This window comes from Rhizobium acaciae (assembly GCF_025941625.1).
Taxonomy (GTDB): Bacteria; Pseudomonadota; Alphaproteobacteria; order Rhizobiales; family Rhizobiaceae; genus Rhizobium; species Rhizobium acaciae.
In genome coordinates this window covers 1-230,686 of record NZ_JAPCZO010000009.1, presented here as the reverse complement: position 1 = coordinate 230,686, position 230,686 = coordinate 1, and the positions used below count along the sequence as shown (strand labels likewise).

Below are 230,686 nucleotides of genomic sequence, written 5' to 3'. Positions count from 1 at the left end.
ACAGCAACCCCAGCGCCAGCGACGAGTAGCTCAGCGTCGCAATGCCGTTGGCCCTGGTCAGCGGCAGAAGCTCCGCCTCGATCTCCCTGTCGATCATGCTGAACCGCTCCTGGATCGCGTCGAGACCACCGGCAGCGATATAGGCATTGAGGTCGTCGGGGCTGACATTGCTTGCGCCGATCGCCCGGATCTTGCCCGATGTGCGCAGGTCTTCCAGCGCCCGCATCGTTTCCTCGATCGGGGTCGTCGGATCCTGCCAATGGGTGATGTAGAGATCGATATAGTCGGTTCCGAGCCGCCTCAGGCTTTCCTCGACCTCATGCAGGATCGCATCGCGGCCGAGATAACGGTGCACCGGCTTGCCGTCCTGGTCGAAGAAATGACGGCCCTTCTGCGTATGCCAGACAAGGCCGCATTTGGTGGCGATGACAGCCTTGTCGCGGCGCCCGGTCAGCGCCTTGCCGACGATCTCCTCGGAACGTCCAAGCCCATAGGCCGGCGCCGTGTCGATCAGCGTCACGCCGGCATCGAGCGATGCCTGGATCGCGGCGATGGATTCGGCCTCATCGGTCCCGCCCCACATCCAGCCGCCGATCGCCCAGGTGCCCAGTCCGACCGCCGAGGCGGAAACGCCCGATTTGCCGATCTCACGTGTCAGTTGTTGTCCGCTCATGCCCATTTTCCTTCGCCATTCGCCAGTGCCAGCACCCGCGCACCCGTCGCCTCATCGGTCACCAGCGTATCCAAATGATTGCCGCGCAGAACGCTGAGGATCGGGCCTGCCTTGTTCGGCCCGCTCGCCACACCGATCTTGGTGGGGATCGAGGCGAATTCCGGCAGCGTCAGCGACACCAGCGAACGGTTGAGGCTGTAGTCACAGACCTGGCCATGATCATCGAGCAGATGCGCCAGCAATTCGCAGGAGGCGCCGGAGCGCTCGATCGCGGCGCGGTCGGTGCTTGAGGACGGATGCAGGTCGTAATAGCTCGAATCGTCCGAGAGGATCGAGCCGATGCCGACCACCGCCACTTTCGCCTCACGCGCCCGTTTGAAGACGTCTGCGACGGAACGCATGTTGATCAGCATCGCCCGCTGCTCGGCATCATCGGCAAAGAGGGGCGCATGGATCTGGTAGGAACGTCCCCCAAGCCGATCGGCCATCAAGGTCGAGACATGATTGACGTCGGTATAGTGTTTACCCTGCACGCAGCCGGTTGCTGGAATGACCTCGACATTGAACCGACGCGGCGGCTGCAGACCGGCAACGACGGCGCTCACGCCTTTGCCACCGGTGATGCAAATCGTATCGCCGTCGATGATCTCTTCCAAAAGCAACCGCGCTGCCGCTTCACCGACGGCTTGGAGTGCCGTCTGCGGATTGTCGGACACGGTCGGCACCACCACGGCGCGGCCGATGCCGCCAAGCGCTCGGAGCCGTTCTTCCATATCGACCAGCGGTTCGACCGGCGACTTGATCTTGATCTCGACCAAACCGAGCTGGCGGCCGCGCTTGATCAGCCGGTTGACGGTGGCGTGCGAGATGCCGAGCTGATCGGCAATCTGCGCCTGTGTCAGTCCCTCGAGGAAATGCAGCACCAGAGCCTGGTGCATCTGCCGGGCGATGACGATTTCCTCGCGCGGCGCATTTGCGGGTTTGAGCTTGGCTATCGGCATATCAGGCAGCCTTCCGCTTGTGCAGGAAATGGTCGATCGAGACGGCGGCAAGCAGAATGCAGCCTTTGATCATGTCTTGCCAATAGACAGACACGTCGAGCAAGATCAACGAGCTTGTTACGACCGACAGCAGGGCAATACCGAGAATGGCCCCGAGGATCGTGCCGGAGCCGCCATTCAGCGACGCACCACCGATCACCGCGGCCGCAATGATGTTGAGTTCCATGCCGACGCCAAAGGTCGGGGTCGCGGCGCCGAAGCGGGACATGTAGATCACCCCGGCGACACCGGACAGCGTGGCGCTGAGCACCGTCACCCAGAACTTCACCTGGTTGGTCTTGATGCCGGAATAGAGCGCCGCCTTCTCGTTGCTGCCGGTGTAGAAGACCTTGCGGAAGGCGGTTGCCCGGCGCAGCAGGAAATCAAACAGCACGACGACCGCGACAAAAATCAGGATTACATAGGGGACGCCGTAGAATGTGCCCTGCCCGACCGCCTTGAACGAGGGTGGAAGCGTGAACAGCGACAGCGGCGTGCCCCTGGTGATGATAAGGCAGATACCACGCACGATCACCATGGCCGCAAGCGAGGTGATGAAGTGATTGAGCCCAACGATCGTGACGAAGAAGCCCATGACGCAGCCGATCAGGCCGCTGGCAAGAATGCCGATCAGAGATGCGCTCCACGGATCGAGCCCCATCAGGAACAGTGAGCCCGACAGCACCATCGAGAAGCAGACGACCGAGCCGACCGACAGGTCGATGCCGCCGACGATCAACAGGATGGTCATGCCGACGACGACGATCCCTTCCACCGAAAACGACATCAGCATCGCCCGGAAATTGCCGAGCGTCAGAAAATGCGGCGAGGCAAAGCTCATGACGATGCAGAGCGCCAGGATGATCGCGATCAGTCCCGCCTCGCGCATCGTCCACAGCCGTTTCCAGCCGGGCGCGCGTGCCTGATGTGCCGTTGCCAATGTAGCGTCCGCCATGACCCTGTCTCCTGCCCCTGCTTTTTCCCTAAGCGGCATGCTCTGATGCCTTTGAATTGTTGTGGCCGCCGATCCCCGAGGCGAGCCGCATGATCGCTTCTTCCGTCATCGCCTCGCCCTCGACCGCGCCTGCAACCGTGCCTTCGTGGATGACCAGCACCCGATCGCACAGACCGAGAAGCTCCGGCAGTTCCGACGAGATGACGAGGATGCCGATGCCGGAGCGCGCGAGATCGCGCAACAGCCGGTGGATTTCCGATTTGGCGCCGACATCGATGCCGCGGGTCGGCTCGTCCATCAGGATGACCTTGGGATCGACCGCCAGTTGCTTGGCAATCGCCACCTTCTGCTGGTTTCCGCCCGACAGCGACGAGACTGGCATGTCGATGCCACCCATCCGCACGCCGAGCCGCCGGACCAGGTTGTGGGCACGATCCGCCTCGGCCTTGGAATTCAACAGTCCCAGCGGTCCGGTCAGCGATTTCAAATCGAGAACGGCAATGTTCTGGGCAATGGAAAGATCGAGGAAAATGCCGGAGCCTTTCCGGTCTTCCGACAGGTAGACGACCCCCGCTTGCGCTGCCTGCGCATAAGAGCGCGCCCGCAGCCGCTGTCCATGCAGTTGCACCTCGCCGCCAGTTACCGGCCGCAACCCGCAAATACCTTCGGCTATCTCGGTGCGGCCCGAGCCGATCAGCCCGCCGACGCCGAGAATTTCCCCTTTGCGCAGTGCGAAGCTCACATTCGTGAAGCGGCTGCCGTCGCCGAGATCGCGGACGCTCAGGATGATCTCATCGGTCCGCTCCGCCAGCGCCTGCTTTTCCGGATAGAGCTGGGTGATCTCGCGCCCGACCATGCGGCGCACCACATCATCCGGTGTCAAATCCGCCACCTTCTCCGTCGATACATAACGGCCATCGCGAAACACGGTGACCCGGTCGCACAGGCTGAAGATTTCGGCCATGCGGTGGCTGATATAGATGATTGAAATACCCTGCGCCCTGAGGTCGCGGATAATTCCGAACAGGACCTGCGTCTCCGATTCCGTCAAAGCCGCCGTCGGTTCGTCGAAGATCAGCACCCGGCAATCGAGCGTCAGTGCCTTGGCGATCTCGACAAGCTGCTGGCTGGAAATCGACAGGTCACCGACTTTGCGGCGCACGTCGATCGGCGCCAGACGGTTCATCACGACCTGCGCATCCCGCTCCAGCCTGCCATAATTCATGAAAGGCGAGCGGCGGCGGTTGGTCGCGGCCATGAACATGTTCTCGGCCACCGTCGCATCGTTGCAGAGCGCGAATTCCTGATGCACGAGGCCAAGCCCGAGTGATTGCGCCACGGCCGGCGACGTCACCTTTACCGGCGCGCCATCGACGAGAACGTCCCCTTCGGTCGGCTGCAGCACGCCGGCAATGATGTTCATCAGCGTCGACTTGCCCGCGCCGTTTTCGCCGCAAAGCGCATGAACCTCGCCCTTCTCCAGGCTGAAGCTCACCTCCGTCAACGCCTTCACCGCACCGAAGTGCTTGCTGACATTGCGGATTTCCAGAACCGGCACCGACGCCATCATCGTCTCCTCCTCACGCTCGCGGTGGCTGTCCGGAGTTTCCTGCCCCCGGACAGCCGGCACAAAGGCTTACTCCTCGATGCCTTTGGTGCCCCGCCGCTTCAGATACTTGTCCCAGTAGAAGTCGTCGGCATTGGCAGCCGTGACGATCGACAAGCCGTTGTCGACGAACGGAATGCTCATCGGATTGAAGCCGACGCGCTTGGCGTCGTTCATCGGGTCGATGAGTTCCGGATGCTTGGCAAGCCACAGGAGCATGAAGCCCATGTAACCCTGCATGCCCTGGTTCGGGTTGATCGAGCCGAACACTTCGCCCGCCTTGATCATGTCAAGGATATTGGCGTTGACGTCGGCGCACATCACGAGGATCTTGCCGCCGCTTTCCTTATTGGCCTGCGAAGCGCCGATGGCTGAATTCGCTTCCGGCATGAAGACGGCGCCAATGTTCGGATGTGCCTGCACCAAGCTCATCAGGCCTTGATAGGCCTTGTTCGGGTCCTGGTTGGACGCAGCGCGACCAACCAGCTTCATATCAGGATATTTTTCCTCCATACGGGCGATGAAGGCGGCGATACGCTTGTCGTGGTTGTCCTGGCCCGGATTTTCGAGAACGGCATATTCACCCTTGCCACCCATCTTTTCGGCAATCGCGTCGGCCGCATAGGTGCCTTCGCGGGTATTGTCCGACGTGACGAACGAGATGCGCTTCGAAAGCGGCGCATCGGCTGCGAATGTCACGACCGCCGTGCCCTGGTCGATCGCCCGGTTGATCGGCTCGATGAACGGGTCGGAGTTCATCGGGTGAACGAGAATACCGGCCGGGTTCTGGGCCAGCGCCTGGTCGAAAGTGGCGATCTGCTTGTTGACGTCATATTCCGGCGTGCCGGTATAGGCGGTCTCGCAACCGAGCTGCTGACCGGCCTGCTTGAACATTTCATAGACCGGGAACCAATATTCGACGCCCGATACCATGACGTTCATGACGTATTTTTCACCGGGCTTGCAGCGGAACGGATTTTCCGCGTCCGCGCTGGCCGCGCCGGCGAAAAGCGTCGATGTAAGGACCGCCAATGCGGTCGTGCTTAGAAATTTGCGCAAGTTTCCTCCTCGAGGCCGAAGCCCCTCCCAAATATCCGGCGGCGCCTCAGCGGCTGCCGATGATCCATTGAAGACCGGAGTTCCTCCTCGAAGTCCGGTATGGGCAGATAATCGCAACGGCAGAGTGCTGTCAATATAATTCATGCTGTGAAATATATTTCAACTCTATCCGCTCGTGTAGCGGTCGATGCCCGCCTGCGAGCGGTCGAAGGGTTCATGCCGGTCGTCGTGGCGCCTGGCGATGTCGCCCTGTTCGGCAAACGACCCAGCCGGAGCACTTCCGATTTCCCCGCGCCATGGAAACGCTTTATCTTTTTTGGTTTGGTGCAATTCCGGGCGCAAGACCGCTGCGTACTATGCTGGATGCTCTACAGCCGATTGGCGCGCAATAGAGTGTCACGAGACAAATATCCCGCAAGCGTCCCATCCGCGGCTCTGACGTGCAGGCCCGGCATCTCGCCGGAGAGGATGAGCGCCAAGGCGTCGTGAACCGTGGCATCAGCGGCGATCTCGGCATCGCCGTTGGACGGTTCCGGCGCGGTCATGATCATCGATACGGCAATCAAGCTCAGCCTCTTTATGGCTCGGTCGGGACCGAGGAAACTCTCGACGAATTCATTGACGGGACGCGCGAGGATTTCCTGCGGGGTATCATATTGAAGGAGGCGGCCATCCCGCATGATGGCGATGCGATCACCCATCTTGATCGCCTCATCGAGGTCATGGGTGACGATGACGACGGTCTTCTTCACCTTCCTGAGAATATCGCGGAATTCGTCCTGAAGCCGAACGCGGGTGATCGGATCGATGGCACCGAACGGTTCGTCCATCAGCATGATGGCAGGGTCGGCGGCGAGCGCACGCGCGAAACCGACGCGCTGACGCTGCCCGCCCGACAATTCGTGTGGCAGGCGCTGCCGCATGATGGCCGGATCAAGGCCGACGAGATCCAGCAGCTCATCGACCCGGCGATCGCTGCGCGCCTTTTCCCAACCGAGAAGTCGCGGTACGGTCGCGACATTGCGCGCGATCGACATATGCGGAAACAGACCAACTTGCTGGATGACATAGCCGATGCTGCGGCGCAGTTCTTTCTGATCGACCCGGGCGATATCTCTGCCATCGACCAGCACCCGTCCCGTCGTAGGCGTCTCCAACTGATTGATCATGCGCATGGTCGTGGTCTTGCCGCAGCCCGAAGGGCCGATCAGGGCAACCGTCGTACCGGTCTCGATCAGGAGATCGAGATTGTCGACCGCATGCTGGCCGCTTCCGTCGTAGTTCTTCGTAACATGGTCGAGATGAATCATCCTGATATCCGCTTTCGGCCGCCTAGCGCCGTTGAGTGAAGACGCGCTCCAGGGCGCCGAACGCCAATTCCGCAAAGATCGCGAGCACGGCTATCGGAACCGCTCCGACGAGAAGGCGCGGCATGTTCATGATCGCAATGCCGGCATTGATGAAATCGCCAAGCCCGCCGCCGCCGATGAAGGAGGCCAGCGCCGCCCCGCCGATGACCTGGATGGCACTCGTCCTGACGCCTGACAAAATCGACGGAACGGCCAGAGGAAGTTCGATCTCCCACAGCATCTGTCCGGCGCTCATGCCCATTCCATCGGCCGCATCGATCACCGAGGCGTCGATCTCGCGGATGCCGATGATCGTGCTCAACAGCAGCGGCGGCACGGCAAGGACGATGAGGGCGACCACCGACGGCAACAATCCGATGCCGAGAAACGGCATCGCCGCCGACAGAATCGCAAGGCTCGGTATGGAGCGCAAGGCGCCGGCAATATTGACCACTGCAAAGGCGGCGCGAGGTGCCCGTGCAACGGCAAATCCGAGTGGCACGGCAATGACGAAAGCGATACCAAGCGATAGGACGCACATCAGAAGATGGCGATTGAAAGCATTGAAGAAGCTACCGGAGTTGTTAAAGATCCAGCTGAATGCATCGATAACGATCATGCGGCTTTACCTCCACTGCGCCGGCGCAGCAGCTTTTCGAAGGATGCAAAACAGTAGTCGGCAAAGAGCGCCAGAAATGACGTCAGCAGCCCGCCGGCGATGATCTTTTCGGGGAACCGCTGGTCGATGCCTTCGAAAATGATGACGCCGAGCCCGCCGGCATTGATATAGGCGGCAACGGTCGCGATGCCGATGACCGTCACCATGGCAATGCGGATACCGCCGACGATATAGGGCATCGCCAGCGGCAGCTCGACCTCCCAAATCCGCCGCGCCGTGCCGTAGCCCATGCCATCGGCAGCTTCGAGTATGTCACGCGGAATTGCCTGAAACCCCATGCCGATATTGCGGATCAGGATCATCAGCGAGTAGGCGGCAAGACCGGCAATGGCGGGTGCCGCCCCAATCCCCATGATCGGAATGAGAAGCGCAAACAGCGCCAAGCTCGGCACGGCGAACAGGATACCGGTGAAGATGATGATTACCGCGAAGCTCCGCGGCCGCCTTGCCGCCCAGATCCCGACGATCAGTGAGATCACCAGGGCAATGCCGACCGAGGAAAAAACGAGATACAGGTGCTCCAACAGCGCTTCGAATAGCCGATCGAGGTGTTTAGGGACCCACTTCATCGTCGAGACCTCCGCGTACGGGCGCTCGTTCGCCTGTCTACCATGAGATCCCCAATCTGCGATCGGCGTCGTCGGCTCTCTGCGGCAGGACATCGTAGGCCGACGGAGCGACCACTGAAAATCGCCTGAGGCCCAGCCGTTCCAAAGCTGCCGCTCCCTCAGGCGTTTCATGCAACGTCACGAGGCTGCGCTGTAACGCTGTGGCAATGTCCGCCGGCAATGTTTGCGCGGCAACCAATAGCGGCGCGGGAAGCGGATCGGTCGTCGCCAGAATACGAAGACCATCGATGGCGTCGCGTTCGTGCAGCGACAACAATTGGAAGGCATAGGCGTCGATCGCGCCCGCTTCGATCCTGCCATCCTTGAGGGCTGCGACGATGCCTGAGGGATTGAGCAGTGGTCCGACCGTCGTGCTCTGCTTCATCGTGCCCGCAAATCGGCTGGCAAGGTAGGAGCGCGCCGCGTGGTAGCCCGATTGGGAATCGCGCACGGTCCAGCCCCAGCGTGCCGCAGCGAGATCCGCCACCGCGTTCACCGGCCCGGTGGAGGCGACGAGGATGTGGCTGGCATAGAACGGCTGGTCCAAAGACCATGCTTCGCTCGAGACGGGTGCAGCAAGGGCAGCCGGTCTTAAGCGCTCGGACATGCGCGAAAACGGATAGCCGCACATAAAGACCAGCCCCATGTCCGGCCTGCCCCATAGCTCCGACAGCGGCGCCGGTGCTGCATGAGCGATGATCTCGAGCTCGATGCCGGAATGCAGGCTGACCAGCGCAAACAGCGCGTCCCACAGGCCGCGAATACGCGGACTGAGATTGTACATTCTCGAACAGGCGATCGGCTTGGACATCACCATGGCAACTATGCGAACCGTAGCCGCTGGCCGATGTTCATCTCTCTAGCCTTGTCGACCATGGCGGCGCCGAGCGCCACGTCGGTCGTGCTGAGGCCGCGATGCCAGAACAGAATCGTCTCCTCGTCGCTCTCGCGGCCGGGTTTCATGCCGCAGACGATCTGGCCGATTTCGGCATGCAAGTTCTCGGCCGTCACCTTGCCCTCGTCGACGTGACGGCGAAGTGCTCCGAAAGGCTTGCCGGGGCCGCATTGTCCCCAATCGTCGACGACGACCTTGTCCATGATATCGGTGAGATCGAATTCAAGCGCGCTCATCGTGCCATAGGGCACGACGAAGGCTCCCTTCTTCACCCATTCCGTCTTGAACAGCGGCGCCGGTTCCGGCAGGCGGCTGGCCTCGACCATGATATCGGCGCCCCTGAGGCAATCCTGCCAATTGTCGGTGACGATGATCCTCTTGCCGAGATCCGCCTCAAGGCGCTTTGCGAAGGCATCGCGACTTTCCGGGCGGCGCGAATGCACGCGGATTTCATCGAAGTCGAAGAGATGATCGAGAAGGCGGACATTCCAGTAAGAGGTTCCGCGGGCGCCGATATGGCCGAGAATCTTGCTGTTCTTGCGGGCGAGATATTTTGCGCCGAGGGCGGTCACGGCGCCGGTGCGCATGTCGGTGATAGCAGTCGCGTCGATGATGGCCTTCGGCACGCCTGTGTTCGGGTCGAACAGGTTGAGGACCGCAAGCTCCGAGGGCAGATCGACCTTATAGTTGTCGACGAAATCGCCGACAACTTTGACGCCGGCGTAGTTCAGCGCTTTGACATAGCCGCGAAGCACGTTGAAATGGCCTTTGTCTGAGCTCTCCGGCACAAGATGAACACGCGGCTCGATGACGGTTTCGCCCCTGCCCTGCGCATCCAGCGCTTTCGACACCGCATCGAGAATCTCGTCATTCGTCAGCGCCAGCGCCTTGGCATCGAGGGCGTTGAGATAATCGATCCAGATTTCCTGCATTTCCCGCTTCTCCACATTCCTGTCCGGCTGCTGAACGGACGGATTTTCGAACAAAACCCTATGAAGGATGACCGCACCAGATCGCGGCCGGATGGATACCCGGCCGCGGGCGTGACGATCATTTCGGCAGCAGGCCGTTTTCCTTGAGGAATTCGACCGCCACGTCCTTGGCTTCCTCGTGATCGGTCTCGACTTTGGCATTGAGGACGCGCATTTTCTCGTTATCGAGATGGGTGCCGACCGCTTCCAGCAGTTCGGCAACCTTCGGATTGGCCTTCAGCACGTCCTGGCGGACAACCGGGGCCACATAGTAGGGCGGAAACAGACCCTTGTCGTCTGCCAGCGGCACGAGGTTCTTCGAGCCGATCTGCCAGTCGGTCGCCGCACCATTGGCGACGTCAATGTCCTTCTGTTCCAGCGCATCATAACGAAGACCGAGCTTGGCGAACTGCTTGAACTCCTTGAACTCGGCGTCATAGACACGCTTCAGGCCGGGCAGGCCGTCGGCGCGGTCCGGAAATTCAGCGCCGCCGCCGAAGACCAGGGTCTTGGAAACCTTGGCGAGATCCGACAGGCTTTTCAGATTGTTGGCCTGCGCCGTTTCCTGCCGGACCACGATGACGTAGCCATTGTTGATGCCGCTCGGCTTCAGCCAGGTGAGGTTGAACTGCTTGGCGTAGAAATCCTTGACCTGCGTGTAAACCTTCTCGGCGTCGGTCGACATCTCACCCTTGACGACAGAAGCGAGCGCCGTGCCGGTATATTCCGGATAGAGATCGATCTCGCCGGCCACCAATGCCTGGTGAGCAATCAGCGTGCCGCCGAGGTTGATCTTGCGCTCGACGGTGATGCCGGCATTTTCCAAAACGGCGGCGTACATTTCGGCGAGGATAAACTGCTCGGTGAAATTCTTGCTGCCGACCTTGATGGTCTCTGCGGATGCAGACTGGAACATGGCGGCTGCCATGATGCCGGCTGCAAAGATGCCTTTTGTCCAATTTTTCATAGTCATTCCCTCTTGTTGACTTTTCAATGAACGAACCGACGGCATTCCCCGGAATAACCGTCGGCATGACCGGTCGGCGCCCTGCCCTTCTTGCCGGGGCAGTGGCGAACCGGGCTTATTGCGGGCCACGCCCGATCAATGCGGCAATCGTCGCGAAATCCGGCCCTTGCGCGCGATCCTCTTCAAGCGCCGGGACGTGGGTGCGGACAAAGGCATAGGCTTGCGCCGATCCCTTGCCCAATTCGCCTGATACCCCTCTGAGCTCGACGGCCTGTGCCGAAGCAATCAGTTCGATGGCGACCAGATAGCGCAGGCGCTCGACGATCGCCTGCGCCTTTGCCAAAACGCTCGGAGCCATCGATGCCTGGTCTTCGACGCCATCGGCGACAGGAATGGGCGAAAGCGAAACCGGCATGGCCAGGTGGCGGATTTCGGCTTCCATGGCCGAGACGGTCTTTTGCACGGTCGCAAAACCGGTACGGCTCTGGCCCATCGGGGTCAGGAAGCGTGGGAGGTCGGACATGCCGGGCGACATGATCTTCATGATCCGATAGGCGGTGCCTGCCGCACAATGCGCCATCGCCTGCCCGAGCCTTTCCCAGGCGAGCACAAAAGCGGTCATGTCAAAATTGCCGTGCGAAAGAATGACGCCCTCGGATGCGATCACGACAGGATTGTCGCTGGAACTGACGAGCTCTATGTCAGTCGCCTGCCTTGCCTCATCGATCGCATGCCTCAACGCGCCCCAGACCTGCGGTGTGCAGCGGTAACTCAAAGGATCCTGGAGACGCCTTGCTGCATCGGCGGCAAGCAAGGAGCTGCCCGAAAGAAGCGCCATCAGCTGAGCGGCGACGCGGCGCTGCCCAAAGGCCGGTCTCGCAGCCAGAGCGCGGTCGTCGAAGGCACTGACATTGGCCCGGAACGCTTCGAAATTAACGGCAATCGCCCTCAGGGACCAATCGAAGAGCCGCTCGATATCCACAAGCGCCAAGCAGGCGAGGCCGATGGAGAGGCTGTTGGCCACAACAAGCGCATGCCCGTCCTTCGGCGCGAATTCGAGAGGCTTCAGGCCGGCCCTTTCAAGGGCGATGGCGGCCGGCAGCACGTCGCCGCCAAGCTCGATCTCACCAAAGCCCAGAAGGCCCCGGCTCATATGGGCAAGCGGCGCCAAATCCGCCGCACCGATCGAGCCCAATGAGGGGACGACAGGATGGACACCGGCATTGATGGCGGCAATCAGACCCTGGAAGACTTTCAGCGAAACGCCGGAACCGCCCGCCGCCATGCCGGCGGCCCTGACGGCCATCATCGCCCGCACGGATTCCCGGGCAAGCGGTTCTCCGACGCCGACCGCGCGGGCTTGCGGCACACGCATCTGGAACGCCACCAGATCTTCCGTTGCAAGTCGGGTATCGACCCCCGCCCCAAGTCCCGTCGTCAGGCCATAGACTGGCAGATCGCTTTCCGTATAGCGGTCGACGACGGCGCGCGCGGCCGCAATCCGGGCCTCCACCTCCGCAGATATCTCGATCCTTGCGTGACGACGGGCAATTGCAGCGATGTCCTCGATCGTCGGCGGCGCCGCGCTGAAAATGATCGACGGAGAATTGGTAGCGCTCACTGTTTCTCTCCGAGAATGGCGACGGGTTTGGAGGGACCCTTGGTGGACCGTGCTTCCAGCCGATATTGCGCGCCGGGATAGTATAACAGCGCACAGGTCACGACGGCCTCGCCTGACCAGGTTCTTCGAAAGACGCGCAGGCAAGGGTGATCATTCCTGAGGCCAAGATATTTGCGTATCGTCGTATCCGGCTTGACGGCCTGGACGATATGCTCGAACGCCGTTATCGGAGCCACCTTCGTCAGATATTCGTGCGGCGTCATGCTGCGGAAGTCGGCCGACAGATAGTCGGGCGCGACCAGGGGATTGACGTAGCGCTCCTCGACCTGAATGGGCTGGTCGTTTTCCATGTGCACGATCAGCGAATGCATCACTTCAGCGGCGAGGATGAGTTCGAGCGCATCGGCGACGTTGGCATCCGCCTTCATCAAGCCGGCCTTGACGACAGCGGCCTGATGCGTATGGCCCCGCTCCAGTATTTCGTCGGCTATGTTGCGGATTTGAAGCAGATCGACATCGAGGTGCTTGGGCGAAACGAAGGTTCCGATCCCGGCGGATCGCTTGAGAACACCCTCGAACATCAACTCCCGCAACGCCCGGTTCGCCGTCATCCGGCTGACGCCGAATGCCGCCACCAATTCGCTCTCAGAGGATACCCGGTCTCCCGGCTGCAGCTTGCCCTCGGCGATCTCGGCCAGGATCTGCTCCTTGATCCTGATATAATGGCGCGCCTCGCCGGCGGCCGGCTTGACCGCTTTCGTCATGACAACCTCGCCATGCCATTGTCGAGGATGGTCGCGCCGCGCGCAGCAACGAGGCCTCGGAAGCGAATCTCTGCGTCGTTGCGCCATATCTGCACGGTGATCGTTTCGCCGGGAAAGATCGGCGCGCTGAAACGCGCCGCAATCGCGCTCAAGCCGCTGCCCATGCTTGGATCGATGGCAGCGACAATGGCGTAGCCCGCATAACCGAAGCTGCAGAGCCCATGCAGGATCGGTCGGTCAAAGCCGCTCCTGCCGGCTGCCTGCGGGTCGACATGCAGCGGATTGAGATCGCCGTTCAGGCGATATAGCAGTGCGGCGTTGGCAGGGATGTCGACATTGAATTCAAGGTCCGGCTCTCTGTCCGGGACTTTCGACAAGGGTTCAGGCGCAGATCCCGCCGAGCCGCATCCACCGTCGCCGCGGCACGCGTTGGTCTGGACGATGGTCGCGATTGGCTCATCGCCGTCCACGGTTGCGATCAGGCGCTCGAAGCTGACGAACATTCCCTTCTCGACGCCGCGGTCGACCACCGACAAGACGCGCGAGCGAGAGATCAGCGGCACATCGAGCGGGACCGGCCGGTGGATCGTCAGGCGATGTTCGGAATGCACCAGACGAGCCCAGTCGACGCCTGTCTGCTGTATCCATGGCCCTGGATGCGCCACGATATTGGCAAGGGTCGGCGCGGTCACCAGATCGCGTTCATAGACGTATTCCAATGTCTTTTCGCTGAGCGCGTCGGCGCCGTAGCCGACCGACAAGGCGTAAAGGATGGCATCCCTTGCGGTCACCGCATGTGTCGCTTGCGGCACCGGAAAATCGAGGATGGATTGAGCAGACAGCATCACGATGCGGCTCCCCCGGGTGTTGCGGGTTTGCGAACGCCGCCGGACAGGCGGATGCCGCCGTCAACGGAAAGCAATTCGCCGGTGACGAAGTCGGCCCCCTGAACAAGCCAGACGATGGCGCCGGCAACGTCTTCCGGTGTCGCGACTCGGCCAAGCGGCGCGGTTTCCGAAAATCGCTTGGCAATGGCTCCATAGGCATCCGGCCCGAGCGTGTCGCGCATCCAGCGCGTATCGATGATGCCGGGACACACCGCGTTGACGCGGATATCGGGACCGCAGGTGCGCGCCAAAGCCAAGGTCAGCGCATTGAGCGCGCCCTTGGAGGCTGTATAGGCAAGCGAGCTGCCGCCGCCGGTAAAGGCAACGTTGGACGAGACATTGACGATCGCACCGCCGCCACTGTCCCGCATCGCAGGTATCGCCGCCCGGCACATCTGATAGGCGCCGATGACGTTGACGCCGAAAACGCTCTGAAAATCTTCGGCCGACAGCGTCTCCAGATCGAAAGGATCTGATTTGACCGTCATTGCGGCATTGTTCACCAGGGCGTCGAGCCGCCCCCATCGATTGACGGCAACCGCGACCATTCGGCGGCAAGCCGCGTCATCGGCAACGTCGGCCTGGACGATCTCGACCTCCGCGCCCAGACTGCGGCAGATATCGCCGGTCTCATCGGCCTCCTTTTTGCTGCGGCTGTAGTTGACGACCACCCGGGCGCCGCCGTCGGCGAATTGCTTCGCGCATGCAGCCCCGACACCCGTTGCCGAGCCCGTGACGATGATGGCGGCTCCATAGACTTTCATGGGGCAAAGTCCTTCATGGCATGGGTCGAAAACAGGCGCGCATCCATCTGCTTCAACTGGTCCGACACCGCGATGCCCTTCGGCAGGCGGTCGAGAACTTGGGCGGCAAGATCGATGCCGGGGGCAAACTCCGTCAACGTCAAGCATCCGCCGATCACCCGAAAGACAGCCCGCTCGGTGACGACGAGCTGTGATTGTCCCTCCGGCGCAAAGGCTGGGCTCGAACTGATCTGGTCGACAGCCTCGACGATCTTGCAAAGGCGGCCTTCCCTGACGATCTCGAGCCTGCCGTCGGCAACCGCAATTTGCGCGCCGCCAGCCGAAAATGCGCCGAGATAGACAACATGCTTGGCCGTCTGCGAGATGTTGGTGAATCCGCCGACCCCGACGATGGAATTGTTGAAGCGGCTGACATTGACCGCCCCGTGCCGATCCACCTCGGCCATGCCGAGAAAGGCGATATCGAGGCCGCCGCCGTCGTAAAAATCGAACTGCGATGCCTGTGGGACGATGGCGGTCGGATTGACCGCGGCGCCGAAGGACAGCTCTTCGGCCGGTACGCCGCCGATGACGCCGGATTCGATTGTCACCGTATAATCGTCGAACCCCTCTTCGCTGGCGATACGGCCGATCCCGGCGGCAATGCCGATGCCGAGATTGATCGTCGGGCGGTTCAGCGGCGCCAGTTCCAAGAAGGCGCGTCGCTGAATGATCTTGTCGACCGACAGCGGCGCCGGCTGCAGGCGGCTCGCCGCCATCCGGACGCGCCCCGTATAGGCGATATTGTCGGTCTCGGCGAAACTGATGCCGTGCTGGGCGGGATCCTCGCAGACGACGACATAATCGACCAGCGCCGCCGGGATACGAACGTCGTTCGGCTGCAGCGAGCCGCGCTCGGCAATCCGCTTGACCTGCACGACGACGATACCACCGGAGTTTCGGCCCGCCTGTGCCATGGCGAGCACGTCGAGCGGGAAGGCCTCGTCCTCGAGGGTGATGTTCCCGTCTTCGTCGGCCGTCGTTCCGCGCAAGAGCACGCAGTCGAGCGGCATCGACGGATAAAGCAGCCACTCCTTGCCGCGCAACGACACACGCTCGACAAGCGGACGCGGCGTCGTCGCATTCATGCGGCCGCCGCCATGAAGCGGATCCATGAAAGAGCCGAGGCCGATATGGGTGACCACGCCAGGCTGACCGGCGGCAATCGCCCGATAGAGCTGCGCGATGACGCCCTGCGGCCAGCAATGCGCTTCGATCTTTTCCTCGATCGCAAGTTTTCCAAGGCGCGGCGTTCCGCGCCATCCCCCGGCAATCACGCAGCCGACCAGGCCCTCATAACCGAAGTGCCCCATGCCGCGCGTCTGACGATCGCCCGTGCTGGCAGCAAACAGAAGCGTCAGGTTGCGGGGTTTTCCAGAGGCGAGGAAACGCTCCTCGACAGCGGCCGTGATGGCCTCGGGATGGCAGCATCCTCCAAAACCCGAAGCAGCGACAGTCATCCCGTCTTCGAGAAGATTCGCAGCTTGTTGTGAAGAGATGACCCGCATGACGATCTATGTTTCCGCCTTACCTGTATATACAGGCTAGCCGCTGATCGTTTGGAAGGCAACCGGAATCTTTGCAAGTATTTTGGGCATATAACCTCGATCAGACGATATTCAGCAGCCCGATCAGGCAAAGCCCGAGAGCCCCCAGCGCCAACAGCGACAGGGCCGCCGCTGCGAGGACACGACCGCCGGTATGGGCGACGGATCTGACATCGACGGAGAGGCCCAAAGCGGCCATGGCGGTGACGGTGAAGGTGGCGGAGACAGCCGCCATCCCGGGCAGCAGCGGCGCCGGGATGGCGTCGAGGGAACGAAGCGTCGCCATCGCTGCAAAACCGAGGATGAACCATGGGAGAAGATGGCGGAGCTTGACTGGCGAACCGCCAGGGCGGCGGCCATGAACGGCACCGAGCACGAGGATAACGGGTCCGAGCATCATCACGCGGATCAGTTTGACGAGCGTGCCGACCTGGATGCTGACGGCTCCGGCAGAGGCCGTGGCCGCCAAGACCTGCGGGACGGCATAGGCTGTCAGTCCTGCGAAAACGCCATATTGTACGGCGCTGAGACCAAAGAGCAGGTGAAGAAGCGGCAGCGTCAGCACGGCACCGATGCCGAGCAGTGCAGTAAAGGCTATCGAGGCCGCGATATCGTCGGGTTTGGCACCGATCACGGGCGCTGCGGCGGCAATCGCAGAATTGCCGCAGATCGAATTGCCGCAAGCAACCAACGTCGCCAGGCTGGCCGATAGCCCGAAGAGCCGCCCGATAACAAAGCTGCCGACCAAAGACAGAGCAACCAGAACGGCAATTCCGCCGACAAGCGGCAGCCCAGCCTGCCTGATGGCAGCCGTGCTGAGCGAGGCGCCGAGCAACACGACCGCAATCTCGAGCAGTGTCTTGGCGGCGAATTGGATGCCGGGAATGAAGGTCTGCGGCAGGCAGACCGAGGAGCGCACGGCAATGCCGATCAGAATGGCGAGCACCAGGCTCTCGATCCAATGCGAGCCGAAAACCATCATCTGCAGCTGCTCAACGAGATAGGCAGAGAGCGTGACTGCTGCACACAGGAAGAGTCCTGGCAGGACGGCGGGAAGCGACAGGGAACGTGAGGCGGAAACGACCATCGGCAAGACCTTGAGGAAGACTGTAGTCTCCCACACTCAATTGTCGACTTCCATTGAATAGTTTGGTATGATTCATTCGGTAAAATCGAACGATTAAATCAATGACATTTGAACAGCTTTCCATTTTCGTCGCGGTTGCGGAACGCGAGCATCTGACCAAAGCCGCCTTTGCGATCGGGCTTACGCCATCGGCCGTCAGCTCGGCTATCCGCAATCTCGAGACCTCCTATGGCGTCGAGCTTTTCCATCGCGTCGGACGCCGCATAGAGCTGACATATGAAGGACGGGTCTTTCTGGGGGAGGCTAGGGCGACGCTGGCGCGCGCGAAGGCCGCAGCGCTCGTCCTGTCCGATCTCGGCGGCTTGCAAAAGGGTGAACTGGTCGTTTTTGCGAGCCAGACGATCGCCAGCTACTGGCTGCCGGCGATGCTGATGCGTTTCAAGATCCGCTACCCGGGCATCGACTTGAAGCTGATGATTGGCAACACGACCACGGCGGCGAAAGCGGTTCTCGATGGATTGGCCGAAGTCGGTTTTGTCGAAGGTAGCGTTGATGAGCCGGCGCTGCATGTTCAGCCGCTTGCCGAGGACGAACTCCTTGTCGTCGTCGGTCCGCGCCATCCCTGGGCGCGTGGCAAACCAATTGCACCGGCAGAGCTGGTTTCGGGCGCAAAATGGGTCATGCGGGAAAAGGGGTCCGGAACCCGATCGGCTTTCGAGGCGGCGATTTCCAATCTCGGCATAGACCCCGGAGATCTCGCTGTCGCGCTGCAACTGCCGTCGAACGAGGCGGTGATATCGGCAGCAAGAGAGGGCCTTTGCGCGACGGTCGTCTCAGGTGCCGTGGCCGCGCCGCTCTTGACGCAAGGTCTGCTGGTAAAGGCGCGCTTCCCTCTGCCGTCCCGCCAATTTGCGATCCTGCGGCATAAACAAAGGCACTCCAGTCGGGCCTCGCTGGCGCTGGAAACAATTTGTCGCGAGGACAAAGCGGCCGAAGTCCAAAATTGGGATGATTGGGCGCTCTAGATCAGGATGTTTTTAGGCCCGATCGGCCTAAAATCTGAATCCTGATCTAAATCAAAGAAATAGAGCATGATGTCGTCCAAAAACCGCTCACACTTTTCGGCATCATGCTCTAGGCGTCTGATCCGCCGCGCCGGCGGCTTGACATCGGCAGGGTTAAGGCAGAAGCCGCACTCGGCCACGCATGCGCGGCTGCTTTGCGAGGATGCGAGAGATGACGACCAAGACTGGCGCAGCCAATGCCGGAAACCTGATCATGACCGGCGTCGTGCTGATGCTGCTCGGCGATCTGCTCTTTGCGCTGAACGATGCAATGGGCAAATGGCTGGTCGCCAGCTTTGCCGTCGGCCAGGTGCTGGTGATCCGCTCGGTCGGCGCTTTCATCGTGCTCGGACCAATGATCCTGCGGCAAGGGCCGATGGCCTTGTTCCGCGTCGAGCAGAAGGGCCTGCAGTTCATCCGTGTTTTCATGGCGACCTGCGATGTCGCGCTGTTTTATGCTGCCGTCGCCTATCTGCCGCTCGCAGACGTCATGACCTTCTATATGGCCGGACCGATCTATATTGCGGCGCTCTCGCATTTCTTTCTCGGAGAAAAGATCGGCTGGCGCCGCTGGCTGGCGGTTCTGATCGGCTTTGCCGGCGTCGTCATCGCGCTGCGTCCGTCCACAGCAATGCTGTCGCTTCCATCGCTCTTCGGCCTTGCCGGCAGCCTTGCCTTTGCGCTGTCGCTGGTGATGAGCCGCTATCTGCGCTCGACCAGCGACACGACACTGGTGACATGGCAGACGATCGCCGCGCTCGCCACCGGCATCGTCTTGAGTATCGGCCACTGGCAGCCGGCAACGCTCATCGACTGGTCCGGCATGCTGCTCCTCGGCGTCGTCGCCTCCTGCGCGCATCTGCTCATCACCCGCTCGCTGAAACTCGCACCGGCATCGCTGCTCGCGCCGCTGCAATATACGCTGCTGCTCTGGGCGATCGTCCTCGGTTACCTGTTCTTCAATGATATTCCCGATACGCAGATCATCGTCGGCGCCGCAATCATCGTCGTTGCGGGGCTCTTCATCTTCCACCGGAAGAACCTGAAAGAGACGGTTCCGGTCGAAGCCGTCCCGCCCGACGGTCATTAAACGATCGAAAATAACGGGTATCTCATCTCGCCCTGCTTGCCGGTCGATCACCGTCCGACCGGAAACTGAAAGTTGACACCCGCGAAGATCTGCCAGCGAGGCGCACCCGGTCCGTCGTGCCAGACCGTATACTGAGGCTCGACGAAGGCGTTCATCGTCACGCCCTTGTCGAGCTGGAATACCTTACCGACGCCCGCGCCCACGGGGATGTAGGAGTTGCCGCTCTCGAGATTGAAGGTCCACGTCGCCGACGAACGCAGATACCAGCCGTCCGACAGGTTGATGTTGAGGATCGGCTGGAAAGTCAGAAGGTTCACATCTTCCCGGTCGTCCACACCGGCGAAGGACGTCTGATAGGTCGCAAGGGCTCCGAGGAGTCCCCACCGTTGAGGCGCGACGACGACGCCCGCCGCTCCGATCTGCCATTTGCCGCTTCCAAGGGACTCGTCCGTGGCTGTGGGAACGACGAGCAACGGGCCGGCGCCGAGGGTGACATCTCCATGCTTCGGCAGGATGAAGAGATCCATCAGCGTGAAGTCACCGAGCCCCGTGACATATCCGCTTGGAACATCGGGGGACGTCGCGATCGGGAGTGTAAAACGAAAAAGCTGCGGCAGCCCGAACATGTCCGATGGGATGAGACCGCGCAGCAGGAACTGGTTCGCCTCGGGCTCTCCTGGAGTGTCGATGAAGCTCGGAATGTAGTAGTTCTGAAGATTGATGGTGATCTTCGGTGTGAGAGGATTGTTGGCCTCGTTGACGGCGTCGTGCGTCTCCTGGGCACCGGCCGAGGAGGCCAATGCCAGCAGTAGCGGGAATGCTGGAGCACGGAAGCCTCCTGTACCGACCGCAGACATTCCAGCACAAAACTTTTTTCGGCCACAGGCTGTAACGGTTACCGTGATCCGCAAGGCGGGCGTATCGTGCGAATGTTACTGTAACATTCTCGATTTTTGCGGTTGACCGGCGCGAGAATGAACCGAGGCGCCTCGCGCTTCATTGCACGCCTCCTGCCCGAAAGGAACGCTGCTCGCCATGGACACCGCCAGAGATGCCGCCCACCGCGGGCTGTTGAAGCTGATGCTGCGGCTGCCATCGTTGCGTGCCGAGCTTCAGCTCCTCTGGCCGAACGATCCGTCCTTCGAGGCTCTCTGCGAGGCTTATCAAGATGCGACCGCCACGCTGGAACGCCTTGTCCAGCGCCCCGGCGACGGAGAGGACGGGCTTGTCGAAGAGTACCGGGGCGTGTGTCAGGCGCTTGAATCCGACGTCGTCCTCCGCTGCCGTGCACGCATGGCGCGACCGCAGCCGGACCGACGCTCCTGACTATTCGTCCAACATGCAAGCGAACAGGATTGCAACTTTCAGTGACATGACGCATATTCGCGACAGCTTATGGACGGGCGGGCGTGAGGTGCGTAATGGCAGCGAACGGCGTGAGCAACAGGGCACAGGCGGTCAGTGAGAGCGAGGCAAGGTCGGAAGCGGAGCGACTTCTGGCCGATCCGCGGCTTCATGTCTCCGATCGCCATAGAGCGTTTCTCAGGTACATCGTCGACGCCGTTTTCGAAGGGCGCAGCGATGCGGTGAAGGCCTATTCCATCGCGATCGACGTCTTCAACCGGCCACCGTCGTTCGATCCCTCATCCGATCCGATCGTGCGCATAGAGGCGACGCGCCTTCGTGAGACCTTGGCGAAATATTACGAGCAACTCGGCGACGAGCCTGGAGCGCGCCTGGACATTCCCCGCGGACGATATGTTCCTGTCTTCGTCGAGCGGGAGCAGCAGCCATGCCCAGGCGACGATGTTTCCGATGTCGAAGAGGACGTCGTCCCGGCAGTCGAAGACACGACGGCTCCGCTAAGGTCCACCATGAGGCGAAAACGCTACGCTTTTGCCGCACTGGCGAGCCTTGCCGCCCTTGCCGGAGGCTACGCTGTCTTCCGCGCGGCGACGCCGGCGCCCTTGGATACACAAAAGCCATTCGTCTCATTATCGCTGAATGCGGCGCAGAAGGATACAGCGGCCGGAGAAACGGTCATGGAAGATCTGGCCGTGTCGCTTGCGCGGTTTGGGACCGTTCGTCTCAAATCCGATGCCGGGACGGCGAGGCCGGATGTCGGCCCGGGCGAGCAGACGACGTACGACATCAGGATGCGGTACGGTGAAGATGCGACATCCGTCTTCTTGTGGTGGCAGGTTTCCGACGCGGCCACGGGAGAGGCCGTCTGGACCGACCAAGATCGACGTCCGACCGGAACAGGAGCGCGAGATGATGCGATGCGAGCCCTCGTCTACAGCGTATCCCGCAGGATCGCGGGGCCGGTCGGCGTCGTCAACACCATGGAGCTGCGGCGCAATCTGCCGGCATCCACGACCGGCAACATCTGCGTGCTAAGGGGCGAATTCGCCGTCGAGCAGCGCGCACTGGCCAGTCTCAAGGCGGCTCGCCCCTGCCTGGAAGCGACGATCGCTGCGGATCCGGCTGACGCCGACGCGATGGCGACACTTGCGCGCGTCTTCGTGTGGACCGGTCGCACGACCGGCGACGACAGCTACTTCGGCCGCGGTCTCAATCTCGCGAACCGGGCTGCCACGGTATCGCCCGCCTCGACAAGGGCGGCGCTCGCCCAGTTGGCGACGCAATACCAGGTCGGCCAGAACGACACCTCGATCGCGGCCGGCCGGCGCGGTGTCGCCCTGAACCCGGAAAATGCCGATCTCCTGGCAAAGCTCGCCATGGCCCTCTTCCTGAGCGGGCACTGGGAAGAGGGTGTCCGCCTTGCGCAAGAGGCGACCGACCTCGTCGGCCAGACGATACGTGACGCGAATTTCGTCATGATCCTCGACGCCTACCGCCAGGGGCACTATGCCGAAGCGGTCTTCCTTGCCCGGCAGGTCCCGGCAGCCGATACGCCGACGACCGTATTGAAGCTTGCCGCCATCGCTCGCCTCGGTGACCGGCCGGTGACGGAGCAGGAGATAGCCGCAGCCCGTTTGCAGCATCCCGATCTCGACCGGACAGTCGCAGCAATGTTCTCTGGAGCGCGTTTTGACAGCAGCCTCAAAGCTGCCCTTCGAACAGGCATTCTGGAAGCGGGCCTAAAATCGCCGGAACTCGCCAGCAACGGGCCGATGTAACAGTAACAACCTTGTCCGGCAGCCTTCGATGGCTTTCCTTCGACCTGTCCGCAGATTGCGGGCGATGATGTCGAGGGCCGCCACAATGCGCAAGCTGCTTGTCTTCTCAGTCGCCTTCACCTTTCTCGCAGGCGCGGCCGCGACGCTGCTGCCTTCGCTGGCCTTCGCCGCCGAGGGCGGCGCGGGGTTTTATCTTCTCGGATCGAAGGGGCCTGCCGCGGCCATCACGCCGCCGCCCGGCGTCTTCTTCTCTAACGATATCTATTTCTACACGGGCGATCTCGGTGGCGGAAAAGCCCTGCCGACCGGCGGACGTCTGGCCGTCGGCGTGGAGGGCAAGGCAGTCATCGCGGTGCCTACCGTGCTCTGGATTCTGCCGGAAGATGTGGCGGGCGGTCATCTCGGGCTGTCAATGACCGTCCCTGTCGGCTGGAAGAACACGGACGCCGATGTGACGTTGGCGGGACCCCGAGGTGGGACAGCGTCCGGATCGATCTCCGATTCGGTTTTCACCGTCGGCGATCCGGTCCTTGGCGCCCTGCTTGGCTGGGAGGCCGGAAACTTCCATTGGCAGACCAGCCTTCTGGTCAACGTTCCGATCGGTGACTATCAGGACGGCGAGATATCAAACATAGCCTTCCACCACTGGGGCGCCGACATCTCGGCCGGCGTGACCTGGCTCGATCCGACGATTGGCCTCGACCTGTCGGCGGTGGTTGGCATGACATTTAATGCCGAGAACCCTGCCACCGACTACCGCACGGGCAATGAGTTCCATCTTGAGTGGGCGGCCGTCCAGCACTTCAACGAACAATTCGACGCTGGTCTCGTCGGCTACTACTACGACCAGGTGAGTGGCGATAGCGGCGCCGGCGCGTCCAGCGATTTCAAGGGGCGCGTCGCGGCCATCGGCGCGACCATCGGCTGGACGTTCAAAGCGGGCGAAGTGCCGATATCGACCCGCATCAAGTACTTCCACGAATTCGAAGCCGAAAACCGCGCCGAGGGAGATGCCGTCTATCTGACGGTCTCGATGCCCTTGTCGATCACCAAGCCGATGAACATAGCCGCGCAATAGGGATCCACCATGCCCCGGGCGACATCGCTTCGACTGATCGCGCTGCTAATTCTCCTGCCGGGGCTTAGCGCCTGCGGACACCCGAGCGGCGTCATGCAGCCTGTGGCGCTAACCGCGGCGGCGCCCAGAACCGCGCAGGTCGACATGCTCGTTGCAACGACCCGACAGCCGTCGGGCGATCCGGCGACGCTGTTCAACGGCGAGCGAAGCCCCAAGCCCTATATGACCGACGTCGCGGTCTCCATTCCGCCGAAGCGCGAGGCAGGCACCGTCCAGTGGCCGCAGCGGTTGCCGCCCAATCCTGCCACGGACTTTGCCGTCACGCGGGTGAAGCAGATCGATACCATTCCGGAAGGCCGGGCATGGTTCCGCCAGCATATCCAGGGCGGGCATGCGCTCGTCTTCATCCACGGGTTCAACAACACATATGGGGACTCGGTCTTCCGCCTCGCCCAGATCGTCCACGACAGCGGCATGCAGGCGACGCCGATCCTTTTCACCTGGCCGTCACGCGCGCAACTCACCGGATACGAGTACGACAAGGAGAGCACGAACTATTCGCGCACGGCGCTGGAACAATCCCTGCGGGTCCTCGCCGCCGATCCTGATGTGAAGGACATCACCATTCTCGCGCATTCCATGGGAACATGGCTGGCGATGGAATCGCTGCGGCAGATGGGCATCCGCGACGGCCACGTCAACGCCAAGATACACAACGTCATCCTCGCTTCTCCCGACATCGACATCCAGGTGTTCGCCAAGCAGTTCGTCGAAATGGGTGATCCGAAGCCGAAGTTCACCATCTTCGTGTCCCAGGACGACCGGGCGCTCGCGGCGTCGAGCTTCATCACCGGCAAAGTGTCGCGGCTCGGCGCCATAGACCCGTCGAAGGAGCCTTACCGGTCCCGGTTGGAGAAGGCGGGCATCACCGCAATCGACCTCACCAAGGTGAAGACCGGCGACAGCCTCCATCATGGCAAGTTCGCCGAAAGTCCCGGCATCGTCCAACTCATCGGCCAGCGTCTGATGACCGGGCAAACGCTGACGGATTCCAACATCTCTCTCGGGCAGGGCGTCGCCGCCGTCGTCGGCGGGACAGCGCGCACCGTCGGCACGGTCGCAGGCGCTGCTGTCGCGGCACCACTTGCGATCGTCGAGCAGCCGGCAAGAAGGCAGCAGCCGACAGGAACGGAGCTGGAAGACAGCCTGCACAACGACCGCCAGTCGAAGCCCCTGACGCAATAGCCGGCTTGGGCGGGCGATTGTTACCTCCGACCGACCTCGAAGTAACAGTTACAAGCTTACCACCTGGCTGGGCCTGAAGCAGTATCCGCACCAAGTCATCCGATCAAAAAGCAGACAGAAATGTCGAACCGCAAGCAAAAAGGAAACCTGTGATGAGTACGCCCATCTACCGAAAACTCCTTGCCGCCACGGCCGTCGTCGCGATGACCATGACCTCGGCCGCGATTGCACCCCCGGCATTCGCGCAGCAGGCAGCAACAGCACCGGCCGCAACCGATGCCTCCAAGCCGAACATTCTTGTCATCTTCGGTGACGATGTCGGGCAGACGAATATAAGCGCCTATTCCTTCGGCGTCGTCGGATACAAGACGCCGAACATCGACAGCATCGCCAAATCAGGCATGATGTTCACCGACTACTATGCCGAGAACAGTTGCACGGCGGGCCGCTCGACCTTCATCACCGGCCAGACATGCCTGCGCACCGGCCTCTGCAAGGTTGGCGCGCCCGGTGCTCCGGTCGGCCTGCAAGCCGGCGACATCACGATTGCCCAGGCGCTGAAGCCGCTTGGATATGCGACCGGGCAGTTCGGCAAAAACCACCTGGGAGACAGGGACGAATATCTTCCGACCAAACACGGCTTCGACGAGTTCTTCGGCAACCTCTACCATCTGAACGCCGAAGAGGAGCCGGAAGCGCCCTACTGGCCTAAGGATGACGCCGAGTTTCTGAAGGCTTACTCACCGCGCGGCGTCATTAAGGCGTCGGCCGACGGTAAGATCGAGGATAGCGGCCCGCTGACCAAGAAGCGGATGGAAACCATCGACGACGAGACCAGCGCCGCGGCGATGGACTTCATGGACCGTCAGGTGAAGGCGAAGAAGCCGTTCTTTACCTGGATGAACGCGACCCGCATGCACGTCTTCACGCACGTGCGGGAGTCGATGCGGGGCCAGAGCGGCATGGTCGGAAACGAATATGCCGATGGCATGGTCGAGCACGATCAGATGGTCGGAAAGATTTTGAAAAAGCTTGACGAACTCGGGATCGCCGACAACACCATCGTCGTCTACACCACCGACAATGGGCCGAACCAATGGTCTTGGCCCGACGCGGCGACGACGCCGTTCCGCAGCGAGAAGGATACCAATTGGGAGGGTGCATTCCGCGTTCCCGCCATGGTGAAATGGCCGGGCCACATCCAGCCGGGCCAGGTTTCGAATGGAATGATGTCCGGCCTCGACTGGTTCCCGACGCTGCTTGCGGCCGCCGGTGATCCCGACGTCAAAAGCCGCCTCCTGAGTGGTTGGAAGCCGGATGGAAGCGCCAACAGCTTCCGCAACCATCTCGACGGCTACAACCAACTCGACTACCTCACAGGCAAAACGGACAAGAGCGCCCGTCATGACTTCTATTACTTCGACGACGACGGCGATCTCGTTGCGACCCGTTACGACGACTGGAAGGTGGTGTTCAAGGAGCAACAGCTCCCCGGCGGATTTGCAGTCTGGCAGAACCCGCTCGTCACCTGGCGAATTCCGAAGCTCTTCAATCTGCGCATGGATCCCTACGAACGGGCGGACGTCGTTTCGGATCAATATAACGACTTCGTCGTTCGCAACGACTACCTGCTTGTGAAGGGTCAGTTGCAGGGAGCGGCCTTCCTGGAAACATTCGTCAAGTATCCGCCGAGCCAGCGGGTCGCCAGCTTCAACATCGAAGGCGTCCGCGAGGAGGTGGACAAGGCGATTGACCAGTCCTTCAAGGACCGCGGTATCGAGAAGTAAGCAACGCACCAAGGCGCGCAGGCGGCCTGCGCGCCCCCTCTCCTTCTCACCGAGGCTCCCATGACGGCTCGCGACGACATCCTCGATCTCGGCACGCGTATCGGCCGCTCGATCATCGGTCAGGAGACCATGGTCGAACGGCTCCTCCTCGGGCTGCTCGCCAATGGCCATCTGCTGGTCGAGGGACTTCCCGGCCTCGCAAAAACCAGAGCAATCAAGAGCCTGGCGAAAAACCTTGATTCACAGCTTTCACGCGTTCAATTCACGCCCGACCTTCTCCCGGCCGACATTACCGGCTCCGAGATCTACTTCAGCGAGGGCAGCAAGGGCGAATTCAAGTTCCAGCAGGGGCCGATCTTCGCCAATCTCATTCTGGCGGACGAGATCAACCGCGCGCCGGCCAAGGTGCAATCCGCGCTGCTCGAGGCCATGGAGGAGCGCCAGGTCACCGTTGGCGGCAAGAGCTATCCGCTGCCGCCGCTGTTCATGGTGATGGCGACGCAAAATCCCATCGAGCAGGAGGGCACCTACCCCCTCCCCGAAGCCCAGCTCGACCGCTTCCTGATGCATGTCGAAGTCGGCTATCCCGACGAGACGTCGGAGGCGTCAATCATGCGGCTCAACCGCAAAGAAGAAAACGAGGCGCATGGCGGCGCGAAGCCGCTGTCGCCGGAAAGGCTGAGCCCACAGGCCGTATTCGACGCCCGGAAGGAGATCGGCGCTGTCACCGTTTCCGAACCCGTCGAGAAGTACATGGTGGCACTCGTCTTCGCGACGCGTTATCCCGGCCGTTACGACAAGGATCTCGCGAGGCTGCTGCAGGTGGGTGCCAGCCCCCGCGGTGTAATCGGCCTCGACAAGGTTTCGCGATCCTATGCCTGGCTGAAGGGGCGCGATTATGTCACCCCTGATGACGTCAAGGCGATCGTCAACGACGTCTTTCGCCATAGGCTGATCCTGTCCTACGAGGCGCATGCGTCGAACACCACGCCGGACAAGGTGATCGACCGCATCGTCGAACTGGTGGCGGTCTCATGAGCGATGCGGGCGTCTATGTTTCGACGGACGAACTGGTCGCGCTGGAAGCGAGGGCCCGAGATCTGAGCTTCGTCCAGAAGGCGCGCAGCCACCAGCAGCTTGCAGGCCGCATGCAGTCGGCGATGCGCGGCCGGGGACTGATCTTCGAAGAACTTCGCGACTATCTGCCCGGCGACGACATCCGCTCCATCGACTGGCGCGTCACCGCGCGAACCAGCAGACCGGTGGTCCGCGTCTACTCCGAGGAAAAGGAGCGGCTCGCGCTGATCATCGTCGACCAGCGGATCAATATGTTCTTCGGCAGCAGGCGATCGATGAAATCGGTAACGGCAGCGGAAGCCGCGATGCTCTGCGCCTGGCGCATACTGGGTTCCGGCGACCGGGTCGGCGGCTTCGTCTTCGGTGAAAGCGCGACGAGCGAGGTGAAGCCGCACCGCAGCCGTAATGCGGTGATTGCCTTTGCGGAGAAAATCGCGCGGCAGAACGCGAGCTTGCGCGCAGACAGCAAAAGCGAACCTGACCCGCAAGCGTTGGACACAGTTTTGTCGGTGGTCGCAAATATCGCCCATCACGACCATCTCGTGGTCATCGTCTCCGACTTCGACGGCCATACCGCGACGACACGAGACATCCTGCTGAGGCTCTCGAGCCGCAACGACGTGATCTGCCTGCTCGTCTACGACCCCTTTCTACTGGACCTGCCGACCTCGGGCGACATCGTCGTCAGCGGCGGCGGCCCGCAGGTGGAGCTGGCTCTGCGAACAGCAAGCGTCCGATCCTCGATCGACGCGTTCGCACGCAATCGCGGCCGGGAGCTGAGAGCATGGCAGTGTCAGCTCGGGCTTCCGATGCTGCCCATCTCAGCCGCCGAGGAAACCGCACCGCAGCTCAGGCGTCTGCTGGAGCAGTCTGCGTGGCGGCAACGGAGGCGTTGATGGAGCCGGCAGCAAAGCTTGATCCGATGACGGAGACGGCGCTGCGTTCGCTGCACGACATCGTGGCGCCGGCGCCGGTCTCATGGTGGCCGCAGACCTGGGGATGGGCTCTGGTCGCAGCCCTGCTGGCCTTCGCCGTTCTCCTGGTGATCCTTCGACGGATCAGGCGCTACCGCGCCAACGCCTACAGGCGCGAGGCCCTGACCTTGCTGGAAGGGATCTCGGACAAGCTCCGACACCCCGCCACGCGCCCCGACGCCATCCAGGACCTCGCAGAAGTTCTGAAGCGCACGGCGCTGGCAGCCTGGCCGCGCGATGAGGTCGCCTCCCTTTCCGGCGACGGCTGGGTTCGATTTCTCGACGCGCATGACGAGGATGGGACCGGAGACACGCTCGAACGCCTTCTGGACGACTTCGAATATCACGGCACAGAAATCGTCGCGGACCTGCCGTCGAATGTCTGCGGCGATCTCGTCATCGCCGCCCGCAAGTGGATCGAGCAACATCATGTATCAGCTTGATCTGCCCTGGATTCTGCTTGCCCTTCCGCTGCCGGTGCTGGTCTGGTGGCTGCTGCCGGCGCATCGGGAGACGTCCGCCTCTGTCAGACTGCCTTTCTTCTCGCAGGTCGCCGAGGCGGCGGGCGTTCGCCCGACCGAGGGATCGGTGGTGACGCGCAGGACATGGCCACAGCTCGTCTGCGAGACCCTGGCCTGGGGCCTGGTGGTGCTCGCCCTCGCACGCCCCCAGTTCGTGGAGCCGCCGATCGAGAAGGTCGAGCCGCAACGCGACATCCTTCTCGCCCTCGACCTGTCGCAGTCGATGGATGCACGGGACTTCCCTGGCGCCGACGGAGCGCCCCTCGCCCGCGTCGAAGCGGTCAGGCAGGTCGTCGCCGATTTCGTCGAGAAAAGACCTGGCGATCGGATTGGCCTCGTCGTCTTCGGAGACGCGCCCTATCCACTCTCACCCTTCACGATGGATCACGAGCTCGTCCGGACGATGATCGCCGGCACCGTTCCCGGGATGGCCGGACCGCGGACGTCGCTGGGAGACGCTCTTGGTCTTGCCATCAAGATGTTCGAGAAGACGACCACGCCGGAAAAGGTGCTCATCGTTCTGACGGATGGCAACGACACGGCCAGCAGAATGCCGCCCCTGAAGGCGGCCGAGATCGCGAATTCGAAGGGCGTGATCGTCCATACGGTGGGTATCGGAGACCCTGCGGCGACGGGTGAGGACAAGCTGGATACCGCAACGCTGCAGAAGATCGCGGCGAGCACGGGCGGCCGCTATTTCTTCGGCGGCGATCAGTCGCAGCTGGCGGCGATCTACGAAGTGCTCGACCAGATAACGCAGGAGGATCAGAAGACCCTGTCCTGGCGACCGCGGATCGAGCTGTTTCACTGGCCGCTGCTGGCCGCCGTCGCACTGCTGGCGGTCTATTATCTCGCCTCGGGAACAGCGGCCGCATTCAGGCGGAGGGCAGCGGCATGATCGCGGATTTTCATTTCCTGCGTCCCTGGCTCCTGCTCCTTCTCGTACTGCCGGTCGTGATCCTCTGGATGGTTTCACGCTCCGGCGACATCCGTGCACAATGGAAGGGCATGATCGCGCCGCATCTGCTCGACCGCCTCGTCGTCGACGCTTCGGGGCGCTCACGAATGTGGCCTTCCTGGTTGCTGGCTGCCGTCCTCGCTACCGGGATCGCTGGAGCGGCAGGGCCGACATGGCAGCGCGAGCCGCCGCCCTTCGTCGAGGACACGGCGCCTCTCGTCATCGCCGTCGACCTGTCGCAGACAATGGACGCCATCGACGTGACCCCGTCCAGGCTGGAGCGGGCTAAACTCAAGATCAAGGATGTGATCGAGGCCCGAGAGGGCGCGCGCACCGCGATCGTCGCCTATGCCGGCACCGCGCATCTGGTCCTGCCGCCGACCGAGGATGCGGCGCTGCTTGAAAGCTACTCCGAGGCATTGGCGACGCGCATCATGCCGACGCCGGGCAAGGACACGGCAGCCGGGCTGCGGCTCGGACAAAGCCTCCTGCATAAAGAAGGGGTTGCCGGAACGATCCTGCTGCTGACCGACGGAGTGGAAGCGGCTGCAGGGCAAACACTCAAGTCGAGCGACGACGGCGTCGTCATTCTCGGGATAGGCACGTCGGCGGGCGGACCGGTCAAGACGCCGGATGGCGGATTTCTCTCGGATGCATCCGGCGCACGCCTCTTTCCCAAGCTCGATGTCGCCGGGTTCGAGGCGATCGGCAACGAAACCAGGGCTGATGTCGCGACCGTCACGGACGACGACACGGATGTTCGCTGGATCATGCAGCGTATCCGCAGCAATTTCGCGCAGAAGCAGGAGACGGAGGGAGACCGCTGGCGCGATCTCGGCTGGTGGCTGGTCGTCCCGGTCGCGGTCGCGATGGCCCTGTCGTTCCGCAAGGGCTGGGTGGTGCGGATCGCGACGTTGCTGCTCGCCCTGCGGATGCTGTCGCCGGGCAGCGCCCATGCGGCGGGACTGATCGATATATGGCTGACTTCCGACCAACAGGGCCGCATTGCTTTCGAAAGGGGCAACTACGACGAGGCCGCAGACCGCTTTGCCGATCCGATGTGGAAGGGCGTCGCCCTCTATCGAGCCGGCAAATTCCGGGAGGCGATCGACGCCTTTGCTTCCATCGATACGGCGGAGAGCTGGTACGACCAGGGCAATGCTCTCCTCCAGCTATCGAAGTTCGAGCAGGCTGTCGCGGCTTATGAGAAGGCTCTCGATAAACGAAGTGAATGGCCGGACGCCAAGGCGAACCTCACCATCGCCCAGCAACTGCTGAAGCAACAGAAGGAAAAGCAGGAAGAACAGCCCGAGCAGCCGAGCGAGGATCCTGACAGCGTCCAGTTCGACGAGAAGGGAAAGGAGGGCAAGGAAGGTCGGATTGATATTGCCGAGCAGACGTCGGAGATGTGGATGAAGAACATCAATGTCAGCCCGGCGGACCTGATGGCCCGCAAGTTTTCCCTTGAAGCGAGGAGGCAGTCTCCATGAGGCTTCCAGCCACGCTTCTTTGCGCCTTCATATGCGGACAGGCCATCGCCGCCGAACCCTTCGGACGCGCCGCCATTGAAGGAGCGGAAGGGATCGTTCCCGGCCAGCAGGTCCACGTCGTCGTCGACATCTTCGCGCCGGAATTCTTCACGTCGCCGCCGCAATATCCGCTGTTCGAGGTCCCGGCCGCCCTTGTCACGCTTTCCGACGATCGTGCCCAGAACCTCGTCCAGACGATCGCGGACGTTCAATATTCCGGAATACGCAGGAGCTACGTGATCGTCCCGGAGAAGACCGGATCTTTCGTGCTGCCCGAAATCACGGTCGACCTTGGCTATTCGGCGAACGGAAGCGCGATCAAGGCGCAGTTGCATGTAGCCCTTCCCGCCTTCGATGTCGTGGCCGCTCCCGACAAGACGGCCAGGCCCTTCGCTGCACGCGACCTGACGGTAAGCCAGTCCTTCGACAGAAGCCCGGCAGGTTTGAAAGCCGGCGACGCTGTCGTTCGCACGATCGTCGTCTTTGCCGAGAACACGCAGGCCATGCTGATCCCGCCGGTCGATCTGGGCCGGGCGACCGGGGTCGCGCAATATGTGAAGCCGCCGTCTCTGACGGACGGCGTCGAACAGCGCGGGATCGGCCGGAGCGTCGAGACCGGTAGTACCCGGACCGAAACGGTTGTCTACACGGCTTCTGCCGAAGGCAGCTTCCAGGCGCCGGCCGTTTCCTACCAATGGTTCGACCTGGATGCCCATGCCGGAGCGACGGCGACCCTTCCCGCCGTTGATATCGTCGTGGCGAAGGCGCCCTCAACCGAACGCATCGATCCGAAATTCGATCCCCCTGGCGAAGACGAAGGAAGGAATGCCTGGCCGGTAGTGCTGTTATCATGCGCGGCCGTGCTCGCCTGCTTCGCAGCAATTGTCGCATGGCAAGGGGGCTCGGCAATCCGCGCATGGGCGGAACGACGTCGAATGAGCCACCGAAACTCTCCGCAGAGAAGACTTCGCCGCCTTCGAACCGTCATCAGGGTCGGGCCCGAGCCGGCAATCTATCGGGCGCTTCAGGATTGGAGCTTGAGCCTCGGATTCCGGTCGGTTTCCGACTGGGCTGAGGCGCAGGGCAATCCTCGGCTTTCGGCACAGGTCACCATTCTCGAGCGGCGCCTTTTCCGATCGCGCGACATGCAATTGGATCGCGGCAAGTTCGCGGACGCCATCACCTTGGCAGCGACGAACAAGGGGCGAGCGCGAAAATCCGCCCTGCCCGCCCTCAATCCGGTGGCGTGACGGACGCGTTGTTACGTCGAGTTAACAGTAACATTCTTTCCTGACGGCGCGCGGGAGCTAAGGTCAAGACATCGGTTCTGGAGGCCGCGATGGCATTGGCATTCAACAGCGCGACAGAAGCCCGGCGCGAATCCGAGGGCATGGTGTGGATTCCCGGCAGGACGTTCACGATGGGATCCGACCATCACTATCCGGAGGAGGCCCCGGCCCACCCGGTCAAGGTGGACGGCTTCTGGATGTCGCAGACACCGGTCACCAACAGGCAGTTCAAGGAATTCGTCGAGGCGACGGGATATGTCACCGTCGCGGAGAAAGCTCCCGATCCGAAGGACTATCCCGGTGCGAAGCCTGAGATGCTGAGGGCGGGGTCGCTGGTGTTCACGCAGCCGAAAGCCGTGAGCGGCGCCGACATCTCCCAGTGGTGGACATTCAAGTTCGGTGCGAACTGGCGCCGCCCCCTCGGCGGTCTCAGCGATCTGCGCGGCAAGCTCGATCATCCGGTCGTGCACGTCGCCTACGCGGACGCCGTTGCCTATGCGCACTGGGCGGGGCTCGATTTGCCGACCGAGGCCGAATGGGAGCTTGCCGGCCGCGGCGTGCTGGACGACGCGGAATATGCCTGGGGCGACGAGTTCGCGCCGGGCGGCGTCCCGATGGCCAACACCTGGAGCGGCACGTTCCCTACCCAGTCGACGAAGCCGAAAGGCCAAGAACGCACCTCGCCTGTGCGATCGTTCCCGCCGAATGGCTTCGGCCTCTACGACATGATCGGCAACGTCTGGGAATGGACCAGCGACTACTGGTCGACCCGGCATCCCGAACCGGCGAAACACTCTTGCTGCATCCCGAGCAACCCACGCGGACGCGACGCCGGGGCAAGCTACGATCTTCGCCAGCCGGAAATCCGGATAGCGCGGCGGGTGCTGAAGGGCGGCTCCCATCTCTGCGCCCCAAACTACTGCAGACGCTACCGGCCTGCCGCGCGCCACGCCGAACCCGAGGATACTTCGACCAGCCATGTCGGCTTCCGCTGCGTCAGGCGCACCGAAGGAGAAGCGAAATGAGAAGACATTTCCAGGCCTCCAACACCGTGCTTGCATCACTTCTCGTCGCCGCCCTGCTGCTCGTCAGTGGCGTCGTCGGAACGGCCGTGGCGCAAGAGGTCCTGTCGTCCTGGAACGACACCGCGGCAAAGACCAGGATCATGGACTTCGTCAAGGCAACGACAGCCGAGGGCGGCGAAGGATACGTAGCGCCCGAAGACCGGATCGCGGTCTTCGACAACGACGGCACCCTCTGGTCGGAGCAACCCATTTACTTCCAGTTCGCCTTTATGCTCGACCGTGTGAAGACGCTCGCACCTGAGCACCCTGAATGGAAGGACAAGGAGCCGTTCAAGTCGGTGCTGGCAGGCGATCCGATGGGCGTGATGAAAGGCGGCGAGAAAGGGATCGTGGATCTCGCGATGACGACGCATGCCGGGATGACGACGGACCAGTTCTCGAAGATCGTCACCGACTGGTTTGCGAGCGCCAAGCACCCGAAAACCGCAATGCGCTACGACGAGATGACCTTCGTGCCGATGCGCGAGCTCCTCGACTACCTCAGGGCCAGCGGCTTCAAGACCTATATCGTCTCCGGCGGCGGCGTCGAGTTCATGCGGCCGATGACCGAGAAGATGTATGGCATCCCGCCGGAACAGGTGGTCGGCAGCACCATTACGACGGAATATGCCACCATCGGCGACGAGCCCGTGCTCAACAGGCTGCCGAAGATCGACTTCGTCGACGATGGCGCCGGCAAGCCTTCCGGCATCAACAAGTTCATCGGGCGCAAGCCGATCTTCGTGGCCGGGAATTCTGACGGCGACTACGAGATGCTGCGATGGGTCACCGCCAAGGGTCCGAGCTTTGCGATGATCGTCCATCACACGGATGCGGAACGGGAGGTCGCCTACGATCGAAACAGCAAAATCGGCAAGCTCGACAAGGCGCTCGACGAGGCGGAGCGCCGCAACTGGCTGGTGGTCGATATGAAGGCGGACTGGAAGAAGGTCTTTTCATTCGAGAAATAGAAGGACAGGGTGTCGAGGAGTTCGCCGATTATGGCATCGTTCTCAGCTTTGCGATGACGACAGCGCCCGGAATGCAGACCTATATCCGGCGCAAGGCCTACGCGAAAATTCGCGAGGCTTTCCAGGCGAACGGCATCGAATTTGCGACGCCGTCGGTGCAGGTCGGCGGCGACGACAGGGACGGTGTTGCCGCTGCTGCGGCCGCGATCCGCACGCAGCAGGCCAAGGTGGTGGCGGCGGAGGGGTAGAATGGCCGGCGACGACGATCGCTTGCGGATCATGCATGGCGGGCCGTTCTACGAGCTGATGACCCGGCTTGGCATGCGCAAGCGCGGATGGCGGGCATTGGTCTTCGCAGGCCTGTGCTGGATGATCCCCGTGCTGATTCTGCTGGCAACCCGCGGCGGTCACGGGGCCGGCCTCTTCCTTCACGACTGGGGAGCGTGGGCAAAGTTCCTGATCGCGCCCGTTCTGCTGACGCTGGCGGAGAAGCCCATCGGCTTCGCCCTCGACGAGTGCGTTTCGATGCTCTTTCGGATTCCGCTCGTGTCGTCGCAGTCCATGCCAGACACCCGGAAGGCCCTGCGTGACGCAGGCGCTCGAACAACTGCCGGCTTTCCGGAACTCGTCTGCTTAGGTTTGGCGCTCGCAGCGACGATCTTCAATGCGTCCACGTTCCTTGGCGGATCCGCGCCCCCATGGGCGGTCGGCGACGGAAGCGTTTCTATGACGGGCTTCTGGTGCCTGGCGGTCGGCAACACCGTCTACTGGTTCCTGCTGACGCGTCTCGTATGGAAGCATGTGATCTGGTGCCTGTTCCTGTCGAGCGTCGCAAGGTGCCATCTCCGTCTCGCGGTCACGCATCCCGACGGCCATGGCGGCCTCGGCTTCCTCAGCTACTACCCTGCCGGCTATGGCCTCTTCACGCTTGCGGTGAGTTCCGTCTTCGCGGCCGGCGTCGGCCATATGATGCAGCGCGAGACCGTGACACCCGGTCTGTTCACCGTCGTCTGCGGGGCGTGGCTGGTGGTGGTCGCGATCTACTATGCTGTTCCGCTTGTCGGCGTCGTCATGCAAGTCTCCCGTCTGAAAAGGAAGACGATCCTGCTGTCGCTCTCGAAGGTGACGGATTTCGAGCGGTGGAGCGAGCGTGCGACGCTCGGGGACAATGTCGTCGGTGATGAAAGCGAGCCTGAGGTGGCGGAATTCCGCGATGTGAAGCCGGTCTACCTCGCATCGCTGAAGACGTCCGCAATGCTGATCAACAGGGACAACGTCCTGCCTGTTCTGGTGCCGACACTGCTGCCGATGCTGGTGGTCGGCGCGTCGTACTTGCCATATTCGCAGCTCGGGCCGATCGTGAAGCGGCTCCTGTTTCTATGAGATGCATGAGGGCGGCGCGCGTCTGCAGATCATCGTTGGCAATGACTTCGTGCGGCAAAATATCCGCAGGGAGCCTTCCACGGAACAATCTGGACGGTTGCACGCTACTCCCGAGCATTCAAACCCGGGAGATCGCAATGGCGTCCATGACCCTCGAAGACCTATCCTCGCAACTGAAGAAGATCGATTTCTGCATGCTGTCGACGAACGCAGGGTCGGGCCGCATCTCGGCCCGGCCGATGAGCAATAACGGCGACGTCGAATATGACGGGGATTCCTGGTTCTTTTCGTATGAAGACAGCAGGAAAATCACGGAGATCGAAGGCATCGACACAGTCTCGCTGACGTTCACGGCGCCTCCCAGCCTCCTCGGCAAGCCAGGGATTTTCATCGCTGTCGAGGGCTTCGCCTCGCTGGTGCGGGACAAGGCGGCATTCGAAGAACATTGGGTCCCCGATCTCGAGCGGTGGTTTCCTGAAGGTGTGGACACTCCCGGGATCGTTCTTATCAAGGTTTCGGCGTCCTCCATCCGGTACTGGGATGGTGAGGAAAACGGCGAGGTCACCCTGCCTGGCTCAGCGAGTTAAGATAGTGGCATAAAGGGGTGCCCTACTCTGCGGGCGGCTCCTCCCAGCCGAAGACGCTCCGACCACCGAAATCGGCGGATTGGCGGAATTCGCCGGCGATGATTTCCTTGAGGTCGGGACCGGTCACATAGCGTTCCATCTGCCTGGATTGGTCGTCCAGGCGCTTGAGCGCCTGCAACTCCTCCTCGCGTCCGAGCCTGCCCTTCTGCACCGCCGATTTCATCACGGCGATCGTCTCGTCATAGACCTTGAGCGGGACCGGAAAAGGATGGCGGTCCTTGCCGCCATGGGCGATCGAGAAGCGCGCCGGATCGGAAAAGCGGCAAGGCGCGCCGTGGACGACTTCCGCCACCATCGCCAACGCCTTCACCGTGCGGGCGCCGACGCCCGGAACGAGCAGCAGCTCCTCGAAATCCGCCGGCCCGCGGGCTGCCGCGGCAGCCAGATTTCCATGCAGGCGCCGCATGTTGACGTCGCTCTCGCGGACGTCGTGATGGGAAGGCATGATCAGGTGCGGCAGCATCGGCTGTTCGGCAGGTTCGGGCGCCGGTGCTTCGGCACGCAGCAATGCGGCGGCCTCCCGGATGATCCGGTCAGGACCGAGGGTCGCCAGCAGATCGAGCTGACCGCGCCGCGAGCGTTCGGCGCGCCGGTCGGCAAGATTGACGATCTCACCCTGGCTCCTTCCCTCGATTGCCGCATGCGGCGAGTCGACGAAGCTCTCCAGCCCTTCGGACAGCCAGTGATAGCGCCGGGCCTGCCGCCTGTCGCCGTTCATGCCTTGCTGCACGACCACCCAATGGCCGTCATCGGCGACGATGAACCCGTGCAGATAAAGATCGAACCCGTCCTGAAGGGCGGCGCTATCGACCTTGGCGATGAGACGGCTCGTGGTCGCGAGCCCCTCCCCGTCGAGGCCGACACGCTCGCCGATCGACACGAGCTCCTGCGGGGTCTTGCGCGAATGCGCGCCGCGGCCGCCGCAGACATGCAGGCCGAGCTCGCCGGCACGCGGCTTCAGCCCGCGCTTCAGCGCACCGAGAACGCTGGTCGTGATGCCGGAGGAATGCCAGTCCATGCCCATGACCGCGCCGAAGGACTGGAACCAGAAGGGATGCGCGAGCCTGCGCAGGAATTCGTCGCGGCCATAGTGATGGACGACCGCCTCGGTGATCAGTGTTCCCAACCGCGTCATCCGGTCGCCGAGCCAATGCGGTACGCGTCCCCCGTGAAGGGGAAGATCGGCGCTGCCTGCTCGTTGTGACATCTCGTTTCCTTGCATTCTGCATCGCAGGCTGCCCGTAGCGCCGACGCTATCGGGGAACCCAGGCAAATTCCGGGCGTTTGTGCTCCAGTTAGAGGCCGAGGCAATCATGACGACATTCGAAACCATCTTCAATAACCCGAGCTTGCTCCAGACAAAATCACAACGGCCGGGCGACCGCCAAAAACAGGAGGGCAGCGCCTTGTCCTTGGAAGGGAGCGCTGCCAAGGCCGCCTTCCTGATCAACGGCAACAGCTATTTCGCCGAGCTGGCGCGAGCGTTGCGGCAGGCGCGGCGCACCATCTGGATCGTCGGATGGGATTTCAATCCGGACATCCGGTTGGAACCCGATAAGTCCGACGAAACGCTGGCCGACCTGTTGCATGCCCTGGCAGCGGCAAATCCGAAGCTCGAAATACGCATCCTCGTCTGGGCGCTCGGTCCCGTTTATTCCGGCAAGTCCCTGCAGCCGCTGCGGAAGAAAAACTTTCCCAGAAATGAGCAGATCGATCTGCGCTTCGAACTTCAGCCGACATTGCGCGGCTGCCACCATCAAAAACTCGTCTCTATCGACGATACCGTCTCCTTCATCGGCGGCATAGACCTGACGTCGCGCCGGTGGGACACCTGGCTCCACCGCGCCAAGGATAAGCTACGGCGCGACCCCAAGGGCGTTTCCTATGATCCGCTGCATGACGTTCAGGCAATGGTCACCGGCGACGCCGCCAGGTTGATCGGCGATATCGTCAGGCAGCGCTGGGAAAACGCCACCGGCGAAAGCCACCTGCCGCTGGCCGAAAACGTCCCCTTCGCCTGGCCGGACGATCTCGCCGTTTCGATGAGGGAGATCGCGGTCAGCTTGGCGCCGACGGAGCCGTCGACCGCTTTTCGCCCCGGCGTCAGCGACGGCATCGCCATGACATTGGACGTCGTCGCCCGGGCGCGGCGGCAGCTTTACATCGAGGCGCAATATCTCGCCTCCTTCCGCGTCGCCGACGCCATTGCCGCGCGGCTGCAGGAGGAAGACGGCCCCGAAGTTGTCATCATCTGCACGCGCAGTTCTCATGGGCTGATCGAAAAGATTGTCATGGGCGGCAATCGCGACCGCGTCATCCGCCGCCTCAAACGCGCCGATCGCGCCGATCGCCTGCGCGTCTACTATGCCGTCGTGCCCGGGCCAATCGTGCCCGGGCCAGTCACGGCGAAAGAGAGCGGCGAGGTGGAGGTGCTCGTCCATTCCAAACTGATCATCACCGATGACGAACTGGTCCGCATCGGCTCCTCCAACCTCAACAATCGTTCGGAAGGGCTGGATGGCGAATGCGACATGCTGTTCGAGGCCGGCAACAACGAGCATCGCCGCGCGATCGCGGACCTGCGCAATCGCCTGCTTTCGGAATATCTCGGAACCACCCCGGAAAGCTTTGCCGCAGCCTTTATGCAAAACGGCTCGTTGATCGAGGCGGTCGACGCGCTCAATGACGGCCCCCGGGGCTTGCGGGAATTCACCGTCGAGCTGTCCGGCAGCATTTCACCGATTTCAGGCACGGCGATCTTCGACCCGGTTCGACCCTTCGCAGTTTTAAACCGACTGGGCCTCGGCACGCTCGTCCGCCGCCTCATTCGCCCCGCGTGACGTCCGTCGGAAAACGACCTCGCTGATGACGAGAAGGGTCGTGCCGAGCGCCAGCGGAATGAAGAAATAGGCGCAGCGGAACGCAATCAACGCGCCGATCGACGCCTCCTTCGGCACAACATAGGAGACCGTGGCCTCGAGCACGCCGAGACCACCCGGAACATGCGTTGCGAGGATCGCCGAATTGGCAAGCACGTAAGCCGTCACCGACCTGAAGAAGGCAACGTCGCCGAAGGCCGAAAGCATCTGTTGCAGGCAGGCGGAGACGAGCATGAAATTGATCGTCCCGACCCCGACCTGCGCAACCGCGAGCGAAAATCGGGGCAACTGAAACGTCCAGCGCCATAGCTGCAACGTGCCACGGATGAAAAACGAAAGGCCCGCATAGACCACCGGCACGACGAGCGCCAGCGAACCGAAGATGCGCACACTTGCAGGGTCGATGCGCAGCACGCGCCCGGCATCGCCGGGATTGACGATCATGGCGATGCCGCCAAGCGTGATCAACCCGAGCCCCACCGTGACACCGCAAAACAGGATGATCTTCGCCACGTCCTCCGCCGTCAGCCCCCAACGTGAGTAGAAACGATAGCGAAAGGCGCCGCTGCTGAGGCCCGCAAAGCCGATATTGTGGCCGAGCGAAAGACTGATGAAGGACGCCAGCGCAATCCTGGGATAGGGCAAGGATTTGCCGAGCGAACGGATCGCCAGGAGATCGAAGCAGCTCAGGCACAGATAGGACCCCGCCGCAAAGAGAAGTGCCGTGCAAAAGGTCGAAAAAGGGATGCTGCGAACCGATTGGACGATCTGATCGAGGCTGTATTGTTGGAAGATCCGATAGAGGAGAAAGACCGCAAGACAAAGGGCAGCAACGAGCAGTCCATTCCAGATCATGCTTTTCAAGCTCATCGATTGTCCTCAGGAGTGCTAGCGCGATGGTTCGATAATCGGGAACGATCAAACGAGTTTTGTGTTCCCCCGGGGAACGAGTTCAGCGGGGCCCATGCCGGATAAATCAATCAAACTCCTGACCTATAACGTGCACAGTTGTATCGGCGGCGACCGGAAGCTCGATCCCGGCCGCATCGCTTCTGTCATCGCCGAGGCTGAGGCTGATATCGTCGCTCTTCAGGAGGTCGACGTCCTCAGGCGCAGGACCGGCGGCGTCGACCAGGCCCATGCGATCGCCTCGCTTTTGAAGATGCAGGCTCATTTCCATCCGGCGCTGTCGATCGCCGAGGAGCAGTATGGTGATGCGATCATCACATCGCTGCCGACAGGCGCGGTCAAGGCCGGACCATTGCCATCCATCGGCGAACAGCGCGGCGCCATTTCCGTCGAAATACTGGTCGGCAACAGAAAACTGCTGGTCGTCAACACCCATCTCGGCCTTCGTGGCCGCGAGCGCATCCGGCAGATGACGACATTGCTGAACCCCGGCTGGCTGCGCGGCACAGCGGATGAACCTCTTCCAACCATCCTCTGCGGCGATTTCAACGCCATTCCGTCATCGGCGACTTACCGACTTGCCGCGCGGTCATTGAAGGACGCCCAGCTCGCAGGCAGCGCCGCGCCGAGAGCGACCTTTCCCTCGCGCTACCCGCTGATGCGCCTGGACCACATCTTTGTCACGGACGATCTCATCGTCAAACAGGCGGCGGTCCTGGAAAACCGCCTGACAAGGATTGCCTCGGACCACCTGCCTCTGCTTGCGGAAATCGGCTTCGCCTGATCAGTCATCGACACTGACGACTTTCACCGGGCGAGCTTCCGGTTCATCACCGCCGCCACCAACGGTAGAGCCGTCGTCGCCACGGCTCCCAGTGGCAAACGCATGATGCCCCTGGTGACGACGAAGGTCGCCGCCATTGCACCTGCCAGCTTGAGCCAAGGCTGATTGCCGAGCTGCGCATGGGCGCTGGCATCGGCCCATCGGACGTTCTCCGTAACGACGGTCGCAGCCTGATGTTGGATCACATGAAGGCGAGCGCGGAGGTTTTCGAGTTCTTCTCGCAGTTCTTGCAGACGGCCTTCCAGGACATGACCTTCGTAGATCGGGAAAGGCTCCTCAACGGTGTCTCCAACGGAAGCATGACCACCGAGCGTCGCAATATATGCCCGATATTCGGCCTCGCTGGCGAAACCCTCACGTCTGATAAGATCAGGATTGATGCTCGCCTCTTCGAAGGAGGCCGGCGCGGTTTCCACACCGTCGCGCATAACCTTGTTTGTGCCGGTGTCCCCGAGTTCGTCCTTGAACATGATGCGTCTCCAGTTGTTCCTGGCGATAGAACGCTCGAGGGCTCAGAAGGATGCATCGGCCTCCGCCCCTGCCTTCATCTTCGCGACGCGCTGAAACGCTCCGGCCGAAATTCCGCCAGCAGCGGATGCCGGCGTCCAGTGACGATCTCGTCCGCCAGCAGTTCGCCGGCAATCAGGCCGAGGGTGGCGCCGCTATGGCTGAAGGCAACGAAATAACCCGGGATCGACGGCAGTTCGCCGAAGACGGGCTCGCCGTCGCCCGGGATAGGCTTCGGGCCGACCCCATAATCTTCGACCTCCAGCACCGGATTGCCTTCGAGAACCCTGGAGGCCTCGCGCAGCAATCCTTCCAGCGTCGATTGCCTGACATCATAGCTGCCGTCGGGCTTCACGCTCACTTCTTCCTCGGACCAGGCGGCGTCGAGCGCGAAGCCACCGTTGGGCGTCGGCCGGATGGCGACGCGAGGGGTGTTGAGCACGGCCTTCAGCGGGTGCCGGATCGGCTTGGTCCGGACGAGAAGGGCGACAGGCGTTGCATCGCCGATATGTTGGCCGGCCTCGGCGACGATTGCGGGGACGTTGCCGCCGGCAGCAAGCAGCACGGCATCCGCATCGCGGCGCATGCCGTCTGCCGTGATCACGCCACGGGCACGCCCGCTTTCGACATCGACAGTCGCGCGACCCGCGTCCGTGACGATCTCGCCGCCCAGCGTGCGGAATTCTTCCACGAGCGTGCCGATCAAGGACGGAAGATCGACCCAGCCCTCCGCGGGATTGAAGATCGCGCCTTGCGGCGTCACCGCACTTGCATCGACACCCGGCGTCGCCGCAGCAATTCTTTCCGGCGCAAGCCATTGCGCGTGATAGCCGAGATCGCGCTCATAGTCGAAGATCTCGGCGATCTCGTTGGCGGCATCGTCCGCATCCCAGGTCAAGCCCCCGTCGAAGCGCAGCCACGGCGCGTCGGGATTCCGAACGGCCAGTGTGCGATAGCGATCTATGCCGGCCAAACGCAGACGGTGATAGGCATCGGAGCGTTTGCGTGACGAGTTGAGCCAGGCGAGCGAACGGCCGGAGGCGCCGTTGGCGAGCGGGCCGTCATTGATGAGCACGGTGCGGACCCCGAGCCGTGCCAGATGGACTGATGTCGAGACGCCAAAGATCCCGCCGCCGATGACGACGACCTTCGAAGGTTTGGTGGAAGCATTCATGTCGATAACCTTGTTTTCTGCTCTTGCTAGATCGAGTGAAATCCGGCACGCCCGGCATGAGGACGACCGGGAGCGCCATGCGTTGCCTCAGGCGCTTCAGAGAACTTCAGCAAGGAAGCGCTTCAGCCGCTCGCTTCTGGGATTGTCGAAGATCTGCTGCGGGCAGCCAGCCTCGACGATGCGGCCCTCATCCATGAAGACGACCTGATCGGCCACCCTGCGGGCAAATCCCATCTCGTGCGTCACCACGGCCATCGTCATGCCCTGGCGGCCGAGAGCGGCCATCAGGTCGAGCACGCCCTTCACCAGTTCGGGATCCAGCGCACTCGTCACTTCGTCGAACAGCATGACCTCGGGATCCATGGCCAGCGCGCGTGCGATGGCGACGCGCTGCTGCTGCCCACCTGACAGACCTGCGGGCCGATGATCCCGACGCTCTGCGAGACCGACCTCGGCCAGACGCGCCTCGGCAATGCGCCGCGCCTCCTGCCTCGGCATCTTCTTGATCTTGGTCAGTGAAAGCATGACGTTTTCGAGTGCGGTGTGATCGGGAAACAGGTTGAAGTGCTGGAACACCATGCCTACACGCCGGCGCAGCCTCTCCGGCTTCATCGCCAGGATGCTCCCGCCATCGAGCAGGATGTCGCCGCTTTTCGGTTCGACAAGCCTGTTCATGCAGCGCAGCAGCGTCGACTTGCCCGAGCCGGAAGGGCCGATGATGCAGGTGACGGTACCGGCGGCGATGTCGAGATCGACACCCTTCAACACGTCGAGATCGCCATAGGCCATGGTGAGGTCGCGGATGTTCAGGGCGCCGCCCTTGAAGCGCGGCGTACTCTCCTCGGCCGTGCCCGTGGGATGGGGGTCGGCAGCGGCCCGCAACTCGCTTACTTCGACCAATCCGCTCGCAGCACCCGAGCCGCGGCCTTGTTTTCCGAGCCGCAGTCTCGCATCGATATAATTGACGAAGTGGGTCAGCGGCACGGTGATGACGAGATAGAAGACGCCCGCCAGCAGCAGCGGTGACAGATTGCCGGTGACGACGGCCTGATCCTGGCCGACACGGAAGATCTCCCGCTCGGAAGCGAGCAATCCGAGGAAATAGACAAGGCTGGAATCCTTGACGTTTCCGATGAACTGATTGACCAGCGCCGGCAGAACCCGCCTGATGCCTTGTGGGATGACGATCAGGCGCATGCCCTGCCCGTGGCTCATGCTGAGCGCCCGGCAGGCTTCCATCTGGCCGCGCTCGACGCTTTGAATGCCGGACCGGAAGATTTCGCCGATATAGGCTCCGGCAATCAGGCTGAGCGCCAGGATGCCGAGCGGAAATGGCGACGGACCGAAGATCTCGCGCCCGATCCGGGCAAAACCCTGGCCGATGATCAGGATCGTGACGATCGCCGGAAGCCCGCGGAAAACATCGGTATAGATGCGCGCCGGCAGCCGCAGCCAGCGGGATTGCGAGATGCCCATCACGGCAAGCGCCATACCGATGATGACGCCGAGCACGGTCGAGGCGGCGGCCAGGATCAGCGTGTTCTTCAGGCCGACGCTGATCATGCTCGGCAGAACTTCCGCCATGGCGTCCCAGTCCAGGAAGCTGCGGCGCAGATTTTCAAGCCAGTTCATTCAGATCCCCATGAATTCTTGCCCGGCGCGGACGCCGCCGACTAAAGCGCGTCGCGATCTTTCGGATTCGCTTGTCGCGCTTTAGGTCCTTGTTTTTACGCATGTCGTTATCGCAAAACCGCTGCACACTTATGCGCGACATGCTTTAGCAGAGCCTTGGTAAGCCGCCCGCCATGAGCGGGCGGCTTGCGGCGTCACTTCTTGGGAAGATACTGTTCCGGCATCGGCGAGCCGGGGAACCACTTTTCGTAAAGGGTCTTCCAGGTGCCGTCCTGCATCGCATCGTGAAGCGCGCCGTTGAGCGCCGTGCGAAAGGCGTCATTTCCTTTTCGGATCACGAAGCCCGCCGGCGCATCGAAGGACGGGATATTCACGGCAACCTTCAGCGCGGGATAGCGCTCGCCATATTGCTTGGCGGCCTCGTAGTCGAGAAAATGCGCATCGACTGTTCCGTTGTTGAGGGCGGCCACCGCGGAATTGTTGTCGGGAAATTTCACCAGATCGGTTCCCCCGAAATTCTTGGCTGCATAGACCTCCTGCAATGTCCCCTGCACGACGCCGAGACGCTTACCCTTGAGGCCACCGGCATCCTTGATGCCGGCATCCGGGGTCAGGACGGAGAGATAACCGGCAAGATAGCCGTCGGAAAAGTCGATGGTCTTCTTGCGGGCTTCGGTGGTTCCGATCGCAGCAACGGCAACGTCGAACCTTTCGTTTGCGACCGACGGCAGGAGTGCTGAAAATTCCTGGCCCGTGAACGTCACCTTATCTTTTTGAAAGCCGAGGCGGGAGACGACGTTGAGAAACAGCTCGATATCGAAACCGGTGAACTGGCCGTCCGCCGTCGCAAACGTATAGGGCTTGGAATCGCCCATCGTGCCGACGCTGATAGTCCCGGGCTCGATCAGGTTATAGGGATTGTCGGCGGCGGCCGCAGGGCCTGCCCCCATCGCAAGAAGGCATGTCAAAAGGCCGGCCCGCAACGGGGCCATGATGGCCGGAAGTGATTCAAAAGGCTTCATCGTCGTTCTCCGCTCTGAAAGGAATGCTCTTGTCGGCATTGTAGATCGTCCCACCGCTACCGCGCATCGCGGCAAAGATTTATGGACAAGATACCGGTCTCCGATATAAAGAGACCGGTCTCACAATATATTTGATATCCGTCAATTGACCGGTCGTCAACAATTCTTGTAGTCCTCGGCCCATGGAAGATTCCGCTCATCCGAAACGTGCAGTCACCGTTGCCGACGTCGCGAAGGCCGCAAAGGTCTCGAAGGCGACGGCCGCCCGCGTTCTCGGCGGCTACGGCGTGGTCAGCGCCAAGATCACAGATCAGGTCATGGCGGCGGCCGCGGCCCTCGAATACCGCCCGAACGAACTCGCCCGCAGCATGAGCACCGGAAGGTCCGGCATCATCGGGGTCGTGGTCGGCGATATCGAGAACGCTTTCTTCAGCCTGGCGGTGCGCGGCATCAGCGATGCGGCCCGTCTTGCGGGCTTCAACGTCATCATCGCGAATTCGGGCGAAGAGCTCGATGCGGAAAAATCGGCCGTCGACCTGCTGATCGGCAAACGCGTCGATGGCCTGATCGTCACGCCGGCAAGTTGCGACAGTATCGATCATCTCCACCACGTTCGCCGCGCCGGCGTGCCGCTCGTCCTGTTCGACCGAGCCATCCCGGAACTCGATGTCGACGCCGTAACCGGCGACGACCGGGATGCGGCCATCGCGGCGACCCGGCATCTGATCGGGCAAGGACATCGCCGCCTCGCCTACGTCTCTGCCATGGATGCCGAGGGCGGCGAGCTCACCGATATCGGGCGGATCTCGAATTCCGCCGTGCGCGAACGCGTAGAAGGTTTTGTCAGCGTCCTGACCGAGGCGGGTTTGCCGAACCCTCTTCATTATGTCAGGCTCGGCGCCACGGACCAGCGCCAGACGGATGGCGTGATCAAACGCCTGCTCGCCGACAGTGCTGCGCCGACGGCGCTGCTGGCATCGGACAGCCTCGTCGGCTTGCGCATCTTCAAGTCACTGCAATCGCTCGGCCTGTCGATCCCCAAGGACGTGTCGATGATTTCGTTTCTCGACGCCGATTGGACCAGCGTCACCGTTCCGCCGATCACCATCGTCGACCAGCGCGTCTACGAGATGGGCAAGCTCGCCGGCGAGCGGCTCATCGCCCGTATCGAGCGCACCCCTCTTGCCGTCGAACGTCTACGCGTCAGCACGAGCCTCGTCCTGCGCGGCTCCGTCGCCACGATTGGCCGGTGAGGCCTATGGAGTTGGCTATACCCCCATCGCTTTGCGAAGCAGCGAGTAGTACCGCATTGCGATAGGTCACGAATGCCCATGGCCGCCGGCTTGATATTACATGGGGTTGCTGTTGTCTTTGCCTGACCAACGTTATTTAATACCGAAAATACTCGCTGTGGGATTTTCAGAAAGATCATGCTCCAGTCAAAAGACGCTTCATCTGAGCTGATAGATTTGATCTATGGAAGTCTATTCGGTGAGTGCAACTGGCAGGATTTTCTGGATCGCGTTGCGCAAACTTCGCCGAATGGAAAGGCTGCCCTCCATTACCACGATCTGGCCTCGCCTGTGGCCCATGTTCCCTACGTATCGGGGTTTTCGAGGAATGAGGTCGACCAGTTCAGCAGCCACTTTGCCGCAGTGAACCCCTGGATTCCGAGATTGAGCTTTGTGCCGGTTGGTCAAGGTGTCTGCGGAGACGAAATCTTTCCACGCGAAGACTTGCTCAAATCGGAATTCTACAACGATTGGCTGAAGGGACAGGCCCGATGCGAGACGAGCATCGGTGTCTCCATCATTCGGGAGGAAACCCGCACCTTCGTCCTATCGACCTGCACGTCGTCAGCCGACCCCGATTTCAACAAGGAAGCAGCCGGGCGTTACACGATACTCGCGCCTCATTTGAAAAGAGCTTTCGACTTCATCCGGAAGCGCGATCTACTCGCCCCGGAAAGACAGACGACGCAAACCCTGTTTGATAGCATCGGCGTCGGATTGATCTACGTTTCGGAGCAAGGGCGAGCACGTCAATGGAATAAGAGCGCGGAAGCCTTAATGGCGGCTGGCTTTCCTGTGCAAGTCGCCCCGAGTGGCAGGCTCGAACTTCAATGCGAGAGGTCGACTGCCGTTCTCGATTTCCTGACTTCCAGAAAGGGTGTGCAAACAAGGCCGCATACGGCGATTGCAAATGGGAAGGACAAGGCTAGTTATCGCATCACACTCCTCCGGCTCCAGTCCGATGCGTTCACTGAGTTCTTGGAGGGGCCGACCGTGGCCGTCATTGTCGAGCCGATGGTGGCCACGCCACTCAATGAGCGGCGAGACTTCCTAATGGAAGCCTACAAACTGACTGCGACGGAGATTCGGATCGCATCAAGCATTGCCTCGGGCCATTCTCCAAAAGAGGTGGCCATAGCCGATCACATCAGCTACGAAACGGTCAGAACCCACCTCAGAAACATCTATTCCAAGCTCGGGGTGAACTCCCGGGTTGGTTTGGTCGCGCTGCTCATGCGCTGACCAACGCCTTGAAATTCGTCCCTACCGCCCGCATGGCCAGCGAGCCTTTGCATATTGCGAACGGGTTCCGAGCGCAAAGACGTGCGACACTCGACACGAATTCCGGCAACCCTTGTCTCATTGCGTCGGAAAACCAGTGCTACGCTCACTAATCATAGAGTTCGCCGTGACCAATCTGCTCCCTTGCAGGCGCATCGCTGAGTGAGGGATCGTCGGCCGGATCGGGATCTCTCTTGTTGGCATCGCTCAGAAGCTGCGCGGCCTTAAGCAGTGCCGCGGTTACCTCCTCGGTGCCCCATCCGGCTTCATTGGCGGCTGCAATCAGCCTTTCCAAAGCGTCGCGCGCGGCTGCGGTCGCCTCTTCGAAGCGCTGCGCAGGGGATTCGGTCTTCGGTGGTGGAAAGGTCATCGGCGTTCCCTCCATAGGTCTGGCTGTTAGGAGTGAACGCAGCCCAGGGAAAATAGATGCACGACCATGCTGATTAAACAAACCGATGCCCAGCAGCGCCGTACCGGCAAGGGCCGGCCACGTCCTTTCCCCTCAGACGACCGTCTGCAACAGAAACGGAGAGCGCTCCAACGGACGCTGGGCGAGGATCCTCAGCATTGCGGGGCCTTGTATGCCGGAAGTCGTGCAGGAATGGCCGTCGTGATAGATCACCGTCATGATGCGGCTGAGACTATTGTACCTGATCTCTGCGATCGTCCGGGTGTGAACCGGAAAGATGAACTCATGGGGTTGAGATTTCTCCCCCGAGGTGTTCAAGGTCATTGCGATGCCCCACCGAAAAAAGCAATTTTAGCCTGACCGCGCCCTGGTCTAAGCCTAACGGTGTCTATCAAGCACATATTGCTGCGACGGTCGCGTGACATCGGCGTGACACGCAGAATCGGCACTGCCAACTCAGGGCGGGGCTCGTGACGCGTCAGTTGCCAAAGCGGCCATCAACGGTCAATGCAACGTCCGACGGATCCCGTGTGCGAGAGCGGTCTGCGGCCAGCATTCGACCGTGCGTGCCAGCGATCGAACGGCTTCGTCCACGTTGAAAACCATGTCCCCGAGCCGCTCGATCTCATAATCGAGCTCGTAGACCTGGACCTCGTCGAGGTCGTCATTCTGGAGCAGTCGCCTCATTGCATCGATAAGGCGCTCAGTTCGCCCAACGATATCAAGAGCGCTGCGTATGATGATGTCGAACATGCCTATCCCCTCGCTTCGATAATGAAGCGTCGGCCATAATCGCGCTGCTGACAATCCTGAAATCTTGTCAGAGGCGCTCGCGGATCGTGTCGTAGAGATCCCTCAACTCACGCAGTGCGGGTTGAGGCCGAAGGCGCGGCAGGGCGGCGCGACGTACGGCGAAGGCAAGCGCGCCGGCGGCCGCCGCGACGAGCAGGAGCGTTGAGGCCGGGTAGAGCTTCACCGCAGCTTCCGTCTGACGCATTGCTTTCCCGGCACTCCCCTTTGCCGATCGGCCGGCATCGAGCACTTGATGCTGGAGTGCACCGATCTGCTTCCGCAGCGCGCTCAACTCTTCGCGCAGATCATGATCAGGCTGACGGGGAACACCGACGGAGGCTGTTTTCGTATCGATGACCGCCTTCGGCACTGGCTCGCCGATCTTGGCTCCTCTGTTATCGAGGGTCGTCGTCTCAGTGATCTTGCGACGCGGCATGATCATTTCTCCTTCTAGAGCATCTCCGTTTTTTCTCGCAGTCACGGAAATGCTCTATCTTTTTGTCTTTACGCAATTCCCGACGCAAAACCGCCGCGTGCTTTTGCCGGAATTGCTCTAGTCGTCGTCGAGCGAGAAGACCGGCCGGTAGTGGCGCTCGGCGATCAGCAAGCTCCGGTCGGGCCGGATGATGTAGATCTCCTCGACCTGGCGCCCCCATTGATCTGTGAAGGTGTGGGGGAAGGAAGAGCCCACGGGCGATTTCGTCAACTTCGTGCGAGGCTGGCCATTATACGTGATACTGCCGGGAATGGGGGCCAGGCCCGCCGACGAGTAATTGCCTGCCCCGGTCGTGCAGCCTGTCAGCACAACGGCGAAAACCAACCCAAATACTATGCTCCGCTTCATCGAACCCTCCAACGGCTTCAGTGTCGGCCGCCGCTCCAAGTCCTTGACACGGTCATCACGACGGGCTCGGGAAACCTGTCAGTGCTCTCGCGCATCAAAAATCATCTCGGTTGCCGTCTGCCGCAAGCGTCTAAAACTCGTCGCTGCGGCGCTTCACGGCGTGCCTCAGAGCTACCAAATGCCTTCGACGCTCCAGCATATAGTCGGCATATCCGACGCAGATGAACAGCAATGTCGGGCCGGCATAGATCATGATCAGAGCCAATGCGATGAGGATGAATGCGGTCGTCATGGTCTTGTTTCCATCGATACTGATCGTCGCATCTGAAGCGGCGAATGCGGACAAGCGTTCATCTCGCGATCCCTGTCCTTATTCCTTCAAAATTCGCCGGCTTCCTATTCGTTCCCTGCGCGAAGCGATTTCCATATGCGCGGCAGGCCCTCTCGAACGGCAATGATGAAGCGGACGGCTCGCCCGGCCTTAATCACTCCCGTGGACGCTCCTCCCGCATTGCCGCCGTCACGCTCTTGAGCAGCGGGCTCGACATCAGATGCGCGAGCAAAACCGATAGCTTCGGCTTCCAGTTCGGATAGCTGTCGCTGGTGCCCGGAACATTGGTTGGACTTTTCTCGTCGCTGAGATCGGCGAGACGGACCGCGGCGAGAAGCGAGGGCGTCCTGGCGATGAAGCGATAGGCGCTGACAGTCAATTCTCTCAGCGTCTCCTCGCTTGCCCGCGCTTGGGAAAGCCTGGCCGGCAGGCCGAGGCCGGCAGCCTTCAGCGCCGCTTTCAGGTTTCTCCGCTCGCGCTTGCGGTCTTCGAGATGTTTCTCGGTGAGATCGGGCGGCACGATGCCGTGGTCGCACCGGGCCTGAATGTCGGCGCCGCGCCACCAGCCGGCAAGGGTCTGGTGGTCGTGCGTCGAAATGCAGGCCAAAGCCAGGACGGGATAGGCGTCCGCCGGCTTGAAGCCCTTCTCGTCCTGCTCATAGGAAAGGATGCGATAGGAGAGAATATGGGAGGCCGCCAGATCGCCCTGCAATCCCTTGGGGATCAGTCCAAGGTCTTCTCCGATGACGAGGCACCGATGCTCGGCGGACACCTCGGCGAGGATCTGCAGAAGCCGATGCTGGGGATAGCGGACAAAAGCGCCGCTTTCCGGCCTGCTGCCCAATGGCACCAGGAAGAGGCGGCGAAGCGCTGCGGCGTGGTCGATGCGGATGGCGCCCGCATATCGCATGGCGGCGCTGACCATGCGTCGGAAAGGCGACATTTCTCCTGCCGCGATCGCGGAGGGCAGATATCCGGCGAGATGCCAGTCCTGCCCGTCGACGGCGAAGGGATCGGGTGGGCTGCCGATGGTGGCCTTCGAGACATAGATATCCGGCTCGCTCCATGTCGCCGAGCCATCGACCGCCTCCCCGACGGCAAGATCGAGATAGAGCCCGATCCGCAGGCCGGCCTTCCGCGCCCGCTCCGCCGCCTGCATCAGCTGCCGGTGAGCAAGCCACTGCAGCCACATGTGGAAACGGACATCGTCCGCGTGTCCGCGCTCGAATTCGGCGACGACGGCGCTGTCGAAGCGTTGAAAATCGGCCGGCCACCATTGCCAGCTGGCGCCCACCCCGTGCTCGACCATGGAAAACGAGAGGCATTCGAAAAGCGCATGCAGCCGCAGGCTGTTACCACCTTGCGTAATGAAGGCGTCGAAATCGGCGGGATCATAGGCGTCGCCGATCACGCTGCGCCGTCGCCAGGCCGGCCAGAGATCGCGCAGGGCCCTCAGCTTGATCTGTGCGACGCCGGCGTAATCGACGAGATCGGTTTGGCGAAGGCCTGCCAATTGCCGTTCGAGTTCGGGACTGCAGGCAAAACCCGGCAGCCGGTCGACGGCGATATAGAGCGGGTTGAGATGCTGGCGGCTCGAGGGCTCATAGGGGCTGCAACGGTCGGGATCGGCGAGAAACGGCGCGTGAAGCGGGGTGAGGCCGATGAAATCGGCGCCCAGCGATCCCGCGAGATCCGCCATATCGGACAGATCCTCGAAGTCTCCTATGCCCCAGTTGCGCGCCGAACGGAGCTCGTAGAGCTGCAGGCTCACGCCCCAGACGCGCGTGCCGGAAAGGAAATCGGGCAGAAATGACCTGACGATCTTCTTAGTCGCCGGCTCGGGCTCCCGCCGCGGCGCGCCGTTCTCGGGATCGGCCGCTCCCGGCACTTCGATCTTCAGTGCCGAGAGGATCTTGCGCTTGGTCTCGCCTGAGATCGCCACCTCCCGATTGTCGGGACTGGGCCTGGTCGGGCTGATGCCGTGCCGGCGGGCGAGCTTGTCGAGCTCAGCAGATTTCATCGTTCAATCGCCTTCCTGTCAGCACGCCGTCACGCCTCGCTGATGCTCCAGATTACCGTCCAGGGGGCGAGACCGCCGCTATCGCTGCCACCGAGACGGAAGATCGTCTCGCCGTCGCTCCGCTGCGAGACGAGTGGCACCGCCTCGGCGCCGAGGTTGGCATGCAGATGAAGACGGCGGTTTTGAGCCAGGGTCCAATCCACTGCGAGCGCGCTTCCCGCGGAGCGATAGACCGCGTTTCCGGCGCCAGCGCCTTTCAGCAAAGGCACGATCCTTCGGTGCCGAAGGTCGAGAAGCGTCCTGTAAAAACCAAGGACCTTCGAGGAGGCAAGTTTCGACCAGTCCAGCTTGGCGGCGGTGAAGGTCGATGGCGCCGTCGGGTCGAGAAGGTCGTCGGCGTCGAAGCCCGGCAGACGGGAAAGCTCCTCGCGACGGCCTCTCCTGACCTTCTCGTTCAGGTCCTCGTCGAAATCGCAGAAGAAGGGGAAAGGCTCTTTGGCGCCCCATTCCTCGCCCATGAACAGCATCGGGATCTCGGGCGCCAGCAGGTAGATGGCGGCGACGGCCTTGACGACATCAGCCGGGCTCGAAGCCAGAACCCGGTCCCCCAGCGCCCTGTTGCCGATCTGGTCATGGTTCTGGATAAAGGAGATGAAAGCGGTGGGCGGCAGATGGCCGCTCGGGCTGCCGCGGCTTGCGCCGCGATAGGGCATGTGCTCCCCCTGAAACACGAAGCCTTCCGCCAGCGCCCGACCGAGCTTGCCGGCGTCACCGGCGTAATCGGCATAGTAGCCGAAGGTTTCGCCGGTGGCGGTGATATGCAGCACATGGTGTACGTCGTCGTTCCACTGGGCGGTGAACAGCTTCACTTCCCCGTTTTTATCACGCTGCAACAGGTCGCTGTCGTTCTCCTCGTTTTCGACGATCAGATGAACATGCCGGTCGCCGGCCGCGGCCCTGACGCGGCGGGCAAGCGCGTGAAGCAGATGCTCGGCGCTGTCGTCCTTGATGGCGTGGACGGCATCGAAGCGGAAACCGTCGAGCCTGAACTCGGTGATCCAGTAGATGGCGTTCTGGATGATGAACTCGCGGATCATCTCCGATCCGTCGCCGTCGTAATTGACGCCGTTACCCCAGGGCGTCTTGTGGTGGTCGGTAAAGAGCGGCGCATAGGAGGGGATATAGTTCCCGTCAGGCCCGAAGTGATTGTAGACCACGTCCAGGAAAACCGCGATGCCGCGCTGGTGCGCTGCGTCCACCAGCGCCATGAAATCTTCCGGCCGGCCGTAGCTGCTGTCCGGAGCATAGGGAAGCACGCCATCATAACCCCAGCTGTAACGGCCGGGAAATTCACTCAGCGGCATGATCTGCAGCGCCGTAACGCCCAGCGCCTGCAGATGGTCGAGCCGCTCGATCGCGGCCTTGAAAGTGCCCTCCGGCGTGAAGCAGCCAATATGCATCTCGTAAATGACCATCTCCTCCCAGGGCCGTCCGGTCCAGTCGCTTGCCTTCCAGCGATAGAGGGAAAGGTCGACCACCTCGCTCGGTCCGCGCACATCCTGCGGCTGAAACCGTGAGGCGGGATCGGGAATTTCGAGACCGTCCGGCAGGACGAAGCGGTATTGCGTACCGACACTGGCACCCGCGACCGTATAGTGGTGCCAGCCGTCTCCGACCGCCTGCATCGGCCGCGGATCAGCGCCTTCGATCTTCAACGACACGCTTTCATGCAGGGGAGCCCAAAGGCGGAATAGAATGCCCTCTTCGGTGAATGCCGGTCCGAACGTCATTTGGGTCAAAGGAAAGCCTTCGATGAAATTGGGATGGGATTTGGATAACTTTTGCGGGAGCAAAAAGTTTCGTCCGCCAGCGGACACGCGAAAGCGGCCGCCGTCACCAGGTGACGGTATTCACCGGAACATAGAAGGTTGGGTCAATCGAGCCAGGTCGTGGGCTCGCGCATCCCGTGGACAACGACGACAATTTCGGCGCCGTAATTGGTGGGTTCATAGATGGCGATATAACGCCCCTCGATAATCAGGCGGGCGACGGGGCTAATTTCCGGGCGCGCAGGCCCCATTTCGGGATGAGCCGCGACCAGTTCGAACTTGTCGAAAAGCTTTTGCAGGAGCCTGTCGGCAGCCAGTTCATTGTGAACGGCGATATTGCGCCAGATATCGCGCATCTGGCGCTGGGCACGCGGAGTCAACTTATATTTAGCCACGGGCTGCGCGTTCTGCTTTCAGTTCTTGCAGGAAGGCCGTAGGATCAATCTCTTCGGGTTCGCCGCTGGCTTTGCCCTCGGCATATTCCCGCTTGAGTTTTTCCAGTTCAAGCGCACGAATTTCCTCCCGCTGTTCCAGCAAGCGGAGGCTATCGCGCATGACTTCGCTGGCGCTGGCATAGCGCCCGCTTTCCACAAGCTCACGGACAAAGCCTTCATAGCGAGGCCCAATATTATAGCTGGAGGGCATGGCAATACCTTTCATCGAGGCAATATTATCAGTTTTTGATAACCCGGACAAATAAAACAGACGGCACCACCTTGACTGCGACCAGAAATTGCAGCCGCGGCACTTCAACCCTCAAGCCGCCGCGACTTTGCCCGAGAGCGCCTGATCCATCGCCGCCTGAAGCTGTTCCTGCGTGAACGGCTTCTTCATCCGCAGCATCCGGCCGAGACCATGGTCCTCGGAAAACTCGGCATAGCCCGATGCAAGGATGATGGGCAGGCCTGGAAAGGAGGAGCGAAGGTGACGCGCAAGCTCGGCGCCCGTCATGCCCGGCATGGCATGATCGGTGATGACGAGATCGCAACCCTGCCCCTCGGCAAAGAATTCCAAAGCCTGGGAGGCGGAAGACGCTTCTTGCGGCAGGTGCCCGAGATCCTCGAGCATCGCCACGGTCCCGGTCCTGACAAGGGCATCGTCATCGACGACCAGAATGGCAAGCGGCCGCGACGCCGGTTTCAAGGGCTCCGGGGCCGGAGGCTCGACGGGAGGCGGCACCTTGACGAAGGTTTCGGCAACGGGCAGCCACAGCGAAACCGTCGTGCCCTTGCCCTTGACGCTCGATATCTGGATCGAGCCGCCGGATTGCGCCGCCAGGCCATGCACCATCGACAGGCCGAGACCGGTGCCTTTGCCGACCCCCTTGGTGGTGAAAAACGGTTCGGCGGCACGCGAGACCGTTGCCTCGTCCATCCCCTCGCCATCGTCCGCCACCGATATCCTGATGTAATTTCCGCCCGCGAGGCCGGCCGGCCGGGCGTCTTCGGCTGCCGCCGCGGCAACCGTCACGGCTCCGCCGCTTTCGAGCGCATCCCGGGCATTGACGAAGAGGTTCAGCAGCGCCAGTTCCAGCTGGTTGCTGTCGACGAGGAGGGGCGCCAGATCCGCCGGGATGCTTTTGCGGATTTCGATGCGCGGCCCCACCGCCTTGGCGAGAAGGTCCTCGACGTTTTCAAACAGCCTGAAGAAGTCGACCGCCTGCGGCTTAAGCTCTTGGCGGCGTGCGAAGGCAAGCAGGCGCTGGGTGAGCGCGGTGCCGCGCTCGGCCGCCTGGATCGCATTCGTCACCAGGCGTTCGCTGCGTTCATCGGCCGGAAGCCGTTTCTTCAGAAGGTTCAGGCTGCCGAGAACTGCCATCAGGAGGTTATTGAAGTCGTGGGCCACGCCACCCGTCAGGTGGCCGATCGTGTCGAGCTTTTGCGCCTCGAACAACTGTGCGAGCGCCTCTTCGCGCTCGCGCGTCCGTTGATCGATCCGGTGCTCGAGTTCCTCGTTGAGTTCGCGCAACTGCGCTGCCGAGGCCTCGAGCTCGGCGGTCCGCTGGTGAACGCGGGCCTCCAGCTCCGCGTTCAGGCGTTCGAGTTCCCTCGTCTTCCTGTAGAGATCGGCAAAGACCCGCACCTTGGCTCTGAGCACCTCCGGGACGATCGGGACGGAGACGTAGTCGACCGCGCCCACTGCATAGCCGCGCAGCCGGTCCGGTTCCGCCAGCATCACGGCGGAAACGAAGATGATCGGCGTGTTCTGATAGCGCGGATGCTGCCGGATCATGCTGACGAGTTCGAACCCATCCTGTTCGGGCATGCAGACATCGACGAGGATCACCGCGATTTCGGTGCGCAACAGGTGCTCGAAGGCTTCGCGAGCCGATTGCGCCTTGATGAGGTTTTCTTGGAGCTCTTCGAGAATGACCTCGTAACTCAGGAGCTTTGCCGGTTGGTCGTCGACGAGGAGGATGTTGACGGGGTTCATGGCCAGATCCTCAGCGATGCAGCCACATGCGAAGAGCCGACAGAAGCTGTTCGGTATTGACCGGCTTCGCCAGATAGTCGGACGCGCCCGCTTCCAGGCATTTCTCGCGGTCGCCCTTCATCGCCTTGGCCGTCAGCGCCACGATCGGCAACCGCCGGAACCGGGGTTCCGAACGGATGACCTGCATCGTCTCGTAGCCGTCCATTCCAGGCATCATGATGTCCATCAGCACGATCGCGACAGTGGGTTCGTTGTTGATGACGTCGATGGCTTCGCTGCCGGTCGTCGCGGTCAGGACTTTCATCCCCCGGCGTTCGAGGACGCTGCTCAGCGCGAAGATGTTGCGGGCGTCGTCGTCGACGAGCAGCACCGTCTCGCCGACCAGATCCTCGTCCGAGCTGTGCAGTTCCTGCAGCGTCGCCTGTTTTGCGGCCGGCAGGTCGGCGACCACCCGGTGCAGGAACAGGGCCGTCTCATCCAGGAGACGTTCCGGCGACTCCACCCCCTTGACCACGACGCTGCGGGCCATGCTGTGCAGCGCCGCGTCTTCCTCGGCGGAAAGCTCCCGGCCGGTGAACACGACCACCGGCACCTCGCCGATCTCGGCGTCGTCGCGCATCTGCTCCAGCACGTCGAAGCCGGACATGTCGGGAAGGGAAAGGTCGAGCACCACGCAGTCGGCAGAATTCTGCCGAAGGGCAGCGAGAGCCTCCGATCCGGAGCCGACGCTGGTGATATCGATGTCGTCATGTCCGAGAAGGGCAGTAACGCTCAGACGCTCGGCCTCGTTGTCCTCCACGAGCAGCAGATGCTTGCGGCGCGGTTGTGCATAGGCCTTCAATCGCGACAGTGCCTTGCCGAGGCCTTCCGGCGTCGTCGGTTTGCTCATGAATGCGAAGGCGCCGCGGGTCAGCCCATGCTGACGATCCTCGTCGAGGCTGATGATCTGGACCGGAATATGCCGCGTCTGCGGATTCTGTTTGAGCTGGCTCAACACCGTCCAGCCGAGCATGTCGGGCAGAAAGATGTCGAGCGAGATCGCCGCCGGCCTGTAGTCCTGCGCGAGTGCGAGCGCATCGCTGCCGCGCATCGCCACCAGAACCTTGAATCCATTATCGCGGGCAAGATCCACCAGGACGCGGGCGTAGTGCGCATCGTCCTCGACGACGAGCAGCACCGAGTCGCCGGCCGCTATCTGATGGCGATCGTCTTCGACATGTTCGGTCGGTTTGTCGGCGCGGCGGTTTGCCGCCGCCTCGGCGAATTCCACGACATTTGCCGGCGGAACAGCCTTCGGCGCAACCGCGCCCGCGCCGACATAGGTGAGCGGCAGGTAGAGAACGAAGGTGCTGCCGACACCGGGGGTGCTGCGCAGCTGGATCTCGCCGCCGAGCAAATTTGCCAGTTCGCGGCTGATCGCCAGGCCGAGGCCCGTGCCGCCGTATTTGCGGCTTGTCGAGGCATCCGCCTGCTGGAACGCTTCGAAAATGATGCGCTGTTTTTCGGGCGGTATGCCGATGCCGGTATCGACGACTTCGAAGGCAATGACCGAGGGCGCGTGCTTGAGCGAGGGATGATCGGACGACCAGCCGCTCGTTGCCGATGCGACGCGAAGCGTCACACCGCCCTGCGCGGTGAATTTGAAGGCGTTCGACAGCAGGTTCTTGAGGATCTGCTGGAGGCGCTTCGAATCCGTGATGATGCTTTTCGTGATATCGGCGCCGACCTCGACTGCGAACGACAGGTTGCGGTTTTCGGCTTCGTGCCGGAACGGCCGGGCCATCACTTCGAGCAGGTTGCTGACGGAGATCTCCTCGGCATCAACCGAGACCGTTCCGGACTCGATCTTCGACAGGTCGAGGATGTCGCTGATGAGGTTCAGCAGATCGGTGCCCGCGCCATGGATGGTCTTTGCGAATTCGACCTGCTTGCCCGAGAGGTTGCCATCCGGGTTTTCTCCCAGCTGCTGGCCGAGAATGAGGATCGAATTCAAAGGCGTGCGCAGTTCGTGCGACATGTTGGCGAGGAATTCGGATTTGTATTTCGATGTCAGCGCCAGCTCTGTTGCCTTTTCCTCCAGCGCGCGCCGGGCCTGCTCGATCTCCTGGTTTTTCGCCTCGACTTCGACGTTGCGCTCCTCCAGCTGCTGCGCCTTCTGCCCGAGCTGCTCGTTGGTCTGCTGCAGCTCGCGCTGCTGCGTCTGAAGCTCGGCGGCGAGCTGCTGGGACTGCTTGAGCAGGCCTTCGGTCTGCATGGTCGCTTCGATCGAGTTGAGGACGATGCCGATCGATGTCGTCAGCTGATCGAGGAACGACAGCTGCAGCTCGGTGAATTCGCCTGCGGAGGCAAGCTCGATCACCGCCTTCACCTGGCCTTCGAAATGCACCGGCAGAACGATGGCGCTTCTCGGCAGAGTCGTGAACACGCCGGAGCTTATCGGAACGACGTTGTCGGGAAGGTCGGTGACCAGGATGCGGCGGGCGTCGCTGGCGCACTGGCCGACAAGTCCCTGGCCGAATTCGAGCCGGGCCGGGTGCGCCGCCTCGCCCCCTTTGGCGTAGACGGAAAGCAGTGACAGGACCGGCTGCCGCTCGTCGGCATCCACCTGGTAGATGACCCCCTGATGGGCGCCGACCAGCGGCGCCAGCTCCGACAGCAGCATCTTGCCGACCAGCGTCAGGTCGCGCTGTCCCTGCAGCATATTGGTGAAGCGCGCCAGGTTGGTCTTCAGCCAGTCCTGCTCGGTGTTGCGCTCGGTGGTGAGCCTGAGGTTGTCGATCATCGTGTTGATGTTGTCCTTGAGCTCGGCCACTTCGCCGCGCGCATCGACCTTGATCGAGCGCGTCAGGTCACCCTTGGTGACGGCGGTCGCCACCTCGGCGATGGCACGCACCTGCGTCGTCAGGTTGGCGGCAAGCAGGTTGACGTTGCCGGTCAAGTCCTTCCAGGTCCCCGCAGTACCCGGAACATTCGCCTGACCACCGAGGCGGCCTTCCACGCCCACCTCACGCGCAACCGTGGTCACCTGATCGGCAAAGGTTGCGAGCGTGTTGGTCATGTTGTTGATGGTCTCGGCAAGGGCGGCCACCTCACCCTTCGACGCGACGGTGAGATTTTGCTTGAGGTCGCCGTTCGCGACCGCCGTCACCACCTTGACGATGCCGCGGACCTGCTCGGTCAGGTTGGCGGCCATGACGTTGACGGTGTCGGTCAGATCCTTCCAGGTGCCGGCGACACCCGGCACCTGCGCCTGGCCGCCTAGCTTGCCTTCGGTGCCTACCTCGCGGGCGACGCGCGTCACTTCGCCGGCAAAGGCGTTGAGCTGGTCCACCATCGTATTGATGGTGTTCTTCAGTTCGAGGATTTCCCCCTTCACATCGACGGTGATCTTGCGCGACAGGTCGCCGCGCGCCACGGCCGTCGTCACTTCGGCAATGTTTCGAACCTGGGTCGTCAGATTGGCAGCAAGCAGGTTGACGTTATCGGTCAGGTCCTTCCAGGTGCCAGCGACACCGGGAACGACGGCCTGGCCGCCGAGCCTGCCATCGGTGCCGACTTCGCGGGCAACACGCGTCACTTCGCCGGCAAAGGAGCGAAGCTGATCGACCATGGTATTCAAAGTATCCTTCAAGAGCAGGATTTCGCCGCGCACGTCGACCGTGATCTTGCGCGACAGGTCGCCATTGGCGATGGCGGTGGCGACCTCGGCGATGTTGCGCACCTGCGCCGTCAGGTTGCCGGCCATGGAGTTGACGCTGTCGGTCAGGTCCTTCCAGGTGCCGGCAACACCGGAGACCTGCGCCTGGCCGCCGAGCTTGCCTTCGGTGCCGACTTCGCGGGCGACGCGCGTCACTTCGCCGGCGAAGGCATTGAGCTGGTCCACCATCGTGTTGATGGTGTTCTTCAGTTCCAGGATTTCTCCCTTCACGTCGACGGTGATCTTGCGCGACAGGTCGCCGCGCGCCACGGCGGTCGTCACTTCGGCGATGTTTCTGACCTGACCGGTGAGGTTGGAGGCCATGGAGTTGACGTTTTCGGTGAGGTCCTTCCATGTGCCTGCAACACCCGGCACCTGCGCCTGGCCGCCGAGCTTGCCCTCGGTGCCGACTTCGCGCGCCACGCGCGTCACTTCGGAAGCGAAGCGGTTCAGCTGATCGACCATGGTGTTCAGCGTTTCCTTGAGCTCGAGGATTTCGCCCGAGACCGACACGGTGATCTTCTTCGACAGGTCGCCATTGGCAATCGCAGTCGAGACTTCGGCGATGTTGCGCACCTGTGCCGTCAGATTGCCCGCCATGGAATTGACGCTGTCGGTCAGGTCCTTCCAGGTGCCGGCGACGCCGAGCACGTTCGCCTGGCCGCCGAGCCGCCCTTCCGTACCCACCTCGCGCGCCACACGCGTCACCTCGCCGGCAAAGCCGTTGAGCTGATCGACCATCGTGTTGATGGTCTCCTTCAGTTCGAGGATTTCGCCCGATACCGTCACCGTGATCTTTTTGGAAAGGTCTCCCTGGGCGACGGCAGTCGCGACTTCGGCGATGTTGCGCACCTGCCCGGTCAGGTTGGAGGCCATGGAATTGACGCTGTCGGTCAGATCCTTCCAGGTGCCGGCGACGCCGCGCACATTGGCCTGGCCGCCAAGCCGTCCTTCCGTGCCCACTTCGCGGGCGACGCGCGTCACTTCCGAGGCGAAGGCGTTCAGCTGGTCCACCATCGTATTGATGGTTTCCTTCAATTCGAGGATCTCGCCCTTCACGTCAACGGTAATCTTCTTCGACAGGTCGCCATTGGCGATGGCAGTCGAGACTTCGGCGATATTGCGGACCTGCGCCGTCAGGTTGCCGGCCATGGAGTTGACGTTTTCGGTTAGATCCTTCCAGGTGCCGGCAACACCGCGCACATTGGCCTGGCCGCCAAGCCGGCCCTCGGTACCGACTTCGCGGGCCACACGGGTCACTTCCGAAGCAAAGGCGTTGAGCTGATCGACCATCGTATTGATCGTCTCCTTCAGCTCGAGGATTTCCCCCGACACCGTCACGGTGATCTTCTTCGACAGGTCGCCGTTGGCGATCGCAGTCGAGACTTCGGCGATGTTGCGCACCTGTGCGGTGAGGTTCGAGGCCATGGAATTGACGTTGTCGGTGAGGTCCTTCCAGGTGCCGGCGACGCCTGGCACCTGCGCTTGGCCGCCGAGGCGGCCCTCCGTGCCGACTTCACGCGCCACGCGCGTCACCTCGCCGGCAAAGCCGTTCAGCTGGTCGACCATCGTGTTGATGGTCTCCTTCAGCTCAAGGATTTCACCGGAGACGTCGACGGTGATCTTGCGCGACAGGTCGCCGCGCGCCACGGCCGTGGTCACCTGGGCGATGTTACGGACCTGCGCCGTCAGGTTACCGCACATGGCGTTGACGGAATCGGTCAGATCCTTCCAGGTGCCGGCCACCCCGGGCACCAGCGCCTGTCCGCCGAGCTTGCCTTCGGTGCCGACCTCGCGGGCGACACGCGTCACTTCCGAGGCGAAGGACCTGAGCTGGTCGACCATAGTGTTGATCGCTTCCTTGAGCTGCAGGATCTCGCCGCGCACGTCGACGGTGATCTTCTTGGAAAGATCGCCATTCGCAACGGCGATCGTCACTTCGGCGATATTGCGCACCTGCGCCGTCAGGTTCGACGCCATCGAGTTCACGCTTTCGGTGAGATCCTTCCAGACGCCCGTCACCTCCGGCACCTGTGCCTGGCCGCCGAGTTTTCCGTCCGTGCCGACCTCGCGCGCGACGCGCGTCACTTCCGAGGTGAAGACGCTCAGCTGCTTGATCATCGTATTGACGATATCGGCCGATCGGAGGAATTCGCCTTTGAGCGGCCGCCCGTCGACATCCAGCGGCACGGTCTGCAAGAGATCTCCCTTGGCGACCGCGGTGATCGTGCGCGTGACGGCGGTCGTCGGCCATAGGAGATCGTCGATCAGACCGTTGATCGATCCTTCCATTTCGGACCAGGAGCCGTCCGACAGGCCGAAGCGTACGCGCGTGCTCGTTCGCCCGTCCCGGCCGACCACCTGTCCGACATGCTCGAGCTGCCGGGCCATGCGCTGATTGGCGGCGATGATGTCGTTGAGGGCATCGGCGACCTTGCCCGTGAGACCTGTCAGGTCGGACCGCATCCGTACGGAAAAGTCGCCGCGCCTAACCGCGACAAGGACTTCCAGAAGCGCGCTGGCGTCGTCGAACGCCATCGTTTTGTGGTCATGCCCATTGAGGCTGTCTACCGCAACGCTGTCGCGCGCGAATTCGCTGGATTGGTTGCTCACGAAAATCCCCCTCTTCGACGATCGGTAATTTAGTGCTCAACTCAGAAAATGGTATGGGCCGTCCCGCGTCCATCTTAACATGATTCACCGCTCAAAATGAGCCTGATAGTTGCAAACATCGGAAATGCTCGCCGGAAACCGTCTCGGTGGAATTTGTGGTTTTTCGTGCGCGGAACACTTTGCTGCCGGCTGTCGTTACCGTCCTGAAATGGAGAGCGACATGTCGAACGTCTCAAGGACAGGCAAGGAAGAGATCAACAACGCGACCAGCCCGACCACTTTCGGAAAGTCGGTCGAGAGCCAGGCGCAAATCGATGACGCCGCTGCGCAAGCGTCGCCCGATGCCGGCGGCGAGATGCTCAACATCTACCGGTTGGAGCCGATCGCAGCATCCGACGATCCGAGATGGGACAATTCCCCCGGACACGGCATCGTCGTCGTCGCCGCCAGAACGGCCGGTGACGCAAGGATCGTCGCCGCGGCTCGTGAGCTCGATTTCATGGAAGTGGATGCGGCTCCCGCCGAGGATGTGACGACGGTCAATGCCAGCGCCTTTCGGGACGACAAGCTTTACACCGTCATCGAGATCGACCGGAACAGGGGCGATGTCACGCGAGGGATCCTCGACGGCGCCGTCGCCGTCGATACGATCCGGGCGGTCGAATCGGACTGATGTAGCAATGCTGCGGCGCTATCGGCGATGCGCCTGAGCGCCATCGTCGCAGATCCCCTCGTTTCCCTGGAGTTCTCATGAATACGGCCAACCTCCAGCTCAAGGGCCTGATCATGGCGATGGCGTCGATATGTGATGCGATCGTCGAGAAGGAACTGCTTACCAGCGGGGAACTGAATGCCGCGCTCTCGAAAGCCAAGAAGGCAGTCGACGAAGATGACGACCATGAACTGTCGGACGCCAACCGCGCCGCGATCCTGTTCCCCATCCGTGTGCTGCAGCTCGCCGAAGAGGCAGGCAGGAGAGGCGAACGGTTGACATTTTCGGACTATGCCAAGCTCGTGGGAAAGCTGAACTGAGCATGTTCGAAGGCTTTACCCTGGATGCTATCGACATCGGAGCGGGTTCGCTTCGGGCACCTCCCCTTGGTTGACTTCATACCATCAACTGCTGTATAAATACCTTGTCAACCTAGGAGCCGCTCGATGGTCCGCCACGTATCCGGTCCCGTCACAGTGCAGGAAGAGCCGAATTCCATCAGGACCGCGTTTCTGCGACGCGCGACATCGGCGCTGGAGCGCATTTCGGCGAATGTGCAGGCAAAGGACCTGGCCGATGCGCTTTCAGCCCCGACCGATGCCGGATCGTTGGCGCAGCTTCTCAGCCGCTCGGATATGGTGGGCGCGGCGATAAACGATCTCGATCCGCTTGTTCCGGCGCTGGCTCGCAACGTCGAGCATCGGCAAAATCTCATCGAACGGGCCGGCGGGACGATGTCGGCCGAGGACGCCGGACGGATCCTCGGCATCAGCAGACAGGCCGTCGACAAGAGGCGGCGAGCCGGCACGCTGCTTGCCGTACGCGAAGGCAGCGACTGGCGCTATCCGCTCTGCCAGCTGGATCAAGGTGAGGTGATCGCGGGGATTTCCGACGTCGTACGTGGTTTTGCCGCCGCCGGTCCTTGGATCGCATTGGATTTTCTGCTCGCTTCCGATACGGCTCTCGGTGGTCGGACAGCCTTGCAGGCGCTCCGCGACGGCGATCGCGAAGCAGTCCGGCGTCTGATTCGGATTGAAACCTCCGACGGCTTTGCCTGATGCCGGCAAATGCAGGCAGAGGGCCGTCGGGAGCTGCACTGCCCCCGTCCCCTTGGCTCGCCCATTCGCCATTGCCGATCGACCTCATTGCGGCCGGGCAGGTTCTCCATAAGGTTCATCAGACGCATCTCGATCCCATCTTCTTTGGACCCGGCCCCGGGATTGCCCCCACCAATCGTTTCGACAGCGCACGCGGACGTTTCGGAATTCTCTATGTCGGGATGAGCCGCAGGGGAGCGCTTGCGGAAACGATCCTGCGGAATCCCCAGCGGTTGATGGTGTCCATGACGGAAATCACCACCCGCGCCATCAGTGAACTCAGCTGTATCAGACCGCTGAGGATCGTGCGCATGCACGGAACCGGCCTGCAGGCACTCGGCACCGATAATGCCATTTCCACCGGCCCTTACGAACCATGCGGCCTTTGGACCGACGCGCTTTGGGACCATGTCGACCAGCCGGACGGTCTCGCCTACCAGTCGCGCCACCATTCGAGCGAGATCTGCCTTGCCCTTTTCGAACGTGACGACATGGCGTTCAACAGAAAGGGCACGCTTCCGCTCTCCGGCATCCTCAAGGAGATTGCCGCGATCCTCGAAGTCTACGGCAAGTCGCTGTCCCCGGTCGGCCCTGTTTAGACGGCGAACGCGGCTGCAGTTCAACGGATGATGGCACGTTGCCCTCGCAGCAATGCGCTGCAATTTTGCGATAAGTTGATTTGTTTGGTCTTGTTTTCTGCCTGTTTGTGAGGCTATACGGCGGCCGGATATACTCACGCACCGGGGAATTTCTTCGTGACCAGCCTTAAATCGCTTCTGGCCGCCTGCGGCCTCTCCGCCATCATCGGCCTTGCCGCAAATCCGTCTTTGGCCGGCTCGACGACCTACCCGCTGACACTGGAAAACTGCGGCGCGCAGGTGACTTTCCAGAAGGCGCCCGAACGGGCGATCGGCCTCGGCCAGAACAGCGCTGAAATTCTGCTGCTGCTCGGCCTTCAGGACAAGATGGCCGGCACGGCCTTCTGGCCGAGCAAGGTCCTGCCGCAGCTCGCAGAAGCCAATGCCAAGGTCAAGCTTCTGACCGTCGAGATGCCGACCTTTGAATCGATGCTCGCCGAAAATCCCGACTTCGTGGCGGTGGCTCTGCCGAGCCTGGTCGGGCCGAACAGCAAGATCGCCAAGCGCGAGGATTTCGACAAGGTGGGTGTCGCGACCTATCTCTCGCCCAGCACCTGCCTCAGCACCAAGGACGTCAAGGACCAGTACGGCAGCCGCGCCGAGCTGTGGAACATGGATCTTCTCTACAGGGAAATCGATGAACTCTCGCAGATCTTCGACGTCGCCGATCGCGGCCAGGCGCTGATCGCCGACTTCAAGGCGCGCGAAGCCAAGCTTCGCTCCAGCGTTTCGAAGGACGGCAAGAACCTTTCCTACATCTTCTGGTTCTCCAGCCCCAGCCCGTCGGCGGACGCCTATCTCGGCGGCAAGAACAGCGCGTCCGGCTTCATCGCCGACCTGCTCGGCGGCCACAACGCGATATCAGCGGAAGCGGAATGGCCGACGCTCGGCTGGGAAGGCATCATCGCCTCCAATCCCGACGTCATCGTCGTCGCCAGTCTCGACCGCAACCGCTGGGAGCTCGACAAGCCGGAGGCCAAGATCAATTTCCTGAACACCGATCCGGCCGTCAGCCAGATCCCTGCCGTCAAAAACAAGGCGATCGTGATCATGGACGGCCAGGCCATGAACCCGACCGTCCGCACGGTCTACGGCGCTGAGCAGGTGGCCGGCCAGCTAAAGGCTCTCGGTCTGTTGAAGTGACGGAAGCGGGCCGTATCTTCCGGCAACTGGGAGCCATCCTCGCACTGCTCCTCGCCTCTTTCTGCCTCATCGCTATCGCCATTGGCGTCAGCGTCGGGATCGGCGACCTGCCGATCCCGCTTGCAACCACGTTTTCGGCCGTCACCAACCGGCTGGGATGGACCGCGGTCGAACTGAACCGCATCCATGAGACCGTCATCTGGGATTATCGTCTCAGCCGGGCGCTCGTTGCCGCCTTCTGCGGCGCGGGCCTTGCGCTGTCGGGCGCGATCATGCAGTCGCTGCTGCGCAATCCGCTTGCCGAGCCCTATGTGCTCGGCATCTCCGCCGGCGCCTCTACCGGCGCCGTCGCGATTGTCATCCTAGGGATCGGCTCGGGCGCGGTGTCGCTCTCGGCCGGCGCATTCGCCGGCGCTTTCGCAGCCTTCTTCTTCGTGGCGCTGCTCTCGAACGGCACGCGCGGCGGCGCGGATCGCACCATCCTTGCCGGCGTCGCCGCATCGCAGCTCTTCAACGCCTCGACCTCCTACATCGTCACCACCTCGGCCAATGCGCAGCAGGCCCGCGACGTCATGTTCTGGCTGCTCGGCAGTTTCGGCGGCGTGCGCTGGCCGGAATTCGCGCTGGTCTCGATCATCGTCGGCATCGGCCTCGTCGGCTGCCTGTTTTACGCCCGCGTGCTCGACGCCTTCGCCTTCGGCGACGAGGCGGCATCCTCGCTCGGCGTCAATGTCGGCCGTGCGCGGATGGTGCTCTTCGCGCTGACGGCGATGATGACGGCCACAATCGTCAGCATGGTGGGGTCGATCGGCTTCGTCGGCCTTGTCGTGCCGCATGTCGCCCGCTTTGTCGTCGGGCCGCTGCATGTCCGCCTGCTGCCGGCCTGCGCTATAGCAGGGGCGATCTTCATGGTGCTCGCCGACATCGCCGCGCGCGCCCTCATTCCGAACCAGATCCTGCCGATCGGGGTCGTCACGGCCCTGGTGGGTGTCCCGTTCTTCTCGATCATCCTCTACCGGTTCCAGCGCGCATCATGAGCATCAAGGCCGACAACCTCATCTGGAAAATTGGCAGGAAGACCATTCTCGATGGCGTTTCCATGGAGGCGCAGCCCGGCCGGATGCTTGGTCTGCTCGGACCGAACGGCTCGGGCAAAACCTCGCTGCTGCGGCTTCTGGCCGGCCTGAAGCGGCCGCATTCCGGCCGCGTCACGCTCGACCGCAGCGATATCGGCACGATCAGCCGCCGCTCGATTGCCCGGCGGATCGCCTTCGTCGAGCAGCATGCGACGACGAATGCCAATCTGAAGGTGGTCGACGTCGTCAAGCTCGGAAGGTTTCCGCACCGATCGATGTTCTCGGGCTGGACGGGGGCCGACGAAGAGGCGGTGGAAGAGGCGCTGGCGCGCGCCGGCATGGCGGAGAAGCGCGACGACCGCTGGCAGAGCCTGTCGGGCGGCGAAAAGCAGCGCACCCATATCGCAAGGGCGCTCGCCCAGTCGCCCCAGGAACTGATCCTCGACGAGCCGACAAACCATCTCGATATCCAGCACCAGATCGGCCTGATGCGGCTCGTCTCCGGCCTGCCGATTACCAGCATCGTCGCCCTGCACGATCTCAACCATGCCGCCATGTTCTGCGACCAGCTGATCATCATGCAGCATGGCAGGATCGTCGCCTCCGGCGCGCCGCAGGACGTGTTGAGCGAGGATCTTTTAAGGAATGTCTTCTCCGTCGAGGCCCGTATCGAAACCTCTCCCTATCATTCGCGCCCGCATATCCATTATCTCAGGTGACGGTGAAACCGCCACCGAGATGACCGTTCCGCGGCCGCGCGGGTCAGGGCGACGGCCCCTGCAGAAAAATCGTCGATAGCGGCGGCAGCGTCAGGGACAGGGAGACGGGCCTGCCATGGGCGGGCACGGGTTCGGTCGACACCGCGCCGTTAACCAGGCCCGAGCCTCCATATTCCCGCGCATCCGTCGTCATCCGCTCGATCCACACACCGTCACTGGGCACACCGATCCTGTAGCCGTAACGCGGCACCGGCGTGAAATTTGACATGACCAGCACCGACGAAGCGCGGTCGGGCGCATAACGGAGCATGCCGAGGACGGAATTGACGGCGTCGTCGGCTGCCGCCCATTCAAAACCCTCGGAATGAAAGTCGCCGAACTGCAATGCCGGCTCGTCCCCGTAAAGGCCGTTCAGATCCTTCACCAGCCGCTGGATCCCCACATGCTGAGGCTGGTCCAGCACATCCCAGGTCACCGACCCGTCGTGATTCCACTCGCTCGGCTGAGCGATTTCGCTCCCCATGAACAAAAGCTTCTTGCCGGGATGGCCCCACATGAAGGCGAGATAGCTGCGCAGATTGGCGAATTTCTGCCATTCGTCGCCCGGCATCTTCGTCAGCAGCGAGCCCTTTCCGTAGACGACCTCGTCATGTGAAATCGGCAGAATGAAGCGCTCGGAATAGGCATAGATCATGCCGAAGGTCATCGTGCCATGGGCGTAACTCCGGTAAATCGGATCCTGCTCGATGTAGCTCAGGCTGTCATGCATCCAGCCCATGTTCCACTTGATGTCGAAGCCCAGCCCCCCTTGCTCCGGCGGCTTCGTCACCCCGGGCCAGGCCGTCGATTCCTCGGCGATCGTCATCGCGTGCGGGCAGCGCTCGTGAATGATGCTGTTCAGATGCTTGAAGAATTCGACCGCTTCCAGATTCTCGCGACCGCCATATTGGTTGGGAATCCATTCGCCCTCGTTGCGGCTGTAGTCGCGGTAGAGCATCGAGGCAACGGCGTCGACCCGCAAACCGTCGATATGGTAGCGCTCCAGCCATTCCAGCGCGCTGGCGATCAGGAAGCCCTTCACCTCGTTGCGGCCGAGATTGTAGATCAGCGTGTTCCAGTCGCGGTGAAAGCCTTCGCGCGAATCTTCGTGCTCGTAGAGCGCGCTGCCATCGAAGCGGGCAAGCCCCCAGACGTCTGTGGGAAAATGGGCCGGCACCCAGTCGAGGATGACGCCGATCCCGGCGCCATGGCACCGGTCGACGAAATAGGCGAAATCCTCAGGCGTCCCATATCGGCCGGTCGGAGCGAAGAGACCGAGCGGCTGATAACCCCAGGACCCGCCGAACGGATGCTCCATGATCGGAAGCAGCTCGATATGGGTAAAACCCATGTCGCTGACATAGGGAACGAGCCGCTGGCTGAGTTCGACCCAGTCGAGCGACCTGTTGCCGTCCTTTTGATCACGAAGCCACGAACCGGCGTGCACCTCATAGACGGAGAATGCACCCTCCAGCCTGTCTTGCCGGGACCGGCCTCTCATCCAGCCGTCATCGGTCCATCGAAACGGCGTCGACGATGCGACGATGGACGCGGTGGATGGGGCGGCCTCGCTCGCCCTCGCGACCGGATCGGCCTTCTGCGGCAGGCAGGTCCCCTCAGCATCGACGATCTCGAACTTATATCTCTCGCCGGGAGCCAGCCGCGGAATAAACAGCTCCCAGACACCCGCAGACTGCCTCAGCCGCATCGGGTTTCGCCGCCCATCCCAGGCATTGAAGTCGCCGACGACCGAGACGCGGCGGGCATTCGGAGCCCAGACGGCGAAACGAACACCCGATATCCCGTCGATCGACATGGCTACCGCGCCGAGAGTGCGGCTTAGACTGTAGTGAGTGCCCTCCGATATCAGATGAAGGTCGAGCTCTCCAAGCAGCAGACCGAAACTGTAGGGATCCTCGGTGATCTGGACTGCATCCGGCCATGTGATCCGCAGCCGGTATCCCGTCCTCGAGGCCGCCGTCGCCGCAAACAAGCCGGACGGGTGGGCGATGCTGAAAGGTGCCACCACCCGGCCGCTCGTCGCATCGATGAGATCGACCGCTTCCGCGCCAGGCAGATATATCCGCACGATCGTCATGCCGCCGCTTTCGTGGGGACCGAGGATCGAAAACGGATCGCCGTGGCGCCCCTCGATCAAGGCCCATAACGCATCCTGTCCGATGCCCGCCAGGAGTTCCGAGCGCTCAACATTCATGCCTTGACCCCCGCCAGACGCGATACGATTTCGGTAAAGCCGTATAGCGGAATCGGAAGCCATTTCGGCCTGTTGCGGGCCTCATAGGCGATCTCGTAGGCGGCCTTTTCGAGAAGAAAGGCATCGAGAACCTTTCGTCTTTGATTGGCTGGCATGTCAAGCTCCTTCGATACGGAGACGGCTCGCGAATAGGCATCAAGAAAGGCTGCCTCGGCATGGCGCCCGAAGCGGGCGATCGCCTCGCGCCGGACTTCGTTCTCATGTTCGATGACCGCATCGTTATCGAGCTGGGCGGTGGCCACGAGGTAGCTCAGCGACCTCAAAAGCCCGGCGACATCGCGCAGCGGGTTCGTCTTGGCGCGGCGTTCGGTCAAGTTTTTCGCAGGCTCGCCTTCGAAGTCGATGATGACGGCATCGCCTTCGCTGACGAGGATCTGGCCAAGATGGAAATCGCCATGCGTGCGCGTCATCAGCGTATGGCGGGCGCTCTCCGCCAGCGTCGCGGCGAGCTCGACGAGTTCGGAGCGACGCTCGAGAAGCGGTGCCGCAAGCAGGTCGATCGCGGGATCGGCATTCTCCGCGCGCTCGTCAAGCTTCGACAGGGCATAGGCCACCTCGCCGGCAACGGCCTTCTTCATCGCTTCGACCTCACTGTCGCCTGATACCACCGGGCTGAAGGCCTCGTCCCCGGTCTCCCCGGCAAGCACCACATGCAGCTCGCCGAGCCTGAGGCCGACCATAGCAACGAAGCTGATCAGCGGCTGGAAGACGTCATCGCCCGGTTGGACGGCCGGATCGTTCAGCACGAGTTCGTCAGCGCCGCGGCGCAGATTGTTCAGCATCCAGTTCCAGGCATCGCCTTGATTGCGAATGGCGCCCTGGACGATGATCAATGTCGAACGGCGTCCGCTGGAATCGGTGTGTGCGACTTCGCCGAGCAAGGGTGCGGTGTGCTCGTAGCCGGCGCGGGTGAGAAAGCGCGTCATCTCGACCTCTGGATGAATACCGGGAAAGATGTGCCTGATCAGTTTGATCATCGCGAGATCGCCGACGATCAGCGAGCTGTTGGACTGCTCGGCCGAGAGCCAATGGACCGGAAGGTCGTCGGTGACTGCGAGGCGATCGAGCCGCTCCGTGCCGAGAAATTCGAGAGTGCCGGTACGGCCGGTGATGCGCGAGCGGTCGCCAAGTCCGCGCAGGATGCCGCGCGCCATCGCCTCCACGGCAAATCCGTCCGTGAGGAAACCGACGCGCCTGCCCTGGCGAATCCGTCCGAGCGCCAGCTGCTGGGTCAGCACAGAGGGTTGCGCATCGTCCCAGGCGACCGCCAGTGGCAGCTGGTAGGATTCGCTGTGGTTCGGCAGCACGGCTTCCAATTCGCCGAGAACGATGCCGTCGGCAAACGGGATCGGCGTTGCAGAGATCAGACGTGCCGCCTGAAGCGCCTGGTCCTTCGCCCCGAACCACCGCCGTTTCGCGAGATAGGCCGGCAGGATTTCGGTGCTGAGGACGCGCCCAAGCTTGGGTTCATCGACAAGATCGAGCAGGCCGCGGCGGATGACCATCGTCACCAGATCGGGAAGCTGCTCCGGCGGCGCGGTGCGCCATGCCGGCGGGTCGGCATCGGCCTCCAGCTGGAACCAGAAGAAGCCGTAGGGCGGCAATGTCAGCAGATAGGTCAGCTGGCCGATCGGCGGAAAGGGCGACATGCCGGTCAATTCGATGGGTACACGGCCCTCGAAGCTCGACAGGTCGAGTTCGACGGCCTGGGGCAGCCGCGAGAGGTTTGCGACGCAAAGCAGGGTCTCGCCTTCATATTCCCTGAGATAGGCAAGGATCTTGCGATTCTCCGGTGAGAGGAAACGCAGCGAACCACGCCCGAAAGCCGGATGCCTGCCGCGCAGCGCCAGCATCTTGCGCGTCCAGTTGAGCAGCGAATGCGCATCCGTGCTCTGCGCCTCGACGTTGACGGCCTCGAAACCGTAGAGCGGGTCGGCGACCGGCGGCAGGACGAGACGCGCCGGGTCTACCCTGGAGAAGCCGCCATTGCGGTCCGGAGACCATTGCATCGGCGTCCTCACCCCGTCCCGGTCGCCGAGATAGATATTGTCGCCCATGCCGATCTCGTCGCCGTAATAGATAACCGGCGTTCCCGGCATCGAGAGAAGAAGCGCGTTCATCAGCTCGATCCGCCGGCGGTCGCGCTCCATCAACGGCGCTAAGCGCCGCCTTATGCCGAGATTGATGCGGGCACGCTTGTCGGATGCATAGGTCTCCCAGAGATAGTCCCGCTCGGCGTCGGTCACCATTTCAAGCGTCAGCTCGTCGTGGTTGCGAAGGAAGATCGCCCATTGGCAGTTGTCTGGAATCTCCGGCGTCTGGCGCAGGATATCGGTGATCGGAAACCGGTCCTCCTTGGCGATCGCCATATACATGCGCGGCATCAGTGGGAAGTGGAAGGCCATGTGGCATTCGTCGCCGTCTCCGAAATATTCGCGTGTGTCCTCCGGCCATTGATTGGCCTCGGCAAGCAGCATTACGCCGGGATGAGTGGCATCGAGCGCGGCACGTATGCGTTTGAGGATCGCGTGGGTTTCCGGCAGGTTTTCGTTGATCGTCCCCTCGCGTTCGACGAGGTAGGGGATCGCGTCGAGACGAAAACCGTCGATGCCGGTTTCCAGCCAGAAGCGCATCACCCTCAGCAATTCCTCCATGACAAGGGGGCTATCGAAATTGAGGTCGGGTTGATGGGAATAGAAACGGTGCCAGTAATAGGCGCCGGCGACCGCGTCCCATGTCCAGTTGGATTTTTCCGTGTCGATGAAAATGATGCGCGTTTCCGGAAATTTCTGATCGGTGTCAGACCAGACGTAGAAGTCGCGCTCTGCCGATCCTGCCGGCGCTTGGCGCGCGCGCTGGAACCAGGGATGCTGATCGGAGGTGTGATTGATGACGAGTTCGATGATGACGCGGATATTGCGCTGGTGGGCAGCGTCTACGAAAGCCCGGAAGTCCTCAACTGTCCCGTAATCGGGGCTGACACTGCCATAGTCGGCGATGTCGTAGCCGTCGTCTCGGCGCGGAGAGGGAAAGAAAGGCAAAAGCCAGATGGCATTGACCCCGAGGGCTGCGATGTGATCGAGCTTCTGGTGCAGGCCGGCAAAGTCGCCGACCCCGTCACCATTGGCGTCGTAGAACGACTTGATGTGCAGCTGGTAGATGATCGCATCCTTGTACCAGAGCGGCTGCGGCGCGCTATCTGCATTCATCGTGTCCATTCATGCCTCCCTTGAGCGAATACGCCAGATCGCATAGGGCAGGACCTCAGGATTGAGACTGATGCTCTGCCATTTGCCGGTCCATTTGAAACGATGCCCGCCGATCAGATCTTCGGCATCCAGCGTGCCGCCGTCGCCCAGCGACCAGTGCCAGAGCGGCAGCTCGACGTCGCTCTGCTGGAAATTATGAGGGTCGAGGCTGATGGCGATAAGCAGGACGTTGTCGCGGGCACGGCTCGCCTTCGCGAAAAACAGGATATTGTCATTTCGCGCATTCAGCAGCGTCAGCCCGAGATGCGAATGCAGCGCGGTGTTTTCGTTCCGGATGCGATTGAGCGTCCTGATTTCGGCAATGATATTGCCCGGCCGGTCGTAGTCCCAGGCGCGGATTTCGTATTTCTCGCTATCGGCATATTCCTTGCGCTTGGCATCGGGACGCCCCTCGCAAAGTTCGAAACCGTTATAAACGCCCCACAATCCCGAAAGGGTGGCGGCAAGTGCTGCGCGGATCAGGAAGGCAGGGCGCGGCGCGTTCTGAAGAAAATCCGGATTGATATCATGGGTGTTGACGAAGAAATGCGGGCGGAAGAATTCCTTCGGCGCAGTCTCCGTCAGCTCCCGCATATATTGCTCGAGCTCCCACTTGGCATTGCGCCAGGTGAAGTAGGTATAGGACTGGGAGAAGCCGATCTTTGCCAGCCGGTACATGACCTTCGGCTTGGTGAAGGCTTCCGAGAGGAAGACGACATCGGGATGACGAGCCCTGATATCGCCGATCAGCCATTCCCAGAACGGAAAGGGCTTTGTGTGCGGATTGTCGACGCGAAACAGCTTGACGCCCTGGTCCACCCAAAGCTGGACGACATCCCTGAGCTCCACCCATAACGAAGGCAGCGCATCTCTGGTGTAGAAATCGACGTTGACGATGTCCTCGTATTTCTTCGGCGGGTTTTCGGCATATTTGATCGTGCCGTCGGGACGCCAGTCGAACCAGCCGGGATGCTCCTTCAGCCAGGGGTGATCCGGCGACGCCTGGATCGCGAGGTCGAGAGCAATCTCCAGGCCATGCCGGCCTGCCTCCTCGACCAGCCGGCGAAAATCCTCGAACTCGCCGAGCTCGGGATGGATGGCGTCGTGGCCGCCGTCCTCGGAGCCGATGGCATAGGGACTTCCAGGGTCATCAGGCCCGGCTTTCAGGCTGTTGTTGCGACCTTTCCGGTTGGTCGAGCCGATCGGATGAATCGGTGGGAAATAGAGCACATCGAAGCCCATGTCGCGGATGGCGGGCAATCGCGGAATGACGTCGTCGAAGGTGCCGTGCCGGTCCGGATCGCCGCTCTGCGAGCGCGGGAAGATCTGGTACCAGCTGGCAAAGGCAGCCTCCTTGCGTTCGGCATCGACGGCGCTTGCCGTCGAGCGAAGCCGAAACGGCCGCCTGTCCGCCTTGTTCATCAATTCCGATGTTCCGGCATCGAGCAGAATTGCCGTGCGCTCGGCATCGGAAGCTCTTTCGAGGCTGCTGACGAGGGCCTTCAAGTCGGCGCCGAGCGCGGCACCTGCATGCGTCTCAGCCGAACGAACCAGGTTCAACCCCTCCTGCAGCTCGAGCTTCAGGTCCAGCCGGGCATCGTTCTTCTTCGTCAGCTCGTAGCGAAAGATCGCAAACGGGTTCTTCCATGCCTCGACGGCAAATTCATAACGTCCAATGCGCTCCAGCAGGAATTCCGCGCGCCAGCGGTCGTTTTCGACCAGCTGCATCTCCGCCTCGTTCCAATCCGGCGCATCGAGCGGCCGCCAGAGCAGGACCGCGGCGATCGGATCGTGGCCGTCGGCGAATATATCGGCCTCGACGGTGAGGATGTCGCCGACCACCCGCTTGACGGGAAAGCGCCCATCATCGACCCGCGGGATGATGTTTTCGATGGCGAGCCGCGGCGAAGCAACCGCTTGCTCGATATCGAGGATCGGCCGGGATGTAATCGGCGCCGGCGCCTTGCCTTCGACCACCAGGGTCTCCCCTGCCCGCAGCCGCAGAGCCGTGCCGTCGGCTGCGGCGGGCAGAAAACCGGAGGCTGCTTCGCGCAGTGCGGTCACTGGAGCGAGTGCACTTGTTCGAAGGTCCCTGTTGAGCAGGATGAATCGCACATTCTCGGCGCTACGAAGGTCTTCCGCCGCCGATTGTAGCAGTGCTGAGACCGGTCCGTTGGCGTTGCGGATGAGCCGAAGCGATGAGGCCGGCGCATGGGGTTTCTTGCCGATCTCGGTGTTCGCAAGGCGAATTTCGGAGGAGATATCGAAAGCGAGATCATGGCGGAGCCCCCGCAAACCCGTTCCATTCCCATGGGTCGGATCGAGTGGTGTGGCGGCGCCATATTCGAAGCCCATCGGAACCATCATGCCGCCGCCCAGCGAGGCGGCAAGGCGCAGCGCCCTAATGGCGCGCCGTTCGAGAATTTCGCGGCTCTCGGTTCCGTGCGCGATCCGCCTGGCGAATGGCGGCTCGGGAAAAGCGATCTGCCAGCCAAGCTGCTTCTGGATGCGGTGTTCTTCGATGAACCATCTCTCGTCAAAATCCCACCAGGCCATCGATGAAAAACATCCATCGAAGCCTGTATTCTTGACCGCGTCCCTCACGCCGAAATCAGTGCCGGGCGTCCAGGCGAGGAATTGCGCGTCCGCCTTCTCGCGCACTGCGGCAATCAACGATTTGAAAGCCGCCGGCGCAATGCGATCGATCCCGAGCGCCCGATAGCCGGCGAGGCCGAGACCGGCCAGCCCTCGCAGCCGTTCGGTCCATTCTTCCAACAGCTGGGATCGAGACTCCGCCTCCATCGCGGTCATCGGTTCCGCCGGGTCCAAAGGCGAGCGTCTCGGATCGACAGGGCGAAAGCCCGCCTTGGGATCCCGGGCCTTGCCGTCGAGCATCAGGTCCATCATCAGGGCGATGCCGCTCTTGCGGGCGGCCTCCGCCAGACGCCCCACCCCATCCTCGACGGAGTTTCCAAGCGACAGTTGAGGATCGAGGCGGGCCAGATCCTGGGAGGCAAAGATACTGCGCTCCCCGCCCCGATCGAAGAGAGGTGCCGTCAGTACGCGATCGAAACCGGTATCCGCAGCATGGTCGAAAACCTCGCGCCACGCATCGATACCCTGAAGAAGGAGTGGATTGACATAATAGATCCGGGGTGGGGTGCTCAACACACCCTGGTTTGGAGAGAATGACATCGGCCGCCGCTCGAGTTTGATTTGAAGGCAAACTTCCGTTGGCCGCGGTTGTTCCACTGAAACTGCCAATTTGCGATGCGCAGGCATCGTCGGCCGCACTGGCGCAGGATCGATGGGACGCGCTCCGTTCGCGCATCAAAGGCCCTGGATTCCGCAGACGGACCTTGAAGTTTCGTGCCGTATTTGGATAGTCTTCCGCTTCCCGGGAGGTGACCCATTTGGCTGCTGACTGCGCACCATTGCTTCGATCGATACGCCTTAGCGCCGCCCTGTCTGCTTGCGCACTGTGCCTCGCCTCCTGGAGCATCGAGACCGATCGCTCCACGAGGGACACGCATGAAGACGCTGGTTCCCCGATGTGCGGTTCCGCTCCAAACACCGTGGACGCCGAAGAGCTATGGCCGCTCGAAACCGAGCGTGATGGTCATATGCACGGCCGCGGTGCCGAACATCGTGATGAGACGTTGGGATGTACATGTTCCGGTAGAGCGGAAGCCAAATCAGACGGGGAGCACCGCCCCGTTCTGAAAGAGCAGGCGCCCGAACGGGACTTGATGTATCCGAATGAATCACTGCGATTGCAATAAAGGCGACCAGACGTGAATCCATCGGTGGAATTGTGTTCATATCCCGAACTCGATGATCGAATCGTGATCGTCAGGGCGGGGGACGAAGTTGATGCCGTGTTCGTCCGGACCGAGAGGTTCAATGTCCTGATCGATACGCTCGGCACGCCCGAACTCTGCATGGCGGCGCTCGAACTGCTCGAGGCACAGACGAACGCTCGTCCGCTGATCGTCATCAATTCGCATATGGATTGGGATCATTTCTGGGGGAATACCGCCATTGCGGGGCGCGCTCCGATTATCGCGCATGCCGCCGCGCTCGACCGCTTAGGCGACCCTTCCGCACAGGAGGTCCTGAGGGACAAGGCGAGCCAGGAGCTGCGGTTTCGGAACGTCGACCTCATCGGTCCCGATATTACGTTCTCGGGCTCGATGACCCTCAACGGCGGCGATCTGACGCTGGAACTCATTCATACACCGGGACACACGCCCGACCATATCGCAGTATGGATTCCCGAACTCCGCATCTGCCTGGCCGTCGACGCGGTGGAATATCCCGTCCCCGAAGTCTGGAGCAAAAATGCAGGCGACCTTCGCTTAATCCGCTCCTCGCTCAAGCGGATACGTGACCTCAATGCAAGACTGGTTATCCCTGCGCACGGCCGGACGTACTCTCCTTCGGCGGTGGATGACAACCTCGCCTATTTCCAAGCCCTGGCCGATCGTGTCGGCAGTTTGAGCGAGAGCCAGCTGGCCGATCCGCAACTCGGCGGTTCAAGCGGCCTGCGGCTTGAAGACTTTGTCCCCATCCCCGACGGAATGCCTTCCGACGTCGTGGCGTTCTACCGGAACTGCCATGAGACAAACCTTGGCGCCACGGTTCAGGCCCATATCGAAAAACTGAATTCGCATAAAGAACGTCTGGAGGCCGGAACGTGAAATTGTTGGAGGGCGGACGAACCGGGCAGATCTGGCAGGACGGCAATACTGTCGTACGGCCTTCCGGCGCATGGACGCCAACGGTGCACCGGTTTTTGCGCCATCTCAGGAGCAGAGGCTTTCCGGGATCGCCGGATCCCATCGAAATAACCGGAAACCAGGAAGTCGTCAGTTATGTCACCGGGCGCGTCTGCGAAGACCTGAGCGACCAATTTGTCGGATCCGAGCGCATGCTGCTTTCCGCCGCCAGGCTTCTGCGCGATTTTCACTCGGCATCTCAAGGGTTTCTCGAATCGGATCGCGAGATCCAGACATGGATGCTGCCGCAGCGGGAACCGTGCGAGATCATATGCCACGGCGACTATGCGCCCTACAACGTCGCTACGGCAGACCATGAGGCTGTGGGGATCATCGATTTCGATACCGCCCATCCCGCACCGCGCCTATGGGATCTGGCCTATTCGGTTTACCGCTGGGCGCCGCTCTCCGATCCTGCCAATCCGGACGTGACCTTCGGCCTCGACGAACAGCTGCGCCGCGCGGAAATCTTCTGCACGGCATATGGGGCGACGATGGAAGACCGGCTGCAGCTCCCTGAGATGATCTGCAGGCGGCTGCAGGCACTGGTCGATTTCATGCTGGCAAGTGCGGCCGCTGGAGATGAGACCTTCGTGGTGGACGTGGTTGCCGGAGACGCCCAGCTGTATTTGAGCGATATCGGCTATATCAGAAGGCATCGGAATAGACTGCTGAAGGCCCTGTGCTGACGCGTCTTCGCCAAGCCGGATGTCCGTCTGCCGCATACCCGCCCCTACATCAGATATCTAGAGCCACTTCTTCCGACGGAAGAAACCGAAGAGGCCCAGGCACAAGGTGACGATGACGCCGAGCACGACGAAATAACCATACTGGGTTTTCAGCTCCGGCATATCGTTGAAATTCATCCCGTAGATACCGGCGATCGCGGTGGGAACGGCGAGGATTGCCGCCCACGCGGCGAGCTTGCGGGCGATCGCCGTCTGCTCCGTCTGGCCGATCATCACGCTGGCCTCGAAGGCGAAGGCAAGGACCTCGCGCAACGCATCGATATCTTCCTGAACCCGGCGCACGTGATCGGTCACATCGCGAAAGAGGGACTGGAGTGTGGGATCCATACCGGGAAGATCGATGTGCTCGTACCGCCGGCAGACGTCTACCAGCGGCACCACGGCATTGCGCAGCCGCAGCAGCTTGCGCCGCAACAGGTAAAGCCGCTCGATATCGGACTTTTCCAGCTGTTCGCGCAGCACCAGATCCTCGAGCTTCTCGACCTCCTCCTGCACGACCTCGATGACGGGCATGTAGTTGTCGACGATGAAATCGAGGATGGAATAGAGAATATAGTTCTCGCCATGGGCAAGGGCCGCCGGCGTGGCCTCGCATCGCTGACGCACCGCCAGATAGGAGGACGAGTCGCCGTGGCGGACGGAAACGACATAACCGCGACCGACGAACAGATGCGTTTCGCCGAAGACGATTTCGTCATCCTTCATATGGGCGGTCCGGGCGACGATGAACATCGCGTCCCCATAAATCTCCAGCTTCGGGCGCTGGTGAGGCTGTGCTGCGTCCTCGATCGCCAGCGGATGGAGATTGAACTGCGCCTGGACCTGGTGCAGCAGCGCCTCATCCGGCTCGTGCAGGCCGATCCACACGATCGCATTCTCTCGGCCCCGCCATTCGCCGGCCTCCTCTATCCTGATGTCGCGAATGCGTTGACCATGCTGGTAAACGGCGGCAGCCACGACGCCGGGCCGTTCATACGGAGGCGATGTGAAACCGCCACCTGCCCGCGCAATAGCACTATCCAGATCCTTTAGCCGTTCCAAATCCAGCTATCCTCTCCATTCCCGCACGGGATCAGATATCCGCAGGGCCAATCTCTTCGCCGGTCGGGCGCTCAGCCGATCATAATGCTATTTCGTAAAACATGCATCACCGCGTCGGTGCGGGTCAGAGAAGTCCATCGGCCTCAGCGAAGTCAACGTCGCAGTCAACCGGATGGACCAGACCACGCAGCAGAACGCAACCATGGTGCAACAGTCGACCGCAGCATCCAATTCTCTCGCGCAGGACGCCCAGAAGCTTCGCGAACTCATCGCCCAGTTCAGGCTCGACGATGCGGTCAGTCCTCCGCCCTTCGCTCGACGGCGAGAACGATGGCGCAGCCCGCGGCCCGCGCAGCCGTGCATGCGGTTGGCGCTCGTCGCTGAAACGGGCGGCGACAGGAAAACCTGATATGTCAGGGCGCGAAGGCCGGGTTACGCCCGCGCACCCATTCTCAACACGAAATAGATCGCCCCGCCGATGGCGACGCCGAACAACCAGCCGTAGGAAGGTGCCCCACCAGTCCGGCAGGATGGTGGTGAAGGTCGGCAGAATCGAGGAGAACAGCGCCCGGCTCTCATCATTGCGAGCCGACGACACGCCCGGCCAGACGAAACGGACTTGCGACTGCGGCGCCAGCGGCATCGAAGACATAGGCGCCGACGTCGCCGGCGGTCGACCGCTTTCCGCTTTCGAAGGAGGCAAGCTGCGCTCCGAACTTGGCGAGCGATGCGTAGCGGTCATGCCCCAGCCCGTCGGACGCCTGGATCGACGTGATGTCGATGAGCCGAAGCCTTTCCTTCAAGGCAGCCTCCCTGATGACGGGATCGTCGATATCGAGGCGTCCGACGCGTGCCCGCTCTCCCGCTATGAAGCTCGAGGCCACCAGCGCCCGGTCGTCCTTCGAAACGAGAAGGGATATGGGGATCGGCATCCGACCGATATCCTGCAGCTGGGACCGGAAAACATCGACGTCGATGTCAGGGGCGGCCAGGATCACCGCCAGTTTGCCGATGACGTCGTCGCGATGCTGTAGTTTGAGCTGGCGCACCGCTTCCATGACGAGGAAGCCGCCCATGCTATGTCCGAAAAGGATGATGCGTTTCACCTTTCCTGACGCCGAGAGCGAGGCGACAAGCGAGTCGAGGTCGCTGCGCGAGGAGAGGGCCGCATCGCGGTCGGCGACATAGCCGGCGACGGCTGCGGCGGAAGGCCACGAAAACAGAATCGGAGAGCCCGGAATGTCGGCGTCCGCGGCGATCTGCGCGGTGCGAAACAGCGCCTCCTGATAGCTATAGTTATAGCCATGCACGAAGATGCCGACAGTGCCGTCGGACTGCGTAGAGCGGAGCGCCTCCTCTACGAAGGCGTCCTTTGCAAGCTGCTTGCGCCCGATAACGGCAAATTGGCGTTCGGGATCCGGTCTCGAGGTCGGATAGGTGATCGCGGTGTCCTTCCGGCCGGGAGGGACTGAAAACGCATATTGCTCGTAGGTGAGATTGTCAGCCCAGGTGCTGCCGAACCCGCCGCGTGCGGTGTCGAGGCTCCTGTTCGTCGCAGCGAGCACACTCACCCGGCTTGGGGCGGCTTCATCGGAGTGAAGCGATGCATTCAGATGAGCTGGGAGATGAACGGACTGATGGACCGGGTTCAACACATCGGGCGACGGTCTCGTGGCGCAACCGGCGAGCATCGCCAGGCCGATTGCGACCAGCATCGCCTTGGCTCCCATCGGAAACCCTTTCAAACGCTGTTCCGTCATCGAGCTCGCTCCTCGGAGACCAGGACATGCAGCCGCCGCGGCGGCCGCATGCGATGGACGTAAAGGCCCATGCTCATGCCTTTGCCGCGGCTTCGGCCTGAACACCTTCATCCCTCGGGATCCTGAACCATGCGACGTAGAGCGCAGGCAGAAACAGCAGGGTGAGCGCGGTTCCGACGACGATGCCGCCCATCATGGCGTAGGCCATCGGCCCCCAGAAGATCTCGCGCGAGATCGGGATAAGCGCCAGCGTGGCCGCCGCGGCCGTCAGCATGATCGGCCGCATGCGGTGTTCAGTGGCCTCGATGACCGCCTGCCAGGGCGCCATTCCTTCGCTGCGTAGGTGCTCGATCTGGACGACCAGGATGACGGAGTTGCGGATCAGGATGCCGATCAGAGCCAGCACGCCGAGGATCGCGACGAAGCCCATGGGAGCATTGCTCAGCAAAAGTGCTGCGACCACGCCGATCAGGGCCGTCGGCGCAACCGCGAACACCAGGAAGAGGCGGCTGAAGCTTTGCAGCTGGATCATCAGGATCGTCGCCATCGCAAACAGCATCAGCGGAGCGACCGCCACGATCGGCCCCTGTGAGTCGGCGCTGGATTCGACCGCCCCGCCCACTTCCACCTTGTATCCCACCGGAAGGTTTTTCTGGAATTCTTCCACCTTGGGCTTGAGCTGGTCGACGACCGTGGCCGGTTGCGTCGGACCGACGACGGCCGCCTTGACCGTTATGGTGGGCTGCCTGTCACGACGCCAGATGGTCGGCTGCTCGAGCTCATAGCGGAAATTGGCCACGGCAGAGAGCGGCACGACCTTGCCGTTGGAGGTGGAAAGCTGAAGATTCTGCAGCGTCTGGATGGAGTCGCGCTCGGATGCCCTGGCGCGGCCGATGACGTTGACCAGGTAGATGTCGTCTCGAACCTGGGTGGCCGTCGAGCCTTCGACGATGCCGTTAAGGGCGGTGGCGATATCCTCGGAGGATACGCCGAGTTGGCGCGCCTTATCCTGCAGGACATCGACCTTCACGACGCGAGACGGCTCATTCCAATCCAGGACCATGTTCGCCAGAAGCGGGTGCGATCCGATGACGCCGGCAAATTTCTGGGAGAGATCGCGGACCTTTTGAATATCGGGGCCGCTGACCCGGTACTGGACCGGCTTGCCGACCGGCGGACCGATGTCGAGAAGCTTGACGAAGGCGTCGGTGCCGGGGAACGTTTTCGTCAGATAGTCCTGCAGCTCTGTTCGCACCTTGTCGCGCACGTCGAGCCCCTTGGTGACGATGATCGTCTGTCCGAACGACACGTTGGGCGTCTGCACGTCGAAGGACAGGATGAAGCGCGGGGCGCCCTGGCCGACATAGGTCGTCCAATGATCGATATCCTTGTTGTCGGCCAGCATCTCCTTTTCGAATCTGGCCATCTGCCTGTTGGTTTCGGCGATCGAACTGTTGTGGGGGAGGTTCCAGTCGATGATGAGCTCGGTCCTGTCCGAGCTGGGAAAGAACTGCTGCTGCACCAGCCCCATGCCGCCAATCGAAAGCCCGAAAACGCCGACCGTCAGAATGATGGTGACCCAGCGCCAGCGCATCGCCAGGCCCAGGAGCCGGGAGAAGACCGAGGCGAAGCGGCCCTTCTTCTCGTGATGCGATTTCATCGTCTTCGGCAGGATCGTGACGCCGAGAAGCGGCGTGAACAGCACCGCTACCACCCAGGAGACGATCAGCGAAACCGCGATGACCACGAAAAGCGTGAAGGTGAATTCACCGGCAGCGCTGTTGTTGAGACCAACCGGAATGAAGCCCGCTACGGTGACGAGCGTTCCCGTCAGCATCGGAAAGGCGGTCGACGTATAAACGTGGGTGGCGGCCTTCCTGAGATCGTCGCCCGCCTCCAGGCGCGCCACCATCATCTCGACGGCGATCATGGCATCGTCGACAAGCAGCCCGAGCGCGATGATGAGCGCGCCGAGCGAGATGCGTTGAAGCGAAATGCCGGAATACTCCATCACCACGAAGGTGATCGCCAGGACGAGCGGAATGGAGATCGCCACCACCATGCCGGCGCGAAGACCGAGGCTGATGAAGCTGATGATCAGCACGATGACGATTGCTTCGAAGAGCGCGCGGGTAAATCCGGACACCGCTTCGTCGACGACGGCCGGCTGATCGGAAACGCGGTGGACATCCACGCCGATCGGAAGGTCAGCGACGACACGTTTCATCTGCGCGTCGAGCCCCTCGCCGAACTCCAGAAGATTGGCGCCCTGCTTCATGCCGATCGCAAGCCCGATCGCAGGCTGGCCGTTGAACCGGAACAGCGCCGACGGCGGATCCACGTAGCCGCGTTTGATCGTGGCGACGTCGGTCAGCGGAAAGAAGCGGTCGTTGACCCGAAGATTGATCGATCTCAGACTGTCCTCGGACGTGAATTGTCCACTCACCCGCAAGGCGATGCGCTCCGGCCCGGCGTCGACGAAGCCGGACTGCGTGACGGCATTCTGCGCCTGCAGGGTCTGGATGACCGACTGCTGGTCGATCCCAAGTGCTGCGATCTGGCGCGTGGAGAATTCGAGATAGATCGCCTCGTCCTGGGCGCCGACCACATCGACCTTGCCGACGTTGGGCACGGTCAGGACCTCGGAGCGGGCGCTTTCCACGAGATCGCGAAGCTGCCGCTGGGTAAGGCCGTCGCTGGTGAAGGCGTAGATGTTTCCGAATACGTCGCCGAAGCGATCGTTGAAGAAAGGACCGACGACGCCGGTCGGGAAATCGCCCTTGATGTCGGCGATCATGTTGCGGATGCGCAGCCAGGTGGGAGCGACATCCTTTGCCTTGGTCGTCGGCAGCAGCTCGACGAATACCGTCGTCTGGCCGGCAACGGTCTCGCTCTTGGTGTAATCCAGCGATTCCAGTTCCTGGAGCTTCTTCTCGATCCTGTCGGTCACCTGCCGCGTCACTTCTTCGGCGGAGGCGCCGGGCCACTGGGCGGTGATCACCATCGTCTTGATTGTGAAGTTCGGGTCTTCTTCGCGGCCGAGCTTCACGTAGGAGAATGCGCCTGCGAGAATGAAGACGATCATGAAGTACCAGACGAGCGAACGGTGTTCGAGCGCCCAGTCGGAAAGATTGAAGGACTTCACTGGCTGATCTCCTGGTCGATCCTGATGGCCTGGCCATCTTCAAGTTTATGCACGCCTGCCACGACGACCCTTTCTCCGGGGGCGAGCCCCTCGGTGACGCGGACGCTGCCGCCGTCTTCGACGTCGCCGTCGATCTTCACGCGGCGAAGCGATACCTTCCTGGCCGGCGCATCGACGATCCAGACGCTCGGGCCGCCGCTGCCGACAAGGATTGCGGAGGAAGGCAGGACGATCTGCGGATCGGCTGCAATGGTTGCCGAGGCTGATATGACCGAGCCCAGCCGGAAGGTCGCGGGAGGATCGCTCAGCGCGATCTTGGTCCTGCTCGTACGGGTGGAGGTCTCCGCCTCTGGTGCTATTTCACGCACGATCCCGGACGTGCGGATGGTCGGATCGAGCTGCAGCATCACCTCGAAGGGCGCGCCGATCTTCAGTTTCTGGGCGGCTGCCTGGGGTACGTCGACCACGGCATCGCGCTTATCAGGCCGTGCGATGGTCACGACCGTCTGGCCGGCCGACACCACTTGTCCGACCTCAGCAGAGGTCGCCGTCACCACCCCGTCGAATTCCGCCCGAAGCTGCGCGTAGCCGAGTTGCTCCGTGGCCTTGTCGAGATTGGCCTGTGCCTTGGCGACGGCTGCGGCCGCCGTCCGCCTTGCCTGTTCGGCCTCTTCGAGCGAGGCTTCGGTGCCTGAGCGCGACTCCAGCAACGCGCGCTGGCGCTGCTCTGTGGTCACCGCGTTTCTGAGCTGGGCGTCGCTGTTCTCTACGTCCGACTGCGCGTTGCGCACGGCAAGCTCCAGCGCCAGCGGATCGATGGCGGCAACGACATCATCCTTCTTGACGAGATCGCCGACATTGACGTTGCGGGCGATCATCCGCCCGAGAATCCGGAAGCCGAGTTCGGTCTCGATCGTCGGTTCGATCGTGCCGGTCAGGCTCAAGCTCGAAGACGACGTTGGCTTAACCGTCGTCGACAGCACGGGACGGGGCGCTTCCTCCTTGCTTTCCTCCTGCGGCGTGCAGGAGGAGATCAGGGCCGTACCCATCATCAGTGCGACTATCTTGGGACGAATAATCACTTGGAAGCTTCCTTGACATAAGACACGATTTCACCCGGCCTGAGGAACTTGGTTCCGTCGGCCACCACGACCTCTCCTTCCGACACGCCTGACTTGACGATGAAGCTGCCGGTCTCGTAGCCGGAGACATCCACTGCCCTTGCCGAAACCGCAGACGATGCGGGATCGACAATCCAGACGGCCGGCTTGCCGTCCTTGGATGTCATGGCGGACCAGGGAAGCTGGATGACGTCCTGCGAGACATAATTGAATCTTCCGACGACGGGAGCGCCGAGAGGGATCGCAGCGTCGCTCGATATCGCGACCTTGACCTTGATGGTTCCGGTGGAGGAATCGATCGTCGGCGAAATCTCGCGAACCTTCGCCGCGATCTTCTGCGAGGGGTTCGACAGAAGGGCCACGGTCCCGTCGCCGTCGATCGGCCGCAGGAACGCGCTTTCGACCACTTCAAAGACGGCATCCCGGTCGCCGTCATGGGCAAGCGTGAAGACGACCTGGGCGGCCTGCGCCACCTGCCCGACCTCGGCATTGCGGGCGGTGATCATCCCGTCGGCGTCCGCCTTCAGCTCTGTGTAGGACAGAGTATCCTGAGCGGTTTCCAACAGCGCCTGCGCCGACTTCGTCGATGCCTGCGCGGTCAGAAGCGCCTCCTGCGCCTGGTCGAGTGCCGCACGCGTCGTAACCTGCGTTCGAAACAGGCTCTGCTGGCGGTCGTATGCGAGCTGCGCCTGGGTTTGCTGCGCCTCAGCCGACTGAAGATTGGCAGCTGCCACATCCAGCTCGGCCTTCTGCTCTTCAGGATCGATCCGCGCGAGGAGCTGCCCCGCCTTCACGGACTGTCCGACTTCCACCAGCCGCTCGACGATCTTGCCGCTGACGCGGAAGGACAGATCGGTCTGGACACGGGCGCGGACTTCGCCGGTGACCGCGCCACCTTGGACCAGCGGCTCAGGCTTGGCGACGACGACACCGACCTGCCGTGCGGTTGGCTCAGTCGGCCCGCGCTCATCGCTGCATGATCCGAGACCGACGGCGCATACGATCGCTGTGGCGACCAGAATGGTTCTCATAGTTGACCTCTTGCTCTCAACGGCAGCTGCTATATAATTGACTGACGCATTAGTCAATGAAGCATTGCGCCTGCAGGGACGAGGGCGTGCGCAACAAGGGAGGCGAGGCAAATGGCAGCTCAGAAGAAGATCACGCGCGCGGAACAGAAAGCGCTGCGGCCCATCCAGATCCTGGATGCCGCCTTCGAGGAATTCGTGCGATGCGGTTTCGCGGGCACACGCGTCGAAGACATCGCCGACAGGGTCGGCGTCACCAAGGGTACGGTGTATGTCTACTTCGAGACGAAGGAGAAGCTTTTCGAAGCCATGATCCACCACTTCTCCGTGCCGTTTCAGGAACTGCTGGGGATCACCGAGGGCCTCAGCGGCAGCGCCACCGACCGGCTGCTTTCCATTCTCGGCCTGCTCTACGAACAAATCGCCGAGGATCGCACGACCCGCGAGCTGACGCGGCTCGTCATTGCCGAAGGACACCGATTCCCCGACCTGATCGACCGCCACCACGATCAGTTCATTGAGCCGATCATCGCCAAGGTCGACGCTCTCATTCTGGAGGGTGTGGCGTCGGGGGAGTTTCGCGAAATTCCGGTGGAATTCTCCGAAATCGTGGTCGCGCCCATCCTGACGACGACAGTTCTGCGGCTGATATTCGACGACCGCCGCGTGCCCACTCCCAACAAGGAGGCCTTCCTGCGGGCCTATTTCGACCTGCTGCTCAATGGCCTGCTTGCCAAACCTCACTGATCGCCGAATGGCGAAAAATACCGCGCCAGGCACGTAGCTTTTCTCAGGTTTTTATGTGAAAACATCGAGTTAGCGATGCCTTCGAAGGCACGACCTCAATTCGCGACGGAAAAAGTGGAACGCAAAGTCAATCTCAAGGATGTCGCGCGCGATGCGGAGGTGTCGCTGAGCACGGCCTCGCACGCGCTCAACGGAACCGCGCCGCTGACGATCGAGGTGCGCGAAAGGGTTCTGGATTCGGCAAAACGCCTGGGTTATCTCGACCGCCGGAGGAAGAAGGCGACGATTGCGGCCTTGCGCGTCCTGCTTCTTGCGATTCCCGACGATGCCGCACCGGAGAGCGATCTCAATCTGGTGAGTTGGACGATCCTCAACGGTCTTCGCAGGGAGTGCGAACGCCGCGGCATCAGGATCGTACCCTTCGTCAGCACCGGCCGGCGTATCGACGGCGCTCAGGTCAGGCAGATCGCGCTCTCGGAACGTGCCGACGGCATCGTGGTCCTGAACGATGATCAGCCGGAACTGATCCGAAGCCTCGCCTCCCCTGATATGCCTGTTGTCATCGTCAACGGCGAAGACCCCGCCATGCTGGTCGATACGGTCACCCCCGAAAACCGCTTCGGAGCGCGGCTCGGCATCGAGCACCTGCTGGCGCTCGGGCATCGCCGTATCCTGCACCTGACCTGGAAGGGCCGCACGACGATCCAGCGCCGATATGACGGCTTTTCCGACGCCTATCTTGCCGCCCAGCTTCTCGTGCCTGACGATATGATCGTCGAGGCCGAGGGATATGAGCCCAGGCACGGCGAGGCAGCCATCAACGCGCTGCTCGACCGCGATCCCACGGTGAAAGGGGCGACCGCCGTCTTCTGCGCGGCCGACAATCTGGCACTCGGCTGCCTGAAGGCATTGGCCGATCGTGACATACGCGTGCCGGAAGCGATTTCGGTCCTGGGGTTCGACGACATCGTCCCCGGCGAATTCAGCCGTCCGCCGCTGTCGACGGTCAGCGTTCCCACAGACAAGCTCGGCGCCGCCGCTTTGGCGCTGATCGAACAGAGGCTGATCGCCAACGATCCGCAGCGGCCGGCCCATCGCCTGGAACTCGGATGCCATCTCGTCCTGCGTGGCAGTATCGCGGCACCGCGCTCCTAGAGCATGATGTTGTCCGAAAACCGTTCACACTTTTCTGCGTCCTTCTTTATCGCAAGCGCTCGGCCCGCAGGCGCGTATCGCGCGGGCTTTCTCCAAAGGCGCTGCGGTAGATAATAGAGAACCTGCCGGCATGAGAAAAACCCCACATCGCGCAGATTTCGCGGACGGATCGCTGATTCATCGGGTCCCGCAACTGGTCGCGGGCTGCCTGCAGCCTGATCGTGCGCAAGTAGCCGCCCGGTGAAGTTCCCCGGAAGGCCCTGAAACCCGTTTGCAGCGCGCGAAGTGAAACACCGACACCATCGGCAACCATCGTCATGGTGAGGGGCTCTGCGATATTGGCGTGCATATAGTCGATAGCACGCCGGACATGCCACGGCGCGACCAAACACACTTTCTGTTTTTCCAAATAGCCGGAAAGACGGTGGCGGCCAAATCGGATCACGAGGTTAGCCAGCGTTTCGCTCATCGCCGCCAAGGCCAGAGGTGAAGACAGAAGCGGACCGTCATTGCGCATGCCCTGCACGATCGTCTGCACCAGACTGCCGATAAGCTGACCCGACGGTGTTGCGAGATCCACGACAGGCTCAAGGTCAAGCGACTCGAGGATCGGCGTTTCCACAAGTGAAACGAGCATTCGCCTGACAATTTTCCAGTCCAGAAAGAGGGCGTCCGAGCAGTGCGGGCCATGGATGAAACGATCGCCAGCTTCATGGTTGTTGGCCATGAGAAGATGACCCGCCCCACTTTCAACCACCTTTTTTCCAACGGACAGTCGGAAGGATCCCGTGTGCGGAATGTAAAACGCAAGGTGTTGCGGGGTCTCATCGAGCGTTCGAATTGTCCAGGAACTCTGATAAACCGAATGAAGCACCGTAAATGCCTCACTTGTTCTCAAGTCCGCTGCCCAGGCAAAGGCCCGGTCGTTGCTCAGCGGCTTCGCGCCAAACACCCCGTAGCCTGCAGAATAGGCACGAACCATCGACTCGAAGTCACTGCCTTGATGCGTTGGCGCAAACCCGTATGCGTCACGCTCGGGAGCGCGCGCCGTATTTTCGGATCTCAACGATATCTGCAACTCGGTTCTTTCCCTTTCCACACCCCGACCGGCTAACCGCCTATCAAGCGCTCCATCTCGTTTGAAATCGCTGCGCCGCCAATATCGTGCCTTCCAAACGCTTAGGGCACAATCACCTCCACCTTATTGCTGTCATCCCGGCTGGCTTGGCCAACCTCGATGAAGTAAGCAGGGCCGGCAAACCGGGGATCGAATTCCCTGTTTGACAGAAGCAGAATGCCCTCCCAATGTGGTTCACACTCACAGTGTAAATCAAAACGAACCGAAAATGAAGTATGATCCGTTAAATCATGTTGCCGCGCATTTTTTGCGAGACACGCAACCCATGCGCGTAGCCTCCCGCAACGAGCGCGACCTGTTGCGGCTGATCTGGAAATCTCCGGGGATCGAGCGCTCCGACCTGACAGAGCCGCTCGATCTCACCCAGCAATCGTTGCACAGGATCGTCGCGCGGCTTCATGAGCGAGGAATGCTTGTCTTTTCCCATTCGGAAACCCGGCGGCCGGGACCGCCCAGCCCGGAGCTGACCCTTCGCAAAGAATGGTGTTTAACCCTGGGCATCTCCGTGAACGTCGGTTCGATCGGCCTTTGCCTCATGGGTTTCGGCGAGCCTTTGGAAAAAATGGAAATCCCACAGGCGGGCTCCTCGCTATCCGTTGAAATGGAGCGGATCGAAGCGGCGGTCGAAGAGCTTCTTGCCCGCCGGGGCGCCGAACGGCATGACGTCCTCGGCGTCGGCCTGGCCGTCGCCGGTCACCGTATGCTGGAGACGGCCTTCAATTGTCCCTTGCCGCTCGCTCATTGGTCGTTGATCGACCTGGCGCCCTTGCTTGGAGAGCAACTTGGCCTGCCGGTCTGGGCAGACAATGTCGCCAGGACCGCAGCCTTGGCGGAAGCCATTTTCGGCGTTGGCCGGGATGTCGCGGATTTCGCCTATATTGCCCATCTGCATGGCTATGGCGGCGGCCTGGTTTCCGGAGGCATGCCGTTTCGCGGCAATTTCGGCAACGCCGGCGAATTTTCCGTCCTCTTCGGGCGCCAGGACTACGAGGAGCGCCCTGCACTCGGCGTCCTGCTTGAACATCTTCGTGCCAACGGGCGTTTGAACTTGACCCTGAGAGACCTGAAGAACGAGAAGCTGATGGAATGGGATGGTGTTACGGAGTGGGTCGACCGCGTCACGCCGGCCCACAATCGCGCCATCAATGCAATCTGCGCAATATTTGATCCGGCATTGATCGTCCTTGGCGGCGAGCTTCCGCATTCACTCGCGAGAATGCTGATCGAACGGACAGAATTCAACAACCTGCCTCGGCATGGGGTTTTACGCGACATCCCCAGGCTTGCCGTAGCACAGATAACCGATGCCCCCGGCGCAATCGGCGCGGCCCTGATCCCGCTCTTCGAAACCGTTTTGTGATATTTGCAGGACGCCGAAATCGTCGTCAACATAGCCTAAAACGGCCGCCCATCAGGTCGCGGAGGCGGCCGGCTTCGGTGGCAAACGCTACGCTCGCCGCGGAGCTACCGCCCACAAAATGGGCGGCGATTTTGGGAGCCATGCACGAAGACAAAAACCGAAACGCGCCGCATGAACTAGGTTCAATGCGACGCGCCTCAGCCGGGAGGAAGACGTGGTATGGGTCGTTCGGCGATTGCGGGGAGGTCTATCTCCACGCAGGGCCGTTCACTTCATGCCTGTTCCAGCGATGCCGGTGGTGATGTACTTCTGCAGGAACAGGAAGACGACGGTAACGGGCAGCAGGCTGAGGAACGTCATCGCCAGGATATAGTGCCACTGCACCGAGAACTCTCCCTGGAATGCGTTTAGGCCGACCTGCAGCGTGAAATTCTCGCGGCTGTTGAGGACGATCAACGGCCACAGGAAATCGTTCCATCGCCAGAGGACGGAAAAGATCGCCAGCACCGCGAGCGCCGGCGCTGTCAGCGGCAGGATGATCCGCCAGAAGATGCAGAATTCGCTCGCCGCATCGACGCGCGCCGCCTCTATCAGTTCATCGGGTATGGTCAGCATATATTGCCGCAGCAGGAAAACGGCGGTCGGCGAGGCGACCGTCGGCAGGATGACGCCCCACAGGTTGTCGGCAAGCCCGACCCCGACGATGACGAGATAGGCCGGCACCATGACCACGGCGAGCGGGATCATCAGCGTTGAAATGATGATGACGAAGACGGTCGTATCCCCTGCAAATTTGTATTTCGACAGCGCGAAGGCCGCCATGGCGTTGACGATGAGCGTCAGAAGCGTTGCGACGAAGGTGACGAATAATGAATTCTTGAGGAAGGTCAGGAAGTTGAAGCGCGTCAGCGGATCGGTGTAATTCTGCGTGGCGACCGTCAGCTTCTGCACCGGCGTCATCCCCTTGACGTCGACGCTGAGGGGTGGTCCCGGATTTGCGGGATCGACCATCTGGGCCTTGAGGCCGATGCGGCGGACCATGGCCATTTCACGCATCTGACCGTCGACGGTGACCTGCCAGAGGCTGAGCGGCTTGTCGAAGCCGGGCACGGTCTGCTCGACGGCGGCCCGAGGAAGCAGCGTCGGCGGAAACCGGGTGATCTCGGCCGCCGGCTTCAGAGAGGAGAGGCCCGCCCAGAGGACCGGAAGCAGCACCACGAAGGTTCCGCCGATCAGCCAGACCCATGACAATATGTCGGTTATATCGATGCGTCCGGCCCGGCGTGTGCGCGTGAAAAAGCTGATCGGGTTCATCTCAGGACTCCATTCGCTTGCCGATGCGCAGCTGTATGAGGGTGAGAACCAGAAGCACCAGCCCCATAAGAACCGATGCGGCGGATGCGAGACCGAAGAGGCGAAGATCGCTGCCGAATGCCATCTGGTAGATATATTGGACGATGAAGCTGTTGGCCGTGCCGGGGCCGCCGCCATTGGTCAAAACCCAGGCCTCGTCGAAGATCTGGACGGACTTGATCATCAAAAGAATGAACACGACCAGCAGGTTCGGAGCGAGCAACGGAAGCGTGATCCTGAAAAGTGTTCGGCGCGGCGAGGCGGCATCGATGGAGGCAGCCTCATAGAGCTCCTTCGGGATGGCCTGGAGGCCAGCGAGGAGGATCAGGGTATAAAAACCCATGTGAAACCAGACCGATACCGCGACGACGAAGAAGCGCGACCAGCCGACGTCGAGCAGGAAGATCTCAGGGGGAACGCCGATCATCTGGAAGAAGGCGTTCAGGAGCCCGTTGCGATCGAGGAACCATTTCCAGATGAGACCGATGACGACGGGAGACAGCAGGACGGGATAGAAGAACATCGCCCTGAAGAAGCCGCGCGCGACGATCGCCCGATTGAGGATCAGCGCCGTGATCAGCGCCACCAGCAATGTGGCGACGACATTGAAGGCCACGAACCAAAGCGTGTTCCACACAGCCGTCCAGAACAGCGATTCCTGGCAGGTTCCCGGCTGCAGATAATTGCCGCAGGAAAGCAGCGTGCGGAAATTGTCCAAGCCGACGAAGGGGCGCTCCGACACGAAAAGGTTCGTGCCGCCAGTGAAGGCGTAACCGATCGCGATCGCGATCGGAAGGAACGTGAAGATAGCGAACAGAACGAGGTTCGGCGCCAGGAACAGCCATGGCATACGCTTGCGGCCGAAGATGCGCTCGATCAGATTTATCGGAGCTTCGACCACCCTCATCGCCGTTTCCCCTGCCTGGGACAGCAATGCACCTGCCTTGAGCGCCGCCATGTTCAGCGCCTCCCCTGTCCGGGCCGCCGGGCAAAAGCTAGGCCGCTTTCGGGATCGAACAGATGAACCCGCCCCGGGGCGGCATCAATCAGGATGTGATCGCCAGGCGCCGGCGCGAAATGGCCGGCCTCATGAATGATGATCTGCTCGTCCTCTCCCGCAAGGTTGCCGTAGACATAGGTCTCGGTGCCGAGGCCCTCGTGATACTGGACGATGAACGGCAGGCCCTGCTCGCTGGAGCGTGAAAAATGCGCGGGCCGGATACCGGCGAGAACGGCCTGGCCGACCGCAATGCCGGCGAGATCGACATCGCTGACGATGCTGCCGCCGTTGCCGACATCGATGGTGACGCCGCTTTCGCCGACGCCTGATACCTTGCCCTTGATGATGTTCATGCGCGGCGAGCCGAGGAAGCCGGCGACGAAAAGATTGCGCGGGCTATCGAACAGGTCCAGCGGTGCTCCGACCTGCTCGACCCGCCCGGCGCGCAGCACGACGATCTTGTCGGCCATCGTCATCGCCTCGACCTGGTCATGCGTGACATAGATCATCGTCGTCTTGATCTCGCGGTGGAGCTTGGTGATCTCGGCCCGGGTCTGGACGCGTAGCGCCGCGTCGAGATTGGACAGCGGCTCGTCGAAGAGAAAAATGTCTGGTTCGCGCACGATGGCCCGGCCGATCGCCACGCGCTGGCGCTGGCCGCCCGAAAGCTGCTTCGGGCGCCGGTCCAGATAGGGTTCGATCGCCAGCATCCTGGCAGCTTCGGCAATCCGCGCTTCGATCTCGGCGCGTTTGAATTTCAGGTTCTCCAGGCCGAAAGCGAGGTTCTTGCGAACGCTCATATGCGGATAGAGCGCGTAGGATTGGAAGACCATTGCGATCTTGCGCTCTGCCGGCGAGAGCGCGCTGACGTCGCGGCCCCCGATCGCGATTGCGCCCTCCGTGACCTCTTCGAGGCCGGCGATGACACGCAGCAAGGTCGACTTGCCGCATCCCGACGGACCGACGAAGACGACGAACTCGCCGTCTTGGATATCGAGTTCGACGTCATGCAGGACTTTGACCGAGCCATACGACTTGTTGACGCTGGAAAGTTTTAGTTCTGCCATGTCCCACTCCCATCAGGTGCCGCCGTTTCGAAGACAGCGTCGTTTTTGTTCCAGCCTTGCGGCAGCGGTGTCGGCCTCGTGATCCGCACCTCGTTCATCAGGATCCCGGCGACATCAGCCACGTAGACGGCCGGCATTCCTCCCGGATAGTGCTCCAGACCGATCACCCGCCCGTCCGATCCGCGGGTCCAGGCATTGGCGCGGCCGCCGCCATCGGCTTTCGGGGAAAGGTCCGCATTCGTCGGACGCAAATCATAGGATCGCGCCGTGCCGAGCTGCCCCGGCTGCTGGTCTATAGCGATGCGCGCCAGCGATGCGTTCCGGATGCCGGCCGACGAGGTCGAGATGACTGTGATCGCCCCCTCCATCCGCCCGGTGATGTCCTCGACGATGAGATTTTCGATGGCGCCTGCCGTGCGCTCCGTAACTCGGTCGACGACATTGACAGTCAGCGCCTCCCCCGAGCCCCAGAAGCCATCGGGGGTCTCGCGGCACTCTACCGCAATTCTCGAAAACCTGACGTTCGATATCCGGCCGCCGTCGCGCGAAAAGACACCTAGCGCCCTGTTGGAAGATGAGACGCTGCAATCCTCGAACACGACATTGGTGACGTCGCCATGGGTTTCCGTGCCAATCTTCAGCGCGCAGCTGAGGCTCTGAACGGAGCAGCGGCGGACAAGAATGTTTTCGCACCGCCCGATGGCGACACGATCAGGACCGATGCTCGTCTTCAGACATATGCCGTCGTCGGCCGTCGATATCCGGCAGTCCTCGATGACGGCGCCGCGGCAGGCATCCAGCACGATGCCGTCGGTGTTGGGAAGGCGGCGGTCGTTGTCGATAGTCACGTTCCTGACGGCAACATCGGTGCAGTTGACAAAGTGCAGCGTCCACATCGGCGAGCGGCTGATATGGATGGAGCTGATCTCAACCTCGTCGCAGTCCTCGAAGACGACGACACGGGGACGAAATTCGGCCGGGATGAAGGTTCCCACCGTCTCGTCGTCTCCCACGATGAAGCTGTCGCAACCGGCTTCGATGCGGCCCGCCCCCGTCAGGCTGATCCGCCGCGCATCCTTGGCGACGATCATGCCGCGGTCCGACTTTTCGGCGATCACCGAAACACTCGTCTGCGCATAGGCGGCATAGTCCGGAACGGGACGCAGGGTCGCGCCGGCGGCCAGATGAAGGTCGACGCCGGATCTGAGCTGGAGCCCGCGGCAGACATGAATGCCGGCCATGAGCTCCACGCGTCCGCCACCCGAAGCCGACAGGCCGTCGATGGCCGCCTGCAGGCGGACCGTATCGTCGCCCTGCGCCGGTTCGATCGCGACGAGAGACACAGGGCTCATTGGCGCTCGCCGTTCTCGAGAAAGACTTCCGTCAGGAGCAGCATGGTCAGCGCCTGCCCATAAGGCGTCGGCACGTTCGGAATGCGCCTGTAGAAATCGAGGTCATGACCCATCGGCGTGCCGTCGGAGACGCCGTGGACGACGCCTTCTTCGTCGATCTGCGCCAGCACCGCCGCAAGCGCGCGCTCCGCATAGGCCCTGTCGTCCTTGTCGAGAATGCCGGCATCGATGGCCCGCAATATGCCATAGGCAATGCCTGCCGTGGCCGAGGTTTCCAACGGCGAAGACGGATCGTCCAGTAGCGTCGTGAACATGCCGTCCGGCCGCTGGTATGCTTTCAAGGAGCGCACCTGGCTGACGAGGACGTTCGACAGAAAACGCCGGTCCTTCTCGCCGAGGGTCGGAACGAGATCGAAGAGCTCTGGGATGGCGACGGTGATCCAGGCATTGCCGCGCGCCCAGAAGGCATTGGCGAAATTGTGCCGCCCGTTGAAGGTCCAGCCATGATACCAGAGCCCGCTGACCGGGTCGGAGAGGTAACGGGTGTGGATCACGAATTGATAGACGGCCTCGTCGATCCATTCGCTGCGCTCGCAGAGCACGCCGGCCCGGGCGAGAAACAGGCAGGCCATGAACAGCGTATCGTCCCACAATTCGCCGTCATTGAGGCGCTCCTTGACGACGTGCTGAAAGCCGCCGTCTTCAGTCTTCGGCAGTTCCTTGACGAGCCATTCGGCCCAGTCCTCGACGAGAGCGCGAAAATCGGGACGGTCGACATGCTGGACGAGGATTGCAAGCGGCAGCATCGGCGCCGTGCTGTTGATCTGGCGCGGCGGCAGGCCGCGTTCGATCTGGCCGGCATACCAGGCGACGAGCTCCTGCAGCGCTTTCTGATCATTGGTGGAAATGGCGCGCCGCAGGAAGCCGTAAAGACCGACGCCGACTTCCCAGTCCCATTCGTCGAACTGGATTCCGGAGGCGGAATTTCCCGTCACGAGACCTTCCTTGATGCCTCTGAGCCGGCTGAAAGCCGTTGCCACGCGATCGATCGTCGTCAGGAGGGCGGCGTTATCGACAGATGTTGTGTTCATGCTGGAGACCTATATTTTTAGGAGTAGAACGGCCCGTCAGTGCCGGCGCCGGAGGCTGCACTGTCGTGGGTGAGGATCGGGTGCGGCTGATCATGAGTGAAGGGCCTCGCCTCGCCGCCGATCGAAAGACCGTCGGCATAGGACAGGCAGATCGCCGGGCCGCCGGGCGGCGTCAGCGCGAGATGCCGAAGCCCGGGATCGAAGGAAACCGTCGTCCGGCACAGGCGTTCGATGAATGCCTTGAAGGCGTCGCCATCGCCGCATCCGACGATACCAGCCCAGCCGCAAAGCTGCCCGTAGGAGCGCGCCTCGCGGCCGGCGGTCGGGCCGTCGGTGATCAGCTCCAGGCCGTTCGACGCCCAGAGGGCGGAAAATCCCCGGCCCGATCGCGTGATGAGCCACTTGTCTTCGATGATGAGATCGTCCAGGCCGTCGCGGCCGATATAGGCGTGTGTCCATGCATGGCGTGCATCGCTTGTGTCCTCGATCAGGAGAGCGACGTCGCGATGCTGGGCAACGCGCGGCAGGATGCCGTTGCCGGCCCAATAGGACGGCCTTTGATTGCCCCAGGGATCGTCCTCACCGGGATGATTGACCCACAGCCTCGCCATCGGGTGGCCGGCCAGCCGGATGTCGATGACATGCTGCTGGTGCCCCTTCTGGCCGGACTTGTGATCGACGACCGTCGAAAGCTGCGCCGCCTCGTTCTTGAACAGCACGAGTTTTCCGCTCTCGAGTCCCTGGCTGTAACGCGCCTCGACACTTCTTCCCCGGTTGAGCGTCGCAAGTTCGCCCAGATCGGCGGGCGGCTCGTAGCTGCCGGCGCAGAACATGGTCAATGCCGCCACACCATTGTTCAGCCAGCCGGTTCCGAAGGCGACCTGGGCGAAGGGCGCAAGCTCGGTCAGCGGGCCGGCGCGCAACTCCTTGTCGTAAGCGCGGCCCTGCGATCCGGCCGGAACGCCTGCGAGCGTATGAAGGGCAATCATCCGGAAGATGAGATCGATCTGGGCGCGGGCGCGGGCCGATATCGTTGTCTCGGCCCAGCGCTCCAGCGCCAGCAGGCCGATGAAATCGATCGGGTAATAGGCGGCCGAGTTCCACTCCGCCAACCCATGGGCTTCGACGCTGTCGAACCAGCGCCCGAGCCGCTCGCGGCCAAGTTCCGCCTGCTGACGCCCCGTCCGGCCCGAGGCCGAAAACACCTCGTCGGGCAGAAGAAGTCCCGCCAGCAGCTGGCTCGTGTGAAAGCAGAGCACATGGTTCTCGCTCCAGAACCACATCGCGTCGTTACCCGGCTCGTCGACCCAGTAACGGTAGGAGCGAACGGAATGCCTAATGCGGGCGACCACGGCATCGGGCATCCGGTCGGCATAGGCGCCGAGCAGCCACAAGAGCGGCACCATGATGAAATCCGAGCAATCCTCGCGCGCATCGATGGAGGCGAGCGTCGCATCGATGACGCGGTCGAAGCTTTCCTGGTCGTGATGGCCGGTTTCCATCATCGCAATGAGGCGCCCGACGCGGTTTGCGCCGAAGCGGGCGCTGTATTCCAGGGCCCGCCGCTTGCGGGCGGCGAGCGACGCCTCCGCCGGCAACGGAGAAATGCTGCTCATGAAGGCGGCATCGATGACGCGGGTGACCGAACCCGTGCCGCTGCCGATCGTCATGTGGACGCCGTGATAACCGTCCGCAATGCCGCAGATATCGTCGGCCGTGAGGCCGCTCTGATAGGCCTTGAGCGTCAATCGGGAATGCGCGAGAACGGGCCGCTCGTGACCATGACCGACGACCTTCAGCTCTACCGGCAGATCGCGTTCGGGCGCAGTGCCGAAGATGATCTCCAGCGGCTGATTGACGAAGACGTCGCGAGCCGGACGGACGCCGCGCGCAAGGGCTTCCAGCTCGCGGACCTCATCCTGATCCAGCGATACGGGCAGCAGCACGCAGAGCGGCTCCTCGTCCAGCATCTCGAGCTCGAAGAACCACATCGTATCACGCTCGGCCAAGTCTTCGGTGTGGACGAGGATCTGGTTGTCGCCGGCGTCCAGCGCCAGCCGTATGTCGGTTGCGCTCTCGGTGTTGCGCTTGAAGGGCTCGAAGCGCACAGCCTCCTGTCCGTTGACCCATATGCGAACGCCGCCGCAGGTCTTCAGTCTGAGATTGAGCGTTCGCGCGGTCTCCGTTCTGAACGTGCCCTTCAGCCATCGCCTGAGATGCGTCGGCACGTGCCAGAAGCCGGTGAACTCGACGCGGCGGTTCGAGCCGGGAAGATTGAGGCTTTCGGTCGGCCAGGCGGTGTCGGGCAGCAGCGGCCGCCCGACCATGGTCGACCAGAAGGCCTTGCGGCAGGGCAGGTCGCCGACATCGACGAAACCGTTGATGAAACGATAGTTTACGCGGTCTTCGGCCGGCGCGGGCTCGCCGGGAAAATAGCTGGCGATGAGGCCGGAAACGGCCCATGCCGTGATCGTCTGCCCCTCGGCCGCGCTGTAGGCTGGCGCCATATCGTCCGGCTGCTTGATGTATTCTGTTTTCACAGACCGCCTCCTCCGCAATCCTATGAAAATATTTTCATTAGATTTTTGTGCGCGCTATTTTTGCAAATTGCTCAAAAACATCGCTATTGCCGCAGAAAATAGCTTGACGGGACGAATGTCAAGTATATGAAATTGATTTATCGATGGCTAAGGCCGCGATTGATGAAAATGTTTTCATGGGAGGATGAAAATGAAAACCTATCTCTCAGGGGCCTTCGCACTTGCGTTGGCAACCGTTTCTTTCGCTTGGTCCAGCGTGGCCATGGCGGAAACCAAGACAATCACCTTTCTTTTCACCGACGACGACCAGGCTTACGTCGAGCGGATGGAAGCGCTCAGCAAGGAATTCGAGGCGGCGCATCCCGACGTCAAGGTCAACTTCGTCTCTTCGGGCTATGATGCGGTCGCCAAGCAGCTGCCAGTGCAGCTTGCCGTCGGCGAAGGCCCTGATATCGCCAAGATCACCGACTGGCAGCTTGCCCCCTATTACCTCGACATGCGCCCCTACATGAAGGACCCGGATGGTTTCGCAAAGCTGCACGGCGACAGCCTGAACACGCTTCGCTTCCCCGGCGTCAACGATCCGCAGTCGATCAACGGCTATATCGCATCGCAGACCTTCAACCTGCCCTTCGTCAACAAGACGCTGTTCGAACAGGCCGGCGAACCGCTTCCGAAGCCTACCGCCACGCTGAAGGATATCGTCGAAGCCTCGGCGCGCGTCGCCAAGGCGACCGGCGCTCAGATCCCCTTCACGATGGACCGCTCGGGCCATCGCTTCTCCGGCGCGGCATTCTCCTACGGCTCGAACTACGTCAAGGACGGCAAGTTCTTCTTCCCCGACGATGCCGCCAAGCGCTATGTGACGGATCTCTACGGCTGGACGCAGGACGGCTCCTTCCCCAAGGAAATGTGGGGTGCTGCCGGCGGAACCCAGTACAAGAACATGGGCGACGAATTCGTCAACGGCAACGTCGTGACCTATCTCGCCGGCAACTGGATGGTCAATCCGTTCCAGAAGAAGATCGGCGACGCCTTCGACTGGACGGCGATCAGCGCGCCGTGCGGCGATGCCGGCTGCTATGCGATGCCCGGTGGCACCGCGATCGTCGGCTTCAAGCGCACCAAGTCTCCGGAGGCCGTGGCCGCGTTCATCGAATTCCTCGGCTCTGAAAAGGTCCAGCGTGAAATCGCTGAAAACTACGTCGTCCTGACGGGCGCCGACATCAAAGACCCGCAATACAAGCTCGAGAGCAAGAATGCCAAGGAAGCGATGGCCGTCTTCCTCGGAAGCCGCAACAGCGTGCCGCAGGCAGCCCGGGACCTGGAACGTCTCAAGGGATCCTCCGCCATCTATCAGCTCATCGTCCAGAGGATGAGCCAGTTGATCGTCGGCGAGCTTTCCCTCGACGAGACCTTCAAGGCAATGAATGCCGACGTCGACAAGGTCAACGAGGCGCTCGCCGCCAAGTAACCCGGTCACGTCACGCGTTGTCCCGCATCATGCGCGCATGCAGCAGCCACGGCCTCGCAACAGGGCCGTGGCTTTTTCGTTTTCTCTCGAACGCTTCGATGCGTTTCGAATTGTCGATGGCTTGGACGCCTGGCCTCGGTGGAGGTTGAACTGTCTATGCTGCCGATGCGGCAGCTTGATAGCCTGGCGCTTGCGCTCAACGGTCAGGCACGATCACGCGTATGCGGGGGAATGGCGGCGATTTCCTTCGTCAGCGCAACGAAATTCCGCACGATCGAGAGCTTCAGATCACGCCGGTAAGCAATGCAGAGCGGCAAGGGTGAAAGTTGGCCGGGAGCGAGCGCGCGATAAGCGATGGCCTCCGGATGCAGGACCTGCATCGAGGCCGGAACGATCGTGACGCCACGGCCGCCGGCAACGAGGTTGATGGCGGCGACGATGCGATAGACTTCGTCGACGATCGCAGGCGTGACGCCTGCTCGATCGAGGGACTGCAAGATACGCTCGAATATGCCGGGGCCGTCGGGTCGACGATAAACGACCACATCCTGCCCCTCCAGCATTTTCAGCATGATCGGCCCAAGGCTTTCATCCGCGAGGGGATGACCAAGGGGGACGGCGACGATCATGTCCTCTTCGGAAAGCACCGTGCTCGCCAGATCCGGAAATCGATTTGCGTCGATGTGCAGCAACGCCGCATCGATACGCCCCTCCTGCAAGGCGAGAATGAGTTCGTAGGTCTCGCTTTCTTCGACCGCGATTTTCACGAGCGGATAGGAAAGACGGAACTGCTGCAGCAGCTTCGGCGCCAGAACATGCAGCGACGCCGAACTCGTAAAGCCGACTGACAGATGGCCGGCCTCGCCTTTGTCGTACCGCCGGACGTTCTCGACTGCCTGACCGGCCCGCTTCAGGATGTCGCGGGCGTCGGCAAGGAAAACCGCGCCGGCGGCGTTGAGCACGATCTTCTTGGGATGCCGGTCAAAAAGGGAAAGGCCAAGCTCATATTCGAGATCGCGGATCTGCTGACCAAGCGGCGGCTGCTGGATGTTGAGACGCTCGGCGGCCCGCGAGATGCTCCCCTCTTCTGCGACGGCCACGAAATAGCGGAGGTGTCTCAGTTCCATCGGTATCCAACATAAACTTAAAAGGTTTCAAACATAAATTATATAAATATTTTACATACTATAGATGTCGGATTACGACTAGCGCCATCTTGATTGCCAAGGGAGGAAAATCGCATGGCTGGAAGTAAACCGAAAATCGCGATCGTTGGTGCCGGCATGGGCGGTCTCGCCGCCGCGGCGACCCTTCGCCAGGTCGGTATCGACGTGAATGTCTACGAGCAGGCACCGAAATTTGCCCGCATCGGCGCCGGTATTCAGATGCTGCCGAATTCGTCGCGCGTCCTGCGCGGTATCGGCGTCCTCGACAGGCTTCAGAAGCTTGCGTTCGAGCCCTATTCCCACCTCAACCGCGTCTGGGATACCGGTGAGATCAAGCGCGAGCTTCCGATGCCGGAAAGCCTTTACGGCGCTCCCTTTCTCTGCATGCACCGGGCCGACCTGCATGAAGCGCTTTATTCCGTATTGCCGCCGGAGATCGTTCACCTCGGCAAGAAGCTCGTCGGCCTGGATCAGACGAAGGCTGGCGTCACACTGTCTTTCGCCGACGGCACGAAGGCGGATGCCGATGCCGTGATCGGCGCCGATGGCGTGCATTCGCTCGTTCGCGACATCGTCGCCGGTCCTGACAAACCGATCCACAAGGGCCGGATCGCCTACCGCGCGGTCTTCGACGCAAGCCTGATGAACGGCGGCGAGATCCAGGCATCCAGAACGAAGTGGTGGGGTGTCGATCGCCACATCGTCATCTACTACACCGCCGCAGATCGCAGCACGCTCTACTTCGTCACCAGCGTGCCTGAGCCTGCCGACTGGCTGACCTCGGAATCCTGGTCCGCCAAGGGCGACGTGAAGGAATTGCGCACCGCCTATGAAGGCTTCCATCCAGAAGTGCAGATGGTTCTGAATGCATGCTCGGACTGCCACAAGTGGGCAATTCTCGAACGTGAACCTCTGCCGCGCTGGAGCGACGGACGCGTGGTGCTTCTCGGCGATGCCTGCCACCCCATGACGCCCTATATGGCGCAAGGGGCTGCAACCTCGATCGAGGACGCGGCAGTGCTGGCGCGGTGCCTTGCCGGCCTCGACAATGACGGCATCGAAGGCGCGTTCCGCCGCTACGAGGCAAACCGCAAGCCACGCACCTCACGTATCCAGGCGATTTCGAGCGCCAATACCTGGATGTCGGGAGGCAACGAAGACACCTCCTGGCTCTATGGCTACGATGCGTGGAACGTGCCGCTCGTGGGCGAAAACGATATGGCGCTTGCCGGATAAGGGAATGTCGATGTCCAACAGTGCAGCAAATGCTCGCGAGACGGCTTCCGGCGTCGCGTATGCGAGAACCTCCGATGGTATCGGCCTTGCTTATAGACGCAGCGGACGGCCCGGTGGGCCACGCGTCGTTCTGATCCATTCACTGGCGCTCGACGCCAGTGTCTGGGATCGGGTCGTCGGGCGGCTGGAGGATGCAGATATCGTCACGATGGACTGCCGCGGCCATGGCAGGAGCGACAAGCCTGCCGGTCCCTACGATGTCGAGCGGTTCGGCGACGATATCGCCGACCTGATGGGGGAACTCGGGTGGAGTGACGCCGTCGTCGCGGGCTGCTCGATGGGTGGTTGCGTGGCGCAGGCCTTCGCAGCGCGGCACCCCGAGCTCGTGCGCGCCATGCTGCTGATCGATACCACAGCCTGGTATGGTGCCAACGCACCCGCGGAATGGCGCGCGCGGGCGGCAAAGGCACGCAGCGAAGGGCTGGCATCGATGGCCGAGTTTCAGGCAACGCGCTGGTTCGGCGATCGATTCCGGATGGAACATCCGGCGCAGGTTCAGCATGCCATGTCGGTGTTTACTGCCAACGATATCGACGCTTATGCAGCGACCTGCGCCATGCTCGGGGATGCGGATCTGCGCCGGCATCTGGGAAGTTTCCGGTTTCCCGTTTCGGTGGTCGTCGGCGAGGAGGATTACGCCACACCCGTCGAGACGGCCCGAGATGTCGCTGCGGCCATTCCGGGCGCATCCCTCACCGTCTTGCCCGCCGCGCGGCATCTGACGCCGATTGAATGCCCGGACCAGATCGCCGATGCGATCCGGTCGCTGTTCAGGCGGGCCAACGGCTAACGCCTTCATCAAGGTGCTGAATCTGGGAGGATAGAATGCACGACAACACGATTACGCTGGCCGCATCCACTACCGCAGATGGGCTTGAGGTCCGCGATCCGACCCCGGCATCCGACAGCGGTCGCGCCGCAGCGCTGACTGCGCGTTTCGAGGCCATTCCCTTTACACCCTGGCACCGCCGGGCGCGGATCGTCATGGGGAGCGCAACGTTTCTCGATGCCTTCGATGCCCTCTCGCTGGCATTCGTCCTTCCGATCCTGATCAAGCTATGGGAGCTTTCTCCGGCGCAGATCGGCTGGATGATCGCCGCCAGCTACATCGGCCAATTGCTCGGCGCCCTGCTCTTCAGCCGTCTTGCCGAAAGTTTCGGCCGCGTCCCCATGGCGGCAGCGGCCACAGCGCTGATGTCGGTCATGGGCCTCGCCTGCGCGCTCACCGGCAATTTTCAGATGCTTTTCCTGTGCCGCCTGATCCAGGGCATCGGTGTCGGAGGAGAAATGCCGGTTGCGGCCACCTATATCAGCGAGCTTTTGCGAGCGAAGGGACGCGGCCGCTATTTCATGCTGTATGAGATGATCTTTCCGGTCGGGCTGATGATCACCGGCCAGGTCGGGACCTTGCTCGTGCCGATCCTCGGATGGACATCGCTCTTCTTCATCGGCGGCATTCCCGGTCTCGTCATCGCCTATCTGCTTTATCGGCTGCCGGAATCGCCGCGCTGGTTGATCGGTCAGCAACGCCTCGACGAAGCGGAAGCGATCATCCGACAGGCTGAAGCAAGCGCAAGAAAGGCAAAACTCGATTATCAACAGGAGCCGGAACCGGCGCCTGAAGCGCCGGCTGGTGCACCCGCCCCTGCACAGGTCACCCGGCAGCCGAGAAGCCGCTGGAGCGAGCTGCTGTCTCCACGCTTCCGCGTGAGGACGTTGATTGCCTGGGTCCTTTGGGCGAGTTCGTTCTTCGTCGCCAACAGCCTCAACAACTGGATGCCCACACTCTATCACACTGTCTACAAGCTCGAGCTCGGAAGCGCTCTTCGGGCGGCGTCGATGACCAATGTCGCCCAGGTCGCCATCCTTCTGGTTTGCGCTTTCTGCATCGACCGCATCGGTCGAAGAACTTGGGCCATCGTATCCTTCCTGGTCGGCGCGGTACTGTTAACCGCCTTGGCTGCAGGTGGTGCAGGCCAGCTCTGGTCGTTGATCGTGCTGGCAACGCTTGCCTATGGCGTCGTCGGGTCGATCAATGCGGTCCTCTATCTGTACACGCCGGAGATCTATCCGACGCGGATGCGCGCCATCGGAACCGGTCTTGCGACATCATGGCTGCGCATAGCCTCGGCCGTCGGGCCGACCACCGTCGGTTATATGGTGGGGACGCAGGGCATCAATTCGGTGTTCATGATGTTCGCGATCGTCGCCGCCATCGGCGCAGTCGCGGCTATCGGAATGATCGAAACCGGCGGTCGTCGGTTGGAAGAGACCTCGTCGTAAGGTCAGCATCACCAGTTCAGCGGGTGACAATCGAGCAATGGGGGCAACGATGTCGTGCAAGCCGCCGACATCGTTGCCCTTTATGGTGACATGCGGTTCGGGAGAGGCTATAGGCGTTGTCGGCCTTCGCCGGCTCGCAGGCGCCATGGTCAACTCACACATGCCGGCAACCCGGTTACATCAGGCGACCCAGCGACTGTCTACCGTATAGAGGTGCATTTCCATGCCGATGGGCTCCGAGCATCCGCTGCGAAGGGAACTTCACAACGAGCTCCACGCGCGGCCGTCGCTTTATTTCGATGGCGACACGGATGTGTGGCACGTCGCTATCGTCGGAGAAAACGCCCCTCCTCAGATACCGAATTCCCTGCCGGGGCTGGAGGATGTCTCCACGACCCGCGAAGGCAACCACGGCATCGGCCGCATCGGCGACAGCCGGCTGAAGTGGGAGGCGCATACCGAATTCCTGACCCTGACCTTCGTCGTTCCCGCATCGGCCGAACCCGGCAGCAATCCGCCTGAAGCCTTTCAGGCATGCTGCCGCCAGATCGACGGGAAGGTCATCGCGGCCGTCCGGGTGCTGGTGCGCGACGAGAAGGACGGGCAGCGTCCGGAAAAACCAAAGCTCGACTACGTCGCCTCGCAAGTCGGCGGCGGCGACGCGGAAGTGCATTCGAACTTCCGGCTGACCGACAGCGGCTTCGTCGAATTCCTGTTCTTCAACCGCAACCTCAATGCCTATCGCACCGGCCGCATGGTCAGGCGTTTCCTGGAGATCGAGACGTACCGGATGATGGCGCTGCTGGCCTTGCCGATGGCACGCGAGACGGTGTCGAAGCTTTCCGTCTTCGACCGGCGCCTCGACCTGCTGATCGCGCATATGCAGAGTGCGGTCAAGGTCGACAAAGCCCTGCTTTCCGAGGTTACCAAGCTCTCGTCGGATGTGCTCAATTTCTCCGCTCTCGCCCGTCACCGCTTCGGCGCGACTAAAGCCTATGCCGAGATCGTCGCAAGCAGATCGTCGGAGCTGCGCGAGGAGCGCGTCGAACAGCGCCAGCGGATCGGCACCTTCATCGACCGGCGCTTTCAGCCGGCCGTCCGTGCGGTTCACGCCGCCGAACGCCGCCTCGATGAACTGGCCGAACGTGTGAGCCTGGCCGGAGACCTGCTCAGAACCACCGTGCAGGTTCAGCTCGAAGATCAGAACGCCTCACTGCTGACATCAATGGAAGAGCGGGCGCGTATCCAGGTGCATATCCAGCAGGCGGTCGAAGGCTTCTCCGTCATCGCCATCACCTATTACACCGTCGGCCTCGCAAAGATTTGCCTGGAAAGCATTTCCGAACTGGGGGTCGATCCGCACGTCTCGAAGCTCGCCGTTCTCGGCGCCATCCCGCTCGTGCTTTTCGCCGTCTGGGCGGCAGTTCGTCATGTTCGCAAGAGCATTGCCGGCCACTCTCACGGTCCCGCATCAGAGAGCCACTGAGGCGACGCTGGCCGATGATCGCTCACCGCCGCCCTTTCGAGGCGGCGGCGTTTTCTTGTCTGCATCGACAGAACGTCAGGATGCCATCGCGTAATGGCGATGTTCCGATGCCCGGCCGCTGCCCGTCCTGAACCGCCGCAGCAGTTCGGCAAGGCTTTCGGTTTCATGTGTCAGGCTCTGGGCGGCCGCCGTGGTCTCTTCGACCATCGCGGCGTTCTGCTGCGTCACCTTGTCCATCTGGTCGCCGGCAGCCGAGACCTCGCGCAGGCTTGTCGCCTGCTCGCGAGCGGCAACGGCGATCTCGGCCACAGTCGCATTCATGGCGGTGACCTGCTCGACGATCTGTTCGAGCGAAAGGCCGGATTCGCCCACCAGCTGGACGCCGGTCTTGACCTGCGCCGAGGAGGTAGAGATCAGCTGCTTGATCTCCCTTGCCGCGTTGGCGGAGCGCTGGGCGAGCTCGCGGACTTCCTGGGCGACGACGGCAAAGCCCTTGCCCGCCTCGCCGGCGCGCGCCGCTTCCACGCCGGCATTCAGCGCCAGCAGGTTGGTCTGGAAGGCGATCTCATCGATGACGCTGATAATGTTGCCGATCTTGGACGACGAATTTTGAATTTCCGTCATCGCATCGATTGCACGGGCAACGATCTCGCCGCCCTTTTCCGCATTGGTGCGGGCGGTCGCCACAACACCCTGGGCGCGGCTTGCGCCCTCCGCCGTTCCATTGACGCCGCGGGTCACTTCACCCAGCGCCGCGACGGTCTCCTCCAGCGAGGCTGCCTGCTGCTCGGTGCGGCGGGCGAGATCGTTGGAGGCGGTGGAGATTTCCGCAAGGCCGGAGCGGATGGTGCCGACCGCGCGAATGACGGCGTCGACCGCCTCTTCGAGGCTCGCGACCGAGTTGTTGAAATGATCCCGGATCCTGACATAGCGATGGTCGACTTCGCCGACGCGGACCGTGAGGTCGCCCTTCGAGAGCGCGTCCAGCCCGACTGAGATCTGGCGGAAGGCATGCTCCATCACCTGCGCGTCGCTGAGCCGCTCGGCCTCCTGGCGGAGCCGCTCTTCTTCGGCCGCCAGGCGGGCGCGTTCGGCATTGGCTTCCGCGATCAACTTGGCGCGCCCCGTTTCCTGGAAAACCTTCAGCGAACGCGCCATGGCCCCCAGCTCGTGGCGATGTTCGACGCCCGTTATCACGATCCCTTCCTCACCACGGGCAAGCTGCTCCATGGACTGGGCCATGTTGCGCACCGCCGAGGAAATCAGCCGGCCGACGAAATACGAAAGGACGAGGCCGATGACGATCAGCAGCCCGCTGATGACGAGCGTCGCGCTGGTCGCGGAGGCAACCGTTGCGTCCACCGAACCGTCCAGGGTCTTCTGCGCACCGGTAACAGTTGCCTGCAGATCCTTGAAGCCGCCTGAGATTTTCGGCGCTAGCACGCTGAGCTGCGTCTGGCGGATGTTGCCCGAGGCCTGCAGCACGTCCTTCATGTCGCCGAGACGGGCGGTGTAATTCTGCATCAACTGGCCGGCGCCCATCAGGCGCTTCTTCTGCAGATCGTTCTTTGCGGCTTTCGCAGCAGCTTCGTTGAGCGCGACCGCTTCGGCCAGTGCTGCCTGCGCCGTGTCATAGGCCGCAAAATCATCGGAATGCACGAAGCGTTCGGAGAAATAGAGGCTGCGGTTCAAGGCCTCCAGTGTCGCCGCCGTCATCTGCAGGAGGGCCACATCATTCTGGCGCCAGGCGCTGCGCACGACATCGTTGAGCGCAATACTGGTCCAGGGGCCGAATTCGGTGACCTTGGAGATCAAGGCATCACGCCTGGCCTGCAGGGCGACGATCTGTTCGAAAGCCTTGCCATAAGTGGCGATGTCCTGGCGGATCGCCGTAAGACCGGACTGCAGGTCCTTATTGCCGGCAAAACGCGGGTCGTCGGCGTCGAACGCTTTCACGCCGGCGCGGAAGCGATCGACGACAGCCTGCGTCGGCGTGGAGCGGAAGGCTTCCGCCGACATCTGAATCTCGTTCAGCTGGTCGCTGTAGTCCGAGATGGCGAGACTTTGGCCGGCCGTGGCGCGATAGGAAGAGAAGATCGAGGCGAGCCCGTTCATGCCGGAGATCGCGCTGACCGTGAGCAGGCTCATCAACAGGATCAGCGGCACGAAGCCGGAGGTGATCTGTGCGCGAATGCCGAATTTATTCCAGAAATGCAACATGATAGTCCTCTTATGCTCACTGGCTCTTCGGCAGATAGGTAGCAATGTTCTCAGGTGTGACGAGTTCGAAGGGAACGTTGTTTTCGCGCGGCACCTTCTCTTTGCGGATCAGCTTGACGGCAGCGTCGACAGCGGCAGCGCCCTGCCCGACGGCGCTCTGGAGAATGGTCACGTCGAGATCGCCGGCGACCATCGCGGCGAGCGCGTCGTCGGTCGCGTCGACGCCGGCGACGACGACATCTTTCATCGGCATGCCGGCCTTCTTCATGGCCCGGATCGCGCCGAGCGCCATCTCGTCATTATTGGCGATAGCAGCGTCGAACTTGACGCCGGCCGACAGCCATTCCTGCATCTGCTGGTCGGCAAAATCGCTCGACCAATAGGCCGCCTGCCGCTCGACAATCTGAAGGCCATTGCAATCCTGGGTGGCAATGACGTCTGATATATCCTGGGTGCGGGCACGGGCGGCGGCGTGAAATGGTTCGCCCATCAGCACGACGACGCGGCCTTTGCCTTTAAGGAGCGCGCAGACCTGCTTGGTCTCCAGCGTTCCGGATTCCTTCTCGTTGGAGGCGACCACCACCTGATTATCAGGCAAGTCCAGCAGGTTGGAAGGAACGTTGTTGATGTAGACCAGCGGAATGCCGGCATCTGCCGCCATCTTGGTCATTTGCGGCCCGAGGTCGCCATCGGAGACGGCAAGGATGATGGCGTCGACCTTGTCGGCAATGAGCTTCTGCACCTGCTGCTTCTGGAGCTCCTTGTCGCCATTGGCATTCTCGGTGACGAGCTTGAGGCCGGATATCGTCTGCCCATGCGAGACGACGCCGTTCAGAAGCGCCGTCCTGAATTTGTCGAGACCGGACATCGAAACCCCGATCGTCTGGGCATGGGCAGCAGAGATCGATATCGCCAAGGCGATGGATGCAAGCGTAGCCGTTTTCATGAATTCCTCTGCGCAATTCGAATATGAAAGGGTTATTTCAAATTTTGGTTAAATTTTACTTTTCTTCCGGAAGCAAAAGTCAAGCGCGAGGAGATGATTTCGGCGGCGATCGACCGGACTTGAAGCGCATCACACCAAACTTGATGCGATGCGCTTAAATCTTTGTTCTTATGAAGATTAGCGCCCACCAAAGCCGGAGCTGACGGTGATACCCTTGTAGATCACCCTCTGCAGCACGATGGCCAGGATGACACCCGGCACCATGGAGATCGTCGCACCGGCCATGATGTAATTCCAGGCGGTGCCCTGCTGTGTCTGGAACAGGGTGAGCCCGAGCGGCAGCGTGGCCATTTCGACGCCGCTGGTGGCGATCAGCGGCCAGAGGAAACTCTTCCATTGTGCGATGAAGGTGAACAGCGCCAGCAGGCCGATGGCGGGCATGGCAAGCGGAACGATGACCGTGACCAGGATGCGCAGGCGCGAAGCTCCGTCCATCATCGCAGCCTCGTCGAGATCCTTGGGAATGCCGAGGATGAACTGCCGCAGCAGAAAGGTGCCGAAAGAGCTGAAGGCGACCGGCAGGATCATGCCGTGATAGGTGTTGATCCAGCCGAACTTGCTGACGATGAGGAAGAGCGGAATGACCAACATCACCTGCGGGATCATCAGCGTGCTGAGATAGGTAAGCAGCAGCCCCTCCCGGCCGGGAAACCTCAGCCGGGCGAAGGCGTAGGCGGACAGGCAGGATACCGCAATCACGATCGCCGTAACGCCGCAGGCGACCACGAAAGAATTCAACAGGAAGGTTCCGAACGGCAGGGAAACCAGGGCTTCGACGAATGTTCCCCAATGGTACTCCTCAGGGAAGATGCGGACCGGCACGGCCATCACCTCGGCATTGGAGCGCACCGCGTTCGACACCATCCAGAAGAAGGGGAAGAGGAAAAGCAGCGCGATCAGCGAAAGTGCCGTGTAGCTGACGAAGGTGCCGACACGCCGCAATATGCGGTGACGATGCTGAGACACGGAATGCGGATGCCGTGAGGTCGGATCAATCGTCATAGTGCACCCATTTGCGCTGCATGTGGAATTGCAGGATGGTGAGCGCCATGATCATGACGAACATCACCCAGGCCAATGCCGAGGCATAGCCCATCTGGAAGTTGGTGAAGCCTTTCTGGTAGATGGCAAAGCCAAGCGTGGCCGTCGCCGAGCCCGGGCCGCCGCGCGTCATCGCGAATATCTCGTCGAAGACCTGCAGCGAGGTGATCGCTGTCATCACGGTGCCAAAGAAGACGGTCGGCGAGATGAGCGGCAGGCGGATGCGCCAGAAGCGCTGCCAGGCATTGGCGCCGTCGATCGTCGCCGCCTCGAGATAATGCTTCGGCACGAGGTCGAGCGCGGCGTTGAACATCACGACGTTATAGCCGACATTCGCCCACAGGGTGACGAGCACGACAGCCTGCATGGCCCAGGTCGAGCTCAGCAGGAAATTCGGCAGACCGAGGCCGAGCGCGCGGACGATGGTGTCGGCCAGCCCGTCCGGCGTGAAGATGAGCAGCCATACCACCGATGCTGCGATCGTCGGCGTGAAGGTCGGCAGGAAGAAGATCACCCGGAAGATCGCCTTGCCGCGCTTCAGGCTCGATATCCAGACCGCGAGCGTCAGCGAGACGATAATATTCAGCGCCAGATACTCGACGGCGAAGAACAGCGTGTTGCGGAGTACGGTGTAGAAGGCCGGATCGACAGTGAAGAGCCTGATATAATTCTGGAAGCCGACGAAGGACGGCGTCGAGATCAGCTGCCAATTGGTAAAACTGAGCGCCAGCGACGCCAGGATCGGCAGAGCCATGAAGACCATGAAGCCGAGGAAGCTCGGCAGCAGGAACAGCATGGCTGTCTGCGTCTCCGGCTTCAGGAAGCGCCGGGGCCGACCGGGCTGCAAGGAAACTTCGGCAACAGCGCTTTGCGACATGTCTTCCTCCATGCGCGGCAGGTCCTGCCGCGGGCGGGCGCTAGCGCGTCCTGTCGGACGCGCTCGCTTTATTGCTGCGCGAGGCTCTGGATGGACTCCATCGTCTGCTTGGCATCGGCGCTGCCGGCGAAAGCCGGCGGGAAATACTGGTTGAAGAGGTTTTCCACCGCTGCCCAGTTGTTGGTGATCACGTAGGGCACGGAGTGCGCCAGGGAATAGTCGATGGCCTCGCCGCCATTGGTGATGTCCTTGGCCGCCACCTTGTACCAGGCGGATTGCGCCGCCGTGCGCGCCGGCAAGGCACGACCCTGCTCGGCGAGATAGGATAAGGCTTCCGGGCTGGTCAGCACCTGGATCGCCTTCCAGGCCGCATCCTTGTTCTTACTTGACGTGGAAATACCGAAGCCGGAGCCTGCGGTGACGGCGGAAAGTTCGCCCTCATCGCGCGGCAGGGTGGTGAGGCCGATCTTGAACTTCGCCTGGTCCTTCATGCCGATAATCGACCAGGGGCCGTCGATATACATGGCGACATTGCCCGAATTGAACCGGCCCTGGACGACATCACCGGGATCCGCGCCACCCGACGGGACCAGCGGCGCGATCTTATCCTTGGCGGCGAAGCCGATCAGCCTGTCGGCGGCGGCAACTGCGCTCGCACTGGTCAAGTCAAGCTCGCCGGCGTCGTTGACGTATTTATCGCCCCAGGCCGCGGCCAGGACCGAATAGTTGGTCGGGGTGACGCCAAAGCCGTACTTGCCGTCCTTCGTCAGCTTCTTGGCGGCATCGGTGAACTCGGCAAGCGTCCAGCCCGGCTTCGGCAGCGGAACGCCAGCGGCTTCGAGCGCGTCCTGGTTATAATAGATGACCCACGGACCGACATCGTAAGGCAGGCCGTAAAGCTGCTTGTCAACGGACATGCCGCCGATGATCGAAGGGGTGAAGGCGCCGACGTCGAACTTATCGGCCTCGATCCGGTCATTCAGGGGCTCGAGCAGCGAATAGAAGTTCGGCATCCTCAGTGACTGCATGGAAACGATGTCGGCGAGCTGTCCCGATGCCGCCAGCACCGGCAGCCGCGTCCAGTAGTCGACCCAGCCCGTCGTCGTCAGCGTCACCTTGATATCGGGATACTTGGCGGTCACCATCTCTGCCAGGTGCTGCCAACTCTTGGTGTCGGTTTCGGAGCCGGTCCACATCTGCCAGGTCAGGTTGACCTGCTCGGCCGATGCGGCTGTGGCAAAAAGACTGCTGCCGATAGCGGCAAGCAAAAGCGTTTTCTTCAGAACCTTCATGGGTTTCTCCTCCCTCCATGAACGCAAAGGACACGCGAGTGCGATCGAGCTCACGCCTTCAGGACGATCTCGATCACCGGCACGGTAACGTCCGGGCGCCGGACCGGCAGTTCGAGCGTGATCATGCCTTCCGGCACCGTCACGCCGATATTGGAATCCACATCTTTGGCATGGCTCAGCCAGTGCACCTCGCTGGCGTCGTGCAGGAACTGCGCATAGGCGATCCTGTCGGCGAGACCTTCGATGTGGATGTGGCGGTAAGGCCAATTGTAAACATGCAGATAAAGGCGGTTGCCGCGCTGGGTATAACGGCAGCCAGCAGGCACCGGATAGCGGGATGGCCCTGCCCCATAGATGGAACGTCCGTTGACTTCCATCCAGTTCTGATAGACCTCGAGCGCGCTGATGGCGCGCGCATCGAGCGTGCCCCGGCCGGTCGGGCCGACATTCATCAGGAGGTTGCCGCCGAGTGCGACGGAATCGATCAGCAGCTGGATGATCTGCTCCGGGCTTTTCCAGGTATTTTCGTCGCGGTGATAACCCCAGGAGCCGCTGAAGGTATGGCAGGCTTCCCAGAGCACCCCCTGGCTGGCGATGGCGGGGGCGACCCGCGGCGTATATTGCTCCGGCGTCGTCACGTCAGGCAGGGTGCCGGGCGGCAGGTCGAGGCGGTTGTTGACGATGATGCCGGGCTGCAGCTCGCGCACCAGATCGACCAGCCGCTCGCTCTCCCAATCGGCGCGCCCCTTGCCGGGCAGGCCATGATATTCGCGCCCGGGATAGCTGAAATCGAACCAGATGATATCGATGCGGCCGAAGCCGGTCAGAAGCTCGCGCACCTGTTCGCGCATATAGGCAGCGTAGTTGGCGATGTTACGGCCGGCATTCAGCGCCTTGGCGTCGGGATGGTTGCGCAAGGGATGGTGAACGTCGATCGGGAAATCCGGATGGTGCCAGTCAAGCAGCGAATAGTAGAAGCCGATCTTCAGCCCTTCGGCGCGGAAGGCTTCGACCAGCGGCGTGAGCAGATCTTTGCCGCAGGGTGTGTTCGGCGCCTTGTAGTCCGTTACCTTGCTGTCCCACAGGCAGAAACCCTCATGATGCTTGGTCGTCACCACGACATATTTCATGCCGGCAAGACGCGCCCGGCGGGCCCACTCCTTGGGATCGTAGAGATCGGGATCGAAATTGTCGAAATAGCGCTGGTAATGCTCGTCGGTCAGCTCTTCGCGGTTTTTCAACCATTCGTGCCGGGCTCCTAAGGCATAGAGGCCCCAATGGATGAACATGCCCAGGCGATCCTGGCTGAACCAGGCGTGTTTCTCCGCCCCTCCCGATGCCGGATTTTCCGGCTGGCGTTCCGAACTCGTCACAGGTTTCTCCTCCCTGTTTCCGGCTCAACATCATATCGAACCGGTTCGGTGAATGATCATCACGCCTCATCCGATGTCTGTCAAGTCGAAATTCGGGATCGCAAAATCACAAGACAAACCCTGTGAAACGTCTGATTTGAAGCAAGAATGTTGCGCCAACCAATAAAATCGGACATAACAAGGCATTAGAACCGGTTCGACAGACATGACCACGATACGAGACGTAGCGCGCCTTGCGGGGGTTTCCATCTCGACCGTCTCGCTGGCGCTCAACAGCCCGAAGCGGGTCGGCGTCGAGACGCTTGACCGCATCCAGCAGGCGATAAAATCGACCGGTTACCGCATCGACCCGGTGGCCCAGACGCTGGCGCGCGGACGCAGCTCGTTGATCGGTTTCGTTTCGGCCAATCTCGGCAACATGTTCTTCGGCGACATCCGTCGAGAGATCGAGCACCAGGCGCTCGACCACGGCTATTTCGTCCTGATCGCCGACTCCTCCGGCAGGGCCGATCTCGAACGGGCGCTGCTGGAGCGGCTGGAAGCGCAGAAGATCGCCGGCATTGCGCTGGCGGCAAACGGGCACGGCGAGGAGTACGCCACGTTCCTGCGCGATTTCAAAACCCCGATCGTGATGTTCGACCAGAAGGTGGAAGGGGCGGAACGCGATTTTGTCGGTTCCGACAACCCGCTGACCACCACCATCCTGACGGAACATCTGCTGCAGCTCGGCCACAGGCGGATCGGCTTCATCTCCGGGCCGAGCGGCCTGCACACTGCCGACGAGCGCCTGAAGGGTTTCATGAACACGATGGCCGGCGCCGGCGTGGACATCGATCCTTCGCTGGTGGTCGAAGGCGGCTACACCCGGACTGGCGGCCATGCACAGGCCATGCGCCTGCTCACCCGTCGCGATCGGCCGACCGCCATCATCGGCGCCAACAACATGACGGGCCTCGCAGCACTGCAGGTCATGCAGGAGATGGGCTTCCGCTGCCCTGACGACGTGTCGCTGGCGATGGTCGACGACGTACCCTGGAGCAACGTCATCACACCCCGCATCACGATGGTGGTGCAGGATGCGCAGAAGCTTGGCGAATTGGCCGCACAACGTCTGCTGGCAAGAATAGCAAGCCCGGAAGCCGCTGCCGCGCCGCCTGAGGATTTCATCCTGACGCCGAGATTCGTACGCGGAGAGTCGACCAAGCGGCTGTGAGTGCTTCTACCGATCCTCACGCATACGCCAAATCCGCGCCGAGAGACGCAAGCGCCAGTGCCGGATTTTCACTGGTCGGCCCTTATCCATTGAAAGGCGGCCAAATTTGTCATACATGTGTGATGAATCGTGAATTTCGCAATGCCGCGCGTTTGACCGGCATTCGGATCAAAGCCGATGCGGGGGCAGGCGTGGCTATGCAGGTGAAGGATCGCAGCAAAGGCTCCGGGTCGCTGGTCTCACAGGTCGGCGAAAGCCTCCGGCAAGCCATATTGAGCGGCCAGTATTCCGCCGGCGACAAGCTTCCGAGTGAACACGAGCTGACCGAAACGCACAGCGTCAGCCGCACCGTCGTGCGCGAGGCGGTGGCAGCACTTCGCTCCGACGGGCTTGTCGAGGTGCGCCAGGGGGCCGGGATTTTCGTACTCGGCGCCGATCCGGCGCTCTCCGCGCGGAAAGTCGACAAGGCCCGTGTCGCCTCCGATCTTGAAGTACTCGAGATCAGAACACCTGTCGAAATCGAGGCGGCGGGCCTTGCAGCCCTGCGCCGCTCGCCGGCACAGGAGGAAGCGATATTCGAATGTCACCGGAAAATCCTCCAGTGCATCGCGAGCGATCAATCCATTCGCGATGCGGATCTCGAGCTCCATGCCGCAATCGCCGAAGCCACGAACAATCCGCTGTTCAGGCAGTTCCTGGAGTCCCAGGGTTCGGCGATCATCCCGCAGTCGAGGCTCGTCCCGGAAACGAGGACAGCCGAACAGACCGCCTATCGAAAGCTGATCCACAGGGAGCACGAGGCAATCGTCGTCGCCATCTCGGACAGAGACGATCAAGCTGCCCGCAATGCCATGCGCGACCATCTGGTCGGCAGCCAGGCGAGGTACCGCAATCTGCTAAGAGATCTGCGCAGCTTTACAAGCTGACACCTGATCCGGAATTGCGTGGAAGTCGGGCCGATTATGTACGCCCCGACCGGCAGGCGCTGGATGTGGCCCGAGGCTCTTGGCGCAAGGCCGCTCCTGAGCGTGGCTATTGGCGCGAATTGTCCGTTATTTGTCCGGCGCACGCATTTTCCCCTGTCTTCAAATCGCCGAATATGACTTCATGACCAACCCGCATGGAGCAAAAAATGTCCGGCCACGATACTATCCTTCTCGTTATCGACGCCCAGGAGTCCTTCAGGCACCGCGATTACTGGGATGAAAACCTCGCCCCCGCCTATATCGATCGTCAGCAGGCTCTGATCGATGGCGCGGAAGCCGATGGAATACCCATCATCCAGATCTTCCATGTCGATGAAAATGGGCCGTTTTCGGAAGCATCCGGGTTCGTCAGCACACTCGCCCCGCTCAGGATCGCTCCCAAGGCGACGTTCAGGAAGAACCGCCATAGCGCCCTGGTCGGTTCCGGTCTCGACGTGTGGCTGACCGAGAACGGCGTCCGTCGGATCCTCGTCTCCGGCATCCGCACCGAACAGTGCTGCGAGACCACGACCCGCCACGCCTCGGATCTCGGCTATCAAGTCGACTATGTCGGCGAAGCGACCCTGACCTTTCCGATGACCGACGCCGCAGGACGCACCTGGAGCGCCAAGGAAATCCGGGACCGGACCGAACTGGTCCTGTCGGGCCGTTTCGCTCGGATCGCGACCGTCGAACAGGCCCTGGCGGAGCGCGGAAAGTCACTCACCGCATGACGGACGCCGCGCAGCCCTTCGATATTCCGGTCTTCGTCGTCGTGCCGCCGCGCGTGCTGTTGCTCGACGTGGCCGGCCCGATCGAAGTGCTGCGCAAGGCGAACCTCGAACAGCGCACGGTGCGTTTTACCGTGACCTATATCGGCCCATCGGCGACGGTCGGCAGCTCGATCGGTCTTGCCGTTACGGGCGTCGCCGCGTTACCCGAGCGCTTGCCCGATTCCGCACTTGTCGTCATTGCCGGCAGCGCCGATGCCCCCATGGAAAACAACCGCCCGTGGGACGAACAGGAACGCGCCGAGCAGGCTGCCATCGTCGCATGGCTGAAGCGCGCCATTCTTCCGGGAATTCGTCTGGTCTCGATCTGCTCGGGCGCATTGCTCGCTGCCCAGGCCGGCATGCTCGACGGCCGCGATTGCACCACCCATCACGCCTGCATAGAGGATCTGGTAAGGCTCGCACCGACCGCGCGCGTCCGGGACAACCGGCTCTATGTCGAGGATGGAGACCGCCTCACCAGCGCCGGCATCACCGCCGGCATAGACCTCATGCTGCATATCGTTGCCGAAGCGGCGGGACATGCCTGTGCGCTTGCGGTGGCGCGATATCTTGTCGTCTATCTCAGGCGCGGCGGCTCGGATCCGCAACTTTCGCCCTGGCTCGAAGGTCGCAACCATATCCACCCGGTCATTCACCGTGCACAGGATGCAGTGGTCGCCAACCCGTCTGAGGATTGGTCGGTGGCGTCGCTCGCCCGCCTCTGCGGTGCCAGCCCGCGCAACCTTTCACGGCTGTTCAACGAGCAAACGGGCATGAGCGTTACGGATTTCGTCAACCTTATGCGCGTGGCTCTTGCCCGCGAGATGCTCGCCGGTTCACGGCTGGACATGGAGGCCGTTGCGATGCGCGCCGGCTTCGGCTCGGCGCGGCAGCTCCGCCGCGCCTGGAACCGCCTGAATGACGGCCCGCCGAGCGCGGCACGGTCAAGGCTGCCCGTCGGTTCATAGACTGCTCGCCGCCGGTCACCAGATCGCGATCACGATCGCGGACATATTGCCTCGCAATTTTCGCGTTGAAGCGTTTGCCGCGATGGCTTGATGCCGCATGCGCTCGGAAAGAGATCCGTCTGGGGCATACATCTGTGGAAACGACGGCGCATCTGGCTTAAGAAATGACTGCGCGCCCGCTGCTTCCCGTCGCTCCTGCGATGGGGGATGCATCGATGGAATTCGACGGGCTGCTTACCCATCCGCGACTGAAAGCTAGTTGAAAGCTTCGACGTCATAGGAAGGGGCAGCATCGTGGAGGAGACACGGGTCAAGGTGACGAGACGACGATGCTAGCAAACCACAGGAGGAGATTTCCATGCGTTCTTCACGCAGCCTTTTTCACACCGTCGCTTTTTCGGCGCTTCTCGCCGCAGCATCTTTCGCGACCAGCGCCGCACATGCGGCCGATAAGATCACCATCATGGTCGGCGGTTATGAGAAGCAGATCTATCTGCCCGCCAAGCTTGCCGAATCGCTCGGATACTTCAAGGACGAGGGGCTCGACGTCGAACTGCTGAATGAAGCTGCCGGCGTCGATGCCGAAAACCAGCTTCTGGCCGGCGCTGTCCAGGGCGTGGTCGGCTTCTACGACCATTGTGTGGACCTGCAGGCCAAGGGCAAATTCGTCGAATCCATCGTCCAGTTCAGCCAGGCGCCGGGCGAAGTCGAGATGGTTTCGAGCAAACATCCTGACATCAAATCGCCGGCCGACTTCAAAGGCAAGACCCTCGGCGTCACCGGTCTCGGCTCGTCCACCAACTTCCTGACCCTCTTCATGGCCTCGAAGGCCGGCCTGAAGCCCGGTGACGTCGTGACGGTTCCGGTCGGCGCCGGCGGCACCTTCATCGCCGCCATGCAACAGGATCAGATCCAGGCCGGCATGACGACAGAGCCGACGATCTCGCGCATGATCAAGACCGGCGAGGCGAGCGTACTCGTCGACATGCGCACGGTCGAGTCGACCCGTCAGGCGCTCGGTGGCACCTATCCGGCCGCCTCGCTCTACATGGAAGCCTCCTGGATCGACGCGCACAAGGAAGAGGCACAGAAGCTCGCCAACGCCTTCGTCAAGACGCTGCGCTACATCAACACGCATTCCGCCGCCGAGATCGCGGACAAGATGCCGAAGGACTTCTACGTCGGCGACAAGGACGGCTACATCAAGGCTCTCGACGACGGCAAGGGCATGTTCACATCTGATGGCGTCATGCCGGAAGACGGTCCGAAGACCGTGCTTGCCGTGCTCTCGGAGTTCTCCAAGAACGTCAAGGGCAAGCAGATCGACCTTTCCAAGACCTACACGACGGAATTCGTCAAGAACGTCAAGTAAGGCGTCGCGTCGCTTCCGGCTCCAGCCGGAAGCGACCTCCCGATCGATCCATGGGCATTGCGTGCACGCGCCCAAAGCACGCCTCAGGCATCATCATGCAAAATAACAAGAACCAGATCCCGGCGATCGAGCTGATCAACGTCAGCCGCCGCTTCGTCTCGCCGACCGGCAAGTCCCTTACGGCCTTGCGCGATTTCAACATGACGGTTGCCCGCGGAGAGTTCGTCGCGGTCGTCGGCCCCACCGGATGCGGCAAATCGACGACGCTCAATCTTGTGACGGGTCTCGCACGCCCCAGTGCCGGTGAAGTCCGGTTGATGGGCGGTCCGATCACCGGCATTGACCCGCGTGTCGGCTTCGCGTTCCAGACCGACGCACTCTTTCCCTGGAAGAACGTCATCGACAACGTCATGGTCGGCCCGCTGTTTCGGGGCAAGTCGCGCACTGAAGCGGAAAAGAGCGCACGCGACTGGCTGGCCCGCGTCGGCCTTTCGAAGTTTGTGCATCATTATCCCCACCAACTTTCTGGCGGCATGCGCAAGCGCGTCTCCCTGGCACAGACCTTCATCAACGAGCCGGAAATCCTGCTGATGGACGAGCCGTTTTCGGCTCTTGACGTGCAGACCCGCACCGTCATGCACGAAGAGCTCTTGAAGCTGTGGGCGGAGCGCAAGGCCTCGGTGGTGTTCGTGACCCACGACCTCGAAGAGGCTGTCGCGCTCGCCGACAAGGTCTATGTCCTGACCGCCGGCCCCGCGACGGTAAAGTCGGTCTACACGATCGATCTCCCCCGTCCGCGCGTCGTGTCGGAAATCCGCTACGAGCAGAGCTTCATCGACTATTGCAAGACGATCTGGGAGGACCTCCGCGAGGAAGTCGAGACCAGCTACCGCCGCGCGAGCGAAGCGGCCTGAGGGAGGATATCATGGCACACACCACTCTTGAGGCCGGTTCGGCCACCATGTTTCGGCCGGGCACGTCGGACACGGAAATCGAGGCATCGGCGCTGAAGGCGATGCGCCGGCGCAAGACGCTGGTACGCTTCTGCCAGATCGCCATCCTCGTCTTCGTGATCGGCATGTGGGAGCTCTCCTCCAACATGCAGTGGATCGATCCGTTCTTCTATTCGAGCCCGAGCGGCGTCGTTCAGCGTCTCTACGAATGGGCAACAGAAGGCACTACGGAGGGGTCGCTCTGGTATAATCTATGGGTGACGATGGAGGAGGCCTTGATCGGCTTCTTCGCGGGTTCGATCACCGGCGTCTTCGTCGGCATCGGTCTTGGCCGCAACCGCTTCCTGTCGGACATCTTCTCCGTCTATATCAAGGCGATCAACTCGATACCGCGCGTCGTTCTCGCCCCAATCTTCATCATGATCATGGGTCTCGGCCTGCCTTCCAAGGTTGCGCTCGCCTTCATCATGGTGTTCTTCGTCGTCTTTGCAAACGCCTTCCAGGGTGTGCGCGAGGCCGACCGCAACATGATCGCCAATGCCCGCATTCTTGGCGCCTCGGACTGGCGGGTCACCCGCACGGTGGTCATTCCCTCGGCGATGAGCTGGATCTTCGCCAGTCTGCACGTGTCCTTTGGTTTCGCGATCATCGGCGCAATCGTCGGCGAATTCGTCGGCGCCCGCTTTGGCATCGGTCAGCTCATCTCGATCGCCAAGGGTACCTTCGATGCCGCCGGCATGTTCGCCGCAATCCTCCTCGTCATGGTCGTCACGCTTTTTGCCGAATACATCATGACATTGATCGAGAACCGCCTGGCGAAATGGCGTCCGCAGCAGCACCTCGATACCCAGTGATCCAATCGACCTCCTCCCAAAGAAGGCCGGGCGCCCATGCCCGGCCTTCCTTCATTCGATGCACTTGGGTCTAAGCGAGCGGCAGCCGCACCGTCACGACGAGCCCACCGCCTTCCGCATCATCGAGCGAGACTGAACCTCCGGCGCCTTCGACAACCTCCCGAACGATCGCAAGCCCCAGACCGCTCCCCTCGGCTTCGGTCCCGATGATCCGGTAGAATCGTTCGAAAACCTGCTCGCGCTCGCCGCTCGGAATTCCCGGCCCGTTATCCTCGACGGTTACCACGGCGTTGCCGTGCGCCTGCCCAACGGCGACGGTCACCCGTCCATTCGGGCGGGTATAGCGGATCGCATTGTCTATGAGGTTGACCAACATCTCGCGCAGCATCGTCGCGTCGCCGTCGACAATGACCGGGCGGACGGCTTCCAGGCCGACGTCGATGTTGCGCTTAAGCGCCTCTTCGGCAAGCGCTTCCAGGATCTCGCGGGCGGCCTTCGTAAGGTCGGCCGCATCGTTGCGCGGGCGCCGGCTTCCGGGCTCGGCCCGCGACAAAGTCAGAAGCTGGCTGGCGAGACGCGAAATCTGCTTCGTGCTGGTGCGAAGGGCGACAAGCGCCTCGTCGCGGCGAGCCGCATCGGCTTCGCGGGCCGCCACGCTCGCCTGGGTCGAAATCAGCGCCAGTGGGGTTCGCAGTTGATGCGCAGCATTCGATACGAACCGTCGCTGCGCGGCCATCTGGTTCTGGACGCGCTCCATGTAGTCGTTCAGGGCGTGAACGAGAGGCTGCAGCTCGCTCTGCACCATCTCCGGCGGCAGCGGATCGAGACGGTTGCGCCCGCGCTGGCGCAGGGCGTCCCGCAGTCTCAGAGCAGGCGCCAAGCCCCGCTGAAGCCCGAGGATGGTCACCAGGCTTGCGACGAAGACGAGCACGAACTGCTTCGAAAAATCTGAGAGCCACAGCTGCCTTCGCATCGCATACTGGCTGTTATGCGTAACGGCGACGGTGACGGAGATCGTGCCGTCATCGGGAAGGCCGACGACAGGATGGTCGAGCATCAGGACGCGCACATCGGCGCCATGGAACGCACGATCCTCGCCTGCCTGCTGGACGGCCGGCAACGGCAGGTCGGGAAGACCACTCACCAGGCTGCCCCATACGGTGATGACCTGGTAAAATACCCGGTCGCCGAAGCCCGTATCGAACATCTCCAGCGCAGCAGGCGGCACGTCCACCTGAACATTGCCGCCCTCGTCGACGCGGACGGCTTCGGCAATGACACGCGCCGATGCCAGAAGTGTTCGATCCGTCACCAGCTTTGCTGTGGCGTCAGCCGTCCAGAAGCTGTCGTAAAGATTGAAGCCGATCGCCCCGAACAGGGTCAGCAGCACCCAGCAGAGCAACTGCACCCTCAGGCTCCGGCTGAGCCGCGCGACCGTCGCGCCCATCTTGGTGACGAGGCTACTGGACATGTCTGAGGAGGTAGCCGAGCCCGCGCAATGTGGCAATTTGAACCGAACTGCTCTCGAGTTTCTTTCGCAGCCGGTGGACGTAGATCTCGATGGCGCTCGGATCCGCCTCGTCGTCGAAACCGAACACGCTTTCAGAAAGGGCGGCTTTCGAGACTGTGTTGCCAAGCTTCATGACGAGCTGTTCAAGAACGGCATATTCGCGCGGCGTCAGTTGCAGCAGCTCGCCTGCGACAAAAAACTGCCGCGCCCCGCCGGAGAAACGCAGGTTGCCGACAGTGATTTCGGATGATGCCCGGTCCTGGCCGCGGCGGACCACTGCGCGAATCCTCGCTTCGAGCTCGGCGATTTCGAAGGGTTTGGCGAGATAGTCGTCGGCACCGCTGTCAAGCCCTGCAACACGGCCGTCCAGGCTCGCATTCGCGGTCAAGATGATGACCGGCAGCTTGTTTCCGGACTGCCGCAATCGCTTCAACAGCGTCAACCCGTCAAGCTTGGGCAGCGCCAGGTCGAGGATCATTGCCGAATACTCCGCCACCTTGAGCATATGCTCCGCGTCCTCGCCGTCATGGGCAATGTCGATAGCGTATTGCGCCTGTCGCAGGGCTTTACCCAGCCAGGCCGCCAGATCCTTGTTGTCCTCCACCACAAGCAGTCGCATCCGACCTCCTTAGCATGGGCAGGCGGTCCGGCGGAAGCGCGGCACGGTTTCCTCAGCTGATGCTTGGCCTCAGTTCCCGACCGAAGCAGAAAGAGATGCTATCACCTGCGATCGCCCTAAGCGTCGTCGACGAGCGCCCCCATCGGCGCTTCCGGAATGGTCTTCGACCGCAACCGCGACGTCCCGGTCTCCGGCGCCTCGGTTCCCCAGATTTCGATCTGGGTTAGCGCCGGATAGGGCGAGGCGTCCTCGGCCTTGATCAGACCGTGCAGTTCCACCCATTCCACGATGCAGGGCTCTATGGGAAAGCCCTGGGCGACGCCCGATTTCACCAGCGGAAAGCAGGAGGTCTTGCCGTTCGAAAAGGTGATGCTGGCCTCTTCCCACCAGGAATCATGCGGGAAGTCGGCCCGGAGATAGAAAACGATCTCGTCGATCCTGACCGGCCTGCCGAATTCCACCGTCAGCGCTGCTTGCGGATCGCGATTGATGCCCCAGCTCGTATAGGGCCAGAAGCCGTGATCATCGTTGGCCTTTTCGCCGTCGATCGCGTTGCGCGCGGCAAACACCGCTTCGCCGCGGGTCTCGACATTGGCGCGCGCATGCGGAAACAGAGCCCGATTGGCGTGATCGTCCCAGGGGTTCAGGGCGAGATTGCGCCGATGAATGATCTCGTCCGGCCGCGTGCTTCGCGCTGAAAGCCGGTGGATATCGCCCCTGAAGGCATTTGGCGAATAGGGTTTGTGCTTATCGCCGAAGGGCACGGCGAGCGAATAGGCGCATTCCTTCATATAGACCAGGCCGGGTTGGATCGCGCCATCAAGGGAGAGGAAGACATGCCCGGGCTCGGAGACCTCCACGACCACGCGATCGCCTTCGCGATAGCTCTGGCGATAGACCAGGAACGTCTCGTCCCGGCCTGTGGAACTCGCCAGCACCGCCCCATCGGCATCCACGATCTTCAGCGTCACTTCCATGCTCGCCCTCCCCAGAGCATGATGCCGAAAAGTGTGAGCGTTTTTCGGGCGACATCATGCTCTAACTCTTTAATTTAGAACAGGATTCAGACTTTAGGCCGACCCGGCCTAAATCATCCTGTTCTAGACGATCTGCAATCTCAGCAGCCTGCCGGCAAACGGCAGGCGCAGCCGGTAGATTTTCTCGGGCCAGGCCGATCTCAGCCGGGCGTCCTCCACGACGATTTCGTCGATTTCGATCTCGCCGGCGCCGTCGACAAAAATGCTGCCGAGGTCGGCCAGGTCGATCCTGTCCGGGCTGACGGTCGGCGCCAGGCATGTCATCAGCGACAGGACCGCCGGCTTGCCGCCGTCATAGGTGTCGACGATCTCGACATGGCGGCCGCGCAGCAGGGAAACGACGCGGCGGTAGCTGTGCAGTTGCGCTTCGGGGGGATAGGCGCCTGATATATCGAGCGATATGCGCGCGCGCTCCTCGCCAAACTCGACCTCGACGTCGCGCGCGCCGAATGTTTCGCCGGCCGACTGCATGACGCCTTCGAATGTCGGCAGGTTGTGGAACGCCGACTGCATCGTCCATATCTCGTAGCGCCGCGCCGAAAAGGTTTTTGCCGTATAGGTCTCGACGCCGACATCGATCAGGAACGGACGGCCGTTCTTGTAAAGCGTCACGCTTCCGACATCGTTGTGATTGTGGCCCTCGCCGTTGTTGCCGCCCTTGACGGCAAGTGAAAACTGGCCGTCGCGGGCGATGAACAGGCCGATGCCGGGATAGAAGATATCGCGCCGGGATGCAGGATGCGGCGGAGCGGCAGCGGAAGGCGTCGGGCCGACCAGCAGTTCCTGCACGCGATACCAGAGGTTCCATTCCCCGGGCAGGTGCGGATTGCCGGACGTGGCCCTGTCGGCTGCCGCGAACTCAGCCAGCATCTCAGAGCCGACAGCCTGTCCGAACAGGTATTCGCGCGCGCTGCAGGGTTCGACCACCGCGGAAGAATCCGCGAAGTTGAAATAGTAGCGGCCGGCCACATGCATATGGGCAATATATTCGGCCATGTTGCGGATCTTCGGCTGCTGCCAAAATCGGCCGAACAGGCCCGGCGCCACCCCATCCAGGATGGTCAAAGCCCCATGCAAGCAGAGCGCGGCGTGGCGGTAATAGAGCACGCCCTCCTCGCAGGCGCCGTCCTCGGCATAGTCCTTCAGGAAGGCGTCGAGGCTGCCGAGCGCCTTTTTGACGACGGCGTGGCGCGTGAGCTGATCTGTCTTCAGGGAGAAGACCGTCAACAGGACGTTCTGGCTTATCCATGCCGTCCAGTTGTTCATCCGCTCCTCGCCGCGGCCCATCCACCAGAAATGCCGGCCGAGATAGGGCGAGAGGATGCGGATATCGATCTCGCGCTCTACGCGTGCCGTAATCTCGGGGCTGATGCCGTCGAGCTCGTCGCGAAGCAACGCGACGATGGTGGCAAGCAGGGCGGCCGTTTCGGCGGCGAAGAGATCGACGACCGGCTGCGAATTGTCGGGAAGCGGCAAGCGCGCGCCGCTTCGTTCATAGGCGTTATGCGCCGGAAGCTGCCAGCCGCTCTCCTCCGCGATCAGGAAGATGCCATCGACGATCTTCGGCAGGAACCGCGCCTTGCCTTCAATGAGTTCACCGAGCACCAGATTGTTCAGCATCCGCCGCCGCGTGAAATAAAGCTCCTCGAAGCGCGAGCGGTTGCCCGTTGCGGTGAACTCCTGGTAATCCGAGGCCGCAATCAGCGGCCAGGCGCGTGCAAGCGTCTCTTCGGCCTCCTGAATGACCAGATCCCGTACCGCTTGCGGCACAGTGCTCCATCGGGCGCGATCGGAGCAGACCGCCCTGGGCGTGAAATCGCCCAGCACATCCGGCAGCTCCCCTGAAATCTCGCTGAACATGTCTCTCCCCGTACCGGAAAAGCATCGATGGGTGTTTGGTCTGCATGCTCACCTATCATATGTATTTTTCGCTTTCCATAAAATTCGTATGATCTATTCAGAACTTGTTTGACCAATACCGGATATGTGCTATGTCGTTGCGGGAGGAAGAGGAGGCATCGGTGTCCCTATCGAATTCGGTCATCGCGACGGATGGTGCTCCGGCAATCCCAAGCCGAAAGGCCGCCGTCTTGTCCAAGCGCCAGCGCAGGATACGCAGCGCGCTCGTCGCCTATTCCTTCATTGCCCCGAATTTCATCGGCTTTGCCGTCTTCACGCTCGGCCCGATCCTGTTCGCCTTCGTGCTCGCCTTCATGCATTGGGACGGTTCGAATGCGATCACATTCGCCGGGCTGGATAATTTCTGGCGGCTCTTCGATGACAAGGCCTTTATCGCGGCGTTCTGGAACACAGTCATCTATACGGTCGCCTCCGTGCCGGCGACGCTCATCTGCGCGCTCGGCCTCGCCGTTCTCCTCAATCAGAAGATCGCGGGGCGCGACTTCTTCCGCACGGCGATGTTCTTCCCCTATGTCGCCTCGCTGGTGGCCGTCGCAGTCGTCTGGAACATGATCTTCAATCCCGAAATGGGACCGGTGAACATGATCCTCTACACGCTCGGCCTCGATCCCAAAAACATGCCGGGATGGGCAGCCGATCGCCATTGGGCGATGGTGACGGTGATCCTCTTCGGCATCTGGAAGAACATGGGCTATTACATGGTCATCTACCTGGCCGGCCTGCAGGGGATTAATTCAGAGCTCTATGAGGCCGCCGATCTCGATGGCGCCAATTCCTGGCAGAAGTTCATCCATGTCACCGTGCCGCAGCTCGGGCCGACGACCTTCTTTGTCACAGTGATGCTGACGATCCAGTCCTTCAAGGTGTTCGACCAGATCTACATGATCACCCAGGGCGGGCCCGGCACCTCGACGCTCGTCCTCGTCTACCACATCTACAACGAGGCCTTCATTTCCTGGGATCTCGGCTATTCGAGCATGGTTGCGCTGGTGCTGTTCTTCCTCGTGCTTGCGGTCACCGTCTTCCAGTTTCGGCGCCAAAGGGAGGATGGTGAATGAGGATCGCAGGACGCAAGGTGACCGTCAGATCGGTCGCGATCTACGCCATCGTCATCGCCGTCACGCTGATCATGCTGATGCCGTTTGCCTGGATGCTTTCGGCATCGCTGAAGCTCAGCCGCGACGTCTTCGCCTTCCCGATCGAGTGGATACCGTCCGAGCCGCAATGGCATAACTACGTCGATATCTGGACGAAGATCCCGCTTGCCCTGTTCATCTACAACACGTCGAAGCTGACGATCATCGTCACGCTGCTGCAGCTGTTGACCTCCAGCTTTGCCGCCTACGCCTTCGCCAAGCTGAATTTCCCCTACAAGAACACCCTGTTCCTCGGCTACATCGCCACCATCGCCATGCCCTGGCAGGTCTATATGGTGCCGCAATTCCTGCTGATGCGCGAATTCGGCCTCAACAACACCCATCTGGCGCTGATCTGCCTGCAGGCCTTCACCGCCTTCGGCGTCTTCCTGATGCGGCAGTTCTACATGTCGATCCCGACAGAACTCTGCGAGGCGGCCCGCATCGACGGCATGAACGAGTATCAGATCTGGGCGCGCATCATGCTGCCGCTGTCCAAGCCCGCGCTCTCGACACTGACGATCTTCACCTTCGTCACCACCTGGAACGATTTTCTCGGGCCGATGATCTATCTAACCAAGACCGAGCTGAAGACCGTCCAGATCGGCCTGCGCATGTTCATCTCGCAATATTCGGCCGAATACGGGCTCATCATGGCGGCCTCCGTCGTCGCCCTCATTCCGGTTCTCGTCGTCTTCCTCTCTCTCCAGCGCTTCTTCGTCGAGGGCATCGCCTCGACGGGACTGAAGGGTTAAATCCATGAACGCCGTATCATCCGTCGCCCCGCAGCCGATCACCGACCCGGAGGTCAAAGCCGCGCTCGATCTTGCCGTCGAGCAGATCAGGCGCAACCTCCCCCAGTTCACCCATGCCTCGCAGAACCATTCGAGCGTCGGAAATTTCTATCCCGCGGTGGCGAACGACCAATGGACCGCAGGTTTCTGGCCCGGCGAGCTGTGGCTCGCTTTCGAGCACAGCGGCGAGGCGGTTTTCCGCGATGCCGCTCAGATCCAGGTCCAGTCGTTCCTGCATCGGATCGTGAACCGCATCGAGACGGACCATCACGACATGGGCTTTCTCTATTCGCCCTCCTGCATTGCCGCCTGGAAGCTCGTCGGAGACGAGGATGGCCGCAGGGCCGCCATCCTGGCCGCCGACCAGTTGATCGAGCGTTTCCAGCCCATCGGCCAGTTCATCCAGGCCTGGGGCCGCAAGGGCGTGGCGGAAGAATACCGCTACATCATCGACTGCTTGCTGAACCTGCCGCTTCTCTACTGGGCGAGCCGCGAGACCGACGATCCGAAATACCGTGAGATCGCTCTCATTCACGCCCGCACCACGCTCGCCAACTCGGTTCGGCCGGACGATTCCACCTATCACACCTTCTATATGGACCCGGTCACCGGCGCGCCGGTGCGCGGCGCCACCAAACAGGGTTACAAAGACGATAGCGCGTGGGCGCGCGGACAGGCCTGGGCAATCGCGGGCATGGCGCTCTCCTATCGCTATGAGCGGCTCGAGGAATATCGCCAAACCTTCGACCGGCTGCTCGCCTTCTATCTCAACCGGCTGCCGGCGGACATGGTGCCTTATTGGGACCTCGTCTTTTCGGACGGCGACGGCGAGCCGCGCGACAGTTCGTCGGCATCGATCACCGCCTGCGGCCTTCTGGAAATGGCAGATCTCGTCGAACCGGAACCGGCTGCACGCTATCGCATGCTGGCGCGGCGCATGATGAAGAGCCTATCGGATCATTATGCGGTCAAGGATCCCACCGTCTCCAACGGCCTGGTGCTGCACGCCACCTATTCGAAGAAATCGCCGTTCAACACGTGCCGCGGCGAGGGTGTCGATGAATGCGTCTCCTGGGGAGATTATTATTACATGGAAGCTTTGACGCGCCTTTCGCGCAGTTGGTCTTCCTATTGGTGAATTCAGGAGAACTCGATGGCCAGCATTTCGCTTAAAGAGCTGAACAAGAGCTACGGTGCGCTCACTGTCGTCCACGACATCGACCTCGAGATCGCAGACAAGGAATTCATCATTCTGGTCGGCCCGTCGGGCTGCGGCAAATCGACGACGCTGCGGATGATCGCCGGCCTCGAGGAAATATCGGGAGGAGAGCTCAAGATCGGCGGCGACGTCATGAACGACGTTCCCTCCAAGGATCGGGATATCGCCATGGTGTTCCAGAACTATGCGCTCTATCCGCATATGACCGTCTACAAGAACATGGCTTTCGGCCTGCAGCTCAGGAAGGTGTCGCGCGACTTCATCGACGCGCAGGTGCAGGACGCCGCCAGAATCCTCGACATCTCTCATCTCCTCAACCGCAAGCCGAAGGCGCTTTCGGGCGGGCAGCGCCAGCGCGTCGCGCTCGGCCGCGCCATGGTGCGCAATCCGGCGGTCTTCCTACTCGACGAGCCGCTTTCCAATCTCGACGCCAAGCTGCGCGGCACGATGCGCTCGGAAATCACCAAGCTGCACAAGCGCCTCAACGCCACCTTCATCTACGTCACCCACGACCAGGTGGAAGCCATGACCATGGCGGACCGGATCGTGGTCATGAAGGACGGGCATATCCAGCAGGTGGATACGCCGCAGAACCTCTATGACCGTCCCGTCAACATGTTCGTCGCCGGTTTCATCGGCGCGCCGCAGATGAACATGCTGCCCTCGACCATTCTGCGCCGGGGCGACGGCTACGTCGCCGTCTTCGACGGCCGGGAACTGCCGCTGCCTGCCCATTTCGACAAAAGCAGGATCGCGCCCTACGAGGGCCGCGAACTGGTGCTCGGCATCCGTCCGGAGAATTTCCACGAATTGCCGCCGGCAGACATCGCACCTGAGAACCTGGCGCCTCTCAAGGCGGTCGTGGAACTTGCCGAACCCATGGGCTCGGAAGTGCACCTGAACATGGTGGCGGGCGGGCGCAATCTCATCGCCCGCGTCTCGCCGCGCTACCGGCCTGATATCGGCGAAGAGGCGACGCTGGTTGCCGATATGACCAATGCGCAGCTGTTCGACAAGGAAACGGAACGCTCGATTCTATACTGAGGCGCCTGCGGGAGACGGCTATGCAGTGGTTGCGGGACATGTGGACGAGGGAGGGGCCGGGCATTCCGAAGGATGCTCCGAAGAGGACCGGCCTTGCCCTGTTCGCCGAGATCCTCGTCCGCGAGTGGTGGGAGATGGTCAAGCTGAACATCCTCTTCATCCTGGCCGCCCTCTTCGTCGTCACGCTGCCGGCAGCGCTCGCCGCCATGGCCCGGGTCTCGGTGGCCCTCGTGGAAGACCGCAACACCTATCTGCTGAGGGACTTCACAGAAGCCTTTCTGCGCTACTTCTGGCGCGCCACCGCCTGGGGCCTGGCACTGGCGGGCGCTCTTGCCGTCTGCCTCTATGCGATCGCAACCTATGGCGCCGGCGCGCGGGACAATCTGTTGCTGAGCGCACCGCTGACGATCGCGCTCGTCGCCACCGCCTTCGTCGCGGTCCTCGCCTGCCATCTCTTCGTTTTGATGGTGATGCGCGATCTGCCGGCTCTCAGGCTGCTGCGCCTCGCCGCGCTCGCCTCCGTCATCCGTCCGCTCCCGGCGCTTGCCGCGCTCGCCTTTACCGCCAGCCTCTGGCTGGCGCACATCCTCTTCTATCCGGTTTCGGTGTTCATGCCCGCAACCTTCAATTTTTCACTCGGAATGTTCGCCGTCGCATTCGGCGTCCATCGGGCGGCGGTGACGGTTCTAGACCTGCCAAACGAAACACGGCCGCACCACGAACCGTATAGACGAGACGCTTCATAAAATAACTGATCCAGAGATGATCCAGGGAAGGAGAACGGGAATGTATTTGGATAAATTCGGGGGGACGGTGAAACTTGCCGTGGCGGGTTTCACCTTGGCGGCGATGACGGCCGGGGCAGCGCTTGCCCAGGACGCCGTGACGCTCAAATGGGCTTTGTGGGACTGGGACAAGACCGCCTATTACAAGCCGCTGATCGAGGCCTATCAGGCCAAGCACCCCAACGTGAAGTTCGAGCCGATGGATCTCGGCTCGCAGGACTATCAGCAGATGATCTCGACGCAGCTGACCGGCGGCTCCAAGGATATCGACATCGTCACCATCAAGGATGTGCCGGGCTACACCAATCTGGTGCGCGCCGGCAACATCGCCGATCTCAGCGGCTTCGTGAAGGATCAGAAAATCGACCCGGCTCCCTATGGCGGCCTGATCGAGGAACTGACCATCGACGGCAAGATCTATTCGCTGCCGTTCCGCTCCGACTTCTGGGTCGTCTATTACAACAAGGATATATTCGACAAGGCAGGCGTCCCCTACCCCACCAATGACATGACCTGGGCGCAGTTCGACGAGACCGCCGAGAAGCTTTCGGGCGGCATGGGCACCAACAAGACCTACGGCGCGCTTCTGCATACCTGGCGGTCGACCGTTCAACTGCCCGCCATCCTCGACGGAAAACACACACTGGTCGATGGCGACTACGGCTTCCTGAAGCCCTGGTACGAGAGGGCGCTCACCCTGCAGAAGGATGGCGCAATTCCCTCCTACGCCTTCCTGAAGACGTCGAACACACATTATTCGGCGCTCTTCTTCAACGGCACGATCGGCATGCTGCCGATGGGAACCTGGTTCGTCGGCACCCAGATCACCAAGGTGAAATCGGGTGAATCGAAGAGCAAGAACTGGGGCATCGTCAAGTTCCCGCATCCCGACGGCGTGGCAACCGGCACGACCGCTGCGCAGATCTCGGGCCTGGCAGTCAACGCCAATTCCGTTCACAAGGATGCCGCGCTCGATTTCATCAAGTTCGTCACCGGCCCTGAGGGCGCGGCAGTCATCGCCTCGACGGGCACCTTCCCTGCGCTCAAGACGGATGACGTCAGCGCCCAGATCTCGGCAACACCCGGCTTTCCTGAGGATGCAGCCAGCAAGGAGGCACTGAAGCCGTCGAAAACCTACCTGGAGATGGCGGTCAATCCGAACGCCGCCAAGATCGAGGTCGTGCTCAACCGTGCGCATGACGCGATCATGACCGACAGCACCTCCGTCGATGACGGGCTGAAGGAAATGACCGAAGGCGTGAAGGCCATCAAGTAGGCGTCCAGAAATGTCGACGGCCGCGGGCAATATCTGCCCGCGGCCGATCCTGTTTTTCATGAATTTCGAGCCTGACAATGATTTATGATCCCGCCCGGGCCAATCCGCTTTTCGGCAATCCCCTGAAGACACGCGACGACCTCGCCAAGGCCGTCATCGATCTGTTCGAGCCGCTGCTGCCGTATTTTTCCGAAGGCGGCGCCCGTGTGCGCCTCGGTGCAGCCGGCGCGATCTTCGATCGGGCGGCGGCGGATCTGGAGGGATTTGCGCGGCCGCTCTGGGGGATCGTTCCGCTCGTTGCCGGCGGCGGCGCGTTTCCGCATTGGGATCTCTATCTCCGCGGGCTGGCGAACGGCACCAATCCCGCTCATCCCGAATATTGGGGCGATCTTGCCGATCGCAATCAGCGGCTGGTCGAGCTCGCAGCTGTCGGCTTCGCCTTGGCTCTTGTTCCCGAGCACATCTGGGAACCGCTCGACGACAGCGAAAAGAAGACGGTCGCTGCCTATCTTCTCAGAGCACGCGAGCTGGAATTCATCGACAACAACTGGAAATTCTTCCGTGTGCTCATCGATCTCGGGCTGGAACGCGTGAGCGTGGCGTTCGATCACCGGAAAACCCTCGCCTATCTCGACGAAGCGGAGGCTTTCGACCTCGGGGAAGGCTGGTATCGCGACGGGCCGGTCCGGCGGGTCGATCATTACATTCCCTTCGCCATGCATTTCTACGGCCTGATCTATGCGGTGCTGGCCAAGGGCGACGAGGCGCGCAAGGATCGCTTCCGCGATCGCGCCGAGATCTTCGCCAGCGATATCCGCCACTGGTTCGGCCCCGATGGCGCAGCCCTTGCCTTCGGCCGCAGCCAGACCTACCGCTTCGCGGCAGGCGGTTTCTGGGGCGCGCTTGCCTTTGCCGGCGTCGAAGCGCTGCCCTGGGCAGAGATCAAAGGCTATTACATGCGCCATATCCGCTGGTGGTCGGCGATGCCGATTGCCGATCGCGACGGCGTTCTTTCGGTCGGCTACGGCTATCCGAACCTCTTCATGAGCGAAAGCTACAACTCTCCCGGTTCGCCCTATTGGGCGCTGAAATTCTTCCTGCCGCTGGCTCTTCCGGGGGATCATCCGTTCTGGGCGGCCGAGGAGGCACCGCAGCCGGAATTCCCGGAGCCGGTTGCGTTGAAACCGGCGGGAATGGTCGCCATGCACACGCCGGGAAACGTGGTCGTGCTCTCCTCAGGGCAGCAACACGACAAGATGCTCGGCGCAAACGAGAAATATTCGAAATTCGTCTATTCCACCCGCTACGCCTTCAACGTCGAAGCCGACGACCGGAATTTTTCGGCCGCAAGCTTCGACGGCATGCTCGGCCTCTCCGATGACGGCGTCCATTTCCGCATGCGGGAAACTCTCGAAGAGGCGTTGATCGCTGGCGACCTGCTCTATTCACGCTGGCGCCCCTGGAGCGATGTCATGGTCGAAACCTGGCTGCTTCCCGAAAGCCCATGGCACATCCGCATTCACCGCATCGCCACACCACGCGCCCTGATGACCATCGAGGGCGGCTTTGCGATCGAACGCGCGGATTTCAATGCCGACCGCTCCGATGTAGGCGATGGCCGGGCCGTCTGGTACGGACAGACCGACGTCAGCGCGATCGTCGATCTATCGCCCAATCGGAGGGCCGGTCATGCGATGAGCCCGATACCGAACACAAATCTCATCCACGCCAAGACCCTGCTGCCGCAGCTGCGCGGTGAAATCGGCCCCGGAACCACCGTGCTCGTGACCGCCGCGATGGCCCTGCCCAGTCGCGAGAATTGGGCAAAAGCGCTCGACAACCCGCCCGCCTGCCCCCGGCTCGACGAGGTGGAGCGGCTCTTTCGTGAGAACGGCCTACGGGTGCCGGCATTCGCCCTCGGGACGTAGCTTGGAGCACTGGCTTCCGGGTTTCGACCGCGGGCCAGGCGGTTGACTATCGTGCGGTCAGCTCGCAACGGTATGCTTCGGCAATGCGCTGCGCCAGCTGTGCCATTAGATCGTCGGGTATCTGCAGAACCCCGTGCTCCGCCATCAGCGCGTGGTATTGCTGCTTTTCAAGCGGCACACCTGAGGGCAAGGGAACGACATGAAAATGCAGGTGGCTATTGGCTTGCTGGCTGCCGAGCGAAAGCACATAGATTCGCTCGGCGTCGAACAGGCTTTTGAGGGCGCGCGACAAGACGTGCACCTTCTGCTGTAGTCGAAGATATTCATCCGTCGACATGTCCCGCGCCAGCTCCTCACGGTGCTCCTTCGGACAGACGAGGCAATAGCCGGGTAGAGTGGGATATTTGCTCAGGAAGATGATCGTCTCGTGGTCTTCAAAAATGCGATGATGGAAGAAGGCAGGGTCATTCCTGACCAAGCCGCAGATAAAGCATGGCCTTGTTCCGATGTCGCGCCCATAGGCCTTGAGATCAAATGGTTGGCGTTCGATCATTCTAAACCTCTGTCGTCTCACGCGCCGAGGCGTATCCGATCGTCAATTGGTGCGACAACCGATATTGGGAAGTCAAATCGATCCTGCCATCAAATCTGTTCACGGGCGCATATGCGAGGTTATGGTCATCCTGACACTCGCCATTGCAATCGACTTTGCATGACTTAAGTGATATTGAGATATTCATCACCAATCTCACGTGGCCGAAATGACCGAAGCTCTCTTTTCCGAATTTCTCATGATTGACCGGTCGTCCGCCAACGAGGGACGAACCGTGCCATTGGCTGGCCGCCGGCGCAAAGGCGTTGCCCCAGAACGGACCTCGGATGAAAACGCTCTGCGTGATGCGTTCGCGGATGCCTTCCTGCAGACCTTGACGAAGTTCGCCGTCGATCGATCTGCTTTTCCTGAGAACGCGGACCCCGAACTCGCCAAGCTCGCCAGGGCGATGGCAAATGTCGCGGTCGGGGATTCCGTGGTAATCCGCTTGAAACCCGATCTCCCGGAAGGACATCGCAGATCCGTCAAGACCTTCTTCCAGACGATGGTCCGCGTCAGCGGCTCGCTGGAGGAGAGCCGGCTGGAAGACGCGATCAACAAACTCGCGGATGTTATCCTACCTGATGAGCTTGGCGAGGCGCGCGGCGCGCTCGCAGCGGACAATCTGGAGCTCCGGGACCGCTTCATCGCTGAGGTTCCACAGCTCACCAGCGCGGAGGTCGGAAACCGCGCGGGGTCAAGCGCGAGAAACCTCTACGCGACGGCGGCGCGCTGGAAGAAAGCCGGCGATATTTTTTCAGTACATCATCGCGGCACCGAATATTTTCCGGCGTTTCAGCTTCGGGACGGACGGCCGCATCCTGCGATCAAGAAGGCGCTTGCGGCCCTTCCGGAGAACCTGTCTCCATGGCAGCGCGCATTCTGGTTCGTCTCGACGAACGGCTGGCTGAACGACAAGGCGCCCATGGACGTGCTTGACGATATCGACACGGTGACGGCTGCCGCGGCCCGCGAGCGGCAAGAGGTCGCTGGGTGAGCCAACCTCCTCTGCCAGTCCCGCCGTCGCCTTTTCCAACGATCAACATCCGGACGATCAAGGCAGGTACGGCGCTTCATCGAAGCCATCTGTCCTCATTCCGGGCAGGTCAATTCAATCCCTGCAAGGGACAGCCGACCCGCTTCGCACCGTTCAACGACGCGCACGGCAATTGTGTCGCGACGCTCTATGCGGCAACGAGCAGAGAGGCGGCCGCCTTCGAGTCGATCTTTCACGACATCGAACCGGCCGCCGCTTTCAAGACCGTCCGGCTTGCCGTCGTCGAAGCGCGGACGGTGAGCGTCATCGCGCCAAAGCGTGATCTACGGCTGGCAAGCCTTTTCGCACCCGATTTGAAAGCCTGGAAACTCAATCGAACGGATCTCATCGAAACGCCGAAGTCGACATATGGCGAGACCATCCTGTGGGCCGAAGCCATTCATCGGGCGCGCGCCGACGTCGACGGGTTGATCTGGACGTCCCGCCAGTGCGACCCCGAACAATGCATCATCCTCTTCGAGGATCGCATGGCAGAGGACCGGCTCGACGTCGTTCAATCCATTGACGCCGGTGCGGATGCTGGTCTCCTTCTCGAGCTGCGGGACTATGGGCGCCGTGCGGGCATCACGATCATATCTTAGCGCCAATGACGCTCGCTGACTCCGGAACCGGCACCAAAGCTATTCTCAAAAAACAATGCGCGCTCAACGCCGCCGTCGCATAATATTTTCGAATTACTCAATAATTATATTTACACCATCAACTAATGAATAAGAAAAACCCACTCTTCGCAACATTGCTGTAATGAAATCCGGCAAAGCGCAGCAGCATACTCAGCTTTCAGTTTTTCCGAAACCTTGAGAGGAGGACGCAATGCCTACCATAATGATCTACCACGACGTCAAAGACACGAAACACTGGCTCGCTTCACCCATCCGCAAACAGGTATTGGAACCCAACGGCGTCACGAACATTCGCACGTTTACAGATCCTCAAAACTCCAACCGCGTCGGCTTGGTCATGGACGTTGCAGACATGGAAAAGTTGATGGCCTTCATGCAGACCAAGGCAGCGGCCGATGCGATGGCGAGTGACGGCGTCTTGCCCGAGACGATGACGTTCCTCGTTCAATCGTAACACACATCTTAACGAGTCTTGGAAATGCAACGCGGGAGGATGACATGACGACATTATTCGTGCGGCACGAGGTCTCCGACTACGCCGCCTGGCGCAAGATATATGATACCTTTTCGCCGGTGCAGAAGGCCAATGGGGTGACGGCGCAGGCCGTTTATCGCGCCGTCGACAATCCGAACGATATTACCGTCACCCACGAGTTTGCCACGCTTGAAGCGGCGCAAGCATTCAGCAAGCTGGACGAGTTGAAGACGGCTATGCGCACGGGAGGCGTGCTCGGCGCGCCGACGGTGTGGTTTACCAACAAAGCATAAGGCCAACGACCTCCGCCGCTGCAAGCGGAGGCCAGGTTGCGGTCGCGCCTGGCACATGACATGGAAGCCGAGGAGTGCGCCCTGCGCGCGATTGCCGACCTTGGTGGCAGCCGCGCTCCTATTGTCCGTTCCTGATGTCGCGCAGAAGATCCAGGCCGCGCTGGTATTTTTCCGTTTGCTTGCCGGCTTGTTCGGCCTGCCGAAGATTGTCTTCGAGGTCGGCCCGTTTGACGGGCAAGGCCAGCGGGTGTGATGCCGCACGTCCGACGAAGTCGTCATCCGGCTCGTCCGGCCGCCGTGTCAGAGCATTCACCGCGGAGATGATCACCGGCGGAAAACCTTCTTCCCTGAGCCTGTCGAGCGTCCAGCCGCTGCCCTTCTCGACCACATCATGAAGGTAGGCGACCGTTCGTGTCTCTTCGCCGGAAACGAGAAGGGCTACCCGCTGGCAGTGCTCGAAAAACGGCCGGCCGGTCTTGTCCGCCTGGCCTTCATGGGCCGTAAGAGCGATCTGGATGGCATGATCGAGATGCTGCATGGCGATCAAGGCCCTTCGGTCTTCCTGATCTTCCGCCGGGAAGGCTTTTCGCCCGTCGTCATCTCGATGTCAGGCACGACAGCCCTGGCGGCCTGAACAGGCCTCGCTCGTGGCCGATCGAAATCGCCGCTCTCACCGGCGCCTTGAAGCAGTGCCGCATCATCCCTGTCGTCTTCATCGAGCAGGTCCTGCAGCGTCTCATGCTCATCCTCGCCGGCCAGTTCGTCGCAGGCTTGCAGCCAATGGCGCTGGTCGGCACCATCCGGGCGGCCCTCGGCCTCCCAGATTTCGTAGGCGCGCTGGCGTATCTGCTCGTGCTTGTCTATAGCCATGATCTGCTCCGCGCATTGGAACGAGCTGTCCGAAGAGCGGCTCGGCCGCCCTTTCAGGGCGTGTTGATGGTTGGAAGAAAATCCTCCACCTGTTTGCGTTGATCCTTTGGAAGCGTCTCCACCCGTTCCTTCCAGAACCGTTCGGCCTCCGGCGGATCCTCATCCCATTGGCGAACGTCGATGAAGTTGTCGTCGATCATGGACCGGCGGTGGCCGCCGAGGCTGAGATATTCCTTTGCAAGCTTCAGGCTTGGGGTTTCGGTTTCGGTGCCGCTATCACGATCTAATGCCGAGCTGGCGTTGCGTCGGGCAGTTTCCAATGCCCTTCTGCGATCGGTCTCGGCCCGTTCTGTATCGGCGGACCGCGCGTCGTCGGTGCCGCTCTCGGGCGGCACGCTGGATTTGAAAGTCGTCATGGATCACCTTTCGATGTTGTGATCCAATAACCTTCGCAAACAGTGAGAGTTCCGCGTGGCTGGCGATTGATTCGAGCGGGGGATCGAGGCGGGGCCACGCATCCGGCGATCAATGGACGGCCATACTCACCATTCGATAGGGGTGTACGGCCTCGAATTGCGAGATCATCGCCGTCGCCTGCTGAAATATGAGCTCGGCATTTTCCGGATCATCGCGGGCGAGTTCATCGGCGTTGACGCGGATCGCTTCGGCCATGTTGTTGGAAAGTGCGGCAAACTGCGTGTTGCCTTCGACATAGGCCTCACGCGCCGTGTCCTCCAGCGTACGAGCGATATCGACGAGGATTTCCTCGCGTTCCTCGATACTGAGGTCTTTGATGATATTGGTCTTCTCTTCCATGTCACTCACTCCAAAAAGACGTGGGACGATGACCGAGCTTAGGCAAGCCTCGATCATCAAAGAGTTGGGAATGCCGAAATCCGGATTCAAGCCTCAATCCTGCTCGAACTCACCTCCGGCACCACGCCGTCGCCTTCGTTATTCGAACGCGGGAGGCAATTTTCTGTTCCCTATCAGGCGTTGGCACTCACGGGCAGGGAGTGCCAATTTTTCTTCCGTCCCCTCTTGAATTGCAAAACCATCGAACCAAATCATTCTCGCAAGGCTCGCGCGCCAGCCTGCGCACCCGCCCGAATTGGTCATCCGGTCCGGCTAGAACAGGATGATTTTAGGCCGGGTCGACCTAAAATCATCCTGTTCTACATTATATACTGAGAGCATGATGTCGTCCGAAAACCGATAACACTTATCGGCATCATGCTCTTTGGACAACGTCATCACTGTTTGTCGATGGAGGAAGACATGTCGTTCCGACCGCTTCATGACCGCGTTCTCGTCCGCCGGCTCGATTCAGAGGAAAGGACCAAGGGCGGCATCATCATTCCCGACACTGCCAAGGAGAAGCCGCAGGAAGGCGAAGTGATCGCCGTTGGCCCCGGCGCGCGCAACGATGCCGGCCAGATCCAGGCGCTCGACGTCAAGCCAGGCGATCGCATCCTGTTCGGCAAGTGGTCCGGCACCGAGATCAAGATCAATGGCGAAGACCTGCTGATCATGAAGGAAAGCGACGTGATGGGGATCATCGAAACCCAGGGCGAAAAGAAGCAGGCCGCCTGAGATCCCTGCGGACATCCGCCATGCTGGAGCGCTTCAGCTTTCATGACAGAAAACCGCTACGCACTTTTCCTGGAATTGCTCTGGCTGCCTATAAAGGAGTGAGGACATGGCTGCTAAAGAAATCAAATTCAGCACCGAAGCCCGTGAGAAGATGCTGCGTGGCGTCGACATACTGGCCAACGCCGTGAAGGCGACCCTCGGCCCGAAAGGCCGCAACGTCGTGATCGAAAGGTCTTTCGGCGCGCCGCGCATCACCAAGGACGGCGTTTCGGTCGCCAAGGAAATCGAACTCGAAGACAAGTTCGAAAACATGGGCGCCCAGATGGTCCGCGAAGTTGCTTCGAAGACCAGCGACGTCGCCGGCGACGGCACCACGACGGCAACCGTTCTTGCCCAGGCAATCGTCAAGGAGGGCGCCAAGGCCGTCACGTCGGGCATGAACCCGATGGACCTGAAACGCGGCATCGATCTTGCGGTCGGCGCCATCGTTGCGGAACTGAAGGCCAACGCCCGCAAGATCTCCAACAATTCCGAAATCGCCCAGGTCGGCACAATCTCCGCCAATGGCGATGCCGAAATCGGCCACTTTTTGGCGGAAGCCATGGAAAAGGTTGGCAATGATGGCGTGATCACCGTCGAAGAAGCCAAGACCGCCGAGACCGAGCTCGAAGTCGTCGAAGGCATGCAGTTCGACCGCGGCTATCTCAGCCCCTACTTCGTGACCAACCCGGAAAAGATGATCGCCGACCTCGAAGACGTCTTCATTCTCCTTCACGAGAAGAAGCTCTCGAACCTGCAGTCGATGCTCCCGGTTCTCGAAGCCGTCGTCCAATCCAGCAAACCGCTCCTCATCATCGCTGAAGACGTCGAAGGCGAAGCCCTGGCAACGCTCGTCGTCAACAAGCTGCGCGGCGGCCTGAAGATTGCTGCCGTCAAGGCTCCCGGCTTCGGCGACCGCCGCAAGGCCATGCTCGAAGACATCGCCATCCTGACCGCCGGCACCGTCATCTCCGAAGATCTCGGCATCAAGCTCGAATCCGTCACGCTCGACATGCTCGGCCGAGCCAAGAAGGTCTCGATCGAGAAGGAAAACACCACGATCGTCGATGGGGCAGGCGCCAAGTCCGACATCGAAGGCCGTGTTGCCCAGATCAAGGCGCAGATCGAAGAAACCACCTCCGACTACGACCGCGAGAAGCTGCAGGAACGTCTTGCCAAGCTCGCTGGCGGCGTTGCCGTCATCCGCGTCGGCGGCTCGACGGAAGTCGAAGTGAAGGAAAAGAAGGACCGCGTCGACGACGCGCTTCATGCAACCCGCGCGGCGGTCGAGGAAGGCATTCTGCCGGGCGGCGGCGTGGCGCTGCTGCGCGCCGTCAAGGCGCTCGACAATGTCAAGACCGCCAATGGCGACCAGCGCGTCGGCGTCGACATCGTTCGCCGCGCGGTCGAGGCGCCGGCTCGCCAGATCGCCGAAAACGCCGGAGCGGAAGGCTCGGTCATTGTCGGCAAGCTGCGCGAGAAAAGCGAGTTCTCCTACGGCTGGAACGCTCAGACGGGCGAATATGGCGACCTCTATGCGCAGGGCGTCATCGATCCGGCCAAGGTGGTTCGCACCGCGCTGCAGGATGCGGCCTCCATCGCCGGTCTTCTCGTCACGACGGAAGCCATGATCGCCGAGAAACCCAAGAAGGACGCGCCGCCGCCAATGCCGGCCGGCCCCGGCATGGACTTCTAAAACAGCTGCCGGTCCGCCCCTATTCCGGGCAGGCCTTTCTGAGGGAATAGAGATGGTTCAAACGATCAAAAGCCGATCGCAGGTACCGCTGGACTCCCGCGATCTTGAAATCTGCCAGCGGGTCTTCGACAAGATCAGATCCGAATATCAGGTGGAAAAGGACAGCGACGAAGCCGAACGAACGGCGAACATCATCATCGAGCTTTACCGGCAGGGCGTGCGCGACCCCGATCACCTGCAGTCAATGGTCGAGGCGGCCCGCGGCCTCTTCGAAACGAGCGAACGCCCGCCTACTGCTCAGGGAATTTGACCATGGTTCCGCCGCCGGTCGCCTGGTCCGTCGGGAAGACCTCAATTCGGGCGACGTCGACGAAGACGGGAAGCTCGATGGCGTTCGAGATGATCGAGGCGATGTGAGAGGGTTGTATCGGACGGTAGCCGTCATAAAGGAGTGTCCGCGCCTGGTTGCCCGCCATGGCGGTTCGATAGAGCTCCGTCTGGACTCGGCCCGGTACCACCTCGGTCACTCGAACCGAGGTCCCGAGCAGGTCGCAGCGCAGATTGTCGCAAAACAGGCTGAGCCCGGCCTTCGACGGGCCGTAGGCCGCCATGTTCGGATAGGGCGCCTGGCCGCCGCTCGAACCGATGTAGATCAAGTGGCCGCGCTTTCGCTCGACCATAGCAGGCAGGAATGCGCGGGTCAGATGCATCGGCGCCTTGAGATTGATGTCGATCATGGCATCGATCTCGGACGGCTCGATCTCGCTGAATGTCGCCCGTGTCGAGAGAATGCCGGCATTGTTGACCAGGATGTCGACGTCTGTTCCGTGAAGCTGCTTGACGATTTCGGCGGTATCGCGCACATCGGCACGGAGCGGCTTCGCCCCGCTTTCCCGCGCCAGTTCCTCGAGCGCCTCGGCGTTTCGGCCGACGGCATAAACCGTCAGCCCCATTTCGCGTAGTTTGCCGACGGTGGCGCGACCGATGCCGCTCGTCGCACCGGTAACCACGGCGACCCGATAGGGCAGCGGATCAGACATAGATATAGCCTCCGCTGACGACGACGTTTTCGCCGGTGGCATAGGTGTTGCGGCTCGATGCCATCATGACGATCCATTCCGCCATTTCGACCGGCTCGGCCGCGCGGCCAAGCGCGCTGGCCTTGGCGAGCTCCGGGAGGAATCCGAGCTCCTTGGCGCGATCCGTCGCGAAACCGGCAGGAGCGACGGAATTGACAAGGATCTGGTCCTTGGCGCATTCCTGGGCAAAGGATTTCGTCAGGCTGACGACAGCCGCCTTGGTTGCGGCATAATGCGCATTCTGGGGATGGGCCTTGAAAGCATCGACCGAGGTCACATTGACGATCCGCCCCGTAACCGCAGGCGCGTTCACGTGCTGGCGCATATGAAGAACGGCGGCCACCATCATATGATAGGTACCCTTCACGTTGATCGCATTTTCGAGGTCCCATTCCTCGTCGGTGATCTCGAGGATAGGGCGTCTCGGATAGATCGCGGCGCTGTTGACGAGCACGTGGATCCGACCGAGCTTGCCGACAAGCTCATTAAACCCGCGATGAGCCGTTTCCGCCCGGGAAATGTCGGCAGCGGCGGTCGCCACCTCGGCGCCGAGGGCGCGAAGCGCATCGGCCGAGACGCCGAGCAACTGCTCATTACGATCGATGAGCCCGATCCTGGTCGCCCCATGCGAGATCATCAGTTTGGCCGTCGTCAATCCGAGCCCGGAAGCGCCGCCGACGATGATTGCGGTCTGGTTCTTCAAAGTTCCACCTCAGTATTTTCAGTTACGCCGCTAGCATTGTATGTTATCACTTATATGCCAACTTCGACAAAGCTCAAGTGCATTCTGAAGGTCTCGACATGATTCCACGCCTCCGGCCGAACGGTTCAATCCCCCTTCCCGCCGTGGGATTCTTCCAGCGGCTCGTCGAGGCGGGATTCGATGGCGACATCGAAACCGGCGCGGCGAGCCGGACCGTTTTTTCGACCGACAATTCCATCTATCAGATCGAGCCGACCGGTATCCTTTTCCCCAGAGGCGTTGAAGACCTGCAGATTACGGCGGCCGTGCTGTCGGAGCCGGCTTTTCGGGGGATCACTGTCGCGCCGCGCGGCGGCGGAACCGGCACGAACGGTCAATCCCTCACCTCAGGCATCGTCGTCGACTGCTCGCGACACATGAATTCCATTCTCGAGATCGACCCGATCAGGAGAATTGCGCGAGTCCAGGCGGGCGTGGTCAAGGATCAGTTGAACCAGGCGTTGAAGCCCTACGGCCTGTTTTTTGCGCCCGAACTCTCCGCCTCCAATCGCGCCACCATTGGCGGCATGGTCTCCACCGATGCCTGCGGCCAGGGTTCATGCCTCTACGGCAAGACCAGCAACCATGTGCTGGGATTGCGCATCGTGCTTGCGGATGGGACCGACTGGTGGTCGCGCCCGCTCGATGAAGCGGCGCTCGAAGAGATCGTCGCGCGTGAGGACCGCGTCGGCGAGATCCACAGGACAGTCGAACGCATCGCGCGGGAAAAACGCGACCGGATCACCGAGGTGTTCCCGAAGCTCAACCGCTATATGACCGGTTACGACCTCGCTCACATCCGGCGAAGCGACGGACGCTTCGACCTTAATGCCATCCTCTGCGGCTCGGAGGGAACGCTGGCGATGATCGTCGAAGCCGAGCTCAATCTTCTGCCGATTCCTGCCCATGCGGCATTGATCAACATCCGTTACGGGGACTTCAACACGGCATTGGAAGATGCCCGCACGCTCGTGGCGCTCCAGGTCGCCTCGGTGGAAACGGTCGATGAAAAAGTTCTAGGCCTCGCCAGGGGCGACATCGTCTGGACGGGCATTGCCCGCTTTTTTCCCGACGATGCAGGCCGAACCACAAACGGCATCAATATCGCGGAAGTGCTCGCCGACGATGAAGCCGAACTCGAACGCAAATTGGCCGAGGTGACTGCGGCGCTTGCCACGGGCGCGAATGCGCGTCACTTGGGTTATACGATTGCGCGGGATCATGCCGATGTCGAGGCGATCTGGTCGATGCGCAAACGGGCGGTCGGTCTGCTCGGTAATGTGGACGGGCCGGTCAGGCCCGTCGCCTTCGTCGAGGATACCGCCGTGCCGCCGGAAAACCTCGCGGCCTATATTCGCGAGTTCCGTGCATTGCTCGATGGCGCCGGCCTTTCCTACGGCATGTTCGGCCATGTCGATGCCGGTGTCCTGCACGTGCGGCCTGCCCTCGACCTCACCCGCAATGACCATGTCCGTTTGGTCCGGGAGATAAGCGACGCCGTCGTAGCGCTGACGCGCAGATATGGCGGCGTTCTCTGGGGGGAGCACGGCAAGGGAGTGCGTTCCGAATATGTGCCTGAATTCTTCGGCGATCTCTATCCCAGCCTGCAGGAGATCAAACGGGCTTTCGATCCGGAAAACCGTCTCAACTCCGGCAAGATCGCAACCCCTTCCGGCCAAGCGCTGCTGAAAATCGACGAGGTTCCGCTGCGGGGAGATATCGACCGCATCATCGGCAACGAGATCCGCGCAGCCTTCGACAACGCCGCTTATTGCAACGGCAATGGCGCCTGTTTCGATTTCGACGAAGCGAGCCCCATGTGCCCCTCCTACAAGGCGACACGCGACCGGCGTTTTTCGCCCAAGGGCCGCGCCGCCTTGATGCGGGAATGGCTGAGGCTGCTTGCCGAGAAAGGCATCGATCCCCGCCAGGAGGCAAAACGCCTGCGGCAGAGCGTTCCGCTCGCGAGCTTCGCTCGGCGCGTCTTCAACTCGCTGAACCCTCAAAATCGGGACGACTTTTCCCATGAGGTCCGCGCTTCGATGGACACCTGCCTGGCCTGCAAGGCCTGCACGGGACAATGTCCCGTGAAAGTCAGCGTCCCGGCCTTCCGCTCCAAATTCCTGGAACTTTACTACGGACGCTACCTCCGTCCGCTGAAGGATCCGCTCGTCGCAGCCATCGAGACCACCCTGCCGCTGGTCCACCGGATACGACCTGCCTACAACCTGGTCGTCGGCACGCGAGCCGGCAGGATGATGATGCGTGTTGCCGGGCTGACCTCCCTGCCTCGCCTGCCGCGGATCTCTCTGGCGAAGGAAGCCGCCCGCCTTGGCGTGCCGCTTGCGACACTTCCGCAAATCGAGGCCTTGTCGCCGCGTGAGAGGGAGCAGAGCGTCATCTTCGTCGCCGATGCGTTTACCGCCTATTTCGATCCTGAGGTCGCTCTCGCCGCAATCGGGCTTGCGCGGAAAATGGGGCTTTCGCCCTTCCTCGCGGCGTCGCATGTCAATGGCAAAGCCCTGCACGTTCATGGCTATCTCGGACGTTTCGAGGCTGCGGCCGGGCGGACCGCGCGCTATCTTCAGCGGCTGGATGATGCGGGCGTGGCACTGGTCGGGCTCGATCCGTCGATGACGCTTGCGTTCCGCAGCGAATACAAGGGGGTGCTGAAGGCGACCATTCTCCTTCCGCAGGAATGGCTGGTCGCCAACCTCGGCCGGCTTGCCGCTTCACCCTCAGCCGCCAAAGGCAAGAGCTTCCGGTTGATGGCCCATTGCACCGAACGCACCAATGCGCCCGCCTCCGTTGCGCAATGGAAACAAGTATTCGCGAGCCTCGGCATCGACCTGCAGGCGGCCCAAACGGGTTGTTGCGGAATGGCAGGTACATTTGGCCACGAGGCCCGCAATCGGCCGATCTCCGAGCGCCTCTATGCGATGAGCTGGAAGCGGGAGATCGATGCCGCCGGCGACACCGACAGTCTCATGGCCACCGGATATTCGTGCCGCTCACAGGTGAAGGAAATCGACAATAAGCGCCTGCCGCATCCCTTTGAGGTCATCGACAAGATAATCTCTGAAAACGCCGACATCCCGCAACCAGATGTGGCATGATATGTGATATGTGCTAAATTCGATCGTGAAAATCGGAGCAAACCAGTGTCAATCATTACGCAACGAGGCAATCTCGCGGAAATCGTCGTTGCGAAGCTGATGGAACGGATCGACTCCGGTCTTTATGCTCCCGGCGAGAAAATTCCGTCAAGCGCCCAGCTGTGCGAAGAGTTCGGCGTTTCCCGAACCGTCATTCGCGAGGCGCTCACCTCTCTTAAGGTGGGCGGAAGGGTCACGACGCGACAGGGTGCCGGCGTCTATGTTAGCGACAAGGACGCAAAGACCCTCAATTTCGAAATCAGCCGCATCGAGGACATTCGCTCCGCGATGCAGATCCTGGAGTTGCGGCTCGGCGTCGAGATACAGTCCGTTGCCCTTGCCGCGTCGAGGCGCACGCCGGAGGCGCTGGCTGAAATTGCCCGCGCCTACGACAACCTCGAAAACCTGGTGACTCAGGATGCCGAGGTCGAGGCACGCGCCGATTTCGAATTCCATCTGGCGATCGCCCGCGCCACCCGCAATCCCCACTTCCCGAGTTTTCTGGAAGCGGTGATAGAGAGCATCAATTTCGAACTCGTGCTCAAGCATCGCCAATCGGCGCGCGGCTACAGCACCTACCTGAAGAAGATCAACAAGGAACATGCCGCTATCCTGGCCGCCATCACCCAGGGTGATGCCAAGGCTGCGAAGGCCGCGCTGATCGTCCATCTGGAGGAAAGCCTCCATCGTTACCGCACGATGCTCGATGAGCCGGCGAGTAGCGAAACGGAGGATTAAGTCAAGGGGAAGGAAAGGATGACCCGCCTGCCGCGACGCTTCCTGCGTTCCTATCTCGCCGTTTCCGCGCCCCTCAAGCGGTTTCACTTTCCGCTGGTCTGCTGAGGCGCCGCCCGGCTTTTTTGGGGACAGCGCCTTTTCCCGCGATCACTTTCCCTGTGCGATAGCCTGGTCGCGAATTTGCGTCAGGCTCATTTTCGGCGTCAGTGCTTCCGGATCGATCCGGATTTCGATGAGACCCGGCTTGCCGGAAGCCTCACAGCGTTCGAAAGCGCCGGCGAAGTCCCCGGTCTTTTCCACCGTCTCGCCGTGGAGGCCATAAGATCGTGCCAGCGAGGCAAAATCCGGGTTCGTCAGGCGGGTGCCGGAGACGCGGCCGGGATACTCGCGCTCCTGATGCATGCGGATCGTGCCATACATGCCGTTGTTGATGACGAGGAAGATGACGCGAGCGTCATACTGCATGGCGGTCGCAAGTTCCTGACCGTTCATCAGGAAACATCCGTCGCCGGCAAAGGCAACGACCGTGCGCGTGGGATCGGTGATCTTGGCGGCGATCGCCGCCGGCACGCCGTAGCCCATGGAACCGTTCGTCGGTCCGAGCTGGGTGCGGAAGGTGCGATACTGATAGAAGCGGTGCGCCCAGGCGGAATAATTGCCGGCGCCGGTGGTCAGGATGGCGTCGGGCTTGAGGTGGCCGCGCAGCCATTCCATGATATCGCCCATCTGCACGGGACCCGGCACCTTGGGATGCTCGAGATTTTCGAGGTAGTCGGCATGGGCCGTTCTGGTCCAGTCCTTCCACACCGGGGCAGCTAATGGCTTCAGCTTTGCCGCCTGCGACAGGAAACCCGCGACGCTGGCATTGATTGGCAATCGCGCGTGATAAACGCGCCCCAGTTCCTCCGCGCCCGGATGAATATGAACAAGAGACTGCTTCGGAACCGGAATGTCGATCAGCGTATAGGCGCCTGTCGTCATCTCGCCGAGGCGGGCGCCGATTGTTATCAGCAGGTCGCAATCCTTCATATGGCGGATCAGCTTCGGCCCTGCCGCAAGGCCGAGGTCGCCGGCATAGTTTTCGTGCCTATTGTCGAACAGGTCCTGGCAGCGGAAAGAAGCGGCGACAGGCAGGCCGAAAGCTTCCGAAAATACCTTCAGGTCGGTAACGGCCTGCTGCGTCCAGCCGCCGCCGCCGACCACGACCATCGGGCGCTTCGCCTCGGAGAGAAGGCCGAGCAATTCCTCGAATTGCTGCGGGCCGGCAAAACCCTCGACCCTCTTGTAGGGAGGAGTATCGGCAACATCGACCATATCGGTCAGCATGTCTTCGGGAAGGGCGACGACCACCGGCCCGGGCCGGCCGTTGACCGCTCGGTGGAATGCCTGGCTGATGAGCTCGGGAATGCGGGCGGCATCCTCGATCTCGACGACCCACTTTGCCATTTGACCGAACATGCGGCGATAATCGATCTCCTGGAACGCTTCGCGCTCCATCTGATCGCGCGCCACCTGCCCGATGAACAGGATCATCGGCGTCGAATCCTGGAAGGCCGTATGCACGCCCACGGAGGCATTCGTCGCACCCGGCCCGCGGGTCACGAAGCAGATGCCGGGCTTGCCGGTCATCTTGCCATAGGCTTCCGCCATATAGGCGGCGCCACCTTCCTGCCGGCAGATGACGAATTCGATGGCGTCTTCCATATCGTGTAAGGCGTCGAGCGCGGCAAGATAGCTTTCGCCCGGCACGCCGAACACGCGCTCGACACCATGGATGCGCAAGGCATCGACGAGCACCTGGCCGCCGCTGCGCTTGGATGTTTCGTTTTTCATCGGGGAGCCCCTCTGCTGCTCGTTAAATGACGGCGTCTTCGAGGAAGGGGCGCTGTGCTACTACCCGCTCGTAGCCGAATGGCGAAAGATCAAGGGTCTTGAAGCCGCCATAGGTAATCAGTTCCGAGAGACCTCGCCCCATCGCCGGCGACTGCTGGAGACCGTGCCCCGAGAAGCCGTTTGCAAAGAGGAAATTGCTGACCTCGGTATGCGGTCCGAGGACGACATTGTGATCGAGGGTGCAATAGTCGTAGTGGCCGGCCCAGGAGTTGACGACCTTGATCGCCTCGAATGCCGGAACCCGGTTCGCCATGATCGGCCAGATCTCCTCATCGAACTCGTCGTGCATGACGTCGAAATCATTGGGGTCTACTTCAGGGTCATGTTTGGGATAGGTGCCCATCAGATAAAACTTGCCCTCGGGCCGGAAGAAAACGCCGGTAGGATCGATCGTCAGGCCCACTTTTCCTTCAAGAGGCGTGCGGCAATCGACGACGAACAGCGAGCGTCGGCGTGGCTCCACGGGGACGTCGAGCCCGGCCATGCGGGCGATTTTCTTGCCGTTGGTGCCTGAGGTGTTGACCATCGTGCCACAGGCGATCGTCTGGCCGCTCTTCGTCGACACCGAAACGACGCGGTCTCCCTCTCTGTTGACGGCAACAACTTCGTCTTCGATGTACTCTACGCCGAGCGCGCGCGCTTTCTTCCGAAAGCCCTGCAGCAGGCCAACGCTGTCGAACCAGCCCTCGCCCCGCTCGCCGGTGCTGCCGAGCGTCAATCCTTCGAGGTTCAGCCAAGGAAACCGCCGGCCGAGACCATCCGGGTCGAGAAGCGTCACTTCCGCGCCGCACGAGACCTGGGTCTCGTGATTACGCCTGAGAACCTGATCGCCGCGTTCGTCCTCGGCGAGGAACAGATAGCCGGCCTCATGAAAACCGATCTCGGGCGTGTCGTCGTCGATGGCGACGTTTTCCTTGAAGTTGCGGATGAACTCCGTCCCGAATTGCGAGACTTTGACATTGATCGCATTCGAGAACTGATGGCGGATGGAGCTGGAAGACAGCGCCGTCGCCGAACGCTGATAGGTCCAGTCCTTCTCGATCACCAGGACCGACCCGTTGAAGTCGGGATTGGTCGCCAGAAAATATGCCGTCGAACTGCCGACCACTGCACCGCCGACGATCACCACGTCATAGGACGACTTGGAAGCTTGCATCGGGGCGTCTCACTTTTTCTCGTCTTCAAAGTGACCGGCGGCGGCAAAGCTGCCGCCCTGGAAGCGCACCGCCGGATCGTTGGGATCGCCCTGTGTGGTCTTTTCGAAAACCTTGTCCGCGTAATCGTCGGCGCTGTCTTCCGGCTTGTATCCAAGCGATGCCGCCGTGCGGTTGTCCCAGAACGCCCGGCTGTTGTTCGACATGCCATAGGCGACCATGAAGCCGACGCGTTCTGCCGACAGGCTCTTTTCCACGAGCTGGCGGCAATCGCGATAGGAAAGCCAGGTGATGAGGTGGCGCCGGTCCGTCGGCTCGGAGAAGGACGAGCCGATGCGCAGGCTCACGGTCTCGATCCCGAACTTGTCGAAATAGTAGCGGCCGAGATTTTCGACGAAGGTCTTCGACACGCCGTAGAGACTGTCGGGGCGGGTCGGAACGTTGCCGTCGATCGTATCGGTGCGCTCGTAAAAACCGATGGCGTGAACGGAGCTGGCATAGACGATGCGCTTGACGCCATGCTGCCGGGCCGCCTCATAGATGTTGTAGCTGCCGACGATATTGGCGTTGAGGATGGTGTTCCAAGGGGCTTCGAGCCCCTGACCACCCATATGAATGATGGCGTCGCAGCCCTCCACGGCTTTCGAAACGTCGTCAAAGTCGGAAAGATCCGCCGGAAGATCCTCCTCGTGCGGCTCGAGGTTGTCGCAGGGCTTGCGTGCAGACAGCCTGACGATCTTGCCAAGCCTTGTTCCTGACTTGCGCAGCTGGGTTCCCAGAGCGCCGGCCGCGCCGGTCAGAAGCGTGCGCTGATAATCGGTCATCGAATTTTCCCTTTAGCGAAGTTTGGCCAGTGCATCGGCGGTGCGCTCGATGGCAATGGCAAGATTGTCACGCGAGGTCGCGAAGGAAAGGCGAATATAGGGTTCGACGCCGAAAGCCGCGCCGGGAACGGTTGCGACCTTGCCTTCCCTCAGGAGATAGGAGGCCAGTTCCGTATCGTTGGAAATCCTGGCGCCGTCGGGCGCCGTCCTGCCGATATAGTGGGCGCATCTGGGAAAGAGATAAAACGCCCCTTCCGGAGCCCGCACCTCAAGACCGGGTATCACACTGAAGCCCCTTGCAACGAGTTCGCCGCGCGCCTTGTATTCGGCAACCGCCGTTGTGACGAAATCCTGGGGACCGTTGAGCGCTGCGGCAGCGGCAAACTGGGTGATCGAGGACGGGCAGGTCGTGCTCTGGGACTGAAGCTTGTTCAGGGCCCTGGTCAGTTCCTTCGGGCCGGCCGCATAGCCGAGGCGCCATCCTGTCATGGCATAGGCCTTGGATACGCCGTTGATGATGAGCGTGCGGTCCTTCAGCTCCGGGCAGGCGACGACGAACGACGTGAAGGGCACGTCGCCGCAGACGATATGTTCGTAGATCTCATCCGACATGATCGCCACGTGGGGGTGCCGCGCCAGCACCGCACCAAGCGCCTTCAGTTCGTCCGCCGTATAGATCGCCCCCGTCGGATTGGACGGAGAATTGAACAGAAACCAACGCGTCTTCGGTGTGATGGCTGCGTCCAGCCGCTCGGCTGTGATCTTGAAGGCATCCTCGACACCGCAAGGCACGATCTTCGGAATGCCGCCGTGCAGGATGACGATGTCGGTGTAGGAGACCCAGTAAGGCGCCGGCACGACCACCTCGTCGCCGGGCTCCAGCGTGGCCAGGAATGCATTGAAGAGTATCTGCTTGGCGCCGTTGCCGATGGAGATCTCATCCATGGCGTAGTCGAGGCCGTTCTCACGTTTGAACTTGGCGACGATCGCTTCGCGCAGTTCCACCAGGCCGTCCGGCGCGGTATAGCGGGTAAGCCCCTTGCGCATGGCCTCGATCGCCGCCTGAACGATATGGTCAGGTGTGTCGAAATCAGGCTCGCCGAGCGAAAGGTCGACGACATGCTCTCCTTTGGCCCGCATCGCCTTGGCGGCGACCGATACCGCCATGGACGGCGAGGACTTGATCGTCGCAACGCGCGTGCTTTCGAATGCAATCATATTCATGCCTTGCCTCCCTTCGTCCCGCTCCTGCCGTAGGCTTCAGCCTGTTCTTCTGTGATGTATCCATGCTTCAGATCGTGCTCGATCGCATCAGCCGAGCGATGTGCCGGATCGCCGTAACCGCCGCCGCCCGGAAGCGACAGAACGAGGCGCCGGCCTTCCGGCACGAATTGCAGCCCCTTGCCCTTGAGAACCGTACCGTCGTCGAGCGCAACTGCGCCGGCCGTGCCGCTCAGTCCGCCTTCGCGGCCGCGTGCGGGGTGGCCAAGCCTGTCGAACATGGCGGAGAAACGGAAGCTGAAGCCCTCGGCCGCTTCGATCTCGATCATCTGGCCGAGACCGCCGCGCTGCGCGCCGGCACCCCCTGATCCCTCGCGTAATTCCTTGCGCCAGATGATGACGGGGCCGACATTCTCCGTCGCCTCGATCGGCATCGTGTGCACGCCGCTCGGAAAGGCGGTGGCGTTCAAGCCATCGAGAGCGGCGCGGGCGCCGGTGCCGCCGGAATTGAACATCAGGATTTCCGCGCCCTTGCCGCCGATCTGATCGGAGACGGGGCGCACGCTCATATGCAGGTTCCAGAGTGCGCTCGCACCCTCCGCCGGAACATGGCCTGGAAGCGCCTGATGCAGCGCGCCCAGCACGAGATCCGGCACGAAATGGCCGAGAACGTGGCGGACGGCGACCGGTGCCGGCCGCTTGGCATTGAGGATGCAGCCTTCCGGCGCCACCACGTCGAAGGGCGCGAGAGAGGCCGCGTTGTTTGGAATTTCCGGCGCCACGACGCATTTGATGCCATAGCAGGCATAGGCCTTGGCATAGACGAGCGGCACATTGATGCCGAACTTGCTCATGCCCGAGGTACCGTCGAAATCGACCACGATTCCCTCGGGGCCAATGCTCAGCTTGGCGGCGAGATGCACCGGCTCATCATAGCCGTCGAGGTCGAGGCTATAGCTCCAGGAACCGTGCGGAAGGTTCCTCAGCCGCTCCAGCGTTGCCTCGCGGCTATGCTTGAGGATGAAGCCGCCGATCGTCGACAGATCAGGGAGATTGAATTCCGTCAGCATGTCGACCAGCCGGCGCTGGCCCGTTTCGTTGCAGGCGGCGAGCGCATAGAAGTCGCCGACGACCTTGTCGTTTTCGCGAACATTGTTTCGGACGATATGGATCAGCGTCCGGTTCAGCTCGCCGCGCTCGAAGAATTTCATGATCGGGATGAAGATGCCCTCTTCATAAACTTCGCGGGCATCCGGGCCGAAACCGCGGCCGCCGATATCGACGACATGCGCGGTCGAGGCGAAATAACCGACCAGCTTGCCGTGATGGAAGGAGGGCGTGACGACGGTGATGTCGTGCAAGTGGCCCGTTCCCTTCCAGGGATCGTTGGTGATGTAGACGTCGCCTTCAAAGATATTGTCCGGCCCGATGTCGCGAATGAAATGCGCGACGGATTCCGCCATGGCGTTGACGTGGCCGGGCGTGCCGGTAACCGCCTGCGCCAGCATGCGGCCTTCCAGGTCGAAGACGCCGGCCGACAGATCGCCCGCCTCGCGCACCGAGGTGGAGAAGGCCGTGCGGATCAGGGTCTGCGCCTGCTCCTCGACGACGGAGATCAGCCGGTTCCACATGACCTGCATATGGATATCGATCATGGATTGGTTCATGTGACTATCCTCAGATCCGGGTTGCGAGAAGGCTGCCGTCGCGCTGAACGATGGCCTTGAAGGAAGAGGTAAGAACGGCTGAGGTCTCACGCTCCACGATGACCGCGGGACCCTTGATGACGTCGCCGGGCTTCAGACCGGTGCGCTCATGAATTCCGGCTTCGAGATAGGCGCCTTGCGAAGCCTCGAACAGGCGGCGGGTCTTGGCCGGCTGCACGACATTGCCTTCGGCAACGGGCGGAATACGCTCGACCGGCGGCAGCGGCGAACTCGCCTTGACCGACCAGCTGACGATCTCGATGTCGAGACCCTCGATGGCGCGGCCGAAGAAGCGCTCATATTCCCTTTCGAACGAGGCCGCGATCGTCTCGGCACTCGCAGAGTCGAAATTGCCGTCAGCAAATGGGACCGGAATATCCCAGCCCTGCCCGGCATAGCGCATGAACAGCGTGCGTTCGACCACCGGGGAGCCGGCGTCGAGCCCGCCTTCGACAAAGCCGAGTGCTTCGGCCTTCATCGCTTCCAGGAGCCGATTAGCCTCCGCATATTCGAAATTCGACAGGTTGAAGACGGCGCTGCGGACGGCTTCGTAGCCGAAGGGCGCTTTAAGGAAGCCGATCGCGGACCCGACGCCGGCACCTGGCGGAACGAGGAAGGTCGAGATACCCATCTTTTCGCAGAGCCGTGCGGCATGCAGCGGTCCCGCGCCACCAAAGGTGATCATGGTGAAATCGGAAATGTTCTTGCCGTTCTCGACGGTGTGAACGCGACCGGCATTGGCCATGTTTTCGTCGACCATTTCGCAGGTGCCGTAGGCGGAAGCTTCCGGATCGAGGCCGATCACCAAGCCGATATCGTCGCTCATCGCCTGGCGGCTCGCCTCGATGGAAAGCGGGATCGCGCCGCCGGCGAAATTGGCGGGATCGAGCTTGCCGAGGATCAGGTCGGCATCGGTCACGGTGGGGTTCTTGCCGCCGCGCTGATAACAGGCCGGGCCCGGCTCGGAGGCTGCCGAATGCGGGCCGACGCGGATCTGGCGCATTGCGTCGACCGAAGCGATCGAACCGCCGCCGGCGCCGATTTCGACCATCTCGACGACGGGGATGGAAATCGGCATGCCGGATCCCTTGCGGAATCGATAGGTGCGCGCGACCTCGAAAGTCTTGGCCGTCTTCGGCACCTGATTTTCGATCAGGCAGATCTTGGCGGTAGTGCCACCCATGTCGAAGGAAAGAACCGTATCGAGACCGTATTGACGGGCGATGTCGGCCGCGAAGATCGCGCCGCCCGCCGGACCGGATTCGACCAGGCGGACCGGAAACTCGGAGGCGCTCTCGACCGAGACGATCCCGCCGCCGGAGTGGATCATGAAGACCGGGCAGCCGACCCCGATCTCCTTCAGCGACACGACAAGACGATCGAGATAGGATTTGATCGCCGGCTTGACGTAGGCATTGGCGCAAACCGTGTTGAAGCGCTCGAACTCGCGCATCTGCGGAGAAACCTCCGACGAAATCGAAACGGAAACATCAGGAAGGCGCCTCAGGATCGCGTCGCGGACGGCGACTTCGTGCGCGCCGTTGGCATAGGCATGGATGAACCCGATCGCGACACTTTCATAGCCGCCTGCCGCGATTTTCTCGACGACGGCTGCGACCGAAGCTTCGTCCAGAGCCAGTAGAACCTTGCCGGCCGCATCGATACGCTCACGCACGACGAAGCGGTCGGCGCGCGCGATGAGAGCCGGCGGCAGGGAAATATTGAGATCATATTGCTCGAAACGGTTCTCGGTGCGCATCTCAAGCACGTCGCGAAAACCTTCCGTCGTCACGAAGGCGGTCTTGGCGCCGCGCCGCTCGATGAGCGCGTTGGTGGCAAGTGTCGTGCCATGGATGAGGATGCCGATCTCTGAAAGAGCGATGCCCGCCATGTCGGCGACGGTCTTCACACCTTTGAGGATCGCCCGCTCCGGCGCCGTATAGTCCGTCAGGATCTTGGTCGAGTGAAGCGTCCCATCGAGGTCGAGAGCGATATCCGTAAAGGTGCCGCCGATATCGACGCCCACCCGGCAGTTTCGTGGCGTGCTGCTCACCGTCTTGTTCCCCGCTTTTTAACGTTCGCGACCGCGCACGCGCGGTCATGCATCCCGCCATTCTTCACTGTTGCAAACAACACTGCAACATTTCCGCTTGACGGTCTTCGTATATGTCACTTATCATATAAGTGTCAATTAAGAAAAGGATCGAAAATCTCGAAACTCGCTCTTCTCAGCGTTTTCAACGAGAACGAATTACCTAGCAAAACTAACGGCTTAGCCTCCAAAGCGAAGTATGAACGCGGGCTAAACCGCGTCGAGAACGACTAGAGATCGAATAGCTTCAACCAGAGGGAAAACCACATGAAATCCGTCTCGACACTTCTTAGCGCCACCGCCGTCGCCTCCGCCCTGCTGTTTTCCAACGCTTTGGCGGCCGACACGATCAAGATCGGCGTCGCCGGCCCCTATACCGGCGCCAATGCGACCTTCGGCGAGCAGGTATTCAGCGGCGTCTCCGCCTACGTCACCGACGTCAATGCATCGGGCGGCATCAACGGCAAGAAGATTGAACTGGTGAAGGGTGACGACGCCTGCGAACCGAAGCAAGCCGTTTCCGTCGCCAATCGTTTCGTCGACCAGGACAAGGTCCAGGCCGTGATCGGGCATTTCTGCTCGTCCAACACGATCCCTGCTTCCGAAATCTACAATGATGCCGGCATCCTCGAAATGACGCCGTCCTCGACCAATCCGACCGTCACCGATCGCGGTTTCGACAATCTGTTCCGTGGCTGCGGCCGTGACGACCAGCAGGCCGTCGTTGCCGGCGCCTTCATTCTGGATACGCTCAAGCGGGACAAGATCGCCCTCATCCACGACAAGGACACCTATGGCCAGGGCCTGGTCGACGCCGTCAAGAAGACGATCGAAGCGCGCGGAATCAAGCCTGTGATGTATGAGGGCCTGACCCGCGGCGAACGTGACTTCAACGCGCTCGTCACCAAGATCAAGAGCTCCGGCGCCAACGCCGTCTACTTCGGCGGCCTCATTCCCGAAGGCGGTCCGCTGATCCGCCAGCTGAAGGAGCAGGGTGTCGACGTCGTCGTCGTCAGTGGCGATGCCTTCGCCCAGACCGAACTCGTCGCGGCCGCCGGCGGCGCGCAAAACCTCAAGAACGTCTATTATTCGGCAACGCCGGATCCGCTGGCCGATCCCTCCACGCAGGGCGTCCAAGATTCGCTGAAGAAAGCCAACATCACGCCGGCCAACTATGTGCTCTATGGCTATGCCAACGCACAGGCCGTCATTGCCGCGCTGAAGGCCGGCGACGAGCTGAAGGCCCAGGCCGACTATCTCCGCAGCAACACCGTCGATTCCGCCATCGGCAAGATCACCTGGGACGCCAAGGGCGACATCAAGGACTTCAAGTTCGTCTTCTACAACTTCGACGACAAGGGAACCCCTGTCTTGGTGAAGTAAGGCATTTTGCCCGAGCCGACCGGACCTCAAGGTTCGGCTGGCTCGGGCATCCCCGAAAACCATAAGAGGGGTTCACCATGGACTTTTACATCCTGGTTCAACAATTGTTCAACGGCATCACGCTCGGGACGATCTACGGCCTGATCGCGGTCGGATACACCATGGTCTACGGCGTCATCCGGATGATCAACTTCGCCCATGGCGACGTCTATATGGTATCGGCCTACATCGCCGCCATCACGCTTGCCGTCCTCGGCTATTTCGGCGTTCAGTCGGTTCCCTTCGCCTTGATATCCGTGCTGGTGATCAGCTGCGCGATAACGGCCGTCTATGGCTGGGTGATCGAGCGCGTCGCCTATCGTCCGCTTCGCGGCTCGACCAAGCTTGCTCCGCTGATATCGGCCATCGGCATCTCGCTGATGCTGCAGAGCTACGTCCAGATCGCCCAGGGGGCGCGCGACCAGGGTGTGCCGACGCTCATCCAGGGGGCGTTTCGCATCGGTAACGATACCCACTTCGCGCAGATCACCTACATGCAGACGGTGATCCTGTTCGCGTCGCTGATCGCCATGGGCATACTGACCTATGTGATCAACTACACCAGGATCGGCCGCGAATGCCGCGCCACCCAGCAGAACATCCGGATCTCCGCGATACTCGGGGTCAACACCGACCGGATCATTTCGACGGTGTTCGTCATGGGCGCGGCCACTGCCGCCGTCGGCGGTACGCTCGTCACCTTCAACTACGGTTCCTTCAACTTTTTCATCGGCTTCGTCATGGGCATCAAGGCCTTCACGGCCGCGGTTCTCGGCGGGATCGGCTCGCTGCCCGGCGCCGTGCTCGGCGGCATCGTCCTCGGCCTGACCGAGGCTCTGTTCGCCGGCTATGTCAGCACCGACTACAAGGACGTCTTCGCCTTCGCATTGCTCATCACCCTCCTGTTTTTCCGACCGTATGGCCTGCTTGGCCGGCCTGAAACCCAGAAAGTCTGAGGAGGAGCAAGAAGCCATGGAATCCAAACGCCTTCGGGGGCTCTTCAAGCAAGCGCTCCTCACTTTTACCGTCTCCCTCATCCTGTTCGGCCCGATCTCGGGGCTGGTGCTCGACGGATTTTCGTTCACGAACGAACTGATGCGCGCGGTGTTGCTGGCGGCCGTCGTCACGGCAGGCCGAACGGCGCTCTCGCTGTTCCAGATGAGCAGCCTCGGCCGAAAATTCACCCGGCGCATGGCCGGCAACGGCGCCGGCGTGACTGTCATGACCGGCAAGGAGAGATCACCGGTGCTGGTTCTTTCCCTGTTGTTTCTCGCCGGATTGAGTCTGCCGTTTTTCGCCGACAAGTACTTCCTGGGTATCGCGATCCTCGCCCTGATATATTGCCTGCTCGGCCTCGGGCTCAACATCGTCGTCGGGCTTGCGGGTCTGCTCGACCTTGGCTACGTCGCCTTCTACGCCGTGGGCGCCTATCTCCTGGCGCTCGGATCGCAATATCTCGGCATCGGGTTCTGGGGCGCTCTGGTCCTTGCGCCTTTTCTGGCCGGTCTATTCGGCATGATCCTCGCCTTCCCCGTCCTCAAGATGCATGGCGACTATCTTGCCATCGTCACGCTCGGATTCGGCGAGATCATTCGTCTGGTGCTGAACAACTGGCTGGAATTCACCGGCGGCCCCAACGGCGCTCCGGTCCCCGCACCCACATTCCTCGGCCTCGAATTCACCCGCACGGCCAAACAGGGTGGCATCCCCATTCATGAATATCTGGGCATCCCCTACAGCGCGGACTACCGGTTCTGGTTCCTCTATTTCGTGCTGTTTCTTGTCGTCGGCTTCGTCATCTATGCCGTCGAGCGGCTGCGCGTCATCCCTCTCGGCCGCATGTGGGAAGCGCTGCGGGAAGACGAGATCGCCTGCCGTTCGCTCGGCGTCAATCACGTCTTCACAAAGTTGACGGCCTTCATGCTCGGCGCCTCCACGGGCGGCCTCGCCGGCGTCTTTTTCGCCGCACAACAGGGCTTCGTGAACCCGACATCCTTCACCTTCTTCGAATCCGCGCTGATCCTCGCCATCGTCGTGCTTGGCGGTCTCGGATCGACGGCGGGCGTCATCTCGGCAGCGCTCGTTCTCACCATTCTGCCGGAACTTCTGCGTGAGTTCGCCGAATACCGCGTTCTGGTCTTCGGTATCCTGATGGTGGTGATGATGATCTGGAAACCGCGCGGCTTGGTCCGCATCAAGCGCCCGGCATTCTTTCCGAGTTCGACGAAGGAAGGCATCGGCACCGAACTGTCCTTTGAGGGTAAGGCGGAGGCGGGACGATGAGCCCTATCCTCGAAGTGCAGAACGTGACGATGCGTTTCGGCGGCATCGTCGCCAACCGGGACGTCAGCTTCTCGGTCGAACGCGGCGCGGTCACCGCCCTCATCGGTCCCAACGGCGCCGGCAAGACGACGATGTTCAACTGCATCACTGGATTCTATCGCTCCAGTGAAGGCCGCATCATGCTGAACGGGCGCGATGGTCCAACGGATATCGGCCAGTTGGTGACGAAACGGGTTGCCGGTGGCTCGCATCTCGTGACGCGCGCAGGAATCGCCAGGACGTTCCAGAACATCCGCCTGTTCAAGGAGATGTCGGTCATCGAGAACCTTCTGGTCGCCCAGCATCTGGCAACCCGCAACAATATTCTCAGCGGCGTTTTCCGGACCGGGGCGTTCCGCAAGGCCGAGGCAGAAGCCGTCGACCGCGCCTATCACTGGCTTGGGCAAATGAAGCTTGCCGACGACGCCAACCGCCTGGCCGGCGAACTGCCCTACGGCCGGCAGCGCCGGGTCGAGATCGCCCGCGCCATGTGCACAGGCCCGAGCCTCATATGCCTCGACGAACCGGCTGCCGGCCTGAACCCTTCCGAAACGCTGGATCTGGCCGAGGTCATCCAACGGCTCTGTGCCGATCACAAGCAGACGGTTCTCGTCATCGAGCACGACATGGGTCTCGTCATGCGCATTTCGAACCACATCGTCGTGCTCGATCATGGCGAGGTGATCTCCGACGGCACGCCTAAGCATGTCGCCAACGATCCGGCCGTTGTCGCCGCTTATCTCGGGGTCAGCGAAGAAGAGGTGCAAGCATGAGCCAGTCGTCCGACACGCAGGTACCGCTTCTCGAATTCGCCGGCGTTCACGCCCATTACGGCCCGATCGAAGCGCTGAAGGCGGTAAACGTTCATATCTCAGCCGGTGAGATCGTCAGCCTGATCGGTGCAAACGGCGCCGGCAAGACCACGCTGCTTTCCTCCATCTTCGGCGCGCCGCGCGCCTCATCCGGCAAGATACTGCATCGTGGCGAAGACATCTCCCAGATGCCGACCAGCAGGATTTCCCGGCGCGGCATCGCGCTCGTTCCGGAAGGCCGCCAGATCTATCAGGAAATGTCCGTCGAAGAGAATATGATGATGGGCACGACGCCGATCGGCATGGCCCATTTCGAAGAAGACCGGAACACCATGTTCGAGCTCTTCCCGCGCCTCAAGGAACGTCGAAACCAGACCGCCGGCACCATGTCGGGCGGCGAACAGCAGATGCTCGCCATCGCCCGCGCCATGATGGCGCGGCCGGAACTGATCCTGTTCGACGAACCGTCGCTCGGCCTGGCGCCGTTGATCGTCAAGCGCGTTTTCGAAGTTTTGCGGGAGATCGCGGCGATGGGCAAAACGATATTTCTCGTCGAGCAGAACGCCAATCATGCACTGAAGCTGTCGCAGCGGGCCTATGTCATGGTCAACGGCCGTATCCACCTCTCCGGCGATAGCGCCGCCCTGCTCGATAACCAAGACGTCCGCAAAGCCTATCTCGGATTGCACTGAACAAGGGGCTTCCAGCCGGCATGGTCAATCTCCCGACGGCTGGCGTCGATTTAGCGCGGATGCCGTCCGGAGGGTTTACCCCGAAGAACAGTCATCTGTTCCTGCTGCACTTCATTTTCATCGTTCAGAACGGCTTGCCAAAGCCTGTTGCCGAGCCGAAGCGACACCCGTTTCGTCCCCTCGTGTTCAGCTGTCCCGATTTCCACGGAACTGATGACAGAACCATGGCGCATGTGGCGGCGAAGATCGGCGAGCGACAACCCGAACCGCTCCGCCAGTTCCGATGATTCCAGGATAAAATCGCCATTTGCATCGCGCTCGATCAGCACCGACTTTTTCTCCAGCTAGATTCCACGCCCACCGCTCAGGCCACTGCCGGGATCGCATTGTCTTCCTTTGGCAGCAGTCGCGCTACTGCGCTCAGCAGATCCGTCTGCGATATCAGGCCAAGGATCCGGTAATCGTCGTCGACAATGATGACGGCATGCGTGCGGCCGTCCGTCAGAACGGGCAATAGCGACAGAGCGGGGTCCGAAGGCCTCGCCACAGCCGGCCTCGCGATCGCATGCGCGATGGTCTCGGTGCTCATCGACAATTCCCGCAAGCCGACGGTGCCGACGAGGCGGCCCTCTGGGTCCTTCACCGGCAAGGTGCGGATATTGTGCTTCAAGAGCAGATGCCGTGCGGCATCCGGTTCCGAGGCTTCGCCAATGGCGATCACGTCGCGCGACATGATATCGGCACAACTGATCTTGCCGTTTGAGCGGATGGCCGCTTGCAGCTCGACCTGCTGCAACAGCCGGCCGAGATCTGCCCGGTCGATATCGAAGGTTTCGTCAAGCGCTTCGAGGGCCGCATCGACATCCTCCTCGCGAAAACCCACCCGCACGGCCGATGGCAGGTCGATCGTCTGATGCGTGTTCTCCGCCGATTTCGGAACGACATGCGGATAATTCCGCTTGGACAGCTTGTGGAACAGCAGGCCAAGGCCGACGAGAATGCAGGAGTTCAAAGCGACGGGCACGAAGGGAAAGAGGAATCCCCAGCCGGCAACGACAGGTCCGCCGAGCACGGCGGTCAGGGCAGCAGCTCCTCCGGGCGGATGAAGGCAGCGCGTGAAGGACATGGCGCCGATGGCAAGCGAAACGCCGACGCCGGTCGCGATGATCGGATCGCCAATGAAATAGGCGGCAACAATCCCCATCAGGGCGGAAATCGTATTGCCGCCGATGATCGACCATGGCTGCGCCAGCGGGCTTGCCGGCACCGCGAAAAGAAGCACCGCGGACGCCCCCATCGGCGCGACGATCAAGGGAAGATGCGGCCCCTGCCCGAACAGATAGCCGCTGATGACGCCGGTGAAACCAATGGCCAGCAAAGCGCCGAGACATGCAATCAATCGCTCTCGTAAGGTCGCACCCGCCAATATGGGTGAGAACAAACGGAAGCGGCGAAAGCGGCTCGGTCCCACCTTCGGGGAAACGGGATACTGCATGACAAGACCAATTTTAAGCGAGGATTATCTGGCGGCGAAGAAGAAAGGCGTGCGGGCTAGTTTGTCGCCAGCCTGATATCTCTGCCTTTTGTCGCGCTGAGGACTTCGTGGAATGCGCTGAACGCGCTGGGACGATCATTCTTGCGATAGACGAGCAGCGTCTCGACGGGTCCCAGCTGATGGGTCTGGACAGGCGTCGGCCAGTGCATGAGATCAAGGACGGATCGCGGCATGACGCCGGCCGTCTTGCCGGTCGCAACGCTCGCCAGGATCGCGTGGTAGGAGCCGAGCTCGCTCGTCGGCAGGGCGCTCGATTTGCGCGCCCAGTTTTCGGCGATCCTGCGATAGGTGCAGCCGGGCTCTAGAGCGGCGAGCGATCCGACACGCAGGTCTGCGGCGGATTTGATGGACGGATGCCCGGACGGCAGCACGATCAACAGATCTTCGACGAAGACCGGCTCCATCTCCAGCGCCTTGAGTTCGGCATCGAAGCTCGAGTCTTCCTCGCGCATCGTCTTCGGCGGGCGGGCAATCAGCGCACAATCCAGTGCATCAGAGAGAACGTCGCGGGTCAGATCGCGGGACGCCCCCATCGTCAGATGAAGCGACACATCAGGCCACATCTGATTGAATTGCGTCAGCGCCGCCGGCAGCCTGCTTGCCGCCGTGCTCTCCATGGTGCCGACCCGCAATGTCCCGGATGGGGCCAGAGGCCGCACGGCCTGGCGCGCTTCGAGCGCAAGCGCCATAAGCCGGTTGGCATAGCCGAGAAACGTCTCACCCTCGCGTGTCAACGTCATCCTCTTGCCGTCACGGCTGAAGAGGGAAACGCCGAGATCCTCCTCCAATTGCTGGACGCGCGTCGTCACATTCGACGGCACCCGCCCGACGGCCTTGGCAGCCTTCGTCACGCTGCGGTCGCTGGCAACGGCGAGGAATATCTCGATCGATGAAAGGTCCAATGAAAAGATCTCGTTTCCGGAATTAAGACGATAGATAATTCTCTATATAAAAATCATTGCATCAGCTCAAGCCGGTTTCGGCATTGGACGAAAAACGCCATCCGCGGACCGGACAGGCAAGCGATTGCCGAAAAAAGGATCGCGACGCCGAGGAAATAGCCATGCAGGCGGCGGCATTGCCTCTGCCGGATGAGGATTTGCGGGTTTGAGGCTGGCATGCGGTTTGCATCCGCAAGGCCATCTGCAGATCGATCGGCGACGACCTTAATGTTGCAACTTGTCTTGACCTGTCTTCTTCTGAGCGTCGCTTCAGGCTTGAGCATGCGCCGTTTTCTCCTGCCGTATTTCCCAGGCGGCGATCTCGCTGAGAAATCCGCCCCTGTGACGATCGTCGCAAGCGCCGTCTTTCTGGCGGCAATCGCTTTCACCGTCTCCGATCAGGAGCTTTGGGCAAAATCCGTCATCCTGATGCTCGGCCTTTCGCTGGCGGCGATGTTCGACGATGCAAGACCCAGGCTGACGATCGCCCTCTCCGCCGTCAGTTTGGCGGCCTATCTCGGGCTGCGTTCGATTAGCTGAGCATCCAACCTCACGCAAACAGTTCAGTGGTGATTGAACACCGCGGCTCATCGCCCGGTGCCGAAGCCCAATCGAGGCGTTGCATCCATCGACGAAATCATTCGTCAACAGAGCCACATCTTACAACCTGAAACATCCCCGACGGGGGACAGGGAAAACTTCGCGCAATACGAGAAAATGATCTCCATTGAAGAATATTCTCTCCCTGTTATTCTCCACAATAGAACATTTTCCCGGGCACGCCGGGATCGCAACGGCTCCTGTGCCGCACGGATGTTCGAGTTGCGCCGATGATGAGGAGGCGAGTGGCGATCATGGACAGCGACCCGGCAGGAAAAATCTGGTCGGAATGGTACGCGTGGCATCCTGTCTTGCCGACCGATGACACAGTGTTCTGGCTCGAGACCGTGTACCGCAAGGAAAGCCCGGAGGGTTTCTGGCAATACCGCTCGTTCCGGCCCGAATTCGAACGTCAGCAGGCTCTGACCCGCCTCCCCATCTGTCCCGGCGCTTAGAGCCTTTCCTGGTCAGATTGAAGCATTCTGCCGGAGCAGGTTTTCGTCAGGGCAAAGGCGATTGGCGACGGGCATACCCCAAGGTACGTCCGAGCCGATCGCCTTTGATCCTGGCGGAAGGATGCCCGGCCCTGCGGGTTGGCTGAAACGGGCCGGCTGATCGACCGGCCGGCTTGGCCGTAGAGCTTGGCTACGACACGCGCCGGCCGGTCGACCATCCGACTCCGTTTGAGCCAACAGAATGCTTCAATCTGACCAGGAAAGGCTCTAAAACCCGACAACGATCTTCAGTAGGCTTGCGTCAACCGAGTGCCTGGCTGACGAGCGCATAGGTCTTCGGCTCGGGCGCCACTGCGCGTCCGGCAACCGGAAGCCAAGGGCCACCCAGCGACATGGTCGTCACGATATCGTAGACAGGAAGACCGCAGCGGGAGAGGAAATCGGAAAAGGCTCCGCCTTGCTCGCGTGTGTCGAGGCGCAGGAACGCCCCTGCGTGCTCGGCAGCATGCGGGCGGACGACGGCGATCGCGTCTGCGTCACTGCGCGCCACAACGGGACCGATAACATGGCCGCGCCCGAACCGCCGGCAAAGCGAGAATGCCTCGATCCGGCCGGCGCGGCTCAACACGATGCCCTTGGAATTTGCCAGGAGCCGGGCCAGGAGCAGTTTGCGATCCGTGCCGAAGGCCACGCAATCCAATTCGGCGATCGCTTCCAGATCGCCAGCCTCGACGGCCCGTATCACGGCGCCGGACGGCGGCGCCACATCCGGCGGCAACATCGCTTCGCCATGGCATTGAAAGACGAGCGCCTCCCGAACAAAATTCAGGGACCGATAAAGACGGCGCGCTGCGCGCGTCGCATTCAGCCCGAGGCTCCGCCCGGCGACCTGATTCAGCGCATGGCCCATCAACCATTGACCGGCGCCATTGGTTTGAAGACGCGGCGAGGTGATGACCATACCGACCGTGGCAAATTGCGCGTCATAGGGAAACCACATGGCAGAGCCCAGGATACGGCCGATGTCATCGATCGCCACGATGCCCTGTCCGAACTCCCGCAGGAACTGCCAGTCCTCACCGCGATGCGGCCAGGCGACGGTCATCGACAGCGCATGCAACTTGTCGAGGGCAACGCTGTCGATCCCGGCGATATGCGTCTCGAAACTATCGACGAACCTGGATTCGGATGTCAGTTCACTCACTCCCGCCCCCTGCTGCTTTTTTTGGCCAAGTCTGCGCCCGGAAACTTCTCCGTCCAGACTAGAACAGATCGTTCGATACAATTCACTGGTGAAGCCTGCGCAAACACAACAATCGACCAAATCCCGATGTGCTTTCGGCAAGTAACGCCTGCGCCTCCCTCTAGACTCATCGACAGATCCAGCGGCCCGGAGTCGCCGTTCACTGTGAGAGCCCGGAAATGTCCCCTCCTTCAGCCCAGTTGCAAACACCTCTAACATCTCGCTGGGCCGAATTGTCGTTTCCGTCGGCGGCAGGGCATGCTTGTGAGGTCGCAGATGCAGGCCATTGAAGTTCTCGAAAGGCTCATTGGCTTCCCCTCCGTCGTTGGCACGCCGAACGGCGAGATCGTCGCATGGATCCGGCACTATCTGCAAAGCCACGGCGCTATCGTCACGGAGCTTCCCGGCCCGGAGGGCGATCGGTCGAACCTCTTCGCTACGATCGGCCCGAAGGAAACGCCGGGCTATATTCTCTCAGGCCATATGGACGTGGTCCCCGCCGCCGAAAGCGGCTGGACCAGCGACCCTTTCCGCTTGCGGGCCGAAGCGGACCGCCTTTACGGTCGCGGCACCACGGACATGAAGGGTTTCCTGGCCGCGGTTCTCGCGGCCATTCCGGCGCTGGCGGAAACACCGCTTCGCCGCCCCGTCCACCTTGCCTTTTCCTATGACGAAGAGGCCGGCTGCCGCGGCGTGCCGCACATGATCGCCCGCCTGCCGGAGCTCTGCGCAACTCCGCTTGGCGCGATCATCGGCGAGCCGAGCGGCATGCGGGCGATCCGCGCCCACAAAGGCAAGGCCGCGGCCCGTCTGACCGTCAAGGGCCGGTCCGGCCACTCCTCGCGCCCGGACCAGGGACTGAACGCAATCCATGCCATTACCGACGTCCTGGCTTGCGCTCGCGCCGAAGCCGAACGGCTCACGCGCGGCCCTTTCGAGCATGTTTTCGAACCGCCCTACTCCTCGCTTCAGGTCGGCACGCTGAAGGGCGGCCAGGCGGTCAACATCATTCCCGACAGTTGCGAGGCCGAGTTCGAAGCGCGGGCTATTTCCGGCGTCGATCCGATCACGCTGCTGGCTCCACTGCGAGCAGCGGCCGAGGGACTATCGCAGCTTGGCTTTCAGGTGGAATGGCGCGAACTCAGCGCCTATCCGGCGCTTTCGCTGGCCGCCGATGCGCCGCTTGCAGCGCTGCTCGGCGAACTGACCGGCATCGAGCCGCTCGCCGCCGTCAGCTACGGCACCGAGGCCGGGCTTTTCCAGCGCGCCGGCATCGATGCGATCATCTGCGGACCGGGCGACATCGGCCGCGCCCACAAGCCGGACGAATTCATCCTCGCCGGCGAACTGCTCGCCTGCCAGGCGATGGTCGAGGCGCTTGGCCGCCGTTGCGCCTGATGACATGATCGAGGAACCGACGTCATGACCTTTCTCTTCAATTCGGATGCGAAACGTGGCGCCATATTCGCCGAAGCCTTCGCGCGCGAACTGCCCGACATTGCTTTTTCCATGGATCCCCAGTCGGTCGAACCGGACGCCGTGCGCTACCTGATCACCTGGACCGTACCGGAGGATCTCGCGCGCTATCGCAATCTCGAAATCCTGTTTTCGATCGGCGCCGGCATCGACCAGTTCCATATCGATGCGGTGCCGGCGTCGGTGAAGGTGGTGCGCATGGTCGAGGACGGCATCGTCAGGATGATGCAGGAATATGTGACGCTGGCGGTGCTTGCGCTGCATCGCGACATGCCGACCTATCTCGACCAGCAGCGGCGCCGGACCTGGCGGACGATCGCGTCTAGGCAGGCCTCGGAACGCCGCATCGGCGTGCTCGGCCTCGGCATGCTTGGGAGCGCCGTGCTCGAACGTTTGCAGCCCTTCGGCTTTCCGCTTTCGGGATGGAGCCGCAGCCCGCGCGAGATCGACGGCGTCCGATGCCTGAGCGGCCGGGACGGCCTCGATATTCTGCTTGCAACCACCGACATTCTCGTCTGCCTGCTGCCGCTGACGGACGAAACGCGCGGCTTCCTGAATGCCGAGCTTTTCGCCGGACTGCCGGCCGGCGCAGCACTCATCCATGTCGGCCGCGGCGCTCAGCTCGACCATCAGGCGCTCATTGACGCGCTCGACGCCGGGCATCTCTCCGGCGCCGTCGTCGACGTTACCGATCCGGAGCCGCTGCCTCAGGACCACGCCTTCTGGAACCATCCGAAGATCCTGCTGACGCCGCACATTGCGAGCGTCACCCAGCCTGAAACCGCCGCGGCGGCCGTCATCGGCAACATCAAACGGCACCAGGCGGGCCTCGATCCGATCGGCTTGGTCGATCGCAACCGTGGCTACTGAGTTCTCAACCTAGGAAAGTAAAATCATGTCCCTCCTCAAGACGATCGACACCAACCCATCCTTCGCGCCGCGCGAATCCGGGCCCCTCCCCGAACGGCTGATCTCGGGCAGTCCTGCCTTCAAGACCTGGGCGCAGGACGTCGCGCGCGGCGAGACGGTTCATAGCGGCGTCTGGGAAGCAACACCCGGCGAGACGCGCTCGATCAAGGGCGAGACGTTCGAATTCTGCCATATCCTTTCCGGCCTGGTCGAACTCACGCCGGAAGGCGGCGAACCGGTGGTCTACAAGGCCGGCGACAGCTTCGTCATGAAGCCGGGCTTCGTTGGTGTCTGGAAGACGATCGAGACGGTGCGCAAGATCTACGTCACCGTGTCGTGATGCCGACGCCGTAGATTTGACTGTGGCGGCGGCGAAAACGCAATTTTTCGCCGCTGCGGCATCGCCGGTCGACGCATGCTGCTCGCCTTCCCCAGTTAGGCTTGTCTCAGCCCATCCCGAGGACATGCGATGACACTCAGCTTCGATCCGAACACGATTTCCCTGCCCGTCGGACATTTCATCGGCGGCCGGCTGGTTCCGGCCGAAGCCGTCATCGACATGCACCGTCCATCCGACGGCAAGGCCTATGCCGGCTGCCCGCTGGCCGACGAGACGCTTGTCGATCACGCCGTCGAAACCGCCAGGACCGCGTTGAAGACGAGCAATTGGGGTGGCGTACGACCACGCGAGCGCACCGTGGCGCTGCACCGATGGGCGGACTTGATCGAAGCCGAGGGGGAGACCCTCGCCAGGCTCGAAGCGCTTTCCTCGACACGGCCCGTCGGTCATCTCGTCGCCGGCGATATCGCCGTCACCGCTGAGCAAATCCGCTTCTTTGCCGAATTCGCTGACAAGGAAGGCGGCGACCTCGTCCCGACAGACGATGCGAACTTCGGCATGATCATGACGGAACCTTATGGCGTCGTCGGCGCCATCACACCCTGGAATTTTCCCTTATCCATGGCCGGCTGGAAGCTCGGCCCGGCGCTGGCGGCGGGCAATGCGGTGGTGCTGAAGCCATCGGAAATGACACCGTTTTCGACGCTCTATCTCGCCGAACTTTCGGTGCGAGCCGGCCTGCCGGCCGGTCTCGTCAACATCGTGCTCGGCGACGGCCCGACCACGGGAAACGCGATCACCGGACATCCCGGCATCTCCAAGGTCAGTTTCACCGGCTCGACCGCGGCCGGCTCGGCGATCATGACCAACATCGCCCGCACCGGCGTCAAGCCGATGACGCTGGAACTCGGCGGCAAGAGCCCGCAACTGGTCTTCGCCGATGCCGATCTCGAGCTTGCGGCGGGCGCAATCGCCGGCAGCATCCTCTCCAACGCCGGTCAGGCCTGTGTTTGCGGATCCCGCCTCATCGTCGAGGCGAAGGTGGCGGACGCGCTCGCAGCCGCACTTATCGAGAGGCTGGCGGCCATCCGCCCCGGCCCCACCTGGGACGAGGCGACCGATTATTCGCCGGTCATCTCCGAACGCCAGATCGCCCGCATGGACGACATCATCCGTGCCGCGATCGACGGTGGCGCCGAATGCCTTACCGGCGGCCGCCGGCTCGACCGCGAAGGTTATTTCTACGCACCGACCCTGATTTCGGGCGTGACGGCAACATCGCCGGCGGTTCTCGAGGAGATCTTCGGACCGGTGCTGACCATTCAGACCTTCGAGGACGAGGAGGAGGCGCTGAGCCTCGCCGACCATCCGGCCTATGGGCTTGCCGCCGGCCTCTTCACCCGCGACCTCTCACGCGCCATCCGCGTGACTCGCCGCCTGCAGGCCGGCACCGTCTGGGTCAACCGCTACGGCCGCTCGCGCGACCATATCCTGCCGACCGGCGGCTACAAGCAGTCCGGCATCGGCAAGGATCTCGGCCGCGACGCCTATCTCGCCAACCGCAAGAGCAAGAGTGTGCTCATCAGCCTGTGAGGATCTGCGATGAAAACCTACAAAATCGCCCTTCTGCCCGGAGACGGCATCGGCCGCGACGTGACGGCAGCGGCCTGGGCCGTGCTTGAAAAGGCAGCTCGCCTGAACGGATTTTCTCTTGATACAACCAGCTATCCCTGGTCCTGCGACTACTATCTGGAGAATGGCAGCATGATGCCCGCCGATGGCATCGAAACGCTCAGATCCTTCGACGCCATCCTGCTCGGCGCCGTCGGCTGGCCTCGCAAAGTGCCGGATTCCGTGTCGCTGCACGGGCTTCTGCTGCCGATCCGCAAGGCTTTCGTGCAATATGCCAATATTCGCCCGCACCGGCTGCTGCCGGGTGTGCAGGGGCCGTTGCGATCCGATGGCTTCGACATCCTCTGCATCCGTGAAAATACCGAGGGCGAATATTCCGGCGCCGGTGGCCGCGTCCACCAGGGCACCGATAATGAGGTGGCTGTGGAGACCTCGATCTTCACCCGCAAGGGGGTTGAGCGCATTCTGCGCTTCGGCTTCGAGCAGGCGCTGACACGACGCGGCAAGCTTGCCTCGGTGACGAAGTCCAACGCCCAGAAATATTCGATGGTCTTCTGGGACGAGATCACCCAGAGGCTTTCAGCGGAATATCCGGATGTCGAGGTGACCAGCTACCATATCGACGCCATGGCTGCCCGCATGGTCTTGGCGCCGGATAGTCTCGACGTCGTGGTCGCCTCCAACCTGTTCGGCGATATCCTGACCGACCTCGGCGCCGCCATCCAGGGCGGGCTCGGCTTTGCCGCCTCCGCCAATATCAATCCCGATCGCTCGGCGCCATCGATGTTCGAACCGGTCCACGGCTCGGCGCCCGATATCGCCGATCTCGGCATCGCCAATCCGATCGCCGCCATCTGGTCGGGCGCAATGATGCTGGAGCATCTCGGAGAAAAGGCTGCCGCCGCAAGGGTGATGGCATCAATCGAAGCGACGACGGCGCGCGGCATCGGCGCAATTCCCGGCAAGGACAAGACCGACGCCATCACGGCATCGGTGCTTTCGGCACTTGGCTGATCAATGGAGAACAGAATGAACGGATTAAGGGACAACAGCCTGCTTCGCCAGCAGGGGCTGATCGACGGAGAATGGCGGGGGGCCGCGGCCGGGCACACGATCGAGGTGATCGATCCGGCGACCCAGCATGTGCTGGGCACGGTACCCGACATGGACGGAGCCGATACGAGGGCGGCAATCGTGGCGGCGGAAAAGGCCTTTGGTCCATGGCGCGCAAAGACCAATGCCGAACGCGGCGCGTTGCTGGAAGCCTGGCATGATCTGATGCTCGACAATATCGAGGATCTGGCGCTGATCCTCACTCGTGAGCAGGGCAAGCCGCTGACGGAAGCGCGCGGCGAAATCCGCTACGGCGCCTCGTTCATCAAATGGTTTTCCGAGGAGGCGCGCCGCATCGGCGGAACGACCATTCCCTCGCCGACGGCGGATCGGCGGATCGTCGTTCTGAAGGAGCCCGTCGGCGTATCGGCGATCATCACGCCGTGGAATTTTCCGAATGCGATGATCACCCGCAAGGTCGGGCCGGCGCTCGCCGCAGGCTGCACCGTCGTCGTCAAGCCATCGGACCTGACCCCCTTTTCGGCGCTGGCGCTCGGCGTATTGGCGGAGCGCGCCGGCATCCCCAAGGGGGTGATCAATATCGTCACCGGCATGCCGACCGGCATCGGCGACGAACTTATGGCGAACCAGACCGTCCGCAAGATCTCTTTCACCGGTTCGACCCGCGTCGGCTCGCTGCTCATGCGCGGCGCGGCCGACAGCGTCAAGCGGCTCAGCCTCGAACTCGGCGGCAACGCGCCCTTCATCGTCTTTGACGATGCCGATCTCGATCTGGCCGTGGAAGGCGCGATCGCCTCGAAATTCCGCAATGGCGGGCAGACCTGCGTCTGCGCCAACCGGCTTCTCGTCCAGTCCGGCGTCTACGAGGCCTTCGCCGCTAAACTTTCCGCGCGCGTATCGGCCATGAAGGTCGGGGCCGGCACGGATGCCGGCACCGATATCGGGCCGATGATCAACAAGGCGGCGATCGAGAAGATCAAGCGTCATGTCGACGATGCGGTGGAAAAGGGAGCGAGGATCCTCGCCACCGCAGATTCCGTGCCTGAAGGCAATCAATATGCGGTGCCAATGGTGCTTGGCGGTGCGACGACCGAGATGCAGCTCGCCAGCGAAGAGACGTTCGGACCCGTTGCCCCGCTTTTCCGTTTCGACAACGAGGAAGAGGCGATCCGCATCGCCAACGCCACGCCCTTCGGGCTTGCGGCCTATTTCTACACCGGGAGCCTGAAACGCTCCTGGCGTGTCGCCGAAGCGCTCGAATTCGGGATGGTCGGCCTGAACACAGGGGCGATCTCGACCGAGGTCGCTCCCTTCGGCGGCGTCAAACAATCCGGTCTTGGCCGGGAGGGCGCGCAGTGCGGCATCGAGGAATATCTCGAGATGAAGAGCTTCCACATCGGCGGGCTCGCCTAACTACAGGAAAACAAAAGAGCGCCGGGACATCATCCCGGCGCTGGATGATCGGAGCGACTGTCGATGCTCCTGCTGGAGCAACTCCGACACGTCGTTTTAAGTACTCCGCAGCCTTTGGCGGATGCCTGCAGAATTACGGTGCCCAAACAACATTTCTTTGACGCTGCTTTGACGGCAGGATGCTACGGCCGGTTTGCGAAGTTACGCAGAGGGATTTCAACCGGTTATGCTTCAGTTCGATCATCGTCATAGCATAGATTTACATCTCGCAATCCCGGTTTCCCTTCCCGGTTGCTTGCCAGGAGCCGAAGTTGTGGCAGACTGGCCCCTGGATGCTAGGTCTTCCGGCCGCCAAACGAGCGTATCGGAGGCAGCGGGGGCGGGGCCGGTGGATCGCATGAACAAGGAGCACTATCCGTTTCGGATGTTCCTGCTAGGGCCTTTTGCCCTTGTGGACGCCGGGGGGCGGTCTGTTGCTCCGAAATCCAAAAAGGCACAGGCTCTTCTGGCGATGCTTGCATTGTCCACCCGGGGCTCGCGCTCGAGAATCTGGCTTAGGGACAAGTTATGGAGCGATCGCTCCGACGACCAGGCGGCAGCCAGTCTACGCCAGGCGCTTTTGGACATTCATAAGAGTCTGGGGCCGGCACGTAATCTCTTGATTGCGGATAAGAATACCGTTTGGCTGGATACGGACCGACTCCTGCTCGATACCGACCTGGTGATTCGGACGGAGCGGTCTCCGGATCAAGTCACCGACGAATTGCTCGAAGGCATCGACATCCGCGATCCCGAATTCGAGGACTGGTTGGCGCTGGAACGGCAAAACTGGTATCGCCGCCTCGATGAAGGACAAGTCCACGACCTCTTCGAGCCGCGACAGCAACCGAGCCGCGATATCGCCAAACATTCCGCCCTGCTGCCGTTAACAGGCGCCCCGGATACGTCGAGAACAGGCAAACCCGTGGACATCGCCAGCAGCGGCCCAGATGGGCGGCGGGTTGGCGGTGGTTGGCAATGGATGATGGCTCTTCTGTCCCCCATCGTGGTGGGTGCCGGAGAGGGCGGACAAATTGCTGCGACACGGTTCCAGAACCTCGTTGCAAAAGCCATCATCGATGGGCTGGGCTTTGGCGTCACCGACCTCTCCTTCACCTTGCCGCATATTGAAGAGAACGAACAGCAGATCAGCCTTCCCATATGCCTACAGCTTCGCCTGACGTTTGATGGTGACATGGTGCTGATCGAGCTGGTGATGAAGCACCTGATCAACAACCGCATTCATTGGCTGGGCAGTCAGGCAATCAACCGCACGCAGTTCGAGCGGGGCGAGTTCGGCATCGCCGCTGCGCTGATCAGCCAGGCCGTCGACCAGCTGGCCTATTTCCAGGAGATCCAGGCAACCGACAGCCGATTGTCGCAAGACGGTCTCCTGATCGACGCCGTCAGTGCGATCTTTCGGCTGTCGCGCGACGACCTCGATAACGCGGAACGGCGGCTGGAAGAACAGATCCAGTATCAGCCGCGATCATCGACTTTTGCCTGGCTGTCATTCATTCGGACTTTCCAGGTCGGCCAGCGCTTCAACGCGCTGGACGCGCATCTGATCGAGGAAGCCCAGGCCTATGCACGCAAGGCGCTGGAACTCGATCCGCAGAATTCCGTGTCGCTCGCGCTCGTCGGCCACGTTCATTCGTTCCTGTTCGGCGAATACGACTATGCGGCCAACCTGTTCGAAAAATCGATCCGCCTGAATCCGGCCCTGCCGCTCGGTTGGGACCTCTACGCGATGCTGCACTGCTATGCAGGCCAGCCCGACAAGGCGGTGGCGATGGCGCGTTGGGTACAAGAGCTCGGCGTCTACAGCCCGCATAAATATTACTTCGATACGACCAAATGCATTGCGGCAGCGCTTGCAGGCGACCATGCCGCAGCCATAACTGCAGGCGAAGAAGCCTTGCGGGCACGGCCGAACTTCAACAGCCTGCTACGCTATCTTGCCTCCAGTCATGCCCATTCCAACGATCTCGGCGGCGCGCGGCATTACCTGCAGCGTCTTGAGGCAGTCGAGGGCGGCTTCTCCATTAACGACTTCCGCGGCAGCGGCTATCCGCTGCTCGACACAGGCGGCGGCCAGATCTTGATCGACGGCCTGCTCAAGGCCGGCGCCAAGCTGCGCTGAACCCCGGACAATTCTTCACATCATCGCGCAAGGAGGCTGCAATGGAAGCGGACACTGCCCACGAATCGCAATCAAAATTAGTTTTATTTCTAAACAGTTATAAATTCAGGATTGAGCCGGATACGGTCCTTCCATGCGAACCGAGGGACGATGCCGGTGCTGATCCTCTCGCCGGTGCGTCGCCGGCTGAACCTGATGCAGCCTCCGAACTTGCGCTTTTCCCCGGCACGGGTGAAGACGCATCGCCTTTGGCCGGGCCGATGATGGCGACGATGGCCGTAGCCTCGGTCCTCACGAGCGTGGCGAACAAGTCGGTGCTCAACAAGGCGTCGTTGAACAAAAACAAGAACAAAAATAAGAACAAGAACAAAAACAAGAACAAGTCGACGATGGACGGCGCCAGCCTCGGCGTGTCGCAGCTTATCCCCTCCTTCGAGCTGCGCCGGCTGCACCAGCAGCCGTCACGCAACGCCTATACCGCGGCTCGGCGCTTCACCTGGGAAATGCTGGATATACTTCCGCCGCCCGGCCCGGATTATACCCGCCTCGAAACGACGGTGCTGCTCTCTATGCAACGCCGCGACCGCGAACGCGTGCGGCGCCTGCCCGACATCCAAATCGAGTCGACGATCTCGGTCGGGGAATTTACCCGGGCATTGCATATCGAGGATCTCGGCGGTTTCGAGCAGACGGAAGGGCTTTTCCAGGCGATCCTGACGGCCTGCGAATATGTCGGACTGATCTACAAGAGCCAGTTCAACCGGCTGCGGCCAAACCAGTTCGAGCCCATGCTGCGGCCGTTGCTGGCCGTGCCGGTCCACGAGTCCTATCCCAGCAACCATTCGTTCCAGTGCTTTTCGATCGCCTTTGCGTTCTCGACGATCCTGCCGGAACATCCGGCCACCGACGAGCTTGCCCGCATCGCCCAGAACGTCGCCGAAAATCGCGAATGGGCCGGCCTGCACTATCCGAGCGACACGCAGGCAGGGCGAGATCTCGCCCGACGCTTCGCTCCCTACCTCCACGACGCGTTTGGTCCTCTGTTCCAGGCCGTACACGACGAATGGGTCTGAATTCTCCAACCGCTGCTCAATAGGGTTACAACCATGACGGATCAAACAAAAATGCCTGAGCCCGCGCCGATCAACTACTACTATCTCTGGCACCTGACTGCTCTTGGCGTAGTCGACGCGGAGTACGGATCGGCTCCGCCGATGCCTCCAGCGCCCGATGCGAGCGCCGCACGCGCGCTCCCCGATCCCCTCATCACCGGCACGGTCTGGGATGCCATCGTTTCCGCCGGCCCGTTGCGGCCGGCACGGGTCGCGCTGATCGATGTCGGCGTATCTCCGGATCATCCCAATCTGGCAACCCGGCTTGACCGGGAGGCGTCAATCGATTTGACGACCCATCGTTACGGCGCCCGCGTGCTCGAAATTCTCGATACGACCACGTCCTTTGACCGCGAGGAAAGACATGCCTTCTTTGCCGGGCTCGACATTGCTCCGCTCGGCAATATGGGCCTTTCGAACGACGATCGGGACTATCTTGGTGATCTGGTTGCCGAATACGCCGCGTCGGAGGGTGTCCTCCGGCGGCTCTACAATCCGGAATCGCTGTTTGCGTCGCATGGTACCTGCTGCGCAGGGCTGATCGTCGGCGAACCCGCCGTTGTTGCGGAAGAGGGCACCTCAAGCCTTCCGCCGGAAGGAGCCTTCTACGGGAATGGCGACGAGCTGCGGACGAGCGGCAATCGCAATGTCATCCCCTATTTCGGCGTTGACCCTTTCTCAAGGCTTATCTCGATCAGAACATCCTTCGAAGACGATGTCAGGCAGTTCATTGCGGCCTTCCTTTATGCCTATCTTCAGAAAGCAGACGTGATCGTCTTGCCGCGCGGTCTGCCTGACCCGAAACACAGCATCGTTGATCCGAAGAACGAGCTGAAGGCCGACCTGGAATTGTGGAAAAACCAGGATGCCGCCAACCTGTTCACGCGCATTGCCCTTGCTGATCAGGGTGGGCCTGAACTGGAGCCGAAGGCTGCGCAGAAAGGCTCCAATCCGGATCGCCCATGGCATGTCCTCAAACAACTCATCCTCGCCATCAGCCGGCACATCCCGATCGTCTGCGCCGCAGGAAACAGTGGCGAGAGCCAGCTGATCTATCCGGCAAGTCTTGCCGCCGACAACAACGGCGTCATTGCAGTTGGAGCCGTTACCGTCGAAGGTTTCCGTTCGGGCTACAGCAATTACGGCGAAGGATTGACGGTTGTCTCCCCCTCCGACGACGGGGAAGTCTTCAACAGGCATCAGTTGCGCCTCGACCGGCTTTCTCCATTTGCCGCACAGCACGACCACAGCGTTTTTCGAACGCGGGAATACTGCTATTCGCACTTCTCGCTGCTGACGACGGACCTATCGGGGATTTTCGGCTATGATCATGGCTCCGATCCGTGGTCGGCCGTCGTGCCGTTCGGAACCAATCCCGGCATCGGGGGCGGATACTACACCACCTTCGGAGGCACATCAGGCGCGGCGGCGCAGGTGGGCGGGCTATGTGCCCTGATACAGCGGGCCTACAAAAGCCGCCACAATCTGGGTGACCGCCTCTCGGGTCCTCAAGTGAAATCGATTCTGAAGACCACATCCCGCCTGGACGCCATTGTCGCGCCCGGAACGAGGAAATTGACGGCGGATTGCATGAACGCCGAAAACGAGGACGCTGTCGAGATGGCCTATTTCTTTGGATCGGGCCTGCCAAATGCGCGGGCGGCGGTACAGGCAGCTCTGGCCATCTGAAGCCCGGGGATGCTTTTCGAAAGATTCCAAGCCTCCTCTATCGAGGGGGCTTTTTCTTTGTTTACGCCCTTTTTACGGATTTTTAACGCGGTACTGGCGGGCGAATGACGCCCTTGGGCAATAGTGCCTTTCAACGGACGGCACATACCGTTCCGATGCTCGACGAAGCCGGCCCGAACCGGGGCATCTTCGCCCGACATGCAACCTTGATCCGCCCGAAGACAAACTCACGGAGGCTGCCGATGTCCGCGTCCCGCATACAACAGTTGGCAGATGAGGCGCGCCTCCTGCTCAAGCGCAATCCTCTGATGGCAAGTTCCGTCTCCCTGCAGCGCGTGGCAACACGCAACCTCTTGAAGCGACGCTTCCAATATGGCCGCACGCTTGCGGCGGCTTCGAAGCTCGCCGGTTGTTCGGCTGGGGTAGAGGCACTGGCAGGTTATTTCCCCGACCTTGCACATGGCGGATACACTCGCCTGCCGGAGCTTCCGCCAGCGGTTGCCGGACCGGTCGGTGCCGACCCTTACCGTTCATCCGTACTTGCAGCCTGGATGGGTGCGCTCGCGCGCAGTCTGGAATGGCAGGCAGCCCGTCCCGATGTGCAGGTCGTCGGCCGCTATCTGCAGCCGGATCTGATCGCATCGGATCTTGAACTCGAACGTCAGACAGCGTGCCGGCTCTCTTGCGGCATCGGCCTTGTGCACATCGAAAGTCCGGCGCGAAGCCGTATCATGCAAGCCCTCCTCCGCCAATGCATGCCGGACTATCCCCGGCCCGGCTATCCGATCACCGACGATGCGGAATTGGATCGAATCGCCGACCATCTGGAGAAGGCCTTCGCATTGATCGCGGACTTGGACGAGTACGGCCATCAGCGTCTGATCGCCGGCCTGCACACGCTTTACGTTGGCGTGCGGCGCGAACCGCAGTGCTCCTTTTCGAGTTCGAACGAATTGCCGGGCAGCGCGCTCATCGTCCTTTCCAGAGAGAGATTGCGCGCCGGCGATCATGCCGCGACAGCGGCCCAACTGCTTCATGAGGTGGGGAATATCCTGCTCGGGTTCTATACGACCTCGGCGGCGGCATCCCTGCCCGGCGAGTTCCAATATGTTTCCCCATACAAGAAGGACTTACAGACGCTCGAGAGCATCCTGCATACGGCCTACACCATTCCCTGGGAGTGCGCCTTGCGCATGGCATGCCTATCCACCGAGGCGGATCCTGAGCGCCGCGCCCGGAAAGCGGCATTCATAATCGCCTATGCCGCGCGGCAAGTCCCGCTTGTCGACATCGCTCGGAAAGGAATCGAACGTCTCGGCGGCGATGTCCTCCTCGACCTCCCAGACATCGCCGCCATTCCTTCCTGGAGCAGTCGGATCTTGTTCCTCGTCAGCCAGTTGCTTGCCGAAGAACCCATTGCGCACCGGCAGGCGCATCTTGCCGAGCGCCAGCGAGTTCTCGATCGCCAAGCCTGGGATATCGGACAGATGCTGCTGCGCGGCAAGGAGCCGATCGATCCTCGGATGGGCCGGCGAGAGATCGATGACAGCGGCGACAATGTCAGCCTCTGGTACGACGGCAAATTCCACGTGATTGTGAAGACCCCCGACCATGCGATGGGCGAGGATTACGGTCACTACGCCGCGACGATCCGCGCAGTTGCGCCCAGCGAGATGGAGGCGATGTGATGGTCAATGATCGGTCCAAACGATTGTCAGCGACCGCCACGGCGTCCGTCGACTTCCCAAACCTCGTCACCCACAGCCTTGGGCGGGGCGGCCGGGGGGCTCTGTTCACCGGCAATAGTGCCGATTCTGTCGAGGAACAGAGCCCCCATGTTACCCGGTCTGCATTCGTCGTCTCGTTGAAGGCTTCCGATATGCCGGCGGAGGACGAATATGACTCCGCCGCAATCGATCACCACGACGCCATCCTGACGCCTCTCCATCGGCAACGCGACATCGCACGGTTTGGCGATATCGACTTCGTCATCATCGGATGCGGCGGCTTGGGCTCACAGATCGCCATCCAGCTTGCGGCCCTCGGCGCGCGCCATTTCCTTCTCGTGGATGCGGATCGTATCGATGAGAACGATTTGAACCGTCTCCCATGGGCAAGCGAGGCTGATGTCGGCTGGCTGAAAACGGACAGGCTGGCGACCCATCTGGCCGCGGGTTTCTCGGCCAATGTCTTCGTGCTGCCCGAATTTGCTGAAGGCGCCTCGGCGCTGCGGTTAATCGCAGACTACGCTAATAACCCGTTCTTCATCCTCGCCGGCGACGATTCTCGTCCAGCCCAAGATCTCCTGTCGGCCTGCCGAGCATTGAAAGCCGGCCTGCCGCCGCATCTGCATGTCGGCCGCTCGGCAAACTATTGCATGGCAGGTCCTTTGGTCTTGGTGCATGAGGACGCATGTTCCGTCTGCCATTGCGCCACCCAAGTCGCAACCGACGACAGCTTTCGCACCCCGCCGGCCACCGTCGACAACCCATTGGTCGCCGGCCTTGCCGTGTCGCAGATCGCCCAAAACTGCCTTTCGAGACACTCGGTCGCCCGGGGACGCCAATGGATATTGGACCTCAAAGGCGATCAAGCCGAGCTGCGCTCTCTTAAAACACCCCGAATGTAAGGTATGTCCATGATCGCGCTATTTTCCTCGGAATATTGTTGCCCCGTTGGCGCAACTGCCGGAAAGAACGATGAGCTGACGATAACCGAAGCTCTTCGTGATCCACTAATCGCTATCGTCATGCGCGCGGATGGCGTGACCTCCGAAGAATTCAAGCGACTCCTTGAGGCGGCAGCCCGCGAGCTAAAAGCCAATCTAGCGAACTCCTCCTTCCCACCAACCGGAGGATAGGCACGTGATTGTCGAGATGACGCGGAAGATGGTTGACGAGCATGTGCGGCCAATCTCGGTCCGAACCATGGCCCGGCATTGGCACTGGCCGTCCCGCGGAGTTCAGGGGCAATGAGATTCGATATGGTGAGAAAGTTCCCAACGATAATTCTTGTTTTTGCCGAAGGGAAAGATCGCAAGGTGATCCGTACCGCTCACGAGGCTGCCCAACTGTTGCTGAAGGAATGGCCCACTGACGATGGTGAGGAATTCCTCACGGCGGTGAGAATCTGTTTGGAGGTCCTTACCGGAGAGAGCGAACCCGAGCAATTGCATGAGGCAATCGTCCGCGCGGCATATGAAGCGGGTATTGCAGCGATCACGACTGATAACCGCCTTGGGATTCTCAGGATCTATCCAGTCAGTGAGGCCAGATAGTTGAGCGCCGCGCAGGTGCTCATCCCAGTCCTACCTCCGGCCCGTTACTGGAAGCGATCGAGCGTCTTGTAATAGAGCCCGACGAGCGGCAGGAACCACGGCTTTCCAAAATGGCCGGGAACGGCCGGCCATTCGAGCCCCTTGATCGGATTACGGTCGACCTTGCCGAGGATGGCGTCGGCCATGATCATGCCGAGATGGGTGGAGAGCTGGGCGCCGTGGCCGGAATAGCCCATGGCATACCAGACACCATCGACATAGCCGGCGCGCGGATAGCGGTCCTTCGTCATGTCGACGAGCCCGCCCCAGCAATAGTCGATCTCGACGCCGGCAAGCTGCGGGAAGATTTCCGCCAGGCTGGCGCGCAGAATATCGCCGCTCCTCGCGTCCGAGCGCTGATCGGACGTGGCGGAAAACCGGGCGCGGCCGCCGAAGATCAGTCGCCTGTCCGGCGACAGCCGGAAATAATTGCCTATGTTCATCGACGTGACGCAGGTGCGGTTGCCCGGCATCGTAGCAGCGATTTCGCCGTCGGTCAGCGGACGGGTGGCGATGAGAAAGCTGCCGACGGAAACGATCCGGCGGCGGAAATAGTTAAAAAGCGAGGGCGTATAGGCGCCTGTCGCGACCAGCACGTGGTCTGCGGTGACGGTGCCCCGTTCGGTCGTCAGGCTGTGGCGACCGTTGCCCTGCCGGTGCGCGGTCACCGCCGCGCTTTCAAAGATGACGGCGCCATGACGGGTGGCCGCAGTGGCGAGCCCGGCGACATAACGGCCCATATGCATCATCGCGCTCTTCTTCGAGAGCATGGCGCCATGGAAGGGCGAGCCGACCTCGCTTTTCAGCTCACTCGCCGTCAGAAGCGCGGTGTCCGGATCGACCTCTTTGTGAACAGCCTCGAAATTGCGGGCAAGGGCATCGAAATGCTGCGGCTTGGAGGCAAGCTTCAGCTTGCCGGCGCGGCGGAAATTGCAGTCGATCCCCTCTTCGGCGATGATCGCCTCGATCGTGTCGATGGAATCGTCGAACGCCTTGTAGAGGGCGACGGCCCGCTCCACGCCGAGTGCTGATTTGGCGGACAGGAAACTGTGGGCGAGCCCGTTGTTGAGATGGCCGCCATTGCGCCCCGATGCTCCCCAGCCGACCCGTTCGGCCTCCAGCACGACGACCTTGACGCCCGTTTTCGCAAGCTGGCGCGCCGCGGCAAGCCCGGTAAAGCCGGCGCCGATGACGGCGACGTCGTAATGTCCTTCGACGGGGCCTTGGGCGCCGCCGGCAAAGGCTTGGGCCGTGTCGTGCCAGTAGGATTCGAATTGCATCCGCGTGTCTCCGTCAGAGCCCGACGACTCCAGGCAGGCCCGAGATGTCAGGGATTTCGACATAACCGTAGTAGGGATTGGCCGGCTCGTGGCCACGATTGACCCAAACCTTGTTCTTGATGCCGAGATCGTGGGCCGACATCAGGTCGTAGCGGAAGGAGGACGAGCAATGCAGCACGTCTTCCGGCCCGCAGCCCAGCATATCGAGCATATATTCAAAGCCCTTGAAGCGTGGCTTATAGGACTGAGCCTGCTCGGCGGTATAGACCGCATGGAAGGGCGCGCCCAGTTTTTCGACGTTCGACATGATCTGCGAATTCATGGCGTTGGAGAGGATGACCAAAGGGATTTCCTTGGCGACCTTGGCGAGACCGGCTGGAACATCCGAATGCGGCCCCCAGGTCGGAACCCGCTCATAGACCATCCGGGCGGCTTCATCGCGAAAGGTCACGCCGTTGCGCTTGCATGTCCGCTCGAGCGAATTGTGCACCACCTCGGCATAGGGTTTCCAGTCGCCCAGGATCTCGTCGAGCCGATAGGCGGCGAAATTCTTGATGAACTCCGCCATGCGTGGCTCGTCGAGCTCTTCGCCGTAGAGGTCGCGTGCCGCTTCCGCCATCTGAAAATTGGTCAGCGTGCCGTAGCAGTCGAAGGTGATGTATTTCGGACGGAACGTCGTCATCTGCGTATCCTTGAGCGATCGGAACTGTCACAATCATAGGCACCGCTTCACCCCCAGCTCGCCTGAATTGCCGCCATCGGAAGCAGAATCTATCGTATCGAAAGCAGGGTTTGGCAGAAGGTTGCGCGCTTGCCCGCGGTCAACGGCCGGCGGAGTGACGCCTTCAATCGCCGTCGTGATCGTGATCGTGATGCGACGGGAGGTCGAGGCCGAAGGTGTTGACGAGATCGGCCACCTGCGCCGGGCTGAGGAAACGGGGGTTGAGGTTGCGCAACAGCAGATAGAGCTTCGCCGTTTCCTCCAACTCCTCGGTCGCAAAGACCGCCGCCTCCAGGCTGTCGCCGGCGACAACCGGTCCGTGATTGGCCAGCAGCACCGACGAATACTTGCCCGCCAGCCCGCGGATCGCGTCGGCCACCGCCGGATCGCCGGGACGATAATAAGGCACCAGCGCGGTTTCACCGGCGCGCATCAGATAATATGGCGTCATCGGCGGCAGGGCGGCGCGCGGATCGATCTCCGGCAGCATGGTCAGTGCCACCGCGTGGGTCGAGTGAAGATGGACGATGGCGCGGGCGCTGCCGCGCGTATCGTAAAGGGCGGTGTGCAGCGGAATTTCCTTGGTCGGCTTGTCGCCGGACAGGAGCCGGCCTTCGGCATCGAGCCTCGAGATCCGCGCCGGGTCGAGAAAGCCGAGTGAGGCGTTGGTCGGCGTGACCAGCCAGCCGCCATCCTCCAGCCGTAACGATATGTTGCCCGACGAACCGGGCGTCAGCCCGCGTTCGAACAGCGAGCGGCCGTATCGGCAGATTTCCTCACGCAGGCGCGCGTCGGACATGACAGTTCCTCCAATATTAGGCGGTTGCCCCTTCGATCAATTCAAAGCCGAGATCGACGGCCTGTGGCGGCGCATTAGTGACGACCAACTGCGCGGCTATCTCCCCGGTCGCGACGCGCGGCGTTCGGATGGTCGACAAGGGTTGCGGTGTTGCCCGGCCGATATCGAGGCCGTTATAGCCGAAAATGGCGAGCTTCGAGGGGATCGCGATCCCCTCGGTCAGACAGTGAAAATAGCCGCCCAGCGCCATGTCGTCGTTGGAAAAATAAACCGCATCGAGATCGGTCGTCCGGGCAAGCAGCCGCTCCAGCCCCAACCTGCCATTTTCCACTGACGAAGCGCCGGCGAGAATTTCGCGGGCAACGAGCGGGGCGTCATGCGCATCGAGCGTTTCGCAAAAACTGGAAAACCGCTTGCCGGCGCGGGTATCGCGATTCAGGTCGTGGCCGACATAGCCGATCCGGCGATAGCCCCGCTTGAGCAGGAAGGCAGCGCTCTCGCGTCCGGCCGCGCGGTTCGAGAAGCCGACCGCGATATCGAGAGCATCGCCGTCGAGATCGAGCAGTTCGACGACCCGACACCCGCTGGCGCGCAGCATCTTCACCGTACCCTCGGTATGCTCGCATCCCGCCAGCATGACCGCCGCCGGCCGCCAGGCGAGCATCGCCGCGGCGAGCGCTTCCTCCTTGCCCGGATCATAATCGGTCACGGAGAAGACCGCCTGATACCGGTTTTCCTCCAGAACAGCACTGGCACCGCGCAGCACATCGGGAAAGACGATGTTGGACAGCGAGGGAATGACGAAGGCGACAAGACGCGAACCGGTGGAGGCAAGCGTTCCCGCGATCCGGTTCGGCACATAGCCCAGCCGCTCGACGGCGGCCATCACCCGCTCCCGCGTCTTACCGGAAAACGAACCGTGGTTGCGCAGCACGCGCGACACCGTGCTCTCGCCGACACCGGCGGCTTCCGCGACTTCGGCAAGCGTTACCGTCGGCTGATGTTTGAATTCCATCACTATGTCTAACCCGCTTGCGGCGTGGTTGCCCGGCCTGTCCGCCGATGGCCACTTCCCCATCACCTTTTTCATCGCTCCCGACAAGAAGCAAGACTTTTTTGGCAGCGCTACCATTTTCAGTTGGCAACGCTGCCAAAATGCTCTAATGAAAATGGCAGCGCTGCCAAAGGCGGCTGACGTACCTGCTGCCCTCTCAAAATGGCACCCGGAGGGGCGCAGACCTTCCTCACAAGACTGGAGAACCTCCTCATGCCACCGCTTGCTGAAAACTCGGGCTCGGTCGTCGTCGCAGCCGTCATCGGTCTTGGTTCGATGGGGCTTGGGATGGCCCGGTCGATGAAGCGCGCCGGTCTCGACGTCGTTGGATATGACATCACGCCGGCGGCGGTGGACCGCTTCGTCGCCGATGGCGGACGTGGCGCGGCGACCCCTGCCGCTGCGGCAAAGGACGCAGACATCGTCGTCTCCGTGGTCGTCAACGGCGCGCAGACCGAGGCCGTGCTGTTCGGGCATGAAGGCGTCGCGCGTGCGATGAAGCCCGGTGCTGTCTTCATCTCGTCGGCCACCATGGATCCCGCCGTAGCACGCGTTCTCGCCGGGCGGGTGGAGGCTCTCGGCCTGCATTATCTCGACGCGCCGATTTCGGGCGGCGCGGCCAAGGCGGCGCGTGGCGAACTGACGATCATGGCATCCGGCTCCAGACAGGCCTTCGATACGGCGCGCCCGGGTCTCGACGCCATGGCCGCCAAGGTCTACGAACTCGGTGACGAGGCCGGAAAAGGTGCTGCCTTCAAGATGATCAACCAGCTTCTCGCGGGCGTGCATATCGCGGCTGCCTGTGAGGCCATAACCTTTGCCGCCAAGCAGGGCCTCGACCTCGACAAGGTCTATGAGGTGATCACGGCTTCGGCCGGCAATTCCTGGATGTTCGAAAACCGCGTGCCGCATGTGCTGGCCGGAGACTATACTCCGCTCAGCAGCATCGAGATTTTCGTCAAGGATCTCGGTATCGTCCAAGACATGGCCCGTTCCGAGCGCTACCCGGTGCCGCTCGCGGCAGCGGCCTTGCAGATGTATCTGGCCGCCTCCGGGGCCGGCATGGGCCGTGATGACGATTCCTCGCTGGCGCGACTCTATGCCAGGCTTTCCGGCGCTGAATTGCCCAGCTCCACCAAAGAGCCGCAGAGCCTGTAGAAGGAACGCTAGACATGCCGGTTTTCGCCGCCAACCTGACGATGATGTTCAACGAATGGGCCTTCCTCGACCGCTTCGACGCCGCAGCCGATGCCGGCTTTGCCGCCGTCGAATACCTCTTTCCCTATGAGGCGGCGCCGGAGGCGATCGCCGAACGACTTGCCCGCAACAATCTGCAGCAGGCCTTGTTCAACCTGCCGCCGGGCGACTGGACAGCAGGCGAGCGTGGCATCGCCGCCCTTCCCGGACGGTTCGATGCGCTGAAGGCCGATGTCGAGAGGGCACTGGACTATGCGGCGGCAACGGGCGTCAGACGGTTGCACCTGATGGCAGGCATCGCCGACCGTCATGACCAAGACGCCTCCTCCTGTTATCGGCGCTCCGTCACCTATGCTGCCGGGCGGCTTGCGGAAAAGGGCATCGATCTGCTGCTCGAGCCGATCAATGGCAGAAACATGCCTGGATATTTCCTCAACGACTTTGGCGCCGCCGAGCGGCTGATTGCCGAATGCGGTCTGGCGAACCTGAAGCTGCAGTTCGACATCTATCACCGTCAGATCATCCATGGCGACGTCACTATGGCGTTGCGACGCCTGCTGCCGATTGCCGGCCATATCCAGATCGCCAGCGTGCCGTCACGCAATGAGCCGGATGGGGAGGAATTGAACTATCCCTACCTGTTCGGCGAAATCGACCGCCTTGGTTACGACGGTTTCGTCGGCTGCGAATACGTCCCGCGCGGCCACACACTGGACGGTCTTGGCTGGTTCAAACCCTTTGTACGGAGCTAGACGATGGCTATTTTCCTCGGATCAATCGCGGACGACTATACGGGCGCCTCCGACCTCGCCAACACCCTGACGAAGAACGGTCTGCGCACGGTGCAGACGGTCGGCATCCCCGACCCGTCGCTGGCACTACCGGATGTCGACGCCGTCGTCGTTTCCCTGAAGATCCGCTCCGTCCCGGCCTCGGACGCCGTGGCGGCGGCGGCGAGCGCCGAGCGATGGCTGCGCCAGCGGGGTGCCGGCCATGTGCTCTACAAGATCTGCTCGACCTTCGATTCCACCGATGCCGGCAATATCGGTCCGGTCACCGAGGCCCTGAGCGATGCTGCCGGTGGCGGCGTCGTGCTGGTGACGCCCGCCTTTCCGGAAACGGGACGCACCGTCTATCTTGGCCATCTCTTCGTTGGTGGACAGCCTTTGAACGAAAGCCCGCTCAAAGACCACCCCCTCAATCCGATGCATGACGCCAATCTCGTGCGGGTTCTGACCCGCCAATCGCGCAATGCCGTCGGACTGATCGATCTCACAACCATCGCGGCCGGACCCGGCGCCGTCAAAATGAGGCTCGATGCCTTTCGCACCGCAGGCGTCACCGCTGTGATCGCCGATGCGATTTTCGAACGCGATCTTGAAACGCTCGGCGAGGTCGCTCTCGAAACACCGGTATCCACAGGTGCGTCCGGCCTCGGCCTCGGCCTTGCCCGTGCGCTCGTCCGCTCCGGCCGGATATCCTCCGGCGGCGCGACAACGGCGGACGCCATTCGCCCCGTGGGCGGGCTCTCCGCGATCGTTGCAGGCAGTTGTTCGAAGGCGACGCTGCGCCAGCTCGACATCGCCGAGCGGTCGATGCCCGTCCTGCGGCTCGACCCGGAGCGGCTGCTTGCCGGTGCAGATGAGATCACCGCGGCGATTTCCTGGGCAGGAGAGCGCATCGCCGCCGGCCCCGTCGTCATCGCCGCGAGTGCCGCGCCTGAAACCGTATCCCGGCTGCAATCGCTCTACGGACGCGAGGCCTCCGGCCACGCGATCGAGACCGCGACGTCGATCATCGCCGCCGAACTGGTGGAAAGAGGCGTGCGGCGCCTTGTGATCGCCGGCGGCGAAACCTCGGGCGCTGCCGTCGACAGGCTCGCCATTCCGGCATTTCTGATCGGCCCGGAGATTGCGCCGGGCGTGCCGGTGCTGCGCACGGTCGGCAATGCCCAGGGCGATATGCTTCTGGCGTTGAAATCAGGAAACTTCGGAGGCGAAGATTTCTTTACGGCAGCGCTGGCGATGATGCACTGACAGGGCCTGGATCCGATGGATATCGATCGGTTCTAGCATAAGATGCGGCGGCCGATGACAGCAAAGCCATAAGATACTGCCTGAACCATGGCCTTCAGACGATCTGCCCGCCGGCGCTTCGGCAGACTGGTGGGCACGACATGAAGGACGCCCCCATGCAAGCAAGTCAGATCGAAATCGTCCCGTTCGGCCCCGACCATCTGGAAGCCGCCGTCGCGCTGTCAAGACAGGCGGGCTGGCCGCATCGGACGGAAGACTGGCAGCTGGCGCACGCCTTGAGCGACGGGATGGTCGCGGTCGAGGACGGCAAGGTCGTCGGCACCGTACTCGTCACGCCTTACAAGAGAGATTGTGCGACCATCAACATGGTCATCGTCGACGAGTCGATGCGCGGCCGCGGCCTCGGCCGCAAGCTAATGGACGCCGCATTGCTGACCGCCGGAGACCGGCCGCTGAGGCTGGTGGCGACGACGGCAGGCCTGCCGCTCTACCAGAAACTTGGTTTCCACGAGACGGGAACCGTGCTGCAGCATCAGGGCCTTGCCGGAGAAATGGCCGCGCCGGCGGAAACTGAAGCCGCTACCGACGCCGACCTCCCTGATATCGCGGCACTCGATCGCCGTGCCTTCGGCGCCGATCGCGAAGGGCTGCTCTCCTATTTCGCCGCCGGGATCGGCGCATTCGCCGTCATTCGCCGCGACGGCCACGTTTCCGGGTTCGCTTGCCTGCGCCCCTTCGGCCGCGGCGAAGTGATCGGACCCGTGGTGGCCGCCGACCTTGGGCAGGCCAGGAAACTCATCGAACATTTCATCGCCAGACGGCCCGGACGGTTCCTCAGGGTCGACACCACTGATGAGACCGGGCTTTCCCCATGGCTCGCCGAACAGGGGCTCGCCCATGTCGGCGGCGGAATCAGCATGAAAAAGCCGTTGGTTCGCCAGACTGCCGACCCGACCGCCACCACCTTTGCCCTCGCCAGCCAGGCACTCGGCTGATCCGGAGATCTCCATGTACAGCAATTCCCTCATCGAACTCGATCGCGCCCACCTCATTCATCCGGTCGCCTCCTATCGCGGCCATGAAAAGCTTGGCGTGCGCGTGCTGGCCTCGGCCAAGGGCGCGACGGTCACCGACACCTCCGGCAAGCAGCTGATCGACGGCTTCGCCGGCCTCTGGTGCGTCAATGCCGGTTACGGTCACGAAAGCATCGTCGAGGCGGCGGCCCGGCAGATGCGCGAGCTTCCCTATGCGACGGCCTATTTCGGCCTCGGCTCCGAGCCCGCGATCCGGCTTGCAGGCGAACTCGCCGACCGCGCACCGGGCGATCTCAACCACGTCTATTTCACGCTCGGCGGCTCCGATGCGGTGGACAGCACGATCCGCTTCATCCGCTACTACTGGAATGCCCGAGGGCAGCCTGAGCGTGATCAGTTCATCTCGGTCGAACAGGGCTATCACGGCTCCTCGACGGTCGGCGCGGGCCTGACCGCGCTGCCCGCCTTCCATGCCGGCTTCGGCGTTCCGTTCGACTGGCAGCATAAGATTCCGTCTCACTACGCCTATCGCAACCCGGTGGGCGACAATCCGCAGGCGATCATCGAAGCCTCGCTTGCGGCGCTGAAAAGCAAGGTCGAGGCGATCGGGCCGGAACGCGTTGCCGCTTTCTACGTCGAGCCGATCCAGGGCTCGGGCGGCGTTCTGGTGCCGCCGAAAGGCTGGATGAAAGCCATGCGCGAATTCTGCCGCGCGCACGACATCCTTTTCGTCGCGGACGAGGTGATCACCGGTTTTGGCCGCACCGGCCCGCTTTTTGCCTGTAGCGAGGATGAAGTCGTGCCCGATTTCATGACCACCGCCAAGGGCCTCACCTCCGGCTATGTCCCCATGGGCGCGGTCTTCATGGCCGATCACGTCTATGAAACGATTGCCGAGGGCGCCGGTGCCGCCGCCGTCGGCCATGGCTACACCTATTCGGCCCATCCCGTCAGCGCCGCGGTCGGCCTCGAAGTCCTGAAGCTTTACGAAAACGGCCTTCTCGAAAACGGCGTCAGGGCCGGTGCGCGCCTGATGCAGGGCCTGGAATCGCTGAGGGATCATCCGCTCGTCGGCGATGTCCGCGGTCGCGGCATGCTCGCCGCCGTCGAGCTCGTGGTTGACAAGGTGAACAAAACGCCGTTGCCGGCATCCGCCGAACCCGCCCGCCGCATCTTCGATCGCGCCTGGGAGAACGGCCTCGTCATCCGCGCGTTCGGCAATGGTGTGCTCGGCTATGCTCCGCCGCTCTGCTGCACCGAAACGGAGATAGACGCGATCGTCGAACGCACCCGCATCACGTTGGATGAGACGCTGGAGGACCCGGATGTGCGTCGGGCGCTGCAGGCCTGAGAATATCGGGAAACGGCCAGATTCGGTATTTTGTGCCGCGTCGCGACGCCTATTCGGCGAATCCGGCGCAGTGCAGGTGACAAACTGAAGTCAATGAAAGGCCTGGATCCCGGCAGATGCGGGCCTTCCCATACAAGAGCGGGACAATGACCCCGCCAGCGGAACAGAATTTTCTTCTTCGAGAAGCCGAGCTCCCATCGGAGCCGAACACTGGGGAATTCGCGTGAGCAAGAGCCTTTCGGAATTCAAATACATGACCTTCGACGTCGTCGGCACGCTTATCGACTTCGAAGGCGGCCTCAAGACCTGCTTCGCCGAGATCGCGGCCGAGGCGGGACGCACGGTCGACGGCGAGCAGGCTCTTAGCCTCTACCGGGCAGCCCGTTACGCCGAGGATGCCGACCTCTTTCCCGACGACCTCGTTCGAGTCTATCTCGCGATCGCGCCGAAGCTCGGCCTGCCCACTGACCAAAAATACGGCGAACGCCTGCGGGACTCGGCGAAGAGCTGGAAGGGTTTTGCAGACAGCGCTGCGGCACTGGCAAGTCTTGCGAAGGATTACCGCCTCGTGGCGATGACCAACGCCCGCCGCTGGGCATTCGATTTCTTCGAGAAGGAACTCGGCAATCCCTTTTATGCCGCCTTCACCGCGGATGATACGGGGACCGAGAAACCCGATCCCGCATTCTTCGAGAAGGTATTCGACTACGTCGTCTCGCAAGGACATTCGAAGGACGACATCCTGCATGTCGCCCAGAGCCAGTACCACGATATCGGGATATCCAGGAACCTAGGGCTGACCAATTGCTGGATCGAGCGGCGCCATGCCGTGAAGGGTTACGGCGGTACGATCGAACCGGCCGAGTTCACCAAACCCGATTACCATTTCACCTCCATGGCCGGCCTTGCCGATGCCGTGGCCGCTGCGCGCGCCTGACTTTGAAAGCAGATCGGGCCTGCCCGCAACGGGCAGCCCGCCACACAAGAAAAGGGGAATGAGATGAACGACAAGATCACCAATTGGACCAGCTCCGACGACGCCATGGTCGAAAGCGCCATTCGTCGTGGCGCCACTCGTCGCGAGTTGCTGCATATGATGCTTGCGGGCGGCGTGGCCATATCAGCTGGCGGGCTCGTGCTTGGCCGCGCCGGCAAGGCGCTCGCCGCTACGCCCGTTTCCGGCGGCTCGCTCAAGGCAGCCGGCTGGTCGTCCTCTACAGCCGATACGCTCGACCCCGCCAAGGCGTCGCTCTCCACCGACTATGTCCGGTGCTGCTCCTTCTATAATCGCCTGACCTTCCTCGACAAATCAGGCACGCCGCATATGGAGCTAGCCGAAGCGATCGAATCCAAGGATGCGAAGACCTGGACGGTCAAGCTGAAGAACGGCGTTACTTTCCACGACGGCAAGCCGTTGACCGCCGATGACGTGGTTTTCTCGCTGAAGCGCCATCTCGACCCGGCCGTCGGCTCGAAGGTCGCCAAGATCGCTGCCCAGATGACCGGCTTCAAGGCGGTCGACAAACAAACCGTCGAGATCACGCTCGCCAGCCCGAATGCCGACCTGCCGACCATTCTGTCGATGCATCATTTCATGATCGTCGCCGACGGCACGACCGATTTCACCAAGGCCAACGGCACCGGCGCTTTCGTCAAGGAAGTCTTCGAGCCGGGCGTTCGATCGGTCGGGATCAAGAACAAGAACTATTGGAAATCCGGCCCGAACGTCGATTCCTTCGAATATTTCGCGATCAGCGACGACAATGCCCGCGTCAACGCGCTGCTTGCGGGCGATATCCACCTCGCGGCCTCGATCAATCCGCGCTCGATGCGCCTTGTCGAGACCCAGGGAGACGGCTTCACCTTGTCGAAGACCACCTCCGGCAACTACACCAACCTCAACATGCGACTGGACATGGAGCCCGGCAACAAGCGGGACTTCATCGAGGGCATGAAGTATCTCGTCAACCGCGAACAGATCGTCAAATCGGCGCTGCGCGGTCTCGGCGAGGTCGGCAACGATCAACCCGTTTCGCCGGCGAACTTCTATCGTGACGCAGAGTTGAAAGCGCGGGCCTTCGATCCCGACAAGGCGAAGTTCCATTTCGATAAGGCCGGCGTGCTTGGCCAATCCATCCCGATCATCGCCTCCGATGCGGCCGCCTCCTCGATCGACATGGCCATGATCATCCAGGCCTCCGGCGCCGAAATCGGCATGAAGCTCGACGTGCAGCGGGTGCCTTCCGACGGTTACTGGGACAATTACTGGCTCAAGGCGCCGATCCACTTCGGCAATATCAACCCGCGGCCGACCCCCGATATCCTCTTCTCCCTGCTCTACACCTCGGACGCTCCGTGGAACGAAAGCCAATACAAGTCGGAGAAGTTCGACAAGATGCTGATCGAGGCGCGCGGCTCTCTCGATCAAGAGAAGCGCAAGGCGATCTACAACGAAATGCAGGTCATGGTCGCCCAGGAAGCCGGCACCATCATTCCGGCCTATATTTCCAACGTCGATGCCACGACCGCCAAGCTCAAGGGCCTGGAAGCCAACCCGCTCGGCGGCCAGATGGGATACGCTTTCGCGGAATATGTCTGGCTTGAAGCCTGATACAGCAAAGGAGACTGGGGCTGCAGCCGCGCCCCAGTTCCTCCATCTGCATTGATGGAACTTAACTCGAACGCAAAGGGAAGACGCCCGTGAACCGCCAGGTCTTATCCCTTGTAATGAGCAGATTGTTCGTCGCGGTGATCACCCTGGTGATCGTCTCCTTCGCCGTCTTCTTCGCGACAACGCTGTTGCCTGGAGATACGGCGACGATCCTGCTCGGCCAAGCCGCCACGCCGGAAGCCGTCGAAGGCCTGCGCAAGGCCATGCATCTCGACGAACCGGCGCTCTTTCGTTTCCTGCGGTGGATCGTCGGACTGCTGCAGGGCGACCTCGGCACGTCCTATGCCAACGAAATGCCGGTCGCCGCTCTCATTGCCGGCCGCTTCGTCAATACGCTGAAACTCGCCGGTGTCACCGCGCTTTTCTCCGTGCCGATTGCGCTGACGCTCGGGATCACTGCGGCGATGCTGCGCGGCACCCTTTACGACCGGATCGTCACCGTGATCACCATCGGCGTCATCTCCGTGCCGGAGTTCATGGTCGCGACCTCCGCGGCGCTCATCTTCGCCGTCTATCTGAAATGGCTGCCGGCGCTGTCTTTCGCCAATGAAGTCCACAGTCTGACCGACCTGTTGCGCGTCTATGCCATGCCGGTGATCACCCTCACCTTCGTCGTATCGGCCCAAATGATCCGCATGACGCGCGCGGCTGTCATCGAGACGCTCAACACACCCTATGTCGAGATGGCATTGCTCAAGGGCGCCTCCCGGCCGCGCATCGTCTTTCGCCATGCGCTGCCCAATGCGCTCGGTCCGATCGTCAATGCCGTTGCGCTTTCGCTGTCCTATCTGCTCGGAGGCGTCATCATCGTCGAGACCATTTTCAACTATCCGGGTATCGCCAAGCTGATGCTGGATGCCGTCGCCACCCGCGACCTGCCGCTGATCCAGAGCTGCGCGATGATCTTCTGCCTGGGCTATCTGCTCCTGATCACCATCGCCGATATCATCGCCATCCTTTCCAATCCGAGGCTCCGATGACCATGACCAGTTCCGAAACCACCTCCGGCCGGCTGTCCGGAACCCGGTTTGGCTATCGCTTCAACATCGTCGGCGCGATCGGCTTCACTGTGATCCTCTTATGGGCGCTCGTCGCGATCTTTGCGCCATGGATCATCCCCTACCCGGTCGGCGAGATCGTCGATCTCGACTATTTCGGCCCGATGAGCCGGGAACTCTGGTTCGGCTCCGATTATCTCGGTCGCGACATGCTCTCGCGGATTCTGATGGGCGCACGCTATACGGTCGGTATCTCGCTGGCGGCGGTCACCATCGCCTGCTTCAGCGGCGTCGTGCTCGGCATGATCGCAGCGGTTGCCGGCGGCTGGCTGGACACGATCCTCAGCCGCTTCCTCGATGCCCTCAACTCCATCCCGAGCAAGCTGTTCGGCCTGGTGGTCGTCGCTGCCGTCGGCTCCTCGGTCCCGGTGCTGATCATGACGCTGTCGGTGATCTATATCCCAGGTGCTTACCGTTTCGCCCGAGCGCTCGCCGTCAACATCAATGCGATGGATTTCATCACCGTCGCGCGCATCCGCGGCGAAAGCACCCTCTATCTCATTCGCTCGGAAATCCTGCCCAACATCGTCGGGCCGGTGCTTGCCGATCTCGGAATCCGCTTCGTCTTCATCGTTCTGCTGCTCTCCGGACTTTCCTTCCTCGGCCTTGGCGTCCAGCCGCCCTATGCCGATTGGGGTGCGTTGGTGCGGGAGAATATCGGCGGCCTGCCGTTTGGTGCGCCGGCGGTGATGTTTCCCTCGTTTGCCATCGCCAGCCTGACGATCAGCGTCAATCTGCTGATCGACAACCTGCCGCAGAAAATCCGCGACCGGAGCGTGTCATGAGCAATTTCATCGAAATCCGTGACCTGAAGGTCGAAGCCACCACCGATTCCGGCCGGCGCGTCGAGATCATCAAGGGTGTCAGTCTCGATGTCGCCGAGGGCGAGATCGTCGCGCTGATCGGCGAGAGCGGCTCGGGCAAGACAACCATCGCCCTCACCCTCATGGGCCATACCCGTGCGGGCTGTCGCATCTCCGGCGGCAGCGTTTCGGTCGGCGGCAAGGATATGGTCACGCTCAGCGAGAAGCAACGCGCCAAGGTGCGCGGTACCGAAGTCGCCTATGTCCCGCAATCGGCGGCTGCCGCCTTCAACCCGGCCACGTCGATCATGGATCAGGTGATCGAAGTCACGCGCATTCATCAGCTGATGTCGCCGGACGATGCGCGTGCCCGGGCAATCGAGCTCTTCCGGGCGCTGTCCCTGCCGGAACCCGAGACGATCGGCAGCCGGTATCCGCACCAGGTTTCCGGCGGCCAGCTGCAGCGTCTGGCCGCTGCCATGGCGCTGATCGGCGACCCGACCCTCGTCATCTTCGACGAGCCGACGACGGCGCTCGACGTGACGACCCAGATCGAAGTGCTGCGCGCCTTCAAGTCGGTCATGAAGAAGGGCGGCATATCAGGCGTTTATGTCTCGCACGACCTTGCCGTCGTCGCGCAGATCGCCGACCGCATCGTGGTCCTGAAAGGCGGGGAGACCCAGGAAGCCGGCACCACCGACGAGATCCTCAACAATGCGAAACACCCCTATACCAGGGAGCTGCTCGCAGCCTTCGAGCCGAAGCCGCGCGGTGCAGCAGGTCCCGCCGAACCCGCGACCGCCCCCCTGCTGAGGATCGAAGATCTCGTCGCGGGCTATGGACAGCGCCAGGCTGACGGCCTGCCGCTCGTTCGCGCGGTCGAGCATGTGAGCCTGAAGGTGGAAAAAGGCCGCAATCTCGGCATCATCGGCGAGTCCGGTTGCGGCAAGTCGACGCTCGCCCGGACCATCGCCGGCATCCTGCCCGCCGCGGTCGGCAGTATCGTCTTCGACGGCACGGAACTGCGTCGCAGCGCGCGCGAGCGCTCGCGCGATCAGTTGCGCGAGATGCAGATCGTCTTCCAATATGCCGATACCGCCCTCAATCCGGCAAAATCGGTTGAAGACATCCTTGCCAGGCCTCTGGTCTTTTACCACGGCATGGATCGAAAGACGCGAAACGCCCGGATCGATCAGCTGCTCGACATGGTGCGCCTGCCTCGCAACCTGCGCCATCGTCGGCCGGGCGAACTCTCGGGCGGGCAGAAGCAACGCGTCAACTTCGCCCGGGCGCTCGCCGCCGATCCGAAGCTGATCCTCTGCGACGAGATTACCTCGGCGCTCGACACGGTGGTCGCAGCCGCAGTCATCGACCTGCTCAAGGAATTGCAGCGCGAACTCGGCCTCTCCTACATCTTCATCAGCCACGACCTCTCGGTGGTGGAGGCGATCTGTGATGAGATCGTCGTGATGTATGGAGGCAGGAAGGTCGAGGAAATCACCTCCTTGACGGTGAAGGCGCCGCAGCACCCCTATTCGCAACTGCTCTTCTCATCGGTGCCAACGCTCGATCCGGCCTGGCTCGACGGGCTCCAGCAGGATCCGGAACTGGTGCGGACCTATTGCCGCCACTGAGTGCCGATTCTATTGCGCTGCCATGCTCGGAAGCAAAAGCAAGACGCTTGCCAGACCCGGCGCGCACCCGGTCAGGTCGCGTTGAAAGCCTGGGCACCACGGCACGAGATCTGCAAGTGGCAGCGAACATGGCTTTGGAAAGCAAGCCCGAAATTCTGTCGCAAGTCCTTCCAACCAGTATGGAACTTATAGTTATAGGGAGAACAACCTGCGACAGAGAATCGGCATCTGCTGAGGACAGATTAGATCGGGGGAAGGCAACGGGGTGAGGTCGGTCTGGAACCCCGAAATCTTGCGTTTGAGCGGGGCTCCGGCTGCGGTCCTCTCGCCGGCTAATGCGGAAACAAGGTGGTTAGCGGCATGTGGGCTTTGATGATCGGCGATTTCAGCACGACGAAGCTGAAATACTTGTCGATGCCGACGTCCATATCGGTGAGGCGCTCCATGATCGTCTGGTATTCGTCGATCCCGGCGGTGACGAATTTCAGCAGATAATCGTAGCCGCCCGAAACCAGATGGCATTCGATCACTTGGTCGACCTTCTCGATCGCCGCCAGGAAGCGGGCGAAGTCGATCTGCCGGTGGTTTTTCAGGGTGATCTCGGTGAACACCGTCAGCGTCTGCCCAAGTTTGCTGACGTTGATCTGAGCCGAATAACCTTCGATATAGCCCTCCGACTGCAGCTTCTTCACCCGCATCAAGCAGGGGCTCGGCGAGAGATTGACCAGTTCGGCGAGTTCCACATTCGTGACGCGGCCGTTCTTCTGCAGTTCATAGAGAATTTTTACGTCGATCCGGTCGAGTTTCATCGCACACGCCCTCACTTGCTCGAGATCGCCAATCACACAGCATATTATGCTGCTACTTTCTGGCACCAACCTTAACACAGGATGCTGGCCTGTCGATCGCGTTGCGAGACAGGCGGAAGCACAAACGGCTGCTGGCGTCCTCCCAACACGGAATCTTCTGCTGCCACCAACCGATCTCCGGCAAAGCCGTGGCGTCGGATCCGCTACACTACGGTTAAAACGGAGATTCTCCCATGCCCGCACCGCTCAACCGCGTCGACACCACGCCGGAACTGCCTTCCACTGCTGATGTCGTGGTCATCGGCGGCGGCATCGTCGGCGTCTTCACCGCCTATTATCTCACTCGGCGCGGATTGAAGGTGGCCCTCGTCGAGAAGGGACTGATCGGCGCCGAACAATCGAGCCGCAACTGGGGCTGGTGCCGCCAGCAGAACCGCGACGCCCGCGAATTGCCGATGTCGACGAAGAGCCTCGATCTGTGGGAGCGCTTCGCCACTGAGACCGGTGAGGACACCGGCTTCCGTCGTTGCGGCCTCTTCTATCTCAGCAATAGCGACCAGGAACTGTCCGGTTGGGCGCGCTGGCGCGATTTCGCCCGCTCGGTCGGCGTCACGACGCATATGCTGAGCAGCGCCGAGGCAACCGAACGCGGGCATGCCACCGGCACCTCGTGGAAAGGCGGGGTCTTTTCGCCCACCGACGGCACCGCCGATCCGGCGAGCGCTGCGCCGGCCGTCGCGCGTGCGATCCTGAAGCTCGGCGGCACGGTGCATCAGTCCTGTGCTGCTCGCGGCCTCGACGTCGAAGGCGGCAGGCTCTCGGGGGTCGTCACCGAGCATGGCACGATCCGCACGAAAATCGCGGTCCTCGCCGGCGGCGCCTGGGCCTCCTCCTTCTGCCGCCAGCTCGGCATTCGATTTCCGCAAGCCTCGATACGCTCCTCGATCCTCTCCGTATCCCCAGGCGCGAGCGGCCTGCCGGATGCATTGCATACATCGGCCGTGTCGGTGACGCGACGACGCGATGGCGGCTACACGCTGGCGATCAGCGGCCGCGGCCGCGTCGACCCGACGCCGCAGCAGCTCCGCTTCGCGCGGCAGTTCCTGCCGATGTTCGCCCGGCGCTGGCGCAGTCTCGCACCCGGCGGGTTGGAAGGTTTTCGCTCCGGGCATGAACCTCTGGCACGCTGGCGGCTCGACAGGCCGACACCGATGGAGCGCATGCGCATCCTCGACCCGGCGGTAAACGGGGCCACCATTGCCCTCACGCACTCGCGGGCGCTCGAACTCCTTCCCGCCTTGAAGAAAACCGATATCAGCGCGGCCTGGGCAGGCTATATCGACAGCACACCTGACGGCGTGCCGGGGATCGGCGAGATCGCCACCTTGCCCGGTTTCATCCTCGCTGCCGGCTTCAGCGGCCACGGCTTCGGCATCGGGCCGGGCGCCGGTCATCTGATCGCCGATATCGTCACGGGCGATGAGCCGATCGTCGACCCCAGGCCCTATCACCCCGACCGCTTCGGGGGATCCGCCTGGGGCAAAGTGGCCGATTTTTAGGACGCGGTCGGCCTTTCGCGACGTTCGACGACGCGGATCGGTACGACTTGGTACCGGCCATAGGGGCCGATACATCACACTTCGATTGCCACGATCACGAAAAACCGGCGGTCAAGGGAAGGTGTGTCGCTTCGGTTCCTCACCGGCATTATTGGCAATAAAGTCGCGCAATGCTGCCGCCGCAGGTGTGCCAGCGACGGCGAGATCGCGTACCGTGCTCATGTGATTGCCGTCTGCGACCTGCGATGCCCGCACCTCAAGCCCTTGGGCGGCAAGAATGTCCCTGAACGCGTTTGCCTGAATTTTGAACGGATCAGTTTCCAGTTCGCCGGTCATGATAGCGACACGCGTTGCTGGATCGTGCTCGTAATGCATGGGCGTAAACCGTCGCACCTCCTCGTCGCTCAAGGCGATCTCGTCACGCAGGAAAGACGTCTGCAAGGGTTCGAGATCGTATAGCCCGCCAAGCAGGAAAGCAGCAACTACGCCCGAAGGCGCTGGCGAGCGATGGAAGAGAAAGGTTGCAAGATGTGCACCGGCGGAGTGGCCGCTGACAGAGAACCGCTTTGACGTGGCGCCAAAACGATCGGCATGCGCCAGCAGGAAAGCCTTGGCTTTCAGGACCTGACCAACCAGGACGTCCATTCTCGCCATGGGCATCAACGAATAATCGACGATGGCTGCAACCGCGCCGGCGCCGGTGATCGTTTCAGCGACGCAGGAATAGTCTTCCTTGGAAAACATCCGCCAATAGCCGCCATGGATAAACATGTGGATCGGCATGTCCGAGCCGGCACTATTTGGCAGGAAGATATCGAGCGTCTCGCCAGGTCCAGCCCCGTAGGCGATGTTGGCCTCCATGGCGACAGTGCGCCGCGTTGCAAGGCTGCGAGCTCGGATATCGCCAATGATCGCGTCGAAGTCTGCGACATGGTCACGAATGCGGAACGGATCGGCGGCCACAGGTTCCTCCCTCAGAAACTTGTCGCAATGTACTTGGCTTCCATGAACTCCGCGATACCGTGATGCTGCCCTCCTTCACGTCCAAGGCCGCTCTGTTTCACACCGCCAAAGGGGGCAGCGGGATCGGAGACCAGTCCACGATTAAGGGCGATCATGCCGGCCTCGACCTTGGAGGCGACCCGCATGCCGCGGCCAATGTCGCGGGTATAGATGTAGGCGGCGAGGCCATATTCCGTATCGTTGGCGGCAGCGATCACCTCTGCCTCGCTCTCGAAACGGTAGAGCGGCGCGACGGGACCGAAAATCTCCTCGCAGCCCATGTCGGAGGCCCGGGCAACATCGACAAGCACCGTCGGCGGATAAAAAAAGCCGCGGCCTGCCAATGTTCGTCCGCCGCAGAGGGCGCGTGCGCCGCGCGAAATCGCGTCCGTAACCAGGCGCTCGATCTTCTCCACCGCCTTGCGCGTGATCATCGGACCGCATTCCGTATCCGGATCCACACCCGGGCCGACGTTGAGGGCGGCCATGCGTTGGGTAAATTTTTCGGCGAAGGCATCGTGGATACCGGACTGGACATAAATGCGGTTTGCCGCCGTGCAGGCCTCACCCGCATTGCGCATTTTCGCAACCATCAGCCCCTCGATCGCCGCGTCAATGTCCGCGTCGTCGAAAACGATGAACGGCGCGTTGCCGCCGAGTTCCATGGAACAGGAGATGACACTTTTCGCCGCTTCCGCCAGAAGCGTGCGGCCGACGCCCGTCGAACCTGTGAAGGAGAGTTTTCGCACGCGCGGGTCGGCCAGCATGGCGGCGATGACAGGCCCCGGCGTCGATGTTGTCATCACGTTCACAACGCCCGGCGGCACGCCAGCCTCCTCGTAGAGAGCCGCAAGCGCATAGGCCGTCAGCGGCGTCTCGCTCGCGGGCTTCAGGATGACCGTGCAGCCTGCGGCAAGGGCAGGCGCGATTTTGCGGGTCGCCATCGCGGCCGGGAAATTCCACGGTGTGATGAGAACGCAGATGCCGATAGGCTGGTAATCGACGACGATGCGGTTTCCACCGGCCGGGGCGATGCCGAACTCACCAGAGATGCGCACCGCCTCCTCGGCGTTCCACCGAAAGAACTCCGCCGCGTAGGCCACCTCGCCGCGCGCGTCGCGCAACGCCTTCCCGTTCTCGAGCGAAATGAGCCTTGCAAGCGTTTCGGAGCGCTCCACCATAAGTTCGAAGCAGCGGCGCAGGATCTCGGAACGCCTTCTCGGCGGCGTCTCGCGCCAGCTTTCCGCCGCGCTTGCGGCAGCCTCCACGGCCGCTGCCGCATCCGCAAGGGTCGCATCCGGCACGGCGGCAATGACCGCCTCGGTCGAGGGGTCGATCACCTCGATCCGACCCTCGCCCGCCGCAGGCCGCCAGGCGCCGCCAATATAGAGGCCGCGGGAGAACGCGCTGAGCCCGAAGGGATCGTAGTCTTTATGCGAAGAATGCTGGTTGACGTTCATGATGGTTTCCAAGTCAGAGGGCGGAAGCGGCCAGGTCGCCGTCATAGGCGGCGCGCACCAGGCCGCGCATGGCGGCCGCATCGAAGGGGCGTGGATTGTTCTTGATCAGCCGGCCGATGCCGAGCGCCTGCTCTGCGGCCCAGTCGATCCGGTCTTCCGGCAGGCCGAGCCCGGCAAGCGTCGGCGCGATGCCGATCGCGGCGAAGAGACGGCTCACCTCGCCGATCGCGGCATCGGCAAGCGTTTCGTCGTCCTCCACTCCGGTGGGATCGAGGCCGAGCGCCCTACCGACAATGGCGATGTCCGCACTCGCGACGCGGCGATTAAATGTCATCACATAGGGCAGCATGGTCGCAACCCCGAGGCCGTGCGGCGTATGGGTCAAGGCACCGACCGGATATTGCACGGCATGGGCCGCAGCGGTGCCCGCCGTTCCGAAGGCGCAGCCGGCTGCGAGCGCGCCCATCATCACATCGGCGCGCGCATCGATGTCGGAGCCGTCGACGAAGGCCTTTTCCAAGCTCCGGCTAAGGAGCCGGATGGCATGCAGCGCGAACTGGTCGGAGAGATCGCTCTTGCCGATGAAGACATGCTGCTGCGCGAGTTCAGGATCGCCGGGGCGGCGCATGGCCGTGAAGGCTTCGATGGCATGCGTCAACGCATCCGCACCGGCAATCGCGGTGAGACCAGGCGGGCAGGATAAGGTCAGTTCCGGGTCGCAGATCGCCGCTGCGGCGATGAGGTATGGGCTGGAAATGCCAACCTTCAGGATACGGTCAGGATCGGAAACAACCGCGACCGGCGTCACCTCGGAGCCCGTGCCTGCCGTCGTCGGCACGGCGATGACCGGCAGGACAGGCGCCGGCACCTTGAACTCACCGTAGTAATCGGCGAGCGCGCCGCCATGAGCGAGCAGGAGCGAGGCGCATTTCGCCATGTCGAGGCAGCTGCCACCGCCGATGCCGATCACCATATCGGGCTCAAAACCGCGCGCGGCCTCAACGCAAACCGCGACCGTATCTTGCGGCACGTCCGGCAGCGTGCGGTCATGCACCAGGACGACGATGCCGGCTGCTTCAAGCGCGGCGATCATTTCCGCGAAGACGGGTGTTGCGGCAAAACGCGCATCCGTGCAGACGAGTGCGCGCCGGCCGGTTCTGCTGGCGACGCTCGCGAGCGCATGGCGCTGGCCGACGCCGAACAGAATTTCCCGCGGCAGCCTCAAGGCGGCAAACAGGCTCATGATCTTTGTCCCTCGAAGGCCATAATGCGGGGGCGCGAAAGCGCGTTGAGGTCTTCCCACAGGCGCTGGTCGATGTCGAACCCGTTGCGGCTTGCCGCCGCTCGCCGCCGGCGGGCACGGTCGCCCGGGACGAGAACCGGTTCGCCGGCGCTGGCGGGTGGTGAACCGCGCACGGCATCGAGATAGGTCGACAGTCGCGCCGGCAGTCCCGGCGCCAGACTGGGCTCGATCAAGATGAAGACGTCGCCCTTGTTGCATGGCGACTGGCTGTCGAGCGTGCCGCGCACATCCGGCGCGAGCGCCGAGCCGGCAAGAGCTGCCACCAGCAGCTCCATGGCGATGCCGAGGCCGTAGCCCTTCGCGTCGCCGAAGGGCGCAATCGCGCCGGCCTTGGCACGCCCCGGATCGGTCGTCGGGTTACCGGCCGCATCGCGCGCCCATCCCTCGGGAATGGGCCTGCCGGTCGCCGCGTGATGGTGGATGCTGCCCATCGGCACGAGGCTGGTGGCCAGGTCGAGCACGAGCGGTTCCTCGGCGGTCGGCACGGCGATGGCGATGGGATTGGTGCCGAGCATGGCCCGGGTACCGCCGAAGGGATGGACCAGCGCCTCGCTCGACGAGAGCGCGATGCCGACGAAACCCATTGCGGCGATGGCCTCCACATAATGCGCGAGCATGCCGAGATGGTTGGCATTGCGCACGGCGACAAGGCCGATACCAAGATCCGGAATGTGAGGCGCGAGCCGCTCGATCGCGGCCATGGCGACGACGGGGCCAAATCCCGACGCCCCCTCCACCTCCAGCACCGCATCCGCGCGCCAGCGCTGCGTGCCTTTCGTCTGCGGGTCAATGACCCCGCGCTCGATCCGTTCGACCAGCCGCGGAAGCCGGTACAGGCCATGCGACGGGTGCCCCTTCATCTCCGCCGTCACCAGGACGCGAGCCTGCAGGGCCGCATGGTCACGCGGTGCGCCATGCTCTTCGAGCAGTCGGGTGGCAAGTGCAAGCGCTGCCGCTTCGGATAGACGCATGATTTTTCCTCCCTATATTAAATCGTATAGGATATAGGATTGTCTTGGCCGCAGCATCGTGCTAGCGATTGGACCTGTCAAGAGGCAAGGCAGCAGATGATTTCGACGAGACCGAAGGAACCCTCAACGGGCACAAACCAGATACCGCGCGCCAACAGCCTGGCGGGCGACGTCTACGAGGCAATTTTCAACCAGCTCATGTCGTTGAAGATTGCGCCGGGGACACGCATCACGGTCGACAACCTGGTCAAGGAGTTCAACGTCTCCCATACGCCGATCCGCGAAGCCCTCGGCCGACTTGAAGGCGAAGGCCTCGTCGTCAAGCAGCATCTCGTCGGCTATCGTGCCGCGCCGCAGATCACGCGCCACCGCTTCGACGAGCTCTATGAACTGCGTCTGCTGTTGGAACCTGCCGGCGCTGCGAAGGCAGCCGAGGCGATGAACGACGAAAAGCTGGCCATTCTCACCGAGGCCGCGGGCGTGATGACACGCAGCGACAACAGGGACGAACGAGCGAACTATTCGGCCTTTGCGCGCCAGGACGCCATCTTTCACGACCGGATCATGGAATTTGCCGGCAACGAGTTGATCCGCGAGATGCTGACATTCCAGCACACGCATTTCCATATCTTCCGCCTGATGTTTCATCGCCGCGTCACCGAGGAGGCGCTCGCCGAGCATCAGACGCTGCTCGATGCCTTTGCGGCGCGCGACCCGGGCGCGGCTGCGAACGCAATGCGCATTCATATCGAACATTCGCGCGACCGGCTGTTGCCGGCATTCGACGAAATCTGAGCAACCGCGCCGGGCAAGGACGAGCCTGCCCGACCTGACAACGAGGAGGAGAACCCATGCCAGGCAAGAAAATCCTGATGCTCACCGGCGATTTCACCGAGGAGTACGAAATCTTCGTCTATCAGCAGGCGATGGAGGCGGTCGGCCACACGGTGCACGTCGTGTGCCCGGACAAGAAGGCCGGCGACATCCTCAGGACGTCGCTGCACGATTTCGAGGGAGACCAGACCTACACCGAAAAACTCGGGCACAACGTCACCATCAACAAGACGTTTTCCGAGGCCGAGAACCAGCTCGACCAGTATCATGCCGTCTACTGCGCCGGCGGGCGTGGACCGGAATATATCCGCACCGACAAGCGGGTGCAGGCAATGGTGCGTCATTTTCACGAGCAGAAGAAGCCGATCTTCACCATCTGCCACGGGGTCCAGATCCTGATCGCGGTCGACGGTGTCGTTCGCGGCAAGAAGGTGGGTGCACTTGGTGCCTGCGAACCCGAAGTCACCTTGGCGGGCGGGACCTATATCGACCTCTCGCCAACCGAAGCCTATGTCGATGGCACGATGGTTTCGGCCAAGGGCTGGACGGCGCTCGCCGCCTTTATCCGCGAATGCCTGAAGGTGCTGGGAACGGAGATCCACCACAACTGAGACGACGGTACCAAATAACAAAAGGCCCGGCAGGTGACAGCTGCCGGGCCTTGTTTGCGGTTGGACCTGCAATCACGCTCCGCCACGGTTCCAGCCGCGGCCACGGTCGCCGAACATTTCATAGCCGCCATCGGTGATCGCGAGCGTATCCTCCAGCTTGATGAATCCGCGCTTTGGGTGAAGCATCGTCGTCTCGACCGAGATCACGCTCCCGGCTTCCAGCGGCTTGTCGGCATCGATGCCATCATAGGTGACGGGGTGGTTCGTCATGAGGAATGGCGCTTCGTGGGCAATGAGGCCCATGCCATGGCAGAAGAAGTCGGTGAAGGCCGCCGACGGCGAGGCCTTGAGCTCGGCTTCCGCTGCCACGATCATCTCACTGCCCGCAGCCCCTGCCCTGACCTTGGCGAAGGCCGCTTGCTGGATGCATTCGACTTCGGCCAGAAGGTCCTCCAGCTCCGCATCCGGCTCGCCGAGCACACCCATACGGCAGAGGTCACCGATATATCCGTGATAGTTGCCGCCAGAATCGATCGACAAAATCTCGCCCTCGGCCCAGGTTTGCGGCGAGCCCGCGCGGTTGTGGCTGGAGCCAAGCGTCAGCAGGCAATATTCGAAGTGCAGGCCGCGGTTTGTTTCCTCCCGGCGCAACTGCTCGATGATCTCCATCTTCGTCGAGCCGGCGCGGGCCGCCGCGACCGTCGCCAGCATCGAGTCGGTGATCAGCTCGGACGCGCGTCTCAGCTTTGCCAGTTCATCCGGCGTCTTGACCGCCCTTAGCCGCTCCAACACATGCGTGGCATCGACAAATCGAGCGCCATCCAGCCGAGAGGCAAGCAGGTCGCGGGCGTCGGATGGCAGGAAGGCCGGCTCGATGCCGATGCGCCCACCGGTCTTGCCGATTTTCTTCAGGTGCTCGGCGGCGAGCCCGGCGGCATCCTGCGTGCCCCAGGTCGCCGTATGCACGGCGGGTGTCCAGAATGGATTGTTCTGGTGCTCTGCACCCTCCATGCGGTTGCCCACATAGGCGGAGTGATCGGGCGCGCCTTTCTCATAAATCACCATCGGCAGGTACCGGCTATGCCCGATCGCATCCATGGCGGCGAAGAAGATGAACTTATAGCCGCCCATGAGATATTGCGTGTTGTGTTTGGAGGTGGCGACGACGACGTCGATACCGGCTTCCTCCATGAGACGGTCGAGCTTGGCCGTATCGAACGGCGTCACGGCGGCCTGCCTTGTTTGCCCTGCATTGTCGTTCATTGTCTTTCCTCCCAGAAAATGGATGCGCGGCCTCAGGAGCCCGGCGGCAGCAGGCGGAAGTCCGGAAAATCGCGAAGCGCAAGCTCCGGCCCCGCCGGTGAGTAGACCACGAAGAGGAGCATCGGCCCGCCGCCAGTGTTCTTCGTCGAATGAAAGCGGCTTTCCGGAACATAGATCGTGCAGCCGGTGGCGACCTTCCGCGTGATCGGATTACCCGTCTCGTCCTCGACCATCTGCTCGCCTTCGCCGGAAATCACAAAGATGATTTCCTCCGCGCCGGGATGATTGTGGCGGGAATGACCCTCGCCGCTCGGCAGTTCGACGACACCGCCGGAAAACCGGCTGGCGCCGTTGACCTCGGGCGCCACAGTCAGCGACAGCTTGCCCCAGTCGAAGCCGAAAGCGCTCACGTCCTTAGGATAGATGAAGTACTTGTCCTTTACCATGAAACGGCCTCCTCCATGCCCTTCCTCAGACGACCGCGCCGATGGCGAGCGCCTTGAAATCTTCGGTCTGCTTGCGGATTGCCGCCTCTGCCGGCAGGCGCTCCATCGAGCTTGCGCCATAAAAGCCGTGGCAGCCAGGGCAACGCTCGAGAACGTAGCGCGCATCCTCCGGCATGGAGATCGGGCCGCCGTGGCAGAGCACAATGACGTCGTCGCGCACGGAACGTGCCGCCTTGGTGATCGCGGTGATCTCATCGATGCAGTCATCGAGCGACTTTCCGGAGGTGGCCCCGATCGTGCCGCCGGTCGTCACGCCCATATGCGCCACAATGATGTCGGCACCGGCGACCGTCATGGCGACAGCCTCGCTCTCGTTGAAGACATAGGGTGTCGTCAGCAGGTCGAGCCCGTGGGCGGTGGCGATCATCTCGACCTCCAGATTGTAGCTCATGCCTGTCTCCTCGAAACTCTGCCGCATCCGGCCATCGAAGAGGCCGATTGTGGGAAAGTTCTGTACGCCGGAAAAGCCCATTGCCTTGAGGTCGGCGAGGAAGCGCGGCATCAGCACGAAGGGGTCCGTGCCGTTGACGCCGGCGAGAACCGGCGTCTTTTTCACAACAGGCAACACTTCGAGCGCCATGTCCTTGACGATCTCGTTGGCATTGCCATAGGCCAGCAGTCCGGCCGCCGAACCGCGCCCCGCCATGCGGTAGCGCCCAGAATTATAGATAATGATGAGGTCGATGCCGCCTGCCTCCTCGGCCTTGGCGGAGATGCCGGTGCCGGCGCCGCCGCCGACGATCGGCACGCCGGCTGCGATCATGCCGTGAAATTTTTCGAGGATGGTCTTGCGCGGTATGACTGGCATCGATTTGTCTCTCAGGGGTTGGCGATGTCACGATAGGCCGCGACGGCGGCCTCGGCGAAGTGCGGATCGTTGATATGGAGCGGCAGGCGAATAAGACGTCGCGACGCCGTCGGCTTCACCGTCGCCTCGAGCGCGGCAAAAAGCGCGGCGTCGGCGTGCGGATCGAAGAACGGACCGCCTTCGATGTCGAGGGCCGAAACGCCCTTTTCAGGAATGAGGAAGCGTAGGGGCCCGTGGCAGAGATTGAGCTTGTCGCCGATCCAGCGGCCAATCTGCGCGCATTCGGCCGACGTCGTGCGCATCAAGGTGACGTTCGGGTTGTGACGGTAAAACAGCCGGCCGGCATAGCGCTCAGGAACGGTTTCCGGCGCCCAGAAGTTCACCATGTCGAGCGCACCGACCGAACCGACATAGGGCAGGCCTTTGCGAGCAATGGCGCCGAAACGGTCCGAGGTGGCGGGCAGGACGCCGCCGAAAAGCAGGTCGCAGACCTCGGTCGTCGTGATGTCGAGCACACCAGAGATGAGCTCGCTGTCGGCAAGCTTCTCCATCGCCCGCCCACCCGTGCCTGTCGCGTGGAAGACCAGGCAATCATAGTCCGCCCGGAGGCGCTCGACCATGGCGGATACGGCAGGTGTGGTAACGCCGAACATGGTAAGCCCGAGGGCCGGTTTGGATGCAGTCACCTCAGCCGGCCGGCGGGCCATGGCGGTGATCGCCTGGGCGGCGTTGTGAAGGATGACGCGGCTCAGCCGGTTCAGGCCCGCCATATCGGTGACCGAGGGCATCATCACGATGTCGGAAACATCGACAAAGGGAGCCACATCGCCGGATGCGAGCGTCGAGACCATGATCTTTGGCAGACCGAGCGGCAATTGGCGCATGCCTGCGGTAATGATCGAAGTGCCTCCGCCTCCACCGATACCGATGACGCCGGCGATATCCTGGCGCTCTACGAGGAAGCGCGCGAAGGCAATGCCCATCGCCTCGACCGCCCTTCCGCGGTCCCCGCTGGCAAGAACGGCTTCAGCCCCGTCCGGATGGCATGCCGCCACTGCGTCGGCCTTCACATCGACGGCGGTCGCAGGCTCGCCTATGCCGACGTCGACGCGGACAACACCCCCGCCCGCCGCTTCGATGCAAGCGGCCAGATACGCAAGCTCCTCGCCCTTCGTGTCGGCCGTGCCGACCACGTAGATCTGCTTCATGTCCCCTCCGGGACCGGGTGGACTTCCTCCCGGCATATCTCACCTTCGGGGCAAAGCGACGGGCCCTTGCAAATTTGTGAGACGTGCGTATCATAAAGACATGGATGTCTCACGTCAACAGAACGAAACAGCCAAGACCGAGCGAGGCCCGCGTGCCCGAACGCGAAAACTGATGCTCGAAACGGCAACGCGGCTCATGCAGTCCGGCATCACTCCGTCGGTAAGTGAAGTCGCCGAGGCTGCCGAAGTCTCGCGCGCGACGGCCTACCGTTACTTTCCGAGCCAGGCAGCGCTCGTGCATGCCGTGGTGGATGAGGCTCTGGGGCCGATCCTCGGCTGGTCGTCCGACAGTCCGGATGCACGCATCCGCGTTGCCGACCTCTTGGCGACCGCGATGCCGCGCATCGACGAGTTCGAGGCCACCTTCAAGGCGGCGCTGAAGCTTTCGCTGGACCAGTGGGCGCAGCGCCAGGCGGGCACGCTCGGCAACGAGCCGCTGTTCAAGCGCGGCCACCGGGTCGACCTGCTGAAGAGCGTGACGGCCCCCTTGAAGGGCACATTGCCGCCCGAATCCCGGGAACGCCTTGCACAGGCTCTTTCGCTTGTCTTCGGCGTCGAGGTGCTGATCGTATTGAAGGATATCTGGGGCCTGACCTCGGAAGGCGCGCAGTCCGTTGCCGAGTGGGCCGCCAGGGCGCTTGTCGATACCGCATTACGGCAGGCAGAGAGCGAGGCAGGACGTGGTGCGCCCAGACTTGGTGCATCAACTGGCTAGACCAGTGTCAGTAATATATTCTTGTGTTGTGGTCTGGATCGGCGATGATGAATGTGAGACGGTCCGACAAGACTGCGTCAGGAGGCCCGCAAATGCGGGGGCAAGACGTCGAAAGCCTGAAGACGAGCCTTTGATGAAAGCTCTCCGAGGTTGCGCTTGACGATAATGGCATTTGGTAATACCAGATCAGGGAAACGACATTCAGGCTTGAGATCTGAAACGAGCTAGGGGTCGAGGAGGACCCCCAGCACGAACACCACCCAGGAGGATCGGGAAGCCAGATCGGGAGGCCCGCGATGAAGCGGGAAGCGTGCATAAATGGGAGGAAACGTTATGCGCAAAACTATGACCGGTCTGTTGGCCGGTGTCGGATTGATGTGGGCGTGCGGAACATCCGCACAGGCCCAGGAACTGACCATCTTCTGGGCCGAGTGGGACCCGGCAAACTACCTTCAGGAACTCGCCAACGAATACGAGGGTCAAACCGGAGTTAAGGTCACGGTCGAGACCACACCATGGGCCGACTTCCAGACCAAGGCCTTCACCGAGTTCAACGCCAAGGGTTCAGCCTATGACATGGTCGTCGGCGACAGCCAGTGGATCGGGGCAGCGTCAGAAGCCGGCCATTACGTCGATCTGACCGACTTCTTCACCAAGCACAATCTGACCCAGGTGATGGCCCCGGCAACGGTGAAATACTACGCCGAATATCCGTCGAACTCGAAAAAGTACTGGTCAATTCCGGCCGAAGGCGACGCCGTCGGCTGGTCCTACCGCAAGGACTGGTTCGAAGATCCCAAGGAGATGGAGGCGTTCAAGGCCAAATACGGCTACGACCTCGCCCCGCCGAAGACTTGGGCCGAGATGCGTGACATCGCCGAGTTCTTCCACCGTCCAGACCAGAAGCGATACGGAATCGCCATCTACACCGACAACTCTTATGACGGTCTCGTCATGGGTGTCGAGAACGCGATCTTCTCATTTGGGGGCGAACTCGGCGACTACCAGAGCTACAAGGTCGACGGCATCATCAATTCCGAGAAGAACGTCAAGGCGCTCGAGCTTTATCGCGAGCTCTACGGCTTTACGCCTCCGGGCTGGGCCAAGTCCTTCTTCGTCGAGAACAACCAGGCGATCACCGAGAATCTGGCGGCGATGAGCATGAACTACTTCGCCTTCTTCCCGGCCCTGGTGAACGAGGCGTCCAACCCGAACGCCAAGGTTACCGGCTTCTTTGCCAATCCGGCAGGCCCGAACGGCGAGCAATTCGCAGCGCTCGGCGGCCAGGGCATATCGGTCATCTCCTACTCAAAGAACCAGGAAGAGGCGATGAAATTCCTCGAATGGTTCATCAAGGACGAGACCCAGAAGCGCTGGGCCGAACTCGGCGGCTACACGGCAAGCGCCAAGGTGCTTGAATCGCCGGAGTTTCAGAACGCGACTCCCTATAACAAGGCCTTCTACGAGACGATGTTCAAGGTGAAGGACTTCTGGGCAACGCCTGAATATGCCGAACTGCTGATCCAGATGAACCAGCGCATCTACCCCTTCGTCACCGCCGGGCAAGGCACGGCGAAGGAAGTGCTCGACTCTCTGGCAGCGGACTGGAACGCGACGTTCAAGAAATACGGACGCAATAAATAGCAAACGCGATCAGCGGAGGGGCTCCGTCGCCCCTCCGTTTGCATTCTGCATCTCGCGCCCAAAGGCGCGGTTCGAGAGGGCGCGGCGCCCGGAATTCACTTCGCGCATCGTGATGCCGTTCCGGCATCCGGCGCCGAACTCTCGGAGGAGGAGAGGATTGGCCACCGCAGTCATGACATCGCTGGACACGAAATCGCGTGCCGCATCTCGCGGCATGAGCGACATCCGGATTCGCAATCTCTTCATCATTCCGACGATCCTGTTCCTGATCGTCTTCAACATCTTTCCGCTGATCTATTCGCTCGGCTATTCCTTCACCGACTTTCGCGCTTCGTCGAACGCGCCGGCCAACTTCGTCGGCCTGCAGAACTACCGCGAATTGCTGAACGATCCTTTCATCTGGTCGAATTTCGCCATCACCGCGAAATATGTGATCGTCTCTGTGACGGGGCAGGTGATCGTCGGCTTCGGCACCGCGATGCTGCTCAACCGCGATATCCCGCTGAAGGGTCTTTTGACGACGCTGCTGCTGCTGCCGATGATGCTCTCGATGGCCGTGGTCGGCCTCTTCTGGAAGCTGCTCTACGATCCGTCCTTCGGCATCATCAACTACGCACTCGGCCTCGGCTCCTTCGAGTGGCTGTCGAATCCGGACATGGCGCTCTATGCGGTCGCAATCACCGACATCTGGATGTGGTCGCCCTTCGTCATGCTGCTGTCGCTTGCCGGCCTTTCGGCCGTACCGAAGCATCTCTACGAGGCAGCGGCGATCGACCGGGCGGGGCCGTTCTATACCTTCTTCCGCATCACGCTGCCGCTGGTGGCGCCGATCCTGATGATCGCAATCATCTTCCGTACGATGGAGGCCTTCAAGACCTTCGACCTCGCCTACATCCTGACCAGCCAACCGACGACCGAGGTGATCTCCATCCGGCTCTACAAGATGGCCTTCCAGGAATGGCAGACGGGGCGCTCCTGCGCACTCGCCTACATCGTGCTCGTCATGGTTCTCGCCATCACCAACATCTACGTCAAGTATCTCAACAAAGTGAAGGAGCGCTGAGATGGCTGCCGTCCAAACCCGCTCCGAACGCGCGCTGAACCGGGTGGCGATCGCCGCCGTACTGGTCATCACGCTGATCTTCCTGGCGCCGATCTACTGGATCACCTCGACGGCCTTCAAGCCGCGCAACCTCGCCACCACCATTCCGCCGACGGTGCTCTTCGAGCCGGAACTCTCGCCCTTCGTGAAACTCTTCACCAAGCGCTCGCAACTGCGCGGGGCGCCTACTCCTGAAGAATATGCCGCCGCCCCCTGGTGGGAGCGGATGGTGTTCGACGGCGGCGAGAAGATCGTTCGCTCCGGCCGCGGCGAGGTGCAGCCCTCCGGCTATCCGAACCGCTTCATGAACTCGCTGATCGTTGCCATCACGTCCACGGTGCTGGCTGTCGGTATGGGGACATTCACGGCCTACGGCTTCTCGCGCTTCAAAGTGAAGGGGGAGGCAGACCTTCTCTTCTTCATCCTGTCGACGCGCATGCTGCCGCCCGTCGTCGTGGCGATCCCGATGTTCCTCATGTACCGTGTCGTCGGCCTCAACGACACGCATTGGGGCCTCATCATCCTCTACACTGCCTTCAACCTTTCCTTCTCCGTTTGGCTGATGAAGGGCTTCATCGACGAGATCCCGAAGGAATACGAGGAGGCCGCGCTCGTCGACGGCTACACGCGGATGGAGGCCTTTTTCAAGATCGTCATTCCGGAAGCGGCGACCGGCATCGCCGCGACCGCCGTCTTCTGCTTCATCACGGCCTGGAACGAATATGCATTTGCGCTGATCATGACGAACCGGCGCGCGCAAACGGCTCCACCCTTCATCCCGAGCCAGGTCGGCTCAGGCCTGCCGGATTGGACGGTCATTGCGGCCGGCACGTTCCTGTTCCTGCTACCGGTCGCCATCTTCACCTTCCTGCTCAGGAACCATCTCCTGCGCGGCATGAGCTTCGGAGCGATCCGCAAATGACCTTCCGCGCCTTGAACCAGAAATATCTCGAACCCGCTTCGCAGTATCTGATGATCCTCGGCATCATCGCGCTCTGCCAGCCCTGGAACCTGTTTCTGCATCGCTACGGCATGACGATGACGCTCGTCGGACTGATTGCCTTCATGGTGACGACTAAAATCCCGCGGGACGCGCAACCAGACGAAGGCAGCCATTCATGACGCAGATAGAACTTCTCGGGATCCAGAAATATTTCGGTGCCGTCCAGGTCATCAAAGACCTTAATCTCGCTATCGCCGACAATGAATTCATCGTGCTGCTTGGACAATCGGGCTGCGGAAAGACGACGACATTGCGCGCCGTCGCGGGGCTGGAGACGATCGACGACGGCGACATTCTGATCGACGGGCAGCCGGTGCAGCATATCAAGGCATCCGGCAGGGACATCGCCATGGTGTTCCAATCCTTCTCGCTCTATCCGCACATGACGGTCTACGAGAACATCGCCTTCCCGCTCCGCGCTACCCGGATGAGCCGTGCCGATGTCGATGCGTCGGTCCGCGAGATCGCCGGTGTGCTGCGCATCACCGGTCTGCTGGCCCGCAAGCCTTCGGCGCTGTCAGGCGGCGACATGCAGCGGGTCGCAATCGGCCGCGCGCTGGTGCGACGCCCAAAAGCCATGCTGATGGACGAGCCGATCGGTGCGCTCGACGCGAAGCTGCGCGAGGAGATGCGGGCGGAAATCAAGCGCCTGCATATCAAGCAGGGTTCGACCACCATCTACGTGACGCATGACCAGGTGGAGGCCATGTCGCTCGCCGACCGCATCGTCATCATGCACGAGGGCATCCTTCAGCAGGTCGGCACGCCGGAAGAGGTTTACGCGCACCCCGCCAACACGTTCGTCGCCCAGTTCGTCGGAAGCCCGGTCATGAACATGGCGCCGGCGAACATCAGCGAAACGGGCAGCCATACCAGCGTCCAGGTCGGCGGCGGGACGACGGGCTTCGAGTTCCCCGCCGTGCTGGCCAACCGCCTCTCCGACGCAAGGGCCGAGAACGGCAAGCTGACACTCGGGGTCCGGCCTGAGGGCGTGCTTGTTTCACGGGAGGCCCGCGAGGGCTTCATGCCGGTCGAAGCGCATATCATCGAGCCTCTCGGCTCGCACGACATCGTGGACCTGAAGGTTGGTCACCAGATGATCAGGGCACGCACCAAGAGCGGTTTCGTGCCTGGTCCCGGCGAAGCCGTCTGGGCACGCATCGACCCCGCCCAGGCACATTTCTTCAACACCGCGACCGGCTCGTCGCTGGGGATCAGACTCTGATGGCGCATATCGAACTCAAGGGCATCACCAAGACCTTCGGCAGCCACACGGCGCTGAAAAACCTGAACATCGACATTGCTGACGGCGAGTTCTTCGTGCTGCTCGGGCAGACAGGCGCCGGCAAGACGACGACGCTGCGCCTGATCGCCGGTCTCGAGAAGCCGACCGCAGGCCAGATCTTCATCGACGGGCAGGACGTCGCCGACTGGGGTGCCGCCGAGCGCGACGTGGCCCTGGTGCTCCAGCAATACTCGCTTTACCCGCGCTATACGGTGCGGGAGAACCTGGAATTTCCATTGAAATCCCGTATCCGTCGCGTTGAACCCGGAGAAATCAAGGAGCGCGTCGAGCGCGTTGCGAAGACTCTGCGCATCGAGCATCTGCTCGACCGCAAGACGGACCGGCTGTCGGGAGGCGAGATGCAGCGCGTATCGATCGGTCGGGCCATCGTGCGCAAACCCCGGGTCTTCTTGATGGACGAACCGCTTTCGGCGCTCGACGCGAAGCTTCGCGAAGCACTTCGAACCGAGCTGAAAAACCTGCAGATGAACCTCGGCGCGACCTTCCTCTTCGTCACTCACGACCAGATAGAGGCCATGTCGATGGGCGACAAGATCGGCGTCCTGAACAATGGTCAACTGGTGCAGACGGGTACGCCGCAGGAGATCTACGGAAACCCGGTCAACACCTTCGTCGCGCGCGCGGTCGGCTCGCCGCCGATGAACCTGATCGCCGGCACGCTTGCCGGCGGCGAGGCAGTGGCCAGCGAGGGCTATCGGCTGCCGCTCGGCAACGGACACGGGATCGCGACAGACGGTCGCCCGCTCACCTTCGGCATCCGTCCCGAGGACATTTTTCTCGACAGTGGCGCGCCCGGCGAAGCACGGGTCCACGACGTGGAGAACCATGGCGTCGAAAAGATCGTGACGCTGCGCACCGGCGAGAAGTTCATCCACGCGACCGTGCCGACACAGACGGCGCTTCGGATCGAAGATGAGGTTCGCTTTTCATGGAATCCGGAAAAGGTCGTGCTGTTTGACGCCGGAAGCGGTGTAAGCCTGCGGCACGCGGGCTGACCTGATCGGTCCGAAGGATGCCAGCGGTCTCGGCGCCACGGCAGGGGCTGCGAGCATTTCGAGTTGTCGCGACGAGGCGCTATGCGGGAAAGCGCCGGCGGTAGTGTTCTACCACTTCGGGATTGCGCAAATTAACGGGCAAGTCGCCCTTGATGACGCGCAGGGCTTCGCTCGCCGCGCCTGTTCCCATGCGCATCATGCTCTCTTCCGTCAGACCAGCGAGATGCGGCGTGACGATGACGTTGTCAAAGCCGAAATAGGGATGGTCGAGTGGCAGCGGCTGCGTTGCGAAGACGTCGAGCGCGGCTCCGCCGATGCGACCATCGCGCAGCGCCTCGATCAACGCCGTATCATCGATCACGGGGCCGCGCGAGACGTTGACCAGAATGGCCGTGGGCTTCATGCGCCCGATGCGACCGGCATTGAGCAAGCCGGTCGTCTCCGGCGTCAGCGGGCAGCAGAGCACCACGATGTCGGCCGCCGCCACAAGCTCATCGATCGTCAGGAAACGCGCGCCGTCCGGCACGCTTTCCGGCGACCGGCTCGTGGCGACCACCTCCAGGCCGAAACCGAACTTCGCGACCTGGAAGATCGCCTTGCCGACATTGCCCATTCCGACGATGCCCATGGTGCGGCCGGCGAGGTCGACGGCCGTGTCCGATTGGGCGCGGCCCGCCGCCCAGCCGCTCTGACGCAGGTCGCCGTCCATCGCGCGAAAGCGCCGAAGCAGGGCCAGTGTCACCAGGAAGACGTGCTCGGCGACAGTCGAGGCATTGGCGCCCGGGACGTTGGCGACAAGCACGCCGGCACGGGTCGCCGCATCCAGCGGCACCATGTCGAGCCCGGCGCCATGGCGGATTGCAGCGCGAAGCGCCGGCGCATCCTCGAAGAAGGCCGGCGGGATCGGCGCGCGTACGACGACGATGCCCGCGCCGCGGCCTTCTCTAAGCAACGTTTCGGGATCGGGCGCGGAAGCGACGCGCAGATCACCCGCAGCCTCAAGCATGGACTTGGCCGCAGGGTGCAGGGGATGCGTGGAAAAGATGAAGCTCATCGGCCCTCCCGCCGGTTGCGCCTATCCGGCTGACGTCGCTGGACCGCCGATGAGACCCTTCCAATAGCTTTCCGCACCTTGAAGATGCGCGCTCATCAGCGCCTGGGCCAGATTGCCGTCTCGGGCAAGCAGCGCCTCGTAGATGCGGATGTGTTCCTCATGCGAGCGCCGGCTGCGGGCGGCGTCGGCAAAATAGATCGGCAGGCGGTGCTCGCCCATGACGTAATAGACGCTGCACACCCGATGGAAGACGCTGTTCTTGGTGGCTCGGACGATCTCCAAATGAAAATCCCGGTCCTCTCGCGCCAGCCCCTCGCCGGCGGCAAGCTTCGCCTCCGACGCCGCGAGGATATCGCGCAAGTGCTGGTAGTTCTCCTCCGTCGCCCGATCGCAGGCGAGCTCCGCGGCCTTGATCTCATGGATCTTGCGAAGCTCCACGGTCTCGTAGATCAGGATAGGGTCAAGCGGCACGCCGGCGCGGGCAAAAAGCGCCATTGCCTCCACGCTCGCCTCCGTGGTCGTCAGATAGATGCCCGACTTGGCCCGGCGCTCGACGATGCGCATTGCCTCCAGAATGGCCAGTGCCTCGCGAACCTGGCCCCGGCTGACGCCGAAATGCTCCGCAAGCTCTCGCTCCGAAGGCGTGCGGCCGTTGCCGCTCGAGTTCGAGAAAAGATGGGCCGCGAGATCGGAGAGGAGGGAATTTTCTTTCATCGTCACTGTCTTTGCGCGTGAGTCTCCAGGACCCGCTGATTGATCGTGAAGCCCAGGCCAGGCCTGTCCGGGATCTCTACCATACCGTCTTTCACCGACACAGTGTCCTCGACAAGATCGTGGATCATCGGATTGGCCCCGAGCGAATATTCGATGATGAAGCTTGCCGGGGAAGCCGCGCACAAGTGCAGGCCGGAAAAGAAGCAGGGCGCGCCGGCCCAAAGATGCGGCGCGAAACGGAGGTTGAAGGCGCTGGCGAGCGAACTGATGCGCATCGCCTCCGTAATGCCGCCGCAGAAGGCGGGATCCGGCTGGAATATGTCGGCGGCCCGAAGCATGGCAAGATCTCGAAAGGCAAAACGCGTCGCCTCGCTCTCGCCCGCAGCGATCGGCACGTTCCCAGCCGCGCGCACCTCCGCCATGCCCGGCTTGTCATCCGCTATCACCGGCTCCTCGAACCAGGCGAGGTCGCAATCGGCGACCATCTGGATGAAGCGCTTTGCCTCCGCAACAGTATAGGTGCCGTGCGCATCGACCATCAGGTCGACGTCGGGGCCGATTGCCTTGCGAGCCGCCCGCACGCGCGATGCCGAGACATGCAGCGCACGATCCATCGCACCGACGCGCATCTTGACTGACTTGAAACCACCGGCCGCGATATAGGACCGCATCTGCTCGCCGATCCGGTCCACGCTCTCCCAACCGCCCGAGGCATAGGCGGGCAACCTGTCCGCCTTGCGCCCACCCAGCAGCTTCCAGACGGGGACGCCGAGCGACTTGCCGAGAATGTCCCAGAGCGCTATGTCGACCGCGCTGATCGCCGCGACGGAAAGGCCGCGCCGCGCGATCTCGGGCATGGCGTGACCCGAACTCGCCGCCGTCTCGTGGCGTACGCCGTTATAGAGCATCTCCCATATTGTGGAGATGTCGGCGGGATCGCGATCGATAAGCTTCGGCCCAATCTCGTGATTGAGCATGTGTACCAGCGTGCCATAAGCGCCCGCACTGCCCGCGGCATTCTTGCCCTCTCCCCAGCCGACGATACCGTCGTCCGTTTCGATCCGCAGGATCGCACTATCGAAGGTCGTCAGTCGGCCGAAGTCGCTGCGGTGCTGACGGTTCGCCTCGATGGGAATTTTAATCCACCAGGCCTCTACGGTCTTGATGCGCATGTCTCGGATCCCCTGCCCCTCACGGCCCGCGAGCCGCAGGGCATATGTCTTTCCGTTCGTTACTTGATCAGCGGCAGGATCGTCTCGGCAGTGATCCGCATCTGATCGTCGTAGAACTTCTCAGTGAGAAGGCTCGAGCCGTGGTCCTGGATAAATTTCAGCTGCTCCGGGGGAATGTCGACGGGGTTGCGCTCGACCATGTCCGGATATTTTGAAGCCGGCGTGCGGTCGACCGGAGCGACGAATTCGTTGGTGACGGCGCCGTCGTACCCGATCTCCTTCAGCGTGCCGATGATCTTCGGCCAGTCGAGCTGGCCGAGGCCGGCGGCAAAACGATTGTTATCGGCGACGTGGAAATCGAACAGGCGCTTTCCAGCGAGCCGGATCGCCTCATACATGTCTTCCTCCTCGATGTTCAGGTGGAAGGCATCAAGGCAAACCCCGCATTCAGGGCTGACGGCATCGGCGAGCGCCAGCGCTTGGGCGGCACGGTTGAAGAAATAGGTCTCAAAACGGTTGAGCGGCTCGACGGCAATGCGCACGCCCCTCTTCTGGGCATGGGCAAAACACTCCCTGGTGGCGTCCACCACCCATGTCCACTCTTCCTCCTCGGTGCCATCCGGCACCACCTTTCCGACGGTCGCCGGCACCAGGGTGACGATCTCGCCATCGAGTTCGCTGACCATGGTGATGACGCTCTTGACATAGTCCACTGACCTGGCGCGCTGGCCTTCATCCCTGGCGGCAAGATTGCGCTCGCCGAGCGTCAGCGTAACGGCGCCCCAGCAGCGGATGCCGTGCTCCTTCAGCAGCGCGCGCGTCTCATTGACGTCGTACTGCGCCGGCTCGCCGGATATCTCGATGCTTTCGTAGCCATATTTCCTGATGCGCTTCAGCGTGACGGCGAGCGGTTCGGCCCGCATCCAGTTATGTGTCGAAAGATGCATAAGGTCCTCCCAGACAGGTGCAGCTCGGTCCACCGCCAATCGGGCGGCAAAGGTCATGTTGTCGTTGGCCACTCTCGCCGCCTTCGGCAATCTGGTTTGGCCAATTCTCGTTATTTGAAAGCTCTAGCTCAATTCTTAACCCTCTGCAAGACGGGGGCCAAAAGGTCGATATCTCTTTAAACGATCGATATTTAATCCTGCGTTTCCCGCTTAGGCGCGAATCCGGCATCCCAAGCGTGCAATTAACTGGCTTGACCAGATTCGAGGATTTGGTATGACCAGATCTGGAAAAGTAATAGGGCGTTGAAACCGTCGCACAGTGGCCACAGGGCCAAATGGAGGGGAGATGAAGATCGGCATGTGCATGTTCCTCTGGACGACAAGTGTCGGCCGGAAACACGAGGCACTGTTACGCGACATCAAGGATACGGGGTTTGACGGTGTCGAGATCCCGATCTTTTCAGGCACACCCGACGACTACCATCGGCTGGCAGACATGCTGGACCGGATCGGCCTGGAACGGACCGCCGTTTCCGCCATGGGCGATCCGCAAATGAACCTGATCGCCGCCGACGCCGCGACCCGCAGGCGCGGCATCGACTACGTGAAATGGGCCATCGACTGCAGCGATGCGCTGGGCGCAACGATGCTGAGCGGGCCGCTGCATTCGACGCTCGGCAAATTTTCAGGAAGCGGGCCGAGCGCGGCGGAACTCAAGCGCTCGATTTCCTCACAACGCGCGATCGGCGATCATGCAGCAAAGCACGGCGTAACGATCGGGCTTGAGGCGCTGAACCGCTTCGAATGCTACCTGTTCAACACGATGGACGACCTTGCGGCCCATATTGACGCGGTCGGACATCCACATATCCGCGCCATGTACGACACGTTCCACAGCAACATCGAAGAGACAGATCCCATCGGCGCGTTCACGCGAAACAGTGACCGCATCGTGCATGTCCACATTTCGGAGAACGACCGCGGCGTACCCGGACGCGGCAACATTCCCTGGACGGAGACGTTCAGGGCGCTACGCGCGAGCGGCTACGACGGGTGGCTGACAATCGAGGCCTTCGGCCGGGCGCTCAAGGAGCTCGCCGCCGCGACAAAGGTCTGGCGCGACTTCTCCGAGACACCGGAAGCGGTCTATCGCGAAGGCTACCGCCATATCCGCGATGGATGGCACGCGGCGGCATGACCGCCAACCAACCTGCCTGATTTCGACCCGGACAGGGCGGCACCGCACGCGAGACCGCGGACGCGGCCGAGCTGCCAGGAGGAATGCGGACGGTTATGCTGCTTATGAAAGACCGCCGTTTTCTCAGGCTCGGGCAAACTCATTGGATGGGCCCGCTTTCGGCCGACCCTTTCCGACGATCAAGGGCGCATTTTCTGTGCCCTCGTCTTGTCACTCAGCCGATAGCCATCAGGCTTGCATTGCCGCCGGCAGCCGCGGTGTTGATCGACGTTGACACCTCCTCCAGCAGCCAATTCAGGCAATAGGCCTCGGGATCGCTCGCCAATTCCTCGCTCGTCGCGGCCTGGACCAGCAGCAGCGGACCGGGCAGGTGGGCAATCTTCTGATTGACGGCCAGAACCCTGTCGCGATCCCCTTCGACGAGCGCGCCTGAGAACGGCCCGTCCTTTTCCCAATCCGATGTCCAGGAGATCCGGCCGGCTACAGCCGCCGGAAGGTCCGCCAGGACTGACTTCGATAAGGAACCCGCGTCCACGACGATGTGGTTGCCGGTCGATAGGGCTGCGGCGATCTGGCGATGAAGCCCGCCTTCCGTCTGCGGCACGAGAAGAATACGGCCGCGGGGATGGAGCGCGTAGAGATTGAGCTCCCCGACCGGACCGGTGAGTTCGCGTTCGAGCCCGAGAGCCGAGCGGCTCGCATATCCACGCGCCACTTCCCCCTCGCCCGACAAGCCCTTCTTGTCGAGCCAGACGATGTAGTCACGAAGGGCAAGGTCCGTATGAACGGAATCCTGTTGCGGCGGCACGGGCGCACGCTGCACCAGCCGGCCGATATAAAGCGGACCCCCGGCCTTCGGCCCCGTTCCCGACAGGCCGCGGCCGCCGAACGGCTGCACGCCGACGACGGCGCCGATGATGTTCCGGTTGACGTAGAGGTTTCCAGCCTTGATGCGGCTGGTCACATGCGCGATCGTTTCATCAAGCCGGGTGTGAAGCCCGAATGTCAGACCATAACCCGATGCGTTGATGTCGTCGATCAGACGGTCGAGCCCGTTTCGCTTGAAACGAATGACGTGCAGGACCGGTCCGAAGATCTCCTTCGTCAGGTCCGACAGGGACTTGATTTCGATGATTGTGGGCGGAACGAAGGTTCCCGCCGCGGCACTTTCGGGCAGCGGCAGCTGATCCACCTTGCGGCCCAAGCCGCGCATATGCTCGATATGCTGGTCGATCTCCGCCTTTGCGCTGTCGTTGATGACCGGGCCGACATCGATGCTCAGGCGATCGGTACGGCCGATCGTCAGCTCGCGGAAGGCGCCCTTCAGCATGGCGAGAGTCCTGTCGGCAACATCGTCCTGAAGGCAGAGAACCCTGAGCGCGGAGCAGCGCTGACCGGCGCTGTCGAAAGCCGAGGCAATGACGTCGGCCACCACCTGCTCCGCCAATGCCGAGGAGTCGACGATCATGCCGTTCTGGCCGCCGGTTTCGGCAATCAGCGGAATCGGCTTGCCGCTCACCGACAGCCGTTCCGCCAGCTGCGCCTGGATCATGCGGGCAACTTCGGTCGACCCGGTAAACATGACGCCTGCCGTTTCCTCCGCCCCGACCATACCGGCGCCGAGGCGGCCGCTGCCGGGCACGAACTGCAGGGCACCGACAGGCACGCCCGCCTCATGGAGGATCTTCACACTCTCCGAAGCGATGATCGGCGTGACACCGGCCGGTTTGGCAAGCACGGGATTGCCTGCCACCAAGGCTGCGGCGACCTGCCCGGTGAAAATCGCCAGCGGGAAATTCCACGGGCTGATGCAGACGATCGGGCCGAGGGGCGCATGCGATGGCCCCAGCGTCTTGCGCGCCTGTTCGGCATAGTAGCGCAGGAAGTCGATGGCCTCACGCACTTCGCCGACGGCATTGGCCGCGGATTTGCCGGCCTCGCGCATGACGATGCCCATCAGCACCTTGATGCGGGCCTGCATGATGTCGGCGGCCCGCTCCAGGCAGGCGGCACGCTCGGCCGGCGGCACGGCCGCCCATTGCGGCGCATGCTCCGCAGCCATCCGGACGATGCGCGCTGCCTCCTCGACCGCCACTTCGGTCACCGTGCCGACGACATCCCGGTGATCGGCAGGATTGAGAACATCGCGCGTCACCCCATCCGTAGAGCCGTCGGCAAGGAGGGGAAGCGCATGCCACGGGGCAGCAGCCGTGGAGATGAGTGCATCAGCCAAATCCGAAAGGGTGGCCTCGTTCGAGAGATCGAGACCATCGGAATTGGCCCGGGCATTGCCGTAAAGTGCCCGCGGCGAGGCGATCTGCGCGTGGGGCGCGCCAACGACAGGCATGGCTGCGACGATTTCGGCGGGATCGGCGATCAGCGCCTCGACCGAGACATTCGGATCGGAGATGCGGTGCACGAAGGAGGAATTGGCGCCATTTTCCAGAAGGCGTCGAACCAGATAGGCGAGCAGCGTCTCATGGGTTCCCACAGGCGCATAAATCCGGCAGGGTCGGTCGAGTTTTTCCTTTCCGACAACCTCGTCGTAGAGCGGTTCGCCCATGCCATGCAGGCATTGGAACTCGTATTTGCCGACCTTGAAATCAGGACCTGCCAGACGATAGATCGTGGCGAGCGTCTGCGCATTATGGGTGGCAAATTGCGGGAAGACCGCATCCGGAGCATCGAGCAGTTTGCGTGCGCAGGCGACGTAGGCGACATCGGTGTAGATCTTGCGGGTATAGACCGGATAGTCGTCGAGACCGTCAAGCTGGGCGCGCTTGATCTCCGCATCCCAATAGGCGCCCTTGACGAGACGGACCATGACCCGGCGCCCGGAACGACGTGCCAGATCGATAATGTAGTCGAGGACGAAGGGGCAGCGCTTGCCATAGGCCTGCACGACGAAGCCCAACCCGTTCCATCCGGCAAGATCAGGCGCAAAGCAAAGCTCCTCGAGGAGATCAAGCGAAAGCTCCAGCCGGTCGGCCTCCTCCGCGTCGATATTGAGGCCGATATCATAGGTCTTGGCGAGAACGGCCAGCGCCTTGACCTTCGGCAGCAGCTCGCTCATCACCCGGCCGGCCTGCGACCTCACGTAACGGGGATGCAGGGCCGAAAGCTTGATCGAAATGCCCGGGCCGTCATAGATGCCGCGCCCGTCCGACGCCTTGCCGATGGCGTGGATCGCCTTTTCGTAATCCCGGTAATAACGCTCGGCATCGGCGCCCGTCGTCGCGGCCTCGCCCAGCATGTCGTAGGAATAGCGGAAGCCACGCGCTTCCAGCGGCCGGGCGCGCTTCAGCGCCTCCGCGATCGTTTCGCCGGTGACGAACTGCTCGCCCATCATGCGCATTGCCATATCGACGCCGCGACGGATGACCGGCTCGCCGGCGCGCGCGATCAGCCGCGTCAGCGCTGCCGACAGGCTTCGGTCGTTGACCGTCGAGGTGAGCTTACCGGTAACGACGAGCCCCCAGGTTGCGGCATTGACGAACATGGATTTTCCGCCGCCGATGTGGGAGGTCCAGTTACCCTCGGCTATCTTGTCGCGGATCAGCGCGTCCCGGGTTTCGGTATCGGGAATGCGCAGCAGCGCTTCGGCGAGGCACATGAGCGCCACGCCTTCCTGGCTGGAGAGCGAGTATTCCTGCACCAGCCCTTCGACACCGGTCCCCTTGTGCTTGGCGCGCAATGCTTCGATCAGGCTGCGGGCCGTGCTGCGAATGTCATAGCGTTTTGCCTCGGAGACGCGCGCTGCTGCAACGAGCGGCGGCAGGCATTCGGTTTCCGGCCGGCGATAGGCTGCCGTGATGGCCTGGCGAAATTCGGATTGCGGTCGGATCGGTGGAGCAAAGCCGGAAAACGGCGCGCCGTCGGCCGGATCATTGGAGGGGGCGGGGTCGATCGCTGCGTTCAACATGAAAGTACCTATCAATCGAAATGTGGTTTAACGGATGAACGAGATGCCGGGCTCGTCGTCCCACTGTGCATCGTCCGTGCAGGCGGGGCCGGAATATTCCGTCTCTCGCAGCGGGCGGGCATCCGGTCTGTCGCGCTTGAGGGTGAGCGCCGCGGCCACGGCCCTGATCGCCAGCGGCCGGTAGTGAGCGAGCAGGTCCGGCGTCCGATCGTCATCCGCTTCCTTGTTATGCATGTATGATCCCCGTTTTGAGCGCGGCGCGGATACCGATTTCAGCACTCTTCTGCCCGGCCTACAATCTACCACAGCCTCAAATCGCGATCTCACTTGATTTCAGCCGTTTCCAGGCTGTATGAACTTATTAATTCATCCTCGAGAGTTCGAATGGCCGCTGAAACCGACATCTTTAGTGAATTGGACCAGTTCGACAGAAAGATCCTCGCTGCACTCGCCGAGGACGGAAGGCTGTCGATCACCGATCTGGCCGCGCGTGTCGGATTATCGAAGACGCCGTGCCAGATCCGTTTCAAGAGGCTGATCAGCGACGGATATATCGAAGGCTTCAAGGCCATCCTCAATCCGTCGAAAATGCAGCTCGACCATATTGCTTTCGTCGAGGTGAAGCTTTCCGATACCCGCGAGGACGCGCTGAAGAGCTTCAACGATGCCATCAAGAAGATCAGCGAAGTCGAAGAGTGCCATATGATCGCCGGCAGGTTCGACTATCTGCTGAAGATCCGCACGCGCGATATCGGCCGCTACCGCCGCGTCCTCGGCGAGCGCATCTCGACACTGCCCCACGTTGCCAGCACATCGACAAATGTCGCGATGGAAACGGTCAAGGAAGGCTGGGACAAGTCCGGTTCGAGTTTTTCGTGAATTTGTTGTCAGCGATCGGCCCAAAGCAGCTGCGCACACTTTTCGACATCATGCTCTCGCTTTCCGACCGCGTGCGCTCGGCTTCACCGGCACGCTTTTGCCGTACTCTTTCCACCACGCCGTCAAAGCTTCCATGGTGGGACCAAGGCCCCGCGCTTTTTGGGTGATCTCGTATTCGACGCGCGGAGGAACCTCCGCAAAGATGGTGCGGGACACGAGCCCGTCTGCTTCGAGCTCGCGGAGTTGCGCCGTCAGCATGTGTTGGGTAATGCCGGGGATAGCCTTCCTCAGTTCGCCAAACCGGTGGATCCGCTGATGGAGCAGCCACATGATTTCCAGCTTCCATTTGCCGGAGAGCAACGCGAATGCGCGGCGCATCTCCTCATGCATACTGATTTCGCCATCGGCCATAGTCTGGTTTTCCATACTAGCGGCAAGTAATTCATCCTACTTGCAAAGATGGACCTTAGACGACATTTTCCGTCCGTGCATCAGGGGCGCAGTAAAAGGAGCGCCTCCCACATAGAAACCGACAGACTCGACGAGAGGAATGTTGCTGCGTGAGCAGCGACAGGGATGAGCTTATGCTTGAATTTTGCGGATACTGGATCAGCACGGCACTTCTATCCGCGCTCTACCTCGCTTCAGCCTACATGTATGCCACAAAGGGAAAGTGGGTTCGTGAGGCGCTGACGGAACTCGGATATCGCGCGAATAACCTCGTTCCGTTCATGATCATTGTTAAGGTCCTCGGCCCGGTTGCGATCCTTTCGCGCGTCAGCGTCCCGCTCAGCGATCTCGCCTATTCCGGCATCTTCTTTCACCTGCTGCTGTCGGGCCTCGCGCATATCGGCGTTCGAAAACCTGTCGGTGCGCTGCCGGCGGCGATCGGTCTGGCGCTGCTGATCGCCTCGTTCATGACGCAGAACGACGCCCGCGACGTCCCTTCACCTTACGTCCAGGCTGCCGCCCTCTGACGCCTCGACGATTCCCAAGCCTTATCAAATGGAGATACACATGGGTCGACTCAATGGAAAAGTTGCCGTTATCACTGGCGCAAGCCGCGGCATTGGCCGCGCCACCGCAAAGCTGTTTGCGGCCGAAGGCGCGAAGGTCGCAATTCTTTCGCGGACATCCGACGGCGTCGAACGCGTCGTCGCGGATATCGTCGAAGCGGGCGGCACCGCCTTCGGCGTCGTCTGCGACGTCGGTGAAGCCGATCAGATCACGGCCGCGGTGGACAAGGTTGTCGCAACATATGGCCGCATCGACATTCTCGTGAACAATGCTTTCGATGGTTCTGCGGTCTTGTCTTCGGTCATCGAGCTTTCGGTCGAGCAACTGCAACGGAACTTCGACACCGGGCCGATCGCGTATCTGCGCTTCATGCAGGCTTGTTATCCTCACCTGAGAGAAGGCGGAGAAGGGCGGATCATCAACTTCGGTTCGATGGCCGGCACCGTGGGGTTGGCTGGCTATGGTCCATACAACATGGCCAAGGAGGCGGTACGCGCGCTGACGCGCACGGCGGCACGCGAATGGGGTGCCGACAAGATCACCGTGAACAACGTTCTGCCGGTCGCGGACACCTGGGGTGCTGCGGTAAAGGACGTTCCTCCACCGACGAACGCGCTCGCTCGTTTCGGCTCGCCGGAAGACGACATTGCCCCGGTGGTGCTGTTCCTGGCCAGCAAGGATTCCCAATTCATTACGGGATACAGCCTTACCCCCGACGGCGGCGCAATCATCGACAGCGCCCGGTAACAGCCCTCGGCAACCGTCGATGAGCAAGGGGCGTGTCGCGTCCCATTGTCCAGCGGAGCCTCTCCGCAGGAGCGTTGGTTACCTGTGCCGGTAGCGAAAGGCTTCGACGAAGGCGGCGAAA

General features: G+C 61.8%; 205 protein-coding genes and 3 pseudogenes (1 of these 208 cut by a window edge). 108 read left to right on the top strand and 100 right to left on the bottom strand.

Annotated elements, in window-relative coordinates:
- The 17 genes from OLZ32_RS16625 to OLZ32_RS16545 form a co-directional block, all read right to left on the bottom strand.
- Positions 1-673 carry the 5' portion of an aldo/keto reductase gene (locus OLZ32_RS16625; RefSeq protein ID WP_017991366.1) on the bottom strand. 323 nt of this gene lie to the left of the window's left edge, so only the first 673 of its 996 coding nucleotides appear in the window; its start codon is at positions 671-673; its stop codon lies off the left edge, out of view.
- Positions 670-1,674, bottom strand: coding sequence for a sugar-binding transcriptional regulator (locus tag OLZ32_RS16620; protein WP_017991367.1), 1,005 nt, complete (start codon positions 1,672-1,674; stop codon positions 670-672). The genes OLZ32_RS16625 and OLZ32_RS16620 overlap by 4 nt, the downstream gene beginning before the upstream one ends.
- Position 1,675: 1 nt before the next feature.
- Positions 1,676-2,668 (bottom strand): ABC transporter permease, encoded by a 993-nt coding sequence (locus OLZ32_RS16615; RefSeq protein ID WP_017991368.1) that lies wholly within the window; start codon positions 2,666-2,668, stop codon positions 1,676-1,678.
- A gap of 28 nt (positions 2,669-2,696) precedes the next feature.
- Positions 2,697-4,235 (bottom strand): sugar ABC transporter ATP-binding protein, encoded by a 1,539-nt coding sequence (locus OLZ32_RS16610; protein WP_020486861.1) that lies wholly within the window; start codon positions 4,233-4,235, stop codon positions 2,697-2,699.
- 69 nt (positions 4,236-4,304) lie between these two features.
- On the bottom strand, positions 4,305-5,333 hold the full coding sequence (locus tag OLZ32_RS16605) for a substrate-binding domain-containing protein (protein ID WP_003550068.1): 1,029 nt from the start codon (positions 5,331-5,333) through the stop codon (positions 4,305-4,307).
- A 368-nt stretch (positions 5,334-5,701) separates the two neighbouring features.
- Positions 5,702-6,643, bottom strand: coding sequence for an ABC transporter ATP-binding protein (locus OLZ32_RS16600; RefSeq protein WP_017991370.1), 942 nt, complete (start codon positions 6,641-6,643; stop codon positions 5,702-5,704).
- Between the two features lie 22 nt (positions 6,644-6,665).
- Positions 6,666-7,301: an ABC transporter permease gene (locus tag OLZ32_RS16595; RefSeq protein ID WP_017991371.1), complete on the bottom strand. Its 636-nt coding sequence runs from the start codon at positions 7,299-7,301 to the stop codon at positions 6,666-6,668.
- Entirely contained in the window at positions 7,298-7,930 is a 633-nt protein-coding gene (locus OLZ32_RS16590) for an ABC transporter permease (protein WP_017991372.1), read from the bottom strand. The genes OLZ32_RS16595 and OLZ32_RS16590 overlap by 4 nt, the downstream gene beginning before the upstream one ends.
- Before the next feature lie 37 nt (positions 7,931-7,967).
- Positions 7,968-8,786 (bottom strand): phosphate/phosphite/phosphonate ABC transporter substrate-binding protein, encoded by an 819-nt coding sequence (locus OLZ32_RS16585; RefSeq protein WP_017991373.1) that lies wholly within the window; start codon positions 8,784-8,786, stop codon positions 7,968-7,970.
- A gap of 5 nt (positions 8,787-8,791) precedes the next feature.
- Positions 8,792-9,796: an ornithine cyclodeaminase family protein gene (locus OLZ32_RS16580; protein ID WP_264397258.1), complete on the bottom strand. Its 1,005-nt coding sequence runs from the start codon at positions 9,794-9,796 to the stop codon at positions 8,792-8,794.
- 118 nt (positions 9,797-9,914) lie between these two features.
- On the bottom strand, positions 9,915-10,802 hold the full coding sequence (locus OLZ32_RS16575; RefSeq protein ID WP_003550056.1) for a glycine betaine ABC transporter substrate-binding protein: 888 nt from the start codon (positions 10,800-10,802) through the stop codon (positions 9,915-9,917).
- 115 nt (positions 10,803-10,917) lie between these two features.
- The gene (locus OLZ32_RS16570; RefSeq protein WP_017991375.1) at positions 10,918-12,423 is read right to left on the bottom strand and encodes an HAL/PAL/TAL family ammonia-lyase; all 1,506 of its coding nucleotides are present in this window, start codon (positions 12,421-12,423) and stop codon (positions 10,918-10,920) included.
- Positions 12,420-13,187, bottom strand: coding sequence for a histidine utilization repressor (gene hutC / locus OLZ32_RS16565; protein ID WP_264421818.1), 768 nt, complete (start codon positions 13,185-13,187; stop codon positions 12,420-12,422). Before hutC ends, OLZ32_RS16570 begins: the two co-directional genes overlap by 4 nt.
- Entirely contained in the window at positions 13,184-14,035 is an 852-nt protein-coding gene (locus OLZ32_RS16560) for a MaoC family dehydratase (protein ID WP_026160240.1), read from the bottom strand. The genes hutC and OLZ32_RS16560 overlap by 4 nt, the downstream gene beginning before the upstream one ends.
- Positions 14,032-14,838, bottom strand: a complete 807-nt coding sequence (locus OLZ32_RS16555; RefSeq protein ID WP_017991378.1) for an SDR family NAD(P)-dependent oxidoreductase — start codon at positions 14,836-14,838, stop codon at positions 14,032-14,034. The genes OLZ32_RS16560 and OLZ32_RS16555 overlap by 4 nt, the downstream gene beginning before the upstream one ends.
- Positions 14,835-16,385 carry an acyl CoA:acetate/3-ketoacid CoA transferase gene (locus OLZ32_RS16550; protein WP_264421816.1) on the bottom strand — a complete coding sequence of 517 codons (1,551 nt, stop codon included), beginning with the start codon at positions 16,383-16,385 and terminating at the stop codon, positions 14,835-14,837. Before OLZ32_RS16550 ends, OLZ32_RS16555 begins: the two co-directional genes overlap by 4 nt.
- A 100-nt stretch (positions 16,386-16,485) precedes the next feature.
- Positions 16,486-17,547 carry a YeiH family protein gene (locus tag OLZ32_RS16545; RefSeq protein ID WP_264397256.1) on the bottom strand — a complete coding sequence of 354 codons (1,062 nt, stop codon included), beginning with the start codon at positions 17,545-17,547 and terminating at the stop codon, positions 16,486-16,488.
- Between the two features lie 65 nt (positions 17,548-17,612).
- Here OLZ32_RS16545 and OLZ32_RS16540 point away from each other — a divergent pair, with 65 nt between their 5' ends.
- Entirely contained in the window at positions 17,613-18,536 is a 924-nt protein-coding gene (locus OLZ32_RS16540) for a LysR family transcriptional regulator (RefSeq protein ID WP_017991381.1), read from the top strand.
- Between the two features lie 211 nt (positions 18,537-18,747).
- Positions 18,748-19,665, top strand: coding sequence for a DMT family transporter (locus OLZ32_RS16535; RefSeq protein WP_026160241.1), 918 nt, complete (start codon positions 18,748-18,750; stop codon positions 19,663-19,665).
- A 47-nt stretch (positions 19,666-19,712) separates the two neighbouring features.
- Here OLZ32_RS16535 and OLZ32_RS16530 read toward each other — a convergent pair whose 3' ends face one another.
- Complete coding sequence (locus OLZ32_RS16530; protein ID WP_017991383.1) at positions 19,713-20,522, bottom strand: hypothetical protein; 810 nt, start codon at positions 20,520-20,522, stop codon at positions 19,713-19,715.
- Positions 20,523-20,700: 178 nt separating this feature from the next.
- Between OLZ32_RS16530 and OLZ32_RS16525 the strand changes: the two genes are divergently transcribed.
- The 16 genes and pseudogenes from OLZ32_RS16525 to OLZ32_RS16450 all read left to right on the top strand — a co-directional run bounded on the left by OLZ32_RS16525 (position 20,701) and on the right by OLZ32_RS16450 (position 37,271).
- The gene (locus OLZ32_RS16525; protein WP_003550034.1) at positions 20,701-20,991 is read left to right on the top strand and encodes a hypothetical protein; all 291 of its coding nucleotides are present in this window, start codon (positions 20,701-20,703) and stop codon (positions 20,989-20,991) included.
- A 95-nt stretch (positions 20,992-21,086) separates the two neighbouring features.
- Positions 21,087-22,808: a tetratricopeptide repeat protein gene (locus OLZ32_RS16520; RefSeq protein ID WP_264397255.1), complete on the top strand. Its 1,722-nt coding sequence runs from the start codon at positions 21,087-21,089 to the stop codon at positions 22,806-22,808.
- Between the two features lie 85 nt (positions 22,809-22,893).
- Positions 22,894-23,886, top strand: coding sequence for a SphA family protein (locus OLZ32_RS16515; protein WP_264397254.1), 993 nt, complete (start codon positions 22,894-22,896; stop codon positions 23,884-23,886).
- A 9-nt stretch (positions 23,887-23,895) separates the two neighbouring features.
- Positions 23,896-25,131 (top strand): alpha/beta hydrolase, encoded by a 1,236-nt coding sequence (locus OLZ32_RS16510; RefSeq protein WP_264397253.1) that lies wholly within the window; start codon positions 23,896-23,898, stop codon positions 25,129-25,131.
- Between the two features lie 152 nt (positions 25,132-25,283).
- Positions 25,284-26,918: an arylsulfatase gene (locus tag OLZ32_RS16505; protein WP_003550028.1), complete on the top strand. Its 1,635-nt coding sequence runs from the start codon at positions 25,284-25,286 to the stop codon at positions 26,916-26,918.
- 60 nt (positions 26,919-26,978) lie between these two features.
- On the top strand, positions 26,979-27,956 hold the full coding sequence (locus OLZ32_RS16500) for an AAA family ATPase (RefSeq protein ID WP_264397252.1): 978 nt from the start codon (positions 26,979-26,981) through the stop codon (positions 27,954-27,956).
- On the top strand, positions 27,953-28,891 hold the full coding sequence (locus OLZ32_RS16495) for a DUF58 domain-containing protein (RefSeq protein ID WP_264397251.1): 939 nt from the start codon (positions 27,953-27,955) through the stop codon (positions 28,889-28,891). The genes OLZ32_RS16500 and OLZ32_RS16495 overlap by 4 nt, the downstream gene beginning before the upstream one ends.
- A complete protein-coding gene (locus OLZ32_RS16490; RefSeq protein WP_003550023.1) occupies positions 28,891-29,412 on the top strand; it encodes a DUF4381 domain-containing protein in 522 nt (173 codons plus the stop codon). The genes OLZ32_RS16495 and OLZ32_RS16490 overlap by 1 nt, the downstream gene beginning before the upstream one ends.
- Positions 29,399-30,388, top strand: coding sequence for a vWA domain-containing protein (locus OLZ32_RS16485; RefSeq protein ID WP_264397250.1), 990 nt, complete (start codon positions 29,399-29,401; stop codon positions 30,386-30,388). Before OLZ32_RS16490 ends, OLZ32_RS16485 begins: the two co-directional genes overlap by 14 nt.
- Positions 30,385-31,938: a VWA domain-containing protein gene (locus OLZ32_RS16480; protein ID WP_264421814.1), complete on the top strand. Its 1,554-nt coding sequence runs from the start codon at positions 30,385-30,387 to the stop codon at positions 31,936-31,938. Before OLZ32_RS16485 ends, OLZ32_RS16480 begins: the two co-directional genes overlap by 4 nt.
- On the top strand, positions 31,935-33,227 hold the full coding sequence (locus OLZ32_RS16475; protein WP_264397248.1) for a BatD family protein: 1,293 nt from the start codon (positions 31,935-31,937) through the stop codon (positions 33,225-33,227). Before OLZ32_RS16480 ends, OLZ32_RS16475 begins: the two co-directional genes overlap by 4 nt.
- Before the next feature lie 89 nt (positions 33,228-33,316).
- Positions 33,317-34,291, top strand: a complete 975-nt coding sequence (locus tag OLZ32_RS16470) for a formylglycine-generating enzyme family protein (protein ID WP_264397247.1) — start codon at positions 33,317-33,319, stop codon at positions 34,289-34,291.
- Positions 34,288-35,301, top strand: a complete 1,014-nt coding sequence (locus tag OLZ32_RS16465) for an HAD family hydrolase (protein ID WP_264397246.1) — start codon at positions 34,288-34,290, stop codon at positions 35,299-35,301. The genes OLZ32_RS16470 and OLZ32_RS16465 overlap by 4 nt, the downstream gene beginning before the upstream one ends.
- A 5-nt stretch (positions 35,302-35,306) precedes the next feature.
- Positions 35,307-35,549 (top strand): annotated as a pseudogene (locus OLZ32_RS16460) (mechanosensitive ion channel family protein); the annotation flags it as partial.
- 1 nt (position 35,550) lies between these two features.
- The gene (locus tag OLZ32_RS16455) at positions 35,551-36,684 is read left to right on the top strand and encodes a hypothetical protein (protein ID WP_264397245.1); all 1,134 of its coding nucleotides are present in this window, start codon (positions 35,551-35,553) and stop codon (positions 36,682-36,684) included.
- A 137-nt stretch (positions 36,685-36,821) separates the two neighbouring features.
- Positions 36,822-37,271, top strand: a complete 450-nt coding sequence (locus OLZ32_RS16450) for a pyridoxamine 5'-phosphate oxidase family protein (protein WP_264397244.1) — start codon at positions 36,822-36,824, stop codon at positions 37,269-37,271.
- 22 nt (positions 37,272-37,293) lie between these two features.
- On the opposite strand, the gene OLZ32_RS16445 is transcribed toward OLZ32_RS16450, so the two are convergent.
- Positions 37,294-38,538, bottom strand: coding sequence for a DUF763 domain-containing protein (locus OLZ32_RS16445; RefSeq protein ID WP_264397243.1), 1,245 nt, complete (start codon positions 38,536-38,538; stop codon positions 37,294-37,296).
- 106 nt (positions 38,539-38,644) lie between these two features.
- Here OLZ32_RS16445 and OLZ32_RS16440 point away from each other — a divergent pair, with 106 nt between their 5' ends.
- Positions 38,645-40,171 (top strand): phospholipase D-like domain-containing protein, encoded by a 1,527-nt coding sequence (locus tag OLZ32_RS16440; RefSeq protein WP_264397242.1) that lies wholly within the window; start codon positions 38,645-38,647, stop codon positions 40,169-40,171.
- On the opposite strand, the gene OLZ32_RS16435 is transcribed toward OLZ32_RS16440, so the two are convergent.
- Positions 40,118-41,080: a lysylphosphatidylglycerol synthase domain-containing protein gene (locus tag OLZ32_RS16435; protein WP_003550003.1), complete on the bottom strand. Its 963-nt coding sequence runs from the start codon at positions 41,078-41,080 to the stop codon at positions 40,118-40,120. The genes OLZ32_RS16440 and OLZ32_RS16435 overlap by 54 nt on opposite strands.
- Positions 41,081-41,174: 94 nt before the next feature.
- Between OLZ32_RS16435 and OLZ32_RS16430 the strand changes: the two genes are divergently transcribed.
- A complete protein-coding gene (locus OLZ32_RS16430; RefSeq protein WP_264397241.1) occupies positions 41,175-41,903 on the top strand; it encodes an endonuclease/exonuclease/phosphatase family protein in 729 nt (242 codons plus the stop codon).
- Between the two features lie 23 nt (positions 41,904-41,926).
- Here the strand turns inward: OLZ32_RS16430 and OLZ32_RS16425 are convergent, their stop codons facing one another.
- The 4 genes from OLZ32_RS16425 to OLZ32_RS16405 form a co-directional block, all read right to left on the bottom strand.
- Entirely contained in the window at positions 41,927-42,433 is a 507-nt protein-coding gene (locus OLZ32_RS16425) for a hypothetical protein (protein ID WP_003550001.1), read from the bottom strand.
- Positions 42,434-42,507: 74 nt separating this feature from the next.
- Complete coding sequence (locus OLZ32_RS16420) at positions 42,508-43,644, bottom strand: NAD(P)/FAD-dependent oxidoreductase (protein WP_264397240.1); 1,137 nt, start codon at positions 43,642-43,644, stop codon at positions 42,508-42,510.
- 96 nt (positions 43,645-43,740) lie between these two features.
- Positions 43,741-45,276 (bottom strand): amino acid ABC transporter permease/ATP-binding protein, encoded by a 1,536-nt coding sequence (locus tag OLZ32_RS39240; protein ID WP_003549998.1) that lies wholly within the window; start codon positions 45,274-45,276, stop codon positions 43,741-43,743.
- 194 nt (positions 45,277-45,470) lie between these two features.
- Positions 45,471-46,298, bottom strand: a complete 828-nt coding sequence (locus tag OLZ32_RS16405; RefSeq protein WP_003549997.1) for an ABC transporter substrate-binding protein — start codon at positions 46,296-46,298, stop codon at positions 45,471-45,473.
- Between the two features lie 182 nt (positions 46,299-46,480).
- Here OLZ32_RS16405 and OLZ32_RS16400 point away from each other — a divergent pair, with 182 nt between their 5' ends.
- Together OLZ32_RS16400 and OLZ32_RS16395 are read left to right on the top strand one after the other, a co-directional pair.
- Positions 46,481-47,551: a LacI family DNA-binding transcriptional regulator gene (locus tag OLZ32_RS16400; RefSeq protein WP_264397239.1), complete on the top strand. Its 1,071-nt coding sequence runs from the start codon at positions 46,481-46,483 to the stop codon at positions 47,549-47,551.
- A gap of 177 nt (positions 47,552-47,728) precedes the next feature.
- Positions 47,729-48,832: a helix-turn-helix transcriptional regulator gene (locus tag OLZ32_RS16395; RefSeq protein ID WP_264397238.1), complete on the top strand. Its 1,104-nt coding sequence runs from the start codon at positions 47,729-47,731 to the stop codon at positions 48,830-48,832.
- A gap of 148 nt (positions 48,833-48,980) precedes the next feature.
- Here OLZ32_RS16395 and OLZ32_RS16390 read toward each other — a convergent pair whose 3' ends face one another.
- The 12 genes from OLZ32_RS16390 to OLZ32_RS16335 all read right to left on the bottom strand — a co-directional run bounded on the left by OLZ32_RS16390 (position 48,981) and on the right by OLZ32_RS16335 (position 63,839).
- Positions 48,981-49,241 (bottom strand): hypothetical protein, encoded by a 261-nt coding sequence (locus OLZ32_RS16390; protein WP_003549994.1) that lies wholly within the window; start codon positions 49,239-49,241, stop codon positions 48,981-48,983.
- 132 nt (positions 49,242-49,373) lie between these two features.
- Positions 49,374-49,604 (bottom strand): hypothetical protein, encoded by a 231-nt coding sequence (locus OLZ32_RS16385; RefSeq protein ID WP_264421812.1) that lies wholly within the window; start codon positions 49,602-49,604, stop codon positions 49,374-49,376.
- A 180-nt stretch (positions 49,605-49,784) separates the two neighbouring features.
- Positions 49,785-50,033 carry a hypothetical protein gene (locus OLZ32_RS16380; protein ID WP_003549980.1) on the bottom strand — a complete coding sequence of 83 codons (249 nt, stop codon included), beginning with the start codon at positions 50,031-50,033 and terminating at the stop codon, positions 49,785-49,787.
- A gap of 67 nt (positions 50,034-50,100) precedes the next feature.
- The gene (locus OLZ32_RS16375; protein ID WP_264397236.1) at positions 50,101-50,508 is read right to left on the bottom strand and encodes a hypothetical protein; all 408 of its coding nucleotides are present in this window, start codon (positions 50,506-50,508) and stop codon (positions 50,101-50,103) included.
- A gap of 117 nt (positions 50,509-50,625) precedes the next feature.
- A complete protein-coding gene (locus tag OLZ32_RS16370; RefSeq protein ID WP_003549974.1) occupies positions 50,626-50,916 on the bottom strand; it encodes a lipoprotein in 291 nt (96 codons plus the stop codon).
- 130 nt (positions 50,917-51,046) lie between these two features.
- Positions 51,047-51,208, bottom strand: coding sequence for a hypothetical protein (locus tag OLZ32_RS16365; RefSeq protein WP_003549973.1), 162 nt, complete (start codon positions 51,206-51,208; stop codon positions 51,047-51,049).
- Between the two features lie 193 nt (positions 51,209-51,401).
- A complete protein-coding gene (gene malQ / locus OLZ32_RS16360) occupies positions 51,402-53,267 on the bottom strand; it encodes a 4-alpha-glucanotransferase (RefSeq protein ID WP_264421810.1) in 1,866 nt (621 codons plus the stop codon).
- Between the two features lie 29 nt (positions 53,268-53,296).
- Entirely contained in the window at positions 53,297-55,066 is a 1,770-nt protein-coding gene (treZ, locus tag OLZ32_RS16355) for a malto-oligosyltrehalose trehalohydrolase (RefSeq protein ID WP_026160242.1), read from the bottom strand.
- 134 nt (positions 55,067-55,200) lie between these two features.
- Positions 55,201-55,491, bottom strand: a complete 291-nt coding sequence (locus OLZ32_RS16350; RefSeq protein WP_003549969.1) for a type II toxin-antitoxin system RelE/ParE family toxin — start codon at positions 55,489-55,491, stop codon at positions 55,201-55,203.
- Positions 55,484-55,741, bottom strand: a complete 258-nt coding sequence (locus OLZ32_RS16345; protein WP_003549968.1) for a type II toxin-antitoxin system ParD family antitoxin — start codon at positions 55,739-55,741, stop codon at positions 55,484-55,486. Before OLZ32_RS16345 ends, OLZ32_RS16350 begins: the two co-directional genes overlap by 8 nt.
- Before the next feature lie 111 nt (positions 55,742-55,852).
- Positions 55,853-57,529, bottom strand: a complete 1,677-nt coding sequence (locus OLZ32_RS16340; protein ID WP_264397234.1) for a response regulator — start codon at positions 57,527-57,529, stop codon at positions 55,853-55,855.
- A gap of 10 nt (positions 57,530-57,539) precedes the next feature.
- Positions 57,540-63,839, bottom strand: a complete 6,300-nt coding sequence (locus OLZ32_RS16335) for a HAMP domain-containing protein (RefSeq protein WP_017991407.1) — start codon at positions 63,837-63,839, stop codon at positions 57,540-57,542.
- 208 nt (positions 63,840-64,047) lie between these two features.
- On the opposite strand from OLZ32_RS16335, the gene OLZ32_RS16330 reads away from it, so the two are divergent.
- From OLZ32_RS16330 to OLZ32_RS16300, 7 genes are all read left to right on the top strand, one after another.
- Entirely contained in the window at positions 64,048-64,512 is a 465-nt protein-coding gene (locus OLZ32_RS16330; protein ID WP_017991408.1) for a hypothetical protein, read from the top strand.
- A gap of 77 nt (positions 64,513-64,589) precedes the next feature.
- Complete coding sequence (locus tag OLZ32_RS16325; RefSeq protein WP_017991409.1) at positions 64,590-64,871, top strand: hypothetical protein; 282 nt, start codon at positions 64,590-64,592, stop codon at positions 64,869-64,871.
- A 126-nt stretch (positions 64,872-64,997) separates the two neighbouring features.
- Positions 64,998-65,609, top strand: coding sequence for a helix-turn-helix domain-containing protein (locus OLZ32_RS16320; protein WP_017991410.1), 612 nt, complete (start codon positions 64,998-65,000; stop codon positions 65,607-65,609).
- Entirely contained in the window at positions 65,609-66,247 is a 639-nt protein-coding gene (locus tag OLZ32_RS16315; RefSeq protein WP_017991411.1) for an RES family NAD+ phosphorylase, read from the top strand. The genes OLZ32_RS16320 and OLZ32_RS16315 overlap by 1 nt, the downstream gene beginning before the upstream one ends.
- Positions 66,248-66,403: 156 nt before the next feature.
- On the top strand, positions 66,404-67,429 hold the full coding sequence (locus OLZ32_RS16310; protein WP_017991412.1) for an ABC transporter substrate-binding protein: 1,026 nt from the start codon (positions 66,404-66,406) through the stop codon (positions 67,427-67,429).
- Positions 67,426-68,466, top strand: coding sequence for a FecCD family ABC transporter permease (locus OLZ32_RS16305; RefSeq protein ID WP_017991413.1), 1,041 nt, complete (start codon positions 67,426-67,428; stop codon positions 68,464-68,466). Before OLZ32_RS16310 ends, OLZ32_RS16305 begins: the two co-directional genes overlap by 4 nt.
- On the top strand, positions 68,463-69,224 hold the full coding sequence (locus OLZ32_RS16300; RefSeq protein WP_017991414.1) for an ABC transporter ATP-binding protein: 762 nt from the start codon (positions 68,463-68,465) through the stop codon (positions 69,222-69,224). The genes OLZ32_RS16305 and OLZ32_RS16300 overlap by 4 nt, the downstream gene beginning before the upstream one ends.
- 43 nt (positions 69,225-69,267) lie before the next feature.
- Here the strand turns inward: OLZ32_RS16300 and glgB are convergent, their stop codons facing one another.
- From glgB to OLZ32_RS16285, 3 genes are read right to left on the bottom strand one after another with little or no spacing between them, the layout of a single operon-like run.
- Complete coding sequence (glgB, locus tag OLZ32_RS16295; RefSeq protein WP_264421807.1) at positions 69,268-71,478, bottom strand: 1,4-alpha-glucan branching protein GlgB; 2,211 nt, start codon at positions 71,476-71,478, stop codon at positions 69,268-69,270.
- Positions 71,475-74,756 carry a maltose alpha-D-glucosyltransferase gene (gene treS / locus OLZ32_RS16290; RefSeq protein ID WP_017991416.1) on the bottom strand — a complete coding sequence of 1,094 codons (3,282 nt, stop codon included), beginning with the start codon at positions 74,754-74,756 and terminating at the stop codon, positions 71,475-71,477. Before treS ends, glgB begins: the two co-directional genes overlap by 4 nt.
- Positions 74,757-77,981 (bottom strand): alpha-1,4-glucan--maltose-1-phosphate maltosyltransferase, encoded by a 3,225-nt coding sequence (locus OLZ32_RS16285; protein WP_026160243.1) that lies wholly within the window; start codon positions 77,979-77,981, stop codon positions 74,757-74,759.
- A 599-nt stretch (positions 77,982-78,580) separates the two neighbouring features.
- Here OLZ32_RS16285 and OLZ32_RS16280 point away from each other — a divergent pair.
- Both OLZ32_RS16280 and OLZ32_RS16275 read left to right on the top strand, forming a co-directional pair.
- Positions 78,581-79,486, top strand: a complete 906-nt coding sequence (locus OLZ32_RS16280; RefSeq protein ID WP_017991418.1) for an MBL fold metallo-hydrolase — start codon at positions 78,581-78,583, stop codon at positions 79,484-79,486.
- Positions 79,483-80,253 (top strand): phosphotransferase enzyme family protein, encoded by a 771-nt coding sequence (locus OLZ32_RS16275; RefSeq protein ID WP_017991419.1) that lies wholly within the window; start codon positions 79,483-79,485, stop codon positions 80,251-80,253. The genes OLZ32_RS16280 and OLZ32_RS16275 overlap by 4 nt, the downstream gene beginning before the upstream one ends.
- A 57-nt stretch (positions 80,254-80,310) precedes the next feature.
- On the opposite strand, the gene corA is transcribed toward OLZ32_RS16275, so the two are convergent.
- Positions 80,311-81,354 (bottom strand): magnesium/cobalt transporter CorA, encoded by a 1,044-nt coding sequence (corA, locus tag OLZ32_RS16270; RefSeq protein ID WP_017991420.1) that lies wholly within the window; start codon positions 81,352-81,354, stop codon positions 80,311-80,313.
- 127 nt (positions 81,355-81,481) lie between these two features.
- On the opposite strand from corA, the pseudogene OLZ32_RS16265 reads away from it, so the two are divergent.
- Positions 81,482-81,738, top strand: a pseudogene (locus OLZ32_RS16265) (methyl-accepting chemotaxis protein); the annotation flags it as partial.
- 29 nt (positions 81,739-81,767) lie between these two features.
- On the opposite strand, the pseudogene OLZ32_RS39400 reads toward OLZ32_RS16265, so the two are convergent.
- The 5 genes and pseudogenes from OLZ32_RS39400 to OLZ32_RS16245 form a co-directional block, all read right to left on the bottom strand.
- Positions 81,768-81,922 (bottom strand): annotated as a pseudogene (locus OLZ32_RS39400) (allantoin permease); the annotation flags it as partial.
- A 10-nt stretch (positions 81,923-81,932) separates the two neighbouring features.
- A complete protein-coding gene (locus OLZ32_RS16260) occupies positions 81,933-83,114 on the bottom strand; it encodes an alpha/beta hydrolase (protein WP_017991421.1) in 1,182 nt (393 codons plus the stop codon).
- Between the two features lie 73 nt (positions 83,115-83,187).
- Complete coding sequence (locus OLZ32_RS16255) at positions 83,188-86,259, bottom strand: efflux RND transporter permease subunit (RefSeq protein WP_017991422.1); 3,072 nt, start codon at positions 86,257-86,259, stop codon at positions 83,188-83,190.
- On the bottom strand, positions 86,256-87,341 hold the full coding sequence (locus OLZ32_RS16250; protein WP_017991423.1) for an efflux RND transporter periplasmic adaptor subunit: 1,086 nt from the start codon (positions 87,339-87,341) through the stop codon (positions 86,256-86,258). The genes OLZ32_RS16255 and OLZ32_RS16250 overlap by 4 nt, the downstream gene beginning before the upstream one ends.
- Positions 87,338-88,411 carry an efflux RND transporter periplasmic adaptor subunit gene (locus OLZ32_RS16245; protein ID WP_017991424.1) on the bottom strand — a complete coding sequence of 358 codons (1,074 nt, stop codon included), beginning with the start codon at positions 88,409-88,411 and terminating at the stop codon, positions 87,338-87,340. The genes OLZ32_RS16250 and OLZ32_RS16245 overlap by 4 nt, the downstream gene beginning before the upstream one ends.
- A gap of 111 nt (positions 88,412-88,522) precedes the next feature.
- Between OLZ32_RS16245 and OLZ32_RS16240 the strand changes: the two genes are divergently transcribed.
- Both OLZ32_RS16240 and OLZ32_RS16235 read left to right on the top strand, forming a co-directional pair.
- On the top strand, positions 88,523-89,155 hold the full coding sequence (locus OLZ32_RS16240; RefSeq protein WP_017991425.1) for a TetR/AcrR family transcriptional regulator: 633 nt from the start codon (positions 88,523-88,525) through the stop codon (positions 89,153-89,155).
- A 75-nt stretch (positions 89,156-89,230) separates the two neighbouring features.
- Positions 89,231-90,310 carry a LacI family DNA-binding transcriptional regulator gene (locus OLZ32_RS16235; RefSeq protein WP_017991426.1) on the top strand — a complete coding sequence of 360 codons (1,080 nt, stop codon included), beginning with the start codon at positions 89,231-89,233 and terminating at the stop codon, positions 90,308-90,310.
- A gap of 46 nt (positions 90,311-90,356) precedes the next feature.
- On the opposite strand, the gene OLZ32_RS16230 is transcribed toward OLZ32_RS16235, so the two are convergent.
- On the bottom strand, positions 90,357-91,376 hold the full coding sequence (locus OLZ32_RS16230; protein ID WP_026160246.1) for a helix-turn-helix domain-containing protein: 1,020 nt from the start codon (positions 91,374-91,376) through the stop codon (positions 90,357-90,359).
- Between the two features lie 280 nt (positions 91,377-91,656).
- Here OLZ32_RS16230 and OLZ32_RS16225 point away from each other — a divergent pair, with 280 nt between their 5' ends.
- Positions 91,657-92,808: an ROK family transcriptional regulator gene (locus OLZ32_RS16225; RefSeq protein ID WP_017991428.1), complete on the top strand. Its 1,152-nt coding sequence runs from the start codon at positions 91,657-91,659 to the stop codon at positions 92,806-92,808.
- A gap of 267 nt (positions 92,809-93,075) precedes the next feature.
- Here the strand turns inward: OLZ32_RS16225 and OLZ32_RS16220 are convergent, their stop codons facing one another.
- Genes OLZ32_RS16220 through OLZ32_RS16195 form a run of 6 tightly spaced genes read right to left on the bottom strand, consistent with a single transcriptional unit; the run spans position 93,076 to position 101,211 of the window.
- Positions 93,076-94,122, bottom strand: coding sequence for a carbohydrate ABC transporter permease (locus tag OLZ32_RS16220; RefSeq protein WP_017991429.1), 1,047 nt, complete (start codon positions 94,120-94,122; stop codon positions 93,076-93,078).
- 1 nt (position 94,123) lies between these two features.
- On the bottom strand, positions 94,124-95,119 hold the full coding sequence (locus OLZ32_RS16215; RefSeq protein WP_017991430.1) for a carbohydrate ABC transporter permease: 996 nt from the start codon (positions 95,117-95,119) through the stop codon (positions 94,124-94,126).
- Positions 95,120-95,121: 2 nt separating this feature from the next.
- Positions 95,122-96,228, bottom strand: a complete 1,107-nt coding sequence (locus OLZ32_RS16210) for an ABC transporter ATP-binding protein (RefSeq protein WP_017991431.1) — start codon at positions 96,226-96,228, stop codon at positions 95,122-95,124.
- A complete protein-coding gene (gene pglB / locus OLZ32_RS16205) occupies positions 96,216-97,580 on the bottom strand; it encodes a polygalacturonase PglB (protein ID WP_017991432.1) in 1,365 nt (454 codons plus the stop codon). The genes OLZ32_RS16210 and pglB overlap by 13 nt, the downstream gene beginning before the upstream one ends.
- Complete coding sequence (gene bglB / locus OLZ32_RS16200; RefSeq protein WP_017991433.1) at positions 97,577-98,671, bottom strand: beta-galactosidase BglB; 1,095 nt, start codon at positions 98,669-98,671, stop codon at positions 97,577-97,579. The genes pglB and bglB overlap by 4 nt, the downstream gene beginning before the upstream one ends.
- Positions 98,672-98,688: 17 nt before the next feature.
- Positions 98,689-101,211, bottom strand: coding sequence for a hypothetical protein (locus OLZ32_RS16195; RefSeq protein WP_264421805.1), 2,523 nt, complete (start codon positions 101,209-101,211; stop codon positions 98,689-98,691).
- Between the two features lie 190 nt (positions 101,212-101,401).
- Here OLZ32_RS16195 and OLZ32_RS16190 point away from each other — a divergent pair, with 190 nt between their 5' ends.
- Positions 101,402-102,685, top strand: a complete 1,284-nt coding sequence (locus tag OLZ32_RS16190; RefSeq protein ID WP_003549901.1) for an ABC transporter substrate-binding protein — start codon at positions 101,402-101,404, stop codon at positions 102,683-102,685.
- Between the two features lie 203 nt (positions 102,686-102,888).
- Here OLZ32_RS16190 and OLZ32_RS16185 read toward each other — a convergent pair whose 3' ends face one another.
- Positions 102,889-103,812: a LysR family transcriptional regulator gene (locus OLZ32_RS16185; RefSeq protein WP_017991436.1), complete on the bottom strand. Its 924-nt coding sequence runs from the start codon at positions 103,810-103,812 to the stop codon at positions 102,889-102,891.
- A gap of 114 nt (positions 103,813-103,926) precedes the next feature.
- Here OLZ32_RS16185 and OLZ32_RS16180 point away from each other — a divergent pair, with 114 nt between their 5' ends.
- The 4 genes from OLZ32_RS16180 (at position 103,927) to OLZ32_RS16165 (ending at position 108,916) form a co-directional block, all read left to right on the top strand.
- Complete coding sequence (locus OLZ32_RS16180; RefSeq protein WP_264421803.1) at positions 103,927-105,087, top strand: FAD-dependent monooxygenase; 1,161 nt, start codon at positions 103,927-103,929, stop codon at positions 105,085-105,087.
- Positions 105,088-105,091: 4 nt separating this feature from the next.
- A complete protein-coding gene (locus OLZ32_RS16175; RefSeq protein ID WP_017991438.1) occupies positions 105,092-105,937 on the top strand; it encodes an alpha/beta fold hydrolase in 846 nt (281 codons plus the stop codon).
- Between the two features lie 35 nt (positions 105,938-105,972).
- Positions 105,973-107,430 (top strand): MFS transporter, encoded by a 1,458-nt coding sequence (locus tag OLZ32_RS16170; protein WP_017991439.1) that lies wholly within the window; start codon positions 105,973-105,975, stop codon positions 107,428-107,430.
- 223 nt (positions 107,431-107,653) lie between these two features.
- A complete protein-coding gene (locus tag OLZ32_RS16165) occupies positions 107,654-108,916 on the top strand; it encodes a DUF3422 domain-containing protein (RefSeq protein WP_017991440.1) in 1,263 nt (420 codons plus the stop codon).
- Between the two features lie 75 nt (positions 108,917-108,991).
- Here the strand turns inward: OLZ32_RS16165 and OLZ32_RS16160 are convergent, their stop codons facing one another.
- The 6 genes from OLZ32_RS16160 to OLZ32_RS16135 form a co-directional block, all read right to left on the bottom strand.
- Positions 108,992-111,136, bottom strand: coding sequence for a methyl-accepting chemotaxis protein (locus OLZ32_RS16160; protein ID WP_026160247.1), 2,145 nt, complete (start codon positions 111,134-111,136; stop codon positions 108,992-108,994).
- A 16-nt stretch (positions 111,137-111,152) separates the two neighbouring features.
- A complete protein-coding gene (locus tag OLZ32_RS16155; protein ID WP_264397232.1) occupies positions 111,153-112,082 on the bottom strand; it encodes a substrate-binding domain-containing protein in 930 nt (309 codons plus the stop codon).
- Between the two features lie 177 nt (positions 112,083-112,259).
- Positions 112,260-113,144 (bottom strand): carbohydrate ABC transporter permease, encoded by an 885-nt coding sequence (locus OLZ32_RS16150; protein ID WP_017991443.1) that lies wholly within the window; start codon positions 113,142-113,144, stop codon positions 112,260-112,262.
- Positions 113,134-114,060: a carbohydrate ABC transporter permease gene (locus OLZ32_RS16145; protein WP_020486864.1), complete on the bottom strand. Its 927-nt coding sequence runs from the start codon at positions 114,058-114,060 to the stop codon at positions 113,134-113,136. The genes OLZ32_RS16150 and OLZ32_RS16145 overlap by 11 nt, the downstream gene beginning before the upstream one ends.
- Before the next feature lie 68 nt (positions 114,061-114,128).
- Entirely contained in the window at positions 114,129-115,352 is a 1,224-nt protein-coding gene (locus OLZ32_RS16140; protein WP_017991445.1) for an ABC transporter substrate-binding protein, read from the bottom strand.
- Between the two features lie 50 nt (positions 115,353-115,402).
- Entirely contained in the window at positions 115,403-116,725 is a 1,323-nt protein-coding gene (locus OLZ32_RS16135; protein WP_003549883.1) for an alpha-L-fucosidase, read from the bottom strand.
- Between the two features lie 205 nt (positions 116,726-116,930).
- Here OLZ32_RS16135 and OLZ32_RS16130 point away from each other — a divergent pair, with 205 nt between their 5' ends.
- The 7 genes from OLZ32_RS16130 to OLZ32_RS16100 all read left to right on the top strand — a co-directional run bounded on the left by OLZ32_RS16130 (position 116,931) and on the right by OLZ32_RS16100 (position 123,823).
- Positions 116,931-117,938, top strand: a complete 1,008-nt coding sequence (locus OLZ32_RS16130) for a LacI family DNA-binding transcriptional regulator (RefSeq protein WP_003549881.1) — start codon at positions 116,931-116,933, stop codon at positions 117,936-117,938.
- Between the two features lie 197 nt (positions 117,939-118,135).
- Complete coding sequence (locus tag OLZ32_RS16125) at positions 118,136-118,864, top strand: FadR/GntR family transcriptional regulator (protein WP_026160249.1); 729 nt, start codon at positions 118,136-118,138, stop codon at positions 118,862-118,864.
- A gap of 194 nt (positions 118,865-119,058) precedes the next feature.
- Complete coding sequence (locus OLZ32_RS16120) at positions 119,059-119,637, top strand: isochorismatase family protein (RefSeq protein WP_264397230.1); 579 nt, start codon at positions 119,059-119,061, stop codon at positions 119,635-119,637.
- Positions 119,634-120,644 (top strand): GlxA family transcriptional regulator, encoded by a 1,011-nt coding sequence (locus OLZ32_RS16115; protein ID WP_264397229.1) that lies wholly within the window; start codon positions 119,634-119,636, stop codon positions 120,642-120,644. The genes OLZ32_RS16120 and OLZ32_RS16115 overlap by 4 nt, the downstream gene beginning before the upstream one ends.
- Positions 120,645-121,002: 358 nt before the next feature.
- Positions 121,003-122,016, top strand: a complete 1,014-nt coding sequence (locus OLZ32_RS16110; RefSeq protein ID WP_264397228.1) for an ABC transporter substrate-binding protein — start codon at positions 121,003-121,005, stop codon at positions 122,014-122,016.
- 95 nt (positions 122,017-122,111) lie between these two features.
- Positions 122,112-122,930 (top strand): ABC transporter ATP-binding protein, encoded by an 819-nt coding sequence (locus OLZ32_RS16105; protein WP_264421800.1) that lies wholly within the window; start codon positions 122,112-122,114, stop codon positions 122,928-122,930.
- Positions 122,931-122,941: 11 nt separating this feature from the next.
- Complete coding sequence (locus OLZ32_RS16100; protein ID WP_264421798.1) at positions 122,942-123,823, top strand: ABC transporter permease; 882 nt, start codon at positions 122,942-122,944, stop codon at positions 123,821-123,823.
- Between the two features lie 70 nt (positions 123,824-123,893).
- Here the strand turns inward: OLZ32_RS16100 and OLZ32_RS16095 are convergent, their stop codons facing one another.
- The 4 genes from OLZ32_RS16095 to OLZ32_RS16080 form a co-directional block, all read right to left on the bottom strand.
- On the bottom strand, positions 123,894-125,294 hold the full coding sequence (locus OLZ32_RS16095) for a sensor histidine kinase (RefSeq protein WP_264421796.1): 1,401 nt from the start codon (positions 125,292-125,294) through the stop codon (positions 123,894-123,896).
- Positions 125,284-125,952, bottom strand: a complete 669-nt coding sequence (locus tag OLZ32_RS16090) for a response regulator (RefSeq protein WP_003549868.1) — start codon at positions 125,950-125,952, stop codon at positions 125,284-125,286. The genes OLZ32_RS16095 and OLZ32_RS16090 overlap by 11 nt, the downstream gene beginning before the upstream one ends.
- A gap of 116 nt (positions 125,953-126,068) precedes the next feature.
- On the bottom strand, positions 126,069-126,929 hold the full coding sequence (locus OLZ32_RS16085; RefSeq protein ID WP_003549865.1) for a hypothetical protein: 861 nt from the start codon (positions 126,927-126,929) through the stop codon (positions 126,069-126,071).
- Between the two features lie 123 nt (positions 126,930-127,052).
- Positions 127,053-128,849, bottom strand: a complete 1,797-nt coding sequence (locus OLZ32_RS16080) for a heparinase II/III domain-containing protein (RefSeq protein WP_017991454.1) — start codon at positions 128,847-128,849, stop codon at positions 127,053-127,055.
- A gap of 131 nt (positions 128,850-128,980) precedes the next feature.
- Between OLZ32_RS16080 and OLZ32_RS16075 the strand changes: the two genes are divergently transcribed.
- The 7 genes from OLZ32_RS16075 (at position 128,981) to OLZ32_RS16045 (ending at position 137,091) form a co-directional block, all read left to right on the top strand.
- On the top strand, positions 128,981-129,967 hold the full coding sequence (locus tag OLZ32_RS16075) for a carbohydrate ABC transporter permease (protein WP_017991455.1): 987 nt from the start codon (positions 128,981-128,983) through the stop codon (positions 129,965-129,967).
- On the top strand, positions 129,964-130,800 hold the full coding sequence (locus OLZ32_RS16070) for a carbohydrate ABC transporter permease (protein ID WP_003562853.1): 837 nt from the start codon (positions 129,964-129,966) through the stop codon (positions 130,798-130,800). The genes OLZ32_RS16075 and OLZ32_RS16070 overlap by 4 nt, the downstream gene beginning before the upstream one ends.
- 4 nt (positions 130,801-130,804) lie before the next feature.
- A complete protein-coding gene (locus OLZ32_RS16065; RefSeq protein ID WP_017991456.1) occupies positions 130,805-131,977 on the top strand; it encodes a glycoside hydrolase family 88 protein in 1,173 nt (390 codons plus the stop codon).
- A gap of 15 nt (positions 131,978-131,992) precedes the next feature.
- Positions 131,993-133,102 (top strand): ABC transporter ATP-binding protein, encoded by a 1,110-nt coding sequence (locus tag OLZ32_RS16060; protein WP_017991457.1) that lies wholly within the window; start codon positions 131,993-131,995, stop codon positions 133,100-133,102.
- 20 nt (positions 133,103-133,122) lie between these two features.
- Positions 133,123-133,848 (top strand): YesL family protein, encoded by a 726-nt coding sequence (locus OLZ32_RS16055; protein WP_017991458.1) that lies wholly within the window; start codon positions 133,123-133,125, stop codon positions 133,846-133,848.
- Between the two features lie 40 nt (positions 133,849-133,888).
- Positions 133,889-135,163, top strand: coding sequence for an ABC transporter substrate-binding protein (locus tag OLZ32_RS16050; protein WP_003549851.1), 1,275 nt, complete (start codon positions 133,889-133,891; stop codon positions 135,161-135,163).
- 77 nt (positions 135,164-135,240) lie between these two features.
- Complete coding sequence (locus tag OLZ32_RS16045; RefSeq protein WP_017991460.1) at positions 135,241-137,091, top strand: DUF2264 domain-containing protein; 1,851 nt, start codon at positions 135,241-135,243, stop codon at positions 137,089-137,091.
- 46 nt (positions 137,092-137,137) lie between these two features.
- On the opposite strand, the gene OLZ32_RS16040 is transcribed toward OLZ32_RS16045, so the two are convergent.
- Positions 137,138-137,644: an HIT family protein gene (locus OLZ32_RS16040; RefSeq protein ID WP_017991461.1), complete on the bottom strand. Its 507-nt coding sequence runs from the start codon at positions 137,642-137,644 to the stop codon at positions 137,138-137,140.
- A gap of 208 nt (positions 137,645-137,852) precedes the next feature.
- On the opposite strand from OLZ32_RS16040, the gene OLZ32_RS16035 reads away from it, so the two are divergent.
- From OLZ32_RS16035 to OLZ32_RS16020, 4 genes are all read left to right on the top strand, one after another.
- Positions 137,853-138,680 (top strand): hypothetical protein, encoded by an 828-nt coding sequence (locus OLZ32_RS16035; RefSeq protein ID WP_264421790.1) that lies wholly within the window; start codon positions 137,853-137,855, stop codon positions 138,678-138,680.
- On the top strand, positions 138,677-139,321 hold the full coding sequence (locus OLZ32_RS16030; protein WP_264421788.1) for an RES family NAD+ phosphorylase: 645 nt from the start codon (positions 138,677-138,679) through the stop codon (positions 139,319-139,321). The genes OLZ32_RS16035 and OLZ32_RS16030 overlap by 4 nt, the downstream gene beginning before the upstream one ends.
- A 232-nt stretch (positions 139,322-139,553) precedes the next feature.
- The gene (locus OLZ32_RS16025; protein WP_003549844.1) at positions 139,554-139,817 is read left to right on the top strand and encodes a hypothetical protein; all 264 of its coding nucleotides are present in this window, start codon (positions 139,554-139,556) and stop codon (positions 139,815-139,817) included.
- A 44-nt stretch (positions 139,818-139,861) separates the two neighbouring features.
- Positions 139,862-140,131: a cyclase gene (locus OLZ32_RS16020; protein ID WP_264397220.1), complete on the top strand. Its 270-nt coding sequence runs from the start codon at positions 139,862-139,864 to the stop codon at positions 140,129-140,131.
- A 118-nt stretch (positions 140,132-140,249) separates the two neighbouring features.
- On the opposite strand, the gene OLZ32_RS16015 is transcribed toward OLZ32_RS16020, so the two are convergent.
- From OLZ32_RS16015 to OLZ32_RS16000, 4 genes are all read right to left on the bottom strand, one after another.
- Complete coding sequence (locus OLZ32_RS16015) at positions 140,250-140,669, bottom strand: metal-dependent phosphohydrolase (protein ID WP_264397276.1); 420 nt, start codon at positions 140,667-140,669, stop codon at positions 140,250-140,252.
- Positions 140,670-140,674: 5 nt separating this feature from the next.
- Positions 140,675-141,001, bottom strand: a complete 327-nt coding sequence (locus OLZ32_RS16010) for a DUF2934 domain-containing protein (protein ID WP_017991464.1) — start codon at positions 140,999-141,001, stop codon at positions 140,675-140,677.
- 53 nt (positions 141,002-141,054) lie between these two features.
- Complete coding sequence (locus OLZ32_RS16005) at positions 141,055-141,417, bottom strand: hypothetical protein (protein ID WP_264397219.1); 363 nt, start codon at positions 141,415-141,417, stop codon at positions 141,055-141,057.
- 109 nt (positions 141,418-141,526) lie between these two features.
- On the bottom strand, positions 141,527-141,817 hold the full coding sequence (locus OLZ32_RS16000) for a hypothetical protein (protein ID WP_003549836.1): 291 nt from the start codon (positions 141,815-141,817) through the stop codon (positions 141,527-141,529).
- Positions 141,818-142,279: 462 nt separating this feature from the next.
- On the opposite strand from OLZ32_RS16000, the gene OLZ32_RS15995 reads away from it, so the two are divergent.
- From OLZ32_RS15995 to OLZ32_RS15985, 3 genes are all read left to right on the top strand, one after another.
- On the top strand, positions 142,280-142,594 hold the full coding sequence (locus OLZ32_RS15995) for a co-chaperone GroES (protein ID WP_264421786.1): 315 nt from the start codon (positions 142,280-142,282) through the stop codon (positions 142,592-142,594).
- Positions 142,595-142,700: 106 nt separating this feature from the next.
- On the top strand, positions 142,701-144,329 hold the full coding sequence (gene groL, locus OLZ32_RS15990; protein WP_264421784.1) for a chaperonin GroEL: 1,629 nt from the start codon (positions 142,701-142,703) through the stop codon (positions 144,327-144,329).
- Positions 144,330-144,381: 52 nt separating this feature from the next.
- Entirely contained in the window at positions 144,382-144,639 is a 258-nt protein-coding gene (locus OLZ32_RS15985) for a hypothetical protein (protein WP_264397217.1), read from the top strand.
- Here OLZ32_RS15985 and OLZ32_RS15980 read toward each other — a convergent pair.
- Entirely contained in the window at positions 144,620-145,369 is a 750-nt protein-coding gene (locus OLZ32_RS15980) for an SDR family oxidoreductase (RefSeq protein ID WP_264397216.1), read from the bottom strand. The genes OLZ32_RS15985 and OLZ32_RS15980 overlap by 20 nt on opposite strands.
- Entirely contained in the window at positions 145,362-146,111 is a 750-nt protein-coding gene (locus OLZ32_RS15975; RefSeq protein WP_264397215.1) for an SDR family NAD(P)-dependent oxidoreductase, read from the bottom strand. Before OLZ32_RS15975 ends, OLZ32_RS15980 begins: the two co-directional genes overlap by 8 nt.
- Positions 146,112-146,209: 98 nt before the next feature.
- Here OLZ32_RS15975 and ydiJ point away from each other — a divergent pair, with 98 nt between their 5' ends.
- A complete protein-coding gene (gene ydiJ / locus OLZ32_RS15970; protein ID WP_264397214.1) occupies positions 146,210-149,266 on the top strand; it encodes a D-2-hydroxyglutarate dehydrogenase YdiJ in 3,057 nt (1,018 codons plus the stop codon).
- Positions 149,267-149,311: 45 nt separating this feature from the next.
- A complete protein-coding gene (locus OLZ32_RS15965) occupies positions 149,312-150,043 on the top strand; it encodes a FadR/GntR family transcriptional regulator (RefSeq protein WP_264397213.1) in 732 nt (243 codons plus the stop codon).
- Positions 150,044-150,190: 147 nt separating this feature from the next.
- Here OLZ32_RS15965 and OLZ32_RS15960 read toward each other — a convergent pair whose 3' ends face one another.
- From OLZ32_RS15960 to OLZ32_RS15935, 6 genes are read right to left on the bottom strand one after another with little or no spacing between them, the layout of a single operon-like run.
- A complete protein-coding gene (locus OLZ32_RS15960) occupies positions 150,191-151,876 on the bottom strand; it encodes a thiamine pyrophosphate-binding protein (protein ID WP_264397212.1) in 1,686 nt (561 codons plus the stop codon).
- Between the two features lie 22 nt (positions 151,877-151,898).
- On the bottom strand, positions 151,899-153,092 hold the full coding sequence (locus tag OLZ32_RS15955) for an NAD(P)/FAD-dependent oxidoreductase (RefSeq protein WP_264397211.1): 1,194 nt from the start codon (positions 153,090-153,092) through the stop codon (positions 151,899-151,901).
- 9 nt (positions 153,093-153,101) lie between these two features.
- Positions 153,102-153,914 carry an NAD-dependent epimerase/dehydratase family protein gene (locus OLZ32_RS15950; RefSeq protein WP_264397210.1) on the bottom strand — a complete coding sequence of 271 codons (813 nt, stop codon included), beginning with the start codon at positions 153,912-153,914 and terminating at the stop codon, positions 153,102-153,104.
- 12 nt (positions 153,915-153,926) lie between these two features.
- Positions 153,927-155,138 carry a pyridoxal phosphate-dependent aminotransferase gene (locus OLZ32_RS15945; protein ID WP_264397209.1) on the bottom strand — a complete coding sequence of 404 codons (1,212 nt, stop codon included), beginning with the start codon at positions 155,136-155,138 and terminating at the stop codon, positions 153,927-153,929.
- A complete protein-coding gene (locus tag OLZ32_RS15940; RefSeq protein ID WP_264397208.1) occupies positions 155,135-156,802 on the bottom strand; it encodes a hydantoinase B/oxoprolinase family protein in 1,668 nt (555 codons plus the stop codon). Before OLZ32_RS15940 ends, OLZ32_RS15945 begins: the two co-directional genes overlap by 4 nt.
- A gap of 10 nt (positions 156,803-156,812) precedes the next feature.
- Positions 156,813-158,894, bottom strand: coding sequence for a hydantoinase/oxoprolinase family protein (locus tag OLZ32_RS15935; RefSeq protein ID WP_264397207.1), 2,082 nt, complete (start codon positions 158,892-158,894; stop codon positions 156,813-156,815).
- Positions 158,895-159,200: 306 nt separating this feature from the next.
- On the opposite strand from OLZ32_RS15935, the gene OLZ32_RS15930 reads away from it, so the two are divergent.
- The 5 genes from OLZ32_RS15930 (at position 159,201) to OLZ32_RS15910 (ending at position 164,181) form a co-directional block, all read left to right on the top strand.
- Positions 159,201-160,316: an ABC transporter substrate-binding protein gene (locus tag OLZ32_RS15930; protein WP_264397206.1), complete on the top strand. Its 1,116-nt coding sequence runs from the start codon at positions 159,201-159,203 to the stop codon at positions 160,314-160,316.
- A 77-nt stretch (positions 160,317-160,393) separates the two neighbouring features.
- Positions 160,394-161,311, top strand: coding sequence for an ABC transporter permease subunit (locus tag OLZ32_RS15925; protein WP_264397205.1), 918 nt, complete (start codon positions 160,394-160,396; stop codon positions 161,309-161,311).
- Between the two features lie 16 nt (positions 161,312-161,327).
- A complete protein-coding gene (livM, locus tag OLZ32_RS15920) occupies positions 161,328-162,638 on the top strand; it encodes a high-affinity branched-chain amino acid ABC transporter permease LivM (RefSeq protein ID WP_264397204.1) in 1,311 nt (436 codons plus the stop codon).
- Positions 162,635-163,450 carry an ABC transporter ATP-binding protein gene (locus OLZ32_RS15915; RefSeq protein WP_264397203.1) on the top strand — a complete coding sequence of 272 codons (816 nt, stop codon included), beginning with the start codon at positions 162,635-162,637 and terminating at the stop codon, positions 163,448-163,450. The genes livM and OLZ32_RS15915 overlap by 4 nt, the downstream gene beginning before the upstream one ends.
- Positions 163,447-164,181 carry an ABC transporter ATP-binding protein gene (locus OLZ32_RS15910; RefSeq protein ID WP_264397202.1) on the top strand — a complete coding sequence of 245 codons (735 nt, stop codon included), beginning with the start codon at positions 163,447-163,449 and terminating at the stop codon, positions 164,179-164,181. The genes OLZ32_RS15915 and OLZ32_RS15910 overlap by 4 nt, the downstream gene beginning before the upstream one ends.
- 50 nt (positions 164,182-164,231) lie before the next feature.
- Here OLZ32_RS15910 and OLZ32_RS15905 read toward each other — a convergent pair whose 3' ends face one another.
- Genes OLZ32_RS15905 through OLZ32_RS15895 form a run of 3 tightly spaced genes read right to left on the bottom strand, consistent with a single transcriptional unit; the run spans position 164,232 to position 166,638 of the window.
- Positions 164,232-164,510, bottom strand: a complete 279-nt coding sequence (locus OLZ32_RS15905) for a DUF6522 family protein (protein ID WP_264397201.1) — start codon at positions 164,508-164,510, stop codon at positions 164,232-164,234.
- A 35-nt stretch (positions 164,511-164,545) separates the two neighbouring features.
- Positions 164,546-165,676 (bottom strand): HPP family protein, encoded by a 1,131-nt coding sequence (locus OLZ32_RS15900; RefSeq protein WP_264397200.1) that lies wholly within the window; start codon positions 165,674-165,676, stop codon positions 164,546-164,548.
- 56 nt (positions 165,677-165,732) lie between these two features.
- Positions 165,733-166,638, bottom strand: a complete 906-nt coding sequence (locus tag OLZ32_RS15895; protein ID WP_264421782.1) for a LysR family transcriptional regulator — start codon at positions 166,636-166,638, stop codon at positions 165,733-165,735.
- A 56-nt stretch (positions 166,639-166,694) separates the two neighbouring features.
- Here OLZ32_RS15895 and OLZ32_RS15890 point away from each other — a divergent pair, with 56 nt between their 5' ends.
- From OLZ32_RS15890 to OLZ32_RS15880, 3 genes are all read left to right on the top strand, one after another.
- Positions 166,695-166,847 carry a hypothetical protein gene (locus tag OLZ32_RS15890; RefSeq protein ID WP_264397199.1) on the top strand — a complete coding sequence of 51 codons (153 nt, stop codon included), beginning with the start codon at positions 166,695-166,697 and terminating at the stop codon, positions 166,845-166,847.
- Positions 166,848-166,905: 58 nt separating this feature from the next.
- Positions 166,906-167,217 (top strand): hypothetical protein, encoded by a 312-nt coding sequence (locus tag OLZ32_RS15885; protein ID WP_026160252.1) that lies wholly within the window; start codon positions 166,906-166,908, stop codon positions 167,215-167,217.
- Positions 167,218-167,507: 290 nt separating this feature from the next.
- Positions 167,508-167,732 carry a hypothetical protein gene (locus OLZ32_RS15880; protein ID WP_003549821.1) on the top strand — a complete coding sequence of 75 codons (225 nt, stop codon included), beginning with the start codon at positions 167,508-167,510 and terminating at the stop codon, positions 167,730-167,732.
- Positions 167,733-168,033: 301 nt separating this feature from the next.
- Here OLZ32_RS15880 and OLZ32_RS15875 read toward each other — a convergent pair whose 3' ends face one another.
- Positions 168,034-168,936 (bottom strand): GNAT family N-acetyltransferase, encoded by a 903-nt coding sequence (locus tag OLZ32_RS15875; RefSeq protein WP_264397198.1) that lies wholly within the window; start codon positions 168,934-168,936, stop codon positions 168,034-168,036.
- A gap of 315 nt (positions 168,937-169,251) precedes the next feature.
- On the opposite strand from OLZ32_RS15875, the gene argE reads away from it, so the two are divergent.
- From argE to OLZ32_RS15815, 13 genes are all read left to right on the top strand, one after another.
- Positions 169,252-170,373, top strand: a complete 1,122-nt coding sequence (gene argE, locus OLZ32_RS15870; protein WP_264397197.1) for an acetylornithine deacetylase — start codon at positions 169,252-169,254, stop codon at positions 170,371-170,373.
- A 24-nt stretch (positions 170,374-170,397) separates the two neighbouring features.
- The gene (locus OLZ32_RS15865) at positions 170,398-171,321 is read left to right on the top strand and encodes a 2-hydroxyacid dehydrogenase (protein ID WP_264421780.1); all 924 of its coding nucleotides are present in this window, start codon (positions 170,398-170,400) and stop codon (positions 171,319-171,321) included.
- Between the two features lie 25 nt (positions 171,322-171,346).
- A complete protein-coding gene (locus OLZ32_RS15860) occupies positions 171,347-171,700 on the top strand; it encodes a cupin domain-containing protein (protein ID WP_164026082.1) in 354 nt (117 codons plus the stop codon).
- A 129-nt stretch (positions 171,701-171,829) separates the two neighbouring features.
- Positions 171,830-173,293 carry an aldehyde dehydrogenase family protein gene (locus OLZ32_RS15855; protein WP_264421777.1) on the top strand — a complete coding sequence of 488 codons (1,464 nt, stop codon included), beginning with the start codon at positions 171,830-171,832 and terminating at the stop codon, positions 173,291-173,293.
- 9 nt (positions 173,294-173,302) lie between these two features.
- Positions 173,303-174,346, top strand: coding sequence for a tartrate dehydrogenase (locus OLZ32_RS15850; protein WP_264421775.1), 1,044 nt, complete (start codon positions 173,303-173,305; stop codon positions 174,344-174,346).
- Positions 174,347-174,361: 15 nt separating this feature from the next.
- Positions 174,362-175,819, top strand: a complete 1,458-nt coding sequence (locus OLZ32_RS15845) for an NAD-dependent succinate-semialdehyde dehydrogenase (RefSeq protein ID WP_264397192.1) — start codon at positions 174,362-174,364, stop codon at positions 175,817-175,819.
- A gap of 226 nt (positions 175,820-176,045) precedes the next feature.
- Complete coding sequence (locus OLZ32_RS15840) at positions 176,046-178,001, top strand: SARP family transcriptional regulator (RefSeq protein WP_264397191.1); 1,956 nt, start codon at positions 176,046-176,048, stop codon at positions 177,999-178,001.
- Between the two features lie 41 nt (positions 178,002-178,042).
- The gene (locus OLZ32_RS15835) at positions 178,043-179,074 is read left to right on the top strand and encodes a phosphatase PAP2 family protein (protein WP_264397190.1); all 1,032 of its coding nucleotides are present in this window, start codon (positions 178,043-178,045) and stop codon (positions 179,072-179,074) included.
- A 33-nt stretch (positions 179,075-179,107) separates the two neighbouring features.
- The gene (locus OLZ32_RS15830) at positions 179,108-180,802 is read left to right on the top strand and encodes a S8 family serine peptidase (RefSeq protein WP_264397189.1); all 1,695 of its coding nucleotides are present in this window, start codon (positions 179,108-179,110) and stop codon (positions 180,800-180,802) included.
- A 104-nt stretch (positions 180,803-180,906) separates the two neighbouring features.
- Positions 180,907-182,490 (top strand): aKG-HExxH-type peptide beta-hydroxylase, encoded by a 1,584-nt coding sequence (locus tag OLZ32_RS15825; protein ID WP_319641112.1) that lies wholly within the window; start codon positions 180,907-180,909, stop codon positions 182,488-182,490.
- Entirely contained in the window at positions 182,487-183,431 is a 945-nt protein-coding gene (locus OLZ32_RS15820) for a ThiF family adenylyltransferase (RefSeq protein ID WP_319641114.1), read from the top strand. Before OLZ32_RS15825 ends, OLZ32_RS15820 begins: the two co-directional genes overlap by 4 nt.
- 9 nt (positions 183,432-183,440) lie before the next feature.
- The gene (locus OLZ32_RS39230; RefSeq protein WP_003549783.1) at positions 183,441-183,662 is read left to right on the top strand and encodes a hypothetical protein; all 222 of its coding nucleotides are present in this window, start codon (positions 183,441-183,443) and stop codon (positions 183,660-183,662) included.
- 111 nt (positions 183,663-183,773) lie between these two features.
- Positions 183,774-184,079: a DUF982 domain-containing protein gene (locus OLZ32_RS15815; protein WP_003549782.1), complete on the top strand. Its 306-nt coding sequence runs from the start codon at positions 183,774-183,776 to the stop codon at positions 184,077-184,079.
- A 44-nt stretch (positions 184,080-184,123) separates the two neighbouring features.
- Here the strand turns inward: OLZ32_RS15815 and OLZ32_RS15810 are convergent, their stop codons facing one another.
- The 4 genes from OLZ32_RS15810 to OLZ32_RS15795 form a co-directional block, all read right to left on the bottom strand.
- Positions 184,124-185,398, bottom strand: a complete 1,275-nt coding sequence (locus OLZ32_RS15810; RefSeq protein ID WP_264397186.1) for an NAD(P)/FAD-dependent oxidoreductase — start codon at positions 185,396-185,398, stop codon at positions 184,124-184,126.
- Positions 185,399-185,411: 13 nt separating this feature from the next.
- A complete protein-coding gene (locus OLZ32_RS15805; protein ID WP_264397185.1) occupies positions 185,412-186,080 on the bottom strand; it encodes a haloacid dehalogenase type II in 669 nt (222 codons plus the stop codon).
- Positions 186,081-186,243: 163 nt separating this feature from the next.
- Complete coding sequence (gene otnC / locus OLZ32_RS15800) at positions 186,244-186,918, bottom strand: 3-oxo-tetronate 4-phosphate decarboxylase (RefSeq protein ID WP_017956779.1); 675 nt, start codon at positions 186,916-186,918, stop codon at positions 186,244-186,246.
- Between the two features lie 16 nt (positions 186,919-186,934).
- Positions 186,935-187,933 carry a LacI family DNA-binding transcriptional regulator gene (locus tag OLZ32_RS15795; protein WP_264397184.1) on the bottom strand — a complete coding sequence of 333 codons (999 nt, stop codon included), beginning with the start codon at positions 187,931-187,933 and terminating at the stop codon, positions 186,935-186,937.
- A 252-nt stretch (positions 187,934-188,185) separates the two neighbouring features.
- On the opposite strand from OLZ32_RS15795, the gene ltnD reads away from it, so the two are divergent.
- The 10 genes from ltnD (at position 188,186) to OLZ32_RS15745 (ending at position 199,756) form a co-directional block, all read left to right on the top strand.
- Positions 188,186-189,130 (top strand): L-threonate dehydrogenase, encoded by a 945-nt coding sequence (ltnD, locus tag OLZ32_RS15790; RefSeq protein ID WP_264397183.1) that lies wholly within the window; start codon positions 188,186-188,188, stop codon positions 189,128-189,130.
- A 14-nt stretch (positions 189,131-189,144) separates the two neighbouring features.
- Complete coding sequence (gene otnI, locus OLZ32_RS15785; RefSeq protein WP_264397182.1) at positions 189,145-189,921, top strand: 2-oxo-tetronate isomerase; 777 nt, start codon at positions 189,145-189,147, stop codon at positions 189,919-189,921.
- Positions 189,922-189,924: 3 nt separating this feature from the next.
- Positions 189,925-191,205, top strand: a complete 1,281-nt coding sequence (otnK, locus tag OLZ32_RS15780; RefSeq protein ID WP_264397181.1) for a 3-oxo-tetronate kinase — start codon at positions 189,925-189,927, stop codon at positions 191,203-191,205.
- A gap of 155 nt (positions 191,206-191,360) precedes the next feature.
- On the top strand, positions 191,361-192,200 hold the full coding sequence (locus tag OLZ32_RS15775) for a GNAT family N-acetyltransferase (RefSeq protein WP_264397180.1): 840 nt from the start codon (positions 191,361-191,363) through the stop codon (positions 192,198-192,200).
- Positions 192,201-192,213: 13 nt separating this feature from the next.
- Complete coding sequence (locus OLZ32_RS15770; RefSeq protein WP_264397179.1) at positions 192,214-193,590, top strand: aspartate aminotransferase family protein; 1,377 nt, start codon at positions 192,214-192,216, stop codon at positions 193,588-193,590.
- Between the two features lie 223 nt (positions 193,591-193,813).
- Entirely contained in the window at positions 193,814-194,527 is a 714-nt protein-coding gene (locus OLZ32_RS15765) for an HAD-IA family hydrolase (protein WP_264421769.1), read from the top strand.
- 63 nt (positions 194,528-194,590) lie between these two features.
- The gene (locus OLZ32_RS15760; protein ID WP_264397177.1) at positions 194,591-196,201 is read left to right on the top strand and encodes an ABC transporter substrate-binding protein; all 1,611 of its coding nucleotides are present in this window, start codon (positions 194,591-194,593) and stop codon (positions 196,199-196,201) included.
- 89 nt (positions 196,202-196,290) lie between these two features.
- Positions 196,291-197,241, top strand: a complete 951-nt coding sequence (locus OLZ32_RS15755) for an ABC transporter permease (protein WP_264397176.1) — start codon at positions 196,291-196,293, stop codon at positions 197,239-197,241.
- Positions 197,238-198,104 carry an ABC transporter permease gene (locus OLZ32_RS15750; RefSeq protein ID WP_264397175.1) on the top strand — a complete coding sequence of 289 codons (867 nt, stop codon included), beginning with the start codon at positions 197,238-197,240 and terminating at the stop codon, positions 198,102-198,104. Before OLZ32_RS15755 ends, OLZ32_RS15750 begins: the two co-directional genes overlap by 4 nt.
- Positions 198,101-199,756: an ABC transporter ATP-binding protein gene (locus OLZ32_RS15745; RefSeq protein WP_264397174.1), complete on the top strand. Its 1,656-nt coding sequence runs from the start codon at positions 198,101-198,103 to the stop codon at positions 199,754-199,756. The genes OLZ32_RS15750 and OLZ32_RS15745 overlap by 4 nt, the downstream gene beginning before the upstream one ends.
- Positions 199,757-200,088: 332 nt before the next feature.
- Here OLZ32_RS15745 and OLZ32_RS15740 read toward each other — a convergent pair whose 3' ends face one another.
- Complete coding sequence (locus OLZ32_RS15740) at positions 200,089-200,565, bottom strand: Lrp/AsnC family transcriptional regulator (protein ID WP_003549758.1); 477 nt, start codon at positions 200,563-200,565, stop codon at positions 200,089-200,091.
- Between the two features lie 233 nt (positions 200,566-200,798).
- Here OLZ32_RS15740 and OLZ32_RS15735 point away from each other — a divergent pair, with 233 nt between their 5' ends.
- Entirely contained in the window at positions 200,799-202,124 is a 1,326-nt protein-coding gene (locus OLZ32_RS15735) for an NAD(P)/FAD-dependent oxidoreductase (protein ID WP_264421767.1), read from the top strand.
- Between the two features lie 111 nt (positions 202,125-202,235).
- On the opposite strand, the gene OLZ32_RS15730 is transcribed toward OLZ32_RS15735, so the two are convergent.
- The 4 genes from OLZ32_RS15730 to OLZ32_RS15715 are packed head-to-tail and all read right to left on the bottom strand — an operon-like array spanning position 202,236 to position 206,860.
- Positions 202,236-203,087, bottom strand: a complete 852-nt coding sequence (locus OLZ32_RS15730) for an alpha/beta hydrolase (protein WP_264397172.1) — start codon at positions 203,085-203,087, stop codon at positions 202,236-202,238.
- Positions 203,088-203,098: 11 nt separating this feature from the next.
- Positions 203,099-204,586: an NAD-dependent succinate-semialdehyde dehydrogenase gene (locus OLZ32_RS15725; protein WP_264397171.1), complete on the bottom strand. Its 1,488-nt coding sequence runs from the start codon at positions 204,584-204,586 to the stop codon at positions 203,099-203,101.
- A gap of 13 nt (positions 204,587-204,599) precedes the next feature.
- The gene (locus OLZ32_RS15720) at positions 204,600-205,829 is read right to left on the bottom strand and encodes an iron-containing alcohol dehydrogenase (protein ID WP_264397170.1); all 1,230 of its coding nucleotides are present in this window, start codon (positions 205,827-205,829) and stop codon (positions 204,600-204,602) included.
- Positions 205,826-206,860, bottom strand: a complete 1,035-nt coding sequence (locus OLZ32_RS15715) for an Ldh family oxidoreductase (RefSeq protein ID WP_264397169.1) — start codon at positions 206,858-206,860, stop codon at positions 205,826-205,828. Before OLZ32_RS15715 ends, OLZ32_RS15720 begins: the two co-directional genes overlap by 4 nt.
- A gap of 96 nt (positions 206,861-206,956) precedes the next feature.
- Between OLZ32_RS15715 and OLZ32_RS15710 the strand changes: the two genes are divergently transcribed.
- Positions 206,957-207,655 carry a GntR family transcriptional regulator gene (locus OLZ32_RS15710; RefSeq protein ID WP_003549747.1) on the top strand — a complete coding sequence of 233 codons (699 nt, stop codon included), beginning with the start codon at positions 206,957-206,959 and terminating at the stop codon, positions 207,653-207,655.
- A gap of 56 nt (positions 207,656-207,711) precedes the next feature.
- Positions 207,712-208,305 carry a DJ-1/PfpI family protein gene (locus tag OLZ32_RS15705; protein WP_017991498.1) on the top strand — a complete coding sequence of 198 codons (594 nt, stop codon included), beginning with the start codon at positions 207,712-207,714 and terminating at the stop codon, positions 208,303-208,305.
- 72 nt (positions 208,306-208,377) lie between these two features.
- Here OLZ32_RS15705 and OLZ32_RS15700 read toward each other — a convergent pair whose 3' ends face one another.
- From OLZ32_RS15700 to OLZ32_RS15685, 4 genes are read right to left on the bottom strand one after another with little or no spacing between them, the layout of a single operon-like run.
- Positions 208,378-209,568, bottom strand: coding sequence for a M24 family metallopeptidase (locus OLZ32_RS15700; RefSeq protein WP_264397168.1), 1,191 nt, complete (start codon positions 209,566-209,568; stop codon positions 208,378-208,380).
- A 32-nt stretch (positions 209,569-209,600) separates the two neighbouring features.
- Positions 209,601-210,014, bottom strand: coding sequence for a cupin domain-containing protein (locus tag OLZ32_RS15695; RefSeq protein WP_264421765.1), 414 nt, complete (start codon positions 210,012-210,014; stop codon positions 209,601-209,603).
- A 25-nt stretch (positions 210,015-210,039) separates the two neighbouring features.
- Positions 210,040-210,882 (bottom strand): phosphoenolpyruvate hydrolase family protein, encoded by an 843-nt coding sequence (locus OLZ32_RS15690; RefSeq protein ID WP_264397167.1) that lies wholly within the window; start codon positions 210,880-210,882, stop codon positions 210,040-210,042.
- A gap of 11 nt (positions 210,883-210,893) precedes the next feature.
- Entirely contained in the window at positions 210,894-212,090 is a 1,197-nt protein-coding gene (locus OLZ32_RS15685) for a Tm-1-like ATP-binding domain-containing protein (RefSeq protein ID WP_264397166.1), read from the bottom strand.
- 100 nt (positions 212,091-212,190) lie between these two features.
- Between OLZ32_RS15685 and OLZ32_RS15680 the strand changes: the two genes are divergently transcribed.
- From OLZ32_RS15680 to OLZ32_RS15650, 7 genes are all read left to right on the top strand, one after another.
- Entirely contained in the window at positions 212,191-212,865 is a 675-nt protein-coding gene (locus OLZ32_RS15680; RefSeq protein ID WP_017991503.1) for a TetR/AcrR family transcriptional regulator, read from the top strand.
- 333 nt (positions 212,866-213,198) lie between these two features.
- Positions 213,199-214,509: an ABC transporter substrate-binding protein gene (locus OLZ32_RS15675; protein WP_029871365.1), complete on the top strand. Its 1,311-nt coding sequence runs from the start codon at positions 213,199-213,201 to the stop codon at positions 214,507-214,509.
- 157 nt (positions 214,510-214,666) lie between these two features.
- Entirely contained in the window at positions 214,667-215,572 is a 906-nt protein-coding gene (locus tag OLZ32_RS15670; RefSeq protein ID WP_003549731.1) for a carbohydrate ABC transporter permease, read from the top strand.
- 1 nt (position 215,573) lies between these two features.
- On the top strand, positions 215,574-216,533 hold the full coding sequence (locus tag OLZ32_RS15665) for a carbohydrate ABC transporter permease (RefSeq protein ID WP_003549729.1): 960 nt from the start codon (positions 215,574-215,576) through the stop codon (positions 216,531-216,533).
- On the top strand, positions 216,530-216,733 hold the full coding sequence (locus OLZ32_RS15660; RefSeq protein ID WP_003549717.1) for a hypothetical protein: 204 nt from the start codon (positions 216,530-216,532) through the stop codon (positions 216,731-216,733). Before OLZ32_RS15665 ends, OLZ32_RS15660 begins: the two co-directional genes overlap by 4 nt.
- Entirely contained in the window at positions 216,730-217,839 is a 1,110-nt protein-coding gene (locus OLZ32_RS15655) for an ABC transporter ATP-binding protein (protein ID WP_264397165.1), read from the top strand. Before OLZ32_RS15660 ends, OLZ32_RS15655 begins: the two co-directional genes overlap by 4 nt.
- A complete protein-coding gene (locus tag OLZ32_RS15650; RefSeq protein ID WP_264397164.1) occupies positions 217,839-218,915 on the top strand; it encodes an ABC transporter ATP-binding protein in 1,077 nt (358 codons plus the stop codon). The genes OLZ32_RS15655 and OLZ32_RS15650 overlap by 1 nt, the downstream gene beginning before the upstream one ends.
- A gap of 79 nt (positions 218,916-218,994) precedes the next feature.
- Here OLZ32_RS15650 and OLZ32_RS15645 read toward each other — a convergent pair whose 3' ends face one another.
- From OLZ32_RS15645 to OLZ32_RS15630, 4 genes are read right to left on the bottom strand one after another with little or no spacing between them, the layout of a single operon-like run.
- On the bottom strand, positions 218,995-219,969 hold the full coding sequence (locus OLZ32_RS15645) for an NAD(P)-dependent oxidoreductase (protein WP_264397163.1): 975 nt from the start codon (positions 219,967-219,969) through the stop codon (positions 218,995-218,997).
- A gap of 21 nt (positions 219,970-219,990) precedes the next feature.
- Entirely contained in the window at positions 219,991-220,683 is a 693-nt protein-coding gene (locus OLZ32_RS15640) for a FadR/GntR family transcriptional regulator (protein ID WP_003549713.1), read from the bottom strand.
- Between the two features lie 2 nt (positions 220,684-220,685).
- Positions 220,686-221,855: a mandelate racemase/muconate lactonizing enzyme family protein gene (locus OLZ32_RS15635; RefSeq protein ID WP_264397162.1), complete on the bottom strand. Its 1,170-nt coding sequence runs from the start codon at positions 221,853-221,855 to the stop codon at positions 220,686-220,688.
- A 59-nt stretch (positions 221,856-221,914) separates the two neighbouring features.
- Positions 221,915-222,802, bottom strand: a complete 888-nt coding sequence (locus tag OLZ32_RS15630; protein WP_264397275.1) for a sugar phosphate isomerase/epimerase family protein — start codon at positions 222,800-222,802, stop codon at positions 221,915-221,917.
- 346 nt (positions 222,803-223,148) lie between these two features.
- Between OLZ32_RS15630 and OLZ32_RS15625 the strand changes: the two genes are divergently transcribed.
- Positions 223,149-224,000 (top strand): sugar phosphate isomerase/epimerase family protein, encoded by an 852-nt coding sequence (locus OLZ32_RS15625; protein WP_264397161.1) that lies wholly within the window; start codon positions 223,149-223,151, stop codon positions 223,998-224,000.
- 214 nt (positions 224,001-224,214) lie between these two features.
- On the opposite strand, the gene putA is transcribed toward OLZ32_RS15625, so the two are convergent.
- Entirely contained in the window at positions 224,215-227,922 is a 3,708-nt protein-coding gene (gene putA / locus OLZ32_RS15620; protein WP_264397160.1) for a trifunctional transcriptional regulator/proline dehydrogenase/L-glutamate gamma-semialdehyde dehydrogenase, read from the bottom strand.
- Positions 227,923-227,949: 27 nt separating this feature from the next.
- Positions 227,950-228,156, bottom strand: a complete 207-nt coding sequence (locus tag OLZ32_RS15615) for a hypothetical protein (protein WP_105008945.1) — start codon at positions 228,154-228,156, stop codon at positions 227,950-227,952.
- Between the two features lie 150 nt (positions 228,157-228,306).
- Between OLZ32_RS15615 and OLZ32_RS15610 the strand changes: the two genes are divergently transcribed.
- Complete coding sequence (locus OLZ32_RS15610; protein WP_113547318.1) at positions 228,307-228,801, top strand: Lrp/AsnC family transcriptional regulator; 495 nt, start codon at positions 228,307-228,309, stop codon at positions 228,799-228,801.
- A 48-nt stretch (positions 228,802-228,849) separates the two neighbouring features.
- Here the strand turns inward: OLZ32_RS15610 and OLZ32_RS15605 are convergent, their stop codons facing one another.
- Positions 228,850-229,227 carry a winged helix-turn-helix transcriptional regulator gene (locus tag OLZ32_RS15605; RefSeq protein WP_264397159.1) on the bottom strand — a complete coding sequence of 126 codons (378 nt, stop codon included), beginning with the start codon at positions 229,225-229,227 and terminating at the stop codon, positions 228,850-228,852.
- Between the two features lie 158 nt (positions 229,228-229,385).
- Between OLZ32_RS15605 and OLZ32_RS15600 the strand changes: the two genes are divergently transcribed.
- Both OLZ32_RS15600 and OLZ32_RS15595 read left to right on the top strand, forming a co-directional pair.
- Complete coding sequence (locus OLZ32_RS15600) at positions 229,386-229,778, top strand: DoxX family protein (protein WP_264397158.1); 393 nt, start codon at positions 229,386-229,388, stop codon at positions 229,776-229,778.
- 40 nt (positions 229,779-229,818) lie between these two features.
- Positions 229,819-230,565: an SDR family NAD(P)-dependent oxidoreductase gene (locus OLZ32_RS15595; protein ID WP_264397274.1), complete on the top strand. Its 747-nt coding sequence runs from the start codon at positions 229,819-229,821 to the stop codon at positions 230,563-230,565.
- Positions 230,566-230,686: the final 121 nt, after the last annotated feature.

Excerpts from the sequence above, each read along its gene's own strand:
- OLZ32_RS16620 (WP_017991367.1), bottom strand. The coding sequence starts at position 1,674 with ATGCCGATAGCCAAGCTCAAACCCGCAAATGCGCCGCGCGAGGAAATC.
- OLZ32_RS16615 (WP_017991368.1), bottom strand. The coding sequence starts at position 2,668 with ATGGCGGACGCTACATTGGCAACGGCACATCAGGCACGCGCGCCCGGC.
- OLZ32_RS16610 (WP_020486861.1), bottom strand. The coding sequence starts at position 4,235 with ATGGCGTCGGTGCCGGTTCTGGAAATCCGCAATGTCAGCAAGCACTTC.
- OLZ32_RS16600 (WP_017991370.1), bottom strand. The coding sequence starts at position 6,643 with ATGATTCATCTCGACCATGTTACGAAGAACTACGACGGAAGCGGCCAG.
- OLZ32_RS16595 (WP_017991371.1), bottom strand. The coding sequence starts at position 7,301 with ATGATCGTTATCGATGCATTCAGCTGGATCTTTAACAACTCCGGTAGC.
- OLZ32_RS16590 (WP_017991372.1), bottom strand. The coding sequence starts at position 7,930 with ATGAAGTGGGTCCCTAAACACCTCGATCGGCTATTCGAAGCGCTGTTG.
- OLZ32_RS16585 (WP_017991373.1), bottom strand. The coding sequence starts at position 8,786 with ATGGTGATGTCCAAGCCGATCGCCTGTTCGAGAATGTACAATCTCAGT.
- OLZ32_RS16580 (WP_264397258.1), bottom strand. The coding sequence starts at position 9,796 with ATGCAGGAAATCTGGATCGATTATCTCAACGCCCTCGATGCCAAGGCG.
- OLZ32_RS16575 (WP_003550056.1), bottom strand. The coding sequence starts at position 10,802 with ATGAAAAATTGGACAAAAGGCATCTTTGCAGCCGGCATCATGGCAGCC.
- hutC (WP_264421818.1), bottom strand. The coding sequence starts at position 13,187 with ATGACGAAAGCGGTCAAGCCGGCCGCCGGCGAGGCGCGCCATTATATC.
- OLZ32_RS16555 (WP_017991378.1), bottom strand. The coding sequence starts at position 14,838 with ATGAAAGTCTATGGAGCCGCCATCATCGTCACGGGCTCGGCAACGGGT.
- OLZ32_RS16550 (WP_264421816.1), bottom strand. The coding sequence starts at position 16,385 with ATGCGGGTCATCTCTTCACAACAAGCTGCGAATCTTCTCGAAGACGGG.
- OLZ32_RS16540 (WP_017991381.1), top strand. The coding sequence starts at position 17,613 with ATGACATTTGAACAGCTTTCCATTTTCGTCGCGGTTGCGGAACGCGAG.
- OLZ32_RS16535 (WP_026160241.1), top strand. The coding sequence starts at position 18,748 with ATGACGACCAAGACTGGCGCAGCCAATGCCGGAAACCTGATCATGACC.
- OLZ32_RS16530 (WP_017991383.1), bottom strand. The coding sequence starts at position 20,522 with ATGTCTGCGGTCGGTACAGGAGGCTTCCGTGCTCCAGCATTCCCGCTA.
- OLZ32_RS16525 (WP_003550034.1), top strand. The coding sequence starts at position 20,701 with ATGGACACCGCCAGAGATGCCGCCCACCGCGGGCTGTTGAAGCTGATG.
- OLZ32_RS16520 (WP_264397255.1), top strand. The coding sequence starts at position 21,087 with ATGGCAGCGAACGGCGTGAGCAACAGGGCACAGGCGGTCAGTGAGAGC.
- OLZ32_RS16515 (WP_264397254.1), top strand. The coding sequence starts at position 22,894 with ATGCGCAAGCTGCTTGTCTTCTCAGTCGCCTTCACCTTTCTCGCAGGC.
- OLZ32_RS16510 (WP_264397253.1), top strand. The coding sequence starts at position 23,896 with ATGCCCCGGGCGACATCGCTTCGACTGATCGCGCTGCTAATTCTCCTG.
- OLZ32_RS16505 (WP_003550028.1), top strand. The coding sequence starts at position 25,284 with ATGAGTACGCCCATCTACCGAAAACTCCTTGCCGCCACGGCCGTCGTC.
- OLZ32_RS16500 (WP_264397252.1), top strand. The coding sequence starts at position 26,979 with ATGACGGCTCGCGACGACATCCTCGATCTCGGCACGCGTATCGGCCGC.
- OLZ32_RS16495 (WP_264397251.1), top strand. The coding sequence starts at position 27,953 with ATGAGCGATGCGGGCGTCTATGTTTCGACGGACGAACTGGTCGCGCTG.
- OLZ32_RS16490 (WP_003550023.1), top strand. The coding sequence starts at position 28,891 with ATGGAGCCGGCAGCAAAGCTTGATCCGATGACGGAGACGGCGCTGCGT.
- OLZ32_RS16485 (WP_264397250.1), top strand. The coding sequence starts at position 29,399 with ATGTATCAGCTTGATCTGCCCTGGATTCTGCTTGCCCTTCCGCTGCCG.
- OLZ32_RS16480 (WP_264421814.1), top strand. The coding sequence starts at position 30,385 with ATGATCGCGGATTTTCATTTCCTGCGTCCCTGGCTCCTGCTCCTTCTC.
- OLZ32_RS16475 (WP_264397248.1), top strand. The coding sequence starts at position 31,935 with ATGAGGCTTCCAGCCACGCTTCTTTGCGCCTTCATATGCGGACAGGCC.
- OLZ32_RS16470 (WP_264397247.1), top strand. The coding sequence starts at position 33,317 with ATGGCATTGGCATTCAACAGCGCGACAGAAGCCCGGCGCGAATCCGAG.
- OLZ32_RS16465 (WP_264397246.1), top strand. The coding sequence starts at position 34,288 with ATGAGAAGACATTTCCAGGCCTCCAACACCGTGCTTGCATCACTTCTC.
- OLZ32_RS16455 (WP_264397245.1), top strand. The coding sequence starts at position 35,551 with ATGGCCGGCGACGACGATCGCTTGCGGATCATGCATGGCGGGCCGTTC.
- OLZ32_RS16450 (WP_264397244.1), top strand. The coding sequence starts at position 36,822 with ATGGCGTCCATGACCCTCGAAGACCTATCCTCGCAACTGAAGAAGATC.
- OLZ32_RS16445 (WP_264397243.1), bottom strand. The coding sequence starts at position 38,538 with ATGTCACAACGAGCAGGCAGCGCCGATCTTCCCCTTCACGGGGGACGC.
- OLZ32_RS16440 (WP_264397242.1), top strand. The coding sequence starts at position 38,645 with ATGACGACATTCGAAACCATCTTCAATAACCCGAGCTTGCTCCAGACA.
- OLZ32_RS16435 (WP_003550003.1), bottom strand. The coding sequence starts at position 41,080 with ATGAGCTTGAAAAGCATGATCTGGAATGGACTGCTCGTTGCTGCCCTT.
- OLZ32_RS16430 (WP_264397241.1), top strand. The coding sequence starts at position 41,175 with ATGCCGGATAAATCAATCAAACTCCTGACCTATAACGTGCACAGTTGT.
- OLZ32_RS16425 (WP_003550001.1), bottom strand. The coding sequence starts at position 42,433 with ATGTTCAAGGACGAACTCGGGGACACCGGCACAAACAAGGTTATGCGC.
- OLZ32_RS16420 (WP_264397240.1), bottom strand. The coding sequence starts at position 43,644 with ATGAATGCTTCCACCAAACCTTCGAAGGTCGTCGTCATCGGCGGCGGG.
- OLZ32_RS39240 (WP_003549998.1), bottom strand. The coding sequence starts at position 45,276 with ATGAACTGGCTTGAAAATCTGCGCCGCAGCTTCCTGGACTGGGACGCC.
- OLZ32_RS16405 (WP_003549997.1), bottom strand. The coding sequence starts at position 46,298 with ATGAAGCCTTTTGAATCACTTCCGGCCATCATGGCCCCGTTGCGGGCC.
- OLZ32_RS16400 (WP_264397239.1), top strand. The coding sequence starts at position 46,481 with ATGGAAGATTCCGCTCATCCGAAACGTGCAGTCACCGTTGCCGACGTC.
- OLZ32_RS16395 (WP_264397238.1), top strand. The coding sequence starts at position 47,729 with ATGCTCCAGTCAAAAGACGCTTCATCTGAGCTGATAGATTTGATCTAT.
- OLZ32_RS16390 (WP_003549994.1), bottom strand. The coding sequence starts at position 49,241 with ATGACCTTTCCACCACCGAAGACCGAATCCCCTGCGCAGCGCTTCGAA.
- OLZ32_RS16385 (WP_264421812.1), bottom strand. The coding sequence starts at position 49,604 with ATGACCTTGAACACCTCGGGGGAGAAATCTCAACCCCATGAGTTCATC.
- OLZ32_RS16380 (WP_003549980.1), bottom strand. The coding sequence starts at position 50,033 with ATGTTCGACATCATCATACGCAGCGCTCTTGATATCGTTGGGCGAACT.
- OLZ32_RS16375 (WP_264397236.1), bottom strand. The coding sequence starts at position 50,508 with ATGCCGCGTCGCAAGATCACTGAGACGACGACCCTCGATAACAGAGGA.
- OLZ32_RS16370 (WP_003549974.1), bottom strand. The coding sequence starts at position 50,916 with ATGAAGCGGAGCATAGTATTTGGGTTGGTTTTCGCCGTTGTGCTGACA.
- OLZ32_RS16365 (WP_003549973.1), bottom strand. The coding sequence starts at position 51,208 with ATGACGACCGCATTCATCCTCATCGCATTGGCTCTGATCATGATCTAT.
- malQ (WP_264421810.1), bottom strand. The coding sequence starts at position 53,267 with ATGAAATCTGCTGAGCTCGACAAGCTCGCCCGCCGGCACGGCATCAGC.
- OLZ32_RS16345 (WP_003549968.1), bottom strand. The coding sequence starts at position 55,741 with ATGCCCTCCAGCTATAATATTGGGCCTCGCTATGAAGGCTTTGTCCGT.
- OLZ32_RS16340 (WP_264397234.1), bottom strand. The coding sequence starts at position 57,529 with ATGAACCCCGTCAACATCCTCCTCGTCGACGACCAACCGGCAAAGCTC.
- OLZ32_RS16330 (WP_017991408.1), top strand. The coding sequence starts at position 64,048 with ATGGAGAGCGACATGTCGAACGTCTCAAGGACAGGCAAGGAAGAGATC.
- OLZ32_RS16325 (WP_017991409.1), top strand. The coding sequence starts at position 64,590 with ATGAATACGGCCAACCTCCAGCTCAAGGGCCTGATCATGGCGATGGCG.
- OLZ32_RS16320 (WP_017991410.1), top strand. The coding sequence starts at position 64,998 with ATGGTCCGCCACGTATCCGGTCCCGTCACAGTGCAGGAAGAGCCGAAT.
- OLZ32_RS16315 (WP_017991411.1), top strand. The coding sequence starts at position 65,609 with ATGCCGGCAAATGCAGGCAGAGGGCCGTCGGGAGCTGCACTGCCCCCG.
- OLZ32_RS16300 (WP_017991414.1), top strand. The coding sequence starts at position 68,463 with ATGAGCATCAAGGCCGACAACCTCATCTGGAAAATTGGCAGGAAGACC.
- glgB (WP_264421807.1), bottom strand. The coding sequence starts at position 71,478 with ATGAATGTTGAGCGCTCGGAACTCCTGGCGGGCATCGGACAGGATGCG.
- treS (WP_017991416.1), bottom strand. The coding sequence starts at position 74,756 with ATGGACACGATGAATGCAGATAGCGCGCCGCAGCCGCTCTGGTACAAG.
- OLZ32_RS16285 (WP_026160243.1), bottom strand. The coding sequence starts at position 77,981 with ATGTCATTCTCTCCAAACCAGGGTGTGTTGAGCACCCCACCCCGGATC.
- OLZ32_RS16260 (WP_017991421.1), bottom strand. The coding sequence starts at position 83,114 with ATGACGGAACAGCGTTTGAAAGGGTTTCCGATGGGAGCCAAGGCGATG.
- OLZ32_RS16245 (WP_017991424.1), bottom strand. The coding sequence starts at position 88,411 with ATGAGAACCATTCTGGTCGCCACAGCGATCGTATGCGCCGTCGGTCTC.
- OLZ32_RS16240 (WP_017991425.1), top strand. The coding sequence starts at position 88,523 with ATGGCAGCTCAGAAGAAGATCACGCGCGCGGAACAGAAAGCGCTGCGG.
- OLZ32_RS16235 (WP_017991426.1), top strand. The coding sequence starts at position 89,231 with ATGCCTTCGAAGGCACGACCTCAATTCGCGACGGAAAAAGTGGAACGC.
- OLZ32_RS16225 (WP_017991428.1), top strand. The coding sequence starts at position 91,657 with ATGAAGTATGATCCGTTAAATCATGTTGCCGCGCATTTTTTGCGAGAC.
- OLZ32_RS16220 (WP_017991429.1), bottom strand. The coding sequence starts at position 94,122 with ATGAACCCGATCAGCTTTTTCACGCGCACACGCCGGGCCGGACGCATC.
- OLZ32_RS16215 (WP_017991430.1), bottom strand. The coding sequence starts at position 95,119 with ATGGCGGCGCTCAAGGCAGGTGCATTGCTGTCCCAGGCAGGGGAAACG.
- OLZ32_RS16210 (WP_017991431.1), bottom strand. The coding sequence starts at position 96,228 with ATGGCAGAACTAAAACTTTCCAGCGTCAACAAGTCGTATGGCTCGGTC.
- pglB (WP_017991432.1), bottom strand. The coding sequence starts at position 97,580 with ATGAGCCCTGTGTCTCTCGTCGCGATCGAACCGGCGCAGGGCGACGAT.
- bglB (WP_017991433.1), bottom strand. The coding sequence starts at position 98,671 with ATGAACACAACATCTGTCGATAACGCCGCCCTCCTGACGACGATCGAT.
- OLZ32_RS16190 (WP_003549901.1), top strand. The coding sequence starts at position 101,402 with ATGAAAACCTATCTCTCAGGGGCCTTCGCACTTGCGTTGGCAACCGTT.
- OLZ32_RS16185 (WP_017991436.1), bottom strand. The coding sequence starts at position 103,812 with ATGGAACTGAGACACCTCCGCTATTTCGTGGCCGTCGCAGAAGAGGGG.
- OLZ32_RS16180 (WP_264421803.1), top strand. The coding sequence starts at position 103,927 with ATGGCTGGAAGTAAACCGAAAATCGCGATCGTTGGTGCCGGCATGGGC.
- OLZ32_RS16175 (WP_017991438.1), top strand. The coding sequence starts at position 105,092 with ATGTCGATGTCCAACAGTGCAGCAAATGCTCGCGAGACGGCTTCCGGC.
- OLZ32_RS16170 (WP_017991439.1), top strand. The coding sequence starts at position 105,973 with ATGCACGACAACACGATTACGCTGGCCGCATCCACTACCGCAGATGGG.
- OLZ32_RS16165 (WP_017991440.1), top strand. The coding sequence starts at position 107,654 with ATGCCGATGGGCTCCGAGCATCCGCTGCGAAGGGAACTTCACAACGAG.
- OLZ32_RS16160 (WP_026160247.1), bottom strand. The coding sequence starts at position 111,136 with ATGTTGCATTTCTGGAATAAATTCGGCATTCGCGCACAGATCACCTCC.
- OLZ32_RS16155 (WP_264397232.1), bottom strand. The coding sequence starts at position 112,082 with ATGAAAACGGCTACGCTTGCATCCATCGCCTTGGCGATATCGATCTCT.
- OLZ32_RS16150 (WP_017991443.1), bottom strand. The coding sequence starts at position 113,144 with ATGACGATTGATCCGACCTCACGGCATCCGCATTCCGTGTCTCAGCAT.
- OLZ32_RS16145 (WP_020486864.1), bottom strand. The coding sequence starts at position 114,060 with ATGTCGCAAAGCGCTGTTGCCGAAGTTTCCTTGCAGCCCGGTCGGCCC.
- OLZ32_RS16140 (WP_017991445.1), bottom strand. The coding sequence starts at position 115,352 with ATGAAGGTTCTGAAGAAAACGCTTTTGCTTGCCGCTATCGGCAGCAGT.
- OLZ32_RS16130 (WP_003549881.1), top strand. The coding sequence starts at position 116,931 with ATGACCACGATACGAGACGTAGCGCGCCTTGCGGGGGTTTCCATCTCG.
- OLZ32_RS16125 (WP_026160249.1), top strand. The coding sequence starts at position 118,136 with ATGCAGGTGAAGGATCGCAGCAAAGGCTCCGGGTCGCTGGTCTCACAG.
- OLZ32_RS16120 (WP_264397230.1), top strand. The coding sequence starts at position 119,059 with ATGGAGCAAAAAATGTCCGGCCACGATACTATCCTTCTCGTTATCGAC.
- OLZ32_RS16115 (WP_264397229.1), top strand. The coding sequence starts at position 119,634 with ATGACGGACGCCGCGCAGCCCTTCGATATTCCGGTCTTCGTCGTCGTG.
- OLZ32_RS16110 (WP_264397228.1), top strand. The coding sequence starts at position 121,003 with ATGCGTTCTTCACGCAGCCTTTTTCACACCGTCGCTTTTTCGGCGCTT.
- OLZ32_RS16105 (WP_264421800.1), top strand. The coding sequence starts at position 122,112 with ATGCAAAATAACAAGAACCAGATCCCGGCGATCGAGCTGATCAACGTC.
- OLZ32_RS16100 (WP_264421798.1), top strand. The coding sequence starts at position 122,942 with ATGGCACACACCACTCTTGAGGCCGGTTCGGCCACCATGTTTCGGCCG.
- OLZ32_RS16095 (WP_264421796.1), bottom strand. The coding sequence starts at position 125,294 with ATGTCCAGTAGCCTCGTCACCAAGATGGGCGCGACGGTCGCGCGGCTC.
- OLZ32_RS16090 (WP_003549868.1), bottom strand. The coding sequence starts at position 125,952 with ATGCGACTGCTTGTGGTGGAGGACAACAAGGATCTGGCGGCCTGGCTG.
- OLZ32_RS16085 (WP_003549865.1), bottom strand. The coding sequence starts at position 126,929 with ATGGAAGTGACGCTGAAGATCGTGGATGCCGATGGGGCGGTGCTGGCG.
- OLZ32_RS16080 (WP_017991454.1), bottom strand. The coding sequence starts at position 128,849 with ATGTTCAGCGAGATTTCAGGGGAGCTGCCGGATGTGCTGGGCGATTTC.
- OLZ32_RS16075 (WP_017991455.1), top strand. The coding sequence starts at position 128,981 with ATGTCGTTGCGGGAGGAAGAGGAGGCATCGGTGTCCCTATCGAATTCG.
- OLZ32_RS16070 (WP_003562853.1), top strand. The coding sequence starts at position 129,964 with ATGAGGATCGCAGGACGCAAGGTGACCGTCAGATCGGTCGCGATCTAC.
- OLZ32_RS16065 (WP_017991456.1), top strand. The coding sequence starts at position 130,805 with ATGAACGCCGTATCATCCGTCGCCCCGCAGCCGATCACCGACCCGGAG.
- OLZ32_RS16060 (WP_017991457.1), top strand. The coding sequence starts at position 131,993 with ATGGCCAGCATTTCGCTTAAAGAGCTGAACAAGAGCTACGGTGCGCTC.
- OLZ32_RS16055 (WP_017991458.1), top strand. The coding sequence starts at position 133,123 with ATGCAGTGGTTGCGGGACATGTGGACGAGGGAGGGGCCGGGCATTCCG.
- OLZ32_RS16050 (WP_003549851.1), top strand. The coding sequence starts at position 133,889 with ATGTATTTGGATAAATTCGGGGGGACGGTGAAACTTGCCGTGGCGGGT.
- OLZ32_RS16045 (WP_017991460.1), top strand. The coding sequence starts at position 135,241 with ATGATTTATGATCCCGCCCGGGCCAATCCGCTTTTCGGCAATCCCCTG.
- OLZ32_RS16040 (WP_017991461.1), bottom strand. The coding sequence starts at position 137,644 with ATGATCGAACGCCAACCATTTGATCTCAAGGCCTATGGGCGCGACATC.
- OLZ32_RS16035 (WP_264421790.1), top strand. The coding sequence starts at position 137,853 with ATGACCGAAGCTCTCTTTTCCGAATTTCTCATGATTGACCGGTCGTCC.
- OLZ32_RS16025 (WP_003549844.1), top strand. The coding sequence starts at position 139,554 with ATGCCTACCATAATGATCTACCACGACGTCAAAGACACGAAACACTGG.
- OLZ32_RS16020 (WP_264397220.1), top strand. The coding sequence starts at position 139,862 with ATGACGACATTATTCGTGCGGCACGAGGTCTCCGACTACGCCGCCTGG.
- OLZ32_RS16015 (WP_264397276.1), bottom strand. The coding sequence starts at position 140,669 with ATGCAGCATCTCGATCATGCCATCCAGATCGCTCTTACGGCCCATGAA.
- OLZ32_RS16010 (WP_017991464.1), bottom strand. The coding sequence starts at position 141,001 with ATGGCTATAGACAAGCACGAGCAGATACGCCAGCGCGCCTACGAAATC.
- OLZ32_RS16005 (WP_264397219.1), bottom strand. The coding sequence starts at position 141,417 with ATGACGACTTTCAAATCCAGCGTGCCGCCCGAGAGCGGCACCGACGAC.
- OLZ32_RS16000 (WP_003549836.1), bottom strand. The coding sequence starts at position 141,817 with ATGGAAGAGAAGACCAATATCATCAAAGACCTCAGTATCGAGGAACGC.
- OLZ32_RS15995 (WP_264421786.1), top strand. The coding sequence starts at position 142,280 with ATGTCGTTCCGACCGCTTCATGACCGCGTTCTCGTCCGCCGGCTCGAT.
- groL (WP_264421784.1), top strand. The coding sequence starts at position 142,701 with ATGGCTGCTAAAGAAATCAAATTCAGCACCGAAGCCCGTGAGAAGATG.
- OLZ32_RS15985 (WP_264397217.1), top strand. The coding sequence starts at position 144,382 with ATGGTTCAAACGATCAAAAGCCGATCGCAGGTACCGCTGGACTCCCGC.
- OLZ32_RS15980 (WP_264397216.1), bottom strand. The coding sequence starts at position 145,369 with ATGTCTGATCCGCTGCCCTATCGGGTCGCCGTGGTTACCGGTGCGACG.
- ydiJ (WP_264397214.1), top strand. The coding sequence starts at position 146,210 with ATGATTCCACGCCTCCGGCCGAACGGTTCAATCCCCCTTCCCGCCGTG.
- OLZ32_RS15960 (WP_264397212.1), bottom strand. The coding sequence starts at position 151,876 with ATGAAAAACGAAACATCCAAGCGCAGCGGCGGCCAGGTGCTCGTCGAT.
- OLZ32_RS15955 (WP_264397211.1), bottom strand. The coding sequence starts at position 153,092 with ATGCAAGCTTCCAAGTCGTCCTATGACGTGGTGATCGTCGGCGGTGCA.
- OLZ32_RS15950 (WP_264397210.1), bottom strand. The coding sequence starts at position 153,914 with ATGACCGATTATCAGCGCACGCTTCTGACCGGCGCGGCCGGCGCTCTG.
- OLZ32_RS15945 (WP_264397209.1), bottom strand. The coding sequence starts at position 155,138 with ATGAATATGATTGCATTCGAAAGCACGCGCGTTGCGACGATCAAGTCC.
- OLZ32_RS15940 (WP_264397208.1), bottom strand. The coding sequence starts at position 156,802 with ATGAACCAATCCATGATCGATATCCATATGCAGGTCATGTGGAACCGG.
- OLZ32_RS15930 (WP_264397206.1), top strand. The coding sequence starts at position 159,201 with ATGAAATCCGTCTCGACACTTCTTAGCGCCACCGCCGTCGCCTCCGCC.
- OLZ32_RS15925 (WP_264397205.1), top strand. The coding sequence starts at position 160,394 with ATGGACTTTTACATCCTGGTTCAACAATTGTTCAACGGCATCACGCTC.
- livM (WP_264397204.1), top strand. The coding sequence starts at position 161,328 with ATGGAATCCAAACGCCTTCGGGGGCTCTTCAAGCAAGCGCTCCTCACT.
- OLZ32_RS15915 (WP_264397203.1), top strand. The coding sequence starts at position 162,635 with ATGAGCCCTATCCTCGAAGTGCAGAACGTGACGATGCGTTTCGGCGGC.
- OLZ32_RS15910 (WP_264397202.1), top strand. The coding sequence starts at position 163,447 with ATGAGCCAGTCGTCCGACACGCAGGTACCGCTTCTCGAATTCGCCGGC.
- OLZ32_RS15900 (WP_264397200.1), bottom strand. The coding sequence starts at position 165,676 with ATGCAGTATCCCGTTTCCCCGAAGGTGGGACCGAGCCGCTTTCGCCGC.
- OLZ32_RS15885 (WP_026160252.1), top strand. The coding sequence starts at position 166,906 with ATGTTGCAACTTGTCTTGACCTGTCTTCTTCTGAGCGTCGCTTCAGGC.
- OLZ32_RS15880 (WP_003549821.1), top strand. The coding sequence starts at position 167,508 with ATGATGAGGAGGCGAGTGGCGATCATGGACAGCGACCCGGCAGGAAAA.
- argE (WP_264397197.1), top strand. The coding sequence starts at position 169,252 with ATGCAGGCCATTGAAGTTCTCGAAAGGCTCATTGGCTTCCCCTCCGTC.
- OLZ32_RS15865 (WP_264421780.1), top strand. The coding sequence starts at position 170,398 with ATGACCTTTCTCTTCAATTCGGATGCGAAACGTGGCGCCATATTCGCC.
- OLZ32_RS15860 (WP_164026082.1), top strand. The coding sequence starts at position 171,347 with ATGTCCCTCCTCAAGACGATCGACACCAACCCATCCTTCGCGCCGCGC.
- OLZ32_RS15855 (WP_264421777.1), top strand. The coding sequence starts at position 171,830 with ATGACACTCAGCTTCGATCCGAACACGATTTCCCTGCCCGTCGGACAT.
- OLZ32_RS15850 (WP_264421775.1), top strand. The coding sequence starts at position 173,303 with ATGAAAACCTACAAAATCGCCCTTCTGCCCGGAGACGGCATCGGCCGC.
- OLZ32_RS15845 (WP_264397192.1), top strand. The coding sequence starts at position 174,362 with ATGAACGGATTAAGGGACAACAGCCTGCTTCGCCAGCAGGGGCTGATC.
- OLZ32_RS15840 (WP_264397191.1), top strand. The coding sequence starts at position 176,046 with ATGCTTCAGTTCGATCATCGTCATAGCATAGATTTACATCTCGCAATC.
- OLZ32_RS15835 (WP_264397190.1), top strand. The coding sequence starts at position 178,043 with ATGGAAGCGGACACTGCCCACGAATCGCAATCAAAATTAGTTTTATTT.
- OLZ32_RS15830 (WP_264397189.1), top strand. The coding sequence starts at position 179,108 with ATGACGGATCAAACAAAAATGCCTGAGCCCGCGCCGATCAACTACTAC.
- OLZ32_RS15825 (WP_319641112.1), top strand. The coding sequence starts at position 180,907 with ATGACGCCCTTGGGCAATAGTGCCTTTCAACGGACGGCACATACCGTT.
- OLZ32_RS39230 (WP_003549783.1), top strand. The coding sequence starts at position 183,441 with ATGATCGCGCTATTTTCCTCGGAATATTGTTGCCCCGTTGGCGCAACT.
- OLZ32_RS15815 (WP_003549782.1), top strand. The coding sequence starts at position 183,774 with ATGAGATTCGATATGGTGAGAAAGTTCCCAACGATAATTCTTGTTTTT.
- OLZ32_RS15810 (WP_264397186.1), bottom strand. The coding sequence starts at position 185,398 with ATGCAATTCGAATCCTACTGGCACGACACGGCCCAAGCCTTTGCCGGC.
- OLZ32_RS15805 (WP_264397185.1), bottom strand. The coding sequence starts at position 186,080 with ATGACGACGTTCCGTCCGAAATACATCACCTTCGACTGCTACGGCACG.
- otnC (WP_017956779.1), bottom strand. The coding sequence starts at position 186,918 with ATGTCCGACGCGCGCCTGCGTGAGGAAATCTGCCGATACGGCCGCTCG.
- OLZ32_RS15795 (WP_264397184.1), bottom strand. The coding sequence starts at position 187,933 with ATGGAATTCAAACATCAGCCGACGGTAACGCTTGCCGAAGTCGCGGAA.
- ltnD (WP_264397183.1), top strand. The coding sequence starts at position 188,186 with ATGCCACCGCTTGCTGAAAACTCGGGCTCGGTCGTCGTCGCAGCCGTC.
- otnI (WP_264397182.1), top strand. The coding sequence starts at position 189,145 with ATGCCGGTTTTCGCCGCCAACCTGACGATGATGTTCAACGAATGGGCC.
- otnK (WP_264397181.1), top strand. The coding sequence starts at position 189,925 with ATGGCTATTTTCCTCGGATCAATCGCGGACGACTATACGGGCGCCTCC.
- OLZ32_RS15775 (WP_264397180.1), top strand. The coding sequence starts at position 191,361 with ATGCAAGCAAGTCAGATCGAAATCGTCCCGTTCGGCCCCGACCATCTG.
- OLZ32_RS15770 (WP_264397179.1), top strand. The coding sequence starts at position 192,214 with ATGTACAGCAATTCCCTCATCGAACTCGATCGCGCCCACCTCATTCAT.
- OLZ32_RS15760 (WP_264397177.1), top strand. The coding sequence starts at position 194,591 with ATGAACGACAAGATCACCAATTGGACCAGCTCCGACGACGCCATGGTC.
- OLZ32_RS15750 (WP_264397175.1), top strand. The coding sequence starts at position 197,238 with ATGACCATGACCAGTTCCGAAACCACCTCCGGCCGGCTGTCCGGAACC.
- OLZ32_RS15745 (WP_264397174.1), top strand. The coding sequence starts at position 198,101 with ATGAGCAATTTCATCGAAATCCGTGACCTGAAGGTCGAAGCCACCACC.
- OLZ32_RS15740 (WP_003549758.1), bottom strand. The coding sequence starts at position 200,565 with ATGAAACTCGACCGGATCGACGTAAAAATTCTCTATGAACTGCAGAAG.
- OLZ32_RS15735 (WP_264421767.1), top strand. The coding sequence starts at position 200,799 with ATGCCCGCACCGCTCAACCGCGTCGACACCACGCCGGAACTGCCTTCC.
- OLZ32_RS15725 (WP_264397171.1), bottom strand. The coding sequence starts at position 204,586 with ATGAACGTCAACCAGCATTCTTCGCATAAAGACTACGATCCCTTCGGG.
- OLZ32_RS15720 (WP_264397170.1), bottom strand. The coding sequence starts at position 205,829 with ATGAGCCTGTTTGCCGCCTTGAGGCTGCCGCGGGAAATTCTGTTCGGC.
- OLZ32_RS15715 (WP_264397169.1), bottom strand. The coding sequence starts at position 206,860 with ATGCGTCTATCCGAAGCGGCAGCGCTTGCACTTGCCACCCGACTGCTC.
- OLZ32_RS15710 (WP_003549747.1), top strand. The coding sequence starts at position 206,957 with ATGATTTCGACGAGACCGAAGGAACCCTCAACGGGCACAAACCAGATA.
- OLZ32_RS15705 (WP_017991498.1), top strand. The coding sequence starts at position 207,712 with ATGCCAGGCAAGAAAATCCTGATGCTCACCGGCGATTTCACCGAGGAG.
- OLZ32_RS15700 (WP_264397168.1), bottom strand. The coding sequence starts at position 209,568 with ATGAACGACAATGCAGGGCAAACAAGGCAGGCCGCCGTGACGCCGTTC.
- OLZ32_RS15695 (WP_264421765.1), bottom strand. The coding sequence starts at position 210,014 with ATGGTAAAGGACAAGTACTTCATCTATCCTAAGGACGTGAGCGCTTTC.
- OLZ32_RS15690 (WP_264397167.1), bottom strand. The coding sequence starts at position 210,882 with ATGCCAGTCATACCGCGCAAGACCATCCTCGAAAAATTTCACGGCATG.
- OLZ32_RS15685 (WP_264397166.1), bottom strand. The coding sequence starts at position 212,090 with ATGAAGCAGATCTACGTGGTCGGCACGGCCGACACGAAGGGCGAGGAG.
- OLZ32_RS15680 (WP_017991503.1), top strand. The coding sequence starts at position 212,191 with ATGGATGTCTCACGTCAACAGAACGAAACAGCCAAGACCGAGCGAGGC.
- OLZ32_RS15675 (WP_029871365.1), top strand. The coding sequence starts at position 213,199 with ATGCGCAAAACTATGACCGGTCTGTTGGCCGGTGTCGGATTGATGTGG.
- OLZ32_RS15665 (WP_003549729.1), top strand. The coding sequence starts at position 215,574 with ATGGCTGCCGTCCAAACCCGCTCCGAACGCGCGCTGAACCGGGTGGCG.
- OLZ32_RS15660 (WP_003549717.1), top strand. The coding sequence starts at position 216,530 with ATGACCTTCCGCGCCTTGAACCAGAAATATCTCGAACCCGCTTCGCAG.
- OLZ32_RS15655 (WP_264397165.1), top strand. The coding sequence starts at position 216,730 with ATGACGCAGATAGAACTTCTCGGGATCCAGAAATATTTCGGTGCCGTC.
- OLZ32_RS15650 (WP_264397164.1), top strand. The coding sequence starts at position 217,839 with ATGGCGCATATCGAACTCAAGGGCATCACCAAGACCTTCGGCAGCCAC.
- OLZ32_RS15645 (WP_264397163.1), bottom strand. The coding sequence starts at position 219,969 with ATGAGCTTCATCTTTTCCACGCATCCCCTGCACCCTGCGGCCAAGTCC.
- OLZ32_RS15640 (WP_003549713.1), bottom strand. The coding sequence starts at position 220,683 with ATGAAAGAAAATTCCCTCCTCTCCGATCTCGCGGCCCATCTTTTCTCG.
- OLZ32_RS15635 (WP_264397162.1), bottom strand. The coding sequence starts at position 221,855 with ATGCGCATCAAGACCGTAGAGGCCTGGTGGATTAAAATTCCCATCGAG.
- OLZ32_RS15630 (WP_264397275.1), bottom strand. The coding sequence starts at position 222,802 with ATGCATCTTTCGACACATAACTGGATGCGGGCCGAACCGCTCGCCGTC.
- OLZ32_RS15625 (WP_264397161.1), top strand. The coding sequence starts at position 223,149 with ATGAAGATCGGCATGTGCATGTTCCTCTGGACGACAAGTGTCGGCCGG.
- putA (WP_264397160.1), bottom strand. The coding sequence starts at position 227,922 with ATGTTGAACGCAGCGATCGACCCCGCCCCCTCCAATGATCCGGCCGAC.
- OLZ32_RS15615 (WP_105008945.1), bottom strand. The coding sequence starts at position 228,156 with ATGCATAACAAGGAAGCGGATGACGATCGGACGCCGGACCTGCTCGCT.
- OLZ32_RS15610 (WP_113547318.1), top strand. The coding sequence starts at position 228,307 with ATGGCCGCTGAAACCGACATCTTTAGTGAATTGGACCAGTTCGACAGA.
- OLZ32_RS15605 (WP_264397159.1), bottom strand. The coding sequence starts at position 229,227 with ATGGAAAACCAGACTATGGCCGATGGCGAAATCAGTATGCATGAGGAG.
- OLZ32_RS15600 (WP_264397158.1), top strand. The coding sequence starts at position 229,386 with ATGCTTGAATTTTGCGGATACTGGATCAGCACGGCACTTCTATCCGCG.
- OLZ32_RS15595 (WP_264397274.1), top strand. The coding sequence starts at position 229,819 with ATGGGTCGACTCAATGGAAAAGTTGCCGTTATCACTGGCGCAAGCCGC.